This window comes from Imbroritus primus, from assembly GCF_964332355.1.
GTDB lineage: Bacteria > Pseudomonadota > Gammaproteobacteria > Burkholderiales > Burkholderiaceae > Imbroritus > Imbroritus primus.
Genome location: NZ_OZ201294.1, coordinates 1 through 226532 on the forward strand (window position 1 = coordinate 1; position 226532 = coordinate 226532).

The 226532-nt window shown below is 63.7% G+C and carries 208 protein-coding genes and 2 pseudogenes (1 of these 210 running past the window's edge); 86 read left to right on the plus strand and 124 right to left on the minus strand.

Going from position 1 to position 226532, the window contains the following annotated elements; genetic code table 11:
- Window positions 1–482 precede the first annotated feature (482 nt).
- The gene (locus tag ACQ3C8_RS14970; RefSeq protein WP_428853194.1) at window positions 483–1535 is read left to right on the plus strand and encodes a DUF4062 domain-containing protein; all 1053 of its coding nucleotides are present in this window, start codon (window positions 483–485) and stop codon (window positions 1533–1535) included.
- Between the two features lie 132 nt (window positions 1536–1667).
- Here the strand turns inward: ACQ3C8_RS14970 and ACQ3C8_RS14975 are convergent, their stop codons facing one another.
- From ACQ3C8_RS14975 to ACQ3C8_RS14995, 5 genes are all read right to left on the minus strand, one after another.
- Window positions 1668–4184 carry an ATP-binding response regulator gene (locus ACQ3C8_RS14975; RefSeq protein WP_428853195.1) on the minus strand — a complete coding sequence of 839 codons (2517 nt, stop codon included), beginning with the start codon at window positions 4182–4184 and terminating at the stop codon, window positions 1668–1670.
- Window positions 4185–4392: 208 nt separating this feature from the next.
- The gene (locus ACQ3C8_RS14980; protein ID WP_428853196.1) at window positions 4393–4515 is read right to left on the minus strand and encodes a putative transporter small subunit; all 123 of its coding nucleotides are present in this window, start codon (window positions 4513–4515) and stop codon (window positions 4393–4395) included.
- Window positions 4516–4535: 20 nt separating this feature from the next.
- Window positions 4536–6227 carry a sodium:solute symporter family protein gene (locus tag ACQ3C8_RS14985; protein ID WP_428853197.1) on the minus strand — a complete coding sequence of 564 codons (1692 nt, stop codon included), beginning with the start codon at window positions 6225–6227 and terminating at the stop codon, window positions 4536–4538.
- Between the two features lie 625 nt (window positions 6228–6852).
- Window positions 6853–7914, minus strand: a complete 1062-nt coding sequence (locus ACQ3C8_RS14990; RefSeq protein ID WP_428853281.1) for a YcjF family protein — start codon at window positions 7912–7914, stop codon at window positions 6853–6855.
- Between the two features lie 157 nt (window positions 7915–8071).
- A complete protein-coding gene (locus ACQ3C8_RS14995) occupies window positions 8072–9055 on the minus strand; it encodes a LysR substrate-binding domain-containing protein (RefSeq protein ID WP_428853198.1) in 984 nt (327 codons plus the stop codon).
- A 218-nt stretch (window positions 9056–9273) separates the two neighbouring features.
- On the opposite strand from ACQ3C8_RS14995, the gene ACQ3C8_RS15000 reads away from it, so the two are divergent.
- From ACQ3C8_RS15000 to ligK, 3 genes are all read left to right on the plus strand, one after another.
- Window positions 9274–10281, plus strand: coding sequence for a Bug family tripartite tricarboxylate transporter substrate binding protein (locus tag ACQ3C8_RS15000; RefSeq protein ID WP_428853199.1), 1008 nt, complete (start codon window positions 9274–9276; stop codon window positions 10279–10281).
- Window positions 10282–10384: 103 nt separating this feature from the next.
- Window positions 10385–11410, plus strand: coding sequence for an amidohydrolase family protein (locus ACQ3C8_RS15005; protein WP_428853200.1), 1026 nt, complete (start codon window positions 10385–10387; stop codon window positions 11408–11410).
- 15 nt (window positions 11411–11425) lie between these two features.
- Window positions 11426–12109, plus strand: coding sequence for a 4-carboxy-4-hydroxy-2-oxoadipate aldolase/oxaloacetate decarboxylase (gene ligK, locus ACQ3C8_RS15010; RefSeq protein WP_428853201.1), 684 nt, complete (start codon window positions 11426–11428; stop codon window positions 12107–12109).
- 87 nt (window positions 12110–12196) lie between these two features.
- Here ligK and ACQ3C8_RS15015 read toward each other — a convergent pair whose 3' ends face one another.
- From ACQ3C8_RS15015 to ACQ3C8_RS15025, 3 genes are all read right to left on the minus strand, one after another.
- On the minus strand, window positions 12197–12715 hold the full coding sequence (locus tag ACQ3C8_RS15015; protein ID WP_009523607.1) for a GFA family protein: 519 nt from the start codon (window positions 12713–12715) through the stop codon (window positions 12197–12199).
- 32 nt (window positions 12716–12747) lie between these two features.
- A complete protein-coding gene (locus ACQ3C8_RS15020) occupies window positions 12748–13218 on the minus strand; it encodes an RES family NAD+ phosphorylase (RefSeq protein WP_428853202.1) in 471 nt (156 codons plus the stop codon).
- A gap of 136 nt (window positions 13219–13354) precedes the next feature.
- Entirely contained in the window at window positions 13355–13858 is a 504-nt protein-coding gene (locus tag ACQ3C8_RS15025; protein WP_428853203.1) for an antitoxin Xre/MbcA/ParS toxin-binding domain-containing protein, read from the minus strand.
- Between the two features lie 335 nt (window positions 13859–14193).
- On the opposite strand from ACQ3C8_RS15025, the gene ACQ3C8_RS15030 reads away from it, so the two are divergent.
- On the plus strand, window positions 14194–15633 hold the full coding sequence (locus ACQ3C8_RS15030; RefSeq protein WP_428853204.1) for an NAD-dependent succinate-semialdehyde dehydrogenase: 1440 nt from the start codon (window positions 14194–14196) through the stop codon (window positions 15631–15633).
- A 2-nt stretch (window positions 15634–15635) separates the two neighbouring features.
- On the opposite strand, the gene ACQ3C8_RS15035 is transcribed toward ACQ3C8_RS15030, so the two are convergent.
- The 3 genes from ACQ3C8_RS15035 to ACQ3C8_RS15045 all read right to left on the minus strand — a co-directional run bounded on the left by ACQ3C8_RS15035 (window position 15636) and on the right by ACQ3C8_RS15045 (window position 17025).
- A complete protein-coding gene (locus ACQ3C8_RS15035; RefSeq protein WP_428853205.1) occupies window positions 15636–16238 on the minus strand; it encodes a nucleotidyltransferase family protein in 603 nt (200 codons plus the stop codon).
- A gap of 234 nt (window positions 16239–16472) precedes the next feature.
- Entirely contained in the window at window positions 16473–16682 is a 210-nt protein-coding gene (locus ACQ3C8_RS15040; protein WP_009523602.1) for a dodecin, read from the minus strand.
- Window positions 16683–16773: 91 nt separating this feature from the next.
- Window positions 16774–17025 carry a DUF1902 domain-containing protein gene (locus tag ACQ3C8_RS15045; protein WP_009523601.1) on the minus strand — a complete coding sequence of 84 codons (252 nt, stop codon included), beginning with the start codon at window positions 17023–17025 and terminating at the stop codon, window positions 16774–16776.
- A gap of 821 nt (window positions 17026–17846) precedes the next feature.
- Here ACQ3C8_RS15045 and ACQ3C8_RS15050 point away from each other — a divergent pair.
- Window positions 17847–19046 carry a M20 aminoacylase family protein gene (locus ACQ3C8_RS15050; RefSeq protein ID WP_428853206.1) on the plus strand — a complete coding sequence of 400 codons (1200 nt, stop codon included), beginning with the start codon at window positions 17847–17849 and terminating at the stop codon, window positions 19044–19046.
- 66 nt (window positions 19047–19112) lie between these two features.
- Here ACQ3C8_RS15050 and ACQ3C8_RS15055 read toward each other — a convergent pair whose 3' ends face one another.
- The 5 genes from ACQ3C8_RS15055 to ACQ3C8_RS15075 all read right to left on the minus strand — a co-directional run bounded on the left by ACQ3C8_RS15055 (window position 19113) and on the right by ACQ3C8_RS15075 (window position 28988).
- The gene (locus ACQ3C8_RS15055) at window positions 19113–22133 is read right to left on the minus strand and encodes a molybdopterin-dependent oxidoreductase (RefSeq protein WP_428853207.1); all 3021 of its coding nucleotides are present in this window, start codon (window positions 22131–22133) and stop codon (window positions 19113–19115) included.
- Window positions 22130–22987, minus strand: a complete 858-nt coding sequence (locus ACQ3C8_RS15060; protein ID WP_428853208.1) for a hypothetical protein — start codon at window positions 22985–22987, stop codon at window positions 22130–22132. The genes ACQ3C8_RS15055 and ACQ3C8_RS15060 overlap by 4 nt, the downstream gene beginning before the upstream one ends.
- A gap of 123 nt (window positions 22988–23110) precedes the next feature.
- Window positions 23111–24199 carry a fatty acid desaturase gene (locus tag ACQ3C8_RS15065; protein WP_428853209.1) on the minus strand — a complete coding sequence of 363 codons (1089 nt, stop codon included), beginning with the start codon at window positions 24197–24199 and terminating at the stop codon, window positions 23111–23113.
- A gap of 5 nt (window positions 24200–24204) precedes the next feature.
- Window positions 24205–25746: an oxygen-independent coproporphyrinogen III oxidase gene (hemN, locus tag ACQ3C8_RS15070; protein ID WP_428853210.1), complete on the minus strand. Its 1542-nt coding sequence runs from the start codon at window positions 25744–25746 to the stop codon at window positions 24205–24207.
- Window positions 25747–25907: 161 nt separating this feature from the next.
- Complete coding sequence (locus ACQ3C8_RS15075; RefSeq protein WP_428853211.1) at window positions 25908–28988, minus strand: transglycosylase domain-containing protein; 3081 nt, start codon at window positions 28986–28988, stop codon at window positions 25908–25910.
- A 223-nt stretch (window positions 28989–29211) separates the two neighbouring features.
- Between ACQ3C8_RS15075 and ACQ3C8_RS15080 the strand changes: the two genes are divergently transcribed.
- Together ACQ3C8_RS15080 and ACQ3C8_RS15085 are read left to right on the plus strand one after the other, a co-directional pair.
- Window positions 29212–29721, plus strand: a complete 510-nt coding sequence (locus ACQ3C8_RS15080; RefSeq protein WP_428853212.1) for a hypothetical protein — start codon at window positions 29212–29214, stop codon at window positions 29719–29721.
- 124 nt (window positions 29722–29845) lie between these two features.
- The gene (locus ACQ3C8_RS15085) at window positions 29846–30274 is read left to right on the plus strand and encodes a hotdog fold thioesterase (RefSeq protein WP_009523592.1); all 429 of its coding nucleotides are present in this window, start codon (window positions 29846–29848) and stop codon (window positions 30272–30274) included.
- 1 nt (window position 30275) lies between these two features.
- On the opposite strand, the gene ACQ3C8_RS15090 is transcribed toward ACQ3C8_RS15085, so the two are convergent.
- The 3 genes from ACQ3C8_RS15090 to ACQ3C8_RS15100 all read right to left on the minus strand — a co-directional run bounded on the left by ACQ3C8_RS15090 (window position 30276) and on the right by ACQ3C8_RS15100 (window position 36129).
- Window positions 30276–32498 carry an FUSC family protein gene (locus ACQ3C8_RS15090; RefSeq protein WP_428853213.1) on the minus strand — a complete coding sequence of 741 codons (2223 nt, stop codon included), beginning with the start codon at window positions 32496–32498 and terminating at the stop codon, window positions 30276–30278.
- A 291-nt stretch (window positions 32499–32789) separates the two neighbouring features.
- A complete protein-coding gene (locus ACQ3C8_RS15095) occupies window positions 32790–34361 on the minus strand; it encodes a rhodanese-like domain-containing protein (protein WP_428853214.1) in 1572 nt (523 codons plus the stop codon).
- Window positions 34362–34419: 58 nt separating this feature from the next.
- Window positions 34420–36129 carry an AMP-binding protein gene (locus tag ACQ3C8_RS15100; protein WP_428853215.1) on the minus strand — a complete coding sequence of 570 codons (1710 nt, stop codon included), beginning with the start codon at window positions 36127–36129 and terminating at the stop codon, window positions 34420–34422.
- Window positions 36130–36377: 248 nt separating this feature from the next.
- On the opposite strand from ACQ3C8_RS15100, the gene ACQ3C8_RS15105 reads away from it, so the two are divergent.
- Both ACQ3C8_RS15105 and ACQ3C8_RS15110 read left to right on the plus strand, forming a co-directional pair.
- Window positions 36378–37505, plus strand: a complete 1128-nt coding sequence (locus tag ACQ3C8_RS15105) for a Bug family tripartite tricarboxylate transporter substrate binding protein (RefSeq protein ID WP_428853216.1) — start codon at window positions 36378–36380, stop codon at window positions 37503–37505.
- A 41-nt stretch (window positions 37506–37546) separates the two neighbouring features.
- On the plus strand, window positions 37547–38341 hold the full coding sequence (locus ACQ3C8_RS15110) for an SDR family NAD(P)-dependent oxidoreductase (protein WP_428853217.1): 795 nt from the start codon (window positions 37547–37549) through the stop codon (window positions 38339–38341).
- Between the two features lie 87 nt (window positions 38342–38428).
- Here ACQ3C8_RS15110 and ACQ3C8_RS15115 read toward each other — a convergent pair whose 3' ends face one another.
- Window positions 38429–39625 carry an acyl-CoA dehydrogenase family protein gene (locus ACQ3C8_RS15115; protein ID WP_009521567.1) on the minus strand — a complete coding sequence of 399 codons (1197 nt, stop codon included), beginning with the start codon at window positions 39623–39625 and terminating at the stop codon, window positions 38429–38431.
- A gap of 187 nt (window positions 39626–39812) precedes the next feature.
- Between ACQ3C8_RS15115 and ACQ3C8_RS15120 the strand changes: the two genes are divergently transcribed.
- Window positions 39813–41207, plus strand: coding sequence for a PLP-dependent aminotransferase family protein (locus ACQ3C8_RS15120; RefSeq protein ID WP_428853218.1), 1395 nt, complete (start codon window positions 39813–39815; stop codon window positions 41205–41207).
- A 188-nt stretch (window positions 41208–41395) separates the two neighbouring features.
- Here the strand turns inward: ACQ3C8_RS15120 and ACQ3C8_RS15125 are convergent, their stop codons facing one another.
- Window positions 41396–43102 carry a class I adenylate-forming enzyme family protein gene (locus ACQ3C8_RS15125; protein WP_428853219.1) on the minus strand — a complete coding sequence of 569 codons (1707 nt, stop codon included), beginning with the start codon at window positions 43100–43102 and terminating at the stop codon, window positions 41396–41398.
- 437 nt (window positions 43103–43539) lie between these two features.
- Window positions 43540–44883, minus strand: coding sequence for an acetyl-CoA carboxylase biotin carboxylase subunit (locus tag ACQ3C8_RS15130; protein ID WP_009521564.1), 1344 nt, complete (start codon window positions 44881–44883; stop codon window positions 43540–43542).
- Between the two features lie 339 nt (window positions 44884–45222).
- On the opposite strand from ACQ3C8_RS15130, the gene ACQ3C8_RS15135 reads away from it, so the two are divergent.
- Window positions 45223–45729: a flavin reductase family protein gene (locus ACQ3C8_RS15135; RefSeq protein WP_428849647.1), complete on the plus strand. Its 507-nt coding sequence runs from the start codon at window positions 45223–45225 to the stop codon at window positions 45727–45729.
- A gap of 99 nt (window positions 45730–45828) precedes the next feature.
- On the opposite strand, the gene ACQ3C8_RS15140 is transcribed toward ACQ3C8_RS15135, so the two are convergent.
- The 3 genes from ACQ3C8_RS15140 to ACQ3C8_RS15150 form a co-directional block, all read right to left on the minus strand.
- Window positions 45829–46677, minus strand: a complete 849-nt coding sequence (locus tag ACQ3C8_RS15140) for an IclR family transcriptional regulator (protein ID WP_428853220.1) — start codon at window positions 46675–46677, stop codon at window positions 45829–45831.
- Between the two features lie 121 nt (window positions 46678–46798).
- Window positions 46799–47575, minus strand: coding sequence for an enoyl-CoA hydratase/isomerase family protein (locus ACQ3C8_RS15145; RefSeq protein WP_428853221.1), 777 nt, complete (start codon window positions 47573–47575; stop codon window positions 46799–46801).
- Between the two features lie 6 nt (window positions 47576–47581).
- Window positions 47582–49120 carry an acyl-CoA carboxylase subunit beta gene (locus tag ACQ3C8_RS15150; RefSeq protein ID WP_009521560.1) on the minus strand — a complete coding sequence of 513 codons (1539 nt, stop codon included), beginning with the start codon at window positions 49118–49120 and terminating at the stop codon, window positions 47582–47584.
- A gap of 226 nt (window positions 49121–49346) precedes the next feature.
- Here ACQ3C8_RS15150 and ACQ3C8_RS15155 point away from each other — a divergent pair, with 226 nt between their 5' ends.
- Entirely contained in the window at window positions 49347–50882 is a 1536-nt protein-coding gene (locus ACQ3C8_RS15155; protein ID WP_009521559.1) for an ABC transporter substrate-binding protein, read from the plus strand.
- Between the two features lie 58 nt (window positions 50883–50940).
- On the opposite strand, the gene ACQ3C8_RS15160 is transcribed toward ACQ3C8_RS15155, so the two are convergent.
- Complete coding sequence (locus tag ACQ3C8_RS15160) at window positions 50941–51162, minus strand: biotin/lipoyl-binding carrier protein (protein WP_009521558.1); 222 nt, start codon at window positions 51160–51162, stop codon at window positions 50941–50943.
- Between the two features lie 179 nt (window positions 51163–51341).
- On the opposite strand from ACQ3C8_RS15160, the gene ACQ3C8_RS15165 reads away from it, so the two are divergent.
- The 12 genes from ACQ3C8_RS15165 (at window position 51342) to ACQ3C8_RS15220 (ending at window position 66216) form a co-directional block, all read left to right on the plus strand.
- A complete protein-coding gene (locus tag ACQ3C8_RS15165; protein ID WP_428853222.1) occupies window positions 51342–52877 on the plus strand; it encodes an FAD-dependent oxidoreductase in 1536 nt (511 codons plus the stop codon).
- 315 nt (window positions 52878–53192) lie between these two features.
- Window positions 53193–53951, plus strand: coding sequence for a 3-oxoacyl-ACP reductase FabG (fabG, locus tag ACQ3C8_RS15170; protein WP_428849646.1), 759 nt, complete (start codon window positions 53193–53195; stop codon window positions 53949–53951).
- A 46-nt stretch (window positions 53952–53997) separates the two neighbouring features.
- Entirely contained in the window at window positions 53998–55539 is a 1542-nt protein-coding gene (locus ACQ3C8_RS15175; RefSeq protein WP_009521555.1) for an ABC transporter substrate-binding protein, read from the plus strand.
- Window positions 55536–57209: an AMP-binding protein gene (locus tag ACQ3C8_RS15180; RefSeq protein WP_428853223.1), complete on the plus strand. Its 1674-nt coding sequence runs from the start codon at window positions 55536–55538 to the stop codon at window positions 57207–57209. The genes ACQ3C8_RS15175 and ACQ3C8_RS15180 overlap by 4 nt, the downstream gene beginning before the upstream one ends.
- A complete protein-coding gene (locus ACQ3C8_RS15185) occupies window positions 57206–58123 on the plus strand; it encodes an ABC transporter permease (RefSeq protein WP_009522273.1) in 918 nt (305 codons plus the stop codon). Before ACQ3C8_RS15180 ends, ACQ3C8_RS15185 begins: the two co-directional genes overlap by 4 nt.
- Window positions 58116–59021, plus strand: a complete 906-nt coding sequence (locus tag ACQ3C8_RS15190) for an ABC transporter permease (protein ID WP_009522272.1) — start codon at window positions 58116–58118, stop codon at window positions 59019–59021. The genes ACQ3C8_RS15185 and ACQ3C8_RS15190 overlap by 8 nt, the downstream gene beginning before the upstream one ends.
- On the plus strand, window positions 59018–60052 hold the full coding sequence (locus tag ACQ3C8_RS15195) for an ABC transporter ATP-binding protein (protein ID WP_009522271.1): 1035 nt from the start codon (window positions 59018–59020) through the stop codon (window positions 60050–60052). The genes ACQ3C8_RS15190 and ACQ3C8_RS15195 overlap by 4 nt, the downstream gene beginning before the upstream one ends.
- Window positions 60052–61125: an ABC transporter ATP-binding protein gene (locus tag ACQ3C8_RS15200; RefSeq protein WP_428853224.1), complete on the plus strand. Its 1074-nt coding sequence runs from the start codon at window positions 60052–60054 to the stop codon at window positions 61123–61125. Before ACQ3C8_RS15195 ends, ACQ3C8_RS15200 begins: the two co-directional genes overlap by 1 nt.
- Entirely contained in the window at window positions 61122–62291 is a 1170-nt protein-coding gene (locus ACQ3C8_RS15205; protein ID WP_009522269.1) for an acyl-CoA dehydrogenase family protein, read from the plus strand. The genes ACQ3C8_RS15200 and ACQ3C8_RS15205 overlap by 4 nt, the downstream gene beginning before the upstream one ends.
- A gap of 17 nt (window positions 62292–62308) precedes the next feature.
- Complete coding sequence (locus ACQ3C8_RS15210) at window positions 62309–63484, plus strand: acyl-CoA dehydrogenase family protein (protein WP_009522268.1); 1176 nt, start codon at window positions 62309–62311, stop codon at window positions 63482–63484.
- Window positions 63481–64647 (plus strand): thiolase family protein, encoded by a 1167-nt coding sequence (locus ACQ3C8_RS15215; RefSeq protein WP_428853225.1) that lies wholly within the window; start codon window positions 63481–63483, stop codon window positions 64645–64647. Before ACQ3C8_RS15210 ends, ACQ3C8_RS15215 begins: the two co-directional genes overlap by 4 nt.
- A 6-nt stretch (window positions 64648–64653) precedes the next feature.
- Window positions 64654–66216: a rhodanese-like domain-containing protein gene (locus ACQ3C8_RS15220; protein ID WP_428853226.1), complete on the plus strand. Its 1563-nt coding sequence runs from the start codon at window positions 64654–64656 to the stop codon at window positions 66214–66216.
- Window positions 66217–66262: 46 nt separating this feature from the next.
- On the opposite strand, the gene ACQ3C8_RS15225 is transcribed toward ACQ3C8_RS15220, so the two are convergent.
- Window positions 66263–67156, minus strand: a complete 894-nt coding sequence (locus ACQ3C8_RS15225; RefSeq protein ID WP_428853227.1) for an IclR family transcriptional regulator — start codon at window positions 67154–67156, stop codon at window positions 66263–66265.
- 169 nt (window positions 67157–67325) lie between these two features.
- Here ACQ3C8_RS15225 and ACQ3C8_RS15230 point away from each other — a divergent pair, with 169 nt between their 5' ends.
- From ACQ3C8_RS15230 to ACQ3C8_RS15240, 3 genes are all read left to right on the plus strand, one after another.
- Window positions 67326–67895, plus strand: coding sequence for a DUF3455 domain-containing protein (locus ACQ3C8_RS15230; protein ID WP_428853228.1), 570 nt, complete (start codon window positions 67326–67328; stop codon window positions 67893–67895).
- A 109-nt stretch (window positions 67896–68004) separates the two neighbouring features.
- A complete protein-coding gene (locus ACQ3C8_RS15235) occupies window positions 68005–68568 on the plus strand; it encodes a sigma-70 family RNA polymerase sigma factor (RefSeq protein ID WP_428853229.1) in 564 nt (187 codons plus the stop codon).
- Entirely contained in the window at window positions 68565–69299 is a 735-nt protein-coding gene (locus ACQ3C8_RS15240) for an anti-sigma factor (protein WP_428853230.1), read from the plus strand. Before ACQ3C8_RS15235 ends, ACQ3C8_RS15240 begins: the two co-directional genes overlap by 4 nt.
- A gap of 172 nt (window positions 69300–69471) precedes the next feature.
- Here ACQ3C8_RS15240 and ACQ3C8_RS15245 read toward each other — a convergent pair whose 3' ends face one another.
- The 3 genes from ACQ3C8_RS15245 to ACQ3C8_RS15255 form a co-directional block, all read right to left on the minus strand.
- Entirely contained in the window at window positions 69472–70260 is a 789-nt protein-coding gene (locus ACQ3C8_RS15245; RefSeq protein WP_428853231.1) for an enoyl-CoA hydratase/isomerase family protein, read from the minus strand.
- A gap of 158 nt (window positions 70261–70418) precedes the next feature.
- Window positions 70419–72026, minus strand: a complete 1608-nt coding sequence (locus ACQ3C8_RS15250; RefSeq protein WP_428853232.1) for a carboxyl transferase domain-containing protein — start codon at window positions 72024–72026, stop codon at window positions 70419–70421.
- Window positions 72027–72099: 73 nt separating this feature from the next.
- Window positions 72100–73281, minus strand: a complete 1182-nt coding sequence (locus ACQ3C8_RS15255; protein ID WP_428853233.1) for an isovaleryl-CoA dehydrogenase — start codon at window positions 73279–73281, stop codon at window positions 72100–72102.
- A gap of 513 nt (window positions 73282–73794) precedes the next feature.
- On the opposite strand from ACQ3C8_RS15255, the gene ACQ3C8_RS15260 reads away from it, so the two are divergent.
- Window positions 73795–74079 carry a hypothetical protein gene (locus ACQ3C8_RS15260; RefSeq protein ID WP_009522261.1) on the plus strand — a complete coding sequence of 95 codons (285 nt, stop codon included), beginning with the start codon at window positions 73795–73797 and terminating at the stop codon, window positions 74077–74079.
- 188 nt (window positions 74080–74267) lie between these two features.
- On the opposite strand, the gene ACQ3C8_RS15265 is transcribed toward ACQ3C8_RS15260, so the two are convergent.
- The 5 genes from ACQ3C8_RS15265 to prpB all read right to left on the minus strand — a co-directional run bounded on the left by ACQ3C8_RS15265 (window position 74268) and on the right by prpB (window position 81286).
- The gene (locus ACQ3C8_RS15265) at window positions 74268–74678 is read right to left on the minus strand and encodes a hypothetical protein (protein ID WP_428853234.1); all 411 of its coding nucleotides are present in this window, start codon (window positions 74676–74678) and stop codon (window positions 74268–74270) included.
- A gap of 273 nt (window positions 74679–74951) precedes the next feature.
- Window positions 74952–76142: a 2-methylaconitate cis-trans isomerase PrpF gene (gene prpF, locus ACQ3C8_RS15270; RefSeq protein WP_428853235.1), complete on the minus strand. Its 1191-nt coding sequence runs from the start codon at window positions 76140–76142 to the stop codon at window positions 74952–74954.
- A 150-nt stretch (window positions 76143–76292) separates the two neighbouring features.
- Window positions 76293–78896, minus strand: coding sequence for a Fe/S-dependent 2-methylisocitrate dehydratase AcnD (acnD, locus tag ACQ3C8_RS15275; protein WP_428853236.1), 2604 nt, complete (start codon window positions 78894–78896; stop codon window positions 76293–76295).
- 203 nt (window positions 78897–79099) lie between these two features.
- On the minus strand, window positions 79100–80248 hold the full coding sequence (prpC, locus tag ACQ3C8_RS15280) for a bifunctional 2-methylcitrate synthase/citrate synthase (RefSeq protein WP_009522258.1): 1149 nt from the start codon (window positions 80246–80248) through the stop codon (window positions 79100–79102).
- A 96-nt stretch (window positions 80249–80344) separates the two neighbouring features.
- A complete protein-coding gene (gene prpB / locus ACQ3C8_RS15285; protein WP_009522257.1) occupies window positions 80345–81286 on the minus strand; it encodes a methylisocitrate lyase in 942 nt (313 codons plus the stop codon).
- Between the two features lie 194 nt (window positions 81287–81480).
- Between prpB and prpR the strand changes: the two genes are divergently transcribed.
- The 3 genes from prpR (at window position 81481) to ACQ3C8_RS15300 (ending at window position 85102) form a co-directional block, all read left to right on the plus strand.
- Complete coding sequence (gene prpR / locus ACQ3C8_RS15290; RefSeq protein WP_428853237.1) at window positions 81481–83466, plus strand: propionate catabolism operon regulatory protein PrpR; 1986 nt, start codon at window positions 81481–81483, stop codon at window positions 83464–83466.
- Window positions 83467–83598: 132 nt separating this feature from the next.
- Entirely contained in the window at window positions 83599–84069 is a 471-nt protein-coding gene (locus tag ACQ3C8_RS15295) for an aminoacyl-tRNA deacylase (protein ID WP_428853238.1), read from the plus strand.
- A 268-nt stretch (window positions 84070–84337) separates the two neighbouring features.
- Window positions 84338–85102, plus strand: a complete 765-nt coding sequence (locus ACQ3C8_RS15300) for a YbaY family lipoprotein (protein WP_428853239.1) — start codon at window positions 84338–84340, stop codon at window positions 85100–85102.
- A gap of 227 nt (window positions 85103–85329) precedes the next feature.
- Here the strand turns inward: ACQ3C8_RS15300 and ACQ3C8_RS15305 are convergent, their stop codons facing one another.
- From ACQ3C8_RS15305 to ACQ3C8_RS15330, 6 genes are all read right to left on the minus strand, one after another.
- Window positions 85330–85503 carry a hypothetical protein gene (locus ACQ3C8_RS15305; protein ID WP_428853240.1) on the minus strand — a complete coding sequence of 58 codons (174 nt, stop codon included), beginning with the start codon at window positions 85501–85503 and terminating at the stop codon, window positions 85330–85332.
- A gap of 713 nt (window positions 85504–86216) precedes the next feature.
- Entirely contained in the window at window positions 86217–86477 is a 261-nt protein-coding gene (locus ACQ3C8_RS15310) for a hypothetical protein (RefSeq protein ID WP_428853241.1), read from the minus strand.
- A 315-nt stretch (window positions 86478–86792) separates the two neighbouring features.
- Window positions 86793–86966 (minus strand): hypothetical protein, encoded by a 174-nt coding sequence (locus ACQ3C8_RS15315; RefSeq protein ID WP_428853240.1) that lies wholly within the window; start codon window positions 86964–86966, stop codon window positions 86793–86795.
- A 713-nt stretch (window positions 86967–87679) separates the two neighbouring features.
- Window positions 87680–87940, minus strand: a complete 261-nt coding sequence (locus ACQ3C8_RS15320; RefSeq protein ID WP_428853241.1) for a hypothetical protein — start codon at window positions 87938–87940, stop codon at window positions 87680–87682.
- 315 nt (window positions 87941–88255) lie between these two features.
- Window positions 88256–88429, minus strand: a complete 174-nt coding sequence (locus ACQ3C8_RS15325; RefSeq protein ID WP_428853240.1) for a hypothetical protein — start codon at window positions 88427–88429, stop codon at window positions 88256–88258.
- 713 nt (window positions 88430–89142) lie between these two features.
- The gene (locus ACQ3C8_RS15330) at window positions 89143–89403 is read right to left on the minus strand and encodes a hypothetical protein (protein WP_428853241.1); all 261 of its coding nucleotides are present in this window, start codon (window positions 89401–89403) and stop codon (window positions 89143–89145) included.
- Between the two features lie 705 nt (window positions 89404–90108).
- Between ACQ3C8_RS15330 and ACQ3C8_RS15335 the strand changes: the two genes are divergently transcribed.
- From ACQ3C8_RS15335 to ACQ3C8_RS15365, 7 genes are all read left to right on the plus strand, one after another.
- Entirely contained in the window at window positions 90109–90348 is a 240-nt protein-coding gene (locus ACQ3C8_RS15335; RefSeq protein WP_428853242.1) for an RcnB family protein, read from the plus strand.
- Between the two features lie 159 nt (window positions 90349–90507).
- On the plus strand, window positions 90508–91578 hold the full coding sequence (hisC, locus tag ACQ3C8_RS15340; RefSeq protein WP_009522232.1) for a histidinol-phosphate transaminase: 1071 nt from the start codon (window positions 90508–90510) through the stop codon (window positions 91576–91578).
- A 129-nt stretch (window positions 91579–91707) separates the two neighbouring features.
- The gene (locus ACQ3C8_RS15345; RefSeq protein ID WP_083840351.1) at window positions 91708–91944 is read left to right on the plus strand and encodes a FeoA family protein; all 237 of its coding nucleotides are present in this window, start codon (window positions 91708–91710) and stop codon (window positions 91942–91944) included.
- A gap of 6 nt (window positions 91945–91950) precedes the next feature.
- Window positions 91951–93813 (plus strand): ferrous iron transport protein B, encoded by a 1863-nt coding sequence (gene feoB, locus ACQ3C8_RS15350; RefSeq protein WP_009522230.1) that lies wholly within the window; start codon window positions 91951–91953, stop codon window positions 93811–93813.
- Window position 93814: 1 nt separating this feature from the next.
- Entirely contained in the window at window positions 93815–94108 is a 294-nt protein-coding gene (locus ACQ3C8_RS15355; protein WP_009522229.1) for a DUF6587 family protein, read from the plus strand.
- A gap of 111 nt (window positions 94109–94219) precedes the next feature.
- Window positions 94220–95155: a UTP--glucose-1-phosphate uridylyltransferase GalU gene (galU, locus tag ACQ3C8_RS15360; protein WP_009522228.1), complete on the plus strand. Its 936-nt coding sequence runs from the start codon at window positions 94220–94222 to the stop codon at window positions 95153–95155.
- Between the two features lie 394 nt (window positions 95156–95549).
- Window positions 95550–95858, plus strand: a complete 309-nt coding sequence (locus tag ACQ3C8_RS15365) for an H-NS family nucleoid-associated regulatory protein (RefSeq protein ID WP_009522227.1) — start codon at window positions 95550–95552, stop codon at window positions 95856–95858.
- A gap of 94 nt (window positions 95859–95952) precedes the next feature.
- On the opposite strand, the gene galE is transcribed toward ACQ3C8_RS15365, so the two are convergent.
- Both galE and ACQ3C8_RS15375 read right to left on the minus strand, forming a co-directional pair.
- Entirely contained in the window at window positions 95953–96969 is a 1017-nt protein-coding gene (gene galE, locus ACQ3C8_RS15370; RefSeq protein WP_009522226.1) for a UDP-glucose 4-epimerase GalE, read from the minus strand.
- Between the two features lie 59 nt (window positions 96970–97028).
- The gene (locus ACQ3C8_RS15375; RefSeq protein WP_428853243.1) at window positions 97029–98021 is read right to left on the minus strand and encodes a tyrosine-type recombinase/integrase; all 993 of its coding nucleotides are present in this window, start codon (window positions 98019–98021) and stop codon (window positions 97029–97031) included.
- Window positions 98022–98223: 202 nt separating this feature from the next.
- On the opposite strand from ACQ3C8_RS15375, the gene ACQ3C8_RS15380 reads away from it, so the two are divergent.
- The 4 genes from ACQ3C8_RS15380 (at window position 98224) to ACQ3C8_RS15395 (ending at window position 102305) form a co-directional block, all read left to right on the plus strand.
- Window positions 98224–98418, plus strand: a complete 195-nt coding sequence (locus ACQ3C8_RS15380) for a hypothetical protein (RefSeq protein WP_009522224.1) — start codon at window positions 98224–98226, stop codon at window positions 98416–98418.
- Window positions 98419–98840: 422 nt separating this feature from the next.
- A complete protein-coding gene (locus ACQ3C8_RS15385) occupies window positions 98841–99965 on the plus strand; it encodes a TRAP transporter substrate-binding protein (RefSeq protein WP_009522223.1) in 1125 nt (374 codons plus the stop codon).
- Between the two features lie 62 nt (window positions 99966–100027).
- The gene (locus tag ACQ3C8_RS15390) at window positions 100028–100609 is read left to right on the plus strand and encodes a TRAP transporter small permease subunit (RefSeq protein WP_009522222.1); all 582 of its coding nucleotides are present in this window, start codon (window positions 100028–100030) and stop codon (window positions 100607–100609) included.
- Between the two features lie 13 nt (window positions 100610–100622).
- Complete coding sequence (locus tag ACQ3C8_RS15395) at window positions 100623–102305, plus strand: TRAP transporter large permease (protein ID WP_428853244.1); 1683 nt, start codon at window positions 100623–100625, stop codon at window positions 102303–102305.
- Window positions 102306–102384: 79 nt separating this feature from the next.
- On the opposite strand, the gene ACQ3C8_RS15400 is transcribed toward ACQ3C8_RS15395, so the two are convergent.
- From ACQ3C8_RS15400 to ACQ3C8_RS15415, 4 genes are all read right to left on the minus strand, one after another.
- The gene (locus tag ACQ3C8_RS15400; RefSeq protein ID WP_009522220.1) at window positions 102385–102789 is read right to left on the minus strand and encodes a helix-turn-helix domain-containing protein; all 405 of its coding nucleotides are present in this window, start codon (window positions 102787–102789) and stop codon (window positions 102385–102387) included.
- 227 nt (window positions 102790–103016) lie between these two features.
- Window positions 103017–103742 (minus strand): peptidoglycan DD-metalloendopeptidase family protein, encoded by a 726-nt coding sequence (locus tag ACQ3C8_RS15405; RefSeq protein WP_009522219.1) that lies wholly within the window; start codon window positions 103740–103742, stop codon window positions 103017–103019.
- A gap of 228 nt (window positions 103743–103970) precedes the next feature.
- Window positions 103971–104765 carry a phytanoyl-CoA dioxygenase family protein gene (locus ACQ3C8_RS15410; RefSeq protein WP_009522218.1) on the minus strand — a complete coding sequence of 265 codons (795 nt, stop codon included), beginning with the start codon at window positions 104763–104765 and terminating at the stop codon, window positions 103971–103973.
- Between the two features lie 98 nt (window positions 104766–104863).
- Entirely contained in the window at window positions 104864–104989 is a 126-nt protein-coding gene (locus tag ACQ3C8_RS15415; protein WP_428849553.1) for a four-helix bundle copper-binding protein, read from the minus strand.
- On the opposite strand from ACQ3C8_RS15415, the gene ACQ3C8_RS15420 reads away from it, so the two are divergent.
- On the plus strand, window positions 104942–105238 hold the full coding sequence (locus ACQ3C8_RS15420; protein WP_428849555.1) for a hypothetical protein: 297 nt from the start codon (window positions 104942–104944) through the stop codon (window positions 105236–105238). The genes ACQ3C8_RS15415 and ACQ3C8_RS15420 overlap by 48 nt on opposite strands.
- Before the next feature lie 249 nt (window positions 105239–105487).
- Here ACQ3C8_RS15420 and ACQ3C8_RS15425 read toward each other — a convergent pair whose 3' ends face one another.
- The 3 genes from ACQ3C8_RS15425 to ACQ3C8_RS15435 form a co-directional block, all read right to left on the minus strand.
- Entirely contained in the window at window positions 105488–106096 is a 609-nt protein-coding gene (locus ACQ3C8_RS15425; RefSeq protein ID WP_009522215.1) for an FMN-dependent NADH-azoreductase, read from the minus strand.
- Between the two features lie 289 nt (window positions 106097–106385).
- A complete protein-coding gene (locus ACQ3C8_RS15430) occupies window positions 106386–107003 on the minus strand; it encodes an IMPACT family protein (RefSeq protein ID WP_009522214.1) in 618 nt (205 codons plus the stop codon).
- 15 nt (window positions 107004–107018) lie between these two features.
- Window positions 107019–107513 (minus strand): surface-adhesin E family protein, encoded by a 495-nt coding sequence (locus ACQ3C8_RS15435; protein WP_050981046.1) that lies wholly within the window; start codon window positions 107511–107513, stop codon window positions 107019–107021.
- 241 nt (window positions 107514–107754) lie between these two features.
- Here ACQ3C8_RS15435 and ACQ3C8_RS15440 point away from each other — a divergent pair, with 241 nt between their 5' ends.
- Together ACQ3C8_RS15440 and ACQ3C8_RS15445 are read left to right on the plus strand one after the other, a co-directional pair.
- Window positions 107755–108507: a sulfite exporter TauE/SafE family protein gene (locus ACQ3C8_RS15440; RefSeq protein ID WP_009522212.1), complete on the plus strand. Its 753-nt coding sequence runs from the start codon at window positions 107755–107757 to the stop codon at window positions 108505–108507.
- Window positions 108508–108629: 122 nt separating this feature from the next.
- Window positions 108630–109199, plus strand: a complete 570-nt coding sequence (locus tag ACQ3C8_RS15445) for an acyloxyacyl hydrolase (RefSeq protein WP_428853245.1) — start codon at window positions 108630–108632, stop codon at window positions 109197–109199.
- Window positions 109200–109230: 31 nt separating this feature from the next.
- Here the strand turns inward: ACQ3C8_RS15445 and ACQ3C8_RS15450 are convergent, their stop codons facing one another.
- The 3 genes from ACQ3C8_RS15450 to ACQ3C8_RS15460 form a co-directional block, all read right to left on the minus strand.
- Entirely contained in the window at window positions 109231–110529 is a 1299-nt protein-coding gene (locus ACQ3C8_RS15450) for a diguanylate cyclase domain-containing protein (RefSeq protein WP_428853246.1), read from the minus strand.
- A 196-nt stretch (window positions 110530–110725) separates the two neighbouring features.
- Window positions 110726–111985 (minus strand): carbohydrate porin, encoded by a 1260-nt coding sequence (locus tag ACQ3C8_RS15455; RefSeq protein ID WP_428853247.1) that lies wholly within the window; start codon window positions 111983–111985, stop codon window positions 110726–110728.
- A gap of 118 nt (window positions 111986–112103) precedes the next feature.
- Window positions 112104–113015 carry a LysR family transcriptional regulator gene (locus ACQ3C8_RS15460; protein ID WP_428853248.1) on the minus strand — a complete coding sequence of 304 codons (912 nt, stop codon included), beginning with the start codon at window positions 113013–113015 and terminating at the stop codon, window positions 112104–112106.
- 95 nt (window positions 113016–113110) lie between these two features.
- Here ACQ3C8_RS15460 and ACQ3C8_RS15465 point away from each other — a divergent pair, with 95 nt between their 5' ends.
- A complete protein-coding gene (locus ACQ3C8_RS15465; RefSeq protein WP_428853249.1) occupies window positions 113111–114196 on the plus strand; it encodes a YeiH family protein in 1086 nt (361 codons plus the stop codon).
- On the opposite strand, the gene ACQ3C8_RS15470 is transcribed toward ACQ3C8_RS15465, so the two are convergent.
- Window positions 114174–115853 (minus strand): phospholipase D family protein, encoded by a 1680-nt coding sequence (locus tag ACQ3C8_RS15470; RefSeq protein WP_428853250.1) that lies wholly within the window; start codon window positions 115851–115853, stop codon window positions 114174–114176. The two genes, ACQ3C8_RS15465 and ACQ3C8_RS15470, sit on opposite strands and share 23 nt — an antisense overlap.
- Window positions 115854–116108: 255 nt before the next feature.
- Between ACQ3C8_RS15470 and ACQ3C8_RS15475 the strand changes: the two genes are divergently transcribed.
- Window positions 116109–116690, plus strand: coding sequence for a BPSL1445 family SYLF domain-containing lipoprotein (locus tag ACQ3C8_RS15475; protein WP_009522205.1), 582 nt, complete (start codon window positions 116109–116111; stop codon window positions 116688–116690).
- A 33-nt stretch (window positions 116691–116723) separates the two neighbouring features.
- Here ACQ3C8_RS15475 and ACQ3C8_RS15480 read toward each other — a convergent pair whose 3' ends face one another.
- Window positions 116724–117377, minus strand: a complete 654-nt coding sequence (locus ACQ3C8_RS15480; protein ID WP_428853251.1) for a DsbA family oxidoreductase — start codon at window positions 117375–117377, stop codon at window positions 116724–116726.
- A gap of 172 nt (window positions 117378–117549) precedes the next feature.
- Between ACQ3C8_RS15480 and ACQ3C8_RS15485 the strand changes: the two genes are divergently transcribed.
- Window positions 117550–118362 carry an aldolase/citrate lyase family protein gene (locus tag ACQ3C8_RS15485; protein ID WP_009522203.1) on the plus strand — a complete coding sequence of 271 codons (813 nt, stop codon included), beginning with the start codon at window positions 117550–117552 and terminating at the stop codon, window positions 118360–118362.
- Window positions 118363–118431: 69 nt separating this feature from the next.
- Here ACQ3C8_RS15485 and ACQ3C8_RS15490 read toward each other — a convergent pair whose 3' ends face one another.
- Genes ACQ3C8_RS15490 through ACQ3C8_RS15500 form a run of 3 tightly spaced genes read right to left on the minus strand, consistent with a single transcriptional unit; the run spans window position 118432 to window position 121052 of the window.
- Entirely contained in the window at window positions 118432–118581 is a 150-nt protein-coding gene (locus ACQ3C8_RS15490) for a DUF2474 domain-containing protein (protein WP_428853252.1), read from the minus strand.
- Window positions 118581–119591, minus strand: coding sequence for a cytochrome d ubiquinol oxidase subunit II (cydB, locus tag ACQ3C8_RS15495; protein WP_009522201.1), 1011 nt, complete (start codon window positions 119589–119591; stop codon window positions 118581–118583). Before cydB ends, ACQ3C8_RS15490 begins: the two co-directional genes overlap by 1 nt.
- Complete coding sequence (locus ACQ3C8_RS15500) at window positions 119592–121052, minus strand: cytochrome ubiquinol oxidase subunit I (protein WP_428853253.1); 1461 nt, start codon at window positions 121050–121052, stop codon at window positions 119592–119594.
- Between the two features lie 79 nt (window positions 121053–121131).
- Between ACQ3C8_RS15500 and ACQ3C8_RS15505 the strand changes: the two genes are divergently transcribed.
- The 3 genes from ACQ3C8_RS15505 (at window position 121132) to ACQ3C8_RS15515 (ending at window position 125690) form a co-directional block, all read left to right on the plus strand.
- On the plus strand, window positions 121132–122163 hold the full coding sequence (locus ACQ3C8_RS15505) for an oxygenase MpaB family protein (RefSeq protein WP_428853254.1): 1032 nt from the start codon (window positions 121132–121134) through the stop codon (window positions 122161–122163).
- Window positions 122164–122280: 117 nt separating this feature from the next.
- On the plus strand, window positions 122281–124578 hold the full coding sequence (locus ACQ3C8_RS15510; protein WP_428853255.1) for a mechanosensitive ion channel family protein: 2298 nt from the start codon (window positions 122281–122283) through the stop codon (window positions 124576–124578).
- Between the two features lie 248 nt (window positions 124579–124826).
- A complete protein-coding gene (locus ACQ3C8_RS15515; protein ID WP_428853256.1) occupies window positions 124827–125690 on the plus strand; it encodes a hypothetical protein in 864 nt (287 codons plus the stop codon).
- Here the strand turns inward: ACQ3C8_RS15515 and ACQ3C8_RS15520 are convergent.
- The 6 genes from ACQ3C8_RS15520 to fliF all read right to left on the minus strand — a co-directional run bounded on the left by ACQ3C8_RS15520 (window position 125639) and on the right by fliF (window position 132575).
- Window positions 125639–127105 (minus strand): flagellar hook-length control protein FliK, encoded by a 1467-nt coding sequence (locus ACQ3C8_RS15520; RefSeq protein WP_428853257.1) that lies wholly within the window; start codon window positions 127103–127105, stop codon window positions 125639–125641. The two genes, ACQ3C8_RS15515 and ACQ3C8_RS15520, sit on opposite strands and share 52 nt — an antisense overlap.
- Window positions 127106–127128: 23 nt before the next feature.
- Window positions 127129–127641 carry a flagellar export protein FliJ gene (fliJ, locus tag ACQ3C8_RS15525; protein WP_428853258.1) on the minus strand — a complete coding sequence of 171 codons (513 nt, stop codon included), beginning with the start codon at window positions 127639–127641 and terminating at the stop codon, window positions 127129–127131.
- Window positions 127642–127708: 67 nt separating this feature from the next.
- Window positions 127709–129136: a flagellar protein export ATPase FliI gene (gene fliI, locus ACQ3C8_RS15530; RefSeq protein WP_428853259.1), complete on the minus strand. Its 1428-nt coding sequence runs from the start codon at window positions 129134–129136 to the stop codon at window positions 127709–127711.
- Entirely contained in the window at window positions 129133–129831 is a 699-nt protein-coding gene (locus tag ACQ3C8_RS15535) for a FliH/SctL family protein (RefSeq protein ID WP_428853260.1), read from the minus strand. The genes fliI and ACQ3C8_RS15535 overlap by 4 nt, the downstream gene beginning before the upstream one ends.
- Window positions 129824–130819 carry a flagellar motor switch protein FliG gene (gene fliG / locus ACQ3C8_RS15540; protein WP_009522192.1) on the minus strand — a complete coding sequence of 332 codons (996 nt, stop codon included), beginning with the start codon at window positions 130817–130819 and terminating at the stop codon, window positions 129824–129826. The genes ACQ3C8_RS15535 and fliG overlap by 8 nt, the downstream gene beginning before the upstream one ends.
- On the minus strand, window positions 130809–132575 hold the full coding sequence (gene fliF / locus ACQ3C8_RS15545; RefSeq protein WP_428853261.1) for a flagellar basal-body MS-ring/collar protein FliF: 1767 nt from the start codon (window positions 132573–132575) through the stop codon (window positions 130809–130811). The genes fliG and fliF overlap by 11 nt, the downstream gene beginning before the upstream one ends.
- A 304-nt stretch (window positions 132576–132879) precedes the next feature.
- Between fliF and fliE the strand changes: the two genes are divergently transcribed.
- Complete coding sequence (gene fliE, locus ACQ3C8_RS15550; protein WP_428853262.1) at window positions 132880–133233, plus strand: flagellar hook-basal body complex protein FliE; 354 nt, start codon at window positions 132880–132882, stop codon at window positions 133231–133233.
- Window positions 133234–133341: 108 nt separating this feature from the next.
- Here fliE and ACQ3C8_RS15555 read toward each other — a convergent pair whose 3' ends face one another.
- From ACQ3C8_RS15555 to ACQ3C8_RS15570, 4 genes are all read right to left on the minus strand, one after another.
- A complete protein-coding gene (locus ACQ3C8_RS15555) occupies window positions 133342–133689 on the minus strand; it encodes a flagellar protein FliT (RefSeq protein ID WP_428853263.1) in 348 nt (115 codons plus the stop codon).
- Window positions 133690–133705: 16 nt separating this feature from the next.
- Window positions 133706–134152 (minus strand): flagellar export chaperone FliS, encoded by a 447-nt coding sequence (gene fliS / locus ACQ3C8_RS15560; RefSeq protein ID WP_428853264.1) that lies wholly within the window; start codon window positions 134150–134152, stop codon window positions 133706–133708.
- Between the two features lie 8 nt (window positions 134153–134160).
- Window positions 134161–136188, minus strand: a complete 2028-nt coding sequence (fliD, locus tag ACQ3C8_RS15565; RefSeq protein ID WP_428853265.1) for a flagellar filament capping protein FliD — start codon at window positions 136186–136188, stop codon at window positions 134161–134163.
- 206 nt (window positions 136189–136394) lie between these two features.
- Window positions 136395–137546: a flagellin gene (locus tag ACQ3C8_RS15570; protein WP_009522186.1), complete on the minus strand. Its 1152-nt coding sequence runs from the start codon at window positions 137544–137546 to the stop codon at window positions 136395–136397.
- A 299-nt stretch (window positions 137547–137845) separates the two neighbouring features.
- Here ACQ3C8_RS15570 and ACQ3C8_RS15575 point away from each other — a divergent pair, with 299 nt between their 5' ends.
- The 11 genes from ACQ3C8_RS15575 (at window position 137846) to ACQ3C8_RS15625 (ending at window position 145878) form a co-directional block, all read left to right on the plus strand.
- The gene (locus ACQ3C8_RS15575; RefSeq protein WP_428853282.1) at window positions 137846–138478 is read left to right on the plus strand and encodes a LuxR C-terminal-related transcriptional regulator; all 633 of its coding nucleotides are present in this window, start codon (window positions 137846–137848) and stop codon (window positions 138476–138478) included.
- 139 nt (window positions 138479–138617) lie between these two features.
- A complete protein-coding gene (gene fliL / locus ACQ3C8_RS15580) occupies window positions 138618–139130 on the plus strand; it encodes a flagellar basal body-associated protein FliL (protein ID WP_009522182.1) in 513 nt (170 codons plus the stop codon).
- A 36-nt stretch (window positions 139131–139166) separates the two neighbouring features.
- Window positions 139167–140174 carry a flagellar motor switch protein FliM gene (fliM, locus tag ACQ3C8_RS15585; protein ID WP_009522181.1) on the plus strand — a complete coding sequence of 336 codons (1008 nt, stop codon included), beginning with the start codon at window positions 139167–139169 and terminating at the stop codon, window positions 140172–140174.
- A complete protein-coding gene (gene fliN / locus ACQ3C8_RS15590) occupies window positions 140164–140637 on the plus strand; it encodes a flagellar motor switch protein FliN (RefSeq protein ID WP_009522180.1) in 474 nt (157 codons plus the stop codon). The genes fliM and fliN overlap by 11 nt, the downstream gene beginning before the upstream one ends.
- Before the next feature lie 84 nt (window positions 140638–140721).
- Window positions 140722–141093: a flagellar biosynthetic protein FliO gene (gene fliO, locus ACQ3C8_RS15595; protein ID WP_428853266.1), complete on the plus strand. Its 372-nt coding sequence runs from the start codon at window positions 140722–140724 to the stop codon at window positions 141091–141093.
- The gene (gene fliP, locus ACQ3C8_RS15600) at window positions 141090–141842 is read left to right on the plus strand and encodes a flagellar type III secretion system pore protein FliP (protein ID WP_428853267.1); all 753 of its coding nucleotides are present in this window, start codon (window positions 141090–141092) and stop codon (window positions 141840–141842) included. The genes fliO and fliP overlap by 4 nt, the downstream gene beginning before the upstream one ends.
- A 5-nt stretch (window positions 141843–141847) precedes the next feature.
- Window positions 141848–142117, plus strand: coding sequence for a flagellar biosynthesis protein FliQ (gene fliQ, locus ACQ3C8_RS15605; protein WP_009522177.1), 270 nt, complete (start codon window positions 141848–141850; stop codon window positions 142115–142117).
- Window positions 142118–142119: 2 nt separating this feature from the next.
- Window positions 142120–142911, plus strand: a complete 792-nt coding sequence (gene fliR, locus ACQ3C8_RS15610; RefSeq protein WP_428853268.1) for a flagellar biosynthetic protein FliR — start codon at window positions 142120–142122, stop codon at window positions 142909–142911.
- Between the two features lie 219 nt (window positions 142912–143130).
- The gene (locus ACQ3C8_RS15615; RefSeq protein ID WP_428853269.1) at window positions 143131–144114 is read left to right on the plus strand and encodes an NAD(P)H-dependent flavin oxidoreductase; all 984 of its coding nucleotides are present in this window, start codon (window positions 143131–143133) and stop codon (window positions 144112–144114) included.
- A gap of 181 nt (window positions 144115–144295) precedes the next feature.
- The gene (locus tag ACQ3C8_RS15620) at window positions 144296–144538 is read left to right on the plus strand and encodes a hypothetical protein (protein WP_428853270.1); all 243 of its coding nucleotides are present in this window, start codon (window positions 144296–144298) and stop codon (window positions 144536–144538) included.
- Window positions 144539–145014: 476 nt separating this feature from the next.
- Window positions 145015–145878: a hypothetical protein gene (locus tag ACQ3C8_RS15625; protein ID WP_009522174.1), complete on the plus strand. Its 864-nt coding sequence runs from the start codon at window positions 145015–145017 to the stop codon at window positions 145876–145878.
- 61 nt (window positions 145879–145939) lie between these two features.
- On the opposite strand, the gene ACQ3C8_RS15630 is transcribed toward ACQ3C8_RS15625, so the two are convergent.
- The 12 genes from ACQ3C8_RS15630 to flgB all read right to left on the minus strand — a co-directional run bounded on the left by ACQ3C8_RS15630 (window position 145940) and on the right by flgB (window position 156852).
- Window positions 145940–146479 (minus strand): PadR family transcriptional regulator, encoded by a 540-nt coding sequence (locus tag ACQ3C8_RS15630; protein ID WP_428853271.1) that lies wholly within the window; start codon window positions 146477–146479, stop codon window positions 145940–145942.
- 83 nt (window positions 146480–146562) lie between these two features.
- Entirely contained in the window at window positions 146563–147528 is a 966-nt protein-coding gene (gene flgL, locus ACQ3C8_RS15635; RefSeq protein WP_009522172.1) for a flagellar hook-associated protein FlgL, read from the minus strand.
- A 163-nt stretch (window positions 147529–147691) separates the two neighbouring features.
- The gene (gene flgK / locus ACQ3C8_RS15640) at window positions 147692–149350 is read right to left on the minus strand and encodes a flagellar hook-associated protein FlgK (protein WP_428853272.1); all 1659 of its coding nucleotides are present in this window, start codon (window positions 149348–149350) and stop codon (window positions 147692–147694) included.
- 142 nt (window positions 149351–149492) lie between these two features.
- Window positions 149493–150557, minus strand: coding sequence for a flagellar assembly peptidoglycan hydrolase FlgJ (gene flgJ / locus ACQ3C8_RS15645; RefSeq protein ID WP_428853273.1), 1065 nt, complete (start codon window positions 150555–150557; stop codon window positions 149493–149495).
- Between the two features lie 9 nt (window positions 150558–150566).
- Window positions 150567–151673 carry a flagellar basal body P-ring protein FlgI gene (locus tag ACQ3C8_RS15650; RefSeq protein ID WP_428853283.1) on the minus strand — a complete coding sequence of 369 codons (1107 nt, stop codon included), beginning with the start codon at window positions 151671–151673 and terminating at the stop codon, window positions 150567–150569.
- Window positions 151674–151701: 28 nt separating this feature from the next.
- A complete protein-coding gene (locus ACQ3C8_RS15655; protein WP_428853274.1) occupies window positions 151702–152391 on the minus strand; it encodes a flagellar basal body L-ring protein FlgH in 690 nt (229 codons plus the stop codon).
- A 22-nt stretch (window positions 152392–152413) separates the two neighbouring features.
- Window positions 152414–153196: a flagellar basal-body rod protein FlgG gene (gene flgG / locus ACQ3C8_RS15660; protein WP_428853275.1), complete on the minus strand. Its 783-nt coding sequence runs from the start codon at window positions 153194–153196 to the stop codon at window positions 152414–152416.
- 20 nt (window positions 153197–153216) lie between these two features.
- Window positions 153217–153954 (minus strand): flagellar basal body rod protein FlgF, encoded by a 738-nt coding sequence (locus ACQ3C8_RS15665; protein ID WP_009522166.1) that lies wholly within the window; start codon window positions 153952–153954, stop codon window positions 153217–153219.
- A 34-nt stretch (window positions 153955–153988) separates the two neighbouring features.
- Entirely contained in the window at window positions 153989–155212 is a 1224-nt protein-coding gene (gene flgE, locus ACQ3C8_RS15670; RefSeq protein ID WP_009522165.1) for a flagellar hook protein FlgE, read from the minus strand.
- A gap of 10 nt (window positions 155213–155222) precedes the next feature.
- On the minus strand, window positions 155223–155876 hold the full coding sequence (locus ACQ3C8_RS15675) for a flagellar hook assembly protein FlgD (RefSeq protein ID WP_428853276.1): 654 nt from the start codon (window positions 155874–155876) through the stop codon (window positions 155223–155225).
- 51 nt (window positions 155877–155927) lie between these two features.
- Window positions 155928–156371 (minus strand): flagellar basal body rod protein FlgC, encoded by a 444-nt coding sequence (flgC, locus tag ACQ3C8_RS15680; protein WP_428853277.1) that lies wholly within the window; start codon window positions 156369–156371, stop codon window positions 155928–155930.
- Window positions 156372–156408: 37 nt separating this feature from the next.
- Window positions 156409–156852, minus strand: coding sequence for a flagellar basal body rod protein FlgB (flgB, locus tag ACQ3C8_RS15685; RefSeq protein ID WP_009522162.1), 444 nt, complete (start codon window positions 156850–156852; stop codon window positions 156409–156411).
- A gap of 272 nt (window positions 156853–157124) precedes the next feature.
- On the opposite strand from flgB, the gene flgA reads away from it, so the two are divergent.
- The 7 genes from flgA (at window position 157125) to arsB (ending at window position 161431) form a co-directional block, all read left to right on the plus strand.
- Complete coding sequence (gene flgA, locus ACQ3C8_RS15690; protein WP_009522161.1) at window positions 157125–157850, plus strand: flagellar basal body P-ring formation chaperone FlgA; 726 nt, start codon at window positions 157125–157127, stop codon at window positions 157848–157850.
- 80 nt (window positions 157851–157930) lie between these two features.
- Entirely contained in the window at window positions 157931–158248 is a 318-nt protein-coding gene (gene flgM, locus ACQ3C8_RS15695) for a flagellar biosynthesis anti-sigma factor FlgM (protein WP_428853278.1), read from the plus strand.
- Window positions 158249–158331: 83 nt separating this feature from the next.
- Window positions 158332–158820: a flagella synthesis protein FlgN gene (locus ACQ3C8_RS15700; RefSeq protein WP_428853279.1), complete on the plus strand. Its 489-nt coding sequence runs from the start codon at window positions 158332–158334 to the stop codon at window positions 158818–158820.
- Between the two features lie 195 nt (window positions 158821–159015).
- Window positions 159016–159351: an ArsR/SmtB family transcription factor gene (locus ACQ3C8_RS15705; RefSeq protein ID WP_428853280.1), complete on the plus strand. Its 336-nt coding sequence runs from the start codon at window positions 159016–159018 to the stop codon at window positions 159349–159351.
- A complete protein-coding gene (locus ACQ3C8_RS15710; RefSeq protein WP_428853101.1) occupies window positions 159348–159866 on the plus strand; it encodes an ArsI/CadI family heavy metal resistance metalloenzyme in 519 nt (172 codons plus the stop codon). The genes ACQ3C8_RS15705 and ACQ3C8_RS15710 overlap by 4 nt, the downstream gene beginning before the upstream one ends.
- Window positions 159867–159881: 15 nt before the next feature.
- Complete coding sequence (locus ACQ3C8_RS15715) at window positions 159882–160403, plus strand: arsenate reductase ArsC (RefSeq protein ID WP_428853102.1); 522 nt, start codon at window positions 159882–159884, stop codon at window positions 160401–160403.
- Complete coding sequence (gene arsB / locus ACQ3C8_RS15720; RefSeq protein WP_428853103.1) at window positions 160400–161431, plus strand: ACR3 family arsenite efflux transporter; 1032 nt, start codon at window positions 160400–160402, stop codon at window positions 161429–161431. Before ACQ3C8_RS15715 ends, arsB begins: the two co-directional genes overlap by 4 nt.
- Window positions 161432–161475: 44 nt before the next feature.
- On the opposite strand, the gene ACQ3C8_RS15725 is transcribed toward arsB, so the two are convergent.
- Genes ACQ3C8_RS15725 through flhB form a run of 5 tightly spaced genes read right to left on the minus strand, consistent with a single transcriptional unit; the run spans window position 161476 to window position 168010 of the window.
- Window positions 161476–162204, minus strand: coding sequence for an RNA polymerase sigma factor FliA (locus ACQ3C8_RS15725; RefSeq protein ID WP_428853104.1), 729 nt, complete (start codon window positions 162202–162204; stop codon window positions 161476–161478).
- Window position 162205: 1 nt separating this feature from the next.
- Window positions 162206–162931: a MinD/ParA family ATP-binding protein gene (locus tag ACQ3C8_RS15730; RefSeq protein ID WP_428853105.1), complete on the minus strand. Its 726-nt coding sequence runs from the start codon at window positions 162929–162931 to the stop codon at window positions 162206–162208.
- Window positions 162932–162969: 38 nt separating this feature from the next.
- Window positions 162970–164790 carry a flagellar biosynthesis protein FlhF gene (gene flhF / locus ACQ3C8_RS15735; protein WP_428853106.1) on the minus strand — a complete coding sequence of 607 codons (1821 nt, stop codon included), beginning with the start codon at window positions 164788–164790 and terminating at the stop codon, window positions 162970–162972.
- Window positions 164787–166874 (minus strand): flagellar biosynthesis protein FlhA, encoded by a 2088-nt coding sequence (gene flhA / locus ACQ3C8_RS15740; protein WP_428853107.1) that lies wholly within the window; start codon window positions 166872–166874, stop codon window positions 164787–164789. Before flhA ends, flhF begins: the two co-directional genes overlap by 4 nt.
- Window positions 166871–168010: a flagellar biosynthesis protein FlhB gene (gene flhB / locus ACQ3C8_RS15745; protein ID WP_009522140.1), complete on the minus strand. Its 1140-nt coding sequence runs from the start codon at window positions 168008–168010 to the stop codon at window positions 166871–166873. The genes flhA and flhB overlap by 4 nt, the downstream gene beginning before the upstream one ends.
- A gap of 283 nt (window positions 168011–168293) precedes the next feature.
- Here flhB and ACQ3C8_RS15750 point away from each other — a divergent pair, with 283 nt between their 5' ends.
- From ACQ3C8_RS15750 to ACQ3C8_RS15765, 4 genes are all read left to right on the plus strand, one after another.
- Window positions 168294–168989 (plus strand): aspartate/glutamate racemase family protein, encoded by a 696-nt coding sequence (locus ACQ3C8_RS15750; protein WP_428853108.1) that lies wholly within the window; start codon window positions 168294–168296, stop codon window positions 168987–168989.
- A gap of 42 nt (window positions 168990–169031) precedes the next feature.
- Window positions 169032–169379 (plus strand): DUF2200 domain-containing protein, encoded by a 348-nt coding sequence (locus tag ACQ3C8_RS15755; protein WP_009522139.1) that lies wholly within the window; start codon window positions 169032–169034, stop codon window positions 169377–169379.
- A gap of 414 nt (window positions 169380–169793) precedes the next feature.
- Window positions 169794–171110, plus strand: a complete 1317-nt coding sequence (locus tag ACQ3C8_RS15760) for a hypothetical protein (protein ID WP_428853109.1) — start codon at window positions 169794–169796, stop codon at window positions 171108–171110.
- A 70-nt stretch (window positions 171111–171180) separates the two neighbouring features.
- Window positions 171181–171672, plus strand: a complete 492-nt coding sequence (locus ACQ3C8_RS15765) for a GNAT family N-acetyltransferase (protein ID WP_428853110.1) — start codon at window positions 171181–171183, stop codon at window positions 171670–171672.
- Between the two features lie 277 nt (window positions 171673–171949).
- Here the strand turns inward: ACQ3C8_RS15765 and ACQ3C8_RS15770 are convergent, their stop codons facing one another.
- The 18 genes and pseudogenes from ACQ3C8_RS15770 to flhD all read right to left on the minus strand — a co-directional run bounded on the left by ACQ3C8_RS15770 (window position 171950) and on the right by flhD (window position 189792).
- Window positions 171950–174127, minus strand: a complete 2178-nt coding sequence (locus tag ACQ3C8_RS15770; protein WP_428853111.1) for a hypothetical protein — start codon at window positions 174125–174127, stop codon at window positions 171950–171952.
- Window positions 174128–174382: 255 nt separating this feature from the next.
- Window positions 174383–174817, minus strand: a complete 435-nt coding sequence (locus tag ACQ3C8_RS15775; RefSeq protein ID WP_428853284.1) for a DUF6644 family protein — start codon at window positions 174815–174817, stop codon at window positions 174383–174385.
- 42 nt (window positions 174818–174859) lie between these two features.
- Entirely contained in the window at window positions 174860–175261 is a 402-nt protein-coding gene (locus tag ACQ3C8_RS15780) for a DUF6152 family protein (protein ID WP_428853112.1), read from the minus strand.
- A gap of 109 nt (window positions 175262–175370) precedes the next feature.
- Window positions 175371–175799, minus strand: coding sequence for a VOC family protein (locus tag ACQ3C8_RS15785; protein ID WP_428853113.1), 429 nt, complete (start codon window positions 175797–175799; stop codon window positions 175371–175373).
- Between the two features lie 152 nt (window positions 175800–175951).
- Entirely contained in the window at window positions 175952–176653 is a 702-nt protein-coding gene (gene cheZ, locus ACQ3C8_RS15790) for a protein phosphatase CheZ (RefSeq protein ID WP_428853114.1), read from the minus strand.
- Window positions 176653–177060, minus strand: a complete 408-nt coding sequence (gene cheY / locus ACQ3C8_RS15795; RefSeq protein WP_009524231.1) for a chemotaxis response regulator CheY — start codon at window positions 177058–177060, stop codon at window positions 176653–176655. The genes cheZ and cheY overlap by 1 nt, the downstream gene beginning before the upstream one ends.
- Window positions 177061–177178: 118 nt before the next feature.
- Window positions 177179–178285: a protein-glutamate methylesterase/protein-glutamine glutaminase gene (locus ACQ3C8_RS15800; protein WP_428853115.1), complete on the minus strand. Its 1107-nt coding sequence runs from the start codon at window positions 178283–178285 to the stop codon at window positions 177179–177181.
- Window positions 178286–178294: 9 nt separating this feature from the next.
- The gene (gene cheD, locus ACQ3C8_RS15805; protein ID WP_428853285.1) at window positions 178295–178897 is read right to left on the minus strand and encodes a chemoreceptor glutamine deamidase CheD; all 603 of its coding nucleotides are present in this window, start codon (window positions 178895–178897) and stop codon (window positions 178295–178297) included.
- A gap of 41 nt (window positions 178898–178938) precedes the next feature.
- Window positions 178939–179820 (minus strand): CheR family methyltransferase, encoded by an 882-nt coding sequence (locus ACQ3C8_RS15810; protein WP_009524228.1) that lies wholly within the window; start codon window positions 179818–179820, stop codon window positions 178939–178941.
- A 66-nt stretch (window positions 179821–179886) separates the two neighbouring features.
- Complete coding sequence (locus ACQ3C8_RS15815) at window positions 179887–181743, minus strand: methyl-accepting chemotaxis protein (RefSeq protein ID WP_428853116.1); 1857 nt, start codon at window positions 181741–181743, stop codon at window positions 179887–179889.
- 267 nt (window positions 181744–182010) lie between these two features.
- Complete coding sequence (locus ACQ3C8_RS15820; protein ID WP_428853117.1) at window positions 182011–183618, minus strand: methyl-accepting chemotaxis protein; 1608 nt, start codon at window positions 183616–183618, stop codon at window positions 182011–182013.
- A 31-nt stretch (window positions 183619–183649) separates the two neighbouring features.
- Window positions 183650–184129: a chemotaxis protein CheW gene (locus tag ACQ3C8_RS15825; protein ID WP_009523472.1), complete on the minus strand. Its 480-nt coding sequence runs from the start codon at window positions 184127–184129 to the stop codon at window positions 183650–183652.
- Window positions 184130–184217: 88 nt separating this feature from the next.
- Entirely contained in the window at window positions 184218–186368 is a 2151-nt protein-coding gene (gene cheA, locus ACQ3C8_RS15830) for a chemotaxis protein CheA (RefSeq protein WP_428853118.1), read from the minus strand.
- 7 nt (window positions 186369–186375) lie between these two features.
- Complete coding sequence (locus ACQ3C8_RS15835) at window positions 186376–186771, minus strand: response regulator (protein WP_428853119.1); 396 nt, start codon at window positions 186769–186771, stop codon at window positions 186376–186378.
- A 305-nt stretch (window positions 186772–187076) separates the two neighbouring features.
- Window positions 187077–187916: pseudogene (gene motB, locus ACQ3C8_RS15840) on the minus strand (flagellar motor protein MotB); the annotation flags it as partial.
- Window positions 187917–187941: 25 nt separating this feature from the next.
- Window positions 187942–188805, minus strand: coding sequence for a flagellar motor stator protein MotA (motA, locus tag ACQ3C8_RS15845; protein ID WP_009523476.1), 864 nt, complete (start codon window positions 188803–188805; stop codon window positions 187942–187944).
- Between the two features lie 114 nt (window positions 188806–188919).
- Window positions 188920–189453, minus strand: coding sequence for a flagellar transcriptional regulator FlhC (flhC, locus tag ACQ3C8_RS15850; protein WP_009523477.1), 534 nt, complete (start codon window positions 189451–189453; stop codon window positions 188920–188922).
- 21 nt (window positions 189454–189474) lie between these two features.
- On the minus strand, window positions 189475–189792 hold the full coding sequence (gene flhD / locus ACQ3C8_RS15855) for a flagellar transcriptional regulator FlhD (RefSeq protein ID WP_037030639.1): 318 nt from the start codon (window positions 189790–189792) through the stop codon (window positions 189475–189477).
- Between the two features lie 601 nt (window positions 189793–190393).
- Between flhD and ACQ3C8_RS15860 the strand changes: the two genes are divergently transcribed.
- The 4 genes from ACQ3C8_RS15860 (at window position 190394) to ACQ3C8_RS15875 (ending at window position 194735) form a co-directional block, all read left to right on the plus strand.
- Complete coding sequence (locus ACQ3C8_RS15860; RefSeq protein WP_428853120.1) at window positions 190394–191434, plus strand: Bug family tripartite tricarboxylate transporter substrate binding protein; 1041 nt, start codon at window positions 190394–190396, stop codon at window positions 191432–191434.
- A 64-nt stretch (window positions 191435–191498) separates the two neighbouring features.
- Entirely contained in the window at window positions 191499–193100 is a 1602-nt protein-coding gene (locus ACQ3C8_RS15865) for a gamma-glutamyltransferase family protein (RefSeq protein WP_428853286.1), read from the plus strand.
- A 20-nt stretch (window positions 193101–193120) separates the two neighbouring features.
- Window positions 193121–193786 (plus strand): GntR family transcriptional regulator, encoded by a 666-nt coding sequence (locus ACQ3C8_RS15870; protein ID WP_037030612.1) that lies wholly within the window; start codon window positions 193121–193123, stop codon window positions 193784–193786.
- A gap of 151 nt (window positions 193787–193937) precedes the next feature.
- On the plus strand, window positions 193938–194735 hold the full coding sequence (locus tag ACQ3C8_RS15875) for a sulfite exporter TauE/SafE family protein (protein WP_428853287.1): 798 nt from the start codon (window positions 193938–193940) through the stop codon (window positions 194733–194735).
- A gap of 47 nt (window positions 194736–194782) precedes the next feature.
- Here the strand turns inward: ACQ3C8_RS15875 and ACQ3C8_RS15880 are convergent, their stop codons facing one another.
- Window positions 194783–196837, minus strand: a complete 2055-nt coding sequence (locus tag ACQ3C8_RS15880) for a putative bifunctional diguanylate cyclase/phosphodiesterase (RefSeq protein ID WP_428853121.1) — start codon at window positions 196835–196837, stop codon at window positions 194783–194785.
- 244 nt (window positions 196838–197081) lie between these two features.
- Between ACQ3C8_RS15880 and fumC the strand changes: the two genes are divergently transcribed.
- Window positions 197082–198503 (plus strand): class II fumarate hydratase, encoded by a 1422-nt coding sequence (fumC, locus tag ACQ3C8_RS15885; RefSeq protein ID WP_009523484.1) that lies wholly within the window; start codon window positions 197082–197084, stop codon window positions 198501–198503.
- Window positions 198504–198533: 30 nt separating this feature from the next.
- On the opposite strand, the gene ACQ3C8_RS15890 is transcribed toward fumC, so the two are convergent.
- The 8 genes and pseudogenes from ACQ3C8_RS15890 to ACQ3C8_RS15925 form a co-directional block, all read right to left on the minus strand.
- On the minus strand, window positions 198534–201689 hold the full coding sequence (locus tag ACQ3C8_RS15890) for a pilus assembly protein (RefSeq protein ID WP_428853122.1): 3156 nt from the start codon (window positions 201687–201689) through the stop codon (window positions 198534–198536).
- A gap of 38 nt (window positions 201690–201727) precedes the next feature.
- Window positions 201728–202315 (minus strand): pilus assembly PilX N-terminal domain-containing protein, encoded by a 588-nt coding sequence (locus ACQ3C8_RS15895; protein WP_428853123.1) that lies wholly within the window; start codon window positions 202313–202315, stop codon window positions 201728–201730.
- Window positions 202315–203309, minus strand: a pseudogene (locus ACQ3C8_RS15900) (PilW family protein). The gene ACQ3C8_RS15895 and the pseudogene ACQ3C8_RS15900 overlap by 1 nt, the downstream one beginning before the upstream one ends.
- Window positions 203306–203905, minus strand: a complete 600-nt coding sequence (pilV, locus tag ACQ3C8_RS15905; protein ID WP_428853124.1) for a type IV pilus modification protein PilV — start codon at window positions 203903–203905, stop codon at window positions 203306–203308. The pseudogene ACQ3C8_RS15900 and the gene pilV overlap by 4 nt, the downstream one beginning before the upstream one ends.
- Entirely contained in the window at window positions 203905–204366 is a 462-nt protein-coding gene (locus ACQ3C8_RS15910) for a GspH/FimT family pseudopilin (protein WP_428853125.1), read from the minus strand. The genes pilV and ACQ3C8_RS15910 overlap by 1 nt, the downstream gene beginning before the upstream one ends.
- A gap of 4 nt (window positions 204367–204370) precedes the next feature.
- Window positions 204371–204853 (minus strand): type IV pilin protein, encoded by a 483-nt coding sequence (locus tag ACQ3C8_RS15915; RefSeq protein ID WP_083840446.1) that lies wholly within the window; start codon window positions 204851–204853, stop codon window positions 204371–204373.
- A 433-nt stretch (window positions 204854–205286) separates the two neighbouring features.
- Window positions 205287–205682 carry a type IV pilin protein gene (locus ACQ3C8_RS15920; RefSeq protein ID WP_428853126.1) on the minus strand — a complete coding sequence of 132 codons (396 nt, stop codon included), beginning with the start codon at window positions 205680–205682 and terminating at the stop codon, window positions 205287–205289.
- A 458-nt stretch (window positions 205683–206140) separates the two neighbouring features.
- Window positions 206141–206974: a hypothetical protein gene (locus ACQ3C8_RS15925; RefSeq protein ID WP_009523493.1), complete on the minus strand. Its 834-nt coding sequence runs from the start codon at window positions 206972–206974 to the stop codon at window positions 206141–206143.
- A 245-nt stretch (window positions 206975–207219) separates the two neighbouring features.
- On the opposite strand from ACQ3C8_RS15925, the gene glk reads away from it, so the two are divergent.
- The gene (gene glk / locus ACQ3C8_RS15930; protein WP_428853127.1) at window positions 207220–208224 is read left to right on the plus strand and encodes a glucokinase; all 1005 of its coding nucleotides are present in this window, start codon (window positions 207220–207222) and stop codon (window positions 208222–208224) included.
- 127 nt (window positions 208225–208351) lie between these two features.
- Window positions 208352–209173: a phosphonoacetaldehyde hydrolase gene (gene phnX / locus ACQ3C8_RS15935; protein ID WP_428853128.1), complete on the plus strand. Its 822-nt coding sequence runs from the start codon at window positions 208352–208354 to the stop codon at window positions 209171–209173.
- Between the two features lie 18 nt (window positions 209174–209191).
- On the opposite strand, the gene fghA is transcribed toward phnX, so the two are convergent.
- From fghA to ACQ3C8_RS15970, 7 genes are all read right to left on the minus strand, one after another.
- The gene (gene fghA / locus ACQ3C8_RS15940) at window positions 209192–210061 is read right to left on the minus strand and encodes an S-formylglutathione hydrolase (protein WP_428853129.1); all 870 of its coding nucleotides are present in this window, start codon (window positions 210059–210061) and stop codon (window positions 209192–209194) included.
- The gene (locus ACQ3C8_RS15945; protein WP_428853130.1) at window positions 210061–211167 is read right to left on the minus strand and encodes an S-(hydroxymethyl)glutathione dehydrogenase/class III alcohol dehydrogenase; all 1107 of its coding nucleotides are present in this window, start codon (window positions 211165–211167) and stop codon (window positions 210061–210063) included. Before ACQ3C8_RS15945 ends, fghA begins: the two co-directional genes overlap by 1 nt.
- Before the next feature lie 113 nt (window positions 211168–211280).
- A complete protein-coding gene (locus tag ACQ3C8_RS15950; protein ID WP_428849629.1) occupies window positions 211281–212123 on the minus strand; it encodes a mechanosensitive ion channel family protein in 843 nt (280 codons plus the stop codon).
- 68 nt (window positions 212124–212191) lie between these two features.
- Window positions 212192–213400: an osmoprotectant NAGGN system M42 family peptidase gene (locus ACQ3C8_RS15955; protein WP_428853131.1), complete on the minus strand. Its 1209-nt coding sequence runs from the start codon at window positions 213398–213400 to the stop codon at window positions 212192–212194.
- A gap of 59 nt (window positions 213401–213459) precedes the next feature.
- Complete coding sequence (ngg, locus tag ACQ3C8_RS15960) at window positions 213460–215205, minus strand: N-acetylglutaminylglutamine synthetase (RefSeq protein ID WP_428853132.1); 1746 nt, start codon at window positions 215203–215205, stop codon at window positions 213460–213462.
- Window positions 215206–215210: 5 nt separating this feature from the next.
- Window positions 215211–216992, minus strand: coding sequence for an N-acetylglutaminylglutamine amidotransferase (locus tag ACQ3C8_RS15965; RefSeq protein ID WP_428853133.1), 1782 nt, complete (start codon window positions 216990–216992; stop codon window positions 215211–215213).
- A 56-nt stretch (window positions 216993–217048) separates the two neighbouring features.
- Entirely contained in the window at window positions 217049–217513 is a 465-nt protein-coding gene (locus ACQ3C8_RS15970; RefSeq protein WP_428853134.1) for a MarR family winged helix-turn-helix transcriptional regulator, read from the minus strand.
- A gap of 370 nt (window positions 217514–217883) precedes the next feature.
- Between ACQ3C8_RS15970 and ACQ3C8_RS15975 the strand changes: the two genes are divergently transcribed.
- Window positions 217884–218687 (plus strand): phosphodiesterase, encoded by an 804-nt coding sequence (locus ACQ3C8_RS15975; protein WP_428853135.1) that lies wholly within the window; start codon window positions 217884–217886, stop codon window positions 218685–218687.
- 43 nt (window positions 218688–218730) lie between these two features.
- Here the strand turns inward: ACQ3C8_RS15975 and ACQ3C8_RS15980 are convergent, their stop codons facing one another.
- Window positions 218731–220314, minus strand: coding sequence for a peptide chain release factor 3 (locus ACQ3C8_RS15980; protein ID WP_428853136.1), 1584 nt, complete (start codon window positions 220312–220314; stop codon window positions 218731–218733).
- A 471-nt stretch (window positions 220315–220785) separates the two neighbouring features.
- On the opposite strand from ACQ3C8_RS15980, the gene ACQ3C8_RS15985 reads away from it, so the two are divergent.
- Complete coding sequence (locus ACQ3C8_RS15985; RefSeq protein WP_428853137.1) at window positions 220786–221274, plus strand: DUF421 domain-containing protein; 489 nt, start codon at window positions 220786–220788, stop codon at window positions 221272–221274.
- On the opposite strand, the gene ACQ3C8_RS15990 is transcribed toward ACQ3C8_RS15985, so the two are convergent.
- Entirely contained in the window at window positions 221249–222199 is a 951-nt protein-coding gene (locus ACQ3C8_RS15990; protein WP_009523506.1) for a YihY/virulence factor BrkB family protein, read from the minus strand. The two genes, ACQ3C8_RS15985 and ACQ3C8_RS15990, sit on opposite strands and share 26 nt — an antisense overlap.
- A gap of 382 nt (window positions 222200–222581) precedes the next feature.
- On the opposite strand from ACQ3C8_RS15990, the gene ACQ3C8_RS15995 reads away from it, so the two are divergent.
- Window positions 222582–223685, plus strand: a complete 1104-nt coding sequence (locus ACQ3C8_RS15995) for a sigma-54 interaction domain-containing protein (RefSeq protein ID WP_009523507.1) — start codon at window positions 222582–222584, stop codon at window positions 223683–223685.
- 192 nt (window positions 223686–223877) lie between these two features.
- Here the strand turns inward: ACQ3C8_RS15995 and ACQ3C8_RS16000 are convergent, their stop codons facing one another.
- Together ACQ3C8_RS16000 and ACQ3C8_RS16005 are read right to left on the minus strand one after the other, a co-directional pair.
- Entirely contained in the window at window positions 223878–224228 is a 351-nt protein-coding gene (locus tag ACQ3C8_RS16000) for a hypothetical protein (RefSeq protein WP_428849627.1), read from the minus strand.
- A gap of 99 nt (window positions 224229–224327) precedes the next feature.
- On the minus strand, window positions 224328–224615 hold the full coding sequence (locus tag ACQ3C8_RS16005; protein WP_009523509.1) for a hypothetical protein: 288 nt from the start codon (window positions 224613–224615) through the stop codon (window positions 224328–224330).
- 247 nt (window positions 224616–224862) lie between these two features.
- Between ACQ3C8_RS16005 and ACQ3C8_RS16010 the strand changes: the two genes are divergently transcribed.
- The gene (locus ACQ3C8_RS16010; RefSeq protein WP_428853138.1) at window positions 224863–225120 is read left to right on the plus strand and encodes a hypothetical protein; all 258 of its coding nucleotides are present in this window, start codon (window positions 224863–224865) and stop codon (window positions 225118–225120) included.
- A 255-nt stretch (window positions 225121–225375) separates the two neighbouring features.
- Here ACQ3C8_RS16010 and ACQ3C8_RS16015 read toward each other — a convergent pair whose 3' ends face one another.
- Window positions 225376–226532, minus strand: partial view of an NCS2 family permease gene (locus ACQ3C8_RS16015; protein ID WP_009523511.1) — the 3' portion only. It continues 145 nt past the right edge of the window; 1157 of the gene's 1302 nt are visible here — the last part of the coding sequence; its start codon lies off the right edge, out of view — the gene reads right to left on this strand; it ends in the stop codon at window positions 225376–225378.

The window sequence follows — 226532 nt, forward strand, 5'->3', positions numbered from 1 at the left end:
GGAGCGATGTGCAGCTTTGTCAAGCCGTTAACTTGCCTGTAGTGTCGTACGGGTAGCAGGCTACCCCACACGCACTGCTCGGTGGAGTGCGATTTTTACGATACATGTGCGCCAGCGTTTTTGTCGCTTGTATATCGTTGCCACTGTCTGTTATAGCATTAGGGGGCATCTTCTCCGAATAGGATTCCTCGAGAAGCGAATGAGGTTCGATACCTTTCGTGCGCCCTTGAGATGCCAAAGCTGGTACGTTTCGTAGCGCGTCTAGTAGTCTGATAGACCACTATGGTTTCACTCAACGACTTCGACGTGCATGTAAAAGACGAAGTCGTTGGTCAAAGATAATTTTTCAATGAGATATTCAACTATGAGAAATATATCGTTGATTCCTGCCATAATAAGTGGCCTGGTTGATATCTTGCGAAAGAACTGAAAAAGAGTGACTGTAATTTTCTTATAAATTAATAATAAAATCGGGGATAAATGTGTCAGCAAAATACCAAGTTTTTGTAAGCTCAACATATATGGATCTTTCAGGGGAAAGAGATTCGGTAATTAAAGCTATATTGGAAATGGGACATATCCCGGTTGGGATGGAGATGTTTAGCGCGGCTGATGAAGAGCAGTGGAATGTAATAAAAAAGCAGATTGACCAATCTGACTACTATATTGTTATAGTCGCCCACCGCTACGGTAGTTGTGATGCAACCGGATTGAGCTATACAGAAAAAGAGTACGATTATGCAGTCTCTCAGGGAGTGCCAGCTTTAGGATTCGTGGTCGATGATGATATCTCGTGGCCTAAGGATAAGTCAGATACAGATCGCGCAACGCTTAAAAAGCTTAAAGTTTTCAAGGAGAAGGTGAAATTAAAGCATGTTAGTTTCTGGAAGAACGGTGAAGATTTGTATGGAAGATGCTCAATTGCCCTCATGAAAGCCTTTAATACCTATCCAAGAGAGGGTTGGGTGAGAGCATCGCAAGTCCAGGATGCTGCTGCCGCAAAAGAAATCGTCCGATTAAGCTCTGAGAATGCTTCTCTCCGAGAGCGTCTTCACGGCTTTGAAATTGCAGCTGATGTGGAAGTGGCAATCGAAAAGACAATTGTCACAATGAGGGCGAACAAGAGAAAGATATCCGTATGGAAAAAAACATCAACGGATTGGGATGAGGGAAAGGAAATTACTTTATATCAACTTTTCGAAGTACTAGCGCCGGAAATGCAGGTTGAGTTGGCGCTTCCAGAAATTTCACGATTTACGGCTACTCACGCACTAAGTGTTTCCGCCAAAGAACTCCGGGCTAGCTGGCCTACCCCACGCAATGTTATTCGCTCGTTGCTTGCGGATTTGGCGGCGCTTGGTTGTGTTGCGCCATCAAACAAAAGAAAACCAGTTGCGGACAAAGAAGAGTATTGGGCGCTTTCTGATTTTGGTGTCAAATTGCTGGCACGAATGAGGCGTCGAAGACTAGAGCGCCTTGAAAGTCTAACAAAGATCGAAAACAAAGCAGAGAAAGACGTAAAAACTGACGCTTAAGAGGATGGTTGCACTAACAGGTGTAGTTGGTGCTTCTTGAGGCTGTAATCAAAGAGTGTGCAGTAAAAATCCTTTGTTTTGGTAGTGCTATGAGACAGCATTGCTAATGCTCCTCATCTGGTGGCGATATTATCAAGGCAGCGTTTTATATTCCCAATAGTGCGTCATGGTCTGAGTAGCTCTCGCGCCCATCTCCATGAGCTGCTTTAACCATTCTACTTCAATCAAATCTTCTTCAATTTTTATCGACAGGTAATGTTCGCGTGTAAGCATAATCAATCTCGTAGCCCCAGCATGTCCAGCCATCGAGATCAACGAATGCATGCCATTGTGGATACGCTCGATGTCCTGCTCCTTGTTCCCCATCTCGATATCCACCAGCAGCTCCGCAATCCGATCCCGCAACAGCAGCACTTCGTCAATGCCGTTATAGGTCACCAGCTCGGTGAGCTTGTCCAGATCGAAGAGTTCGATACCCGGTATCTGTGAGATGTCAGTGATCGTTTCCTGAGGTGGTCGAACGGACAAAGTCTGCGCCGGCGATATCGACAGATCATTTGTGGTTTCTGGAATCAGCACCTGTGCCAGACATTGCGCCAGCTGCGTGGCCGCTACCGGTTTGGTCAAACAGGCATTGATCCCCGCTGCGAGAGCGACTTGCAGCTTTTCGTCATCCGAGTAGCCCGTCAGCGCGAGGATGGGAATGGCGGATGATTTGCCTGGCATCGTGCGGATGGTGCGCGCGACTTCGACACCATCCATGCCTGGCATGTTGAGGTCGAGCAGTATCGCGTCAACCTGCAAGCTGTTTGACAACGCATCCAGCGCGGCTTGCCCGTGGTTGGCCGTGACTACCTCGACATGCCAGCGCTTGAGGTGCGCGGTGACGATGGAGAGATTCAGCGGTTCATCGTCCACCACCAGCACGCGTTTGCCTGCGAGGGCTGATGTGTCGCATCCGGTCGCTTGATGGGTGGCGGTCTGCAATGCATGTTGCAAGACCTGAACCAGTTCGGCAGGGCGAAACGGCTTTTCGATAAAACCATTCATGCCCACTTTTTGCGTCTTTACGGTGGCCATATAGGCCGATTCGGTGGTGCAGGCAATGATGGGAATATCCTGATAACGGACATCGCCGCTGGAGCGGATGCGTTCCGTCGCGGAATAGCCATCGAGGACCGGCATGTTGAGGTCCATCAGCACAAGGTCGAAATGTTCGGCGTGTAACTTTTCCAGTGCCGCTTTACCGTTCTCCGCTTCATCTATATCGGCGCCAAGTCGCCGTAATACGTCGCAGGAGGCTTGCCGTAGAAATGCCTCGTCGTCCACGACCAGGATCCGCTTTTGATCGAGGATGGGTTTGGCGGATTCCATCAAGGCGGTTTCGTGTGCTTTGAATTCGGCCTCGTCAATGATGGGGAAGCGCAATACAAACTCTGTGTAGGCTCCGATTTTTGATTCGCAGTGAATATCGCCACCGAAGGATTTCATGGCGCGTTTGCAATAAGACAATCCGAGGCCGGTGCCGCCGATTTTTCCGGATGTCTGGAACGGCTCAAACAGTTTGCGCAAGACATTTCTGGAGATGCCGGGTCCGGTATCACGAACGCAGATGCGGTTGGTATCGACGGTGAGTACGATGGTGGCACGTGGATGTGATTTGAAGTAGTGCAATGCATTCTTGATCAGATTGAACAGCACAAAGATCAGAATGGTTTCGTCGCCTTTGAACAGGAATTCCTTGCGGATATCGATGGATACCTTGCGGCGTTCTTCCTCGGTTTCAAAGCTGTATTCATCCACTGCTTGACGTACTGTCTTGCCAGCATAGAGATAGGTGAAGCGGGAGGCATCGATGGGTTTGGCTTTGACCTCATCCAGTGTCATGGCAATGACCTGAAGGCCGCGCTCGATGGCAACCTGGCCTTGGCTCAGATGCCGGTAGAGATGGCCCATCTGTGGACTCTCAATCGTGCGGCTGCGGTCTTCTGCGGACGGCGAGGGCAGCATGTGGCCGATACTGTCGAGGCTGTATTTGACCTGAGCCAATGGATTGCGCATTTCATGGGCGATTGAACCGGCAAGCGCACGGAGGGCTCTGTTGCGTTGCTCGTGGATTTTATTGATGGCGTAGCTGAATACCATGCTGCATAGCATGATGACCGGCAGGAGCGCGATACCGGCCTGATCACTTGCGTCGAGTGTGACGGGTTCGGGCGCTGCGATGATGGCGGTCAATGCTCCCAGAAACATGCCGATGCTGACGCAGCCAAGCAGCAGAACAGGGATGTTGATGCAGATAGCCATGATGAAAATCATCATGACCTCGGTCATCATCCACATCATCGAGAAATCATTGCGTACTGTGAGATAGGTACAGGTGAACGGCAAGACGTACACCAGACAGAAATACCAGTACGGCAGCAAGAATCGGCGGGCTGCTCCTGTCCATTTATCTTGATAAATGAGAGGAATGCACAGTGCGGCTGCGCTCAGCCTGAGCCAGGGATTGTCATACGGTTGGGGGAGGACGTACGTCCACAGGAGATAGTAGACAGGGTGGCAGATGGCCCCCAGAATGCCGCCCCATTTGACGGCGAAACGGCTTCTCTCAAGCTGGTTTTCGAAACGATTCCCTTTGATATTCACTTTTCTGCCTCGTCGCATTGCGATTCCTGAGGCATGCTGTTTAAGTGATCTGCAAAGAAAATCCAACCCTGAGAGGTTGTCTTGTGCGGCAAATGCCGCGTGGATTAACAATATTCAACAATATGGGCCAACGTACAACATCCATCGGGCATATTTCTAAAGAAGAGTTGCTAGGGCAGCGCTAACTGCGCTGCCCGCACCGCCAGTATCAGATCATCGATTTCCCGCTCTGTTTGGCGTCGCGTATGTCACGCCACAGCGCCACAAGCAGAATGGCGAGGATCGCAGCCGAGATGATCGGCCAGACGAGAATATAAGAAGTGAGCCACATAGCAATATCCTTGGTTGGAGTTAGGGGCGCGTTGGTTCGGCTGAAGGCTGGATGCCGGACGGCGTTGCTGTCGTATCCAGGCGGCGCTGAAACGACGTGACGCGATCCGCCAGTCGGGAGAAATCGAAGCGTTCGCGGCTACGCAGGCTGAGTGCCACGCAGACCATGGTGCTGACGCCGTAGGCGGTGAGGGACGCGGTGAGCACGATGTAGTCGCGCAGCGTTCCAACAAAGAAGGGCAGCATGACGATCAAGGCCAGCGTGCCGACCGCCAGCGCGGTACGGCGGCCAAAGAAGCCAAAGCTCATGAGGCCCAGCACCACCGCTCCACCGACGGCGGCGCAGATTTCGAAGAAGATGGCGATGGCGCCTTCGATCGGAATCAGCTGGAAGCGCACGATGGTGAATAGTGCGACGGCCGATAGTACCGACGAGACAAAGGCCCGGTTGGTGACACGGTCCCAGTAGAAGCTGGCGATAACGGGAAACACGATGGCGCCCCAGAGCGCGCCGACGAATACCAGCATGACGAGAATGTCGAGTCGCAGGCTGGCGAAGATCACGCCGATCATGGTCGCGATGATCATGGTGGCGCGGCCCAGCCACAGCATGCGGCGCGGGTTGGGTTTCCCGCCGGCCATGTTCTTGGCATAGATGTCGGTCATGACGATGGCCGAGAGGGCGGATAAGTCCGAGTCGGCCGTCGACGACAGCGAGCCGACCACCAGGATGAAGAACAGTGCGATCCCGAGGGGCGGCAGATAGGCCGATGCCATTTGCGGGATGATGTTGTTCATGTTGCCGTCAACGGGCTCCAGGCCGACGAACAAAGCGAGCAGGCCAAGCATGCCAAGGCCGATGACAACGGCGCCGTAGCCGAGGGTGGCGGTGAGGAACGTCGGCTTGATCAGGTCTTCGCGTACGGCGAAGAGGCGCTGTGCAATTGTCTGGTTGCCGATGGCGTAGGCCAGTACGGCGACGAAGTAGGGCGCCCCCTGTTCGAGGATGGCCTGGGTGGAGTAGAAGCTGGCCTGCTCGCTGGAGAGCCGCCACATATTGGCTTCGAGCATGCTGGTGCCGCCCGCGTTGAAAAAGATCAGCGGAATGATGATCACGGCCGACAGGATCATGGCAGTCAGTTGCGCGAAGTCGGTCATGACGGATGCACGGAAGCCTGACCAGAACGTGTACGACAGCACACCCAGACCTGTAATCAACACGCCTTGCGTGAAGGTCATGGGGCTCAGGATGGAAACCAGCGCGCCCGCGGCCGTAAAGTTCACCATCAGGCTGATGCAGCTGCCGATGATGTTGGACACGGCCATGATCATCTGGCTCGAGGTGCCATGCCGTGCGTGAATGATTTCACCGAGGGTGTGGGCTTTGGGCGCAAGCTGGCGGAACCGCTTGCCGAACGGGTAGATGAACAGGATCATCAGCGCCCCCCAGAGTCCGTAGTGGATCGGGCCTGACAAACCGTATTTGAATCCCGAGGTGGCGCTGGCATAGAACGAGGCTGCCCAGATCCAGGTGGCGATCATGCTGGCAGCGGAAAGGCCGAAACCAACCGCGTTGTTCGACGTCATGTAGCCGTCGACGTTTTCGTTGCGCTTGCCGATCATCAGCGACATCAGGAAGGTGGCGCCGTAGAAGCCGAGCAATAGAAGAATGGCGGTCGTACCGGATAACTTGAAGAACTCTGTTTCTTGCATGGGGGACTCTCACTCCTTCGCAGCGGTGTTCGGCTGCGCCCATACCGTTTCCGCAGGACGCGATGGGCGGCAACTATCCCATTGGCGTACCGAAACACTTGTGGGGCGAAGCGCGCGCACGAACGCCTGCGCGGCCTGGGCGGGATCGTCCGCGCAAGGTCGAGCAGCATCAGGACACAGCACATAGGTGCCGCGCGACCACAATGGATGAACAAGGGCCGGGGCCCTGATGTGGTCTGGCGATGAACCAGCCGGGTAGGCTGGCTAAATTGTTCCGCGGTCAAACACGACCGGGTTTGAGTGTTTCGGCAAAAATGCCGGGCCGCTGTGCGCGGCCTGTTGATGGCTGATCAAACAAGCTGGCTTCAGCCGTCGATCACCGTGTAAAGTCGGTCATTGTAACCGTAAGTACGCGAACTGTCCAGGCGCGCGCGGCAAGTGACGTGCGCGAGCAGGCCTCGGCGCGTGGGCCGAGTGCCCGGCGCGCCTGCTCTTTCAGGCGTGGGAACGTGATCGAATCGCCCGCCGGATCAGGCGATGCGGCGGGCTGAATGGAGGTGCACATCCTTGTGAGGTTGACACCGGTCGCAGTTGGTCATGCGTGCGTTCGGTCTCGATGGATGGCTTAGCGTCCCCTGACCATCTCCATGATCCGCGCCGTATTCAACCCTCGCGCCGTCTCCTCCATCTGCGGCAGATACCTTACTTGCATCTGCTTTCCATCCCGCATCACATGCTCATACGCATCGCGCAGCATCTGCATGCTGAGCGTGCGGCCGCCGGCGTAGTACTGGTTGGCGACGTGGCCGAGGGCGTAGGTGGAAGCGAAGCTCATGCCGCTGCTGACGGCCTGTTTGCCGAGGCCGCCGAGCATGCCTTTGCCGGCTTTGCCGAGGAGGCTGCCGAGCAGTTTGCGACCGGCCTGTTCGAGGTATTGCGAGGTGAGGCCGACGCCGAGGGCGGCGAGCAGGTCCTTGATGTGGCCGCGGTCGAGGTCGTAGCCGTAGTTCTGGCCGATCTGGTAGACGAGGCGCATCTGCAGCGGAATGATGGCGAGGGTGGAGAGGTTTTCCGGCAGCAGTTCGATGGCGCCGTTCATGATGGAAGCGTTGAGGATCTTGCGGTCCATCTCGGCGGTGGTGAGTTTGCTCGGGCGGCGCATGGCGTCGGTGGGCAGGGCGTCCACGGCGCTGGGGTGCGGCGCGGGCTGGCCGGCGAGCGGGGCGGGCGCAGGTTCGACGATGACGGGATCGCTGTCGGCATCGAGCGGTGCGTCGGCAATGGCTTCGGCCTGGATGGCGAAGTCGCTGTTTGCCAGGGTGGCTGCCGTGGCAGTGCCGGCTGTGGTTCCGGCCGTGCCGGATGGCTGGCCGAGCGCCTGGCGCAGCTTGCTCAGAAACGCTTGTTCGGCGGCGCTGGTGTGGCCGTCGGCATCGCACACGCACACGGCCATTTCATAGGCGAGCTGGCGCGCTTCGGGGCTGGTGAGGCGTGGCAGCACGGTGTCGACGGTGACACGGCGCAGCAGTACGTCCTGGTACAGACCGGGCAGGTTGATCTGCTGGTCCTGCGCAAGGCCTTCGGCCACCTGTTTGATCTGCTCGCGTTCGCGGTCGTGCTTGTCGCCGTCGGCGTAGGCGGCGAGCAGGCAGAGTGTAACGGTGGCGCGGATTTCGTCGTGGGTCATGGCGGTCCTTGTGATCGTGATGATCCGGGTGATCTGGTGTGCCCGTACGTGGCTGGCAAACAGCGGTTGGATTGCGCGGGAGCGGGACTGGTTCCCGTCCGGATGTTGCAGCGCGATGTGGCGGGGGCGGGGCCGCGTGTGGGCCGGATGAGCGGCCCTATGCAGCCGGTTCGGCGACGGCAGGTGCAGCCGCATGTCTGCCTGTCCGCTTGCCGGTCGGCGCAGGAGCGTTTGCCTCCGGGGTGTCGCGCGCTAACTGCTCGGCGAGTTCCACAAAGCGCCGCGTCAGCAGCGAAGGTTCGTCGTTGCGGTGCGCCACATAGAGCTGGCTGTGCGCGGCGGTGGACTCGAGCGGGGCGTAGTGCACGCCCACGGTCTGCAGACGCGCATAGGCTTCGGGCAGCACCGAGATGCCGACGCCCGCGGCGACGAGGCCGATGATGGTCGCGCCTTCGCGCGCCTCCTGTGCGACGTGCGGCACGACGCCGGCCTGGTTGCAGAGATCCATCACATGGCCGTACAGGCCGCAGCTGAGGGCGCGCGGAAACAGGATGAGCGACTGGCCGCCGAGCGCGCGGATCGGGATCGGCCCCTGGTGCGAGCACAGCGGATGGTCGGCGGGCAGCACCACGCGCAATTCGTCTTTCCAGAACGGGGTGAAGCGCACATGCGGCGGCGGCTGGAACTGCGGCGAGGGGCGCAGCAGGCCAACGTCGATGTGGCGGTCTTCGAGCGCTTGAAGTTGCGGGCCGGTGGCCATGTGCATGATCTCGAGACGGGCCAGCGGCCATTCCTGCCGGAAGGTGCGGATCAGCGCCGCAAAGCCGGGCACCAGCGGGACTGAGCCGGTAAAGGCCACGCGCAGCAGGCCGGCTTCGCCGCGCCCCGCGCGCTGCGTGAGTTCGACGGCGTTGGAGAGTTGCGAGAGCGTGGCGCGTGCCTGCTCGAGAAACACGCGGCCGGCTTCGGTGAGGCTGATGTGGCGGCGCGAGCGGTCGATCAGCTTGGTGCCGACCGCCTCTTCCAGCGCCATGATCTGCATGCTGAGCGGCGGCTGGCTGATATTGAGGCGCTGTGCGGCGGCGGTGAAGCTGAGTTCTTCGGCCACGGCCACGAAGTAGCGGAGCTGGCGTAGGTCCATGGTGTCTGTCTCCTTGCGCGAATCTCTTCTATTCGATAAACGTATACAACGACGCTGAAATATATATTGGACTCGCTTTTACGAGTCTAGCATCATTGTCTGGCAGGCCCCAAGCCTTGAATGTTCAGCCACAGCAGATGTGCCGTGCGCGCTGGCGACCGCGATGTGCGGTGTGCCGGCGATGACAAGCGGCCCGCTTCCAGACAGGAGACAAGACCATGACCAAGCATGTTGTTCCGCCGGTGGGCGGCATCCGACGTACCGTTCTCAAAGCCACCGGCGCAGCCCTGTGCCTGATGCTGGCCGCCGCGCCGGTCCAGGCAGATGACTATCCTTCCAAGCCGATCCGCATCGTCGTGCCGTTCGCGGCTGGCGGCGCGGTGGATACGGTGGGCCGCATCATCGGCGACAAGTTGTCGAAGCAGCTCAAGCAGACCGTGCTGGTCGACAACAAGCCGGGCAACCACGCCAATATCGGCGCGCATGAAGTGGTGCGGGCACCGGCCGATGGCTACACGCTGCTGCTCGGCGCGAACGGGCTCGCGACCAATCCCGCGCTCGACAAGAAGCTGCCCTTCAATCCACTCACTGATCTGGTGACGGTGGCGCGCGTGGGCTATGCCCCGCTGGTGCTGGTGGTGCCGACCAACTCGCCGGCGCGCACGGTAGCGGACCTGGTGCGCATCGCCAAGGAAAAGAACGGTGCGATGAACTATGGCTCGTCGGCCGTGGGCGGCTCGGGCCATCTGGCGAGCGAGCTGCTCAAGCGCGCCACGGGCATGGAAGCGCAGCACGTGGCCTACAAGGGCGGCGCGCCGGCGCTGACCGATCTGGTGGGCGGCCGGCTTGACTTCATGATGATCAATCCACTGGAAGCCGCACCGCACGTCAACACCGGCAACCTGCGTGCGCTGGCCGTGGCGACGAGCAAGCGCATCGGGCCATTGCCGAACGTGCCGACGTTTGCCGAAGCGGGCGTGCCGAATTTCGATGCCACGGTGTGGTGGGGCTTCATGGCGCCAGCTAAGACGCCGCCTGCCGTGATCAACAAGCTGAGTGTCGAGATCCTGACCGCGCTGAAGGACAAGGACGTACAGCAGCGCCTGGCGACCATCGGCGCGATTGTCGAGCCGCAGCCGGCGCCGGCCTTCGGCAAATTCCTGGCGGACGAGACGAAACGCTGGGGCGACATCATCCGCTCGGCGGGGATTTCGAACGAAGGGTGAGCGTCGGCATGGCATGCCGTTGCGCGTGCGCGCGGCCTGTCTTGCAGCGGCATCGTTTTATTGAATTGACTGCCCGGCTTGCCGGGCTTGAAGAAAGCGTTCCATGATCATTGATTGCCACGGTCACTACACGACCGCTCCCAAAGCGCTGGAAGCCTGGCGCCTGAAACAGATTGCCGCCGTCAACGACGGCACCACGCTGCCGCTGGTTTCCGAACTGCGCATCAGCGACGACGACATCCGCGAGACCATCGAGGCCAACCAGCTGCGCATGATGCGCGAGCGCGGGCACGATCTCACCGTCTTCAGTCCGCGCGCCATCTTCATGGCGCACCATGTGGGCGATTTTGGCGTGTCGTCGACCTGGGCGGCGATCTGCAACGAGATGTGCCATCGCGTGTCGCAACTGTTTCCGGACAACTTCGTGCCGGCGGCAATGCTGCCGCAGAGCCCCGGTGTCGATCCGGCCACGTGCATTCCCGAGCTGGAAAGGTGCGTGCGCGAATACGGCGCGGTGGCGGTGAACCTGAATCCCGATCCGGCCGGCGGCTTCTGGAACAGCCCGCCGCTGAGCGATCGCCACTGGTATCCGCTGTATGAAAAACTGGTCGAGTACGACCTGCCGGCAATGATCCACGTGAGCCAGAGCTGCAACGCGTGTTTCCACACCACGGGCGCGCATTATCTGAATGGCGACACCACGGCTTTTATGCAGTGCCTGGATTCGGACCTGTTCCGCGACTTTCCCACGCTCAAGTTCATCATTCCGCATGGCGGCGGCGCGGTGCCGTACCACTGGGGCCGTTTCCGCGGCCTGGCGCAGGCGCTGAAGAAACCGCTGCTGGAAGAGCACCTGCTCAACAACGTCTTCTTCGATACCTGCGTGTATCACCAGCCGGGCATCGACCTGCTGACCAAGGTGATTCCCATCGACAACATCCTGTTTGCCAGCGAAATGATCGGCGCGGTGCGCGGCATCGATCCCGACACGGGGTATCACTTCGACGATACGCGCCGCTACATCAACGCGGCGGAGATCGAGCCGGAGGCGCGCTTCAAGATCTTCGAGGGCAATGCGCGGCGCGTGTACTCGCGTCTCGATGCGCATCTCAAGCGCCAGGGCCGTTGAACGGAGGACACGACAATGTATGAACTGGGCGTCGTCTATCGTTCTATCCAGCGGGCCGACCGTGCGAGCGCGGACCGGCTGGCGGATTTCGGCTCGGCCACGGTGCACGAGGCCATAGGCCGCGTGGGGCTGCTCGCGCCGTATATGCGGCCCATCTATCGCGGCGCACGCGTCTCGGGCACGGCGGTGACGGTGCTGCTGCAGCCCGGCGACAACTGGATGATGCATGTGGTGGCCGAGCAGATCCAGCCTGGCGATATCGTGGTGGCGGCCGTGACCGCACCCAGCACGGATGGCTACTTTGGCGACCTGCTGGCGACGAGCTTCATGGCGCGCGGGGCACGGGCACTGATCATCGATGCTGGCGTGCGCGATGTGACCACGCTGGAGGAGATGGGCTTTCCGGTCTGGAGCAAGGCCATCTCGGCGCGCGGCACGGTCAAGGCAACGCTCGGCTCGGTGAACATTCCCGTGGTCTGCGCCAATATGTGGGTGCGGCCCGGCGATGTGATCGTGGCTGATGACGACGGCGTGGTGTGCGTGCCGGCAGAGCGCGCCGTGGCCGTGGCCGACGCGGCGGCAAAGCGCGAAGCCAACGAGCAGGGCAAACGCGAGATTTTTGCGGCGGGCACGCTGGGGCTCGATCTCTACAACATGCGCGAACCGCTGGCGAAGCTCGGGCTGCGCTATATCGATTGAGCGCGGTGTGTGAGTGCGCGGACACAGACGCGACAGCGTGCGTGTGTCCAGGTTTGCAGGGCGGGTCGTGCTACCGGGGCGGCCCGCTTATTTTTTGGGGCGCGCTTCCGGGGGGAGCAACGTGGGCGGCGATGCTGCCTGTCCGGGCTGCGCCGGGATGAATTTCAGCGTACCGGCCAGCGCCGGGCCGCTGCCTGCGGGTTTGTCCGACGGATGCGCGACGCCGTCGTACACCGGGACTTCTGCGAAGTCGAACGGGCTCACGTCTTTCAGGCAGGCGACGTTCACGCCATACTGATGCGGATTCGAACGGCGCTGGTGATGGGTGTAGATGCCGCAGCGCGCGCAGAAGTAATGGCGCGCCGCCTGCGTATTGAACTGGTAGAGCGTGAGCGATTCTTCGCCGGCCAGGATCTCGATGTCGGCTAGATCGGCCGACACCGCAATGGCGCCGCGCATGCGGCAGTACGAGCAGGTGCAGCGCCGCGCGGTTTGCAGCCCATTGGTGAGGCGCACGCGGAAACGCACCGTGCCGCAGTGGCAAGCGGCGTCGAGGTGATCGCGCATCTGCGAGGCGGTTTCGGTCGGGGTGGTGCCAGTGGTCATGATGATCTCCTGTCAGGCATGATGAATGCGCCTCAGCGGAACAGCCGGTAATCCATCGCGAACGGCTGCTTGTCCATCACCTTCACGCGGCGCATGTGCGGATGGGCGGGATTGAGCAGCAGGTTGAATTCCTGCGGGCACACCACGGAGGGCACACGCATGACAAGCCGCGTGCCGTCGCTCAGCCATTGCCGGCCCAGCGCCACGGTTTCGGCCGGGTCGTGGTCGAGCGCATCCCATCCTTCGGGCAATGGCGGCGAGACGGCGGCCTCCACATCGGCATCGGGCACCTCGAGCGTGACGAGGAACAGGTTGCGGACGGGCAACAGTCCGGCCATGTGCACGCGCGCCTCGAGCACGGCCGTGGAGACATGTTCGCAGGTATACAGCACCGCCATGCCGCGCGGATTCCAGCGCCCGCCCGCGAGCGCCGCACCTTGGCCGCTCAGGTCGTCGGCCTGATAGCGGCCCGCGCGTTCCTTGGCGAGGCGGTGGACGATCATGCGCTGGTCACTCGCCTGGTGTTAGAGACGTTAGCAAAATGAAGCGAAGCGGTTCTGGCTAGGCACGTGGCCGCAGACAGTACACCTAGTACGGTAAGGCCACGTAACGACGCCAGAATCATTTTGCTAGCGTCTCTTACACGCCGACGCCGTATTCGAAGCGCATGAGGATATCCCTCACACGATCATAACCGGCCTGCGTGTCGAGCATGTCGAGCGGCCGTTCGCCGCCGAGCAGGGCATTCGGGTGCAACATCCACTGCGAGGCCAACTTGGCATCCTCGAGCACATCGGTCGCCTGGCTGTGCACGATCAGGATGCGGGCCACGCGGTCAGATTCGCCGGGGCTCAGGCGCTCGCCGGTGGCGATCTTGCGGTTGATGGTGCTGGGCGCCCAGCGGATGCTGGTAAACAGGGCCTGGACGGGAATGCCGAGCAGGTCGGTGGCCATGCGGCCGACAATGGACGGATCCATGCCGTCGCGGATCACCTGGATTTGTGCGCTGGCGTCGAGCTTGGCGAATTCGAGTTCGCGCACGGCCCCGCCGCGCGCCGGGCGGGGAGCGGCCGGGACCGTCCGCCCGGCATCGGCGGTGCGGGCAGGCTTGCGTGCAGGGGACGCGGGCAGGCGTGTGGTCATGGGCAGGCTCCCGGGTGGGATGACGATGGCTCCATTATAGCGGTTTTTACCAAAATGGAGAAATCAAACTCCATTTTGGCATAGGCGAGAAGGCGAGGCATGCAAGCGACGATGGTGGGATGATGCCTTGCCGGAATGATCTGCCGGTCGCGTACGCTATTAGCACGTCATTGGCGACGCCATCGGGCACGCAGCGCGCGCTTTGCCATGCCCGGCGATCAGGGTAAAGTGACAGGAAGCCGCCGCGCAAGCGATGCCCGCAGCACACCAGAAGTCTCTGGCCGTGCGTATCCGTTCTTGCGTCCCCGTTTGACCTTCCATCCACGAGACTCCCCATGACGTATCCGAATACCCAACTGTTCATCAACGGCCAATGGCGCGATGCCGCCGAGGGCCGCACCCTGGCTGTCGTGAATCCCGCCACCGGGCAGGAGATCGGGCGCGTGGCGCATGCCTCGAAGGTGGACCTGGATGCCGCACTCGACGCGGCGCAGAAGGGATTCGAAACATGGCGCGACATGACCACCTCGGAGCGCAGCAAGATTATGCGCAAGGCCGCCGGGCTGATGCGCGAGCGTGCCGATGCGATTGCCCGGCTGCTCACCCAGGAGCAGGGCAAGCCGCTGGCCGAGGCACGTGTCGAGGCACTGGCGGCGGTGGACATCATCGAGTGGTTTGCCGAGGAAACGTTCCGCGTCTATGGCCGCATCGTACCGTCGCGCGTGAACCTGTCGATCCGCCAGATGGTGCTGAAGGATCCGGTCGGTCCGGTGGCCGCCTTCACACCGTGGAACTTCCCGATCAACCAGGTGGTGCGCAAGGTCGGCGCGGCGCTCGCTGCAGGCTGCTCGATGATCGTCAAGGCGCCCGAGGAAACACCAGCGGCCCCGGCCGAACTGATTCGCGCCTTTGCCGACGCTGGGCTGCCGCCGGGCGTGCTCGGTCTGGTGTATGGCGATCCGGCGGAGATCTCCAGCTACCTGATTCCGCATCCGGTGATCCGCAAGATTACCTTTACGGGTTCCACGCCAGTCGGTAAGCAGCTCGCCGCGCTGGCCGGGCAGCACATGAAGCGCGTGACGATGGAGCTGGGCGGGCATGCCCCGGTGATCGTCGCGGAAGACGCCGATATCGAACTGGCGGTGAAGGCCAGCGGCGCGGCCAAGTTCCGCAATGCTGGGCAGGTGTGCATCTCGCCGACGCGCTTTCTCGTGCATGAAAGCATCCGCCGCGATTTCGAGCAGGCGTTGGTGAAGCATGCCGAAAGCCTGAAGGTCGGCGATGGTCTGGCGGATGGCACGCAGATGGGTCCGCTGGCCAACACGCGGCGCATCACCGCGATGGAGGCGATGACCGCCGACGCGATCCAGCAGGGTGCGAAAGTGCTGGCGGGCGGTGAACGCATGTCGGGCGACGGCAATTTCTGGCAGCCGACGGTGCTGACCGACGTCTCCCCGCAGGCGCGCATCTTCAATGACGAGCCGTTCGGGCCGGTGGCGGCGGTGCGCGGCTTCAGCAAGCTGGAAGACGCCATCGCCGAAGCCAACCGCCTGCCGTACGGGCTGGCGGGTTATGCCTTCACGCGTTCGCTGAAAAATGCCGACCTGCTGAGCCGTCGGGTCGAAGTCGGTATGCTGTGGGTCAATATGCCAGCCATGCCGATGGTCGAACTGCCATTCGGCGGCATCAAGGATTCGGGCTATGGATCGGAAGGCGGACCGGAGGCGGTGGAAGCCTATCTGAATGTGCGTACCGTGTCGGTCATGAACGCCTGACCTCAGGTGCGTAGGTCCACCGGCGTATCGACATCGCGCAACACGCCGGGGTCGTCCACTTCCATCCAGGTCACCGGATGCTGCTGCAGTAGCATCCGCGCGCCTTCGTCCCCCGTCAGCGCACGCAGCGCCGGGCCATGGCTGGCGGCAAAGGCGACCGGATGTCCGCGTTGCTGCCGGTAGCGCGGCACGACGATTCGGCCCGCCTGCTCGGGCGTGCCGGTGCCGCAGGCCAGCGAGGTGGTGACGGCCTGGATGGTCTCGGGCCGGATCCACGGCATGTCGGCCAGCCCCACCACCCAGCCGGATGCCGGTTGCGGCGTCGCGGCGATGCCGCCAGCCAGCGCGTGGCCCATGCCGTCGCGCGCCTCGGGCACTGCCACCACCGTGCACCCCGCGGCACGCAGTGCATCGGCTAGCGCATCGTCATCGGCACGGACCACGGCATAGGTTTCCGGCAGCGATGCCAGCATGGCGCGGGCGCTGTGCCAGGCAACCGGCTGGCCATCGGGCAGCCGCGCCAGCAGCTTGCTGTCGCGGCCCATGGGATCGAAGCGGCGGCCGAAGCCAGCCGCCAGCAGGATGCCGGTTACGGGAAAGGTCATGACGCGGGTCCGGGTTTCGGGTCAATGGAGCGGCGCAGCCACTGCATGAATCTGCAGCACGCCAGACGGTAGTATCGCAGCGAAACCGCTGGTCGGGCAGCCAGCGGCCATCCATCGGCATTGCACCGCCATGCAGAGCGTGCGCGGAGCGGTTACGGCTACAGGGCTGCACAGCCGACGCCGGTCCCCATCAGAACCGGCATCGACTCCGCATCGGCCCCAAGTTACCCCGGATCAGTCCTCGATCCGGAAGCCGACCTTTACCACCACCTGGAAATGCGCGATCTTGCCATCCTGGATATGGCCGCGTGTTTGCACCACTTCGAACCAGTCCATATGTTCCAGACTTTGCGATGCCTTGGCGAGCGCGTTGCGGATGGCATCGTCGCTGCTGTTCGGGGACGAGCCGACGAGTTCGATCAGCTTGTAGGTATGGGTGCTCATGGCGGTCTCCTGAAAAAGCCCCGGAAAGGCAGGGCAGTCCGCGCGGGTGCGCGGGGTTTCCTGAGGGACATCCGGCCGGTGGCGAAGGTTCCTACGGCTGAGCTACCGGCTGGGTGACATGGGGCGTGCATTCGTGCACCGCGTCGTACACCACGCGGTAGCGCACGTTGCCATGCGCATGGCTGTGGCATTCGCCCAGCAGGTCGGGCATGGCTTGTCCGATGGCCGCGATCAGCGCCTCGAAACTGCCGGCCTCCACCGCCAGCCCCGGCACGTCGCTGGCCACGACGCTCCACAGGCCGGTATCGGCACAGCGTTCGACGTTGACTTGATAGGGACGCATGCTCGACTCCTCTGAAGGGTGTTTCGGATGGGTACGGGCTGGCTCCATCTTATGCCTTTGCGGCGCGTTTGGGCATGGGTGACGGCCAACATTAAATTTCGTCAAAGAAACGGTGGATGGGGCGCGCTGTCCGTACAGTGGCCGGCTGCGGCGTCGCAATGCTGCAATCCGATCAATGCGGCCGGCCTGCGGGGCATCCCGGTCCGGCCCAGTTCTTTTGAGGAAACCATCATGTCGTTTCGTCTGTTTGCAGTGCGGGGTACCGGACTTTGGAGTGGGCCTGCGTGGCCGGATCTCGTGGGCCGGCCGGTGGCTCTGGGTTTTGGCGAGAGATCCGCGCCGGCCCGGACGCGTGGCAGCGTGTACCCGGACACGCCGCCTGCCAATGTATCCGTCGCTACCGTGAGGCCGAGGCTACTGCCGGTTGCGTCGCACGTCACTGCGCAGACGGGGCGCAACGCTCGCGGACATGCGTCTCCTGTGTCCGCTGAAGTACGGGAGCAGGAGGTGGTTGGCGCGACATGCAATCACACTGAACAGCCACCCTATGAACAGGCTCTGGATCCATTGACGTGGTACCTCCGCCAGGCGCTCAAGGCCGAACACGCTGCGCGCCTCGGCTGACGCAGTCTCCGGTGTGGCTGGGTCCGCTTGGCGCATGATGCAAATGTGCGACAGCGATGCCCGATAACGGCGTCCACGCATTGATATGCGCGGACGCCAGCGGGATACTGGGCGGCAAGGGAGGCGGAGCGGGCCTGTGCTGCAACGTGGCACGCCAGTTGGAAGGATTGCCCGCCGGCTCCCTGTGCGGAGCCGTTATGCACATCGACATGGATGCCCAGCGTTACCTAGATGCCATGGAGCAGGCCCGTGCGGAGCTCGTTGCGCTGCGGCGTGACCTGCACCGCCATCCTGAACTTGGCTTTGAAGAACACCGTACCAGTACGCTGGTAGCCCGCCTGCTGAAAGAGTGGGGCTACCGCGTGGAACGCGGCATGGCCGGCACCGGCGTGGTCGCGCAGCTGGTGTGCGGCGATGGCAAGCGCCGCCTTGGCCTGCGGGCCGACATGGATGCCCTGCCGATCGAGGAAAAGAGCGGCGTGGAGCATACCAGCATCCATCCGGGCGTGATGCATGCCTGCGGCCATGATGGCCACACGGCCATGCTGCTCGGCGCAGCCCGCTTCCTGGCGAAAACGCGCGCTTTCTCCGGCACCCTGAATCTCATCTTCCAGCCTGCGGAAGAGGGCCTGAATGGCCAGAGCGGCGCGTTACGCATGGTCCAGGAAGGCTTGTTCGAGCGCTATCCCTGCGATGCCATCTTTGCCATGCACAATATGCCGGGCTATCCCGAGGGACACTTCGTGTTCCGTGCCGGACCGACCCTGGCGTCATCGGATTCCGCCACCATCGTGGTGACCGGCGTCGGCGGGCATGGCGCACACCCGCACCGCAGCGCCGATCCGGTCGTGGCCGCGGCATCCATTGTCATGGCGCTGCAGACGCTGGTGTCGCGCAACGCGCCGCCGCTTGAAACCGCCGTGGTCACGGTGGGCGCCATCCATGGCGGCAGCGCGGGCAATGTCATTCCGGACGAGGTCACCATGGAGGTGGGCATCCGCGCCCTCGATCCCGATGTGCGGCGGCTGCTCGAGCAGCGCCTCAAGGCCCTGGTCACGGCCCAGGCGGAGAGTTACGGCGTGCGCGCCACGGTGGATTACCGGCAAGGTTTTCCCGTGCTGGTGAACGAACGTGGCGCGACCGTGTTCGCCTGCGAAACAGCCCGTGCACTGGTGGGCGAGGCCCAGGTCATGGTGCCGGGTCCGCAGCGCTCGGGCAGTGAGGACTTTGCCTACATGCTGGAGCACTGCCGCGGCGCATACCTGTACCTCGGCGCAGGGGATGGCGAGGAAGTGTGCATGGTGCACAACCCCTCCTATGATTTTAACGACCGCCTGCTGGTGACCGGCGCCGCATACTGGGCCTGCCTGGCCGAGCGGTTTCTCGTGTCCGAATAGTGCAGGGGCGGAGCCTAGTGGCTCCGTCCCGCCCCTCGTGTCAGCTTTTCTTGTTTCCCGCTTTCGCTACGTGCCCGCCACGGCCCGCACCTTGCACAGATGCAGCTTCAGGTTGCTTTGCTGCGAGGCCGGGTCGAGCTTGCCCTCGGTCAGCATATTGACCGAGGCGGCAGGATGAAACGGTTGCGTCTGGTCCCAGCCGATTGGCACGAACACGCTTTCGCGGCGGATGCCGGTGGTCACCCAGGCACGCGCCTCGACGCTGCCGCGCGGCGTGTCGATGCGCACGCGTTCGCCGTCGCGCACGCCGATGGCGGCAGCCTTGTCCGGATGCATCTGGCAATACAGTTCCGGCCACATTTCCTGCGCTTGCCAGAAGTAGTGTGTCCATGAATGAAAATGCGGGGCCGCCGGGCGGCCGGTGACCAGTTCCGTGTCATAGCCCGCATCGCGCAGGCGCGTGCCCGGCGTGCCGCTGTCGTCCGGCTGGGCGATATCGACTACCGGGGCCAGCGCCGGTGCATGGAAGAACGGCGAGGTCGTAATTTCGCCATCGCCGTCCGTGAGGCAGCCGGCTGGCAGCCACGGTAGCGGCACCAGCTGCTCGGCCTCGGTATAGAACTCCGGCAGCGCCGACAGGCCGAGCGCGCGGAATTTGGCTTCGAGTGACTCGGTCCAGAACTCCAGCTTGCCACTCGGCGTGGGAAAGCGCTTGCCGGCTGGTTGGCCGAACGCCGTGCTGCCATCGAGATAGAGCGTGCCGGCTTCGGGCGCATCCTCGTGTGCCACTGGCGTGCGCACCCAGCGATGCGGCAGGCCGCGCAGCCGTTTGAGCGTTGCACCGTGCAGATCAGGCGTGGCCGGGCGGAACACTTCATCCCAGAACGTGCCCGGATCCTTGTAGCGTTCCTGCAGGACATCGTCGTAGCCGAGCCGCTTGCCCAGCTCGATCCAGAACCAGTGGTCAGAGCGGGCCTCGCCCGGCGGTTCGATCAGCTTGTCGTTCCACACGATGCGCCGGTCTTCCGAGAGTCGGCTGATGCCGCCTTTCTCGATGCCGGTGGCGGCGGGCAGTACGTAATCGGCCAGCGCCGAGGTCGCGTTCTGGAACAGTTCGACATGCACGATCAAGTCCAGCGCTTCCAGTGCCTCGCGCACCTTCGCGCCGCCCGGCCATTGCGCTGCAGGGTTATTGCCGGTGATCAGCGCGCGGATCGGATACGGCTGGGCGTGCAGCATCCCGTCGAGCCAGGCCACCGGGCTGCGGCCCATTGCCGGGCGCGTCATCGTCGCGCGCCGTGCGTCGGGCACCGGCACCGTCTGCCAGTCGGGTTCGGCGGCCACGTTGAAATAACCGCCGCCCTTGCGTCCCCAGTTGCCGGTGATGGCCGCCAGGAACATCAGCACGCGATTGGTCTGCAGGCTGTTGCTGTGCTGGTTAACGCCACGGCTTGCATAGATCATGCAACCGTCGGCCGTTGCGATTTCTGCCGCCAGTGCGCGGATTTGCCGGGCGTCGAGACCGGTGACGGCGGCCGCCCATTCCGGCGAATACCCCTGCGTCAGAATGAATTCGCGCCAGCGCTCCCAACCAAGCACCCAGTCAGCACAGAAGGCAGCGTCATGCTGGTTGGTGACGAAGATCTCGTGGATCAGCGCGAGCCCCAGCGCCATGTCGGTCCCGGGGCGGATCGGCAGCCACACATCGGCCTTGCTGGCGGTCGGCGTGAGGCGCGGATCGGCCACGACCAGTCGGGCGCCATTGCGCAGCCGCCAGTCGTTGAGCATGCCGAAATTCACCGGCCGCGTTTCGGCCTGGTTGTCGCCGAAGTACACATACAGCTGCGCACTGCCGATGTCGTCGGGCGTATAGATATTGCCGAGATTGGTCGAACCGAGCGTGAGCTCGAGCGCCACCACCTTGCCGGCATCGCACAGCGGCTCGGTCGTCAGCACATTGGGCGTGCCCCAGAGCTGCGCGAACAGGCGCATGTATCCCATGATGTTGAGTACCCCGGTGCGCGTGCCCATGTGGATCGCCAGTGCTTCGCTGCCATGCTGGTCGCGCACCGCACGCAGCCGCGCGGCGATCTCGTCGAGCGCCTGATCCCAGCCGATGCGCTCGAAGCGTCCGCTGCCGCGCGGTCCCACGCGCTTGAGCGGATGCGTGAGACGCCCCGGGTTGCGGTACAGCTGCAAGGTCATCTGCGATTTCGGGCAGATGCGGCCCTGGAACACCGGGTCATCCGTGTTGCCGAGGATGTTTACGATCTGGCCGTCGCGATGGTGGAATTTCACCGTGCAGCCGTTGAAGCAGATATGGCAGCCGCCGGGCGTAACGCGTTCGGGCGCGGCGCTGTTGTCGTGGCGGTAGGGGAACGCGGTATCCGTGCCGGAGAGCCGCGCACGCGGACGATGGTCATTCAGGATTGCCGGTTGCAGGGTATGCGCCAGCCGGTCCGGCATGCGCGCGGGTGTTATCGCTTCATTGGTTGCAGTGGCGGGTGCGGCTACCGGTATCGCATCCGGCATCATGACCTGCGGCGCGGGTTTGCGGTCGAGATACAGCGTTGCCGGGCCCTGCAGGAAATGATCGTGGTCGCGCACCGGCTTACCCTGCGAGGCCGCCGCCTCGAGCAGCGCATCGCGCACGCCGAAGGTGATGGCGCGCGTCGGGCACACGCTCGCGCACGCCGGCCCGTCACCGCGTGCCCGGCGTGGGGCGCACAGGTCGCACTTCACCGCGTGGTGGTCCACCGGGTCATAGCCCATTGCACCGTACGGGCACGCCAGCACGCATTCCCCGCAACCGGTGCAGCGCGCTTCGTTGACGCTCACTACGCCGGTCACGGGATCCTTGCTCAGGGCCTTGGGCGCCACCGGGCAGGCGCGCACGCAGGCCGGCCGTTCGCACTGCTGGCAGGTCACGGTCAGGAAGTCGAGCTGCGGCACATCGGGTGCGCCAAGCCACAGCACCTTGTTGCGATATTCCTGTGGTCCCAGTCCATTGACCTGCTTGCACGCCGCTTCGCAGCTCTTGCAGCCGGTGCAGCGCTCCAGGTCGATGCTCAGAGCCAGTTGCGTCATTGCCCGCCTCCCCAGGCGGCGAGATGCCACCAGTAGATGGCGCGACCCTTGGCCACATAGCCCGCGAAAAATGTCACCAGCACGATATGCAGCGCCATGCCGCACAGGAACAGGAACGCCACCGCGAGATGCACGCGCCGCCATAGCGACAATGGCACGCCGGCCGCCCGCCGTGCGCCGACCAGCCGGGCTTCGGCCCCGGCCAGCCGGGCGTAGCGCCATGTCAGCCACGGGTGCCGCAGCGCGTGGCGCAGATTAGGGGAGAACACCGCTTCGCTGGCCAGTGGATCGAGCCTGGCCAGCAGGGCACGCTTGCGCGCAATGAGATCCGCGAGCGCGGCTCGTCTTGTGGTGAGATCGGCGAGATCAGCGGCATCGGCATCGTGGAAACTGAGCGGCCGCGAACCGAACTGGCGCGCGAAGCGGTTGGCCATGAACAGCCGCGCCAGCGTGCCTTGCAGCGCCAGGAACAGCAGCATGGCGACCAATACGCCCGGTGTGGACAGCAACTGCCCACCGCTGGCGTGAAACAGGATCAGCGCCGCGCCGGCCGTGCTGGCCAGCGCATGCGCCACGAACCAAGCCGGCGGGCGTTCGGTGAGGCCGCCGCGTTTGACCAACGAGAACAGCGCCGGCACGCACAACAGCAGCGCGCCAAGCAGCGCCGCGCCCTGGCGCAGCGGTGTCCCAGCCATGCGCGGTGCCTGCGGCCCGAGCAGCCGGTAGGCCACAAGTCCCACGAGCATGCCGAGCAGCAGTGCCAGCATGAGCATCAACGGCCCACGACGCAGACGTGCCGGCGAACGTATGGCGATGGCCGGGGCGGGCGGGGAAGCGGTTGCGGACGATGGCATGCGGCGCTCTCTGAGTCTTGTCGCGATGCCGACAGCGTAGCCGAGGGGCCGGAAACGCTATAGAACCAGCAGGTGCCAGGGCATGGATCCACACCTACCCCCGAGGGGATAGCGTGTGGACCGTCAGGCCGCGGCCACGGCCGGTGCCGGCGTACTGGTCGGACGTCCCTGGAAATCGGTCCAGCAGCGCTGGGCGAAGTCATACAGCTTGCAGCGGCGCGCCGTGTCGAAGTACCAGCGCCACGAAAAGCGCTGCACGATCACGCAGGCGGGCAAGGTCTCGTCGAGCCAGCCCTGCGCCTGCTTCAACTGGTACAGCGGAATCGCCATGCTCACATGGTGCGCGGTGTGCTCCATGATGTGGTGCATCAGCGCGCCGATGCGGAACGGAAAGGTCAGGTGCACGGTGGTCGAGACAAACGGATTGGCGGCAGCCCATGCGGCCTTGTCGGCATGCCACGACACGCGCGGATGCGTGTGGTGCACGTACACCACGAAACCGATCATGGCATTCCAGAACACAAAAGGCACCACGAAGCCCATCAGCAGCAGGAGCGCCACCGACTGGCCGGTGGCCAGCGCGGCAGCCACCATGCCGCCGATCCACAACAGGCCGGCGGCCGAGACGAGCAGGTTGTCGCGCAGGAATATCGCGCGTTGCGACGGCATGTGGGCCTTGCTCGGGAAAAACATGCGCAGCCACCAGATCTCGATGAAGTAATACAGCCACGGTCCCCAGCCACTGCGGTAGATGCGTTCGAGCACCTTGCGGGTGGGCGAGAGCGCGGCATATTCCTCACGTGTCTTGGGCGCCCATACGAAATCCACGCCCTTGAGATTGGTGTAGCCGTGGTGCACCACGTTGTGGCCGACATCCCACAGGCTGTAGGGCGTGAGCGAAGGCAGGAAGGCGATGCGCCCCAGTACCCGGTTCAGGCCGCGGTGCGGTGTCAGGCTCTGGTGGCAGGCATCGTGGCCGATGATGAACAGGCGGCCGATCACGAAGCCGGCGGCCAGTGCGCACAGCAGCTTGGCCCACCATGCCTCGAACAGGATGATGCTGGCGAACAGCGCCGCATGCAGCGCCAGGTCGACGCACAGCAGCACAATGGCCAGCGCGGTGCGCTTAGCCTCGTAGGCTTGCAGATGCTGGCGCAGCACTTTGCGGTGCGGCACCGGGGAAGGATTGGACGAACGGGTCTGGGTCGGCATGGTACTCACAAGATGCGCGAATAGCGCAGGGGCTGAATCGGGATGGCGCGGGATGTGCCGCACCCCTCAGGGTGACGGTCCGCGCGGTCATTTGTGCGGCCATCTCCCACCGGCTCGGCCGCCAGGTAGGCGTCGAAGGCCATGGCCACGCGCCGCACCAGATGGCGCCCCAGCGGAGTGACGCCGATGCGCGTGGCGTCCACGGTCACCAGTCCAGCCGCCTGCAGTGGGACGAGCTGTGCCAGCGCGCCAGCATAAGCGTGCTGGAAGTCAATTTGATGACGCGCTTCGAAGGCCGGGATATCGAACGTAAAGTGGCACATCAGCGCCTGGATGATCTCGGCGCGCCGATGGTCCTCTTTCGTCAGGTGGTGGCCGCGCAGGACCGGAAAGCGGCGTGCATCGAGCGCGGTGTAGTAGTCGTCGAGCGTGCGCACGTTCTGCACGAACGCCTCGCCGGGTTTACCGATGGCGGAGATGCCGAAGGCCAGCAGGTCGGACTGGGCCTGCGTCGAATAGCCCTGGAAATTGCGGTGCAGCCGGCCTTCGGCTTGTGCACGTGCCAGGTCGTCATCAGGCCGCGCGTAATGATCCATGCCGATGTCGATATAGCCGGCGGCGGCCAGCCGTTCGCCAGCCAGCAGCATCATGTCGAGCTTTTCGCTGGCAGTCGGCAGAGCATCCTCATCGATGCGGCGCTGCGGCTTGAACAGGTGCGGCAGGTGCGCGTAGCCGTAGATGGCGATGCGCTCCGGGGCCATGTCGATGACCGTACGCAGCGTCGCGTCGAAACTGGCGAGCGTCTGCAACGGCAGGCCGCAGATCAGGTCGAGGTTGATCGAGCGGATGCCGTGGCGGCGCGCGGCATCGATCACGGCACGCGTTTGGCTGACCGGCTGCACGCGGTGGATGGCTTCCTGTACGGCCGGATCGACATCCTGCACGCCCAGGCTGAAGCGGTTGAAGCCGAGTTCCGCCAGCACGGCGACGGTATCGTCCTGCACTGCGCGGGGATCGATCTCGATGGCGTACTCGCCGTCTGCCTGCAGATCGAAATACTGGCGCGTGCGCCGCATCAGGTCGCGCATTTCCTCGTGGCTGAGAAAGGTCGGCGTGCCGCCGCCCCAGTGCAACTGCCCCACCGGCAGGCCGCGTCCGGTGGCCTCGGTCACCAGCGCCATTTCACGGTCGAGATAGCGGATGTACTTGGCGCTGCGGCCATGGTCGCGCGTCACCACCTTGTTGCAGCCGCAGTACCAGCACAGGTGTGCGCAAAACGGCAGATGGAAATACAGCGAGAGCGGCGCGGCGCCTGGAGCGGCTGTGCGCGTCGCCACAGCCCGTAGCTGGCGGATGTAGTCCTCGGCGGTAATGGCTTCGGTAAAGCGGTCCGCGGTGGGATAGGAGGTGTAGCGTGGCCCGCTGCCGCCGAACCGCTGCAAGGTATCGCGCAGGCGTGCTGCAGCCGCGTCGGCCGGCGCATCGCCAGAGACACAGGGCGCAGGCGCGGAAGTACCACGGACAGGGATGGTGGAAGCAGGTCGCATGATGGGCTCAGACGCAACAGGAACGATTTCCGTTACCGTACGGCAAGCCCGTGGAGGACGCCTTGACAAGGATCAAGCCCGGGGCGGGCCGGGCTTGATCGTGATCGATATCCGTGGCGATGCCTGCATCACGTGAGCCATAGCGCCCCGCACATCACATGTTATAGCGGCGTCGACGCGGGCATCGATACAGGCGTTGACCCCGCAAGGCCGGAATCTGGCGTGCGCGGGCACGCCAGCCGGGCGCCGGTACCGGGCGGCTGCAGCGCCGCGACGATCTCGGGCGCGAGTCCGCCCAGCAGCCGGACCGCGAGGCCGCTGGTGAAGCTGTAGCGCGCCGCATACGGCTCGCCCACATGGATCGTGACCGTGCCGTAGAAGCGTTCCCCGATGGTAAAGACGAAGTTTGCGGTGCGGCTGATGGCGCGTGACGCCGTCAGCGCGCCGCTCGGCGAGAACGACTGGTGACGGTGATCGCCCGTGCCCGTCTTGCCGGCCAGTACAAGCGGCGGGCCGGCGCTGCCGGCGGCTTTCTGGAAAAATGGCCGGAGCGCGCGGGCCGTACCGTTGTCGACCACGTCGCGCATGGCGTCACGTACCCGCGAGGCGATCTCCGGTACCAGCAACTGCTCGCCGGACGCAGGTCGAAAACGGAAGCGCGTGGCGAACGGCGTATCGCTGCCGATGTCCAGCGTCTCGACAGCCGTGACGGGCGGACGCCGTCCGTCATTGAGGATGATCGACGCCAGTTCGGCCAGCGCGGCCGGGCGGTCGCCAGAGGCACCGATGGAGGCCGCGTACGACGGCGTGAGCGTGTCGAACGGATAGCCCAGCCGCTGCCAGCGCTTGCCGATGCGTTCGAATGCCGCCTGTTCGAGCAGTGTGCGGATGCGTGTGTTCTGCGCGCCGGTGCGACTGGTCTTGAACAACCAGTTGTAGACCTCCTGCCGCACGGCCTTGCTTTCCTGCAGCAGGCGGTCGAGCGAGGTATCTCCGTAGCGTTCCAGATGCGCCACGAGCCACAATTCCAGCGAATGAATGCCGGACAGGTAGCCGCGATCGTTGAGCGAAAACCGCTCCGGCGCATATTTGTCGTACAGCGTTTGCACGTCGGCGTCGGTGAGGCGCTGGCGTGGCAGCCGGGCGCGCAGCGTGCGGGCGAAATCGTCCACGCCAAGTGCCGGGTCGGCGCTGCGCAGTGCCACCGCGAGCCGAGTCGGAACCGGCTTGACGCGATCGAGCAGGCGCGCCACGCGCTGTGCCCGCGGCAGGCCACGGTAGATGCGCTGGAAATCCGTCAGATAGGCCGCGCCTTCCTGGTCGGCGAACTGCCGCAGGTAGGCAAGCCGCGCATCGGCGGCCTGGCCCGAGAGGATCGCTGCGGCTTCGGGCACGGCACGGTAGGTTTCATAGCGGACGATATCGCGCATCAGGCGGATGAACACCAGGTTCACTGAATTGCGGAAGCCCATGCGCACGGACAACATCTGTCCAGTCTTGGCGGACTCGAAGTTGGAGAATTTCTGCAGCCCGCCGCCTGTCAGGAACAGTTCACTGTCGTTGTCTGAATACTTACGCTCCAGCGCGGCGTCGAGCATCGCGCCCAGATCGCGGTCCCGCGTGCGCAGCAGATAGTCGATCGCCCAGCGGTTCAGGGCGTCATCGCGTTCCGGCGTTTGCGCGTGCAGGCCGATGTCGTCCAGCGCCGCGTAGCGGCTGTGCAGTTCGGCGATGATTTCCAGATAGGTCACCAGCGTGCGTAGCTTGGCTGTGGAACCGAGGTTGAGGCGTGCGCCGGTATTCAGGTCGAATGGCTGGTCGAGCGTGTCGGCCTGGACACGGAGTGCGCTGCTGTCGCCGTCCAGTTCGTAGAGCGTGAAGCTGACGTTCAGGCGTGAAGGATCATCGCCTTCGCGCAGCAGGTTCTTGCCATACAGACCGAAACTGCGCGCGCCGGCTGCTGTGCGGATGGCCTGCAGCGCTTCCGCGACGCGCACCTGCAGGACGCCATTGATCGTGCTGGCGGCCTGGAGGTCGAAACGCTCCAGATCGTAGCGGCTCGCGACACCGGTAAGCCGCGCAAGCTCGCTGCGTACCTGGTTCACAGCCTTGCTGGCGACAAACGAGCTGGTGGCAAGCGGCACGGGTGGGGGCGCCTTATGCAGCGGTGCCTGCAGTGCGGCATCACGCAGGGCGGGGGAGATGATGCCGGCCGCCGCCAGCAGGCGCAGGTAGCTGTCGGTCATGGCGGTCAGTTCGTCGGTATCGCGCCGCAGGTAGTACGACGGTCGGCGCTGCGAGACCACCAGCGAGAGCATCTGTTTGTAGATCTCGCCCTGGCGTGGTGTCGGCGCGTGCATGTCGAGCGCGTGCAGCTCGCGGTTGGCTTCCTCGAAGGGTGTGCCATACCAGAGCGCGAGGCCCTCGCCGATGCCGAGGATTTCCCCGACGGGGCTGCGCGCAGCCAGCGGCACTGCATTCAGGTAGTCGGTGACGATGCGCTGGCGTGCCAGCGTGGTGTCCGGTCCGTCGCGATAGGCGCGTACCGCGGCGGAACCCATCTGCCGGAATTTCTCGCGAACGGATTCCGTGCGCCCGCCCGCCGAGTGCCGGAATTTTTCGATTTGCGTCGCCAGCGTGCTGCCACCCGGCGTACTGTTCTCTGGATCGATGGCGCGCAAGGGCAGATCGAGCGCCGCACGCGCGAGTCGCCGCCAGTCCACGGCCGGATTGCGCTCCGGAAACTCGGGGTCGAGCAAGCTCTGGTTCTCGATGAACAGCAGGCTGTTGACCAGCACGGGAGGAATGTCCGCGAACCCGGCGTACTGCTGTTCCGGATAACGGCGGGCGAACAGCGTCTCCCCGTGGCAGTCCAGTAGCTGGAGGCCAGCTGTGGTTTTTTCGCGGTACGGCGCGTACATGCCCGAGTCGAGCCAGTGCATGAGCGCGGGCGACTGGCGTGCCTGCGCTTCGCGGGTGAAGCCGCGCGCCTCGAGGCGCGTGGTCAGTTGAGGAATCCAGGTGTAGCCGAAGCGGGTGTCGGCCGGCCCATGCATGGGAAAACGGATGGCGTCGCTTGCTCCGGGCTGCTCCTCGAACGTCAGCCCGCGGGCGAAGTCGCTGAGGTAGTGCGCCTGGCGTTGCGAGGTACGCAATTCGTCCACGACAAGCGCCACGGCCACATACACCAGGCCGGCGATCCCCAACAGCAGGCAGACGTAGGTCCAGGTTCTTCGCGACATGTTCCCGTTCCGGCTTGCGGTGCGTTGGCACCGACTGCTTCACTCCATGGTATGTCACGGTGGCAGCACCTGCCAGCGTCAGCGGGCAGGCGGCGCTGCGCCACTGCACGCCCCGCTGGCGATGGACTATAAATGAAGTATGCGGCGCGCCTGACGGGCCGCGGACCGGGGCCACGGCAAACAGTACGCAACAGTGCGGCGGGAGGATGGCAAGGAGCGGAACATGGAACTCCATCTGCAATCTCACCACTTCACCCATCGCCTGCCGGACTGGCGCGCCGCTGCGCTCGCCGGGCTCGTGGCCGGCACGGTGTTCATCGTCATGGAACTGCTGGTAGTGCGGTTCCTGATGTATCAGGGCGCCTGGGGCTCGGTCACCATGGTGGCCGCCATCGTCCTCGGCCGCGATGTTCTCACGGCGCCAGCGCAGCCGGCGTGGATGGTCGTAGGGGTCGCGCTGCTTGTGCATTACGCGCTGGCCATCGTGCTGGCGACGCTGCTGGCGGCATTGATCACCGCGTTTCGGCTCGACAGCGGCTACGCGCTGGCGCTGGGCACGGGCATCGCCTTTGGTGCGCTGGTGTATGTGGTCAACTTCTACGGACTGGTGCGTTTCTTCCCGTGGTTCAACGAGGCGCGCAGCATCGAAAGCCTGTTCGCGCATATGGTCTTCGGCCTGATGGCGGCAGGGGCATACAAGCACCTTGAGCGGCATCCGCCGGAACCGATGTGATGGCCGTGAAGCGACTGCGGCGGGGTGACCGCAGTTGGCGTGGTTTGGGGTAGCCGCCCCGGCGGCAGGTGCCGCCGGCCGGATGCCGGTATGATCGGATGGTTTTCATTCATCCGTTCAACCCATGCTCTGGACCCACCCCAAACCGCTGGAGGCGCTGCAGGCGCGCTCGCAGGATACGGCCGTCTCCAATCTCGGCATTGAATATACCCACATGGATGACGCGTCACTGAGCGCGCGCATGCCGGTGGACGCGCGTACCCGCCAGCCATTCGGCATCCTGCATGGCGGGGCTTCGGTGCTGCTGGCGGAAACGCTCGGCAGCACGGCGGCCAGCATGTGCATCGACCTTGCCACGCACTACTGCGTGGGGCTCGACATCAACGCCAACCATGTGCGCGCCGTGACCAGCGGGTTTGTCACGGGCACCGTGCGCGCCATCCACGTGGGCCGCTCGACGCATGTCTGGGGCATCGAAGTCCGCGACGAGGCTGACCGCTTGGTCTGCATCGCGCGGCTGACCATGGCCGTGCTGCCGCGCGAAGGCCGCTAGATCACACGCGGCTGCGCCGCGTCGCCAGCCATGCGGCCCGTACGGAACGGCGCTGCGCTGCTGCCAGCGTGGACGCACGCTGTTCGCGCAATTCCTCGAGTACCGTAACGGCCCGCATGATGCTGGAACTTACTGCCGCCAGGTCGAGCAACTGATCTTCGAGGCGTTTCTCTACCGCATGTCGGGCGGGTGGAAGCGTGCCCGGCATGGCCAGCGGCGCTACCGGTAGTCGCCGCAGCACGTGCGAGGCGGCATGCAGCAGGCTGCATTGCCGGCGTACCAGCGTCATGGCGGCGTGACGGTAAGCGTCATCAAGCGTGCTGTCATGCAGGGCCGACTGCAGGCGCAGGCCAATGCCGATGAGGCGGCGCGATGCCAGCAGGATCTGCTGCAACTGCGCCGCATGCTCGCGCGCCAGCGGCGTGCTTGAGGCCAGCGCCTGCTCCGCCAGGCTGACGGCGAGGCCGGTACGGGCGCGCCGCGTGTCATTGCGGATGTCGTTGCGTATCTCCTGCCTGTTCAGGCTGCCACCGCTGTTGCCGTGCATGCCGTCGCTGTTCGACTTGCCCTCGTACACTGCGCTCGCGACGTACAGGGCCGCGGCATCGACGGCCAGCGCCACATGGCGCGCGAGCCAGGCGAGCGGCCGTGGACGGGGCGACACCAGTACCAGCGCGAGCGCCAGTGCACAACCCAGCAGGGTGTCGATGCCCCGCAGTACGGCAAACGCCAGGCTCGAACCGAGCGGATGCTCGAGCCACGAAAAATACACCACCGTCAGCGTCAGGAAGAATGCGAATGCACCCATTTGCCCGCGCACGCGCGTGCCATACGCTGCGGCGAGGAATAGCGGCGTCAGCATGGCCATGGCGCCGGGCGGCACGTCGGCCCATGACAGCAGCGCGGCGCTGGCCGCGCCGGCGACGGAACCTGCGAGGCGCAGCCACGCGGAACGTCGGGTCGACTGCATATGGGGCGTCAGTACGATCACCAGGGTGATAGCAAGCCAGTAGCCGTGGCCGGGCAGCAGCAGCGTGGCGATGGCGAGGCCGGCCGTGCCGCCGGCGGCGAGCCGGATGGCATGCTGGGGAAGCGCGGCATCGCGACGCAGAGCAGCACGTGCGCTGCGTGGCAGCAGCAGATGCCAGACAGGCGCGTCCATGTCATCGTCCGCGTCGGTATGCGCAGTGTGCTGTGACGTTGATGGCGACACTGCGGGCAATGGCTGCCCTAATGCCGCGAGGGCCTGTGTCAATGCCGACGGCCGCGACGTGACCACGGCATGCTGCTGCAGCGGCGCCAGCGCGGCGGCAAGACGGTCGCGCAGCTCGACGGGCGCTGTCTGGCGCGGCAGCAGGGCATGCCGGATCTGGCGGTCGGCGGCTTCCATGGCGGCAACAAAGTCCCGGGCGATGGCAATCTGCATGGCATCCGGTTGTGCCGGTCCAGGATGGTAGGCGGCGTGTGCCGGCCGAGGGTATTCCGCCAGCAGCAGGCCAACACGAAAGCACGCATCGGCAAGCGTGACCAGTTCGCCAAAGGTATCCGACCGGCCGTGGCCGAACAGGCGGACGGCATGAACTGCCTGCCGTGCCTGTTCGATCGCCAGACGCAATTGCCGCTTGGCATCCAGGTAACGTTGCGCTGCTTCGTTACCGTGGACGGCAGCGTCCGGGGTTGCGGCGAGGCGCGCGAACTCCGCGAGGGCGCTGAACATCGCGATGATTTCATCGCGCGGGCGGCGATCCGGTTCGCTGGGGAACAGAACCAGGCAGCACGCGATGGCCGCCATGCTGCCTATGCCGTAGTGCAGGGCAGCTGGCAGCGCTGCGGCGCTATCGGCCAGCGGCACGCCGGCCGAGGTCAGGAACGCGACAAAGACCAGTTTGGCCGGCTGCGCCACGGCACTGTGCTGCGAGCCATAGAGGCCCACCATCAGGCCGACCACGGCCGCTGCGGCCAGTGCCAGCGGCAGGTTGTGACTGGTGAATGCCCCCAGGCCGCACGCCAGGCTGCCGGCCAAGGCCAGGATCGACATATTGCGCAGGCGGGCATGCACTGGGCCGACGAGATCCGCGAGCGCGGTCCATACGGCGGCAATGGCCGCGCCGTACCAGGCACGCTGCCCGGTTTGTAGCGCAATCAGCACAAAGATGGTGTAGGGCAGGGCGTGCACGATGCCCCAATGCAGGGCATGGCGGTGGGTTTGGAGGGTGGCGCGCACGCGCGCGCAGGGACGGCACAGCATCGGTTGACCTTGGACACAGCCCGCGACAGGAAGCATGCGGGATTCGCGCGGGCGCCTGGAGGGGCGCCCAGGCAGACTCAAGCAAGCCGTATGCCACTTGTCGTTGCCACGTGGGCGCGGTGTGGGGCTGTGTCGCCGTGTGCCGTGTGGAGGTATGGCCTCTACGTGATTGCCATACGGCCGTGATGCCTGGTCAATGCGTGCTCATCGGCGCGCTGGGTCGGCGCAATGCGGGGCTGGCCGCAATAGTCTGCGGTCAGCGGTATCTCAGTGGTGCGGATGGGTTGCCGCCAGTTCGATTTCCCACGACAGGTAGTCGCGCATCGCCTGTTCGCCGCGCTTGTACGGCGGCAGCAGGATATCGTCCTGGGGCGGCATGGTGGCGGTCTCCAGCGTGTAGCCGGCATGTTTCCACGCTGCGGTGCCGCCTTCAAGTGCGGCGACCGTGCTGTATCCGAGTTGCTGGAGCGTATGCGCGGCGTAGACGGCATGGATACCGGAGCCGCAGGTCACCAGCACCGGCATGGACGGGTCAGGAATGACCTGCGCCACGAGATGCTCGAGCCAGCTGCGCGGCAACCACGTCGCACCGTCGATATGACCCTCACAATAGTGCGCGCTGGTATCCACGTCGAGAATGTGCAAGCGACCGGACTGGCGAATCAACTCATGTGCCTCGACCGGCGTGATGCAACGTACGGCGTTCCGGGCGGCCTCCCATCCGGCAGGCTGCTGGCGCGCACGGCCAGTGGTGACAGCATGGCCGGCATCTCGCCACGCCGCCATGCCGCCGGCCAGCACGCCGACCTGCGTGAAGCCCATGCGCTGCAGCCAGACTGCGCTCAGGCGCGCGCGCGTTTCATCGTCGTCGATCAGCACGATGCGGGCGGTCCGGACAGCGATGAAATCGTCGGCGCGCTGCACGATCTGTCCGCCCGGAACCCACTGCGCGCCAGGGACGTGCCCGGCAATGTGGTCGTCGCGCTGGCGTACATCGAACACGTAGAGATTGCCGGCATCCTCCAGCCATGCCGCCAGCGTTGCCGCATCCACACTGGCGATGCCCGCGGCTTCGGCCATGGCCCGGCTGGTTGCCGAGGCATGGGCCAGGCTTGTCGCCGACGGCGTGCCGAGTGTGCGCCGCGCGCCGCGCTCGACTTCCTTGCCGGCCAGCAGCCAGCCCATGGTGCCGTTGCGCAGCGCCACGGCCTGCGTCACGCCAAGTTCGCGCAGCGTTTGCGCGGCGATCAGGCTGCGCGTACGGCCAGCACAGTGGACCACGACCGGACCGTCATGGTGGCGCAAGTCGCCTGCATGGCGTGCGATATCGAAGCTCGGTCCGCTGGTCGAGCCGGGAATGCATGCTTCCCGATATTCCTCCGGCGTACGGACATCGAACAGCAGGATGTTACGGCCTTCGTCTTGCCATTGCCGGAAGCTTTCCGCGTCGACATCCGGAATCGCGTAGTGGTGGTAGGCCACTTCGCCATAGAGCTTGCTGGGCACATTGTTGCCGGTCGCGATGGGGTAGCCCGCTGCGCGCCACGCCTCGATGCCGCCGCACAGCCAATGGACCTTGCGGTAGCCAAGCGTCGCCAGCGTTTCGGCGGCCAGCGTGGCCCGCCCGGTGTCGTCATCCGTCACGACGATGGCCGTGTCCGGATCGCGCACCAGCGTGGCGATCCGCAGCTCGATGCGGCGGCGCGGCAGAACGGTCGCGCCGGGAATATGGCCGCGGTCGGCTTCCATCGGTTCGCGGACATCGAAGAGTGCCATCGGCTGTTTGGCTTCACGCCACTGGTGGAGGGTTGCGGCGTTGATGGTATTGGTGCGGGACATGGGTGCCTGGCAGAAAAAGGGATGATCGGTGGAAGAAGAGCCGGTCGCCTGCATAGCCTCATGCGGCTGGTATCGAGGGCTGCGCGGGCGCCTGTGCCGGTGCCTGCTCCTGGAGCGCCTGGAGGGTCGCATTGGCGCGGGTTTTCAATTCCAGCTTCTTGATTTTCTGGCTGCCGGTGAGCGGCCATTCGGTCACGAACTCGACGTAGCGTGGCGCCTTGTAGCTGGCGATGTTGTCCTTGCAATACCGGATGAGCGCTTCCGCGGAAACGTCAGCTGAGGCCAGCGTTTCCACGTAGGCATACGCTACTTCGCCAAGGCGGGCGTCTGGCACGCCGACGACCACAGCCTGGCGGACACCGGGATAGGTCTGCAGGAATTCCTCGATCTCCTGCGTCGCGACGTTGAAGCCGCTGGGCTTGATCATCTCCTTCACGCGGCCGCGATAGATCAGGTAGCCGTCCGCATCGAGCTCGCCGAGGTCGCCGGTACGCAGCCAGCCTTCCGCATCGAAGGTCTTGGCGTTTTCGTCCGGCCGCTTGTAGTACCCGGGCATGACGGTATAGCCGGCCACGCGGATTTCGCCGACCTTGCCGGGCGGCAGGGCAGTTTCGGTATCGATGTCGACGATCCGTACCTGCACGCCGGCGCAGGGCCGGCCGTTGGTGTGCGCGCGTTTGTCGAGCGGGTCGTCATAGCGCGTGCGCGAGACGGCGTTGGTCGTTTCTGACATGCCGTAGGTGCCGATCATGTCATGCACGCCCAGGGTGTTGACGAGCCACAGAAACGAGGCCGTCGGCAGCGGTGCGCCGTAGCCGACCCGCAGGCTGGAGAGGTCATGCGTATCGCGTGCGGGATATCCCTTCAGGTCCTGGACGATGGTGTCGACGAAGAAGCTCGCGGTGATGCGCTCGCGTTCGATGACCGTGCAGAAATTGTGGACATCGTAGGGATTGCTGTCGATGACCATGGTCGCACCTGATAACCAGAGCGCCAGCGTGTAGCCGGTGCCGGTGGCCGTGAATAGTGGCACGCTGGCGAGATAACGGTCTTTGGTATCGAAGCCGAAGCACCATGCTGCATAGGCATTGTTCTGCAGCAGCGGGCCGTGGCACACCATGGCGCCCTTGGGAAACGAGGTGGTGCCGGAGGTGTAGAGGATCTGCGCCACATCGCCCGGCTTGACGCTGGCCACACGCTGCTCCAGCACCCCGTCGTCGAGCAGTGCCTTGCCGGCCGCTTCGATGGCCGCAAACGACGTGATGCTGTCCGGCAGCGGCGTCGACTCGTCCGCCTGCAGACCAATCACGCGGCGCAGCTCAGGCATCTCCTTGCACTGCCACGCCCCTTGCGGCTGCGTGGCCAGGCCCGGCTCGAGGCGTTCGAGGATGTCGAGATAGCGCACGCCGCGCACCGCGCCGTGCTGCACGATCAGCGTGCGGGCATCGGACTGCGCCAGCACATAGCCGACATCCTTCTCGCGAAAGCGCGTGTTCACCGGCACCAGCACCGCGCCGATCATGGGAATGGCCCAGCGGGCCACGAGCCAGTCGGGCCGGTCGGCCATCCAGAGCGCGACGTGTTCGCCGGACTCGATGCCCTGGGCGATCAGCCCGCGGGCAAAGGCCCGCACGCGGTCGGCCAGCTGTGTAAAGCTGATGCGGTCAGCACCATAGACGACAGCCTCGCGGCTGCCGTATTCGCGCGACGCCCACAGCAGGGCATCGCCGAAGGTGCGTTCAACCCAGGGAAGGTCTTTGATTTCCAACGTGTTCTCCAGCACGGCGGTTGCCAGCCGTTGCGGTCAAATCGAAATTGATCCCTAAAGAATGGTATCAATTATACGAATTGATACCAAATTATCTAGGGGTTGCACCTATTTAATATGCGCGCAATCTTGGTATATTGCCCCGAAATGCTGCATTCGGCTTCTCGATTTTCCATCTCGCAGGTGGCCGGGCGAATCGGCGTCTGGCCACCTGCATCGTGCAAGGCACTCAGAACGGAGACTGTGGAATGGACCAACGCGCTCAAGGCAGCATGCAACTGCATCAGACGGACCCACATACCGGGATCGGCATTATGACGACAGCGGGGGCGAGCCATGCCGCTAGCAGGACGCCGGCCAAGCCCGGCGAGCCGGTGCCGGCCCGGATGGCCACATGGGCCGCCCGGTGGGTGTGCATTGGCGCTGTGGTACTGGGCAGCCTCGGCCTTGCATGGTCTCCGGCCTACGCAGACACGTATCCCAGCAAGCCGGTGAAGATCGTGGTGCCCGTGCCGCCCGGCGGCGCCAACGATATGCTGGCTCGCATCATCGGGCAGCAGTTGCAGCAACGCCTGGGCCAGGCATTCGTGATCGACAACAAGGGTGGCGCGAGCGGTGTGCTCGGCACCAACGAGGTCGCCAAGGCGGCACCCGATGGCTACACGCTGCTGCTGACCTATGGTGGCCCCGTCAGCTCCGGTCTTGCCCTGCTCAAGTCGGTCCCTTACCAGGCAGAACGCGATCTGGTGGCGGTATCGCGGATCGCCGAGGTCTACCAGGTGATGGTGGTGTCCCCCAAGCTCAACGTAAGCACGCTGAAGGATGTCGTGTCGCTGTGCCATGCCAAGCCCAATACGCTGAATGCATCCGTCAACGTGCCCGGTTCGATGGCGCACCTGCTGACAGCCAAGCTGGGCATGGACACCAAGTGCAAGTTCACCTCGGTGGCGTACAAGGGAACAGGCCCGGCCCTGAATGACCTGCTGGGCGGCCATGTCGATTTCACCATCGACACCTTCACCGCGCTGGTGCCGCATGTGAATGCCGGCAAGCTGAAGGCGGTAGCGGTTTCTTCGGCGCAGCGTGCGGAGCAGCTGCCCAATGTGCCATCGTTCAAGGAACTCGGCTACAAGGACCTGGAAGTGGCGACGTGGTTCGCATTGTTCGCGCCGGCCGCGACGCCGCCGGCCGTCGTGACGCGGCTGAACCGCGAGATGAACGAGATCCTGCAGATGAAGGAAGTGCGCAAGGCGATTGCCGACATGGGCGCCACGCCGGCACAGCCCAATACCGTCGACGAGGCCAAGCAGTTCGTCCACGAGGAAGCAGTCAAGTGGGCCCGCGTGGTCCGGGAAGCCGGTATTGCTGCAAACTGACATTGGCGGCGCGCTGAAGCGGCTGGCACAGGGGAGATGACATGGTGAAGTACGGGCTGTCGGGAAAGGTCGCCTGGGTGGTCGGCGCGAGCGGTGCGGTGGGCCAGGCGGTCGCCGCGCTGCTGGCTGCCGAGGGTTGCCGCGTGGTGATCTCGTCGCGCAATGCCGAGCGCCTCGTGGCGCTGGCGGAACAAGTGCGTGCCAGTACCGGTGCCGATTGCCTGGCCTTGCCGATGGATATCACGCAGCGCGAAGCCGTGGACCGGACCGCCAATGAGATCGTGGCGCGGCATGGCCGCATCGATCTCCTGGTGAACACCACCACGGTGCCGCGCTTCGGCGATTTTCTCGAGTTGCCGGATGCAGCGTGGCAGGAAGTCTACGAGACCAAGTTCTTCGGCTACCTGAAGGTGATGCGCGCCGTCCTGCCGCATATGGCCAAGGCGCAGTACGGACGCATCGTCAACGTTTCCGGGCGCGGTGGCCACCAGCCGACGCAGCCGGTGCACCTGCCCGGGATGACGGCGAACGCTGCCGTCAACCTGATGACCAAGGGGCTGGCCAACATGTATGGTGCCAGCGGCATCCGCATCAACGTGGTGGCGCCCGGGCCGGTACGGTCGCAGCGCTACGATGCCATCCTGGCGGCCAGCAAGGCGCTGGGCGGCAGCGGCAGCCATGCGCCGGCGAGTGCGTTCAATACCCAGCCGCTGAGCGGTCAGCATGCGTTGCCGGAAGAGATTGCCGCGGCCGTGGCGTTTCTCTTGTCCGATGCCGCGAGCTTGCTGAATGGCATCGTGATGCAGACGGATGGGGGCAGCACGGCCTCGCTGTAAGGCGCCGCCACGAGGTACGTTATGGCGGGCCGTGAGGCGGTGCCGCCGTCAAAGGCATGGGGCAGCTCTGTGCTGCCCCATGTGTATTTACCGCTGTGTCGTCGAATCGAACTGCTCGCCCAGTGTGGCCAGTCCGAGCGTCTGCGCGGACTTGTCGTGCACCGCATGCAGGACATGCGTGTGCAAGTCGGCCAGGTACGTGGCCAGCGGATATTCCTCGAACAGCGAGGTGGATCCTGCCGCATGGATGATCTTGTGGGAGGCATTGAAGGCCATGTGCGCGGCTGTGGACTTGGCGGCGATCGACAGCAGCTCGGCCTGCACGATATCGCCTTCGGCCCACGCGGCAATCGCGCGGTGGAAGAGGGCGCGCGTCGCTTCCAGCTCGATGCGGATCTCGCCGGTGCGCAGGTGCAGGATGTTGTCCTTGGTGCGGCCCTTGAGCTTCATATAGTCGATGAACCAGTCGAACATGCCCTCGGTGGCGCCAAGGTAGTTGGCGGCAAAGCCGAGGTGATAGCGCCCCTGCCAGCGGCCGCGCGGATATTCGCCGGGCTGGCCGAGGATCTGTTCGTCGGGCACGAAGACGTTGTCGAACACGATGATCGGGCTGTCTGCCGCGCGCATGCCGGCAGGACGGTACCAGGTGGGGTCAACGGTGATGCCTTCCATCTTGTCGTCGATCAGCATCATCAGATGGTTCTCGAGCGGATTGTCGACGCCGTCGATGGCGGCGGTGGCGATCATTGCGCCCATGTAGCTCGCATTGGTGGCGTAGTTTTTCTCGCCGGTCACACGCCAGCCGCCTTCCACGCGCTTGGCCTTGGTGTTGACCATGTACTGGCTGCGGCGCTTGGCTTCCGAGCCGACAAAGCCGATCAGGCGGCCATCGCGCAGCGCCGGCTTGAGGTAGCGGTCGATCTGGTATGGCGTACCGATTTTCTCGATGATCCAGGTGGCATGCATATGGACCTGGAAGCAATGCGCCGTGCTCGGGCAGCCATAGGCGAGCGTGCGGATCGCCTGCACATAGGTGGCCTTGTCGGCGTCGTCGAGGGTCGAGCCGGCGCCGCCGAGCGCCTCGCTGACGGCCGTGCGCAGCCAGCCGCGTGCATGCAGCTGTTCGATGTTGCGGATCGGCATGTCCCAGGTTTTTCCGCAGGCACGGCCGGTCGGCCGGAAATCGTCGATGACCAGCCGGCGGAGTTCCTGCATGCGCGGTGTCTGGGCCGCCTGTTCCGCGTCCAGAGCGGTGTACCGGTGAAGCGCTGAAGTCTGGGTCATGCTGCCTCCTTTGGGATTGATTCTATTGTGATGTCATTCTTATGGATCAATTGTCTTCAAATGATACCATCTAAGTAAATCAATATTGGGAAATATCGCGCGGTGACGTTGGCTTTGCCCGCATCAGGCGGGCTGGGCAGGCCAGACGAACTGATACAATCGGTCATCAATCAATACGGGTAATGCTATGTCGGGAAAGTGGGTACCAGACCTGTCGAGTGCGGTCGGTCCGAAGTATCTGGCGGTCGCGGGAGAGATCGCGCGCGCCATCGAGAGCGGAGAACTGGTGCCCGGCGACCAGTTGCCGCCGCAGCGCGATCTGGCTGAACAGCTGGGTGTGACGGTCGGCACGGTGAGCCGGGCGTATGCGCTCGCCCGCAAGCACAACCTGGTGTCGGGCGAGGTCGGGCGCGGAACGTTCATTACCGGCATGCCGACAGAGGTGGAAGCGCCACGCACCTTCTCCCCGCAGGCCGATGCGGTGATTGACCTGCAGTCATACAGCGCCGCCCCGACCGACCAGGGTAGCCTGCTGCTGTCCCGCGCGCTGGGCGAGCTGGCCGAGCGCGTCCTGATGATGCCGCTGCACAAGTATCCCGCCAATATGGGTACGGAATCCCATCGCCAGGCCGGCGCCACGTGGATCCGGCGTAGCGGACTGGAAGCCGCGGCAACGGATGTGCTGCCTACCTATGGCGCACAGGAGGCGCTGTCGATCTGTCTCGACGTACTTGCGCAACGTGGCGATACGGTACTGGCCGAGGCCATTACCTACGCGGGCCTCAAATCGATGGCCGCGATCAAGGGGCTGCACCTGCAGCCGCTGGAGATGGATGACGAAGGCGTGACGCCGGAGGCGCTGGAGCGCGAGGCGAAGAAAACGCGCGCCCGCCTGCTGTATCTCCAGCCGACGGTGCACAACCCGACCACGCGCACGATGTCGGCGCGACGCCGTACCGAGATTGCGCGGATCATCAAGAAGCACGATCTCGTGCTGATCGAGGACGATGCCGCGGTGAGCCCGCTGCGCGAGCGGCCGGCGCCGCTGAGCGCGCAACTGCCGGGCCGTGCGTGCTATATCACCAGCCTCTCGAAATTCATGAGTCCGGTCGTGCGCGTGGGCTATCTTCACACCAGCGGACCCATGCTGGGTGCGCTGGCGGATGCGTTGTATGCGAACCGCCTCGGGCCCTCGACCCTGAACCTGGAGCTGGCCACGTCACTGGTGCAATCACGTGCGGCGGAGACGCTGGCCGATGCCTATCTGGATGCCATGGGCCGGTGCCTGGATACCGCGCGCGCCGTCTTCGCGCCCGACCAGTTCCGCGCCGCGCTCGGCAGCAATTACCTGTGGCTGAACATTCCCAGGGCGTGGAATGCCGACGAATTCGTGCGTGCCGCACGCCAGCAGGGGCTGGCGATTCCGTATCTCGACAACTTCCTGATCGACAGCCGGGCGGGCGACGTGGGCACGCGCATCACGCTTAATGCCGCGCTCGCGCCAGACATGCTCAAGACCTGCTTTGCCAAGCTGGCAACGCTGCTGGCGTCACGGCCAACGCGCTACAGCTCGGTGGTCTGAGCAGGGCTCTGCGGCGCAGCGCCGGTCGCCGCGCGGCATCGATTGCATCAGCCGCGGGCGGCCAACATGCGCGCTCGATGGGCGGTGGTCAGTCTGAGTGTCCGCATCAATCTGCAGATCTGTGCCTGGTACCGGTGCTGGCGATCGACCCCAGCGACCGGTTTCCGGTATGACCCGAGGCGGGTAGATCAGGCCGTCGCCCTCGATGCAAGGTTGCGTACCGGTAGCAGATGTTCGACCATCTTGCGCAGCTGGAACTTCTGCACCTTGCCGGTCCCGGCGGTAACCGGCAGGCTCTCCACCGGCACCACGTGACGCGGTACCTTGTATGACGGCAGGTGCTCGCGCAGGAAGGCCAGAAAGGCGGCCTCGTCGAAGCTGTCCCGCGCAGCCCCGGACAGCACCACGCACGCCACACCGACCTGCCCCGCGACCGGATCGTCCTGGCCGAATACCGCCGTATCGACGACGTCCGGATGCTGCCGGACCACGGCTTCGACATCGGATGGCGAGATATTGAAACCGTTGGTCTTGTAGCCGTCGCTGTAGCGGTACAGGAAGCTGAGCCGCCCATCGTCGCGCACCACGCCGAAGTCGCCGGTGTGGAACCAGCCGTCCGTGTCCACCGCCTGCCGCGTTTCCTCAGGCTTGTTGTAGTACCCCTTCATGATGCAGTAGCCGCGCAGCTGGATTTCCCCCGGTGTGCCGGGGCCGCAGATCGCGCCGGTTTCCGGGTCGACGATGCGCAGCTCGATGCCGGGCAGCGGATGCCCCTGCGAGGTCATGCGCGCCTCGGCTGGATCGTCCCAGCGGTTGCGGACTGCGACCGTCGTCGATTCCGTGAGGCCATAGCCGATGATGGCGCCGGGAATACCCAGCTTGTCCGTCACCAGCTGGAAGATCGAGTGATCGAGCGACACCACGTTCGCCGTACGCATGGTCGCCAGCTTGCTGCGGACTTCCGCGTGCGGCAGCGCCTCCAGGGCCACGATCATCGGCGGTAGCAGGTGCGTCATCGTGCAACGCTCCTGCGCGGCCAGGTCGAGAAATGCTTGCGGCGTGAAGCGCTCCATGACGACGATAGCGCCGCCGCGCGTCCAGAACGGTAGCACGCCGTTCATCATCGCCAGCGATCCGAACAACGGGATGGCCAGCAGCAGCCGGTCGTTTTCAGTCTGGTCCGTGTACATGCCGATGTCCCACGCCTTGCGGAACACCGAATGGGCGATCAGCGCGCCTTTCGGCAGGCCGGTGGTGCCCGATGAGTAGGAGATCAGCGCGGGCGCTTCCGGGTCCTCTGCCAGTGGCAGGGGACCGCTTTGGATGTCCTTGGCGTTTTCCGTCTCATCCGTGTCATCGGGCCGGGACCAGTCGAGCACATGCGGATGCGCTGTCGGATCGAGCGCGATCACCTGCTCGAGGGCTGGCAATTCGGCGCGGAACGAAGCGATGTCACCGATGAAATCCTTGAACGCTCCATCGCCCGGAACGATGATCGCGCGGCTGTCGGACTGCGCAACCTGATAGGCCACCTCCTGGCCTTTGAGGCGCGTGTTGATGACCACGGCGAGCATGCCGATCTGCGCCGCGCCCAGCCAGTACCATAGAAACTCGGGCCGGTTGGGCATCCACAGCGCAAGCTTGTCGCCGGGCCGGAAGCCCGCGGCGAGCAGCCGTGCGGAGGCGCGATCGATTTCCGCCAGCGCGGCATGGAACGTCCAGCGGCGCCCATCCATGACAAGTGCTTCGCGCTCACCGAATCGATCAGCGATGAGACGCAGCGACTGGCCATAGGTCAGGCCGATGAAAGGATTGGTTTCCACCTTGGCCGCGTTGGTTGTGTTGACCGTGGTGGCAGGAGTAGGGCGGGGTGCGGCCAAGTGCATGGCGTTCATCTTATCGAGGTGCTCGGTGGGGAAACGCGCGAAGCAGGGCGCGCGCAAGCCGCTGGCAATGTCTGAATGGATTGCATCAATTAATCGCGATTCAGTGGGTACAATTTGCAAAAATTGTCCGATAAATCATAATGCATTGTGTCGAGCGTGGCAATCGGCGTGGGTGCGGACCGGCGTGTGGCAGTTGGTATCAGGACGCGGCACACGGGAAAACGGAGGGGTATGTGGCCACTGGGGAGGCGACGCGTGGCGGAAAGCAAGTCGTGGTGCGTGATGTCGTGCATGAGATGAGCCACAGGGTTGCGTTTGGGGCCCGATGCTCGGCCATAGGTCCGACCACGCGTGCGGCGGTGCCGGGCGCGATGACGCACGCCCGAGGAGTTTGGCGATGGCGCAAGCAGCCGGGCCGAAGCCCGGCATACCCGCGCCCGGGTCTCTTACTGCCCGAGGATCTGCATGCCCAGTCCGGTATGCACCTCGCCGGAGGCGAAGGTGGCATCGGCCAGGACTTTCTGCGCGAACGGAATGTTTGTCTTCACGCCTTCGATGACGGTCGCTTCCAGGGCTGCGCGCATGCCGGCGATGGCCTGGGCGCGGTCGGGGGCATGCACGATGCACTTGGCGATCATCGGATCGTAGTAGGGCGTGATGCGATTGCCTTCGCTGAAGCCGCACTCCACCCGTACGCCAGGTCCGCTCGGCAGGCGCAGCGTCTTGAGCGTGCCCGGCGACGGGTAGAAGCGCACCGGATCTTCGGCATAGATGCGCACCTCGATGGCGTGCCCGTTGATCTGCGGCTGCGACGGAATGACCTCGTTCAGGCGCGCGCCGCCCGCCAGGCGGATCTGCGCGGCGACCAGGTCGATGCCGGTGATCTCCTCGGTGACCGCGTGCTCCACCTGCAGGCGCGTATTCATTTCGAGGAAGCTGAACAGGCCGTCGCGGTCACGCAGCGTCTCGGCGGTGCCGATCACGTCGTAGCCGCTCGCCTCCATGGCCTGCACGATGCGGTCGCCCATGGCCTCCACATCGGTGCGCGGCAGGCGCGGCGCGGGCGATTCCTCGATGACCTTCTGGTGGCGGCGCTGGATCGAGCAGTCGCGTTCGAACAGGTGGCAGGCATTGCCATGGCGGTCGGCGAGGATCTGGAACTCGATATGGCGCGGCTGCACCATCAGCTTTTCCAGGTAGATCTCGGCGCTGCCGAAGCTGCGGCCAGCCATGGAGCGGGCCTGCGTCACGGCGTTCTGCAGTTCTTCCGCCGAGTGTGCCGCGAGCATGCCGATGCCGCCGCCGCCAGCGGCAGGTTTGACGAGCACGGGAAAACCGATCTTCTCGGCGGCGGCGAGCGTCGCTGTCCAGTCCTCATCGAGCAGGCCCGAGCTCGGCGACATCGGCATGCCGTAGCGGGCCATGGTTTCGCGGGCACGGGTCTTGTGGCCCATGGCTTCGATCCACTCCGGCGAGGGGCCGATGAAGCGTGCGCCGCTGGCATTCACGCGGGCCGCGAAGGTGGCGTTTTCCGAGAGGAAGCCGTAACCGGGGTGCACGCCGTCCGCGCCGCTTTCCTTGATGACCTGCAACAGCAGGTCCTGGTTCAGGTAGCTCTCCAGGGGCGCGGCGGCGCCGATGGCGTAGGTCTCGTCGGCTTCCGCAAGATAAGGCAGGTCCTTGTCGGCCTCCGAGTACACCGCCACCGAGCGGATGCCCATCTGGCGCAGCGAGCGGATGACGCGGCGGGCAATCGCCCCACGGTTGGCGACGAGGATTTTCTGGAACATTGCAGGTCTCCTGAAGGTGGTTCAAGCCGCTGTGGAAGCCGGCCAATTATTCCACATATTGCAACTATTATAAAAACGACACTTTATTATGACCGGCGCAAATTTTGCGGTTGCACAACGCCGGAGAAAACGATGTTCTTTTAAGTTATTGAATATAAATGTAAAACTGCGATTTTTCAGCCGATGTTGCAGTGAGACAGGGCCGCGAATCGCGTCGTTTCAACGCTATTTTAAAGTATCATATATTGACATAACTAGTCTTGTTGACTAAAGTTTTCTTAAAAGAAGATCGCCGCCAGGTGCATGGGCGCCGGTGCTGTCAAGCTGACTTGGAGAGACATGTTGAACAACGAACTGGATGCGCAGCGTTTTCGTCAGGCCCTGCGGTGCTTTGCGACCGGGGTGACGATCATTACCACCGTCACGCCGGAAGGCGAGCCGATCGGCCTGACGGCAAATTCGTTCAACTCGGTGTCGCTCACCCCGCCGCTGGTGCTGTGGAGTCTGAACAAGCGCTCGCGCAATCTGCCTGCATTCGAAAATGCGGGGCACTACGCCATCAATATCCTGCATGCCGACCAGATGTCGCTCGCCGGCCGTTTCGCATCGCCAGTGGAGAACCGCTTCGAAGGCGTGGACTGGTATTACGGCAAGAACGGCATGCCACTGCTCGCGGGCAGCGTGGCGTGGTTCGAGTGCGCCAGCAATATGCGGCATGAGGGCGGCGATCATCTGATCTTCATCGGCGAAGTGCTCGACACGGGGCACTCCGAAGGCACGCCGCTGCTGTATGCCAGCGGCAACTACAGCGTGCCGCATTCGCACCCCGATCTGGCGCGCGCCTGATCCCTGTTTTATTCGCGCCGTACCGTCCCACGTTGCTCGGGATGGTGCGGCGCGTTTTCTATTTGCCCCGCGGGTTTCGCGCCGTATCGTTGTGCGTGCTCAGATCCACGGTGGCTGGCTGGCGAGCAGCTTGGCGAGTTGCGTGACCTCGGTGGTAAGCAGTGCCGTCAGCTCTTCGCGCCGCGTACGCATGCGTGACGACGAGGATGCGATGCTCAGGGCGACATACGGCACGCCATGCGCGAGCGGAACCACCATGCCGATGGCGCAGATGCCAGGTGTCTGCAGTTCCTGGTTCATCCCGTAGCCCAGCTGGCGCGATTGCTCGACTGCGGTGCGCAGCGCTTCCGGCTCCTTGATCCGGTACCCTTCCAGGCGTGGCGTATTGACCTCAATGATGTGCTCGATCTCGCTATCCTCCAGCACCGTCAGCAGCGCCAGTGCGCCGGCGCCGGCGCCGAGCGGGCGGCGCGTGCCCGTGTCCAGGCTGTGGGTCTGCAAGGGGAAACTGCCTTCCACGCGGCGCAGGCAGACGGCGTCGTAGCCGCTGCGTACCATCAGGAAAATCGAATCGCCGCTGGCCTCGGCCAGGCGGATCAGGCTGGGTTCGCAGACTTCGGCGAGCGAGTAGTGGACGGACGATGCCAGCCCCAGCGCATGGACGGCCGGGCCCAGCTTGTAATGGTTGGTGCGCGGGTCGCGCATGGTCATGCCGTAGACGCTCAGGCCCTTCATGATGCGATGCGCGGTGGCGCGCTCGATCTGCAGTTTGGCGGCGATGTCCACGAGCCGCATGCCGCGCGGGTTGTGCGCGGCGATTTCGCGCAGCACGGCGATGGCACGCTGGATGCTCTGCGTGCCTTCCGTGTAGGACGCCTGCGGCTTGGACGACCGGCGCGGCGGCACGGCGGCAAGCTCTGGAATGCATTCGGGCACGGTACGTGACACGATTTCTCCTCGCCGTGCGAATAAGTATGGCGCCGGCACGGATCGGCATGATTCGGGTAATGCAGCGGTACGGCGGTGCCATGCATGGCGCGGCGGCCGATGCACCGGCGCAGTGCTCCTTCTAGCGTCCTGTATAGCGCGGTGGCCGGCCTTCCGCGAAAGCGGCGCGCCCCTCCTTGCGGTCTTCGGTATCGCGCAGCAAGCCCCAGGTCTGGCGCTCGTGGCGCAGCGCCATGGGCAGCGGCATATCGCGGCCATCGCGCACCAGCCGCTTGGCGGCACGCACCGATAGCGGTGCGTTGGCGCGGATGCGGCGCGCGATGCGCAATGCCGCATCCTGCAGTTCCGCCGCTGGCACGACCTGGCTCACCAGGCCGACGCGCAGCGCGGTCTCTGCATCGATGCTGTCGCCGGTCAGCAGCATGTACATGGCATTGGTATCGCCGATCAGGCGCGGCAGGTGCTGCGTGCCGCCCGAGCCGGGCAGGGTGCCGACGCGCACTTCCGGCAAGCCGAACTTGGCATGCGGTGCGCAGATGCGGATGTCGGCCGCCAGCCCCAGCTCCAGCCCTCCGCCGTATGCCGAGCCATTGAAAGCACAGAGGATCGGCTTGTCGGTATCGAGGCCCGTCAGCAGCGAGTCGTTGGCGCCCGCGCCGAAGGTTTCCTGTGCGAAGGAGGTATCGGGCGGCGGGGTGTTCTTCAGGTCGGAACCGACGCAGAATGCCTTGTCGCCTGCACCGGTAAGGATGATCACATCCACGGCCGGATCGTTCTGGAGCTGTGGCCAGAGCGCCTGGATGGCGCGCCGCATCGGATAGTCGATGGCGTTGAGCGCGGCTGGCCGGTTCAGCGTCACCAGCGCGATTCCTTCCTCAATGTGCAGGTCGACAGTCATGTTGCCTCACGGATCGATACGGTGCTTGAAGCCCGGCTTGTAGCGCGCCCTGGCGCGTGCCAGTGTGTCGATGATCACATCGCGGGTTTCACCTGGATCGATCACGTCATCGATCAGGCCCATGGCCGCGGCTTCATAGGCGCTCGATTCGGCCTCCAGCTTTTCCATGATCTCCGCACGGCGCTTGACCGGATCCTCGGCCTTGGCGAGTTCCTTGCCGTGGACCAGTTCCACGCCCGCCTCGGGGCCCATCACATCAAAGTGTGCGGTTGGCCACGCCACGAGTTTGTCCGGGTTGGTAACGCGGCCGCCCAGTGCGATGTACGCCAGGCCGATGGCCTTGCGGGCGACGATGGTGACACGCGGTACCGTGATGGCGCACATGGTATTGAGCAGGCGAGAGGCCAGCGACACCATGCGGTGCTTTTCGATGTCCGGTCCGACAAGGAAGCCGGGTGCATCGCCGATGAACACCAGCGGAATATGGAAGGCATCGCACATGTCGATGAACTTGCGCTGCTTTTGCGCGGTCCGCTCATCGAGCGTGCCGCCGCGCGCCATCGGATTCGAGGCGACGAAACCTACCGGATGGCCCTGGATACGGCCGAGCGCCGTCACCAGGTTGGGGCCGTAGCGCGGACGGTAGTGGAAGATTTCGCCGGCGTCGACGATGAGGGCCAGCACCTTGCGCATGTCATACGCTTGCCGGCTCGATTCCGGAATCATGGCGCGCAGCTTTTCCTTGCCTTCTTCGGTATCGAGCAGCGCCGGACGGGGTTCGGCCACGGGCGGCAGCTCATCGCAGTTGTCCGGAAGAAAAGACAGGAAATCTCGAATGGCCTGCAGGCAGTCTTGCTCATGCTCGCCGACGTGGTCGGTCTGGCCGGTAACCGTGCTGCTGATTTCCGCGCCGCCGATCTCGTCGCTGGTGACATCGCCGCCGATGCCAACCTTGACCACCAGGGGGCCGGACATGCCCATGAAGCCTGTCTTGCTGACCAGGGTCGTGAAATCCGACTGGGCTGCGGTGAACGATGGCCCGCCAAATGCCGGACCCATGATGCCGGCGACCTGCGGAATCCGGCCCGACATGCGGAAATGATCGCCGAAGCGCGTGCCCATGGCGGCGGCCATGGCGCCATAACTCTCCTGCACACGTGCCGCGCCGGCCTCCATGAGCGCGATGAACGGTTTACCGTGGCTCAATGCAAGGGCGCGCGTACGGTTGATCTTGACCTCACCGACGCGGCCGCGCGTGCCGCCCAGTACCGTGGGATCGTCGGCCGCGACATAGACGATGCGGCCGTTGATGGTGCCATGCCCGCATACCACGCCATCCGCCGGCGTGCGGTCCTTCAATTTGGCATGGCCGCTGTGTGCGAGGACACCCAGTTCGACGAAACTGCCCGGATCGAGCAGGGTGTCGACGCGCTCGCGCGCGGTCAGTTTGCCGGCGCTGCGCAGTTTGTCGAGTGCGGCCGGCGGGGTAGCGTTGCGGACCGCTGCGCGGCGGTGCAGTAAGTCTTCAATCCGAGTCTTGTCCATGTCTCAGTGTTTTTCTGGGGCTTCACATTGTGCGAAGCACGATCCATATATTGAAATGCGGAAATATCATAAGTGTTCCACAACTCATCGTACACCATCCTCGGTAATATTGCGCATTGACATTCACCATTGAAGTTATTAGCTTTAAAGCGCATTCTTCAATGCCGTTTCATGTAGTTCTATACAACATAATTATTCCACTATGTGGTCAATGTGAGGTCGGAGCATGAAAGTTAAGCGATTGGTAGGGATGATGGTGAGCGCAGCCTTGCTGGCTACGGGGGTCGCGGTTGCGGCGGACAAGACCACGCCGGCGGTCGACAAGAACACGGTGGTCGTGGCGCTGGACAAGGAGATCCAGAGTCTCGATGCGCAGGTGACGGCGAGTGGCGATTCGCAGCGCTATGCGATGCAGATCTACGATACGCTGTATGGCTTCGATGCCAAGGGTAACGTGATTCCGCGCATGGCGGAAAACTACAAGATGTCGCCCGATGGCCTCACCTACACCTTTACGCTGCGCAAGGGCATCAAATTCCATAACGGCGATCCTTTCACCTCGGAAGACGTGAAATATTCGATCGAGCGCATCATTGATCCGGCTTCGAAGAGTACGCGCCGGGTCTACTTTGCGCCAGTCGTCGATAGCATCGAAACGCCGTCGCCGACCACCGTGGTGGTCAAGCTGAAGCAGCCGGACGGCGTGTTCATGAACAAGGTGGCGGGATTCCTGTTCATCGTGCCCAAGGCCTATACGTCGAAGTTGCCGACGCCCGAGGCATTTGCCGCTGCGCCGATCGGCACCGGCCCGTACAAGGTCAAGAACAATGCCATCGGCCGCTCGCTCGAGCTGGAGCGCTTCGAGGATTTCTATGGCAAGAAGCCGGCCATCAGCAACCTGGTGTTCCGCTATATTCCCGAGCCGGCCAGCCGCGTGAATGCGCTGCTCGCGGGTGAGGTGGACATTTCCGCCATCGTGCCGCTGTCGGAAGTGGCGCGCCTGAAGAAGGATGCTGCGCTCAACGTGATTTCGAATCCGGTGTCGTCGCCGATGCACGTGCGCCTGTATACCAACGACCCGAGTACGCCGATCTACAAGCGTGAGGTCCGGCTGGCGCTGAACTATGCCATCGATGCCAACGCCATCATCAAGGGCGTATATCACGGCATTGGCGCGCCGATGGGCACATTCATCTCCAAGTACTATCCGTACGGGCACGATCCCAGTATCAAGCCGTATGGCTACAACCCGGCCAAGGCCAAGGAGTTGCTGAAGCAGGCAGGTTACCCGAACGGCTTTACCGTCAAGCTGTACGACGCGGTGGGCTGGCCGAAGGAGCTGGCCGAGGCGCTGGTGGCGTACTGGGGCCAGGTTGGCATCAAGGCCGAGATCAACCGTCTGGATTACGCCGCCTGGAGCCGCCTGAACAATACGCACAAGAGCGGTCCGATGACCACCACGCAGTTCACCAACGCGATCTACGACCCGATCCACCCGATCGCCGGTTCGTTCTCGAAGGAAGGCGCCTGGTCGGATTACTACAATCCGGAGGTCGAGGCGCTGATCAAGGAGCTGGACAAGACATCCGGCGCGGAAGCGCGCGGCGCGATCTTCCGCAAGATCAGCAAGCTGCTGCATGACGATGCGTCGACGGTGCTCATCACGGAGCTGTTCAACGTGTTTGCCAAGAAGAAGGATCTGAACTGGGAGGTGCAGGAGGGTTCGGGCTTCCTGAACTTCCGCAACGTGTCCTGGCGCTGATGTGATCGAAGCAGTTTGAAGGGCAGCCCGGCGATGCCGGGCTGCAGCAGTACCGCGGTCAGACTTCCAGGATGGCCGTGACGTCGCCTTCGCCGATGCTGTCGCCTTCGGCTACCCGGATCTCCGTGACGCGTCCACCGCGTGGAGCGACCACCGGGATTTCCATCTTCATGGACTCGACGAATACGAGCGGATCATCTTCCGCCACGTGATCGCCGATGTTGACCGTGACCTTGCATACCGTCCCCGTGATTTCTGATTTGACTTCGTAGGTCGCCATGGCTCCTCCGCTGGTTAGTATTCAATATATGGAATTATAACAAAACTGCCTTGCCTGCATATGGTAGCGCAAGGCTCTCTATCTGGTAAGGGAAATTCGCATCATGCGGAAGTTATGCAAGAGTGCTATGCTTTCTTTTCATGATAATAAAGACCAATATGTGGACTTAAGGAGACGAGATGGCGCAAGCTTTGCCGGCATGGAATGCCAGTTATGACGTCGTGGTGGTGGGCTATGGTGCCGCGGGTGCCGTGGCGGCCATCGAGGCTGCCGATGCGGGTGCGCGCGTCCTGCTGATCGAGAAGATGCCCGATCCGGGCGGTATTTCGATTCTCTCGGCGGGCGGGCTGCGCATTACGTCCAGCGCCGACGATGCCTTCCGCTATCTCAAGCATACCTGCGGCGGCCGTACGCCGGACGATGTGCTGCGCGTACTGGCGGACGGCATGGCCGAGGCGCCGGATTACCTGCGTTCGCTTGCGAAGGCGAGCGATGCGACCGTCAAGGTAGTCAACTCGCCTGGCAACTATCCTTTCCCAGGCTGCGATTCGCTCGGCTATGCTGAGATCGAAAGCATTCCCGGATTCGATGCGCGCGATGGTTATCTGGCGGCGCGCCCGATGCGGCCCGGCTGCCTGCTGTTCAAGGTGCTGGTCGATAACGTCGAGCTGCGGCGCGCGGCCATCGACGTGTGGACTTCGACCGCGGCCGCGCGCCTGCATCGCAACGATGCGGGCGAGATCGTCGGCCTGCGCGCGGAGCGCGAGGGCCAGACAGTCGATATCGAGGCGCGACGCGGCGTCATCCTTACCTGTGGCGGCTTCGAGGCCAACGAGGAAATGAAGCGCCAGTACCTGGTCTCGACGCCGGTCATCAATACCGGCTTCCGTGGCAATACCGGCGATGGCATCCGCATGGCCCAGGCGGTCGGCGCGGATCTCTGGCACATGTGGCTGTACCACGGCCCGTACGGACTGCGCCACCCCGATCCCGAGTATCCGTTCGGCCTGTATGTCAAGCTGCTGCCCATGTGGACGCCCGAGCGCACCGAGCGTGCGTTGCCGAAGATGGCCTGGATCATTGTCGACCAGGACGGCCGCCGCTACGTTGACGAATATCCTCCGTACATGTCCGACACCGGTGTGCGCCAGTTCGATTTCTACGAGCCGAAAACATACCGTCATCCGCGCCTGCCATCCTTTCTGCTGTTTGATGAGGCTGGGCGCAAGGCCTATCCGCTCGGCCGCGCCATCACCAATGACCGCGAGGCGTGGTACGAGTGGAGCGACGACAACCTGCGCGAGGTCGAGAACGGCATCCTGAACCGCGCCGAGTCGCTCGCCGAGCTGGCGCAGCAGACCGGTGTGGACGAGGCGGTCCTGCGGGCCACGGTCGAGCAGTGGAATGCCGATTGCGACGCAGGCGAGGACACGGCCTTCGGTCGCCGTCCGGAAACCATGATGGCGCTGCGTGAGCCGCCATACTACTGGGCCGCCCTGTGGCCGGTGGTGATCAATACGCAAGGTGGTCCGGTGCACGATGCGCGGCAGCGCGTCATTGATGTCGAGGGTCAGCCGATCGACCGGCTCTACTCGGCGGGCGAGCTGGGTAGCGTGTTCGGCCATGTCTACGTGTCGGGCGGCAATCTGGCGGAATGTTTCGTGGGCGGACGCATCGCGGGTCGGGAGGCCGCCGCGCGTGCGCCGCGCACCTGAAATCATGGTGCATAGCAAAAAAATCACAAATAGTGGAATAGTTTTCTATGTTCTAAAAAGAAATTTAAGTTCAATAGTATCTAAAATCGGCAATTTTATTGCTCTTAAATCCGTGTCAATGGCAATGTTGTGTTCATATTTGGCGGAGACGCAAGGATGAGAATCCTGGTCATGTTTTCGAGGTTATTCGGAAAATGTGGCAAATATTGACACTGCAAATCCAGCCACTTAGACTGCCTGAAAACAGCCGAGGAGCGCGCAATGCGCCTATCCCGGCAAAAAAAACTGGAGACCCAAGCGATGCAGAAACGCTTCATGGATAAAGTCGTGCTCGTCACCGGCGCGGCACGAGGGATCGGACAAGCCACCGCGGCCAGGTTTGCAGAGGAGGGGGCCAAGATCGCCGTGTGCGATCTGTCCGCCGAGGCTGCGACTGAAACCGCTGCCGCCATTGCGTCCGAGTATGGTGTCGAGACCATCGGCGTTGGTTGCAACGTGGCCGACGAGGCGCAGGTCGAGCAGATGGTCGAATCGGTGCTGAAGAAATTCGGCTCCATCGACTGCCTGATCAACAATGCCGGCGTCACGCGCGACAACCTGCTGTTCAAGATGTCGGTCGATGACTGGGATGCCGTCATGAACGTGCACCTGCGCGGCACCTTCCTGTGCACGCGCGCTGTCCAGCGTCACATGGTCGACAAGCGCGCCGGCAAGATTGTCAATCTCTCTTCCACTTCCGCACTGGGCAATCGCGGCCAAGCCAACTACTCGTCCGCCAAGGCGGGTCTGCAGGCTTTCACCCGCACCGCAGCGGTCGAACTCGGCCCATTCAACATCAACGTCAATGCCGTGGCCCCGGGTTTCGTCGATACCGAAATGACGCGCCAGACAGCCGCGCGTCGCGGTTATGAGGTTGAGGAATACAAGGCCATGCGCGCCAAGAGCATTCCGCTCGGCCGCGTCGGTGTGCCGCGCGACATCGCCAACGTGATTGCATTCCTGTGCAGCGAAGACGCTTCGTTCGTCTCGGGGCAGATCATCTATGTGAAAGGCGGTCCGGAAACCGTGCGTTGAGCGCATGGTTCGCCAAGAATCGCCCGTTGTAAAAACTGGAGGAACAATGAAAAAACTGGTCTCGCAACTTACGCTGGGCGCCGCCGCTGCCTGCGCATTCCTCGCGACCGTGCCCGCACACGCCCTGAATGGCAAGCCCGCTGTCGACCGCGATACCGTGGTGTTTGCCATCGGCAAGGAAATCGGCAATCTGGATGGCCAGGTGGCTGCCACCGGTGACTCCCAGCGCTATGGCTGGCAGATGTACGACACGCTGTATGCCTTTGACCGCAAGGGCAATGTGCAGCCGAGCGTCGCCACCGATGTCAAGATTTCGCCGGATGGGCTGCAGTACACCTTCACCCTGCGCAAGGGCGTGAAGTTCCACAACGGCGATGCGCTCACCGCTGCCGATGTGAAGTACTCGATGGAGCGGATCCTCAAGCCGGAAACCAAGAGTACCCGCCGTCCGTACTTCGTGAATCTCGTGGAAAGCACCGAGACCAGCGGCGACCACACGGTGACCTTCAAGCTGAAGCGCGCGGATGGCGCCTTCCTGAACAAGATCGCCGGCTACTTGCTGCTGGTGCCGAAAAAATATACTGAATCGCTGCCGACCCCGGAAGCATTCTCCAAGGCGCCGATCGGTTCGGGTCCGTACAAGTTTGTCGAACAGCGTATCGGTCAGTCGCTAACGTTTGAACGTTTTGATGGTTACTGGGGCAAGAAGCCGGGCATCAAGAAGCTGGTGTTCCGCAGCATTCCCGAGGCAGCCAGCCGCGTGAACGCGCTGATGAGCGGTGAGGTCGACGTGATCGACTATGTCGCGCCGGTCGACGTGAAGCGCCTCAAGGCCACCAAGGGCCTGCTCGTGAAATCGGTGCCGGCTGGCAGCCCGCTGGCCGTGCGTCTTTACTCGAACGTCGAAGGCCAGCCGCTGGCCAAGCGCGAAGTGCGTCTTGCCCTGAACCACGGGCTGGATAGCGCCGCCATCATCAAGAACGTGCTGCATGGCGTGGGCGCGCCGATGACGTCGTACATCTCAGCCAGCTACCCGTATGGCGTGGACAAGACGCTCAAGCCGTACAAGTACGATCCGGCCCTGGCCAAGAAGCTGCTGTCGCAGGCGGGTTATCCGCAAGGCTTCCAGACCGAGATGTACTGCTCGAGCGACAACCCGAAGGAGCTGTGCGAGGCGATCGCCGCCTACTGGTCGACCATCGGCGTGCGCACCAGCGTCAAGGTCATCGACTATGCCGCGTGGAGTCGTCTGAACAATACGCACAAGTCGGGCCCGATGACGGTGATGCAGTTCTCGAACGCCATCTACGACCCGATTCACCCGATCAGCGGCGCCGCGTCCAAGGATGGTACGTGGTCCGACTATTCGAACCCGGAAGTGGAAAAGCTGATTGCCCAGGCCGATGCCGAGACGGATCGCGCCAAGCGTGACCAACTTTTCCAGAAGATCGGCCGGACGCTGCACGAAGACGGCCATGCCGTGTTGCTGACTGAGCTCTATTACACCTTTGCGCAGGATTCCGGTCTCGACTGGGAGCCGCAGCATGGTAGTGGCTACTACAACCTGAAGGAAGTACGTTGGAAATGAGCGAACAACCTTGGGTTGAACGCACCTTCGGCGATGCCCTGCTGTGGGCGTCGCGCGAATACGGCAGCCGCGAGGCTGTCGTCTATGGTGCTGACCGCATCAGCTTCACACAGCTGGCCGACCGCGTGCGGGCCTTTGCCCGCGGGCTGATCGCCCAGGGCATCGAGTCCGGCGAACACGTCGCGCTCTGGATGGCCGACCGGCCCGACTGGCTCGTGGCCCGCTGGGCCATTCCCATGATCGGTGCGGTGCTGGTGCCGGTGAACACGCGCTTTCGCGAGAAGGATGTCGGCTATGTGCTGGCGCAGTCCGATGCCCGCACGCTGATCGTGCAGCACGGCGCGGTGCGCGGCGTGCGCTATCTCGACATCCTCGAACGCCTCGAGCCGGGCCTGGCCACGCAGCCGCAAGGGGCGTGGCAGTGCAAGGAGATGCCGGAGCTGCGCCGCGTGATTGGTCTGCAGGCGGACGAGTCGACGCCGCTGCCGGACAGCATCACGTCGTTTGCGGCCATCGAGGCGGCCGGCAAGGCACTGCTCGACGACGGGGTGCTGGAGCAGCGTGTGGCCAGCGTCAAGCCGGGCGATGTGGCGCAGATCCTCTACACCTCCGGCACCACCTCGTTTCCCAAGGGCGCCATGGTGTGCCACGGCCCGCTGCTGCAGAACAATGCCTATGCGGCTGACTGCATGGGCTTCGACACGACCGACAAGTACTTGTCGTGCGTGCCGCTGTTCACCGCTACCGGCACGTTCTACACGATTGCGTTGTGGCTGGCCGGCTCGACCATGGTCATCACCGACCAGTTCAACCCGCAGATCTTCTGCGAGACGGTCGAGCGTGAACGCATCACCGGCAGCTACTTCGTCGACACCATCGTGCAGGATCTCAAGGCCTATCCGGATCGCGACAAGTACGACTTGTCGAGCCTCCGGACCGGTTCGGGCGCGCCGCTGCCGACCGCCTCGTTCCGCTGGCTGACGGAAACCATCGGCATGAAGGAACTGGTCAGCGCCTACGGCCTGTCCGAGACCTCGAATGCCGTGGTCCGCACGCGCTGCGAGGATCCGCTCGAGAAGCGTGCCATCACCAGCGGCCGGCCTTGCGATGGCGTGCACGTCCGCATCATCGATATCGAGACGGGCGAAGTGCTGCCGCACAGTCGGGTTGGCGAAATCTGCGTGTCGGGCTATACCATCATGAAGGGCTACTACAAGCGGCCTGACGAAGACGCCAAGACCTTCGACGCCGAGGGCTGGATGCACACGGGCGACCTTGGCGAGCTCGATCCGGACGGCTACCTGATCTATCGCGGCCGCGTGAAGGAAATGATCAAGCCCGGCGGCTTCAACGTCGCGACGCAGGAAATCGAAGTTTTCCTGAAGACTTACGCCGGCGTGCGCCAGGCAGTCGTTGTGGGCGTGCCCGATGCGCGGCTTGGTGAAGTGGCCTATGCCTACATCGAGCTGCAGGATGATGCGCACGTGACCGAGCAGGCGTTGATCCAGTATTGCAAGGACAACATCGCCAGCTACAAGGTGCCGCGCTACGTCGAGTTCGTGACCGCATGGCCGCTCACCGGTAGCCAGAAAATCAAGAAGCTGGAACTGAAGGCCCGTGCCGAGCAAACGCTCCAGGCGCGCGCGCCACAGCAGGCGGAGGCGACATGATCAGATATATCCTCAAACGATTCGGGCAGTCGCTGGTCACCGTGCTGCTGGTGACCATCATCATCTTCCTGATCATCCGATTGATCGGCGATCCCACGCACCTGATGCTGCCGCCGGAGGCCACCGAGGCCGACCGCCAGGTGTTGCGTCACCAGATGGGACTCGACAAGCCGCTGATCGTGCAGTACGGCATTTACCTGCTGGATCTGTTCCGGGGCAACCTTGGCATGTCCTACCGGTTTGCGCTGCCGGCGCTCGACGTGGTGCTGCATGCACTGGGTCCGACGCTACTGCTGACGGTGACGGCGCTGGCCTTCGGCATCCTCATCGGTGTGCCGCTCGGCGTGATCTCGGCCGTGCGCCGCGACGGCGTGGTGGACCAGATTGCCACGGTGTTCGGTGTACTCGGACAGGCCGCGCCGCCGTTCCTGTTCAGCCTGCTGTTCATCCGGCTGTTCTCGATCGAGCTCTCCTGGTTTCCAACCAGCGGCTACGGCAGTATCAGTAACCTCATCCTGCCGGCGATTGCGCTGGGCTGGTATTCGGCGGCCGGCATCATGCGGCTGACGCGCTCCAGCATGAGCGAGGTGATGGATTCCGAGTACGTGAAGCTGGCCCGTATCAAAGGCGTGCCGGAGCGCACCATCATCCGCAAGCATGCGCTGCGCAACGCGCTGCTGCCGATGATCACGTTCACCTCGCTGCAGTTTGGCATCCTGATGGGCGGCGCCGTGTCGGTGGAGTTCATCTTTGCCTGGCCGGGCGTGGGACGTCTCATCCTCGAGTCGATTTCCAATCTCGACTATGCCGTCGTTCAGGCCGCCGTGACCGTTGGCGCACTGATCTTCACCCTGGTCAACCTTGGCGTGGACATCCTCTATGCCTACATCGATCCAAGGATTCGCTATGCGTGATACACCCACTATCCAACTGCGGCAGGTGCCGGCTGATCCCAGCCTGCCGGCGCCGCAGGCCCGTACCTCGCGTGGCCGCATGCTGGCCAAGCTGCAGGTCGGCATCGCTGCCCTGATCGCGATTGCTATCGTTGCCGTGGCGCTGTTCCCCGGCGTGTTCGCTCCGCATGATCCGAACGCGATCTCGCTGTCGGACATCCTCAAACCGCCTTCGGCCGAACACTGGTTCGGTACCGACCAGCTGGGGCGCGATCTTCTCTCGCGCGTCATCTGGGGTTCGCAGGTGTCGCTGTACGTGGCGCTGTCCGCTGTCATGCTGGCCGGCATCGTCGGCAGCCTGATCGGTATCGCCGCCGGCTATATCGGCGGTGCCGTGGACGCCGTCGCCATGCGCCTGGCCGACATCCAGCTGGCGCTGCCGGCGGTGATCCTGGCACTGGTGCTGGTGGGCGCGATCGGTTTCAGCATGTTCAACCTGATCGTGGTGCTGAGCCTCGCCAACTGGGCGCGCTTTGCCCGCGTAACGCGTTCGGAAGCATTGTCCCTGCGGCAGCGCGACTTCGTGTTGCTGGCCAAGCTGGCCGGTGCATCGAAGATCCGCATCATCCTGGCACACATCGTACCGAACGTGATCAACACTTTCATCGTTCTGGCGACGCTGGACGTTGGCATCATCATCATCCTGGAAGCGACGCTGTCGTTCCTGGGCCTGGGTGTGCAACCGCCGACCGCCTCGTGGGGATCGATGATCGCCGACGGCCGTGGCTACCTCGAAACCGCATGGTGGATCTGCGGTATTCCTGGCATGGTGCTGATGGCAGCCGTGCTTTCCGCCAACCAGCTCGGTGACGCCCTGCGCGACTGGCTGAGCCCCAACATGCAGCGAGCGTGGTCATGACAGTCATTCTGGAAGCGAAGAACCTGACGACGATGCTGCGCAACCGCGCGGGCATCGTCACCGCGGTCGACAACGTCAGCCTGAAAGTCCGCGCCGGACGTTCCCTGGCTTTGGTCGGTGAATCCGGTTCGGGCAAGAGCATGACCTGCCTGTCAATGCTGGGCTTGCTGCCATCGAGCGGCAGGCTGATGGGCGGCGAGGTGCTGTTCAAGGGCCGTGACCTGGCGAAGATGTCGCGCGCTGAGATCCAGAAGGTGCGCGGCAAGGAAATCGGCATGATCCTGCAGGACGCGATGACCTCGCTGAACCCGTTGCTGACCATTGGCGACCAGGTAAGCGAGATTTTCCGCGTGCACCAGGGTATTACCAACAAGGCGGAGCTGCGTCGCCGTTCCATCGAAGTGCTGGAGAAGGTCAAGATTCCGGCTGCCGAAGAACGCCTCGACAGCTATCCGTTCCAGTTCAGCGGCGGCATGCGCCAGCGCGTATCCATCGCCATTAATGTGGCGATGTCGCCCGACCTGCTGATCTGCGACGAGGCCACCACGGCACTCGACGTGACAGTGCAGCAGCAGTTGCTGAAGCTGCTGCGCGACCTGCAGCAGCAGAACAACATGGCCATTGTGTTCGTGACGCACGACCTGCATCTGGCCGCGCAGTTCTGCGATGACGTCGCCATCATGTACGGTGGCCGCATCGTCGAGACGGGGCCGATCAACGAGGTGTTCGCCCAGCCGACGCACCCGTACACCATCGGCCTGCTGAGTGCAGTGCCGTCGCTGGCGACCTACAGCAACCGGCTGTCGGCGATTCCCGGCCAGCAGCCGACGCTGGCGCGCCTGCCGCAGGGCTGCCGTTTCGAGCCGCGTTGCGAGCATGCCATCGAGCAATGCCGTAGCCAGTATCCGGACTGGTTCGAGTGGGGCGACTCCGGCCGTCGCACTGCCTGCTGGCGCACGCAGGAGTCGCTGGCCGGCGTGTTGGCCGGTATTCCCGTGCGTTCGGAAAAATCGGTTTCGGAGGTGGCTTGATGAGTCAATCGTTTCTCAAGGTAGAGGGTCTGCGCAAGACCTACGACGTGCGCCGCGGCCTGTTCGGCCGTGCGCGGCCGCTGCACGCGGTCGCCGGCGTCTCGTTCGAGGTCGAAGCGGGCACCACGTTCGGCCTGGTGGGCGAGTCGGGCTCGGGCAAGACCACCATCGCCAAGATGCTGATGCTGGCCGAGCCCGCCACGGCCGGTTCGATCGAACTCAATGGCCAGAACCTGGCAGCGCTGCGCGGCAAGGAACTCGACCAGTTCCACCTGGAACTGCAACCGGTGCTGCAGGATCCGTTCAGCTCGTTGAACCCGCGCATGCGCATCGGCAACATCATCGACGAGCCGCTGCGTATCCACAAGCTGCTGAGTGGCGCTGAGCGCGAAAAGCGCGTGAAGGAGCTGCTCGAACTGGTAGGCCTGCCGGGTGACGGTGGCCGCCGCTTCCCGCATGAACTGTCGGGTGGCCAGCGTCAGCGTGTGTCGATTGCCCGTGCACTCGGTCCGAATCCTAAGTGCATGGTTCTGGATGAGCCCGTGTCGGCACTCGACGTGTCGATCCAGGCGCAGATCCTGAACCTGCTGAAGGACCTGCAAGGCCAGCTCGACCTGACGTACATTCTGATTTCCCACGATCTTGCGGTCGTGGCGTACATGAGCAAGCGCATCGGCGTGCTGTATCTCGGTGAGTTCATGGAGATCGGTGCGACCGAAGACATCGTCCGCAATTCGCGCCATCCGTACACCCAGGCGCTCATCGCCTCGGTGGAGTCGCGCAGCGGCGGCGGGTCGGCCAAGCTGGTATCGGGTGAAATCCCCTCGCCGATGAATCCGCCGCCCGGATGTCCGTTCAATCCACGTTGCCCGCACGCCGTCGATCGTTGCCGTAGCGAAAAACCCAAGCTGCGCGAGATCGGCCCCGGCCACTGGGCTGCATGCCATTTTTCCGAATCGATTCCGAATGTGACAGCGAACACCGCAGCACCGGCAGTCGATACTTCCGCCAAGACAGCGCAACCCCATATTGCGCTGGTACAAAAACCTGTTCCCGTCCAGGAGACACCATGAATTTCGATTCGCACGAAGTGTTGAAGACCCCCCTGCTGACCGAGCTGAATGAGCTCGTCCAGACCAAGTTCCGTGAGCGTGAGGCGAAGTACTTCGACAACGTCGAAATGCCGCTCGAGAACCTGCAGGACCTGTTCGAACGCGGCCTGCTGACCACGACCGTGTCGCGCAAGCATGGCGGCCTGGGCAGCAACGTGCTGTCGGATGAAGATCCGGCGACGTTCTACCAGTCGATCCGTACCGTTGCTCGCGTGTCGCCCGGCACGGCGCACTGCATGCAGGTGCAGAACCACGTGGCCTGGGCCATTGACGAAATCGGTACCGACGAGCAGCGCAAGTTGTTCATCGAGCCGATGATGAAGGAAATGAAGCTGTCGTCGTTCGTCGGCAGTGAAGCCAACCGCAAGCACATGTACGTGCTGCGCACCACGGCCAAGAAGGTCGATGGCGGCTACATCGTCAATGGCAACAAGAACTACGCCACCAACGGTTTCGACCGTGGCCTGGCCGTGATCTTCGCGACCATCGAAGGCGAGACCGACTACTTCAAGTCGCACCTGATGGTGATCGTCGAGCCGGGTATGAAGGGCGTGTCGCAGAACGACAACTGGTACCGTCCGACCGGCATGCGTTCGTGCCCGAGCCCGGAGATCTACCTCGACAACGTGATGATCGACCAGAACCATGTGCTGGGCGAGCCGGGCGCATACCCCGCCGGCCGCTGGCAGGGCCGTTTCCACCTGGGCTTCGCCGCCAACTACCTGGGCATGCTCGAAGGCATGTACATGTGGGTGAAGGATGGCCTGGTGAAACGCGGCCGCGGCAAGGATGCGTTTGCCCAGCTGCGCATCGGCGAAATCAGCACCGCCCTGTACGGTGCCCAAGTGGCCTTCGAGAACGCCATCGACACGTGGCGCAGCAAGGACATCCAGCGTGCCGAGCTGGCCTCCATGCGTGCCAAGGCGATCTGTGCCCACGCTGCCCTGCAGTCGCGCGACCAGCTGATCATGCTGTCGGGTTCGACCGCGCTGTTCGACGAGTTCCCGCTGGGCCGTATGCTGCGCGACCTCGATACGCACATCCTGCACGTCGGCCACGACCGCACGGCGCAGATCATCGGTGCGTCCGAGCTGGGCGAAGTGTTCGACTCGACGCTGCAACGCTAAGGAATTAAGGAAGCAACATGGATTTTCAACTCACGGGTGATCAGCGCGAGCTGATTGCCGCTACCGAAAAGCTGTGCACGCAGCTGCTGCCGCTGGCCAAGGAAGCGCACGAGGGCGAGAAGCGTGGCGATTTCGCGCCGCTGCAAAAGCTGCGCAAGGCGATGGCCGAGAATGGCCTGCTCGGCCTGAACATGCCGACCGAGTACGGCGGCATGGGCCTGCCGCTGCTGGATACGCTGCTGCTGATCCAGACCATCCAGAAGGTGGATTCCACCATGGGCGGACTGACGCACCGGACCTCGACCGGGGCGATCGGCGCGATTCTGGAGCTGGGCACGGACGAGCAAAAGGCGCAGTACGTGACCGGCGTGGCGCGCGGCGATATCGGCGTGAGTATCGGCATCACCGAGCCGAATGCCGGCTCGGCTGCCACGGCGATGACGACCCGCGCCCGCATCGAGGGCGACGAGGTGGTCATCACCGGCCAGAAAATCTTTATCAGCGCGGCCAAGGCGCATCATTACACGATGCTGTATTGCCGCTTCGGCACCACCGGCCGCGCCAGCGACATCGGCGCGGTGATCGTGCCGCACGATGCGCCGGGACTGACCATCGGCAACGGCTCGGAGAACATGGCCGGCGAACGCCAGTACGAACTGTTCTTCGACGACTGCCGTATTCCCAAGGCCAATATCCTGGCCGAGGGCAATGCCTTCGGCAAGCTGATCAGTGTTTACAACAGCGAGCGTCTGGGTAGCATCTCGCGCATGCTTGGTTCAGCGCAAGCGTCGTTCGAGTTCGCCCTGCAGTATGTGCAGGAACGTGAGCAGTTCGGCCGCCAGCTGGCCGACTTCCAAGGTCTGCAGTGGATCCTGGCGGAGATGAAGGTCAAGCTCGAAGCGGCGCAGCTGTTGACGTACCGCGCTGCGGCGAATACGGCTATCGGCCTGCCGTCGCCCCTCGAAACGTCGGTCGCCAAGGTCTACGTGGCCCAGGCCGCCAAGGAAATCTGCGACGACGCGATCCAGCTGCTGGGCGGCTATGGCTACATGACCGAGTACCCGGTCGAGGCGCGCTACCGTGAGGTGCGCGGCGGTTCGATCTACGGCGGCACGCTGCAGATCCACAAGAACATGATCGCTGGCCATCTGCTGAAGCGCAAGAATAGCCAGTGGGCCAAGGGGAAGGAATGAAACTCGCAGAACTGCAGGACCGCGAACCCGTCATCGTGGCCACGCTGCGCACGCCTGTCGGGCGTCGCAACGGGTCGCTGAAGGACTGGCATGCGACGGCGCTGTTGGCAGAAGTGTTTGGCGCGATCATTGATCGCGCCGGCATCCCGCGCGAGCAGATCGACGATGTGGTGGCCGGCTGCGCCACCCAGGTTGGCGAACAGGCCGGTAACGTGGCGCGTACCGCGCTGCTGATGGCGGGCTTTCCGTTTTCGGTGCCGGGTACCACGGTGCAGCGCGCCTGCGGCTCCTCGCAGCAGGCTGTGCATTTCGCCGACAACCTGATCCGCAGCGGTGTGTGCGATGTGGTGCTGGCCGGCGGCGTCGAGCAGATGTCGAAGACGCGTGGTGGCAACGAGGATACGACGTATGGCAAGCGCTATCCGGATGAGCTGGTGCAGCGCCTGTCGATGCCGTCGATGGGCATCGCCGCCGAGCGTATCGCCGAGCGCTGGAACATGAGCCGGACGTATCTGGACGAACTGTCGGTGCGCAGCCACGAGCTGACGGCGGCGGCGCATGATGCGGGCCGTTTTGCCGCGTCGATGTTGCCGATCAAGCAGCCGGACGGTTCGGTGTTCGATTTTGACGAGGGCCTGCGCCGCGGCACCACGGTGGAAACGCTCGCCGGCCTCAAGACCTCGTTCCGCGAAGACGGCCGCGTCACTGCCGGCAACGCGAGCCAGGTATCGGACGGCGCCTCCGCAGTACTGATGATGACGGCTGCCAAGGCACGTGAATTCGGTCTGCGGCCACGAGCGCGCCTCAAGGCGCAGCTGGTGGTGGGCGTCGATCCGGAAATCATGCTGACCGGGCCGATCCCGGCCACGCAGCAGATCCTGCAGCGCTCGGGCCTGAAGCTCAATGACATCGACCTGTTCGAAATCAACGAGGCGTTTGCCTCGGTGCTGGGCGCGTGGCTGCACGACATCAAGCCGGACCTCAACCGCGTAAACGTCAATGGCGGCTCCATCGCCATGGGCCATCCGCTCGGTTCGACCGGGGCACGCCTGATGACCATCATGCTCGACGAGCTGGAGCGCCGTGGCGGTCGCTACGGCCTGCAATCGATGTGCTGCGGTGGTGGCCTGGGTACGGCGACCATCGTCGAGCGCATCGAGTAAGCCCGCATGGGCGTGTCTGCGTGCGCGCTGGATGTCGCGCAGCTGGAGCAGATGCTCCGGCAGCGCGATGACTGGGCGCTGTTCGACGTACGCGAACCGGTCGAGGCGGAGCGGGGGCATATTGCCAGCGCCACCAGCTTGCCACGCCGGCGCATCGAGTTGCGTATCGAGGCGCTGGTGCGCGACCGTGGAACGCCCATCGTGCTGGTGGATGATGACAGCGGACGGGCGTCGCTCGCGGCCCGGACGCTGGCCGGACTCGGCTACCGCAAGGTCAGCTGGCTGCAGGGCGGTGTTGCTGCATGGCAAGCCGCCGGCCATCGGCTTGCCACCGGCAACAATGTGCCGAGCAAGCTCTTTGGCGAACAGGCTTATCACGATTACTCCATTCCCGACGTTGCCGCCGACACACTCGCCGCATGGCAGCGTGAAGGCCGCGACGTAAAACTGTTCGACGTGCGCACGCCGGAAGAGTACGCGGAAGCGTGCATTCCCGGCGCGGCAAGCGGGCCCAGTTTCGACATCGCCCGGCATGCTGGTGATCTGCAACAGCACGACGGCCCGGTGGTCGTGCACTGTGCTGGCCGGACGCGCAGCCTGATCGCTGCGCAGACCTTGCGCGAGCTCGGGGTCAAGCAGGCCGTTGCCTTGCGCAATGGCACCATGGGCTGGCATCTCGCCGGCCTGCAAGTCGAGCGGGGTGCCGCGCGGGCGCTTGGCACGCCTTCCGCCGCGAGTGTGGCACAGGGTATTCATGGCAGCCTGCGACTCGCCGAGGCTGCTGGCGTCGGTGTGGTCGATGCGACCATGCTGGCCATCTGGCTGCGCCAGGCCGACAACCTCTATGTTTTCGATGTCCGTCAGGTCGATGCCTACATGGCCGGCCATATCCCCGGCGCGCAGGCAGTGCCCGGCGGGCAGGTAGTACAGCGCGCCGATGATTTCATTGCGGTGCGCGGCGCCCGCATCGTGCTGGTGGATGACGACGGCACCCGCGCACGGCTGACCGCCGTGTGGCTGCGGCGCATGGGGTTCCCGAACGTACTGGTGCTGTCCGGCGGCATTGCCGCGTGGCGGGCGGCAGGCGGTGCGCTCGAGAGCGGCCGGGTGCGACGTGCGCCCGCTGGCTGGCTCGCGGCACGCGCGGGCGTGCGTCTGGTCACGGCACAGGATGTCGAAGCACAGATCCTGCAGCAGCCGGGCCTGGTGGTGCTCGACGTCGATACCAGCGCTCATTTCCGGCACGGGCACTTGCCTGGCGCACTGTGGGTGCCGCGTGGCTGGCTGGAGGCGCGGATTGCTGCTCTGGTGCCGGACCTCACAACGCCGGTGCTGGTGACCTGTGCAACGGGTGTGCAGGGTGTCTACGCTGGGGGCGCGCTGGGCGCGCTCGGTTATCGCGCGGTCATGGTACTCGACGGTGGGACAGCGAGCTGGCGGCGTGCCGGTTACCGGCTCGAAACAGCGGAGTTGCCGCCGCAGGACGATATCCTGTTGCCGCCGTATGCGCGCGGCGAACAGGCCATGCGCGACTACCTGGCGTGGGAGACCGATCTGGTCCGGCCGTAAGTCCGTGCCTTAAGCGCGATTAGCGTGCCATCCAGCACGCTCGCCATCACTCCCAGTTCTGCTGCTCAGCTTCCAGCAGTTTTTCCAGCTGACGTACTTCCTTGGCCAGCAGGCGCGCCATTTCCTCGCGCCGCGGTCCGGCCAGGCGCGATTCGATGGCGGCAATACTGATGGCCGCGTACGGTTGTCCGCTTGGCGGACGGATCGCCATGCCGATGGCGGCCACGCCTGGCAGCACGTCTTCCACGTTGATTGCGTAACCGGCTTCTTGGGAGATCTTCAGTGCCTTGCGCAGGCGCTCGGGCGTCAACTGGCTGAAGGTCGCAAAACGGGCCGCGTTAGTGGAGATGGCGTGGTCGATTTCTTCGGGGGTCATGCCCATGAGCAGCGCCAGACTGCCCGCGCCGATACCGAGCGGCCGGCGGCCCCCGATATTGAGCGTGCGTGTCTGGATCGGATAGCTGCCTTCGATGCGGTCGATACACACGGTGTCGAGGCCACTGCGCACCACCAGGAATACCGAATCGCCGCTTTTGTCGGCCAGCCGGTGCAGGGCCGGCTGGCAGATTTCCTTCAGGTTGTAGTGCGGCGTGGCGGCCAGTCCCAGCTCATAGACGACGTGACCCAGGCGATAGCGCTTGCTGACAGGGTCCTGCGCCACCATGCCCTGTGCCACTAATCCCTTGACGATGCGGTGCGCGGTCGGACGTTCCAGTTCGAGCGCGTCAGCAATGTCCGCCAGCCGCAGGCCGGTCTGGCTGCGTGCGGCGATCTCACGCAGGATGGTGATGGCGCGATGGATGCTCTGAGTGCCCCACGGTTGCGATTCGCCGTTTGCACCGGCTTTCCGGGTGCTCTTGCGTGGTGCGCGCTTGGCTGCGGTGCCGCTGGCCACGGATTGCAGTGGTTCTGCAGTATTGTTTTTAGGTGCAATGGGCATGGCATATCCGAAAACAGGGACTGATAGCGTATGCCAGCGATTATACGGTGCCACCCCCACGATGGGCGGGGAAAAGAATTTCGCGGCGGGGGCATCCGGATGGCGGGCTGGCGGGTAGTACTTCAGGCAGCAATATCGCTGCGCACTGTATCACCTTTGCAGACGGAGAATGACCATGAAAACCGCACCCCTGTTGTATTGCCTTGCCGCTGGTACGCTCGTCCTGGCGGGATGCGAATCCATGTCGCCCGGCAAGACCATGTCGATGCTGGCGTTCGACCAGGCCACGGTGCCCGAAAGCATTCGTGTACCGGCCGGCCACAAGCTTGCCTGGGAGACGGTGGGTACCGGCGAGATTACCTATGAGTGCCGCGACAAGGCCAATATGGCCGGGCAGACGGAATGGGTGTTCGTCGGTCCGAAGGCGGTGTTGGCGGATCGCCATGGCAAGCAGGTCGGCACCTACTATGGCCCGCCGGCGACGTGGCAGGCCCTCGATGGCTCGCGTGTGACCGCCACGCAGCTGGCCGTCGCACCGGCTGGCACGGGCAACCTGCCATACCAGTTGGTCAAGGCTAATCCGGCCATGGGCAGTGGTGCCATGCAAGGGGTGACCTACATCCAGCGCGTCGCGCTGAAAGGCGGTGTGGCGCCGGCGAGTCCATGTACCCCGGCACAAAAGGGTACCCGCGAAATCGTCAAGTACCAGGCCGACTACATCTTCTGGAAAGCGCTCTGAGGTTGGCTGCGCGGCACCGGCAGCGCAGGGCACGCTCGCTGGCAAATTGTTCGCCAGCGAGCGTATGTTTCCGGCACAATGCGTGATCGATTGACGACACGGACCGTGCATGGACGACGTGGCACGCTTTGACTATGAGGCCGCCCTAGCTGCCTGCGCCGCGGGCGATGCCGACGCCTTGCGTACGCTGTATGAGCACGAGGGACCGCGCATGCTCGGCGTGGCGCTGCGCATCGTGCGCAACCACGCGTTGGCGGAGGACATCGTGCATGACGCGTGTATCAACATCTGGACCCGTGCCGCCAGCTTCGATGCGGCGCGCGGGTCGGCACGGGGCTGGATCTACAGCGTGACGCGCCATCTCGCTCTCAATGCCGTGCGCGACGATAGCCGGGAGACCGTCGTCGGCGAGGAGGCCGCGGCGGTTCTCGATGCCGAAGCCGCATTGGCAGACTGGCAGGCGTCCGCTGACGCGCTGGCATGGCGGACCTCCACTGGCCGCATGGTGCACTGCCTCGAACGACTCGAACCCGTGCGGCGCAGCTGTGTGCTCCATGCCTATGTGGAAGGACTCACGCATAGCGAGATTGCCCGCCGCATCGGGACGCCGCTGGGCACGGTCAAAGCCTGGATCCGGCGCAGTCTTGAGGCGCTGCGGGAGTGCCTGGCATGAGCGAGCCTTCGGATATCGACGACCTGCAGGCGCTGGCGGGCGAGTATGTGCTCGGCACATTGTCCGCCGACGAGCGCGAGGCCTTTGCGGTACGCCTGTCTTCCGATCCGGCTGCGCGCGATGCCGTGGCGGCCTGGGAAGCGCGCTTGCTGCCGCTTGCCTCCCTGGCGGCGCCGGTGACGCCGTCCCCGTGGCTGTGGGGGCGCATCCGCCGCAGCCTGCAGGTCCGCATGGTGGATGTCTCCGTCGGTGCGGGGGCGGCTGCGCGGCCAGACCGGTGGCAGGGGTTCTGGGCGAACCTGGGGCTATGGCGCGGGCTCGCAGCAGCCGGGGGCGCCGCTGCCATCCTGCTCGGCGGGCTGCTGGCCGCCCGCGTCGCGATGCCGCCGGAAGTCCGCTACGTGGTCGTGCTGACCGCGCCGCAGAGCGAAGCGCCCGGCTGGATCGTGCAGGCCAGCGACACCCGGCGTATTCGCCTGATGCCATTGGCGACCGTGACGGTGCCGGAGGGCAAGGCGCTGCAGTTCTGGACCAAGGGCGAAGGGTGGGGCGCGCCGGTTTCGCTGGGCTTGCTCCAGTCCGGGGAGAGCCTGCAGGTCTCCCTCGATAGCTTGCCGCCGCTGCAGCCCAACCAGTTGTTCGAGCTGACGCTGGAACCGGCAAGCGGTTCGCCGACCGGGCGCCCCACAGGGCCGATCCAATATATTGGCCGCGCGGTCCAGGTCATGTAACACGGCATGCGGGCAGTGGGGGTGGCTGAATGTCCGTCAAAATTATGCAATTAACCGCCATGATGAGGTCTCGCGCATTTTCCCGGATTGTGCAGGGGTGGGGGCCTCACCGGGCGCGGGTATTGCCTTCAATCTGCTTGAGAGCTTGAGCCAGAGCGTTCGGGTGGGCGGCTTACGTTCCCAGCCAGCCGGGTCGCCTTTTCTCGAGAAATGCCGCGATGCCTTCCCGGCCTTCTGCTGAACCGCGTATATCAGCGATGCGGTTTGCCGTATCGGTGATGAGATCGGTGTCGATGGGCGCCTCCGCGACATCCCGCAACAGCCGCTTGCACGCATGCATGGCTTCCGGGCTGTTGGCCGACAAGGTTGCCGCCAGCTCGGCGACTCTGGCATCGAGTGCCGCCGCCGGTACCACTTCATGCACCAGGCCGCAGTGCGCAGCTTGCGCGGCGCTGAAGCGTTCGGCGCTGAGGCAGTAGCGGCGCGCCGCCCGTTCGCCCATGGCGCGAATCACGTAGGGGCTGATCGTGGCAGGAATCAGTCCGAGCCGGGTTTCGCTTATCGCGAAGTGCGCAGTGTCGGCCGCGATGACGATGTCCGCCACGGCGACGAGTCCCACGCCGCCTGCATAGGCATCGCCCTGTACCTGTGCGATGACCGGTCGCGGACACGACCAGATGGTATGCATCATCTGCGCCAGCGTCAGCGCATCGGCCCGATTCTCGTCGGGCGCATAACTCGCCATGCGGCGCATCCAGTTGAGATCTGCGCCCGCGCAGAAAGCCGGCCCCGCGCCGGCGAGCACGATAACGCGCACCTGCGGGCTGTCGCCAAGCGCACGGAACGCGCCGGTGAGTTCGGCAATCAGGGTGTCGTTGAAGGCGTTGCGTACGTCGGGGCGGTTGAGCGTGACGGTGGCGATATGTCCTGCCGTGGTGACGGTGAGTGTGCTGAATTCCATGCGTAACCTTCTTCTCGCTACAAAAATATATTCCAGGATGCCAGGCGCTGCCACGCCGCGACGCGCGCGGGCAGTTGATTCAATGGCGACCTGATCTGCCGGTTGCAGGCCCGCTCGCGCCGCGGCGCATGGTCAGGTCGATACCTTGCCTGACGACGCTACATGCGGAACACGCCGAACGTTGTTTCAGGAATTGGTACGTTCAGGCTGGCCGCCAGTGCCTGGCCCAGCACGTCGCGCGTCTGCGCCGGGTCGATGATGCCGTCGTCCCATAGGCGCGCACTGGCATAGTAGGGGTGGCCCTGCCGTTCGTACTGTTCGCGGATGGGTTGCTTGAAGGCGAGTTCCTCCTCGCTGCTCCATTGCCCGCCGCCTTTTTCGATACCTTCACGGCGCACGGTAGCGAGCACGCTGGCGGCCTGCTCGCCGCCCATCACCGAGATGCGCGCATTCGGCCACATCCACAGGAAGCGTGGCGCAAAGGCACGGCCGGCCATGCCGTAGTTGCCTGCGCCAAACGAACCGCCGATGATCACGGTGAACTTGGGCACCTGCGCCGTCGCCACGGCCGTCACCAGCTTGGCGCCATGCCGCACGATGCCTTCGTTCTCGACTTTTCGACCGACCATGAAGCCGGTGATGTTCTGCAGGAAGACGAGCGGAATCTTGCGCTGGCAGCACAGTTCGATAAAGTGCGTGCCCTTGAGGGCCGACTCGGAGAACAGGATGCCGTTGTTGGCGATGATGCCGACCGGATAGCCCCACAGGTGCGCAAAGCCGCAGACCAGCGTCGCGCCATAGCGCGCCTTGAATTCGTCGAAGGCGGAGTCGTCGACCAGGCGCGCGATGATCTCGCGCACATCGTAAGGCTTGCGTGTGTCGGTAGGAATAACGCCGTACAGTTCCTCGGCCGCATAACGGGGTGGCACAGGCGCGCGCATCTGCAGCACGGCGGGCCGGGTACGGTTCAGGCGCGCCACGATGTCGCGGGCGATCGACAGGGCGTGCGCATCGTCCTGGGCCAGATGGTCGGCCACGCCCGACAGGCGTGTGTGCACATCGGCGCCACCCAGGTCCTCGGCGCTGACATCCTCGCCGATGGCGGCCTTGACCAGCGGCGGGCCACCAAGAAAGATCGTGCCCTGCTTGCGCACGATGATGGATTCATCACTCATGGCCGGCACATAGGCGCCGCCTGCGGTGCACGAGCCCATCACCACGGCGATCTGCGCGATGCCGCGCGCGGAGAGATTGGCCTGGTTGTAGAAGATGCGGCCGAAATGTTCGCGGTCGGCAAACACTTCATCCTGGTTCGGCAAATGCGCACCGCCCGAATCGACCAGGTAGACGCATGGCAGACCGTTCTGCCCGGCAATCTCCTGCGCGCGCAGATGCTTCTTGACGGTCATCGGATAGTAGGTGCCGCCCTTGACCGTGGCATCGTTGCAGACGATCACGCATTCCTGTCCGGCAATCTGGCCGACGCCCGTGATGATGCCAGCGCCCGGTGCTTCGTCGCCGTACATCCCGTAGGCAGCCAGTGGCGACAGTTCCAGAAACGGCGTGTCCGGGTCGAGCAGCTGGCGGATGCGCTCGCGCGGCAGCAGCTTGCCACGTGCCAGATGCCGGGCGCGCGCCGTTTCGCCGCCGCCTTCGGCCAGGGTCGCCAGTACGCGCCGCAGGTCATCGACCAGCGCCTGCATGGCGGCCGCGTTGTTCTGGAAGGTGTCGGAATCCGGTTTCAGTTGCGAGTCGAGGATCGGCATCGGCAGTCGTGGAGCTGGAACGAAAGAGGTAGCAGCCAAGGCACCAACAGAGGCAGCGACGGGAGGATCCAGATCATGCCGTCTCGTTGAAAAATTCGCGGCCGATCAGCATGCGGCGGATCTCCGAGGTGCCGGCGCCAATCTCGTACAGCTTGGCGTCGCGCCACAGGCGACCGGCCGGATAGTCGTTGACGTAGCCGTTGCCGCCGAGGATCTGGATCGCCTCGCCGGCCATCCAGGTGGCGCGTTCGGCGGTGTAGAGGATCACGCCCGCGCAGTCCTTGCGCAGTTGCCGCACGTGCGTCGCGCCGAGCGCGTCGAGGTTGCGGCCGACCGCGTACAGGTAGGCACGGCAGGCCTGCAGGGTGGTGTACATATCGGCCACCTTGCCCTGGATCAGCTGGAATTCCCCGATGCTCTGGCCGAACTGCCGGCGTTCATGGATATAGGGCGTAACCACATCGAGACAGGCCTGCATGATGCCGACCGGGCCGCCGGCCAGCACGGCGCGCTCATAGTCGAGGCCGCTCATCAGCACACGCGCGCCTTCGTTCTCGCCACCGAGCACATGGTGGGCCGGCACCTCGACATCGCTGAAGACGAGTTCCCCGGTCGGCGAACCGCGCATGCCGAGCTTGTCGAGTCGCTGCGCCACGCTGAAGCCGGGCATGTCCTTTTCCACGAGGAATGCCGTCATGCCCTGCGCACCGCGGTCCGGTTCGGTCTTGGCGTACACCACCAGCACATCGCAGTCGGGACCGTTGGTAATCCACATCTTGGTGCCATTCAGGACGTAACGGTCACCCTTGCGCGTGGCACGCATGGTCATGCTAACCACATCGGACCCCGCGTTGGGTTCGCTCATGGCCAGCGCGCCGATCCACTCCCCGGAGACGAGGCGCGGCAGGTATTTCTGCTTTTGCAGGGGCGTGCCGTGGCGGTGGATCTGGTTGACGCAGAGATTGGAGTGCGCGCCGTAGGAGAGCCCTACGGCAGCGGAGGCGCGGCTGATTTCCTCCATGGCGAGCATGTGGGCCAGATAGCCCATGTTCGCGCCGCCGTAGTCTTCCGCCACGGTGATGCCGAGCACCCCGAGATCGCCCATCTTGCGCCACAGATCGCGCGGAAAGCGGTCGTCTCGGTCGATGCCCGCAGCCAGCGGCGCGAGTTCCGCGCTGGCCCATTGCCGGACAGTGGCGCGCAGCATATCAAGATCTGCGCCGAGGGCAAAACTGAGACCGGGTAAGTGACTCATAGGGTCGCCCATGGGTGTGCTTTTTCCGTGCGTTCGTTTTTCCCGCGCAGGCGGGGTCGGAACATCGGGGCAGTCGCCTGCGGTCGAGTGTGACCCACGGGCGGCGGAGCGTCAAGCTGGCGGTTTGGCCGGCGCTATCACCATCTATCGCCCAGCCTCGCCTGACACGCCGGGATGGCCATCTGCCCGGCTTGCTGGTGCGGGAAACCGTAATGCCAGGATGACGGACCGGGGCGCGCGCCTGATGACGGCTGCCACTGCCGGCGGCAGCAGGGTGGCGATGATATGTGACGCATACGCCGGGCAGCGCGGCTGTGTCCCTTTCGCCACGTTGTGTCGGCCCGGCAAGTCGGAGATTGACAGCAGCAAACATCCGGTAGGAATATTCTTAGACCATCACGCATCCGCCATTCACCCGCCCGGCCATACGCGCCACGTGGTACGGTCAGGCAGTGACTTCTGAATAGGCCGGATGGCTGACGGAGGCTGTGCAGTCACGACAGGAGGTCCGCCATGCGATTTCATCTGTTTGAGCGACGTCTGGACGCCCACGTGCGCAAGGCACGTGAATACCTGATGGAGGCCAATCTGGCGCGGGTCGAGCACCAGGCCGCGGCCGAACACCACGCCGCGCTGGCGCGCATGTATGCCGAGCGTGTTGCCCGACTGGAGCAGGAAGTCACGAAGGCGCTGCAGCCAATCTCAATGGCGGGGTCCGATGCGCGGGCCGACGACGATGAGCCGGGCTTTGGCGATACCGTGCTGTTTCCTGTGCCGATACGCGGCGGACGTTCGTAACGGCTTGTCCATATCGCCAGTCACGACGTAACCGTCCGCCCGGGCGGTTGACTTCAGTTTCCGGCTGCTCCGCCGCAATGGGCGGCGGGATGAGCCGGTGCATGTCCTTCGCCCAGAACACCCGGTCTGCGATAGCCCCAAGCGTCCATCAGCATCCGTGAGAAGGGCCGGCCACCGGCCTGCACCAATCAATTCTCATATGGTGGCACATATCCCATCGCATCGCACTGCCGCTTCACTTCCTGTGCTACGGCTCTCCGATTCCATTCCTCCTGCGCTGTCGGACTCAATCCCAGCTTATGGATATTTTCGTTGTAATAGTTGGGCCGTCGAGGGGCGACCTCACGCCTTTTTTCCTCTAGCGCGGCGTCCCACCCAATCTCCTGAGCTCTGAAAAAAAATACTCTTCTTTCCCACTCCTGCGCGCGTTCCTGACAGCCCGGCGTCCCTCGCTGAATGAAGTGTTCCCGATTGTGGGGCGTGAGGTCTTCCTTTTTGCATACCGTAGCCGTTCCGATTTCTGCGCTTCTGGTCGTGGTTGGAGAGGGAGGGGCGTTGCTGCCACAGCAACTCGAAAAACCCGAAAGAATCTTCTTCATGGATACCACCTCGGACAGAAAGAACTGCTGGTCAGTCTAGGCAGCGATACGAGATCAGGCAGGCCGGGAGTGTCAATTATTCTTGATTCATCGACTTGTTATGCAATGTCGTCAGTGTGCCCTCGCAAGCTCATATTTTTCCGATGCATGTTGTCCATGTCAGGTCCGCAGAGTTCCCAACCCTTGCTGCTGCCTGACGATAAAGCACTGGGCGCGCAGCGTGCCGATGGGCTGCCCACGCTACGGCAGCACAGCCCGTATGCATCCGCCGGATCAGAACGTCCCGCCCGGCACCCGCACCCAGCCTTCCATCAGCACCCGCGCGCTGCGGCTCATGATGGCCTTGGTGACGGTCCATGCGCCATCGGCCTCGCGCGCTTCTGCGCCGACGCGCAATATGCCGGACGGATGGCCGAAACGTACCGCCTGCCGCGTGCCGCCACCGGCCGCGAGGTTGACCAGCGTGCCGGGAATCGCTGCGGCGGTGCCGATGGCCACCGCTGCCGTGCCCATCATGGCGTGATGCAGCTTGCCCATCGACAGGGCGCGTACCAGCAGGTCGATGTCGCCGGCTGCCACGGCCTTGCCGCTCGATGCCGTGTAGCTGGCCGGTTTGGCGACGAAGGCGACTTTTGGCGTGTGCTGGCGCGTTGCGGCCTGTTCGAGCGAGGAGATCAGCCCCATGCGCAGGGCGCCGTGTGCGCGGATGGTTTCGAACATCGCCAGCGCCTTGGGGTCGCTGTTGATGTCGTCCTGCAGTTCCGTGCCGGTGTAGCCGATGGCGTCGGCGTTGATGAAGATCGTGGGAATGCCGGCGTTGATCAGCGTGGCCTGCAGTGCGCCGACGCCCGGCACCTCGAGCGTATCAACGAGATTGCCGGTCGGGAACATCGCACCGCCGCCGTCGCCATCGTCTTCGGCCGGGTCCATGAATTCGAGCTGCACTTCGGCGGCGGGAAAAGTCACGCCATCGAGCTCGAAGTCGCCGGTTTCCTGTACCGCGCCGTTGGTCATCGGCACGTGCGCAATGATGGTCTTGCTGATGTTTGCCTGCCAGATGCGGATGGTGGCGATGCCGTCGCGCGGCACGCGCGCGGGGTCGACCAGGCCGTTGCTGATGGCGAACGGGCCGACGGCGGCCGAAAGATTGCCGCAGTTGCCGCTCCAGTCGACGAAGGGCTGGTCGATGGAGACCTGGCCAAACAGATAGTCCACGTCATGATCGGGGCGCGTGCTGCGCGAGACGATCACGGTCTTGCTGGTGCTCGAGGTGGCGCCGCCCATGCCGTCGATCTGTTTGCCGTAGGGGTCGGGGCTGCCGATCACGCGTTGCAGCAGGGCGTCGCGCGCGGCGCCGGGCGTCTGCGCCGCGGCGGGCAGGTCTTCCAGGCGGAAGAACACGCCCTTGCTGGTGCCGCCGCGCATGTAGGTGGCGGGAATCTTGATCTGCGGAGCGTAGCTCATGATGGTCCGGTCTCAAAGGATGGGGAGCAATGGCTCGGTCTGGAATCTGGTGTGCGTGACGCGCACGGCTGTACTGGATTGCCGGCCATTTGCTCCGATGGATTGGGTGGTACATGGCAGCGCAGTGTTCCGTGTTGCGCTGCCATGTCGTCACGCGGTCCGCGACGATTCGAGGAAGTCCTGCGCAAAGCGCTGGAGCACGCCGCCGGCCTCGTAAATCGATACTTCCTCGTCAGAGTCGAGGCGGCAGGTGACCGTGGCCTCGACTGTGCTGCCGTCCTTGCGGCGGATCACCAGCGTGAGGTCGGCGCGCGGCTGGCGCTGGCCGAGCACGTCGAAGGTTTCGGTGCCGTCGATGCCCAGCGTCTTGCGGTTCACCCCTGGCTTGAACTCGAGCGGCAGTACGCCCATGCCGATCAGGTTGGTGCGGTGGATGCGCTCGAACCCTTCGGCTACGATCGCTTCCACGCCGGCCAGCCGCACGCCCTTGGCGGCCCAGTCGCGCGACGATCCCTGGCCGTAGTCGGCGCCGGCAATGATGATCAACGGCTGCTTGCGGTCCATATAGGTCTCGATCGCCTCCCACATGCGTACGACCTTGCCATCCGGCTCGATGCGCGCCAGCGAGCCTCTCTTGAGCGCGCCATCGACCACTGCCATTTCGTTCAGCAGCGTCGGGTTGGCGAAGGTGGCGCGTTGCGCAGTAAGGTGGTCGCCGCGGTGCGTGGCGTAGGAGTTGAAGTCTTCTTCCGGCAGGCCCATCTTGGCGAGATACTCGCCGGCCGCACTGTTCAACAGAATGGCATTGGACGGCGACAGGTGATCGGTGGTGATGTTGTCGCCCAACACAGCCAGCGGACGCATGCCGCGCAGCGTACGTTCCCCGGCCAGTGCGCCTTCCCAGTAGGGCGGACGGCGGATGTAGGTGCTCTGCGGCCGCCAGTCGTACAGCGGGCTGACCTGTTCGCCGCTATCCACGGACAGCGCGAACATCGGTTCGTACACCTTGCGGAACTGCTCCGGCTTGACGCTCTTGGCCACAATGGCATCGATCTCTGCGTCGGTGGGCCAGATGTCCTTGAGCGTCACGGGCCTGCCCTGCGCATCGGTGCCGAGCACATCCTGTTCGATATCGAAACGGATTGTGCCGGCAATGGCATAAGCCACGACCAGTGGCGGCGACGCGAGAAAGGCCTGCTTGGCATATGGGTGGATGCGGCCGTCGAAGTTGCGGTTGCCCGACAGCACGGCCGTGGCGTACAGGTCGCGGTCGATGATTTCCTGCTGGATCTTGGGGTCGAGCGCGCCGGACATGCCATTGCAGGTGGTGCAGGCAAAGGCGACGATGCCGAAGCCGAGTTTCTCCAGGTCGGGCAGCAGCCCGGATTCCTGCAGGTACAGTTCGACGGCTTTCGAGCCAGGCGCGAGCGAGCTTTTGACCCAGGGCTTGCGCGTCAGGCCACGTGCATTGGCATTGCGCGCCAGCAGGGCGGCGGCGATCACGTTACGGGGGTTGCTGGTGTTGGTGCAGCTGGTAATGGCGGCGATGATCACCGCGCCGTCAGGCATGGTGCCTTCGCCCTGTGCCGGCATGGCCCAGTCGGCGGCGATGCCGCGCGCGGCCAGGTCCGAGGTTGGCAGGCGCTTGTGCGGATTCGATGGGCCGGCCATATTGCGCACCACGCTCGACAGGTCGAACTTCAGCACGCGTTCGTACTGTGCCTGCTGCAGCGTATCGGCCCACAGGCCGGCGGTTTTCGCATAGGTTTCGACGAGCGCCACCTGGGCATCGTCGCGGCCGGTGAGGCGCAGGTAGTCAAGGGTCTGGTTGTCGATGTAGAACATCGCCGCCGTGGCGCCATACTCGGGCGCCATGTTGGAAATGGTGGCGCGGTCGCCAAGCGTGAGGCTGGCCGCGCCGGGGCCGTAGAACTCCAGGTAGGCGCCGACCACGCGCTCCTTGCGCAGGAATTCGGTCAGTGCCAGCACGATGTCGGTCGCGGTGATGCCGGGCTGGCGCTGGCCTGTGAGCTCGACGCCGACGATATCGGGCAGGCGCATCCACGAGGCACGGCCGAGCATGACGTTCTCGGCTTCGAGCCCGCCCACGCCGATGGCGATCACGCCGAGCGCATCGACGTGCGGGGTGTGGCTATCGGTGCCGACGCAGGTGTCGGGAAAGGCCACCCCGTCCTGCACGTAGATCACGGGCGACATCTTCTCCAGGTTGATCTGGTGCATGATGCCGTTGCCCGGGGGAATCACATCCACGTTCTTGAAGGCGTTTTTCGTCCAGTTGATGAAATCAAAGCGATCTTCGTTGCGGCGGTCTTCGATGGCGCGGTTCTTGGCGAAGGCATCGGGATCGAAGCCACCGCATTCCACCGCCAGCGAGTGATCGACGATCAGCTGCACCGGTACCACCGGGTTGACCTTGGCCGGGTCACCGCCCTGGTCGGCAATCGCATCACGCAGGCCGGCGAGGTCGACCAGTGCGGTCTGGCCGAGAATGTCATGGCACACCACACGCGCCGGATACCACGGAAAATCCAGGTCGCGGCGGCGCTCGATCAGCTGGCGCAGCGAAGCCTCGAGCGTAGCCGGATCGCAGCGGCGCACGAGGTTCTCGGCCAGCACGCGCGAGGTGTATGGCAGGGTGGCATAGGCGCCGGGCTGGATGGCTTCGACGGCTGCGCGCGCGTCGTAGTAGTCGAGTTGAGTGCCCGGAAGCAGCTTGCGGTGTGCAGTATTCATGGTGTGGGTGCCGGGTGGGGTCTTGGGGAAACGTTATCGAAAGGCGGCTGGCGTGGTTCCGTGGTCATTGCCCAAGCACAAAGCTTGCGGCGACACATCCGGCAGCGGCATTGCGATAGCCTTCCTGTTCAGGATAGCCGCCGGACCTGACATCCGGCGGCAGCGTGGCGCGGCACATGCATTGATGCGTGCCGCGCCGTGCTTCAACGCTGGTCGAGCGGGACGAACTTGAGGTTCTCCGGTCCGACGTAGTTGGCGCTCGGGCGGATGATCTTGTTGTCGATGCGCTGCTCGATGATGTGCGCGCTCCAGCCTGCCGTGCGGGCGATCACGAACAGCGGCGTGAACATGGCCGTCGGCACGCCCATCATGTGGTAGCTCACCGCGCTGAACCAGTCGAGGTTGGGGAACATCTTCTTGATGTCCCACATCACCGTTTCCAGGCGCTCGGCAATGTCGAACATCTTGGTCGAGCCGGCTTCTTTCGACAGTTGCAGCGCGACTTCCTTGATCACCTTGTTGCGCGGATCGCCGATGGTGTACACGGGGTGGCCGAAGCCGATCACCACTTCCTTGGCCTCCACGCGGCGGCGGATATCGGCCTCGGCATCGTCCGGCGATTCGTAGCGCTTCTGCACTTCGAAGGCAACTTCATTGGCGCCGCCGTGCTTGGGACCGCGCAGGGCGCCGATCCCGCCGCAGATGGCGGAGTACATATCGGAGCCGGTGCCAGCGACGACACGGGCGGTGAAGGTCGAGGCGTTGAATTCATGCTCGGCGTACAGGTTGAGCGACACATGCATGGCCTTCACCCAGCTGTCCGATGGCTTTGCGCCATGCAGCAGGTGCAGGAAATGGCCGCCGATGGAATCGTCATCTGTTTCCACGTCGATGCGCTTGCCGTTGTGGCTGTAGTGGTACCAGTACAGCAGCATCGAGCCGAACGAGGCCATCAGGCGGTCGGCGATGTCGCGCGCGCCCGGCGTGTTGTGGTCGTCTTTCTCGGGCAGGACCGTGCCAAGCACCGAGGCGCCGGTGCGCATCACGTCCATCGGGTGGGCGCTGGCCGGCACGCATTCGAGCGCGGTCTTCACATTGGCGGGCAGGCCGCGCAGGGCCTTCAGCTTGGCCTTGTAGGCGGTCAGCTCGGCGCGGTTGGGCAGCGTACCGTGGACCAGCAGGTGGGCCACTTCCTCGAATTCGCAGGCGTCGGCAAGGTCGAGGATGTCGTAGCCGCGGTAGTGCAGGTCATTGCCGGTGCGGCCGACCGTACAGAGCGCGGTATTGCCAGCGGCAACGCCCGACAGGGCGACGGATTTCTTGGCTTTGGGGAGGACTTGTTCTCCGGACATTTCTGGGTCTCCTGGTGTCTGCGCAAAGTGTACGTCGTGGGTGCGTCCTGGGCGCGGCCGTAGACCGGACCGCGCAATGCATCGTGGGGGTGCTGATCAGCCCTTGCCCTGGGCAAACAGGGCGTCGAGTTTCTGTTCGAAATCGTGGTAGCCGATGCTGTCATACAGTTCCATGCGTGTCTGCATGGTATCGAGCACATTCTTCTGCGTGCCGTCGCGGCGGATCGCCTCGTAGACACGTTCGGCCGCCTTGTTCATGGCGCGGAAGGCCGACAGCGGGTAGAGGATCATGGCGACGCCAGCGCTGGCCAGTTCATCGCGCGTGAACAGCGGCGTCTGACCGAATTCGGTGATGTTAGCCAGCACCGGTACCTGCACGGCATCGACAAACTTGCGGTACATGGCGAGATCCGTCATGGCTTCGGGGAAGATCGCATCGGCGCCGGCTTCCACACAGGCCACGGCGCGTTCGATGGCCTTGTCCAGGCCCTCGATGGCGAGCGCGTCGGTACGCGCCATGATGACGAAGTCGGGATCGGTACGGGCATCCACGGCCGCCTTGATGCGGTCCACCATCTCGCCTTGCGAGACGATTTCCTTGTTCGGGCGATGGCCGCACCGTTTGGCGCCGACCTGATCCTCGATATGCATGGCACCGGCACCGGCCTTGATCAGCGAGCGCGTGGTGCGCGCCACGTTGAAAGCCGACGAGCCGAAACCGGTATCCACATCGACCAGCAGCGGCACGTCGCACACGTCGGTGATGCGGCGCACATCGGTCAGCACATCGTCGAGACCGGAAATGCCGAGGTCCGGCAGACCCAGCGAGCCGGCCGCGACGCCGCCGCCCGAGAGGTAGATGGCGCGATAGCCTGCGCGTTTGGCGAGCAGGGCATGGTTGGCGTTGATGGCGCCGATGACCTGCAGGGGTTGTTCTTCGGCGAGCGCCAGGCGGAAACGGGCGCCGGCGGATGCGGGAATGGACACGGTGAATACCTCCGGAGTGGGTTGCGGCAGGTATCGCAAGGCGCGTGCCATATAATAAATTACTTTTAATAAAATACTTTATCTATTGAATTTAAACAGAAATTTAATTCAATAATTTGTGCTCCGCAGACGCGTTTCATTGTTGTATTTCATTTTTGAAACATTGGTATTTCACATTGAAATCCATGTGCAACGCGCCGATAATGAGACGTCCGTCGTTTTCCGGCCACCGCCGGCTCCGTATCATGGCCCCTGTTTCCTACCGTCCCCGTATCTGGGCCATCGGCATCAGCCGCCTGAACCGGGCGTTTGCCGAGTGGCTTCCTGTCTACGCCGACCAGGCTGATTTCCGCATTCTCGACAAAGGCTTCGAGGCGGCCGCCGCCGCCATTGCCCGCGAGGTGCGCGAAGGCCGGCTCGACGCCGTGGTCTCGGGTGGGGCCAACGGGGCCTACCTGCGCCAGCATGTTGATATTCCCGTCATTGTCGTCAAGGTCACTGGCTTTGATGTGCTCAATGCACTGGCGACCGCGCGCCAGCGTTCGTCCCGCATCGCGCTGGTGACGCATGCGGAGGTGTATCCCGAGGTCGAGGCGTTTTGCCGTGCCTTCGCACTGGCGATTCCTGCCTATACCTACCGGGCCGAAGAAGATGCCACCGCGCTGATCCAGACGCTGCGGCAGGAGGGCGTGGAAGTGGTCGTCGGCCCCGGCATGGTGGCCGACCTGGCCGAGCGCGCCGGCATGGCAGCGGTGTTCCTGTATTCCGGCAGTTCGGTGCAGGGCGCGCTCGAAGATGCCATTGAGGCAGTGCGCCTGCGGCGCATCGAGGCCGGCCGGCGCGAGTATGTGAATGCGATTCTGGCGCACCTTGAGGAAGGTGTTGTGGCAGTGGACGAAGGCGGGCGCATCCAGTCGTTCAACCCGGCCATGGAGCGCCTGCTCGACATGCCGGCGGCCAGCGTGGTCGGGCGGCGCTGGCAATCGCTGGTGCCGTCGCTACCGCTCGAATCCGTCCTGGAAAGCGGCACGCGCGAGTTGGCGGCAATTCATCACGTGCGCGGTAAGACCGTGGTGGTCAACCGTATTCCGCTACTCAGCGACGGACGCGCCACAGGCGCGGTGCTGACCATGCAGGATGCCAACGCCATCCACCGTGCCGACCGCAGCCTGCGCACGCGCACCCGCGCCCGGGCTGCTGGCGTGCGTTACACGCTCGATGATCTGCTTGGCGACTCGCCCGCGATGCGCGAGGTGCGCGCGCTGGCGCAGCGCTATGCACAGGTCGATTCCACCGTGCTGATCCAGGGTGAGAGCGGTACCGGCAAGGAGGTGCTGGCACAGGGCATGCACCAGGCCAGTCCGCGCCATCCGTTTCCGTTCGTCGCGGTGAATTGCGCGGCATTTCCGGAGACGTTGCTGGAGAGCGAGCTGTTCGGCTACGAAGAGGGTGCGTTCAGCGGCGCACGACGCGGCGGCAAGGTCGGGCTGATCGAGTCGGCGCACAACGGCACGCTGTTTCTCGACGAGGTGGGCGACATGCCGCCCGCCTTGCAGATCCGCCTGCTGCGGGTGTTGCAGGAGCGGCAGGTACAGCCGGTCGGCAGCCTCGATGCCGTGCCGGTGAATGTGCGCATTATTGCCGCCACGCACCGCGACCTGGCTGAGCTCGTGCGCCAGGGCGTATTCCGGCAAGACCTGTATTTCCGGCTCAATATCCTGAGCCTGCGCGTGCCGCCGCTGCGGACGCGGCGCGAGGATATCCGCCTGGTGGCGGAGGCGCTGTTCCGGCGCATCCAGCGTCGCCTGCAGCCGGGCGATCCGGTGCCGCTGCCGGATATCCTGGCGCAGCAGCTGGAGTGCTACGACTGGCCAGGCAATATCCGCGAGCTGGAAAACGTGCTGGAGCGGGTGGCGGTATTGATGGCGGGCGGACTGGAAGGGGTCGAGAGTCTTGCGCAAGCCGCACGTTCAGTGGCGCCTGAGCTGTTTGCCCTGCCCGCCCCCGCAGCGCCCATCCCCACGTCCGTTCCCGTGCTCCACGCGGCGGAGGCGCTGACGCGTGTATCGCGCGCCAGCGAGCTCGCGCATATCCGCGCCGTGCTGGCAGCGCATGGCGGGCGGCGCAACGAAGCCGCCCGTGCGCTCGGCATCAGCCCAACCACCCTGTGGCGACGCCTGAAGGCGGCCGACGCGCCGGACCAGGCACGCGATCGGCCGACCGACGCCTGAGGCGGCGACATGCAGTGACATGCCCGCCAACCGCGCAGTCTTCCCGACACTGGTGCGGTGGCGGCTTGGCGGCGGGAAGCGTGCTGACTATGCTGGTGGAGGGAGGCCCTGTTCAATGAATAGGAGGACATCATGTCAGTTTCCGCCACCATGCAGCAGTACATGCGCAGCAAAGGCTGCGAGTTTGAAGTGATGTGGCATCCCCATACCCGGACGAGCATGGAAACCGCCGAAGCGGCGCATATTCCGGGGGACCGTCTCGCCAAGGCGGTGCTGTTGTCCGACGCGCACGGTTACGTCGCCGTGGTGCTGCCGTCCACCTACCATGTCGGCATGGCCGAATTGCGCGCCCGCACCGGGCGCGACCTGTCACTCGTGCCGGAGTGGGAGCTGCGCGAGCTGTTCAAGGACTGCGAGGCCGGTGCGATTCCGGCTGCATGTCCTGCCTATGGCATGGAGACCTATCTCGACGATAGCCTCGCGGCACAGCCCGATGTGTATCTCGAGGGCGGTGATCACGAGGCGCTTATCCACATGCGCATCGACCAGTTTCTCGATCTCATGGAAGACGCCACGCGCACGCGTGTTGGCTATCGCATGTAACGGCTTGGACCTCTGCGCGCCCGGCATACCGCAGCGGCATGCCGGGCTTTTTCTTGCGTGCAGGGAATGTCGCCCGTGCCACGCGTCATCCATTTCCGGACGGTCGGCGATCAGCAGAGTGCGCATTCGATGGGGGTCGGGCGCATGCCTGCCCTTTTCTGTGGGCCATGTCTGTGGTGTAAGCTGCACCAGCAATGGCGTCCGCGAAGCCGTATTGCCGGGTTCGGCGATATGGCGCGGGTGGTGCCGCAGACAGAAGGAGAAAATCATGAAGGCAAAAGCAATTGCATCGGCTGCCGTCGCGAGCGTCGTACTCGCCGGCGCCGCCCAGGCAGGCGTCCTCACCGGCACGGCAACCTACCGTGAACGCATCGCGCTACCGCCCGATGCCACCTTCGAAGTGATGTTGCAGGACGTGTCGCTGGCCGACGCGCCCGCCAAGGTACTGGGACGTTCAATTCTCGATCCGGCCGGCCAGCCGCCGTTCCATTTCGGCATCGCCTACCAGGACAGGGCCATTGTTCCCAACCACCGGTATGCCGTGCGCGCCGTGGTCCGCCATCGCGGCAAGCTGCTGTTTACGACGGATACGTATGTGCCCGCCTTCGAGCAGGGCAGCAAGGTCGCCATCCAGATGGTGCACGTCGCTGATCCGGGCGAACAGGGCGCCAGCACTGTGGCAGATAGCCCACTGCGCGGCACGTACTGGAAACTGATGCAGGTCAACCAGGCGGCAGTGAAGGCATCCGGTGACCTGCGCGAACCGCATCTGCTCTTTTCCACGACGGAAGCACGCCTGAGCGGCCACGGCGGCTGCAATGGCATTGGCGGCAGCTTCGACGCTGACAGTAGCACCCTGCGTTTCAAGAATATGGTGGGAACGATGATGGCCTGCGAGAACATGGCCCAGGAATCGGCCTTCCTGCAAGCCCTGGAGACCGTCCGGCGTTACCGGATTACCGGCGGCCAGCTGGAACTGCTGAATGAGGGCGGTGCCGTGGTCGCCAGGTTGCAGGCGGTCGCACCGCGCTGAGCATCCGGGGGACGGCAGTTAGAAGTTTGTCCAGGGTCAAAGGGCGCTTCATCATGTTCTCCGGCACGACGATGAAAAGATGAGTATCTGGTCGGCTGTCAGTGGCCTTCGGCCAACTAGCCTTGACATGTGAATGCCCCTTCATCCATACAAGTCGGGGAATAGCTTTCCTGCTGATCCCTTCACTTTCGCGTTATTTTAATTTCGCATAATTTACCGAATGCCGATTACCTCCTTTGCTGGCCTGCCAGCTGTTTTTTGATATCGCGCCCGATCTTTCCGAGAGAAGCAACTGCCGTTGCCTCCTCAATCACCTTTGGCATGCCCGCAATGATCGCCTGCATCGCAATCTGAGTCGCCGGTAGCCCCGTCATCAACGCCGCCGCTTCTAATGCCGCCATGAGTTCCGCTGAAGGACTCAGGTTCAGGCGAGGGCGTGCCGCACTTCCTTGCTCCAATTGGTTCCCCTTAAATCTGTACCCCCCTATTAGTACGGGGGGTTTAGAACTTCATCTCACATGGAGGGGTGAACCGTTAATTGTTCCGCTACGTACCCAAAAAGAAACCAAACGGAACAATTTGTAATCCACCACTCCATCCCCTTACACATCAAATTTCGTTACCAATCGGAACATCATCGTATCCACTAGGTAACCAATCTGTGCATTCATCATAGAACTAAACTGCCGCGACGGCAAGCCGTCGCTTCGGAGATGCCCGCAAGATAGATGGCAACGCATCGGCCTGCGCTCCGGCTCCCACCCCCTCAGTGATACCCGCTGCTCGGCCTGCGGAAGGGCGCTGAGTCGCGCCGGACAAGCCAGGAGCACTGACAGAGGCCGGAGCTTCCGCAGCCATGGCAGGCGCGCAGGCACTCCCGACGCTGGATGCTTGACCCTTCGGCGGCAGCGTAATGCCGGTGATCTGGCGCAGCGTTTCCCGGCTCTCCAGGTCATGCAGGCGCAGCACGTCTACCGCCCAAACCGGCACCGCACGACGCCCCGACCGCCAGTTACGCAGGGTCCGAGGACAACGCTTAAGCAAACGACACAAGAAGCGGACAGGCAGACCAGAGGCATAGTGCTCAAACTCCGCGAGGTTGCCCCACCTGGAATCAAGCTTTAACGGATCCACGCATGGCCTCCTTTGCAGACTGGAAATCGCGATAGAAGGGCAGCACGCTATCCCTGAACACGATATTCACGGCATCCATCCGTGCGCACAAAGACTGGGCCATATAATCCAGCACCATGCCAACATCCTGAGCCGGCATTTGTGCATGCCCTGCATCCGTCAGCAGGCGAGAAAACGTTTCGATGGCAGACACACCGAAATACACCGCCTCAATATCGGCCACGATTTGGTCTGGTTTCATGCTTTGCCTCCATGGAAATAATTTCCCCGCGAGCGCGGGTATGCAACGCGCTGCGCGTGTCGCACACCCGCAACGCGAGCAAAATATTTTCCGGAGGGAGGCACCGAGAAGGCCAAACTCGGTGAATTTTCTTGAACCCTGCTGATCACAGGATGCGGCAGCGCAACGGCCGCCAAGCACGCCGCCGCCATAAAATGGAAGGTAGCCATATTCAAACTCCTAATCAGTTTGTTTGTGGTCAGAGGCGGACTTCCGCGCCAACGGATTCCCGCCTCGTTTCAATATATCAATTTCGCATAATTTACCGAATGCCGATTACCTCCTTTGCTGGCCTGCCAGCTGTTTTTTGATATCGCGCCCGATCTTTCCGAGAGAAGCAACTGCCGTTGCCTCCTCAATCACCTTTGGCATGCCCGCAATGATCGCCTGCATCGCAATCTGAGTCGCCGGTAGCCCCGTCATCAACGCCGCCGCTTCTAATGCCGCCATGAGTTCCGCTGAAGGACTCAGGTTCAGGCGAGGGCGTGCCGCACTTCCTTGCTCCAATTGGTTCCCCTTAAATCTGTACCCCCCTATTAGTACGGGGGGTTTAGAACTTCATCTCACATGGAGGGGTGAACCGTTAATTGTTCCGCTACGTACCCAAAAAGAAACCAAACGGAACAATTTGTAATCCACCACTCCATCCCCTTACACATCAAATTTCGTTACCAATCGGAACATCATCGTATCCACTAGGTAACCAATCTGTGCATTCATCATAGAACTAAACTGCCGCGACGGCAAGCCGTCGCTTCGGAGATGCCCGCAAGATAGATGGCAACGCATCGGCCTGCGCTCCGGCTCCCACCCCCTCAGTGATACCCGCTGCTCGGCCTGCGGAAGGGCGCTGAGTCGCGCCGGACAAGCCAGGAGCACTGACAGAGGCCGGAGCTTCCGCAGCCATGGCAGGCGCGCAGGCACTCCCGACGCTGGATGCTTGACCCTTCGGCGGCAGCGTAATGCCGGTGATCTGGCGCAGCGTTTCCCGGCTCTCCAGGTCATGCAGGCGCAGCACGTCTACCGCCCAAACCGGCACCGCACGACGCCCCGACCGCCAGTTACGCAGGGTCCGAGGACAACGCTTAAGCAAACGACACAAGAAGCGGACAGGCAGACCAGAGGCATAGTGCTCAAACTCCGCGAGGTTGCCCCACCTGGAATCAAGCTTTAACGGATCCACGCATGGCCTCCTTTGCAGACTGGAAATCGCGATAGAAGGGCAGCACGCTATCCCTGAACACGATATTCACGGCATCCATCCGTGCGCACAAAGACTGGGCCATATAATCCAGCACCATGCCAACATCCTGAGCCGGCATTTGTGCATGCCCTGCATCCGTCAGCAGGCGAGAAAACGTTTCGATGGCAGACACACCGAAATACACCGCCTCAATATCGGCCACGATTTGGTCTGGTTTCATGCTTTGCCTCCATGGAAATAATTTCCCCGCGAGCGCGGGTATGCAACGCGCTGCGCGTGTCGCACACCCGCAACGCGAGCAAAATATTTTCCGGAGGGAGGCACCGAGAAGGCCAAACTCGGTGAATTTTCTTGAACCCTGCTGATCACAGGATGCGGCAGCGCAACGGCCGCCAAGCACGCCGCCGCCATAAAATGGAAGGTAGCCATATTCAAACTCCTAATCAGTTTGTTTGTGGTCAGAGGCGGACTTCCGCGCCAACGGATTCCCGCCTCGTTTCAATATATCAATTTCGCATAATTTACCGAATGCCGATTACCTCCTTTGCTGGCCTGCCAGCTGTTTTTTGATATCGCGCCCGATCTTTCCGAGAGAAGCAACTGCCGTTGCCTCCTCAATCACCTTTGGCATGCCCGCAATGATCGCCTGCATCGCAATCTGAGTCGCCGGTAGCCCCGTCATCAACGCCGCCGCTTCTAATGCCGCCATGAGTTCCGCTGAAGGACTCAGGTTCAGGCGAGGGCGTGCCGCACTTCCTTGCTCCAATTGGTTCCCCTTAAATCTGTACCCCCCTATTAGTACGGGGGGTTTAGAACTTCATCTCACATGGAGGGGTGAACCGTTAATTGTTCCGCTACGTACCCAAAAAGAAACCAAACGGAACAATTTGTAATCCACCACTCCATCCCCTTACACATCAAATTTCGTTACCAATCGGAACATCATCGTATCCACTAGGTAACCAATCTGTGCATTCATCATAGAACTAAACTGCCGCGACGGCAAGCCGTCGCTTCGGAGATGCCCGCAAGATAGATGGCAACGCATCGGCCTGCGCTCCGGCTCCCACCCCCTCAGTGATACCCGCTGCTCGGCCTGCGGAAGGGCGCTGAGTCGCGCCGGACAAGCCAGGAGCACTGACAGAGGCCGGAGCTTCCGCAGCCATGGCAGGCGCGCAGGCACTCCCGACGCTGGATGCTTGACCCTTCGGCGGCAGCGTAATGCCGGTGATCTGGCGCAGCGTTTCCCGGCTCTCCAGGTCATGCAGGCGCAGCACGTCTACCGCCCAAACCGGCACCGCACGACGCCCCGACCGCCAGTTACGCAGGGTCCGAGGACAACGCTTAAGCAAACGACACAAGAAGCGGACAGGCAGACCAGAGGCATAGTGCTCAAACTCCGCGAGGTTGCCCCACCTGGAATCAAGCTTTAACGGATCCACGCATGGCCTCCTTTGCAGACTGGAAATCGCGATAGAAGGGCAGCACGCTATCCCTGAACACGATATTCACGGCATCCATCCGTGCGCACAAAGACTGGGCCATATAATCCAGCACCATGCCAACATCCTGAGCCGGCATTTGTGCATGCCCTGCATCCGTCAGCAGGCGAGAAAACGTTTCGATGGCAGACACACCGAAATACACCGCCTCAATATCGGCCACGATTTGGTCTGGTTTCATGCTTTGCCTCCATGGAAATAATTTCCCCGCGAGCGCGGGTATGCAACGCGCTGCGCGTGTCGCACACCCGCAACGCGAGCAAAATATTTTCCGGAGGGAGGCACCGAGAAGGCCAAACTCGGTGAATTTTCTTGAACCCTGCTGATCACAGGATGCGGCAGCGCAACGGCCGCCAAGCACGCCGCCGCCATAAAATGGAAGGTAGCCATATTCAAACTCCTAATCAGTTTGTTTGTGGTCAGAGGCGGACTTCCGCGCCAACGGATTCCCGCCTCGTTTCAATATATCAATTTCGCATAATTTACCTTATGTTAAATTAAATTCAGAGATACCAAACTGGTCTCATCCCCACCAAGTGGCCTCCCTGCTCCCTAGGCACGATTGTCCTATTGCCTTCATGCGATTGGCCATACTTTCCGCCGCTTGCCGGTCTGAAAGCCCTGGTGCTAGGCTAGAGACGCCACGCGATGGCCAAGTTCAAGACGCGGTTCATTTCCATAGGAGCACGCCATGCAGACACGCCGAATGGTGTTGAAGGTATTGATGATTTCCGGGTTGCTGGTGTCGTCGTCCAGCTTTGCGCAGCCTGGCCGCGGCGGTGGACATGGTGAACCGGGTCACGGTCATGGAAAGGGACCGGGTCATGGCAAGGGCGGACAAGGGCCACACATGAGAAACGGCCCGCCCCATGGGAGACACGACGGCATGCCGCCGGGCCATCGCCCCGGCGGGCCGGGTGCATCGGCCTATGCGCCTGGGCATTGGCGCAAGGGAGATCGGCTACCGCGTGACAGGTATGGCCGGCAATATGTCGTGGACGACTGGCGCGCTTATCGCCTGGCGCCTCCGCCGCGTGGCTATCACTGGATGAGTATTGGGGGCGATTTCCTGCTGGTGGCGATTACGACTGGCGTGATCGCGGAGATCGTGATCGGCGGCCGTTGAGCCGAGGCAGCCAGGCTGGTGGCATGCGCACTTCCGCCGTGCTGCGCGCCTGGCGTTCCCGGCTTTGTTCCTTGTCTTTCGCGGATGCAATAGAATCGTGGATGCCTGCCCTGCAGGCTTCCGCGCTGCCGCAGCCTTCCCGAAACAAAAGGAATACCAATGAGCCGTTACTGGAGTCCGATCGTTCATAAGCTGACTCCTTATGTCCCGGGCGAACAGCCCAAGTCGACCAACCTGGTCAAGCTGAACACCAACGAGAACCCCTACGGGCCGTCGCCGCGCGTGATTGCTGCGCTGCAGGCCGCCGTGGGCGATACGCTCCGCCTGTATCCGGATCCGGGTGCTTCGGCGCTGCGCGAGACGGTGGCGCGCTATCACGGGTTGTCGGCCGATCAGGTGTTCGTCGGTAACGGCTCGGATGAAGTGCTGGCGCTGGTCTTCCAGGCCCTACTGCGCCACGATGCGCCGCTGCTGTTTCCAGACATCACCTACAGCTTCTACCCGGTGTATTGCCGACTCTATGACATCGCCAGCGAAACGGTGCCGTTGACGGATGCCATGGCCGTTGATGTCGATGCCTACGCCAACCGTCCCTGCGGCGGCATCATCCTCGCCAATCCGAATGCCCCGACCGGTATTGCCCTGCCCTTGCCGGAGATCCGCCGGTTGCTCGAACAACATCCGGACCAGGTGGTGGTGATCGACGAGGCGTATGTCGATTTCGGTGCGGAATCGGCGATTGCGCTGATCCAGGAGTTTCCGAACGTACTGGTCGTGCAGACGCTGTCAAAATCGCGCTCGCTGGCGGGCCTGCGCGTGGGTCTCGCCTTCGGCCAGCAGCCCCTGATCGAGGGCCTGAACCGTGTGAAGGACAGCTTCAACTCCTATCCGATCGATCGGCTGGCCTTGGCCGGCGCGATTGCGGCGTACGAGGACGAAGCCTATTTCCAGTCGACCTGCAAGGCCGTGATGTCGTCGCGGGACTGGCTGACGGAGCAGCTTGAAACGCTGGGATTCCGGGTGCTGCCATCGGCAACCAACTTCATCTTCGTGACGCATCCCGAACACGATGCCGCAGCGGTGGCTGCCGGTCTGCGGACACGCAACGTCATCGTCCGGCATTTTTCACTGCCGCGCATCGCGCAATACCTGCGCATCAGCATTGGCACGCAGGAAGAATGTGCGGCCGTGGTCGAGGCCATGCGCGAAGTGCTGGCCGCTGTCCACTAAAACGCATCGCAAATGAACCCATTGAAAGGAGCCTGCGGGCTCCTTTTTGACTGGGCGGGCACGGCAATAGCCATCTGTGGAGTAATGACTATATAATAAGAATGATTTCTATTTACAACGGGTCGTAACATGCTGCTTTCGGAACTGGCGCGCAGCCAGGTGGGGATTGTCGACGCTGTGCATGCGCTTTCAGCGGATGATGTGATTGCACATCGCCTGCGTGATCTCGGCTTTGTTGCGGGAGAGCCGGTGCGGGTGGTTGCAACCAGCCCGTTCGGCGGCGATCCGATAGTCGTCCAGATTGGTTTTACGCGCTTTGCTCTGCGTCACGCGGAGGCTGCCCGTGTTCATTTGCGTTCCGCCTGACCGAGTATGTTGCCCTCTTCCCCTTCGATAACTGGCGCAGCCAGCCGGATTGCACTGATTGGTAATCCCAATTGCGGCAAGACCGCCCTCTTCAATCTGTTGACCGGTGGCCGCCAGAAAGTGGCCAATTACGCCGGCGTCACAGTTGAGCGCAAGGAAGGCCGACTTGTGACGCCTGCCGGCCGCGCCGTGCGCGTCATGGATTTACCGGGCGCCTACAGCCTGGAGGCTGCCAGCCCCGATGAGGCGATCACGCGGGATATCGTCCTTGGCGCACTGCATGATGAGTTCCAGCCGGACCTGCTGGTCTGCGTGGTCGACGCGACCAACCTGCGCCTGCACCTGCGTTTCGCACTGGAGATCCGCCAGCTTGGCCGTCCGATGGTGGTGGCCCTGAACATGAGCGATGCCGCAGCGCGGCGCGGGATTCGCATCGACCGGGCTGCACTGGAAACAGCACTGGGTGTGCCAGTGGTTGAAACAGTGGCCGTCCGCCGGGGTGGCGCAGCTGAGTTGCTGGCGTGCATCGATCGCGCCCTGCCGTCCGTGCCGGCACCGACCTCGCCTGGCGACGGCTTCGATGTGCACCAGGAAGTGAAGCGCGTGCTCGAGGCTGCGGTGACGATGCCGCGTGCCACAGCCGAACTCGATGAGCGCCTGGACCGCGTGCTGCTGCATCCAGTGCTCGGCCTGCTGCTACTGGCCGTGGTGTTGTTCCTGATGTTCCAGGCGGTGTATTCCTGGGCCGAACCGTTGATGGATGGCATCGAAGGCTTGACGGCGACCGCGGGCGAATGGGTCGGCGCAATGATGCCCGAGGGGTTGCTGAAAAGCCTAGTGGTGGACGGGCTGATTGCTGGCGTCGGCGGCGTGGTGGTATTCCTGCCGCAGATCCTCATCCTCTTCCTGTTCATCCTGATCCTTGAGGAATCGGGCTATCTGCCACGCGCCGCGTTCTTGCTGGATCAACTGATGTCGCGCGCGGGGCTGTCAGGCCGCGCCTTCATTCCCTTGCTGTCGAGCTTTGCCTGCGCGATTCCCGGCATCATGGCTGCACGTAGCATCCAGAATCCGCGTGACCGCCTGGTGACGATCCTCGTTGCACCACTCATGACCTGCTCGGCCCGGCTGCCGGTGTATGCGCTGCTGATCGGCGCATTCGTACCGGACCGTACCGTTGGCGGCCTGTTCAACCTGCAAGGCGTGGTGCTGTTCGCGCTCTACGTGGCCGGCATCGTTAGCGCGCTCGCGGTCGCCTACGTCATGAAATGGTACCGGTCCGCACAAGATGCCCATCCGCTACTGCTCGAACTGCCGTCGTATCGTCTGCCGCATCCGCGCGATATTCTGATCGGCCTTTGGGAACGGGCCCGCATCTTCTTGCGGCGCGTGGGCACCATCATCTTTTCGCTGACGGTACTGTTGTGGTTCCTCGCAAGCTTTCCGACGCCGCCCGACGGCTCGACGGTGCCGGCAATCGAAACCAGCTTTGCCGGCATGATCGGCCGCGGGCTGGAAGTGATATTCGCGCCGGTGGGCTTCAACTGGCAAATCTGTATTGCACTCGTGCCGGGCCTGGCTGCGCGCGAGGTGGTGGTGGGTGCGCTGGCGACGGTGTATTCGTTGTCGGGCTCCGAAGACGCCGCCGCCGCCCAGCTCATGCCCATGATCGCCGCACAGTGGCCGCTGGCCACGGCATTTTCGCTGCTGGCGTGGTTCGTGTTTGCACCGCAATGCATTTCGACGCTGGCGGTCATCCGCCGTGAAACCAACTCGTGGAAGATGATGGCGTTCGCCGCCGCGTACCTGACCGGTCTTGCCTATCTCGCCGCGTTTGTGACATACCGTGTGACGCTTGCCTTGAGCTGACATGTACCACGCACTTGAAATCGCCGTTGTTACGCTGGTGGTCGGCATCGCCCTGATGGCGGTGCTGAACCGCTATGCGCGTCCAGTCGTCCGGCCGCTACGCCGCACGCTGGCCCGTGCCCTGATGCGAGCGCCGGCCGGCAGCGCTCGGCATCGCCTCGGCATGCGATTTACCGATGACACTCCTGCAGCAGCCTGTGGCAGCGGATGTGGGGACGATAGCGGCTGCGGCACCTGCGGCTCGTCATCAACGGACACGCCCCACGCCATCAAGATCGTCCGCCATCGCCCCTGAACCGGGCAGCAGAGCGTACCCGTTTCTGCGTAATATTTCTGTATACGCCCTCCGCGTTCTGTTCTGGAACGCATCTTGCGATATTCCTCCTGTTCATTCTGAGGAGTCGCCATGCACACACGGATCACCAAGGCCGTTTTCCCGGTCGCCGGGCTCGGAACGCGCTTTCTTCCTGCCACCAAGGCCAGCCCCAAGGAAATGTTGCCGGTGGTCGATAAGCCGCTGATTCAATACGCCGTTGAAGAAGCTGCAGCAGCAGGAATGACAGAGATGATATTTATTACCGGTCGCTCCAAGCGGGCGATCGAGGATCATTTCGACAAGGCATACGAACTCGAGGCAGAGCTAGCCGCCAAAGACAAGCAGCTCTTGCTGGAAGCCGTGCAGTCCATCAAGCCTCGCAACGTGGAGTGCTTCTATATCCGGCAAGCTGAACCGCTGGGACTGGGACATGCCGTGCTGTGTGCGGAAAAGCTAGTCCGCGACGAGCCGTTCGCCGTGCTGCTGGCCGATGATTTCATCGACGGCAGCCCGCCCGTGCTCCGCCAGATGGCGGATCTTTACTCGCACTATCGTTGCTCCGTACTCGGGGTGGAAACCATCGAGCCGGAGAATAGCCGTTCCTATGGCGTCGTCGACGGTCGCCACTGGGACGACCGCCTGATCAAGCTTGACGGCATTGTGGAAAAACCTCTTCCGGAAGCGGCACCCTCCAATCTTGGCGTGGTTGGCCGTTATATCCTGACCGCGCGTATCTTTGACCATATCCGGGCCCTGCAACCGGGAGCCGGTGGCGAATACCAGTTGACGGATGCCATCCAAAGCCTGCTCGCAGAAGAGCAAGTGCTGGCGTACGAATACGAAGGCCAGCGCTTCGACTGCGGCAGCAAACTCGGCTACCTGAAGGCGACCGTAGAGATGGCATTGCGCCACCCCGAACTTGCCGAAGCATTCGCGGAATATCTCGCCCAACGCAATCTAACGCACCTCCCCGCCAAGACGGGCCCCGCCCTGGTGCGGATCGATCGGCTCGCGGAAGTCGCCTGAGACGTGGCCGGCAGGCGGCTCCGCAGAAACGGGTACACATTACGCGCTTTCAGCGCAGAAAGTAAATCTTTTAAAAGTTATTAAAAGAGATCTTTTCTTAACTTTTTACTTCTCTCCGAAGCAGCGATGGCACGCCTGTGATCCCCAACCTCCATTGAATGTTTCCATAGCGCTCACAGTGCTGAATATCAGCGAGCTCACCCTTATTCAATAATTCGTCCACCCTACTTGATGGGTAAATGTAAATACTGAGTCACCAAGAGCATTGTTGGTTGCGACTCAAAATTTTGCGTATTTCTCTGAATTATTGATTCAAGCGCATGACAATCCGGTGATTCAATGGCACACTGGGCGCGTCCAGGATAAGGACGAATCGATCAATAAAAGGAATGCAATGGCAAACTATCAGGATATTCTCAAGCAAATCGCAGAGTTGCAAAAACAGGCGGAAGAGATCAAGACACGGGAAAAATCATCCGTGATCAAGGAAATTACGGAAAAAATCGCGCAATACGGACTCACCGCTGAAGAACTGGGTTTCAGCAGCAAAGGCGGCAGCGCCGCAAAAAAACCGGTGCGCAAGGTTGCTGTCCGCTATCGCGATGCGGCCGGAAATACTTGGACTGGACGCGGCAAACGCCCGTCGTGGCTGGTGAAAGAACTGGCCAACGGTAAATCGGTGGACGATTTCCTGGTCGGGTAAGACGCTGCATCGCTGGAGCAATGGCCATTGCTCCAGCGATTGCTTACGGGCGGATAACCAGCAAGACCGGCGTTACCAAAGCCAGTCTGGTCCCTCAGTCGTTGAAACCGTCCGGATAAGCCGACTGCCAGCGCCACGAATCCCGGCACATGTCGTCCAATGTCTTTTCTGCGCGCCACCCGAGCAGTCGCTCCGCCAATGCTGGATTGGCATAACAGGTAGCAATATCCCCCGCCCTGCGCGCCACGATTGCATAAGGAATCGGGCGGCCGGATGCCTTCTCATAGGCGGCCACCACATCCAGCACGCTATAACCCTGCCCGGTACCCAGATTGACGGTGATGCCATGGTCCGCGCCTGCCAGATAATCGAGGGCGCGCAGATGACCACGCGCCAGGTCCACTACGTGGATATAATCGCGCACTCCGGTGCCGTCATGGGTCGGATAATCACCACCAAACACGCTGAGGCGCTCGAGCTTCCCCGCGGCCACGCGCGCAACATATGGCATCAGATTATTGGGAATGCCACGTGGATCCTCGCCCAGCAACCCGCTTTCATGCGCCCCCACCGGATTGAAATAGCGTAAGTAACCAATGCGCCACTTTTTATTGGCATACTCGAGGTCGCGCAGAATCTGTTCACACATCAACTTGGTTTGCCCATACGGATTGGTGGCCGACAGGGGAAAATCCTCCAGGATCGGTACCGTATGCGGATTGCCGTAAACCGTGGCGGATGAACTGAATACCAGGGTATAAATCCCGGCGGATTCCATGGCCTGGCACAGCGTCAGTAAACTACCGAGATTATTATCGTAATAAGCCAGCGGCATGGAAACCGATTCGCCAACCGCTTTAAGTGCAGCAAAATGCACAACCGCCTCGATCGCATGGTCACGCAGTATTTGATCCAGCAGCGCGCGGTCGCGCACATCACCCTGTACAAATACCGGTTTCATACCGGTGACCGTCTCGATGCGCCCGAGCACCTTGGGGCTGCTGTTGCAGAGGTTATCGATGCCGACTACCCGATATCCGGCTTGCAGCAACTCAATCCAGGTATGCGTTGCGATATAGCCGGTCGCGCCGGTCAGAAGTACGGTTTGCATGGGTTTACAGGTGCCTGAGAGGATGAGTGATTGTAGCGCAACGCTCAGGCCACCCTCGGTCACTCCGCAGCACGTGCGGGTGGGTGCCCGGCAAGGCGCGCCTGCCAGTCGCGATATGCCTGCACCAGCCGCCACCCCGAGGCCACATCCCGCATGCCGAGCTGGCTGGCAATTTCCTGAGGCGGCAGATCCTGTTCGATCAATAGCGCGCCATGCGAATTCCGCAAGGTCTGGGGCGACGCCCGCTCGCGCCTTGTTGAGAGAATGCCGGCTCCGTCCAGCCAGTGCTCGATACGCCGGTAGATCGAAGCGGCGTGCATGGCGCGGCCGGTGATGTTTGCAGGAAACAGCCAGCCTCCTTGCGTGCCGGCCGTTGCGCGCAGCGCGACCCAATGACGCAGTACCCCGGCAGCGAATGGCAGAACGACGGCCTGCCGTACCTGACCTTGTCTGCCGCGCGGTACAGTGATCTTGCTGCAGTCCGGCGCCAATGCCTCCAGCGTGAGCGCGCGGGCTTCTCCAACCTTGAGCCCGGCGCCCAGAAACACGGCGACCAACGCGGCGTCACGGCTGGCTTTCCAATCCGTCACACGGGTTGAATGAGCGCCCTGGCGTCCATCGGGCACCTGCAGCAGGATAATCAGATGCTCGATTTCCGCTGGCGCAAGAAACGCAGTCGGATCGTTATCACCTTCCGCGAGCCGCTCTCTGACGGCGCGGCTCGCAGGGTTGTGAGACGCTGCCTGAATATGCTGCAAATGATGAAACACACGCTCGATCAAACGGGCGTACCGATACCGATGCCGCTTCTCCAATCCGCCATCGTCAAGAAATTCACCAATATGGTGCGCTTGCCATCGTGGCAGCGCGAGCTTGCGTTCACCTGTCCAGCGCAACCATTTACGCCACATCGCTCCATAGACGGTTGCCGTGCTGGCGCGGAATCCCTGCATGGCCAACCAGTGCTCAAATGCCTGTTCAGGCCGCTGCAGCCAATCTTCCAGGTTTGGATCGAAGAGGCCGGAGCCCCCCATTATTTGCGAGTCAGGCATGATGTGGGCGAAACAAACGAACGGCGGTTAATTGCATTTTATGTCCTGCCACCCAAACTGGCAATGTCTGTTCCGCACCACACTTTCACCACAATGGAGCAGCGACTGGTGCATTGCACAAGAATGCTGCTATACTTAGGGTAATCCCTAAGAGGGAAATCCCTAGGTCAACGGACCGGGGCAACTTTAAGGAGTGCTTACCATGCAAACCCGCCAAGACGTCAAACTCACTGACCAACTCGAACGTGAACTGATCGCCCGCGAACTGAACGGTGACTTCCGTGACATGGCCGATCGCGACACGTCGCTCGCCGGCCTGTGGAACACGCTGCACGGTTTCGTGGCGCGTCTGCAGGCAGTCGCGCGCAAGGCCAACATCGCCTACGTGAACGGCTAAGTTTCGGCAGCGCCGATCCAGCCATCCAGGCACGTGTCGCCTGCCTCACCCGAGGCGCAAATCGCACCGATGCTGCGACAACGTACTGACTGATCCAGCCAGTCGCTACCCGGCGCGATGACTATGTCCGTCCTCCCTGAGGGGAGGCACGGACACCTTTCTTTCCCCTCCCCGCTCCACGACCACGCTCTCTGCCGCCATACCGCAGCCGGCAGTCATGCGCACCCGCGTCGCGGCGTGCGTCAGTGCTGACAGTTATCTGTCACTCCGGGAATTCCACGCCTTGTGCATGCCCAGCCGCCTCTCTACAATCGGTGTGCCATGACCAGCACCTTGGCTATGGCACACCAGCAACCAGTTTTGCCCGTCATCTGCAGGCAGGATCGGCATCATCCGGGCAAAAAGACCCGCGAGAGCCCCAGATGAAACGTCGTTCCTTTCTATTGAAGGCATCGGCAGCCGCCGTGGCCGGTACGGCCATGGCAGCCTGCAGCAAGAAAGAGCAGGCTCCAGCGCCTTCCGCAGCCCCCTCGGTGACGACCGGCAACCCAGCCATCGAGTGGCGACTGGCCTCCAGTTTTCCCAAGTCGATCGACACCATCTACGGTACGGCCGAGCTCTTCGCCAATCGGGTCAAGAGCCTGACCGACGGCAAGTTCAATATCAAGATCTTCGCCGCAGGCGAAATCGTGCCGGGCCTGCAGGTACTCGACGCCGTGCAGAACGATACCGTTCAGGTCGGCCATACCGCAGGGTATTACTACTACGGCAAGAATCCGGCCATGGCCTTCGATACGACGGTTCCCTTCGGCCTCACCACACGCCAGCAGAACGCGTGGATGCTGCAGGGCAACGGCATGAAGCTGATGCGGGAGTTCTTCAGCGATTACAACATCGTCAATTTCCTGGGCGGCAACACCTCCGCACAAATGGGCGGCTGGTTCCGCAAGGAAATCCGCACCGTGGCCGACCTCCAGGGGCTCAAGTACCGGATCGCCGGTTTTGCCGGCGCCGTGCTCTCGCGCCTGGGCGTGGTGCCGCAGCAGATCGCCGGGGGCGACATTTATCCGGCCCTCGAAAAAGGCACGATCGACGCGGCCGAATGGGTCGGCCCGTATGACGACGAGAAGCTCGGGTTCCAGAAGGTTGCGCCTTACTACTACTATCCCGGCTGGTGGGAAGGCAGCGCGCAGCTGTCGTTCTACGTGTCGGCAAAAGAATGGGCCAAGCTGCCGCCGCTATACCAGGCGGCCATCGAAACCGCATCGCTTGAGGCCCATACGCAGATGACGGCCAAGTATGACCACGTCAATCCGCAAGCCCTTGCCCGGCTGCTGGAAAACGGCGTGAAACTTCGCCCGTTCTCCCGGGAAATCCTTGAGGCGTGTTTCAAGGCCACGCAGGATGCCTATGCGGAAGAGCGCGAGAAGAACCCGGCATTCAAGAAGATCTTCGACGACTGGCGCGTATACCGCAACAATGAAGCCGCCTGGTTCAACGTCACGGAGCAGGCATTCGCGCAATTCAGCTTCCAGCACAAGCTGTAGGCCGCAGGACAGTCACCGAGGCTACCGACCGCATGTGGCGGTCATTTCAACCAGGAGGCGCCATGGCCGCTCTCATGGGACTATCACGGGCCATCGATGCCCTGAGCGAAGCCGTGGGCCGCTGGACCAGTTGGCTGGTTTTGCTGGCCGTGCTGATCTGCGCGGGCAACGCGCTGATTCGCTACAGCCTGCATATCAGCTCGAATGCATGGCTGGAACTGCAGTGGTACCTGTTCGCAGCAATCTTCCTGCTCGGAGCGGGCTACACGTTGAAGCGCGATGAACATGTACGCATCGATGTCGTCACCGGGCGCTTTCCGGAGCGCGTGCGGGTCTGGATCGATATCGGCGGGCTGTGCCTGTTCCTGCTGCCCATCAGTGCCGTCATCCTGTGGTTTGCCGCACCCTATGCATGGGACGCTTTCGTATCTGGCGAAAAATCCGGCAATGCCGGAGGTCTGGTGCGCTGGCCCGCGAAATTCCTGATTGTTGCCGGATTTGTCCTGTTGATCCTGCAGGCGCTCTCCGAACTGATCAAGCGCATCGCCTACCTGCGGGGCCAGCTGCCTGCTGCGATGTTCGGCCGCGCCGCCAATGGGCTGGCAGACGACGCGCCTTCCCCCTCCAACGACTTGCAACCGTGAGCGCGCGCCAGCCATGACGGAATTTCTCATCGCGAACATGGCGCCGATCATGTTCGTCTCGCTGGTGCTCTTTCTGCTGTCGGGTTTTCCCATTGCCTTCGCCCTCGCCGCGAATGGTCTGTTGTTCGGCTTCCTCGGCATCGAGCTGGGCCTGTTGCAACCAGCCTTGCTGCAAGCGCTGCCGAACCGCCTGTTCGGGATCATCGAAAACGACACGCTGCTGGCCATCCCGTTCTTCACCTTCATGGGCCTGATTCTCGAGCGTTCGGGCATGGCCGAGGACCTGCTCGATACCATCGGCCAGCTGTTCGGCCCCATCCGAGGCGGACTGGCCTATGCGGTGGTATTCGTCGGTGCACTGCTGGCGGCCACTACCGGCGTCGTGGCCGCCTCGGTCATTTCAATGGGCCTGATCTCGCTGCCGCTCATGCTGAAGTATCAGTACGACAAACGCCTGGCGACCGGCGTCATCGCCGCATCAGGGACGCTTGCGCAGATCATTCCGCCGTCGCTGGTCCTGATCGTGCTCGCCGACCAGCTTGGGCGCTCGGTTGGCGATATGTACAAGGGTGCATTCATTCCTGGCATGCTGCTGGCCGGGCTGTATATGGCGTATGTTTTCATCGTCAGCATGATCCGGCCGGCGGCGGCCCCTGCCCTGCCGCCCGAGGCGCGCATCTTCCGCGAGGCGGATGGCCGTTCCGGCGTGCGCTCGGTCCTGGTGCTGGCAGCCCTCGCCACGGCCACTGGCATCGTCACTGCGTTGCGCTACAAACCCGGCGGGCCGCTCGACGAGCGCCTGGTCGTCGCCATCGGCGCGGGCATTGCCCTCGCCTTCTGCATCGCGGTTGCCAACCGGGTGCTGCACCTGAATCTGCTGTCCAGGATGGCGGAGAAAGTCACGTTTGTCCTGATTCCGCCACTGGCGCTGATCTTTATCGTGCTAGGCACCATCTTTATCGGCGTGGCCACCCCAACGGAAGGCGGCGGCATGGGCGCATTCGGCGCGCTAGTGCTGGCGCTGGCCAAGAGGCGCCTGGCAATGCCATTGCTGCGGCAAGCCATGGAGTCGACCTTGCGGCTGTCGGCCTTCGTCATTTTCATCCTGATTGGCGCACGCGTCTTTTCGCTGACCTTCTATGCCGTCGATGGCCACCTGTGGGTCGAACACCTGCTGACTGCCCTGCCGGGTGGCCAGCTTGGCTTCCTGGTCGTAGTGAACATCCTGTTCTTCCTGCTCGCCTTCTTCCTCGATTTCTTCGAGCTGGCCTTCATCCTGATTCCGCTTGTCGGGCCGGTGGCCGACAAGCTCGGCATCGACCTGATCTGGTTTGGCGTGCTGATTGGCGTCAACATGCAGACGTCATTCATGCACCCGCCGTTCGGCTTTGCTCTGTTCTACCTGCGCTCCGTCGCCCCGCGCACCGTCAAGACCAGCGACATCTACTGGGGCGCGGTACCGTTTGTCGTCATCCAGCTCATCATGGTGGCGCTCATCATCGCCTTCCCTGCGCTGGTCAGTGTGGACAAGCACGCGCAACAGGACCGTTCGGTCGTGCGGGAACTGCAGTTGGGGGGAGATCGGAACCAGGAACGTGGCAGCGAAACACCGCGCGAATTGTCGTTGCCTCCGGCGGGCAACCAGGGAAATAGCGCGAGCGCGCCGAGTTTCGAATTTACGACGCCACGGCAATAACGGAAGCCGCATGCCCCGGATCACCGGGGCATGGACAGATGCACGCTGGCGCATGCCAGCGGATAGATTTCCAGCGGTGTCAGGCCTTGTTCAACGGCGGCGAGGAAGATCCTGCGCCGCCCGATGACCCGCCCGCACCGCCTGCAGTAGTACCACCATCCGCCGCGGGTGCGGCAGGCGCTCCGGCATCGCGCGTCAATCCAGCTGGCTGACTGGCGCCGCGCCGCCCGGCGCTTTCGTCAGGAATGGCATCGTTGGCCTGGAGGAACGCGGTGATCTCGGGACTCAAATGCTTCGGCACCATGAAGACATCCAGCCCCAGGGCATTGCAGGCCGACACGAACGTCGACATTCTTGGATCCGCCTGCCCCGACTCCGCACGCAGATAGGCCTCGCGAGAAATTCCCGCGCGTTGGGCCACTTCCTCTTGTTTGAGGCGGCGTGACTTACGCACTGCGCGCAATTGCTTGAATAGCTCACTCATGATGTGTGTCCCTGTTGCGCGGCTGCTCCTGGCAGCAACGTCCGCTCAAAAAACCATGTGTGGATCACATGCCCGGTCGAGCATCTTGCTATGCACACGGCAAGGGAAGCGTGCGCGATATTTCGTGCCCGTATGTGGACAATAGGACGTTTCAGGGAAAATCACAACGCTGGCAAACACTCAGATGTACTCTACCGTTACAGCGGTTACACGCGTGAAACATCAAGCTATCGCGGTGACAGAAAACGGGTCGGGTCGATCGGTTTTCCGTCACGGCGGAACTCGAAGTGGAGTTTCACCCGATCAGTATCGGAACTGCCCATTTCCGCGATTTTCTGGCCGCGCGCCACGGTCTCCTGCTCGCGCACCAGAACCTGCTCGTTGTGGGCGTAGGCAGACAGATAACGATCGTTCAGCTTGAGGATGACGAGGTTGCCATAACCGCGCAGCGGCCCGACATGGATGACACGCCCCTCGTGCGCCGCCAGGACCGGCTCGCCGCGTTCACCAGCGATGTCGATGCCGCGGTTCGATTTGCCATCGTAACGCCCGATGACTTGCCCGCGCGCCGGCCACTGCAACGAGAAACCCGCGCCAAGTTCACCCGCCGCCGCGTTCTCCCCCGCGCCTGCGGCTGCCGGCGGCACCGTCGCCACTGGCGTCGTGGCAGAACCCTCACCACTACTGGCCTGCGCTGTCGGCGGCGCAACCCGCAAGACCTGCCCCTCCTCGATGCGGTTCGCGTCAACCAGGTTATTCCAGCGCACCAGGTTGGCCACGCGCTGGCCGTGCTTGGAGGCGATCCGGTACAGCGTATCGCCGCGCTGTACGCGGTAGTGGCCGGGCTCCACCGGCCCGGAAGACAAGGAAGAACAGGCTGTCAGCACAGCCAGGAGGCTCGCCGGCAGAGCCATGCGGCAGGCCACCAGAATACGGGACGACATCAGGGTCATAACTCTCCAAACCGGTTGGGGCGGATCGGTCGACGTGCGCGCGCACGTGGGACAGGCTGGACCGATCAGAGCGCAGGGAAACGTGAAATACGGGCACACCGCATCTTGGCGGCAACCAAGCCGTTATGGTACCGCACACCTTTTCCGGGCCGCCGGGCAGCAGGCTGACGCCCCGCCACTTGCAGCGGGTACCTCGCGCAGCCGGGCCGAGCTTCGCCGGTGATGGAATCAGGATGGGTCAGCCGAAGCAGGTACCGCCACGCTGCCGCCCGCCTCGGTCCGCGAACCGGGTACCGGCTGGTTGCCTGCACCGTAGTAGGTAAAGGCGACCGACATCTTGACGCGCTCGCCCTCATTGCGGCCGGCACTGTGAAACAGTCTGCTGTCGAACAGCAGGACGTCGCCGGCCTGCAGGGGGACTTCCATCGCCCGCGCCACCAGCGCCGCACTGTCCGGGTGCGACTCGACCAGGAAGCTCAGGGAATCGAGCTGGCCAGGTGCCAGCGCAACCTGATGGGAACCAGGAATGACACGTAATGCCCCATTTGTCGCATCTTCCGGACCCAGCGCCAGCCAGGCCGTGATCAACTGTGGTTGCACAAAGGACCAGTAGCGGTTGTCGCGATGCCAACCCGTCGCCGTTCCGTAACGCGGGTGCTTGGTCATCACCGCATTGTGGTGCGCCAGCGTCAAATACAGCGGCGCGCCCAGCAATTGCCTTACTGGGTCACACACTTCCGGTGCGAAGGCCCAGTCGCGAAACACCGCGCCGCGTCCAAACGTACCACGCAACCGCCGCACGGTCGTACCGCCCTCGGCGGCACGGCTGGGGGGCGCGCCCGGGTAGCCGAGATCGGCTTCGTATTCGAGCGGCGGTATATGGTTCTGCAACTGGGCGCCGGCCGCCGCCGCAAGTGCCGTGCACGTGGCCGGACTGGCGCGGTGCGGCAGAACAAGGAAACCATCAAGATCGAAGCGGGCGACCTGGTCGGGAGTCAACGCGCAGGAAACAGGGGGATTCATAAGAGGTCTTGTCGTGGTAGCGACAATATAGCGCATTGCCCCTTGGCACGGGTGCAGGCATCATCCACCCGGCCCTGCAACTGGCCCGCCCGGCAGTCTCACGCAACGGTCATTGCACGACATGCCTCTGCACAACTCCGGCACGCCTGGGCACATTGCTGGCAATGCGCTGCTTCATGGCGCGCGCATTCGGCCGCGCACAGATCGCAGATACCGGCGCACAAGGCACAGATCTCGCCAAGCAGCAGACCCCGCCGCGCCATCACCGCGGCGGCGGTACGGCAAAACGTGGCGCAATCGATATTGTGCCGGATACAGGTCGCCATGGCGTTGGCCTGGCCTTCGGACAGGCACGCCGCCGCGCAGTGATCGCAGGCGACCGCACAGCCATAGCACGCGCGAATACATTGCTGGAGCGTTTCCGTTTGCATGGGTTCCTCCTTGCGAGCAGGTATGAAATCGATGCTCACTGACAAGCAAGTCCGGGACCGTCTTGCGGAATACCTCGACGGCGGCAATCCAGCGCAGCCCGCGTCGCGACAATCAGTGGAAGAAGAACGCGACGATGTAAAAAATGCCGGTAACAGATGCACCGGCCGCTACAACGCAGGCGTGCCGGACGCCTTGCGCCGGCTCGGCCTCTTCAACGGCAGGCGGCCCGGTTCACTGACCGGGCCGCCGCACCTGAAGAACGAAGAACAGCCACCAGGGCTGCCCAAGGCTCAAGCCGCCTGGAGTGTTTCCACCACGGAAAGGGCCTGGGCCATGCCCGCCTGGGCCGACGCCTCGCCCAGTGCCAGACCTTCGGCGCGCACGACGGTGACATCGGTGATGCCGATGAAGGCCAGCATCTGTTTGACGTGCGGCACCATGAAATCGGCTGCCGCAGCAGGACCGCTGCTGTAGATGCCGCCCGTCGCCGCCAGGATGATGGCGTGCTTGCCGGTCACCAGGCCCACGGGGCCGTCGGCGGTGTAGCGGAACGTCCGGCCAGCCTGCAGGACGTAGTCGAACCACGTCTTGAGTTGTGCGGGTACGCCGAAGTTGTACATGCCGGTAGCGATGACCACGGTATCGGCCGCCTGCAATTCGTCGATCAGGGCCGTGACCCGATCCGCCTGGGCTTGCTGCTCGGCGGATCGGCCATCCGCTGCCGAGAACAACGCACCCAGCAGGGCGCCATCCAGCGGCGGCAACGGGTCGGCACCCACATCGCGTGTGGCGACGACGTGCCCGGCGGCCTGCACCTGCGCTTTCAGGCGTGCCGCCAGTTGACCGGAAGCCGAAGCTTCGCCACGCACACTGCTCTCAATAAACAAATACTTTGACATTTCGATCTCCATCTGAATCAGCTTGTATGGTTGAACTATAGGGTTTCGCCATCCATGCTGGTTGGGCATCGATTGAATTAATTCATCAAATTATTTGACTATCTGTGCAGCCGCGGAGGCACGGCCGTGCGGACACTGGCGCTCGCGCCGTGCACGGTGGGTGGGATCGGACGTCTCACCGCATGCCCTTGGCAGCACCTTTACCGCGAATACGCGGTGGCGACATCTCCGGCCCGATGCGTGGATATGAGACAAGTGAATTGCCAGGCGTACGCGTGCAGCGTGCACGCTACCGGTGACCGGAAGCCTCGTCCGCCCCGGCATCGCGATCCCATGACAGCTGCCCGTGGCTCGCCTCGGTCATGCGGTGCATGAAGTCGGCAACGTCCCCCTCGGGTAGCGCGAATTCGAACTCAACCACGCCACCATGGGCAACACGCAACAGTTCAGCGCCCGCCGCTTCGAGGCTGCGACGCAAGACGCCTTCGAACGCGTATGGCACGCTGCAACCCACCGTACGCTTGCGCACCAGGAGCACTTTGTCGGCCTCCAGCAGCGCCTGTGCAACGGTATCGGTATAGGCGCGCACCAGGCCGCCCGCGCCCAGCTTCACGCCGCCGAAGTAGCGCACCACCGTCGCGAGCACGCCTTCGAGATCATGATGGCGCAGCACATCGAGCATTGGCCTACCCGCCGTTCCGCTCGGCTCGCCATCGTCGACTGCCGCCGATTCACCGCCTGCCATCAAGGCCCAGCACACATGCGCCGCGCCAGGGTGGGCCGCGCGCAAGGCGCTCACACGCTGCAAGGCAGCCACACGACCAGCCACCGGTTCGACACAGCCGATGAACCGGCTCTTGCGGATCTGCAGATCGCTATGCGCAGGCGCGGCAAGGGTCAGAGGCATGCCGTCGCTTGCCGCTTATCGTGCAGAGCAGAAACGCGACGCCAGCTGGGCCAGGGCGCCATTCTCCGTGACGGGCCGCGCCTTGCCACCCGGGTAGCGGAACGTCATCAGCGGCTTGCCGGCCGCATAGCGCTTGCCGAACAGCGACTGCTCGAAGACGGCATAGGTTGACGACAGGCAGTCGAACACCACGCGCTTGAGCGACGAACGGATGGTCTCGCCGTGCGCGGTGCGTATCACGCCATCGTCACCGGCCGCCGATGGCAGATTGCGCATCAGGACCAGTCCCAGCTTGGTGCCATCGTGGACGACCGACTGGCGATCGAGATAGAGCACACGCCCGGTCGGACCCATCCACGACATCCAACGTTCAGGGTTGGGATTACCCGTGGCAGCCGGCGCCACCAGTTCGCACCCTGACTGCGCACGCCCCAGGAACGCCACGCCGCCATCTGGCGTGTGGCACAGAGACAATGCAGAACGCGGCGTCGCGGCGGTATCGGCCGCCATTGCGGGGCTGGCAAGCCCTCCTGCCGACAAGACAACACAGCAAACAACACGACGGACAGAGAACATGGCGGGACTCCGGCAACATGGCAATATGGGACGATGACGGCACGCTGAGGCCATCGCATGAACGCCATTTTAACGGCAAGCGCAAATCACACCTGCATCCGGCCCCGGCAATGCGCATGAATTGGGTGCACAATACCGCCTTCGCCGCTCGAGTCTGCCTCCCGTTCACCGCTTCATGACTGTCGTTTCCTTTATCGCCGATGTTGTGCTGGGCGCGGCCCTTGGCGTGATGGGCGGTCTCTTTGGCATCGGTGGCGGCGTGATCGCCATCCCGGTCCTGGGCCTGGTGTTCGGCATGAATCAACCCCTGGCGCAGGGTACGGCACTGGTCATGGTCGCGCCCAACGTGATCGTCGGTTTCTGGCAGTATCACCGGCGCAACCACCTGGACATGCGCATGGTCGCGCTCCTCTGCCTGTCAGCCATCCTGTTCACGTATCTGGGCGCCCGCATGGCCACGGTGGTCGATGCCGATGCGCTGCGCACCGCCTTTGCCTTTTTCCTGATCGCGCTTACCGCTTTCTTCGCGTGGCGGTTGCTGCGCGGCCGCGCCACGCGGGCGCGAGTCGTTCTGGCAAGGCCCTGGGCCATCGTGGTCGGCATGCTTGGCGGCCTGACCTCCGGCCTTTTCGGTGTCGGCGGGGGCGTCATTGCCGCGCCAGCACTGACCGGCCTGTTCGGTGTGACACAAGCCGCCGCACAGGGTTTTTCGCTTGCCCTGGTGTCACCGGGAGCCCTCGTGGCATTGGGAACCTATGCCGCAGCCGACCTGGTCGACTGGCATACCGGTATTCCGCTGGCGCTGGGCGGCATACTCAGCATTCCGTGGGGTGTCGCGCTCGCCCATCGCCTGCCGGAGCGCAAACTGCGATTGCTGTTCTGCGGGCTGCTGCTCACCACGGCGCTGCTCATGCTGCAATCCCGCTGACAGGTTATCCGCACAGCGGGACTGGATATTGCTTGCCGAACCTGCAGGCAACGTTTTAAAGTCTTTGCAGCGGTCACGCGCTGCATCCTAAACAACAAATAACGAAAACCAGGAAGGTCACTATGTTCGCCCAACGTCCCGCCCAGTTGCGCCACTGGCTCGCCGCCGCCGTGCTCGGCGCTACAGCCACCGCCGCGCAGGCGGATCCATTCGTCCCCGTACCGGCCGTACAGGTCCTGGTCGGCCGCGATGCCGGCAAGGATATCGACAAGACGGAACTAAACCTGATCTGGGATACCGGCTGGAAATGGGGCAACCCGCAAGGCTGGCAACTGAATCTCGATGTGGAGCTGGCGCTGGCGCACTGGAATGCCAAGAGCGGCACCAATCGCCGCAACCTCTTCGAGGCCGGTGTTTCACCGATGTTCCGACTGGAGTATCGCGGTTGGAGCGTAGTGCCCTACCTTGAGGCCGGTATCGGCGTACGCGGTCTCTCGCACACCAGTGTGTCGGACGAGCATCGCTTCAGCACCGCCTTCCAGTTTGCCGACACGATCGGGGTCGGCGTTTCCATGGGCGACCGGCAGCAGTTCGCGCTCGGCTATCGCTTCCAGCACATCTCCAACGCCAACATCAAGCGGCCGAATCCCGGCGTCGACTTCAGCCAGGTGTACCTGCGCTACCGTTTCTGAATATGTCAGTACGCGGGAACGACAGGCGGCGTCATTCCGCCTGTTGCAACATCGCGAAGGCATCATAGGTCGCGCAGCAACCCTTGCCCTTGCGCTTGGCCGCATACATGGCGATGTCCGCACAGCGGAGTAGCGACTGCGCATCGGTGGCATGATTTGGAAACAGTGCAATCCCGGCACTCGCCTCGAGCCGCACGCTACCGCTACCGATCACGATCGGCTGTGCCAGCTCGTCAAGCAAACGGTCCACCGTCTGCTCGACCGCCACGCGGGACTCGCAGCGTGTCAGTACCAGCACGAATTCATCGCCACCCACGCGCGCCACGGTATCGTGTCCGCGCATGGAAATCCGCAGCCGCTTGGCGGCGACCTGCAGCACCACATCGCCAACGCCATGGCCATGGCTGTCGTTGATGCTCTTGAAATTGTCGAGATCAATGAAGACAACCGCCACCGTCTCGCGTGAACGACGCGCGGCGTTCAGCGCAACGAACAGCCGGTCCTGCAGCAGACGCTGGTTGGGCAAGTCTGTCAGCACATCGTGGAGGGACAGATGCCGCGCCTGCTCCTGTTCGCGCCGACGGGCAGTGATATCGAGATGCGTGCCAGCCGCGCGCGTCGCCTCGCCTGTCGCGCTACGCGCCACGACGCGGCCCCGGCCCAATACCCAGCGCCAGTCGCCTGCGCGGGTCCGCATGCGATACTCGGCTTCGAAACGGTCGGTTTCGCCGCGCACATGTGCCTCGAACGCCTTGGAGACACGCCCGATATCGCCAGGATGGACAAGATCACGCCACGCCCCCAGCTTGGCCGGCAGCTCATCCGGCTCGTAACCGAGCATGGTGTACCACTGGCGGTTGAGCACCATCGCTCCCGTCCGCAGGTCGCAGTCCCACGCACCCAGGCCCGCGCTTTCCAGCACGAGCGTCAGGCGCTGCTCGGCCTGACGCAACGTCAGTAATTCTTCATGACGGGCACTGATATCCTGGAATTGCAGGATGCGCGCGGCTGGCGCATCATTGGCATCCAGCAGGACGCAGGTTACTTGCACCCAGACCGGGTGACCGAGGCGATGACGCCAGCAGGTAACAAGGGAAACACCGGGCAACAGGCCGGCCATGGAGGGGTCGGGAGGCGCATCCTGGTGGTGGTCGTCGTCCGGGCATGCCAGACAACGCAGGGACAGGCCGACGAGTTCGGATTCATCGTAGCCGAGCATCGCGCAACCAGCCGGATTGACGAAACACAAGGTACCGTCGAGCGCCAGCCCGGCAATGCCTGCGGGCAACTGCCGATATATCGCTTCATACCAGGACTGCTTTTGCTTCATGCGACCCGCCAGCCCGAATCCCGCGCGGTTACCCGCGCCCCCAAGGTGCCGTGACCTTAGCGCCAAACTATGACGCTGGCACAGTCAATATGCCGTATCTATTTCCTAAATCGATACAAAGATGATCTAAGAAAATTTAATCTCTTAATTAAGAGATATTTAATGTACCGATCATACCACCGTACTGGGAAATTTCTTACCACTGACGCTGCAATCGCACACCAAATGACGTACCCGGGCCCATCACCATAGCGTCGCCAGACAAGGCGGAAAAATTGATGGGATTAAGCGGATCGGACAAGCGGCTGTAGCTGTAGTATGCGTGAATCGAACCGTCGCCCTGCGTCTTCCCGAAGGTCCAGCTCGGCGCAACGGTGAAGGTGGTGCGATTGGCCGAGGCCGCTTCTGCTGCCAGCCGGTCGTGCGCCACCTGCAGGGCCACCTGGAACACTCGATCCAGTGCAAACACCGGACGTGCACTGAGCGATACCCAGCGCGCCTCGCCATCATTGGAGCGGTCGACCTGCATGGCAGCGCCGAGCGTGCCTGACAAACCCGCCGGAAATTTCCAGTCAAGCGTATCGGCAACCCGCCAACGTTCCAGCGATGTCGCATCCTGCCAATCCTGCAGCGGTCCAGGCAGGCCGCCGCCACCCCGCTGGATGGCCAGGCGATTGGTCGCGGCCAGCACGTCTTCCTGGCGGTGCATGGCCGACAGCCACCAGCCACGCGGAGTCGGTTCGGCCAATCCGTCTTCCAGCACTCCGCCAATCCGCGTCATGCCGAGTTGCAGCGTCCCGCCGGTATTGGCAGGAATATCGACGATGCGGAAATGATGGTAGGCCGGCACGATACCCAGCGTGGTATTGGCCGCTTCCGCATAGGTGTAGTTAAAGCGCAGCGGACCGAACAGGTGCATGCGCTCCAGGCCGGCGCTCATGGCCGGAATGCCGCCCGGTTGCTCGCCCGTGCTGGGCATGTGCGCCACCGCCGGACGACGGCCAGCCCACAGCGTGCCGCCATTGAACAGGTCCAGGCCCGAGACCTCGCCGTATAGCTGCGGCAGGGCCACGGCCGGATCCACCGGCACTGCTGCGCCGTCGTGGGCAGCAGCGGGCGCATGTCCCTCCACCACCACGCGCACGGTCACGCCATCGTCGAGCTCCACCAGACGCCGCTCCATGCGGGCCGAGCCTGACGCCGGCGCATTCGCACATCCGCCGGGCCGCGCGCATAGTCCGTATACCGAATGGATCCGCTGCGTGCGCGCCGAGCGTGCAATGGCCTGGGCAATCGCGCTATCGGGCTCCGGCACATGCCAATCCGCTTCCGCCTCCGGCACCTCGATGCCGGACAGCGCGCATCCCCCGGTCACCGAGATGGCACCGAGACAGAACGAGACAATCCACGGGAAGGCAACACGCTGGCGGAATCCGCCTTTGACGACCACAGACATGCAACATGCACCACTGACGACCAGCAACAGTCCGTCAGTATCGACATCCACCCATGACAGTGCAATCGCCGTTACAAATTCACGCTGGCGCCATACGGGCGGGCACAGCTAGCTGTGCTTACAGGCGCGCCGACGGTGACTGATCGAGCAGCGCCCGGAACGCGGTCGCGGCCGGTGACAGCGGGCGGTCCTTCAACTGCAGCACGAACAGCGGTCGTGACACGCTCTCGTCCTTGCGATAGGGCACACGCATGACGCGCTTGAGCGCGATCAGATCGGCCACCATCATCGCCGGCAGCAGCGCAATTCCTGCGCCCTCCGCCACCACACGCGCAATGGCCGCATTGCTGCCGATCTCCACCGTATGGCGCGGCGTCACGCCATGCTCCCGAAGAAACCGGTCCGCCACCTCGCGCGTTCCCGAGCCCGGCTCGCGCAACAACCACACATTGGCGCTCAGATCGGCGGGAGCCACGCGCCGGCGCGCCACGAGCTCCGATCCGGCCGCGGCTACCAGCAGCAAGGCATCGTCATGCCAATGTGTCGACGCAATGCGCGGATCCTCGACCGAGCCTTCCACCACGGCGAGATCGAGATGGCAGTCGAGCAAGGCCTGACTGATGGTATGTGTGTTGCCGATCCGGAGATCAGGCGGCACCTCCGGAAAGCGGCGCATGAAAGCCGACAGGTAACGCGGCAACCAGAAACCGCCGACCGTCGTACTCGCGCCGATGGTCAGCGAACCACGCTGCAATCCAACGCGGGCCCGCACGTCTTCGAGCGCCACGCGCTCCAGCGCAAAGATGCTGCGTGCATGCTCGTGCAGCGCACGGCCCGCCTCGGTGAGGTGCACGCCACGCACCGGCCGCGCGCCGCGTTCGATGAGCGCAAGATCGAGTTGCCGCTCGAGTTCCCGTACCGCCTTGGATACCGCGGGCTGGCTGATGAACAGCGTCTCGGCGGCCTTGGAGAAGCTTTGGGTGTCGACCACCGTATAAAAGATGCGCAGCAGGTGCAGATTGAGAGCCATAACCTGAACTCATGGAAATGGTAAAAAGATGTATTGGATATATAGCACGGCCCTTCCTAGACTGGCAGCAATTCCACTCTCTTTTGCTGCCGTCCATGTCTTCCGCCCAGAGTTCCTCGTTCGACCCGTCACATCAATCGCCCTACCGCATCTGGCTCGATGGTGCATGGTGGCGCGGGCTTGCGCTCACGGGTGCGCTGGCTGCCACCGCACTGTGGCTGGCCGGCACCGCCTGGGTCAAGGCGACCGGCCTGAGCGGGCTTACGCTGGCCATCCTGTTTGGCCTGCTCGCCGGCAACACCATCTTTCCGCACATGGCCAGCCAGACTGGCGCAGGTGTGGATTTCAGCAAGAACCGCCTGCTGCGCGCCGGCATCGTGCTCTATGGCTTTCGGGTAACGTTCCAGCAGATCGGCGACGTGGGATTGGCCGGATTGCTGATCGATGTCCTGATGATCGCCGGTACCTTCACGCTGGCCCTGCAGCTCGGCACGCGCGTGTTCGGCCTGGATCGCCAGACAGCTACGCTGATCGGGGCTGGCAGTGCCATTTGTGGCGCAGCCGCGGTCATGGGGACCGCACCGGTGATCAAGGCCCCGGCCCACAAGGTGGCCGTAGCCGTGGCGACCGTCGTAGTCTTCGGCACGCTCGCCATGTTCCTGTATCCGGTGCTGCAGACACTGCTGCAATTGCCCGAGCACGTCTATGGGGTGTATGCCGGCTCTACCATCCATGAAGTTGCGCAGGTTGTGGTCGCGGGCAAGGCAATCGGTGAACACGCGACCTCGAGCGCGGTGATCGAAAAGATGCTGCGCGTCATGATGCTGGCGCCCTTTCTTCTGCTGCTGGTCCGCGTACCCGGCATGCGCGATCCGCAGCGCGCCGCCGGAAGCGTGACGATTCCGTGGTTTGCCGTACTGTTCATCGTGGCGTGCGGCGTGCATTCGACAGGACGGATTCCTGCCCCAGCGGTCGATCTTCTGGTGCAGCTCGACAACATCCTGCTCGCCATGGCCATGGCCGCGCTCGGACTGCGCACGCAGGTCAGCGCAATCCGCGCCGCCGGCGTCCGGCCGCTCCTGCTGGCTGCCTGCCTGTTTGCCTTTCTTGTGATCGGCGGCCTCGGCATCAACCTTGGCGTGCACTGGCTGTTTGGCGCTACAGCAGTTCCTCTGGCGTAATCGGCCCAAGCAGTCGAATCGACCAGCGCTTCCAGAAGGAGGTTTCCGGCTCGGTGGTATGCACCACTTCCTTGCCGTCGACCTCCTCGACCCAGCGCAATCCACCGTGTTCATCCAACTCAACCCGGTAGCTGTGCTCGTAGGCCGACTCTTCGAACAGCTTGACGACGCCTTGCGCCAGCACCCGGTTGGGAATGAACAGGCCTGTCTCGGTATTTTGTGTCACCGAACGCGGATCAAGATTCATCGAGCCGGTAAACAACGTATTGCCATCGACCACCACCGCCTTCACATGCAGGCTGGCCTGCGATGACTTGAACAAGCCACGCCGCCGCGATGCGCGTGGATCCGTGCTTGCCTGGTTCGCTTTGAGCTCATACAGCTCGACCTTGCTTTCAAGCATCGGCTTGCGATATTTCGCATAGCCGACATGCACGATCGGCGAATCGGTAGCCGCCAGCGAATTGGTCAGGATGCGCATGCGCACGCCGCGCTCGACCAGCTGGCGGATCAGCGCCACGCCCCGCTCACCGGGCACGAAATACGGCGAGATCAGGATGACCTCCTCGCGGGCGCCGCGTACCATCCGCGCCAGTTCATCGCCCATCGTCTGCGAGCTGTCACGCGGGTGATCCGGATCGATTTTTGAGGGATCGTCTACCCGCACCACTGCCGGCGCCCACTCCAGCTGCAGCCGGCGCGCCTTGATCTGGCGCCCTAGTACATTGGCCTGCGCCTCGGGCCGCTCGGCTGGCGCCGCCTCGCGATCCGGCTGCGCAAAACTCGGCTTGTCCGCTGGTGAGGCCGACGCAGATACCGCGGCGGGACCTGACGCGGCGCCCGGCACGTCCGCCACCACAGCCTCGCCGCGCGGCCGATCCGGCGGGGCGGCGGACGCAGCCGATGCCGGCGCCTCGCTGGCGATGGTTTCTACCGGAAAAGCGAAACGGCTGTTCCAGAAGGCATCGAAACCTGATGATAAGCGCTGGACCGCAGGGCCAGCCACGATCACATCGAGGTCGACGAAGTTGGTATTATCGTCGCGCAGGAAATACTCCGCGCCAAGATTGCGGCCACCTGTCATGGCCAGCGCATTGTCTGCAATGAATGCCTTGTTATGCATGCGCCGGTTGATGCGCCGCGCATCGGTGACCACGTTCAGGAAGCGCGTCAGCTTGGAAAAACGTCCTGCGGGAAACGGATTGAAGAGCCGCACCTCGATGTTTGGGTGACGTGCGAACTTCAGGAACGGAATGTCCTTGCCGTCGGTATTGAGATCGTCCACCAGTACCCGCACGCGTACACCCCGCCGCGCTGCGCGCATAACATGGCTCATGATCTCGCGCACCGAATTGTCGTCGTTGATGATGTAGTACTGCAGATCGAGCGTGCGCTCGGCGCTATCGGCCAGCGCGATCAGCGTCGCAAACGCTTCCTCGCCGGAGGTCACAAGGCGAAAGCCAGACTGCGAGCCATCGCGCATATTGGCTGGCACGCTGCTGCTCACCAGCCGCGCCAGGGACGTTCCGTTGTCCGCATGCAGTGCGACCGACGGCTTGCGCGGCACATGCTCGGGCAGGCTCGCGCAGCCCGTCAGGCTGAACAGCACCATCCACAGGCACAGAAGCAGGCGGCGGTGACGAAGCGGCGACAACATGAGAAAGGTCAACTGCATGTCACCCTCTGAATTGGAGCATGCGGAACATCCGACGAACGCCACACAGCCAGCGCACACAGCAGGAAGATGGGCGGAAGCCATGATACGGCCGCGGCATCAATACCTGCTATCCGTGTTTGTCTGACGTGTCTCGCCCACGTCACAGCCTTGCCTGATGGGCTTGTTCGGCAAATTGACTTCATCCTGCGCGGCTCCTATGCTGCATTGAGCCCTTCACTTCACAAGGACAAGATCATGGAACGCAGAGCATTCATCACCAGCACCGCAGGATTGATCATCGGCACGAGTGGACTGGTGCTGGCCGGTTGTACCACAACGCCCGACGCGCCCACCGACAAGGCCGCGAAACGGCGCGAAATCGACGCAGCCATCGACCCGGCACTGTCGCGGCTCTACAGCACCGTCAAGGGCGCGCGCGAGATGGGCAACCGCGCACGCGGCATTCTTGTGTTCCCCAATGTCGTGGCCGCCGGCTTCGTGGTCGGTGGCGAATTCGGCGACGGCGCGCTGCGCACCGGCGGCCGCAACGCCGGCTACTACCGCACCATCACGGGCTCGTGGGGATTGCAGATCGGCGCCCAATCGAAAGCGGTCTACTTCATGTTCATGACGCAGCAGGCACTCGACAAATTCGTTGCCAGCAAGGGCTGGACGGCCGGCGTCGATGCCTCGGTGGCCCTCGCCAAGGTCGGTGCCAACGGCGACATCGACACCAATACCGCGCAGCAATCGGTCGTGGGCTTCGTCCTCACCAACGCCGGCCTGATGGCTAACCTGACGCTGGAAGGCACCAAGATCACCAAGCTGGACCTGTAGTAAGTCTTCAGCCCCCAGGCCGAAGGCAATCCGCTATTGAGAGGCGGTTTCCGCGAGACGGCGCAATGCCGCCTCGAACACATGCGCGGGCTGCCCGCCTTCGATCAGGTGCCGGTCGTTGATGATGATGGCCGGCACCGAGCGGATGCCGTGTGCCTGGTAGAACTGCTCCTGCGCGCGCACCGCCTCGGCATGGGCATCCGATGCCAGCACGGCTTGAGCTTCCGTGCGATCGAGTCCCGCAGCCTCCACGCAATCCAGCAGCACATCGTGCGCCCCCGGATTACGCCCGTCCTCGAAATACGCCTTGAGTAGCGCATGTTTCAGGGCCAGCTGCCGGCCCGACGGAGCGGCCCAGTGCAGAAGGCGATGCGCATCGAAGGTGTTATAGATGTGCGTGCGGCGCTCCATGCGGAAGGTGAACCCCTCCTCGGCGCCACGCGCGCGAATCGCCTCGGAATTCTGCGCCAGCTGCGCGGCGCTCATCCCGTACCGCTCATGCAGGTACGCAGCGACCTCCTGACCGGCGGGCGGCATGTCAGGATTGAGTTCGAACGGCTGCAGCGTGATCTCTGCCGTCACTGTCCCCTGCAAGGCTGCCAACGCCCGCTCCAGGGCATGCAGTCCGATGGCGCACCACGGGCAGGAGACGTCCGAGACAAAATCGATCTTAATGGGTGTTGTCATGCTGTTCTCCACGCGCCCGCTTGCGCCAGTGTGTCTGAAGCAGCGACTCTATCACCAACGGATACATACCATCGCGCGGCAATCGGCGGCACAATGACGTTTTGTCGTGTGGCCGTGCTGGGCCGCCTTACCGCCCCCCTGCTCCGCGACGTTGACTTCACCGGATTCGCTCATGGAAATCGCCCCGAACCACTTCAAGCGCGCGCTGGCCGCCGGTACGCCGCAAATCGGCATCTGGTCCACGCTGCCGCATGCCTATGTCGCCGAGATCATTGCCGGCGCAGGTTATGACTGGGTGCTGCTCGACACCGAGCACACGCCCAGCGATGTGCCGCAGATGGTTCAACAATTGCAGGCAGTGGCCGCCGCTACGCCGCTGGTTCCCCTGCATCGCACCGCGCCGGTGGTACGCCCGGCGTGGAACGATCCAGTGATGATCAAGCGCTATCTCGATATTGGCGCGCAAACCCTGCTGGTGCCGTTCGTGCAGAACGCCGACGAAGCCCGCGCTGCCGTTGCCGCCATGCGTTACGCGCCGCGCGGCATCCGCGGTGTCGGCGGTTCCGTGCGCGCCTCGAATTTCGGGCGCATTGCCGACTACGCGCAGCGCTGCGAAGAGGAATTGTGCCTGCTGGTGCAGGTGGAATCGCGCACCGCGCTCGACCAGCTGGAAGCCATCGCCAGCGTGGATGGCGTGGATGGGGTGTTCATCGGCCCGGCGGACTTGTCGGCCAGCCTGGGCCATGTCGGCAACCTGCGCCATCCCGAGGTACGCGCCGCCATCGATGATGCCATCCGCCGGATCCGCGCCTGCGGCAAGGCGCCGGGCATCCTCACCACGGACGAGACGCGCGCCCGCGAATGCCTGGACCTGGGCGCGCTTTTCGTCGCCGTCGCCATGGACATGCAATTGCTGGCACGCGGCGCGGAGGCAGTCGCGGCACGTTTCCGCCAGACCCGTTCGGCAGCGGATGGCGACTATTGAAGGTATGGGGAGAGATGCACGGCGGGCAGGCGAGCGTTGGCTGGCGCAGGGGGCATCATGTCGCAATGCTCAGGTGCTCAGCCCCGCCATGCGCATGAAGAACTTGAGGACATAGGCCGTCATGCCCACGGCCACCACGCCGAGCGCCCAGAACACCACCAGCCAACCGATCCGGCGCAGCCAAAGCCGGCTGCGCGGCGGGGCGTCGTCGCTCTGCATCAGTGGTACCCCTCGCCGTGCCGCACCTTGCCGCGAAACACCCAATAGCCCCATGCGGTGTACATGAGGATCACTGGCACGATCAGCAGCGCGCCGACCAAGGCAAAACCGAGGCTCTGCGGCGGTCCGGCTGCCGCCCAGATGGAAATGTCCGGCGGGATCACGTTCGGCCACACGCTGATACCCAACCCGCTGTAGGCCAGGAAGATCATCGCCAGCGTCAACACGAACGGCACGGCATCGCCAGCGCCACGCGCCAGGGTGCGCAGCAGCAGCGCCATGGTCACCGCTACCAGGACCGGTACCGGCGCAAACCACAGAATGTTCGGGAAGGAGAACCAGCGGGCCGCGATATTGGCATGCGCCAGCGGTGTCCAGATGCTGACCACCACAATCACGCCCAGCAACACCCACGCCAGGCGGATGGCAATTTTCCGCATCCGCGTCTGTAACTCGCCTTCGGTCTTCATAATCAGCCAGGTACTGCCGAGCAGTGCGTATCCGGCAATCAGCCCCAGCCCACAGAACAGTGCGAACGGGTGCAGCCAGTCAAACGCGCCGCCAGCGTAGCGGCCATTCAGCACCGGCAGTCCTTCGATATATGCGCCAAGCGTCACGCCCTGGCAGAACGTCGCCAGCAGCGAGCCGCCGATGAATGCCTTGTCCCAGATGTGGCGCCGTTCCGGGGTGGCCTTGAAGCGGAATTCAAAGGCCACGCCACGGAAGATCAGGCCGATCAGCATCAGGATCAGCGGCAGATAGAGCGCGCTCAGCACCACCGAGTACGCCAGCGGAAACGCGGCCAGCAGCCCGGCCCCGCCCAGTACCAGCCAGGTCTCGTTGCCGTCCCAGACCGGCGCGACGGTGTTCATCATGACATCGCGGTCATGCTCATCCTTGAAGAAGGGAAACAGGATGCCAATGCCCAGGTCAAAGCCATCCATGATGACGTACATCATCACGCCGAACAGGATGATGACGGCCCACAGCAGCGGAAGATCGATGCCCATTCAAACCCCCTTGGCGTGGTTGTCGGCACGCTGGCCGGGGGCGCTGTCGAGCGCCTCGTCAGAGCCGTCCGAGGCGGCCGAGATCGGGCGCATCGGCTGGCGCATCTGGCCCGGCCCACCCTGCGGTTCATCGAGCGCCGCAGAACTCTGCGGCCCTTTCCTGAGCAGACGCAGTCCGTACAGCGTGCCAGCGCCGAACACCACGAAATACACCACCACGAAAATCGCCAGTGTCAGCCCGACCTGCGAGGCATCGTGCGCCGAGACACCTTCCGAGGTCCGCATGACACCGTAGACCACCCATGGCTGCCGGCCGATCTCGGTGGTAAACCACCCGGCCAGGATCGCGATCAGCCCGGACGGCCCCATCCACAGCGCACAGCGCAGGAAAAAGCGCGATTCGAAGATATGCGCGCGCCGCCGCAACAACAGCGACCATAGCCCCAGCAGGATCATCAGGACACCCAGCCCGACCATCACGCGGAACGACCAGAAGACGATGGCCGCATTGGGGCGGTCTTCTTTCGGAAACTCCTTCAGGCCGGGGAACTGCCCGTCCAGCGAATGCGTCAGGATCAGGCTGCCCAGCTTGGGAATGCCCACGGCATAGTCGGTGCGCTCCGCTTCCATGTTCGGCAGGCCAAACAGCAGCAGGGGCACGCCTTCGCCCGGCTTGTTCTCCCAGTGTCCTTCCATCGCTGCGATCTTGGCGGGCTGGTGCTTGAGCGTGTTGAGGCCATGCATGTCGCCGATCAGCATCTGGATCGGCGCGGTACACAGGATCATCCACATGGCCATCGACAGCATCTTGCGCACCGCCGGCCGGTCATTGCCGCGCAGCAGGTGCCAGGCGGCCGACGCCCCCACCATTAGCGCGGTCGCCAGGAAAGCGGCCACGACCATGTGCACCAGGCGATACGGGAACGAGGGATTGAAGATGACCTTGAACCAGTCGACCGGGACGATGCGGCCATCGATGATCTCGTGGCCTTGCGGCGTCTGCATCCAGCTGTTGGACGCCAGGATCCAGGTCGCGGAAATCAGCGTGCCGACCGCCACGGCCACTGTGGCGCCGAAATGCAGTCCCGGCCCGACCCGGCTCCAGCCGAACAGCATCACCCCCAGGAAGCCGGCCTCCAGGAAGAAGGCCGTCAGGACCTCGTAGGCCAGCAGCGGCCCGGTGACCCCGCCGGCAAAGCGCGAGAATTCACTCCAGTTGGTGCCGAACTGATAAGCCATCACCAGCCCCGACACCACGCCCATGCCGAATGCCACGGCGAACACCTTGAGCCAGAAGTGGTAGAGGTCCCGGTACACCTCGCGCCGCGTGACCAGCCAGGAGCCTTCGAGCACGGCAAGATAGCTGGCCAGCCCGATCGTCAACGCGGGGAAGATGATGTGGAAGGAGACCGTGAAGGCAAATTGGACTCGTGCGAGATCCAGTGCGCTCAGACTTAGCATGATCCATCCAGTCGGCAGTCACGGGGACGCCGGAGTATCCGCGGCGTCTGTCTGCTGTCTGCCATGCTGCGCCGCACGCATGGAGTATGCAACATCCAATGTGATAAAAACAGCGTCAGTGGGTGCGGCATTTTGCGTATCAGCCGGGCTCGCCAGGCGGGGCCCGCCGCACAAAACACAGTATGATGCAGGAACGCCGGATGCACCAAGAACGAAACCCGTGATCACGCGCCTGCCCCCTCTCGCGCACCTGCGCGTGCGCATTGCCGACCATGTCCGCGGAATGACGCGCGGCACCAGCTCAGGCATCGTCCTGGACCTCGACAATCCGCCTGGCGACCCCGGCCTGTTCGGCCCGCACGCCGTCTGCTGGCGCGTGCATGCCGATTTTCCGGCCATGCTGGCCGGCGGCGTGAGCGCCCTGCTGCTGCAGGCCCTCCACCCGCTCGCGCTCGCTGGTGTCTGGGATCATTCGTCGTTCCGTACCGACATGCAGGGCCGGCTCGGCCGTACCGCCCAGTTCATCGCCGGTACCACCTATGGCTGCCGGGCCGATGCCGAACGCCTGATCGCCCGGGTGCGACAGATTCACGCAGGCATCCAGGGCATCGCCCCCGATGGCCGGCCATATCGGGCCGACGACCCCCATCTGCTGACCTGGGTGCATGTCGCCGAGGTCTCCAGCTTCATGGCAGCCTACCTGCGTCACGTGAACCCGTCCCTGTCGGCGGCTGAACAGGACCAGTACTACGCCGAAACCGCCCATGTCGCCGCTGCACTTGGCGCCATCGCCATTCCGCGTTCGCGCCAGGAAGTGGCCGGCTACATCGAGCGCATGCGTCCCGAGCTGATCGCCGATGCACGCGCCCATGACGTGGCGCAGCGGCTGCTCAACCTATCGTCCGGCCATCTTGCCGCCCTGCCGGCCATCCGCATCCTCACCGCAGCCGGCACGCAACTGCTGCCGCCCTGGGCCAGCGCCATGCTCGGCCTCGATACCGCGCGTCTGCGCTGGCGAGCGCTGGGGATGCCCGCCGTGGCTGGCATGCTGCGCTGGTCGCTGACCAACAGCGCAGCGCAGCGCGCACGCCGCCGCATGGCGCAGACCTGAGGCCTCAGCATGTCATCGCGCCCTTTGCTCCCGCTTCTGCTCCAGTCGCTCTTCGATCAGTTATTCCGCCGCTCATTCCATTCGTCTACCGGAAACATTCGTCCCGCATGCGGGACAATGTGCCGGCAATACGCACGCCCCACCCTGCTGGTCAGCCTATGCGTGTGCGCGATGCTCGCCATCGGCATGGGCATCGCGAGCACGTACGCTGCCCCAGCCGGACTCCCTTCTTCAGCGACATCCGCCACCACGCCAGCCGCCTCCGAAGCCGCCGCCAGCGAAGTCGCTGCCGCACCCTTGCTGCAGTCCATCGACCAGGTCATCTCGACACTGGAAAACGATACCCAACGTACCGCGCTGCTGCTGGAACTGCATCGCCTGCGCGATGGCGTGACGCCGCTTGCCGCCAGCGAAGCCGCGGCGGCCGAAAAGGAGCGGCGCGGCCTGATCGGCGTGCTGTCCAACGCCATCGAGCAGGCCGATACGCAACTGCGGCGCGAGCAGATCCCGTTGCGTTACTGGCATGAGCGCTTTGTCCGGGCAGGCGAACAGCTGCCCGCCATCCTGCGGCCGGCCGGCAGCACTTCGGCCTGGCCAGCGATCCGCGAGTTCCTGGGTGTAGTCACGCTCTGGCTGTTGCCGGCCATCGGCTTGGCGGTCTTGGGCCGGACGCTGGCCCTGCGGCGCGGCATCAGCCTGGGCCTCGGGGCCGATCCCTCGACACGTGCGGTGCTGCTGTATGCCGCACGCATGCTCGGACCATGGGCCATCGGCCTGGTCGTCACCGTGCTGTATACGCGTGTCGTGGGTCGCTCGCCGCCGAGCGTGCTGGCCATGCTGTTGGCCTCTGCCGTGCTCGCCGGCGTGTTCTTCTATCTTGCCAGCACCGTGCTGTTCAGCGTCCTGGCCACGGGTCACCGCCGCGCAGCCGCCGACATCCTCAAGCAGCGCACGCGCATCCCGCTGGCCATCGTCGGCGCACTGGTGGTGCTCGGCGACGGCACGGGCGACAGCCGCGTGGTCGCCGCGCTTGGCTTCAGCGTCGCCACGCTCGCATCCACCGGCGCAAACATTGCAGCTGCCCTGCTGATCGCCTGGATGTCGGTGCGTTACCGCCGCGCCATCGGCCACCTCATCGTCAACCGTCCGGCGGAATACCGCCTGAGCCATCGCACCTCGTACGACACGGTACAGCTCGTGGCGCGCTACTGGTACCTGCCGATCCTCGCCATCGTGCTGACCTCGGTGGTGGCCACGCTCGTAGCGACAGGCAATGCAGAAATCTTCCTGCAGCGCACGGTGTCGTCGGTCGCGCTCTTCATCCTCGCCATGCTCGCGTCATCCCTGGTCGGCCGCGCCGCGCGCCTGCCGCACCACGCCGGCATCCGGCGGCGACGCTCACCGTATGTCGCACGCTTCCTGCGCTTTCTGCGTGCCGTGGTCCGGTTGGTCGTGTGGCTCATCTTCCTGGAACTGTGCGCACGCGTGTGGGACACATCGCTCGTGCGCCTGATGGGAGAAACCGTGTACGGCCGCGAGATCGGGACCGCGCTGACCTCGATTATCGCCACCGTCTTCCTGGCCTGGCTGGTGTGGCTCATCATGGACACCGCCATCACCGAAGCGCTTACTTCGCACAGCAGCCGGGGCCGCGCACCGAGCGTGCGCGCGCGCACCATCCTGCCGCTGGTCCGCAACGCGGCATTCATCACCATCGTGGTGATCGCGGCCATCGTCACGCTCGCCAACCTCGGCGTCAACGTGACACCGCTACTGGCTGGCGCCGGCGTGATCGGCCTCGCCATCGGCTTTGGCGCGCAAACCCTGGTACAGGACCTGATCACCGGCCTGTTCATCATCATCGAGGATTCCATCGCCGTCGGCGACAGCATCGACGTCGGCTCCCACGCCGGCACCGTCGAGGCCCTGACCATCCGCACCGTGCGCCTGCGGGACCTGTCCGGTGCCACGCACGTGATTCCGTTCAGCGCCATCAAGACCATCAAGAACATGTCGCGCGGCTACGGCTACGCCGTGTTCAACGTCAGCGTGGCCTATGACACCAATATCGACCAGGCCATCGACGCCATCCGTCAGGTTGGTGCCCAGATGCAGGCCGACTACCGCTATCAGCTCGCCATCCTGGAACCCATCGAAGTGCTGGGCCTCGACCGCTTCGAAGCAAGCGGTATCGTGATCCTCGCGCGACTCAAGACGCAGGCCAGCGCTACTTTCACTATTACACGCGCGTTCAATCTGCTGCTCAAGCAGCGGTTCGATGAATCCGGAATCGAGATGCCGTTCCCGCAGATGACGGTGCATCAGGCGGCGCAGAAAACTGCGGGTCAGGAGACGCCTCAGCACTCCGCCTCGACGTCAGTGCCTGCATCGCCCATTGCAAATGGTCGGCCGTAACGATTGCCACCACCGGTCAGCCAAGAAGGGGAATCGCTGCGCTTCACCCTTCACCTGTCCTCTCTTCCCCGCTGGCATGGTGGTCGGTAACCAGCGGGCAATTGCTCTCTCTGCTCCGGTAACCCTTTTGTTTCCCTGGAATTGATAAAAGTTGTAAATCTCGCCAGCGGAAATCTCTAGCATGCGAAGCGGCGCAAACCTGGAGTGCGAACCCTAGGGGATGTCGCGCCCTTTTCCCGGATATTCGAATGAACACGCAATACTCTTCCCAGGATTTACGCGCCTTCGGGCGCAAGCCCGAATACCTTTTCACCACGAAAGAAAAAGAGCAATTGCTCCCGGATGCGGCGAGTCCCGCGTATTGCGTGCGGACGCGCGCGTTATTGGACGAGATACTGACGAGCGTCCCGTCGACAAAACTATGCAAACAGGATCGTTTCGGAAACACAGCATTGCATTATTTTGCCAAGAACCGACGCAAGACTCTCCTTGCCACGCTGGCCAACCGTCTGCCACCCGAGGCAATCGCCATCCGTAATCTCCAGGGACAAACGCCGCTCGATCTCGTACCGGCACACCATGACGTGGAGCGCGCCTTCCTGGAGGAGTTGCACGATATTCACGAACTGCTGGAACTGCTGAAGCGCACCAGTCCACCGAGCAGCGGCAAGACAACGATCAGTCTTTCCCCTGCTTTGTGGGATCGTTGCACACCGCTCAAATCCCCGGTCCGCAATTCGGCCCAGACACCTTCGCGCTCAATCTCCAACCCGCCCGCGACGCCTGCGTATGGACTCAGCCCCGGCACACGAGTGCGCATTACGCTCACGCCAGACGGGCTACGTGCTGAGATCGGCAACGATAGCCTTCATCTGGATGAAACATATCGAGCCAATCTGCTCGCAAACTTGACCAACCTGACCGCTTCGCCAGGCAAGTTATCGTGCACGCCGCAACAATCGGCCAGCCATACTTCACCGCACGATGCTCAGCCGGTGCCACAACCGCGTAGGTTCCCCAAAACGTCGGGACGCTCCCGGGTCACCAGGAAGCTTGTGTTTCAAGCGAACGTGTCGACCAGCCCCTCATACGAGGAAACGCGCGCCAATTGAGTATCCGTGCCCCCGATGGGCGACCCTGGCCCCTCGGCATGTGCGGTGGAGCGCGATGACGTGCGCCCTGCCTCTGACCCCGCCGGGTCGGAGGTCTGACCAAACTCGCCCGTCCCCACAAACCCGCCTGCCAACTCCATGCCCGCGCTCTCCATTGCCTCGCGCAGGCGCGGCATGGCGGCTTCGATGAGATCGCGCGTCATCGGCTGGGCGCACAGGAAGCTGGCTTCCACCCGGCGCTCTTCCATCTTGACGGTCACATGTACCGGGCCAAGTTCCGCCGGATTGAGTTGCAGTTCGGCCATCCCCTGTCCGCGCGTCTGCATCCAGCGCAGGTGGTGGTGCAACTGATAAGGCAAGGCAGCCTCGTCGAGAATCTGGACCGTACCGGGATGCTGCATGGCGCCAGATGGCGCTGCTGGAGTGGCAGCGGCGGATCCGACTGCTCCCGTGAGCCCGGACATCATGGGCAAGGCGGTGGTCCCCGGGACATTGCCTGCTGCGTCACCGGTCACCGCAGTGGCGCCGCGCACGGTTTCAGCCAACGCGGGTACGGCATCGCCCTGTAGGGTGGGAGCCGTGCGGATGGCGTCTGGCAAATCCTGCAGTGCCATCGTGGCAGGTGCCGGGCGGCCGGCAGGATGACCTGCCGTCGCTGGCTGCTTGGCTACGCCGGCCAGGCGATCGAGAAACGAAATATCCGCCCCGGCTTGCTCGGCGACATCCTGTGTAGCCTCAGGCATCGTGGTCCCGCGTGTCCTGCCCGTAGCCGCCCGCTGCACGGCCTGGCCAGCCGTGGCTCCTTGTGCCCCCGGTATGCTGACATCGACTGGAGTTGCCGGATTGGCCGCTGCAGCCGCCCTTGCGTCGCTAGCAAACTCGCCCACTCCGGCAGGCAAGCCGGCTGCCACGCGGCGCGCCTGCTCCAACGTGTCCAGCCATGCGGATGCGTCGCTGCCTGTGCCTTGCGAGTACGCTGCATGATCGGTCACCGTTACAGCTGCGGGTGCATCGCTTGAGGCGGAGGTGTCGCCCATCACGGCGGACGTGTTCGCCGCCGGCATGGCCGTGGGTTGCGTCATCCATGCAGGATCGATAATGATCGCTTGCGGCTCGCCAGGCGTGCCGGGAACGCCAGATACCGGCGCTTCGGCATCGACCACCGCTTCGCCGGTGGCCCCGTCCGTGGTACCGGCCTGCCATGGCTCGGTGGCGTTCGCCCCCACGTGCGACGGCGCGTTATCTGCGGCGCCCGCCGCATCGGTGGGCCCGGTATCGCGACGTGTCTGCGCCTGCTCGAGCTGCGTGTTGAAGGCAGCACCAGGCTGCCTGGCCTCTGCCGCATCGGCCTGCGACGCGGCAGCGTTCGCTGGCTTGCCGCGCGCTGGGGCAGGCGATGGAAGAACAGATGACAAGGGCGCTGCTGAGGTCTGCATACTCAATGGTCGGCTTCGAAAGAGGTGGTAGAAGACGCGGCCGTGGCCGCCTTGCTACTGTCATTGGCATGTGCTGCGCGATGCAGCTTCATGGCGTGTTCGTCGTTTTCGCGCTGCTCGCGGCGCTGCTGTTCCATGCGTTGCGCCGCATGATGGCGCGCCTTGAGCACATCGAGCGACTGCTCGTAACGCTGGCGCTCAAGCCACGCGGCGCGCGTATCGGCCAGCCTGCGCTCGAGCGCCTGCACGGTGCCGCGCTGCTGTTGCTCGGCCAACCCGAGCCGGTCGATGAAGGCGGCGTGGTTGCGCAAGCGCGCCACATCCACACCCGCACCGCCAGTTGCCTGCAATTGCGCGCGGTAGTTGTTGCGGTAATTGGCCAATGTCGCAAGCTGCTGGTCGGCCGCTTCGCGATGATGCTGCAGGCGACCAACTTCGCGCGACGCCTGCTCCGTCTTCTCACGGGCAAGCTGCAGCACGGTTTCGAGCCGGAAAGCGCGTTTGGACTGGGTCATGCGGGCTCCTTGCGGAAGGTCCGTGGGAAGGGCTGTGGGAAAAACGGTGCGTGAATCATGACGGTCCTCAACTGTCGAGCACCGCCGCCAGGCGGATCAGGCTCTCGGCACGCGCCTCGGCTTCGAACATGCCCTGCTGCAGAAAGGCTTCGATCAGCGGATAGCGGGCAATCGCTGCGTCGGTCAGCGGATCGCTGCCGCGCGCATAGGCGCCCACCGCAATCAGGTCGCGGTTATGCTGGTAGCGCGCATACAGCTGTTTGAAGCGGCGCGCCTGCTCGAGCGTGTCTTGCGGTACGACGGCCGACATCACGCGGCTGATCGAGGCCTCGATGTCGATGGCCGGGTAATGCCCTTGCTCCGCCAGCGCGCGCGACAGCACGATATGGCCATCGAGAATGGCGCGCGCGGCATCGGCGATTGGATCCTGCTGGTCATCGCCCTCGGTGAGCACGGTGTAGAACGCGGTGATCGAGCCACCACCTTCGGCCGTTCCGTTGCCGGCCCGCTCCACCAATGCCGGCAACTTGGCAAATGCGGATGGCGGGTAGCCCTTGGTGGCCGGCGGCTCGCCGATGGCGAGCGCAATCTCGCGCTGGGCCATGGCATAACGTGTCAGCGAATCGACAATCAGCAGCACATTCAGGCCCTGGTCGCGGAAGTATTCGGCGATGCTGTGGGCATAGGCAGCGCCCTGCAGGCGCATCAGCGGCGAGGTATCGGCCGGCGCGGCCACCACAGCGGAACGCCGCAGGCCGGCTTCGCCGAGAATCTGGTCGATGAATTCCTTGACCTCGCGGCCGCGCTCGCCAATCAGGCCGACCACCACCACATCGGCATGCGTGTAGCGCGCCATCATGCCCAGCAGCACGCTCTTGCCGACGCCGCTACCGGCGAACAGGCCCAGGCGCTGGCCCCGGCCGACGGTCAGCAGGCCATTGATGGCGCGCACCCCGACATCGAGCACGGTGTCGATAGGCTGGCGCTGCAGCGGATTCATGGGTGGCGGCGTCAGTACGCCCCAGTCAAGCGCTTCGGGCGTGCCCAGCGGCCCCTTGCCATCTAGCGGCAGACCATTGGCATCGACTACCCGGCCGAGCAGGCGCGGACCGACCGGCAGGAACTTGGCGTGGCGGGCGCCTGGGTCGGCATCGAGCGGCACGCGCTGTGCCTGCGCCGGCAGTACCCGCGCACCCGGCACAAGTCCGTGCATATCGGTCTGCGGCATGAGGAACAGGCGTTCGTCCGCGAAACCCACGACCTCCGCCAGTACCTCGCGTCCACCGGGCGCCAGCACACGGCAGGCGCTACCCAGCGGCAGGCGCAGGCCGGCCGCCTCCATGACGAGTCCCGACACCCGCGTCAGACGGCCCGACACCACGGCCGGCTGGGCCGTGGCGGCACGGCGCGCCTGTGCGGCAAGATGGGCCTGCCAGCCCTGCACATGAGGGTTGATGCCCGTCGCCGAGATCGGAGCGGCAGCCGATGTCATCATGCCGCCATCCATGGTGTGGCGCGTTCCAGCGCGCGGGTCAGTTCCTGCCACCGTGTTTCCAGCCTGGCATCGATGGCGCCATGACGCGTCTGCACGAGACAGCCGCCGCGCGTCACGTTGGCATCGGCAAACAAGGTCCAGCCGGCGAGTTCGCAATCCCCGCCCAAATGCTCACGGACCAGCGCCACGTCGTCCGGATGCAGGCGCAAGGTGGCCGGACGCTGTGCCTCCGACGCCTCGCGCAGCAGTTCCTCGACGACCGGCAGCAGGCGTTCGGGCTGCACGGCGAGCGCTTGCCGCACCAGCATCTGGCTGAATTGCAGGGCAAGGTCGAGGACGCTGTCGGCCATCGCAGTATCGACTGCCTGAAAGGCATCGCGCCAACCAACCGCCAGCGCCTGCAGCGCCGCACTCGCTGCAGCGACCTGCTCCGCCCCGGCGGCATGGCCTGCGGCCACCCCTTCGGCGTAACCTGCCGCATAACCAGCCTCGTGGCCTGCCAGACGGGCAGCATCTTCGGCTGCCTGGCGTGCTTCCTCGCGGGCCCGCGCGCGCGCCTCGGCGGCGGCCAGTACAGCCTCGGGATCCGGCACGGCTGCTGCAGGCTGCGCCTCGGGCACGGCCGCACCGAATGCCGACGGCTCCCAGCGGCGATATGCCGTGAGCGCCTCGCGCCGGATGATGGGCTTAGACAAATGCGTCCTCCGCCTTGCGGCCGATCACGATCTCGCCATCGTCTGCCATGCGGCGGGCGATTTGCAGGATTTCCTTTTGCTGCGTCTCGACGTCGGTGACCCGCACCGGGCCGCGCACCTCCAGTTCCTCGCGCAATGCCTCGGCGGCGCGCATGGACATATTGGCAAACACGCGGTCGCGGAATTCCTGGCGCGCGCCTTTGAGCGCCACTACCAGCATCTCGTCCTGAAGTTCGCGCAACAGCGTCTGCAGGCTGCGGTCGTCGAGATCCATCAGATTGTCGAACACGAACATCTCATCGACGATGGCATCGGCGAGCTCAGGGTCCCGTGCGCGCACGCCTTCGATCACTGTGCCTTCGTAGGCGCTGCTCATGTGGTTCAGGATCTCTGCCGCCGTGCGCACGCCGCCCATGGCGTTCTTCTTGAGATGGTCGCTGCCGGACAGTAGCTTGGTCAGCACATCGTTGAGTTCACGCAACGCGGCGGGCTGCACCCCGTCGAGCGTCGCGATGCGCAGGATCACGTCATTGCGCAGCCGTTCGGTGAAGCCGGACAAGATGTCCGATGCCTGGTCGCGATCGAGGTGCACCAGGATGGTCGCGATGATCTGCGGATGCTCGTTGCGGATCAACTCCGTCACCGAATTGGCGTCCATCCACTTCAGGCCTTCGATGCCGCTGGTGTCGCCGCCGTTGAGGATGCGGTCGATAATGCCTGCCGCGCGGTCCTCGCCGAGCGCCTTGCGGAACACTGCACGGATGTAGTCATTGGAATCGACATCGAGCGCAATCTGGCCATCGGCCTCGACGTAGAAAGTGTCGATGATCTCGACCATCTGCTCGCGCGTCACGGTCTTCAGGCTAGCCATGGTGGCGCCGATCTTCTGCACTTCGCGCGGCCCCAGGTACTTGAGTACCTGTGCCGCCTCGTCCTCGCCCAGCGTCATCAGCAGGATAGCGCTGCGCTGCAATCCATCAGCGCTCATCGGAATTCACCCATTCACGGACAATATTGGCAACCAGGCGCGGATTCTCGCGCGCCACCTTGCGCACCATCTCGAGTTGCGCATCGAACGCGGCACGCGTCGCTTCAGACTGCGCATGCCGCTCGTCGTCGATGATCGGCGTCACCGGTGTCACGCCGGGTTCGGTCTCATCCGGCAGCATCGGCGTGTCTTCGCGGATGTTGATCTGCTGGCCGGGCTGCTCGGTTTCCGCACGGCGGTTGGCGCGCCGCATCAGCGGCCGGATGACGCCGAATATCACCGCCAGCACGGCCAGCACCAGCGCGCCGTACTTGGCAAGCAGCGAGGCGTACTGGATGGTCTCCGGCTGCTTCCACACCGGCAGGATCTCCACCGGCTCTGGCTCCGGCTCGTTGAAACGGCTGTTGACGACATTGACCGAATCGCCGCGTTCAGCATTGAAGCCCACGGCATCCTTGACCAGTGTCGTCAGCTTTGCCATTTCCGCTTCGCTGAGGGCCTGTTGCTGGATCGCGCCATTCGCGCCAGCCGGCACCTTGCGGTAGTTCACCACCACCGCCACCGACAGGCGCCGCACGGCGCCCATGTTCTGGCGCGTATGGCGCACCGTCTTGTCAACCTCGTAGTTGGTGGTGGCATCCTTGCGGGCGCTCTCGCCACTACGCTGGCCATTCACCAGCGCCGTGGCCGCCGCCGCCGTGGAGCCCGGCTGGCCAGGAGCAGGTGCGGCTGCTCCTGGTGCGGTGGGCGCCGGCGCGGTGGCCTGCACCTGTGGCGATGGCGGCGCCTGGTTCGACAGGGCGCCCGGCACGCCACCGATACTGTCCGGTTTCGCGTTGCGCGTTTCGCTGATGGTCTGGCTGCGGATCGCGGCCTGGTTTTCGTGCTGGTTCGGGCGGTAGCTTTCCGCCATCTGCTCGGTATCGGCCAGATCGATGTCTGCCGTCACCTGTGCATGGACGTTGTTGTCGCCGACGATGGGCTTGAGAATCGCGTGGATGCGGTCGATGTAACCCTGTTCCACTTCACGCGAATACTCCAGTTGACGGCCGTCGAGACCTGCCTTCTCCTGGAACACGGCGGACAGCAGGCGCCCGGCCTGGTCGACCACCGTGACACTCTTGATCGGCAGGTTGGGCACGCTGCTGGCCACCATATGGCCGATGGCCTGCACCTGCGAAGGATCGAGCACACGCCCCGGATACAGCGTCAGCACCACCGAGGCGCTGGGCTTGGGCTGCTCGCGCACGAATACCGAGGGGCGCGACAGTGCGAGGTGCACGCGCGCAGCCTGCACCTCAGACATCGACTGGATGCTGCGGGCCAGTTCGCCCTCCAGCCCGCGCTGGTAGTTCACCTGTTCGGCGAACTGGCTGGTGCCGAACTTCTGGTTCTCCATCAGTTCGAACCCCACCAGTCCGCCCTTGGGCAGGCCTTGTGCGGCCAACTTGAGGCGCGTGTCATGCACCCGGTCGGCCGGTACCAGGATGGCGCTGCCGCCGTCGCCAAAGCGGTGCGGCACATTCATCTGCTGCAGGGCAGCGAGGATTGCGCCGCCATCACGGTCGGTCACATTGCTGTAGAGCACGCGATAGTCGGGCGTGCGGCTATACAGCGACACCAGCACGGCAATCGCCACGGCCGCGACAATCGCCGCCAGTACCAGCAGCCGCGGGCGCATGCTCGAAAACGCCGCGGGCATGGGGAGGTTGCGCCATCTGTCGGCAACCGCCACCGGTTCGGCTGTCTGCGCCATCGTCAATCCATTCTCCTGACCGGGCCACCGCGTCCGCCGGCCCGTTTCCTTACCATTCAATCCGGGTGGCCGCGCGGACAGCTGCTCGACTGTCCACCGGACCACATGGGCCGCAACACTTCTCGGAAAAAAAGTACCTTTTGCCGCCAGTGCCTGATTATCAGGATGCACGCAAGCGGTGATCGGGAGAAAAGACGACCTTTTAGGCGCTTATTTGACGGCATGCGGGCGCCGGCCCGCTGGTACCTTGACGGCACGCGTACCACTGGGCGGACTGTGCCCATGCTTTGCCCGGAGAATACCGATGGAAACCACTGCCCTGTCCACCCTCTCGACTGCCCTGCAGGCCGCGCGCGACGCTACCGGCGCCACCTCGGCGTCGCCCGTCTCACAAGCGGCCCGCCGTGCCATGGGCGCCGGCGACGATGCACCGGTCAGCGTCGATTTCGGCAGCATGCTCAAGGCCTCGCTCGACAAGGTCGATGCCCTGCAGAAACACGGCGAGCGCCAGGCGGTGGATTTTGAACTGGGAAATGGTGTGGAACTGCACGAAGCCATGCTGGCCATGCAGAAAGGTGGCATTGCCTTCCAGACCACGGTGCAGGTGCGCAACCGGCTGGTCTCGGCTTATCACGACATCATGAACATGTCGGTCTGATCCGGCGGTACGATCCGCCTCCCCGACCGGGGCAACCAGCGGCCTTGCACCGCCGGTTTCGCACCCCGGGAATCCGGCCGACGACCGGACTCCTTTCTCGCGCAATCCTCAGAAGCGCGCCATCCGCCCATATGCCTGATGCGCCTGGCTGCCACGCCGGGCGTCGGCGATCTGGTGCTGCAGGGCATCCATAACTGGCTGTGCGACGCTGCGCACATAGGCATCGCTGCGCAGGATCTGCGTCAGCAGCAGGGTCTTGCGTTCGCGCTGACGCGGCTCCAGCGGCACGCTGGTATCTTCGGCGCGCAGCCGCGCCACCAGGATGGCACATTCGCGCTCCAGCGCAGTAACCGTATCCCAGTCCCCGGCGTCCGCGGCGTCTTCCATTTCCGCGGCATGCACGGCGATCTGCTCGTACATGCTGAGCATGGTGTCGTGATGAAAAGTGGATCCCATATGCATTCCCCTTTTCTCAGGCGCCCGCGACGGCAGGCATGGCGGATGTGGCGGGCGTAGCCAATGGCGCTGCTGCCGGGCGGGCAATCTCGCTCCAGGCGCTCTGCAGCGAGGCCAACAGGCCATCGACATTGTCGATACGATGTGTATCGTTGTGCAGGTTGGCAGCAATCAGTTCAGCTTCCATATAGGCGTACAAGGCATCGAGATTGGCAGCGATCTCCCCGCCACGTGTCAGGTCGAGGCTGCCGCGCAAACCTTCGCCGACGATGGTCATGGCGCGTGTGATGGCCCGGCCTTTTTCCGCCAGATCACGTCGCTCGACCCCGCGGCGCGCGATTGCCAGCGCGGAGCGCGCGCCTTCGAACAACATCTGGATCAACTGGTGCGGACTGGCACCCATGGTCGACGTTTCCAGTCCAACTTTTGCGTAAGCGCCCATGGCGCGTTGTGCCGCTAGCATGTCAGTCCTCAGCTGTTCGAGGTGGATTTGGCAAGCGCCGCCAGCTGCTGGGTGAGAAAGCTGCTGGTGGCATTCATATTGCTGATGAGCGAGTCGAGCGCCTGGAACTGTGCCAGGTAACGCGCCTCGCGCTGGGCCAGCCGCTCTTCGACATTGGCGATGTCGCGGTCGTAGCCTTTGATGGTGTTGTTGACGGCGTCAGTGCGGCTGGCCACCATGCCTTCCTTGGAGAGCAGATCGTCGATCATGCTCTTGAGCGTCGGCGCATAACCACGCGTGATCGTAACCGTGCCACGATCGCCAAGGTTGCCGCCGGGAACCGTCACGATCAGCCCGTCCACGACGGAACCGGATTTGCCGATGAGCGTCTGCCCGTTGCCGGTCGCGGCCTCGCCGTTGATCGTACCGGCAGCATCGACACCGTCCGTTGCTACGGGTGCGGCCCCAAACAGTGGATTCGCACCCGCCTCGGTAATGCCGAGCGTGGAAGCCGAACCATAGCGGTTGGACGTCAGCTGCAGTACACCACTGGCATCCATCGACACGCTCACGGCAGCACCAGCGCTGCGCAGGGCCTTGGCGCCGTTGATCTGGCTCTGCAGCAATGCCACCAGGCCGGCATTGGTGTAGGTACCGGGCGGCAGCGTAATATCGGCGCTCACGCCATCGACGCGAATGGTGAAGACATCGTTGTCGCCTGCCGTGATCGTCAGCGGCGCAGGCGCCGTGCCGGCGAGCTTGCCCTGCGTGGCGAGCTGGGTGACATTCACTGCATAGGTGCCGGCCTGGGTCTTGGCGCCGATCGTGCTGGCACTCACCAGGCTATCTGTGCTCTTGCCCACTTCGGCAAACAAGCGCATCACTTCGTCGGGTGCGCTCGCGATCTTGGCAGTGAGCTTGGCGTCGTCGAGCGAGAGCGTGCCATCTGCCTGGGTGCGGATGCCGAGATCAGCCAGCGACTGGACTTCGCCATCGCCGATGGTCTGCGACAAGGCACGATACATCTGCGAGCGTAGCACCGTGACGCTGGCATCGCTGGCCAGCGGGCCAATGGTCGTGCCCTTGGGATCATTGACGGTCAGTGCGTTGAGGGTTCGCGTCAGGTCGTTGTAGGCCTTGACGAAATCGCTCACTGCCTGCTTCGCTACGCCGGGATCAGCCGCAACAGTGAGGGAGGTCGAGCCGGTCTTGAGCAGGTTGAGGGTCACGCCCTCGAGCGCGCCCTTGACGGTATTCGAAGCGCTGGTCACGGCGATGCCGTTGATGGTCAGTTCGGCATTCTGCGCCGCCGACTGTTGCGTCAGGTTCTGCACCCCGGCCGGATCGTGGGCCAGCAGGCCGGTCAACGCGGCATCGGCAGTACCGCCATCGACAGCGGCATCGACGTCGATCCGTACGCTGCCGCCCGCGCCTGGCGCGGTCGATGTCAGGACCAGTCGGTACGGCGTACCCGCGCTCCCGTCATTGACGATGCTGGCGCGCACCCCGAGCTTGGCGGCATTAATGGCATCGCGGATGCCGGCGAGGGAATTGTTGCTGCCATCGATGACGATGCTGCCGCCCGTCCGGGTCGGGTCCTGGCTGAAGCTGGCACCACTGTATGCACCGTCCGCCAGCGTGCCGCCAGTGATGGCACCGAAGGAAAAGGTCAGCCGCGTGGGGCTACCGTCGCCGATAGGTGCGGAGATGCTGCTCTGGCCGGCCGCGACCGTGACCTGCGGCTGTGCCAGCTTGGTCACATTGAGCGCATACTGCGCGGCGACCGCACCTGCCGTGGCTTCCACGCCCAGCAGCGTGTTGTCGAAACCGCTGATCTTCACGCCGCCAAAGCGGGAGGGCTGCGCCACCTGGCCCAGCACAGTCTGAAACGAGGCCAGCGCGCTCTTGAGTGTGCCAAGGCCGGAGAGCCGCGCCTGGTAATCGCTCTTGCGCGCCTTGATGCTGTCCAGCGACTTGCGCTCGATCTGCATCAGGCCCTCGACGATCGATTTCACGTCGAGATTCGATCCAATACCGGGAGAAGAAACCGTAGACATGTCCGCAACCCTGCTGTGTCTGGCGCGGGCGCCTCATGGCGTGCCGCGCGCGGCCTGGATGGCCGATACCAGTAGAAACGGCAGCCAGCGGCACAACTTGAGCGCAGACACAAAAAAAGCCGGCGCGGGAAGGACGTACCCCCGCGCCGGCATGAGGCGGATCGACATACGCGGCCAGCGAAACGCCAGCCACGCATGCGCCAGGCTTAGCGGCCCAGCAGCGACAGCACCATGTTCGGCATCGAATTGGCTTGCGCCAGCATGGCCGTACCAGCTTGCTGCAGGATCTGGTTACGCGTCAGGTTGGCCGTTTCCGAGGCGAAGTCCGCGTCGCGGATACGGCTACGGGCGGACTCAAGGTTCTCGGACGTGCTCTGCAGATTCGAGATCACCGAAGCAAAACGGTTCTGGATCGCACCCATCTTGGCGCGCGCACCGCTCACAGCCGACAGGGCGGCGTCCATGGCGTTCATGGCCGTGTCGGCACCGGCAACAGTCGACAGGTCGAGCGCGGCGAAACCGGTCTGCGACGTCACAGTGGCGGCGCCGGCGGTCAGGCCGGTGGTGGCCGTGGTGGCGCTCGCGCCGCCGAAGCCGATCGTAAAGGCGCCGTTCGATACCAGCGACACGGTCGTGGCCGTATCCTTCACCGCATACACGCCCGATTGCTGCGCGATAGCGTTGATGGCATTCATCAGGCCGTCGGCACGCTCGGTAGCATTGCCGGCAGCGGCGATATCGCCCACGTTGTAGGTGTTGGCGCCCACGGTAATCTGGATATGGCCAGCCGTGATGGCGGTGAAGGCGGTCGCGGCAGCGCCCGTCACGTCAGCACGGTCGTAGGTGCCGAGGCTGGTGGAATCGGCATCGAGGATGCTGTCCACGGTGATGCGGTCGCCCGTGTTCGCGCCGATCTGGAACTCCTGGGCGGTGAACGAGCCGTCGAGCAGCTTCACGCCGTTGAAGTTGGCCGTGCTGGAAATCCGGTCGATTTCCGATTTCAGTTGTTGTGCTTCCGCGTCGAGCAGCTTACGGTCTGCCGTCGAGTTGGTGGCGTTACGCGACTGGACAGCCAGTTCGCGGATACGCTGCAGGTTGTTGCTGATCTCGCCCAGCGCGCCTTCGGCGGTCTGCGTCAGCGAAATGGCGTCGTTGGCATTACGCGCCGCAACATTGGAGCCGCGGATCTGCGTGCCGAAACGTTCGGAAATGGCCAGACCAGCTGCGTCGTCCTTGGCGCTGTTGATGCGCAGGCCCGAGGACAGGCGCGACAGCGACGTCTGCAATGCCGACTGGTTGTTATTGACATTGCGCTGGGCGGTCAGCGACGCAATGTTGGTATTGATACTGAGTGCCATGAAAACTCCTTTTTCCCGAGAAGTGTTGCGTAACCCGGCCACCGGGACCGGCAACGCAACGTGCCTTGAGCGGAGGCAGCGAAGTGCGTTGTACTTGTGTTATCGGACGGTGCGCGGAAATATTTAGGGAGAACGCGATTTTTATGTGACGGCTGGGTATGGCGCCACCGTGCCGCGCCACCGGGCTATACTCGCCGCACAGTTGGAAAGTGCGTGCGGAGCGCGGGCATGCGTGGCAGGACGCCCCTGCCCGCGCGAGTTGCCACGCGCTCCCCACCGGATACCTGGGTACCCTGTTGATGCAGAAAGTCCTGATTGCCGAACCGCTCGACATCTTCCGCGCCGGCCTGCGCCAGTTGGTGGAAGAGTCACGTATTGCCCGACAGATTGGCGCCGTGGCGTCCCGCGACGAGCTGGACTCCGCGCTGCGGAAGCAGCGCTGGCACGGCCTGCTGTGCGCACTGCCGGCAGAGCCATCGGATACATTCAGCTACCTGCGGGGCCTGCACCAGCAACTGCCGGAACTGCGGATCCTGGTGGTCGGCAATCAGTCAGAGGCGCAGCTGACCGTGCGCGCCCTCAAGGCTGGCGCCAGTGGCTACCTGCCCCGCACCGCCAGCCGCACCGAAGTCCTGACAGCGCTGCAGATGCTGGCGCGCGGCAAGAAATACCTGCCGCCGGGCATGATGGAGATCATCGCCGACAACCTCAGTACCGACTGGGAACAGGCTCGGCACGATACCCTCTCCGAACGTGAATATGAAACCCTCTGCCTGATCGGTTCCGGCCTGACCCTGAGTGATATCGCCGCCCGCATGCAGATCAGCGCCAAGACAGTCAGCGCCTACCGCGCGCGGATCATGGCCAAGATGCAGTTCCGCAACAACGCCGAGATGACCTATTACGTGGTGTCCAATCAGCTGGCGTCGTAGGCGACGGCAATCAAACCCCTGATAAACGGGGGATTCCCACCGCTTATCGGGCGAATCATCGTCCCCGGTCTCGTGAACAATACATGGCATTCTGCGGCGCAGTGTGCGCTGCAACCCGATATCACGACCGGATCGAACCATGGCAAACAGCAAAGCCGCCAAACTCCAGGCGGTCCCGCCCGAAGGGACGCCAGACGCGTCAGCGGGCAAGCCCGGCAAGCGCAAGCTCGTGGTCCTGCTGGCCGTCGTGGCGGCGCTGCTCAGTGGCGCCGGCGTCTGGCTGACGAGCACCGATGGCCGGGCATGGTTGGCCGCGCGGCTCGAGCCCAAGCCGCCGAGCCCCATCTATGTGGCCCTGGAATCGATGACCGTTAACCTGCAGCCGGACAACGGCGACCGCTACCTGCAGATCGGCATCGTACTGAAAAGCTATGACAAGGAGGCCGACGGCCTGGTGAAGATGTTTATGCCGGAACTGCGCAGCCGGGTCCTGCTCCTGCTGTCGTCCAAGACGCCGGCCGAGCTGTACCAGGCCGACGGCAAGCAGAAACTGGTGAAGGAAATCCTGGCCCTGACGCGGCAACCCTACAGCACGACGGTGTCCGACCTGAAGGTCAAGGACGTGCTGTTCACCAACTTTGTCATCCAGTAACCGCGACCAGTACACGTTCAACCAACGTCAAACGGCATGATCAAGGAAGAGTTTCTCTCCCAGGATGAAATCGACGCGCTACTGCGCGGCGTCAGCGACGATGCGGAGGATGATGCTCCGGCCGAAGCTGCCGATGGCATCCGCCCGTACAACCTGGGCACGCAGGAACGCATCGTGCGCGGGCGCATGCCCACGCTGGAGATCATCAATGAGCGGTTCGCGCGCAATTGGCGCATTGCGCTGTTCAATTTCATGCGCCGCAACGCCGAGATCTCGGTGGGGCAGGTCAAGGTCCAGAAGTACAGCGAGTTCATCCGCAACCTGGTGGTGCCGACCAGTATCAATCTCGTCCAGGTCAAGCCGCTACGCGGCACGGCGCTGTTCGTGTTCGACCCGAACCTGATTTTTCTGATCGTCGACAACCTGTTCGGCGGTGACGGTCGTTTCCACACGCGCGTGGAAGGCCGCGACTTCACGCAGGTGGAGCAGCGCATCATCCAGCGCCTGCTGCATCTGGTATTCGAGCACTACGGCAGCGCGTGGCAGCCGGTGTATCCGATCGAGTTCGAATACCTGCGCGCCGAAATGCACACCGAATTCGCTAATGTGGCGACACCGAACGAGGTGGTCGTGACCACCTCGTTCCATGTGGAATTCGGCAACAACGGTGGCGACGTGCATATCTGCATGCCGTACACCATGCTCGAACCGATTCGCGACCTGCTGTCGAGTTCGATCCAGGGCGAGACACTGGAAGTGGACAAGCGCTGGGTACGCCTGCTATCGCAGCAGGTGCAATCCGCCGAGGTGCAGCTGATCGCCAATCTGGCCGAAACACGCATTACGCTCGCGGATATTCTCAATATGAAAGTGGGGGACGTGATTCCGCTCGACATCACCCCCACCGTCACCGGCAATGTGGATGGCGTGCCGGTCATGGAATGCAGCTATGGCACCTTCAACGGGCAGTATGCGCTGCGCGTCTGCAAGATGCTGAACCACGCCGCCCAGGACAACCCGCAGGACCAAGACGATGACCGATGATCCCGACATGCTGTTCGACGAGAACGAAACCGACATGGCAAAGGTCATGGCCCAGATGGAGCAGGCCGAAGCCGCCCGCGCCGCGACCGCCGCTGCTGCTGCGCCTGCGTCGCCCGCCGCCGCCCAGCCGGTGAAGCCGGAGGCCGAGCCGGCGCCGATCTTCAAGCCATTGGCGACCGACAAGGATGCCACCATCGGCCGCAATGATATCGACCTGATCCTCGACATTCCCGTCCAGCTCACGGTAGAGCTGGGGCGCACCAAGATCGCCATCAAGAACCTGTTGCAACTGGCGCAGGGCTCGGTGATCGAGCTCGACGGACTGGCCGGCGAACCGATGGATGTGCTGGTGAACGGATGCCTGATCGCGCAGGGCGAAGTGGTGGTGGTGAACGACCGTTTCGGCATTCGCCTGACTGATATCATCACGCCGTCCGAACGCATCCGGAAACTCAACCGCTAGGACGCGAGACGCAGACCGGAGCGACGAACAAGGCCCGCATACAGCGGTGGCCACACCTTCGCCGACTTCTCCGGGAGACTCCCCATGACCCACATTGCTGACTGGATCCGGCTGTTCGGCGGACTGTTCTTCGTTCTTGGCATGATCGTGTTCGCCGCCTGGGCACTGCGCCGCCTGCAGCAGCGTGGCGGACCGGCCGGCAACCAGCGCCAGGTGCTGCGCGTGGTGGGGCACCACGCGCTGGGCATGAAGGAAAAGCTGGTCGTGGTGGAAATCGAAGACACCTGGCTGGTGCTCGGCATGACGCCCGCCAGCATCACCACGCTGCACACGCTGCCGCGCCCCGCTGCTGCGGCAACCGAGCCCGGCGCGGCTGGCGATGCGACCCTGCCGCCATCGCTGCCGGCAGCCTTTGCCACGCAGCTGCGGCGCACGCTTTCACGAGACCGAGAATGATGTCCCTGTTTTCCCGCCGCGCGCTCCCCTGCGCGGCAGCCCTGCTGGCGCTGGGCAGTGCCACACCCGCGCTGGCCCAGACCGGCCTGCCGGTACTGACCGCCGGCGCCAACGGCCAGAGCTACACGCTCAGCATCCAGACACTGCTGTTCCTTACCTCGCTGTCGTTCCTGCCGGCCGTGCTGCTGATGATGAGCGGCTTCACGCGCATCATCATCGTGCTGTCGCTGCTGCGCCACGCGCTCGGCACGCAGACCACGCCGCCCAACCAGGTGCTGATCGGGCTCGCGCTGTTCCTCACCATGTTCGTCATGACGCCGGTGCTCGACCGCGTGCACAAGGAAGCCTATACGCCGCTCGCAGAGAACCGCATCAGCTTTGAGCAGGCGCTGGAAACCGCGGCAGTGCCGGTGCGCGAGTTCATGATGAAGCAGACGCGCGAACCTGACATCGCCCTGTTCGCCCGCCTCGCCAACCTGCCGCCCGTCGAGGGCCCGGAGGCGATTCCCATGCGTGTGCTGATCCCCGCCTTTGTCACCAGCGAGCTGAAGACGGCCTTCCAGATCGGCTTTGCCATCTTCATTCCCTTCCTGGTGATCGACATCGTGGTCGCCAGCGTGCTGATGTCGATGGGCATGATGATGGTCTCGCCGGCCATCTTCTCGCTACCGTTCAAGATCATGCTGTTCGTGATGATCGACGGCTGGCACCTGCTGCTCGGCTCCCTCTCGCAGAGTTTCACCCAGTAGCCGCCATGAACCAGGAAACCGTCCTCGACATGGCGCGCCACGCCATCGAGATCGCCATCATGGTCGGTGCGCCGATGCTGCTGGTGTCGCTGGTGGTCGGCCTGCTGGTGGCCGTGTTCCAGGCCGCCACCTCGCTCAACGAAGCCACGCTGTCGTTCATTCCCAAGCTGCTCGCCATCTTTGCCGCCATGGTGCTGGCCGGGCCGTGGATCCTCTCGGTGCTGGTCGACTACATGCGCGAGCTGCTGATCAATATTCCCACCTACGTGGGCTGAGCATGCTCACGCTGACCGCCGCGCAGTGGAACGGCTGGCTGGCCCTGTACCTGTGGCCGTTCGTACGTATCCTGGCCTTTGTCATGGTGGCGCCGCCGTTCAGCGACAGCCAGATCCCGGCACGCATCAAGGTCGGCCTGGCGGTGGTGCTCACGCTGGTCATCGCCCCGACGCTCGCTCCCCCGCCCGCCATCGAAGTCGGCTCGCCCGCCGGTATCTGGATCACCATGATCCAGGTGATGGTCGGCGTAGCGCTCGGCTTTTGCGTACGCGTGGTGTTCGCCGCCATTGGCGCCGCCGGAGAGCTGATCAGCATCCAGATGGGCCTGGGTTTCGCCACGCTCTTCGACAGCGCGCAAACCGAGAGCAATATGGTGATCGGCCGCTTCCTCACGCTCACCGCCCTTACCGCCTTCATCGCTGCGGACGGCCACCTGCTGCTGCTGGCCACGCTGCACGACGTGTTCACCACTTTCCCCGTCGCCCCCGGCCTGATTGAAGCCGGCGGCTGGCTCGAACTGGGGAAGGCCGGCCTGTTGATCTTCAGTTTCGGCCTGCGTCTGGCCCTGCCGGTGATCGGCATCCTGCTGGTCGTCAACCTCGCCCTCGCCGTGCTGAGCCGCGCCACCGCCCAGCTCAATCCATTCGCCATTGGCCTGAGCGCGACTCTCCTGGCCGGGCTGGTGCTGCTGGCGCTGGTCTTCGTGTCGCTTGCGCCGCTACTGACCGAAGCCGTGCAGCACAGCCTGGAAATCGGCGCTCGGGCCTTGCGCTCCGCCAGTCCGGCCGAATAGCCACGCCCCGCCCGGCCCCATCCTGCTTCACCCCCGGAGTACGCCGCCTGCCGGCTGCATGCCGCTCCAGCCCGGTCCAGCGCGAATTGGAGCCCGCCACCCTTGCACAGCGACGATTCGCCTGTTATTTTATGCAACCAGTTGCATAGTATCGGTCTACCCGCTGCTCTCCGGCCAGACCGCGATACGCTACTCTTTTGCTTTCAGGAGCCGCCACCCATGTCCCTGCCGCCGCTGCTTGCCAACCGGCTCTCCGTGCCCGTCGTCGGATCGCCGCTGTTCATCATCTCGAATCCCGACCTGGTCCTGGCGCAGTGCAAGGCCGGCATCGTCGGCTCCTTTCCCGCGCTCAATGCGCGCCCCTCCGGCGTGCTCGAGCAATGGCTGGAACGCATCACCACCGAACTGGCCGAATACAACGCCCAGCATCCGGACAAGCCCGCCGCGCCGTTCGCCGTTAACCAGATCGTGCACAAGTCGAACGCCCGGCTCGAGGAAGACATGGCGCTGTGCGCCAAGTACAAGGTACCGATCATCATCACCTCGCTCGGCGCGCGCGAGGAGGTCAACCATGCCGTGCACGACTGGGGCGGCATCGTGCTCCACGACGTGATCAACAATACCTTCGCCCGCAAGGCCATCCAGAAAGGCGCGGACGGGCTGATCGCCGTGGCGGCCGGCGCGGGCGGGCATGCCGGCGTACTCTCGCCGTTTGCGCTGGTGCATGACATCCGCGAATGGTTCGACGGCCCGCTGCTGCTTTCCGGCGCCATCGGCACCGGCGATGCCGTCCTCGCCGCCCAGGCGGCGGGTGCGGACCTCGCCTATGTCGGCTCGGCCTTCATCGCCACGGAAGAAGCCAACGCGACCGAGGCCTACAAGCAGATGATCGTCGACAGCGGCGCCAGCGACATCGTCTACACCAACCTGTTCACCGGCGTGCATGGCAACTACCTGCGCCAGAGCATCGTCAACAGCGGTCTCGATCCGGAGAACCTGCCGGTCTCGGATCCGACCGCCATGAACTTCGGCGCCGATCGCCAGCGGCCCAAGGCCTGGAAGGAAATCTGGGGCGCCGGCCAGGGCGTCGGTGCGGTCAAGCGCGTGGTGCCCGCGGCCGAACTGGTGGCACGCCTGCGCACCGAGTACCAGCAGGCGCGGGCGCGGCTGAGGCTCGACACGGCAACCGCCGGCGCGCACTAAGCCGCAAGGGCCGCACGGCCCGGCATACGACCGCCTGGCGGACGACAACGGCTTGATGAATATCCCCAGCCACCCCCGTTTCCCCGGGGGCTAAGGTGCAAGAGATTGCAAACCCGTGCCGGGCCTCCGCAGCAACTGCGCTAGCATGGCTGGTCTCATCGCTCCCAATGCCGCACGTATCATGACCATCCAGAACACGCGTGCCCTGCCGGGCACACCCTCATCCCTGCCCCTCTCTTCATCCGCCAGCGTACCCGGCCCGGCAACACGATTGCAGAACCATATCCTGGCCTCGACCCGCGCGGCGCTGCGTCTTCCGGGCATGCCGCAGACCCGGATCGCGGGAGAGGCGCTGACGGGCGGACGGTCCACGATGGCATCGACGCCCACTTCGCCGAATGCGCGAACTCGCAGCAAACTCTGATCCTGCCTGCCGCGCGCACATGAAGTGACGTCCAGCGCGCTTGACTCGGCCCGCATGGATGGTACGATTGCTGCTGGCCGCCTTTCCGGGCGGCCGTTGTCTTTTTGCGTGAGTGATCCGTGGCACAACGCCAGTCCCGTTCTGTCCTGCTTTCCCTTCCCGTCTGGGTGCGCTCCGGTTGGCGCACGCTGGAGGGCGGACCGCGCTCGACCATGATCAGCTCGCAGGAAATCGCCGCGCGCTCCGCCTACGCGCGGGCCAAACCAGGCTGATCGGCCGCCTGCCGCGCATTCCGCCCGGCAGCTCTCTCCCCGTTTGATCCCGATCCTGTCCCACGCCGGGACGATCCGCGCACGCGCATGCGCCGCACTTTCTGCGGCGTCATCGCACGCCCTCGCCTCGCCCGGTGCGCAGGCGAACGCGGTCGGCCGGCAGGGACGCCCTGCTTTCGCTCCGCCGCCTCCGGAACGTGTGCCATGCAACTGACCAAGAATTTCGTCAAAGCCAAGAACCCCTGCGCCAGCGGCTACCGCTGGTTTCTGCGCGACCAGAACGGACAAGGCGACTACCAGGCCATCCTCGACGCGCTCGTACGCGACGGTCGCATCGATGACGCCTGCTGGCTGCTCGACCAGTTCGGCGCAACCGATGCCGTGCTGACCCTCGACACGGTCGACGCCGAAGCCATCGTCTTCGCCGGCACGCTCGTCGTCCGCCAGGGGATCACCGTCGACAGTGTCGTGCGCGCCGGCGGCAGCATCCGCACGCAAGGCGGCATTCGCGCAGGAACCTTGGTGATGGCGGGGGAAAACATTCATGCGGGCGGACAGATCGCCAGCGACGGCGCGATCCAGTGCAAAGGCGACTTGCAAGCTGGTTGGGGTATCGAAACCCAGACCACGCTCGACTGCGGCGGACATGCCCGCGCCGGCTGGGACCTCGCCGCCGCCCAGAGCATCCGCGTCGAAGGCAATATCCTGACTGGCGGCGCACTGCGCAGCGGCACCACGCTGCATTGCGCACATGGCATCCGCAGCGGCAGCGACATCATCACCGGACACGACGCCTACGCAGCGTGCGGCATGCAAGCCAATGGCGACATCGACTGCGGCAACCACCTCGCCTCCGGCTGGGGCATCCGCGCCGGCGGCAATATCCGCGCGGGCGGCGCCATCCGCACCGGCGAAGGCATCGAAGCCGGCGGACTGATCATCTCCGGCGACGGACACGGCATCTACGCCGGACTCGACGTCCGCTTTGATGCCTGGGAAGTCTCGGCACGGGTCATTGCGGCGCAACGGCCGGTGGGGTTGGTGAGTGGGTGGTGGGAAACGAACTGAGCCAGTACGCTAGCGCATCTGCCGCGCCCGGCCCGGCCTCGCCGAGTAAGTAGGGACGCGGCTACGCGTGGAGCAACGGCCCCACCTCCTCTGCCCACGCCAGCCACGCCCGCTCCGACACGATCCCGCCCTTGAGAATCGCATATTGCACCCGCTGCGCAGGCGTCAGTGCATCGGCGGGTGTGAAATCGCGCTGTTCGATATCGAGATAGGTCTGCAGGCGCTCGCGGTGCAGCCCGATGAGGCGGGCGAGTTCGGCATCGAGCCCGAGTGGGCCGATGGCAGCCTCGGCGCGCAGCTTGATGAGAAAGACGTTACGGCCATCGACGTCGGTGACGGTTTCCCGCACCCAGCGGGCCACTTCGGCGCGGCCGGCCGGCAAGACCTGGTACACCTTCTTGCGCGATGCCGCTGCCTCACCGGCGGTTTCGCCGACCACGGCGACCCAGCCCTGTTGCAGCATGCGGCCGAGTTCACGATAGATCTGCTGGTGCGTGGCACGCCAGAAGTACCCCATGGAGCGGTCGAAGCGGCGTGCGAGATCGTAGCCCGACGAAGGCTGCTCCAGCAGGGAGATCAGGATGGCATGGGGTGTGGACATGCCGCCATTCTAGCCACAGATCGGCCGCGCACGGCAGTTTCCGGGGCCGCGGGTAGACGCTCGGCCTGCAGCGCCCCCGCAGGTTACAGATAGTTGAACAGCGACAGCCCGCGCATCGCCACAAAGGTCTGCTGCGAGGCTTCCAGCGCGGTCTTGAGCTGCGTGAACTGGCTCAATGCGCTGGCGGCGTCGACCGATTCGAGTTCCAGCAGCATCGCCTTGAGCTGGTCGCCATGCGCTTCGCCGCTGCTGTCGAGCGTATCGAGCTGGGCCTGGCGCGTGCCCACCAGCACATGCATGTTCAGCGCTGTCTGGTAGTTATTGTCAAAGTTGGTGATCAGGCCATCGAGCTGGCCTTGCAGCGCGGCGCGGCTGGCGGCATCGGTGATCGGCGGCGTCAGTGCCGAGATGATGGCCTCGTAGGTGCGAAATACGCTCTGCTGCGTGGCAGACGGCGTTTCGGGCCCGAAGGCGTCTTCGCCCGTGACGCCGGTGGCCATCATCTGGCCATTGCCCACGTCAACCTTGGGCACCGTGCCATTGCCGAGATAGTTCACCACATTGGCCGGGGCGGTCGAGGGAGGCACGGGCGGGGGTACCACCGGCTGCAGCGCGTACGGCGCGGTGGCGCGCTGGCCGCCGAACAGCGCCACGCCCTGGCCATCGACGCGGTTGGCGATAGTCAGCAGTTCTTCATACTGGCTCTGCACTTCGCTCAGGTACGCCTGACGCTCTTCATCCGACAGCGAGGCCTTGCGCGCCCCGAGCGCGACTTCCTTGCCGCGCTGGATCACGTTGGTGAGATTGCTGAGCGCCAGTTCGGTAAACCGCAGGCGGTCCGAGGCGGCGACGCGGTTCGCGGCGAAGGCATCGTTCTGCACGTCGGCCTCGCGGCCGCGCAGCAGCCGGCCCATGGCGATGGGATCCTCGGCCGCGGTCTGCAAGCGCTTGCCGCTGGTGATCTGCTGCTGCAGCCGCACCAGCTCGGCATGCTGGCGGCCCATGGCGGCGATGGTGGAATCGTAGAACTGGCTGGTGGCGACGCGCATGCTGAACTCTCCGGAAGCGGCGCGCCGATGCGCCGCGTTATGCTTTCCTGCTCTCTTCCGTCATTAACGGCGCAGGCCGACGCAACTTGAGGTCCACGACAGCGAGGGCGGCCAATACCGCCGACCCATGCACGATGAAGCCGGCAAGGCCGCCAGCTCAGCCTCAGTTGGCGATCGACAGCAAGGTATCGAACACCGTCGCCGCGGTCTGCATCACCTTGGCAGAGGCCTGGTAGGCCTGCTGGTAGCGCAGCAGGTTGGCGGCCTCTTCATCGAGATTGACGCCCGATACAGCCTGCTGCGCGGCCACGCTATCCTTCAGGACCTGACCCTGCGCCTCCGCCATGAGGCCGACGCCGCGCGCCTGCGTGCCGACATCGGTGACCAGGTCGACATAAGCATTGCCGAACGAGGTCGAACCACCGTTCAGCAGCGTTGCGTTGCGCAGCGCGGCAAGCAGGTTGGCGTTGCCGTTGTCGAGCGGCCCGCTGCCGGCGGCGGTGGGATCGGTTGCCGCCGCCGCGAACTTGCGCGGATCGTTGAGCAGCATCTCGAAGCTGCGCGCCGCGTTGCTAGCCGGACGCAGCATGAAACTGTCGCCGTCGTCGGGCGTACCGCCAAAGGTGAATTCCAGCCCATCCACGGCGAGCGTCGCCGGCGGCGTGGCCGAGCCAACCGTCACCTTGTCCGGCAGGCGCTGGGCAACCCATGCGCCGCCCTGGAAGGTGAGCTGGTAATCATGGCCGCTCAGCTGGTTCACGTCGAGCAGCGTGGCGCTCATCGAGCCGCTGCCGGTATTGCGTGCGCTGGCCACTGGCGCCGGCATGCCGGCGAAGGAGAACAGCGCCGTACCCGCCGCACCGTCGAGATCGAAACCGGCAGCATGCTGCGCATTCATCGCACTGCCCAGCGCCGCCACGATGCGGCCAAGCTGTGCGCGCGCGGGCTCGAGGGTATCCTGGCGGAAGGCCAGCAAACCGGCGAGCTTGCCGCCACCGAGCTGTTCGACACTCAGCGGGACGGTGCCATTGCCGGTGTCGAACGACACCGAATACTGCGAGGGATCGAACTCGGACGACTCCGCCTTGAGTTCGAACGACTTCTGCCCCAGCACAAGCGGCTGGCCATTGCCGATATAGAGATCGAACTGGCCTTCGCTGCCTTCGACCACGCGCGTGCGCACCACGGTGTTCAGTTCGCGTACCAGGGCATCGCGCTGGTCACGCAGGTCGTTGGCGGGCTGGCCATTGCTGGTGGCTTCGGCCAGACGAATCTGTTTGTTCAGCGCGGCGATCTGCTTGGTGGCGACATTCACCGCCGAGACTTGCGCGGGAATCTCCTGGTTCACTTCCGTCGCCTGTGTCTCCAGACGCTGGTCGAGCGAGCGGATACGGTTTGCCAGCACTTCGCCGGCCGCGATAAAGGCCTGGCGCGGGGCAGTCTGGGATGGATTCGCGGCCACCCCGTCGAGCGAGGCGAAGAAGTCCTGCAGCGCAACCGTCAGCCCGGTGCTGCTGTTGGACAGGATGCCATCGAGCGACGTCAGCAGTTGCGACTGGCGTTCGAGGCCGCTGGCCTGCGACTGGCTGGCCGTGACCTGGGCAGTGAGATAGCTGTCAAAGATACGCCGCACGGTAGTGACGTGCGCGCCCTGCCCGAGGTAGCCGGCACCCACGTAGAGCGGCAGGTTGGAGGTCTGCAGGGCCTGCTGCCGCGTATACCCCGGCGTGCTGGCGTTGGCGATATTGTGGCCAGTCACCTGCAGGGCCATCTCGGCCACGCGCAGGCCACTTGCGCCAATGTTCAGAAGACTGTTGTTCATCGTTCTCGGCGGCTGCGGGCCGCGGCGGAGGTTGCGGGCTGGCGGGCGGAACGCGGTTGCGCTGGCCTGCCGACCCGGACAGGGCCATTGCAAGTGATAACGGCCATGCGGCGCATAACTTGAGACAAGACGCGGCCGGCCATCAGATCATGCGGCGTACGATCTGCATGATCTTGTTCGCGTAGTTAGGGTCAGTGGCATAACCCGCGCTCTGCAGACCCTGCGCGAATGACTTCACATCAGTGGCGTTGTTTACCACGTTGGCATAGCGCGGGTTCTCGGTGAGCAGGCGCGCGTAGTCGGTGAAGGCCTCGGCATACGAGCCATAGACGCGGAATTTTTCCTTGACCTTGCGCGCTACGCCATCGATGTATTCGGTCGTCGTTACCTCGGTCACCGGCCCTTTCCAGCCGCCCGTGGCCTTGATGCCGAACAGGTTATGGCTGGTGCCGCCCCCTTTGGTACGGATCTCGCTGCGGCCCCAACCGCTTTCAAGTGCCGCCTGGCCGAGGATGAACTTGGCCGGAATGCCGGTCATGCGGCTCGCTTCGGCGGCATGGTCGGCCAGTTTGTCGAAGAACTGCGCGATGCGGCCTGGGCGTCTCCCCTGTGCACCGTCTGTGCCCTGTGTCGATGATGCGTCGGTCGCTACCGTTTCGATGCGCGGCACCGACTTGCCTTCCGCTTGCTGGCGCAGGGCATCCAGCGCCGTGCGTACGCGTGCTTCCAGGCCCGGACGGGGTGTGGTGGTTGCACCATGCGCATCGACATAGCGGATGGCGCTGGCCAGCGCCGCCGTTTCGGCGGGCGAAGAAGCCGATGTCGCCGCCAATCCCGGCAAGGACATGGCCTGCGGCTGCAGTGTCATCGGCCCAGCCGTTGCTGGCGTTTCTCCTGGCCCCGCCTGCGACCCGCGCTGCAGATGGCGCAGCAGCATGTCAGCCACGCCGACGCCGCGCGTCGCAAGGCTCTGCGAGACCTGCTGGTCGAACATCGAGGTATACATGCGACTTTGCGAGGAATCGAGCATGCCGTCCTGCGGCATGGATTCGCGCATCTGCTTGAGCATCTGGTTGATGAACAGCGCGTCGAACTGCTTGGCCACCGCCTTGGCCGCGACTTCAGGCCGTTCGCGCGCGCTGCGCTTGAGGCCCTCCAGGCTCTGCGAATCCATGGCCAGGCGGGTGGACAGGTCCTGTCTGATCATGCCGCGTCCTCAGATGATTTCCAGTTCGGCGCGCAAGGCGTTGGCCGCCTTCATCGCCTGCAGGATGGCAATCAGGTCCTGCGGGTTTGCGCCGAGTGCGTTGATGGCCTTGACCACGTCGGAGAGATTGGCCGCCGGCTTGATCTCCATCAGGCTGCCGCCCCCTTGCTTCAACTCGATCTGCGAGCGCTGGGCCACTACGGTCTGGCCTTGCGAGAAGGGCGCGGGCTGGCTGACCACCGGTTCGCTGCTGATCACCACCGACAGGTTGCCGTGCGCCACCGCGCAGGCGGCCACCTGCACCACCTGATTCATCACCACCGAGCCGGTGCGCGCATTGATCACCACCTTGGCAGCAGCGGCCACGGGCTGGACCTCGATGCTTTCGAGCTGGGCAATGAAACTGACGCGTTCGTTCGGCGTGGCCGGCGCGCGCACCATGATCATGCGGGCGTCGGCCGCTGCGGCCATGCCGCTACCGAAACGCCGGTTGATGGCGGCGACGATGCGGTCCACCGTGCCGAAATCGGCCGTACCGGCATCGAGCTGTACATAACCATCCTGGCCCACCGCCGCCTGCACCGCGCGCTCCACGGTCGCGCCGTTGGCGATGCGTCCCACGCTCAGGTGATTGACCTGGACCTTGCTGCCGCCGGCCGAGGCGCCCGCACCGCTGACCACCACATTGCCCTGCGCGATGCTATAGATCTGTCCGTCCGCACCCTTGAGCGGCGTCATCAGCAACGTACCACCACGCAGGCTGCGCGCGTTGCCGATCGACGAGACGGTCACGTCGATGGTCTGCCCCGGCCGCACGAACGGCGGCAACGAAGCAGTCACCACCACGGCCGCCGTGTTCTTGAGCTGGATGCTGGCGTTGGGCGGCAGGTTAACGCCAAACTCCTTGAGCATGTTGGCAAAACTCTGGCTGGTGAACGGCGCCTGCGTGGTCTGGTCGCCGCTGCCGTCTAGGCCTACCACCAGGCCGTAGCCGATCAGCGCGTTCTCGCGCACACCCTGCACCGTCACCAGATCCTTGAGCCGCTCGGCCTGCGCCATGCCGGGCAGGCACAGTGCCAATGCCGCCAGCACAGGAATCAACACGCGGTTCGTCATGCCTGTCATCACTAGCTGCATCCTCATCTCAGAACGGCATCACCGACAGGAAGAAACGCGACAGCCAACCCATCTGCTGCGCTTCCGCCACGTAGCCGGTACCGCGATATTCCATGCGTGCATCGGCCACCTGCGTGGACAGCACGGTATTCGCCGCCGTGACATTGGCCGGATTGACGATGCCGGAAAAGCGCACGAACTCGTTACCCTGGCCGATGGCGATCTGCTTCTCGCCGCTCACCACCAGGTTGCCGTTGGGCTGCACGCCGATCACCTGCACCGCGATCGTGCCGGTAAAGTCGTTGGCCGAGCCATTCGCCGCGGAACTGTCGAACTTGTTCGAGGTATTGGCCGACACCCCGAGGTCGTTCACCACATTGGTATTGATGCCGAACAGTTGCGGCACGCTCACGCCCAGGGAACCGGTGCGGCCGACATTGCCAGTATTCTTTTTGTTGGCCGTGGTCTTCTCGGAAATCATGATCGTCAGCGTATCGCCGACCTGCCGCGCGCGGCGATCTTCGAACATGCCGCGAAAGCCCGCGGCCACCGGCGTGGCGCTGGCCTGGTAGATGGCGCCGGTGTTGGCGGCCTGCAGCGGCGCAGGCTGCGGCGGGAGGCCCATCGGCTGGTACACGATGGGCTGGGGCGTCTGGTACATGCAACCGGACAGCGCCACGGCGATGGCCGGCAGCAACAGGAAGGATCGCGTCGTCATGGTCATCCTGAACATCACGCGCTCACAGGCGCGCCAGATTCTGCAGCATCTGGTCGGAGCGCTCAACCACCTTGCTGTTCATTTCATAAGCGCGCTGCGTCTGGATCATGTTCACCAGCTCCTCGACCACGTTGACGTTGGAGGTCTCCACGTACGCCTGGGTGACGGAGCCCGCGCCATTGGTGCCAGGGGCGTTGACGTTGGCCACGCCAGAGGCGTCGGTCTCGGCGAACAGGTTTTCGCCCAGCGCACGCAGGCCTGCCGGATTGACGAAGGTCGCGAGCTGGATATTGCCGATCTGCGTGGCGTTGGGCGTGCCAGCCGTGGTCACCGACACCACGCCATCCTTACCAACGGTGATGCCAGTCGCGGTCGCCGGGACGACGATGTTCGGCTGCATGGGGTAGCCGCTCGACGAGACGAGCTGGCCTTGCGCATCGATCTGGAAATTGCCGTCGCGCGTGTAGCCGAGCGTGCCATCCGGCAGTTGTACCTGGAAGAACCCCGCGCCATTGATGGCCATGTCGGTGGCGTTGCCAGTCTGCTGCAGGTTGCCCTGCGTAAACATGCGCTCCGTCGCCACCACACGTACCCCGGTACCGACCTGCAGGCCCGACGGCAGCACGGTCTGCTGCGACGACTGCGCGCCCGGCTCGCGTACCGTCTGGTAGAGCAGGTCCTCGAACACGGCGCGGCTACGCTTGTAGCCATTGGTGCCAACGTTGGCGATGTTGTTGGAAATCACGTCGAGCTGCGACTGCTGTGCTTCCAGCCCGCTCTTGGCAATCCACAGGGAACGTAACATGAAACCTCCTCAAATCCGCGTCAGCTGTGGCGCAGCAATTCGTTGGCGCGCTGCGCGCTCGAATCGTTGTCGCGCAGCATCTTCATCTGCATTTCGAACTGGCGCGAGACGTCAATCATCTGTACCAGGGCCTCGGTAGGATTAACGTTGCTGCCTTCCAGCGCACCACCCGCAATGCGTACGGTCTCGTCCGCATCGGCCGGCTCGCCGTTACGCTGGCGAAACAGGCCATCGGGCCGGCGTTCGAGCTCCACCGGCTCGATGTTCACCAGCTTGAGCTGTCCCAGCACCACCGGCCGCACCGCGCTGTCGTTGCTGACCGCCGTGATCGTGCCGTCGGCAGCAAACTGCACCTGCGTCTCCGGCGGAATCACGATGGGGCCGCCCACGCCCACCAACGCCAAGCCGCTGCGCGTTTCCAGTGTGCCATCGGCCGCCAGCTGCATGCCGCCATCGCGCGTATAGGCCTCTTCGCCGGTCGGCGTCTGTACCGCCAGCCAGCCGGGGCCGGATACCGCCACATCAAGGCTGCGTCCGGTCGTCTGGATCTGTCCCGCGCGCAGATCGGTGCCGATGGTCGCGGCCATGGCGAATTGCCGGGTCTCGCTGCCCTCGCCCAACAGCCGCACGGTCTGCGCCGCATCGACCTGACCCTTGAAGCCGTTGGTGCCGGCATTGGCCAGGTTGTTGGCGGTCGACGCCTGCTGGTCGAACAGGTGTCGCGCCCGATTCATTACGAGATAGATGCTCTTGTCCACAGGACAGCTCCAGCGTCAGATGGTCAGCAGCGCATCAGCGCAGGTTCACCATGGTCTGCAGGATGGTGTCCTGCGTCTTGATGGTCTGGGCATTGGCCTGGTACACCCGCTGCGCGGTGATCATGTTCACCAGCTCGGCCGTCAGGTCGACGTTCGATTCTTCCACCGCCGAGGCCTGCAGCAGGCCGAGCATGCCGGAACCCGGCGCGCCAACGCTGGCAGCCCCCGAACCGGCCGTCTCGTTCCACAGGTTGTCGCCGATCGATTCGAGATCCTGCACGCTGCGGAAGTTGGCGAGCGCCACCTGGCCCAGCGCGGCGGTACGGCCGTTGGAATAACGGCCAAGGATCACGCCATCCTTGTCAACGCTGAAGCTGGCAAGGCGGCCGATGCCGTAGCCATTTTGGCGCGTCTCGGTTTCGCCGAAGGAGCCGCCGTACTGCGTGGTGCCGACGGAATCGAAAGTAAAGGTCTGGCCATTGACTGGCACGTTAACCATCGCCGGCGGCGGTGTCAGCGCACCGCTGGTGTTGAAGTCAAGGTCCTGTGTCACGCCCGGGACCTGGACGTTGTCGATGGCGAAGTGCACCGTCCAGGCCGAGGCGGTCGGATCAGCCACCTGGTCGTTACGCACGTAGTACGCGGTCAGCAGGTGCTCGGAACCGAGCGAGTCGTACACTGGGATCGATGTCGAATGGTTGAACGAGTTGGTGTTGTTTGGTGCGAACGTGGTCACCACCGGCGGCGTTGCCTCGGCATTCAGGTTCAGGCGCATCACCACGGCATCGGTCCGCTGCGGCGCCTGGTCGCCAACCGGCACGGTCAGGGGCTGGAGGGGCGCATTGGTATCGGGCAGGCCGGTGATTGCGTTGACCGGATAACCCGTCAGCCGCATGCCGCTCATGGTGATGATATTGCCGGCCTTGTCGGTCTGGAACTGGCCATTACGGGTATACGAAACCGACTGCGAAGTCGGATCGACCACGCGGAAGAAGCCATTGCCATTGACGGCGATGTCGAGCGGATTGTTGGTCAGCGAGATGCTGCCCTGCGAAAACTCCTGCGCCACCGCGCCGACCTTCACGCCGAGACCGACCTGCGAGTCGGAAGCGCCGACCAGCGAGCGCGCATACACGTCGGCGAACTGCGCCTTGGACTGCTTGAAGCCCACCGTGTTGGCGTTCGCCACGTTGTTACCGATCACGTCGAGATTCTTGGCCGCTGCGTTCAGGCCGCTCAACCCTTGCTGAAAACCCATTGCGCTCCCCTTACAGAATCGAAATCACATCGCCCAGGCGAACCCCGCCCAGCTGCGACAATTGCAGTTGCGCCTGGCCGGACGTGACGGTCACGCCCGACACCTGGTCACGCCCCAGCGGCACTGCTTCCACCGCGACGCCGCCAGCCTTGGCGGCAACCTCGATGCGGTACTTGCCATCGGCCAGCGTCTGGCCGTCGTTGGTCTTGCCATCCCACACGGCCGTGGCGCGGCCCGGCTCCTGCTTGCCCATCTCGAAGCTGCGCACTGGCAGGCCGGCTTCGTTGAGCACCGTGACGGTCACGCTGTCCGCGCCGAGCGGCAGCGCCAGCGTAATCTCGGCCTTGCCGTCCTGCTTGATGATGCGGTCCGACACCACCTCGACCGACTTGCCGATCAGCGCCGCTGCCTGGATGTTCTGCGTGGCGACGATCTGCGACGCCACGCCCTGCATCGTCTCGTTAAGCTGCGTGATGCCGTTGACCGTATTGATCTGCGCGATCTGCGAGGTCATCTGCGCGTTATCCATCGGATTCATCGGATCCTGGTTCTGCAACTGCGCCACGAGCAGTTTCAGAAAGCGGTCCTGCGCCTCGGTCGACGATTTCTTGGCCGCGCTGTTGAGCACGTCCACGCCGCTGTTGTTGTTCACACTGGTGACCATGGGTCGGTTCCTTGATTGCTCGATCCTTGTGGGCTCGATGACTGGGTTCGATTACTGGCCGAGGGTCAGGGCTTTCATTGCCATCGACCGGGTGGTGGTGGCCACTTCCACGTTGGCCTGGTAGGAGCGCGAGGCCGAGATCATGTTGACCATCTCTTCCACCACATCGACGTTCGGCAGGGTCACGAAGCCATCCGCGTCGGCCAACGGATGGCCCGGCTGGTGCACGCGGCGCATCGGCGCATCGCTCTCCACCACGCCAGCCACGGCGACCGCGGCCGTCTCCGGACCCGTGCCACCGTTGATGCTGCCCGCACCATTCACGCCAGCCTGCGCCGCGACGGTGCTGAACACCACCTGGCGCGCACGATAGGGCTGGCCATCCGGGCCGGTCACGCTGTCCGCGTTGGCAAGGTTGCTGGCGACCACATTGAGGCGCTTGGACTGCGCCGTCAGCGCGGAACCCACGACATCGAGCGTATTGAAGAGGGACATGGCTGTTTCCTGGTGTCTTGTGGCGTACGGTCCGCGTTCAACCCTGGATCGCCGACATCAGCGATTTGATGCGCGAACTGAGAAAGGTCAGGTTGGCTTCGTAATGCATGGTGTTATTCATGAACTGCATCCGTTCGACGTCCATGTCCACGGTGTTGCCGTCGATGCTGGCCTGCTGCACGGTGCGGTAGAGCGCCTCGGCATGTGCGGGCTGCGTAGCGGCCTGGCCGGCGGCGCTGCCCTGGGCCGTGAGGTGGCGCGCCGAGGTCGTGGCCAGCACAGTCGCTGCCGCATTCGCCGGACTCCCCACCCCGCGGGCGGTCATGGCCTGCTGCAGGGCACTGTTGAAATCGATGTCGCGCGCCTTGTACTGCGGCGTGTCTGCATTGGCGATGTTGGCCGATAGCAGTTCATGACGCTGCACGCGCAACCGCGTGGCCTGCTCATGAAAGGCAAAGGCCTGATCGAGCTTGCTGACCATCGGTAATCTCCTTTCATCTATTGCGTTGCCTGGCGCTCCGGCCGTTGTGCGGCGTCGTCCGTTCCGGGCGCTGTCGCACCCTGCGCACGCGCGCCACGGCCCGACCGTCTCCAGAGACTTTTTCACGTTGCCGATACTACGGGCCGGTATGCAAGACCATTCGCCGGAATAGAAGGAGGTTTACGCGGCATCTCGGGCTTTTCGCGCTGCCGCGCATGGCTACACTCTGACGCTATCGAAGTCCGCCCAAGTCCGTTCGTACGGGAGCCGTCATGCCTGTCCTGTTCCGCACTGCCCTCTCGTCCCTGTCGCCTCTTCTTGCCTGCCTGCTGGCATGGCCGGCCAGCCACGCGTGGGCCAACCAGCCTGCACAGGCCGATGCCGCCCGCCTGCAGGCTCAGGTTCGCTCCCAGGTGGAAGCACGCCTGCCAGCAGGACAAGCGGGGCAGGCACGCATCGAAGTCGGCGCGCTCGACATGCGCACGGTGGGTCCCAACTGCACTCAGCTCGACGTATTGCTGCCGCCGCCGGAGCGCCTGCGCGGCCGCGTGCAGGTTGGCCTGCGCTGCGATGCGCCCCAGCAATGGGCCACGTGGGTGCCGGTGACCATTGCGGTGAGCGTCAGTTACTGGGTCGCTGCGCGTGCGCTGCCGGTTGGTACTGTGATCGAAGCGGCCGATCTGCTGCAGCGCACCGGCGACGAAGCCGCGCTGCCGCGCGGCGCCGTCCAGCATGCCGACGAGGCCGTGGGCCGTGTGCTGATGAGCCGCGTGCCCGAAGGCGCACCGCTCACACTGCACAGCCTGCGCCAGCAGGTGGCCGTACAGGCCGGACAGACCGTCAAGCTGGTGGTCGAAGGCGGCAGTTTCCAGATCAGCAGCGATGGCCGCGCGCTCAACCAGGCACTGCAGGGCCAGGTCGCCCAGGTACGCACCGCCAATGGCGCGGTAGTCCGGGGCATCGCCGGAGCCGGCGGGGTGGTGCGGGTGCAGTATTGAGCAGGATCAAATTTCTCTAAAGTTTTTCCAAGGGGATGCCGTTATGATGTGATAGGACCTGTCAGCAAGGTAGAGCCATCGTGGAAATCAAGAAAACCGTCAGCAGTACGCCGCCCGCCGCCCCCACCAAGGATGCGACATCGCCGGCTGCGCAGAGCGTGCGCCGCCCGGCTGTCGGCCATGCAGGCAGCACCGCCACGACGGGCGAACCGGCCCTGAGCGTGCAGGCCTTGCAGCAGGCGCTGGTGGCCCAGCCCGAGCCGATCGACACGGCGCGCGTCGAGGCGATTCGTGCCGCGATCCGCGAGGGCCGTCTGCCGATCAATGCCGAAGGCATTGCCGACGCAGCCATGAAAGCCGCGTTCGAACTGCTCGGCAAACCCGACGCTACCCGCTGACAGCCCCGCCGTGGGCAGCGCCTGAACGGCGCAGTTCCTGTCACGCCTGACGGCTCCCGTCCGATTTCCGACCAGGAGCCCCCATGTCCACCATGCCCCCTGCGCAACACGATGCCCGCGCCCAGTTGCTGATGGTGCTGCGCGACGAGAACAGCACGGTGCGCCTGCTTGAAGCTACGCTGCGCGAAGAAGCCGAAGCGCTGCTCGCCGGCGAGCGGGCGCGCATCGAAGAAATTGCCGGGCGCAAGCAGCACCAGCTCAACCATCTCGCCGGGCTCGACCGCGAGCGCCGCCAGTGGTGGGCCACGCACTATCCGATGGATGATCCCTACGGCCTGCCGCGCTTCATCCAGGCGGATGCGGAGTTGGCCGCCATGTTCAACGACACCATCGCTCGCACACGCCAGTTGCAGAATGCCAATGAAGCCAATGGCGCCGTCATCGACCTGCGCCTGCGCACGGCGCGCGACGCGCTCACGGTCCTTGGCTCGGCCGTGGGCGCACAGCAGCCTTACGGGCCCGACGGGCGGCAGCCGCTGAAGCTGCCGGGGTTCTCGGTGGTCGCGCGGTAAACCGGGGCGCGCCCTCCGCCGAGCCACTTGGCAGACGCGCGGGCCACAGCGTCACACCCCGTTCCCGCACTGTCCGGCTCATCGCTACCTTGGCAGACCCGTATCCAGATATGGGCCGGATGGCACATCACCCCGAAGCGTCCGCTTGTTCATCGGGCCCTTGCCTTTTCTCATTATTTCGACTATCGTTGAAATATGGAAATGTTAGACATCATCAAAGCCCTCGGCGCCATTGCCCATGCCTCGCGCCTCACGGTCTTCCGCCTGCTGGTGCAGGCGGGTCCGGCCGGCCTGACCGCCGGCAAGCTTGCCGAACTGACCGGGCTAGCCCCGTCGTCGCTGTCTTTTCACTTGAAGGAACTGTCGGTGGCCAACATGGTGAGCTCGACCCAGGAAGGACGCTTCGTCATCTACGCGGCGCGGTATGAAACCATGAATGCCGTCCTCGCCTATCTCACCGAAAACTGCTGCGGCGGCAATCCCTGCACGCCGGTCGCGGCCTGCTGCACCCCTGAAGGAGACCAAGCATGAAGCGCATGCACGTCCATGTCCGTGTTGCCGACCTGGCGCACAACATCCGCTTCTATTCCGCGCTGTTCGGCGCGCCGCCGGCTGTCGTCAAAGACGACTACGCCAAGTGGATGCTCGAGGATCCGCGCCTGAACTTTGCCATCTCGACCCGCACCGGCACGGTCGGCCTCGATCATCTCGGTTTCCAGGTCGAGACCGACGACGAGTTGAGCGACATGGAGCGCCGCCTGGCCACCGCCGAGCTGCCGATCGAGAGCGAGCCGGGTGCGGCCTGCTGCTACGCCAAGTCGAACAAGCACTGGACGGTGGACCCGCAAGGCATCGCCTGGGAAAGCTACCAGACGCTCCAGGAGATTCCCACGTTCAACCAGGCGGCGGCCGATGCGCAACCGGCAAATGCCTGCTGTGCGCCAGCTGCCGCGCCGGTGAACATCTCCATCAAACCGCAGGCCGCCGGCTGCTGCACGCCGCGTGCCAGCACGAGCGATACCACTGGCCCCTCCACTTGCTGCTAACCCAGAGAGACTGGCATGTCTGATCGACCCTATAACGTTCTCTTCCTGTGCACCGGCAATTCGGCGCGCTCCATCATGGCCGAAGCCATTCTCGCCACGATGGGCAAGGGGCGCTTCAATACCTTCAGCGCCGGCAGCCATCCAGGCGGCACGGTCAATCCGTTCGCCATCGAGAAGGTCAAGGCGCTCGGCTATCCGTTGGACAAGCTGCGCTCCAAGAGCTGGGACGAGTTTGCCGGACCGGGCGCGCCACAAATGGATTTCATCATCACCGTGTGCGACCAGGCAGCAGGCGAAGTGTGCCCCGTCTGGCCGGGCCAACCGGTGTCAGCACATTGGGGCTTTGTCGATCCTGCCGCGGCAACCGGCACCGACGATGACAAGCGCAAGGTGTTCGACCAGGTATTCCGCCAGATCATGGGACGCGCCAGCGTCTTTGCCAACCTGCCGCTGTCCACGCTCGACCGCCAGGCCATCCACCGCGAACTGCGGGCCATCGGTGCAGGAATGCCGGAAACCGGGGCAGCCGGATCGTGACACCGCGCATCGGTTTCTTCGAGCGCTACCTCACCATCTGGGTGGCGCTCTGCATCGTCGTGGGCATCGCCCTCGGCCAATATTTTCCGGCGCTGATGCATACGCTTGGCGGCATGGAAATCGCCCGGGTCAACGTGCCAGTGGGCATCCTGATCTGGATCATGATCGTTCCCATGCTGATGAAGATCGACTTCAGCGCCACGCATGGCGTGCGGCAGCACTGGAAAGGGATTGGCGTGACGCTGTTCATCAACTGGGCGGTCAAGCCATTCTCCATGGCTTTCCTGGCCTGGGTGTTCGTGCGCCATGTGTTTGCCGACCACCTGCCGGCCGAACAGCTCGACAGCTACATCGCCGGACTGATCCTGCTGGCTGCCGCGCCATGCACGGCAATGGTGTTCGTCTGGAGCCAGCTGACGCGCGGCGATCCCTATTTCACGCTCTCGCAGGTCGCGCTCAACGACGGCATCATGCTGCTGGCCTTCGCGCCGATCGTAGCCCTGCTGCTAGGCATTTCCAGTATCACGATACCGTGGGAGACATTGCTGGTATCCGTGCTCCTGTACATCGTCATCCCGCTCGTCCTGGCGCAGCTGTGGCGCGGGCGGCTGATGCGCACGGGCACGGCAACCTTCGAGCGCGTGGCCCAGAGGATCGGACCGTTCTCGATCATGGCGCTATTGCTCACGCTGGTGCTGCTGTTTGCCTTCCAGGGCCGGGCGATTCTGGAGCAGCCCCTGGTGATCGCGCTGCTGGCGGTGCCGATCCTGATCCAGGTGGTCTTCAACGCCGGACTTGCCTACCTGCTGAACCGCAAGCTGGGTGTGGCCCACTGCGTGGCCGGGCCTTCGTGCCTGATCGGTGCGTCGAATTTCTTCGAGCTGGCCGTGGCGACTGCCATCAGCCTGTTCGGCCTGCATTCCGGCGCAGCGCTGGCCACGGTCGTCGGTGTGCTGATCGAGGTGCCCGTCATGCTGCTGGTCGTGCAGGTGGTCAACGCCTCACGGCAATGGTACGAGTCCGCGTGACGCCTGGGCCGGGCGCTGGATGCTAAGCCGACACCAGGCCGAAACTACGCCGACGTCACGCCTTCACGCTCGCGCATGCGGGCGCGAATGCGTGCCACGGCCTGGCTGTGCAGCTGGCAGACGCGCGATTCGCTGACGCCCATCACCGCACCGATCTCGCGCAGGTTCAGTTCCTGTTCGTAGTACAGGCTCATCATCAGCTTTTCCCGCTCGGGCAGGCGCTCGATGGCGTCAATCACGGCGCTGCGCATGTCCTGGTCGATCATCTGCGCCAGCGGAGTATCGTCGGCATCGCCGCTGCGGTTCTCGATGAAGCTGTCGGCGTCCTCGCGGTCGAAGTCCTCGTAGTAGAGCAACTGGCTGCCCTGCAGTTCGACCAGGTGCTGCTGGTATTCGGCCAGCGATATTCCCAGCACGGCAGCAATCTCGCGTTCGGTCGGCGCACGGCCGGCAAGCTGCGTGGCTTTCTGGATGGCTTTCTCGATGTCGCGGGCATGCTTGCGCAAGCCGCGCGGCAGCCAGTCATTGCTGCGCAGCTCGTCGAGAATCGCGCCACGGATCCGCTGCGTGGCATACGCCTCGAACTGCACGCCCTGCGTTTCCTCATACCGGCCCAGGGCATCGAGCAGGCCCATCATGCCGGCCTGCACCAGGTCGTCCAGTTCAACGCTCGCGGGCAGCCTGGCCAGCATCTGGCCTGCCAGGCGGCGCACCAACGGGGCATGCTGTTTCAAGGCATCGGATTTGGACGGGCGTCCGGTGGCGGTGTACATATCAGTCGATCCGTTCAGGCTGGCGCGCCAGATCCAGCGACTGCGATACCGGCACCTGCCATGCAGTAGCCGGTAGTGCCGCTGCGCTGCGCCAGCTGGCAATCTCGCGTGCCGCCTGGCGGCAGGCCAGCGCCGCGGGCGCCGCCGGAAACGCTTCGACCACGGGCTTGTCGAGCGCCCGCGCCATGGCGAGATGCGTGTCGGCAGGAATATAGCCAGCCAGGGCGATGTCGGCACCCAGGTACTCGCGTACCGTGGCGGCGAGATTGCCGTACATGTGCAACGCGGACTGCGCCGCACGCGCTTCGGTCACCAGCACGCGGACCGGCAAGGTGCCAGCCGCCGCTTTCGGCAAGCCCTTAAGTAGCAGATAGGATTGCTTGATGCCGTCCGGCGCATCGGCAAAGGCCACCAGCAACTGGTCGGCGTGATGATGAAAGGCGGCGATGGTCTGCATGGCCGTGGCGCGCGCCGTGCCACCGCCGAGCAACAGCGTATCGGTCTCGGCGCGCATGGTCTCCAGCATGTCGACACCGGCCGCGCCAAGCCTGGCGAGAGCCGGGCCATCGACCACGGCGACGGTTCGCCCCAGCGCGCCCAGCGCGGCAGCGAGATCGGCCTGCAATGCCGCGTCGCAGGCCGGGCCGGCGAGCAGCAGGACCTGCCCGGCGGGACCGGTCAGCATGCGGCGCAGGCCATCAGCCTGATCGCGGGCGACGTGTTTCATCGTGCCGTCCTCATAGTGCCGTCTTTATCCTTCCGCCTTCATGCCGGCAGCGCCATGTCCGCTTCGGGCCGCGCGGCAGCAGCGCCATGCGTCAGCAGGTACGACTCGTCTTCTTCGAGCGCAAACGGCGACGGGCCGGGCGCTTCGCGGAACGCGCGATGCACCAGCAGTTTGCGGTTGGCCACGGCAATGTCCTCAGGCACGCGCTGGCCGCACGACACATAGTGCAGCGGCAGCTTGTGGCGCACCAGCACGTCGAGCGCGTGGCCAAGCGTGGCGGCCTCGTCGATCTTGGTGAGGATGCAACCGGCGAGGTCCGCATCGCGGTAGGCATGCACCACTTCGTCGAGCGTCCGGCCGTTGCTGGTGGTATTCAGCAACAACAGGCGCTGGATGGCGTGGCCGGCGCTGTGCAGCATGGCAATCTGCTCGGACAGCGCGCGGTCGCGCTGGCTCATGCCGATGGTGTCGATCAGCACGACATGCTTGTCGCGCAGATCTGCCAGCGCCAGGCTAAGATCCTCGCCATCGCGTACCGAGTGCACGCTCACGCCAAGGATACGGCCATAGATACGCAGTTGTTCATGCCCGCCGATCCGATAGCTGTCGGTAGTCAGCAGCGCGACGCGCGAGGCGCCATGGCGCAGCACGAAACGCGCCGCGAGCTTGGCCGTGGTGGTGGTCTTGCCGACGCCCGTCGGGCCCATCAGCGCGAAGATGCCGCCCTTGTCGAGCAGGGCATTGTCCTGATCGAGCGTCGTCAGGTTCAGTTCGATGGCGCGCTGCAGGAAATCCTGCGCGGTGTCGAAGCTGTCGGTTTCCGGCAGGTTGTCGAGCAGGTAACGCGTAAGCTGGGCCGAGAAACCGGCGTTGAGCATGGTCTGGAACATGCGCGCACGCACCGGGTCGCGCAGCTTGATGCCAAGCGAGGCGAGACCGGCCGTCTGATCGTGCAGCATGGCGCGTAGCGCCTGCAGTTCGGCCATCATGCGCTGCTCGGCGGCGCCGGCCTGGGGTTCGGTAACCGCAGCCGGAGCACCACCCGATGTAGCGCGGGCCGGATGACCTGCCGGCGTGGCATCGACGATGATCGGCTGCGAGGCCACCGGCACGGCCGCCTGTACAGGCGGCTGTGCCGCTGGGGAAACTTGCTGCGGCGCCGAGGCTGATACCGGTGCAGTGCGCACCGCTGTCCCCTGCGCGCCGGAAGCCCCGACAGTGGCAGCATCCGCCATGGCCGAAACCGAACTACCTGCATCTGATGCAACATTGCCCGCGCAGCGTGCTTCGAAGCGTGCAGCAGCATCGGCAAACAGGCGTGTGACCGATTCGGCGGCCAGCGTGGTCGGCGCAGCATCGGCGGCATTGGCCGCAGCCGGCGTGGCCGCCGCTTCGATCGACACTGCGGTCGACGCCGTCGTCAGCGAAGAAGTTATCGGTGCCGTCTGCGCGTCAGTCGACGTATCCGTAGCCTGGCTCACAGGCTTGCCAGCATTGCCAGACGCAGCGCCGCCGCGCAGGAAGCGGGCGCGGAATGCGGCAAACGGGAACCGGGTACGCGTCGTGGCTTCGATGCCGGTGTCAGGCGTGGCAGGGGCTTGCGCCTCGACTGGGGCAGACGCGGCGGGCGCCGCTTCCGCAACCGGCGCGGCGGCAACAGCGGCTACCGCTGGCGCGGTAACAGCCGGCTGTGCCGCACCAGCCACCGTCAGCGCATCAACCTGTTGCTCCACCATGGCGATCACCTCGATACCGCCGCCCACCATGCGGTTGGCCAGGATCATCGCGTCGTCGCCCAGTGTCTCGCGCACCTGGCGCAGCACGTCGTGGGAATTGGGGCCGGTAAAGCGATGCATCATGGCGTGGGTCCTCCGATCATGGAGACGATCTTGATAGTACGGTGGTCAGGAATCTCGGCGTGCGACAGCACGCGCAGGTGCGGCGCGGCACGCTTGAAGAGGCGGGCCAGCATCGGGCGCAGCGCGGGCGGTGCGAGCAGCACGCCGGGCTGGCCCAGTTGTTCGTAGTGGCGCGACATGTCCGCAGCCGCTTCCAGCAGGGAATCGGCAAGCTGCGGTTCGATCGGCCCGGCCTGTCCGTTGATCAGGCTTTGCATGAGGATGTTCTCCAGTTCCGGCGCCAGCGTCATCACCTGCAGGTCCTCGTTGGCATCGTCTGCCGGATAGAGTTGCTGCACGATGGCGCGGCCCAGCGCGATACGCACCATGGCCGTCAGGTCCGTCGGATCCTGGGTGCGGCCGCCGTGCTCCGCCAGTGTTTCGACGATGGTACGCAGATCGCGGATATGCACGCCCTCGTCCAGCAGGTTCTGCAGCACCTTCTGCACGATGCCGAGCGGCAGCAGCTTGGGCACCACGTCTTCCACCAGCTTGGGCGCTTCCTTGGCAAGATGATCCAGCAATTGCTGCACTTCCAATCGGCCGAGAAGCTCGGTGCTATGGCTGTATATCAACTGATTGAGGTGCGTGGCGATGACGGTGCTGCAGTCCACCACGGTGTAGCCTTCGGCATGCGCGCGGTCCTTGTGCTCCGGCGCGATCCACAGCGCCGGCAGGCCGAAGGTCGGATCGACGGTCGGCGTACCCGGCAGCGTGCTGCTGCCCGGCTGCGCATTGATGGCGAGCAGCATGCCCGGCATGACTTCGCCCCGGCCAATATCGACGCCTTTCAGCGAGATGCGGTAACCGCCGGCAGCCAGCTCGAGGTTGTCGCGGATATGCACGACCGGCGCCAGAAAGCCGATGTCCTGCGTGAATTTCTTGCGGATGCCTTTGATCCGCCGCAGCAGTTCGCCATCCTGCGCGCGATCGACCAGCGGAATGAGCCGGTAGCCGATTTCCAGGCCCAGGACATCGACCCAGGAGACGTCGTCCCAGCTGGCCTCCGGCGTGTCGACGGGCGCGATGGCCGGCGCCGGCAGTTCCGGGGGCGGCGCCTTGCCGCGCTGCGCCAGGTGCCATGCGCCCCAGCCCAGCAGCGCCGCCAGCACGATGAACGGCAGGTTGGGCATGCCGGGAATCAGCCCGAGAATGCCGATGATGGCCGCCGTGGTCATGAGCACGGCCGGCGAACCGAGCAATTGCTTCGTCAGTTGCTGGCCGATGTCGCGGTCCGCCGAGACACGGCTCACCATCATGCCGGCGGCGGTGGAGATGATGAGCGCGGGAATCTGTGCGACCAGGCCATCGCCAATAGTCAGCAATGTGTAGTTGGTGGCCGCAGCGCCAACCTCCATGCCGTGCTGGAACACGCCCACGGCCAGCCCGCCGACGATATTGATCAGCAGGATGGCGATGCCCGCCATGGCGTCGCCGCGCACGAACTTGCTGGCACCATCCATGGAGCCGTAGAACTCCGCCTCCTGCGCCACTTCCTGCCGGCGGCGGCGCGCTTCGTCGTCGCGGATCAGGCCGGCATTGAGATCAGCGTCGATGGCCATCTGCTTGCCGGGCATGGCATCGAGCGTAAACCGCGCCGCCACTTCGGCGATGCGGCCCGCGCCCTTGCTGACCACCATGAAGTTGATCAGCGTGAGGATGACGAACAGCACGATGCCAACAGTGTAGTTGCCGCCCACCAGGAAATGGCCGAAGGCCTCGATCACCTTGCCGGCGGCATCCGGCCCGGTGTGCCCGTCCATCAGCACCACGCGCGTCGAGGCCACGTTGAGCGACAGCCGCAGCAGCGTGGTGATCAGCAGGATCGTCGGAAACGACGAGAAATCGAGCGGCTTGAGCGTATGCATGGCAATCAGCAGCACGATCACCGACAGGGCGATGTTGAACGTAAACAACATGTCCAGCACCATCGGCGGCAGCGGCAGCACCATCATGCTGAGGATCAGCACGATCAGGATCGGCCCCGCGGCCGAGCGCAGATCGGCGCGGCGCAAGGCGCTGGACAGACGGGCGAGTGTGGTCATGCGGGCGCGGCTCCCGGGTCGAGGTCAGCGGGAACCGGCAGGTCGCGCGGCGGCTTCGGTGCGGCGCCGCCCTGCGCGGCCACGCGGCGCAACTGGTAAACATAGGCCAGTACTTCGGCCACGGCGGCATACAGCGCCTCGGGAATGGTCTCGCCGATCTCGGTATGGCGATACAGGGCGCGCGCCAGCGGCGGCGCCTCGAGCATGGGGATGCGATGCTCCACGCCGACTTCGCGGATGCGTGCGGCGATCAGGTCCGCACCCTTGGCGATCACCTTGGGCGCCGCCATGCCACCCTCGGCATAACGCAGGGCGACGGCATAGTGGGTTGGGTTGGTGACAATCACATCGGCCGTCGGCAGGTCGGCCATCATACGACGCTGCGCCGCCTGGCGCTGCAGCGAACGGATGCGCGCCTTGACCTCCGGGCTGCCGTCCGACTCCTTGGACTCGCGCCGCACCTCGTCTCGCGTCATGCGAAGCTTCTTGTAGTGCTGCCACAGCACGAACGGGATATCGACCGCCGCCACCAGCGCCAGCACCGCCGTCATGGCGATGAAGCACACGCCGATCATGTGGAACAGACTGTTGAGCGCCTCGCCCGTCGACTGGCGCGCCAGGCCAAGGAACTCCATTTCGTAGTAGCGCACCAGCAGCCAGGTCACGGTCACCACCAGGCCGAGCTTGAGCAGCAAACGCGGCAACTCCATCCAGCCCTGGATGGAGAACATGCGCTTAAGCCCCTGCAGCTTGAGGATGCGCCCGAGGTCGGGCGTCAGCGGCTTGGCGCTGACCGCGCCGCGCGTGAGCGCCAGCGGCGAAAACCCGCCAACAAATAGCGCGCCGAACAGCACCGCCAGCAAACCCAGCACCGGCAGCAAGGCCGTGCCGAGCTGCAGCCAGACGCCAGCGGTATCCGCATAGTCATAACGCGTAAACGACAGGCCGAAGGCCACGAACTGCGACAAGGCCCGCGCCAGCGCCGTCCCGATCGACCACAGGATCAGCGCGCCCAGCGTCAGCAGGACGAACGTCAACAGCTCCTTCGACTGCGGAACGTTGCCCTCCTCGCGCGCCTGTTCCAGGCGCTTGGGCGAGGCGGGTTCTGACCGTTCCTGGTCGGTTTCTTCAGACATCGGGCAGCGCCAAGGGGGATTAACCTGGCTCGCATTATTCCGCAGCGGGCGGGAAACCAAGCGTCGAGTAAAGGGGGGAAACCGGCGCTTATCGGGTAATCACAGTGGTCCGGCGGCTCCTGCATGACAGTTTTGGCGCAGTGGCGCTGTATTGCCCGAAACGGAAACGTGTTGGATCATCAAAAACACGGTAAAACAGGGGAGCACGGCAAGGGCGTCAACAAGACCACCGGCACCGCCGCAATTCGCCAATTTCCCGCATTGAGGACACCAAGGAGCAGAAATGAAGACCCTCGGCCTGCTGGGCGGTATGAGCTGGGAATCCACGTTGCCCTACTACCGGCACATCAACACAACGGTCCAGCAGCGCCTTGGCGGCCTGCACTCGGCCCGCATCGTGCTGTACAGCATGGATTTCCACGACATCGAGCAATTGCAGCGGGCCAATCAATGGGATCAGGCCGGGGTGGTGCTGGCCGATGCAGCTCGGCGGCTCGAGGCCGGCGGCGCAGACGGTCTGGTGCTGTGTACCAACACCATGCACAAGGTGGCGGGGCAGATCGCGCAGTCAGTGAGCATCCCACTACTGCACATCGCCGATCCGACTGCAGATGCGATCAAGGCGGCCGGACATGCCACTGTCGGACTCCTCGGCACACGTTTCACCATGGAGCAGGATTTCTACCGCGCCCGCCTCGAGACGCAGCATGGGTTGCGGGTATTGATCCCAGATGACACCGATCGCGCCACCGTACATCGCATCATCTACGAGGAACTCTGCCGGGGCTGCATCCGTGATGCATCGCGAACAGCCTACCTGAGTGTCATTCAACGTCTCATGGACCGGGGAGCGCAGGCCATCATTCTCGGCTGTACCGAAATCTCGTTACTGTTGGAGCCGAAGGATGTGGATGCTCCCTTGTTCGACACGACTTATCTGCATGCTGTACATGCAGCAGAATGGGCATTGCATCCATAAGGATGCATTCCCGTTTGCAACACTCGGACCGGAGGGCCGACGATGTCCAACGCACGCGTATTCGCGATGAAATTCTCGAAGGTCTATCCACTCTATGTCCAGAAGGCGGAACGCAAGAACCGGACGCGGGAAGAGGTCGACCAGGTCATCTGCTGGTTGACGGGCTACAGCCCGGCAGGCTTGCAAGAGCAGATCGACAAGGACAGCGACTTCGCGGTCTTTTTTGCCGAGGCGCCGGCCCTGCACCCGAACCGCGCACTGATCAAGGGCGTGGTGTGCGGCGTGCGGGTGGAAGACGTCGACGATCCGCTGATGCAGAAGATCCGCTATCTGGACAAGCTGGTCGATGAGCTCGCGAAAGGCAAGGCCCTGGAGAAAATCCTGCGCTGACGAGCCTGGCTTTGCCGCCGGCTGCCACGCCGGAGAAATGCCTTGATCGTGCGCATATCCGACATACCATCCCGCTATCCGCGCCGGAAACTTTAAACCACTGTAAATCCACGGCCCGACTAATTGACCCGGCCGGCGCGGGTGCCTAGCATTCGCGACGCGACTGAACCGGTCGCGCCCGATTTGCTTGCCATGACCCGCCTTACCGGTACACCCGAGACGTTTCCCGCCCTCCTCCCCGCAACTGGCGCATTGCCTTTCACAGCTGCGGTTGACCATGGCGACGTTCGGCACGATACCCCTGCCCCAGCCACGACGCGCGCCTCCGTGAACCAGCGGCCCACAATGCCCGCCACGCAGATCCCGGCGCTGCCCCACGCGACCGTTCACAGTGGGGTGGCGCGTAGTCATGCCATGATTGCGCTCCATGCCCTGCCCCGACCCGGTGGGCAGGCATGGAGCGCGTACGAAATCGGCGAATACCGGTGTGCCTTGCGTTTTTTCAAACTGGAGATATCTACACCGGGCGCGCTCGTGCGCGGATATCGGCAGCGCGCACGCACGTACCTGGCGCAAATGGACCGCCTGCTTGCGGACAATGGCCCCGCATGGATCAACACGATGCTCGACGCAGCGTGGGGGGCCGGGCGGACCAAGTGGCTGGTCCAGATGATCCGCCTGATGCAGGAAGTCGCTCCTGCGGATTGCCCGTCTGCACTCCCGGCGCGGCTGGTCGCGCTTGGATTGCCCATGGCGGCGGCACGCACCTTTTTCACCTTCACTGCCTTCGGCCGTGAACCTGATCTGCGCCATCATGCCATTGCACTTTTCGCGCGCATGGATCACGCCACGCGCGCACGACTGCTGCTTGCCGCCAATTTCCCGGCTGAGCGCGCCTGCAAGATTGCCGATGCCTTTGCCGCCAAGATGCTCGGCGATACCCTTGCACCATTGCAGACGGCTGCCTTGCTGATGGTCCTGGCGCTGAAGCCCACGCCGAGGCATCTCACCACACTGGTGGACGAACGCTTCGCCGCGCCCCTGCTGGATGGCGTGATTGAAAGCTCACCGCGCTACGACGAGGCCGAGGCATTCATGCAGGACCCGTTGTGCCGGACAGCGGCAGTCTCGTGGGTCACCAAGAGCCTGCACTCGGCCAATCCGGCACGTCATGTGGAATTGCTTGGCAACTATCTCGCACCACACGACCGCATGCCGACAGGCTTCACCGATCTGCTCGGCAATTACCTCCGCCAGATCGCCGGCGACACGGAATTGCCCGACGAAACCACGATCCGGACCATCGTGCGCGGCGAGGCGCGGCGCCTGATCGGGCCTGACGCCACCAGCGCAGTGCGCCAGGCAATGGGAAAAACATCCACGGAACGGCTGGGTGCGCTACTCCGCCATGGCATCGCGGTCGATATGCCGGATGCCCACGGCTTTACTGCACTGCACTACGCCATTGCCGTGCTCGATACCGAGAAGGTCCGGCTCCTGCTCGAGCACTCTGCCGATCCTTTGCGCAAGCCGGTCGGCATGCTGCACAAGCTCAGCGACACCCTGCGCAAGCTCGGCGGTACCCTGCACGGCCTGCCGCCGCATAAACCGCTCAAGTTTGCGAAAAAACTGTTCGAACGGCTGGATTCGCCCGTACAGCGGGCGCGGCTGACCGAGATCATCGACCTGCTCAAGACGCATGCAGCGCACATCCGGCAGCAGCGAGCATAAGCCCTGTCGCGCACGCGCCTGAACAGTACCGGCCGTGACAGATTGCAACCATCTGCCTACCATTGTTGCCATGAGCATCCGCCTGTTCCGTCCCGGCGACGAGCCCGCGCTGTTCCGCGTGTTCCACTCCGCCATCCACCTGGTCTGCGCACGTGACTACACCGCGGCACAGTGCAGCGCGTGGGCGCCGACGCAGATGGACATGGCAATATGGGCGGAACGCATGCGCCAGCTGACGCCCTTCGTCGTCGAGCATGACGGTGAGATCATTGCCTATGCCGATCTCCAGCCCAGCGGCTACATCGACCACTTCTTCGTCTCCGGCCACCACCAGCGCCTTGGCGCCGGCGGCCAGCTGATGGCGCGCATTCATGAAGACGCCTCGCGGCACGGTATTGCGGAGTTGACCTCACATGTCAGCCTGACGGCCGAGCCATTCTTCCGGCACTATGGTTTCGAGGTGACGCACCGGCGGTACCCGGTGCGTAATGGGGTCACGCTGGAATATGCGCGGATGCGCAAGGTCTTGCGCGGGTCGGCGATACCCTGCGTACCTGGCTGATCCGCAACCTGCACTGATTGATGCAAACTCTGCGGGTAGCCGGACTGCACTGGGCGGCATCAGGCGCTTGTGCAACCTGTGCGCCAGAAATCTCTTGGCATATACGCATGTGCCTGGAGTTTCTGGCCATCCACCCAACAATACGAAGCTGGTGGAGCCTTCCTAAAGCGCTACGGTTATACATGCGTTGGTGTGCCGCCCGACTGACGGAAGCACTCCGCCGCTCTTCAGCATGACACGTCGTGGCGAGCGGCAAAGGTCATCGATACCAGGGACGTCAACCGTCTACATGGACCATGCGTCTGGCAAAATCCTTCAGCAGTTGGTCAGCGATTTCTTCCAGTTTTGCAATGCCGCGTCTGAGCGCTGCCTGCCTTGAGGCCGACTGTGCTTGCACGTCAGGATAATCCCGTTCGATTTCGGCAGGTAACGTGCATGAGACTGTATCCTGAACGATATGAATGGCAAGCAGGCGATCCAACTGTTCGGTGTTTGCGGATACCTTGCGCACATTGTTTCTATCTGGACGAACGGTGAAGTGGAGGCTGACATCAAGGTCGGCATTTTCGCTGTTGGAAACAGTCTCGATGAAATTAACCAACTCACCAGAGAGATTGCTACGACGGCTTTTAACCAGTTTATTCAGTGACTTGAAGGTTTCCAGCAAGGTATTTTTTGCTGGCATAGTGGCTTCTGCCGGCTGATCTGCCCCGATATTCGGGACAGGCATGGGAGATATTCCGGGTGATCCCGCTTTTTGGACAGTGACGGCGGAAGACTGATTTGCTTTTAGCTGCGAGATCAATTCTCGCGCGGCCTGAATGGCGGTGCTCACCAATCGCGCTTCGTTCAGCGCCTTCTCCTTGAGCTGAACCAGCGGATCTTCCGGGGAAGCAGCCTCCGCCGATCCGGCATGATCACTCAGTCTGCTATTCAATATCTCGAGGTTCGCCGCATATGTTTCCTCAATCCACTTGCAGTATCTCGTTTCTAATGAAAGGTATTTTTCAAGCTCTTTAATTTGCGAATTCACAACGCCACAATAGGCAACAAGCATTGCTCCACTAACGCCTTGCTCAATCCCTTTCTCACGAAGTCGCATAGCGAGATGCTGGAGTTTGTCGACTTCTGGACGACACGTGTCCTGCAAACCTTTCACGATCTTGTTGAGTTCGGCCTGCATTTCAACCTTCGCCCGTTCGATCAGCATGCACGGCCTCTCTTTCTCACTGGGCGAAACTGGCGGCATGTTTGGCTCCGCAGGCCTGGAAGGCCATACTGGCAGTACGCTGTCTGTGATGCCAGCACCCGGCTCCATGTGAGTTGTACCCGGGCAATGCGCTGCCTGCTTATTGAACCAGTCAATAGCAATATGCGTGGCCTCTATCACCGTCTTGATAGGGATTATTTGGTCTGTCTTAGGACCAAACGGTTTGGTTCCCGCTAGCAAGTTCCGCACGGCATCGTGCCTAGCTTCCAGTATTGCAGGCAGCGACTCCGTCTTTCCAGTCAGTAGTTTTTCAAGTTCTGAGCGGTCGTTGGGCGTACACTTGCTCAAGGTATCTATCAGACTGTCCATTAACTTGGATCGTTCGAGATTCTTGAGAAAAGCGATATTGCCTTCCAGAGTCTTCACGCGACGGGAATATGCCAATGCTCTATCACGATCGGGATGGTTTTCAATAAAGGCATCTCCTCGATAATCTGTCATAGGTGGGCGATACCCGCGCGGGCGGTCTGCTTTCGCCCCTTGAGCAGCCTCAAGGCAACGTAGCTCGAATTCCGCTTCCTGCAACGGCGTACGCCCTTCGTATTCTTTCAGGAGATCTACGCCATTTTCGTGAAGCACTTCCAGTAAACGGTGATGGCGGGCTCGGGCAGCCTGATTGGCGATGCCTCCTGCGTTCAGCAAATCTTCACCCTGGGATTTGACGGCCTTGCAAATCTCATCGGCCTCCCGCCTGTAATCTGCATCGTAGTCTTTAACCGTGTACAACCTATGCTGTGAGTTTGCGGCATCGACCTTGTCTTGCGATGTATCTGGCGCATGTGCCGCCGTGGATTCTCTTGACACTTGGGTAGAAGGAAATTGTGTATTGCTTCTAGTGTTTGCCGCGACTGCGCTGGTCGAAAGTACAGGTGCAACCTGTGCCTCAAACGGAAGATTACTGGGCGTTCTATTCCCCCAGATAATTCCGGTCAGGAGCTTGTATGGCGCTTTCAACAACTGCGTTAAACGGGCCCGGGTACGCGGTGTGGGCGGAGATGCCTCGGTCAATGCTGCGGGTCCTGCGGAATGGGAAGGGGCTGCTGTCGCGCGGTGCGCATGATTGACCTTCTTGACCATGACTTTTGCCTTAGATTGGGAGCAGTTTGTATTGGTGTCGGGCGCCGCATCGAAGGCAACGCCATCAGCTGCCAGGGCAGAAACAAAGCAACTGGCTACACGACCCATGCAGTGGGCTGGGCGTGATCAGATTCAACCCAAAAATAGGCAATCGGCAAAATAAACAATTGTCTATTAACAATCGTTCAAATTTTTCGTCAACACGAGGTTCAATAGGCTTGAAATAGCTGCACGGCGAGGGCGCTTCCGCCGCTCATAATCGCCGGCACAACCCATGGTGACAAGCAACCCAGGGCATGTGGCGCATGATTTGCCCTGATGTTGACGGACTGGAAGATGTCGGACGAACGATGGCAGCCAGTACTAAAGAAATCCAATCCACCGCCCCGCCACGATGGCCGAGAACCACAGCAGCAAGGAGCCGGCCGCTTGCAGGCGCATGCTGACCGGCGCCACTGCATCGGATTGCAAGACCTGCCGCCACGCCGGGCGGGTATGCAGGCACAGCGCATTCAGCACGCCGGCAGCCACCAGCGCGAGCTTGGTCAGGAATGCGGCGTTGTCGAGATAGGTGTCCGGCTGGGTGGTGAAAAGCCATGCACCGGTGAGCACGGCCAACCCCAGCCCCACGGCGGCGATGCGCGAGAGGTACGGTCCGGCGCTGGCGAGCGGTACCACACGGCCGACGCCAAGCAGGCGCAGGTCAAGCGCGACGATGGCGCCGACCAGCACGCCAAGCGAGGCGATGTGTGTGGCATTGACCAGAAGGTAGGCCGTGCCGGACCGCTGCAGCAGCATGGCTGGCGGCGTGGCTGCCAGCCATTCGAGCCAGGTCACGGCTTACTGTCCTTTCTGGATGCGCTCGGGGTAGATATCGTAGGTCTTGCCGCCGACGGTGATCTGCACGGCTTTCATGCGTTTTTCTGTATGGTCCTTGGCGCGGTTGCCGGTGGCAGCGATCTGGTCGCCGGCCTTGGCGGAGCCTTCGACAAAGCCGGCGCGCTCGGTCTGTGAGGGGTTGCTGAGCTCGACACGCCACAGGCCATCGTTGGCGGTTTGTACTTCCAGACGCGGGTGCGGCGGCGCCAGCGAGACCGATTTCACCACGCCGCGCAGTTGCATCTGCTCTTTCTCCGCCCATTCCCAGCCGTGATGCGCCGAGGCGCTGGCCATGAACAGGCCCGACAGGAACACGCCTGCGATGGCGCCAGATACGACGCGGGATACGATTCGATGTGACATGACGTTCTCCTTGCGATACATGGCAGGCTGGCGGGCACCGGCCGTGTGCGTCAACACATGCGCACAGACATATGTCGGCATGGCCGGCGGGGGCCCGGTACGGGCGGCGTCAGAAGGTGACGACCACGGACGGCGCGCTACGCTCGGCCTTGCCGTGATAGACCGCTTCGATATTGTTACCGTCGGGGTCCAGCACGAAGGCGCCGTAGTAGCCGGGATGGTATTCGCGGTAGCCGGGAGCGCCATTGTCGGTGCCGCCATTGGCCAGTGCAGCCTGGTAGAAGGCCTGCACCATCGCTTCGTCACGCGCCTGGAAGGCAAGATGGTGCCGGCCCGTGAGCTTGCCGCAGGCGGCCGGGCTGGTGGCAGTGGACACGAACAACTCGTCGGCCCAGAAGTAGTCGTCGCCGCGCCCGCTGATAGGAATCTGCAGCGCCTTGAAGACGGCGGTGTAGAACGTTTCGCTTGCGGCAATGTCACGCACGACGAGCTGGATGTGGTCGATCAGGCGGCCACGGTGCAGTTGCTGGGTTTCCATCATGGGCTCCGGTTCATCGAAATCAGGGAGGCACGACCCTGGGCAGCGGCCTGGGCTGTGGATCCCGCGCAGGATGTCACAGAAGCGATTGTAGATGACGCCCGATGGTGCGCGTCAAGCTGGCGGGTCTGGCAACACACCAGACCGCTGGCTCAGAATCCCAGGCTCTCCAGCAGGTCATCGACCTGGTCCTGGCTCGCCACGACATCGGGCTTGTCCTCGGGGCGCACCTGCGGCCCGTTGAGCAAGCCGCCCGGCGTGACTTCCAGCGGCTGGCCGCTGGCCTGCGAATGCTCGAGCAGGATGGCAATCAGCTGCTGCTCGATCAACTGCACCATGTCGAGCACTTTCTTGATGACCTGGCCGGTCAGGTCCTGGAAATCCTGCGCCATGAGGATTTCCAGCAACTGCTGGTTGGTCGCGGCGGTGCGGGCGGGAACGGCGTGCAGGAAAGCGTGCGTGTTCTGCACCAGGGCGCGCAGCGCGGCATCGTCCAGGCTGCGGTCCTGCAAGCGCTGCCATTCGCCTGCCAGCGCGCCGGCCTCGGCCTGCAGCGCATCCTGTGCGGGGCGCGCGAGTTCCACGGCATTGAGCACGCGCGTGGCGGCCTGCTCGGTCATGGCAGCGATGTAGTTGAGGCGGTCGCGCGCATCGGGAATGGCGTGGGCGGCTTTCTCAACTTCACGGTCCAGGCCAAGTTCCCGAATGCTCTCGCGCAGCAGGCGGGTCAGATGACCGACGCGCTGCAGCATGCGTTCGGCGGGATCGAGCGCCGTATCCAAATCGGGCTCGGCCGATGCCGGAACGGCAGCCGCTGCGGCATCAGGATGGATAGCAACTGGATGGCCTTCCATCACGCCGCCTTGTCGAGCTTGTCGAGTTTCTCGAAGATCTTGCCAAGCTTTTCTTCGAGCGTGGCGGCCGTGAATGGCTTCACCACATAGCCGCTGGCGCCGGCTTGCGCGGCGGCGATGATGTTTTCCTTCTTGGCCTCGGCGGTCACCATCAGGACGGGCAGCTTGGCGAGTGCGGGATCAGCACGGATGCTCTGCAGCATCTGCAGGCCGTCCATATTCGGCATGTTCCAGTCGGAAATGACGAAATCGAACCGGCCTTCGCGCAGCTTGTTCAGGCCGGCCTGGCCATCCTCTGCCTCGTCGGCATTGACGTAGCCCAGTTCCTTGAGCAGGTTGCGCACGATGCGGCGCATCGTCGGAAAATCATCGACGATGAGAAATCTGAACTGGCTTCTGTCGCTCATGCGGGTCTCCAAATCCTCGCGGGCCTGGCAGGAAAGGCGGCCCTCCTCCGGTTAACGGCCGGTTCCAGGAAAACTTGAGCACGGCCGTGGACCGGTATCCGGCCGCTCCAGGCAGCCGCTACACGCGCGTCACACGACCGTGGCGCGCCAGCAGATGCAGCACGTGGCCGGCGATGTCGCCGAGCGGTAGCACATCGTGCACCGCGCCTTGCGCGATGGCCTCGCGCGGCATGCCAAACACCACGCAGCTGGCTTCATCCTGTGCCACATTGTGGGCGCCGGCCTGGCGCATGGCGAGCATGCCGGCCGCGCCATCCTTGCCCATGCCCGTCAGCATCACCCCGACGGCGTTGGCCCCGGCATGATGCGCGGCGGAATGGAACAGCACATCCACCGAAGGCTTGTGCCGGTTCACGGGCGGACCGTCGTCGAGCTCGGTCAGGTAGTTGGCCCCGCTGCGACCCAGGCGCATGTGCATGCCGCCGGGGGCAATATAGGCATGTCCCGGCAGGACCCGCTCGCCATGCACCGCTTCCTTGACGCGGATACTGCACAGCGAATCGAGCCGCTGAGCGAAGGAGCGGGTGAAGCCGGCGGGCATGTGCTGCACGATCAGGATGCCAGGGCAATCCGGCGGCATGGGCAGCAGCATTTCCTTGATGGCTTCAGTGCCCCCCGTCGAGGCGCCCACGATCAGCAGTTTCTCGGTGGTGCCGAACTGGAAGCCGCCAGCCGGGCGTACGGCAGCGCTGCCGGATGCCGCCACGGCCTGCCCCGCTGGCTGCGCGGGCGTGCCCGGCGCGGGGCGCTGGCGCAGGCGGGCACGGGCGGCGGCGCGGATCTTGTCGGCAATGAGGTCGGTGTATTCGAGCATGCCGTCGCGCATGCCGAGGCGCGGCTTGGGCACGAAGTCGACCGCCCCCAGTTCGAGCGCACGCAGCGTCGCGTCGGAGCCGCGCTGGGTCAGCGAGGAAATCATCACCACCGGCGTGGGCCGCAGGCGCATGAGTTTTTCGAGAAAATCGAGGCCATCCATGCGCGGCATTTCGACATCGAGCGTCAGGACATCGGGATTGGTCTGCTTGATCAGGTCGCGCGCGATGATGGGATCCGGGGCCACGCCGACCACGGTCATGTCCGGCTGGCTGTTGATGATCTCGCGCAGCAGGCTGCGGATCAGCGCCGAGTCGTCGATGCACAGGACTTTGATTCGGGTATCAGTCATGAGGAAACGTCAGAACAGTTGCAGGCCGCCGCCGATGGCCGGGCGGCTGGCGGTGTTGTCGAGCTGGCGGGCATAGCTGGCTTCGCGCGCCAGATCCTCCGGCAGGGCCGAGGCGCGCAGGCGGCGCACCATGATGTCGCCGCTGGCAGGTGAGAAATACACTTTGCGCGGATGGACATCGCCGAGATCCTGGGCTGCCACGGGGAAGCCCTCCTCACGCAGGTAATCGAGCACGAAGCGGCTGTTGCGCTCGCCCACGTCGATGGTCGACATGCCCGGCAGCACGGCAGCGCCGCCGAACACCTTGATCTCGAGCTGCTCGCGCCTTGCGCCGGCACGGTATAGCTGGTTGATGAGCATTTCCATGGCATACGTGCCGTAGCGCATGGAGGCCGACAGCACGCCGGCATCCTTGCGCGCCGGTAGCATGAAATGATTCATGCCGCCAACGCCGCGCACACGGTCGCGGATACAGGCAGCCACGCACGAGCCGAGCACCGTCACAAGCAGCGTATCGTCGGTGGACACATGGAACTCCCCCGGCAGGATCTTGACGGCACGCCGCCGGAAGGTGGTGTCGAAATAAAAGTGCCGGCTGGTGGCCGCCAGCAGCGTGGCGGCATCCGACGATTGTGCAGGCACGGCGGCGGCGTTCATGCACCCGCCGAGCCAGCGGCGCGCAAGGCATAGACCGTCTTGCCGCGCAAGGAGAAGGCCTGCGAAATGCTCGTGAAATTCTCCGAGTGCCCGGCAAACAGCAGGCCATCGGGCTTCAGCCAGCGCTCAAAGCGCTGCAGGATGCGCGACTGCGTGGGCTTATCGAAATAGATCATGACGTTGCGGCAGAAAATCGCATCGAACCGTTCGGTCAGCGGCCATTCCTCGGCCAGCAGGTTGATCTGCTGAAACGTCACCAGCGCCTGCAGTTGCGGCTGCACGCGCGCCAGCCCGGCGCGACGCCCGGTGCCGCGCAGGAAATGCTGCTTGAGCTGGGCAGGCGACAAGGCATTGACGCGCTCCAGCGGATACACGCCTGCCTGCGCCTTGGCGAGCGCCGAGGTATCGACATCGGAAGCCAGCACGGAGATGGCGGCGTTGCGCGCCCCCGGCGTGGCGGCGGCGGCATCGGCCAGCGTCATGGCGATGGAATATGGCTCTTCGCCGGTCGAGCTGGCGGAACACCAGACGCGATAGGGTTCGCCGCGCGCCAGGCGCGTCCGTGCGTGATCGGCCAGCACGGGAAAATGGTGCGCCTCCCGGAAGAAGGCGGTGAGATTGGTGGTCAGCGCATTGGTAAAGGCTTCCCACTCGCCGGGCAGCTGATCGCCCTCAAGTGCATCCAGGTACGCTGCGAAGCTGACATGATTGACGGCCCGCAGGCGGCGCGCCAGCCGGCTGTAGACCATCTCGCTCTTGCGCTCGGAAAGCGCGATGCCGGCGCGGCGGTAGATGAGGCTGCGGATGCGGGAAAAATCGTGCGGCGTGAAGAGAAACTCCCGACCCGTCTGCCGCGAGGACGCCGTAGCGCTGCTCATGACCTTATCCTTCCATCCAGTGACACCATCGCCTGTATGGGCGGCATGACCGCCCGCCTGCAACACTCAGAACGATGTCCATTCCTCATCATCTGCCGTGCTCGCCAGTTTCAGCGCGCGCGGCTTGGCGGCAGATGTGGCGACCGTCGCCGGGATAGCCGGCGCAACCGGGTTTGCCGCGACTGCCGAAACTGCATCGGCAGCCGTTGCCGCTGCACTGGCGGCCGGGGCCGGCTTGACGGTCGCCTGGGCCTTGGCAACGACCTTGCGCGCCAAGGCAGCGCTGCCCGACTGGCGGGCGCCCGGCAAGGCATCGGGCTTGGCCGATACGGACGGCGCCACAGCATGGCGATCGACGCGGAAGGCTGCGATGGCTTCCTTCAGGCGCACCGACTGTTCGTTGAGCGATTCGGCGGCTGCCGCGGCTTCTTCCACCAGCGCCGCGTTCTGCTGCGTTACCTGGTCCATCTGCGTGACCGCCTGGTTCACCTGCTCGATGCCCGAACTCTGTTCTTCCGAGGCAGCACTGATCTCGCCCATGATGTCCGTCACGCGCTTCACCGCCTCCACGATCTCGTCCATCGTCCGGCCGGCCTGGTCGACCAGTTGCGTGCCATTCTCGACGCGCGACACCGAGTCGTTGATCAGCGCCTTGATTTCCTTGGCCGCTTCGGCGCTGCGTTGTGCCAGGCTGCGTACTTCGCCGGCGACCACTGCAAAGCCACGGCCCTGCTCGCCAGCCCGGGCCGCTTCCACCGCCGCGTTCAGCGCCAGGATATTGGTCTGAAAGGCGATGCCTTCGATCACACCAATGATGTCCACGATCTTGCGGCTGCTGTCGTTGATGTCCGCCATCGTGCCGACCACCTGATGCACCACCGCCCCGCCCTTGCTGGCGATATCGGACGCATTCACCGCGAGGCCGCTGGCCTGGCGGGCGTTATCGGCGTTCTGGCGCACGATGCTGGTGAGCTGCTCCATGCTCGATGCGGTCTGTTCGAGCGACGATGCCTGCTCTTCGGTACGCTGCGACAGGTCGGTATTACCGGCGGCGATCTCCTGCGTCGCCGAAGCGATGGAATCGGCGGAGAGCTTGATGTTGCCAACCGTATGACTCAATTGCTGCTGCATCTGCTGCATGGCATAGACCAGGCTGGAGCGATCCTGCTCACGCACATTGACCTTGACGGTCAGGTCGCCCTCGGCAATCCGGCGAGCGATCTCGCTGGCGTACGCCGGCTCGCCGCCGAGCTGGCGCCCCACGACGCGCGCGAGAAACAGGCCAAGGCCGATACTGACCACCACGCTCGCCGCCACCAGCGACACCATCACGAGACGCATGGTCTGGTAGGTCTGGTCAGCATTTTCCATTGCGTTTTTTGCGAACTCGGCACGACGCGCCACCATGCGGCCCAGGACCTCTTCCAATGCCTTGGTGTCTTTCAGCAGCTGGTCGCTCGACTCGAATACCGCGCCATCGAACATGGTGGCATCTAGCGGCTGCTGAGTGACCAGCTTGGCAAAATCGAGAAAGCGCTGCTGCAGCGGTGCACTGAGCGCCTCGAATTCCTGGATCATGGCGCGGCCCGCTGCGCCCAGCATGAAGGTATGGCGGCTGGCGGCGACTTCGTCCGCCATGGTCTTGAGGCTGTCCTCGATCTGTTTCACGCCGCTCTTGCGCTCGCTGACGGTCGACGCAGACAGCAAAGCAATCTGCGCACGGCTGGCATAGAGCAGACCGATATTGGCCTGCTGGACGGCCTCCAGGCCTCGCAGTTCTCGACTGTACATATTGTCGGTCTCGCCGCTCACGCGAGCCAGGCTGAACACACCCAGGGTACCGACAACGCCGCACAGCGCGGACACAAGCAGAAAGCTGCCGACCAGCTTTGCTTTCAGGGGAAGACGATCAAACCATTGCATTGTCGATATCTCGCTGAGGGCGGCCTGACCGTCAGCAAGGCAAGCTGGCGGTCGGGCAGGCCGTTGGATGAAAGGCTGTCATCCCGTAGTAACGGCACGCTGCGCCAAAGCTTTAGCCGTGCTACCGTGGGCAGACGGCGCCAGCAGACACGAGATAAAAAAGAGCCTGTCCCGCGGGACAGGCTGCACACCGGGTGCGACGAACCTGGGGTTGCCACTCGCCGTGTTGAAAATCGGGTTAAATCCAGAAGGAACGGCCTTGCGGGATCAGGCTGCCATCGCCATGCCGCGCGTGCGGAACACCGAGATGGCTTCCCGCAGCTTGCTGGCCTGTTCGTTGAGCGATTCGGCGGCTGCCGCGGCTTCTTCCACCAGCGCCGCGTTCTGCTGCGTTACCTGGTCCATCTGCGTCACCGCCTGGTTCACCTGCTCGATGCCCGAACTCTGTTCTTCCGAGGCAGCACTGATCTCGCCCATGATGTCCGTCACGCGCTTCACCGCCTCCACGATCTCGTCCATCGTCCGGCCGGCCTGGTCGACCAGTTGCGTGCCGTTCTCGACGCGCGACACCGAGTCGTTGATCAGCGCCTTGATTTCCTTGGCCGCTTCGGCGCTGCGTTGTGCCAGGCTGCGTACTTCGCCGGCGACCACTGCAAAGCCACGGCCCTGCTCGCCAGCCCGGGCTGCTTCCACCGCTGCGTTCAGGGCCAGGATATTGGTCTGGAAGGCGATGCCTTCGATCACGCCGATGATGTCCACGATCTTGCGGCTGCTGTCGTTGATGTCCGCCATCGTGCCGACCACGCGGCCCACGACCTCGCCGCCTTTCATGGCGATCTGCGAGGCGTTCACGGCCAGCCCGCTGGCCTGCCGGGCATTGTCGGTGTTCTGGCGCACGATGCTGGTGAGCTGCTCCATGCTCGACGCGGTCTGTTCGAGCGACGATGCCTGCTCCTCGGTGCGCTGCGACAGATCCAGGTTACCGGCGGCAATCTGCGACGTGGCGGTACTTACCGATCCGGCACCTTTCTGGATATCGCCGACGACAGACATCAGGCTGCGTTGCATGGTGTTCATGGCGGCCATCAGCTTTCCGACTTCATCATGCATGCCGGAGCGCAATGAGGTCGACAGATCGCCAGCCCCAAGGCGCAAGGCGAAGTCGAGCGTCTGGCGCAGCGGCGACACCAGGCGGCGGGCCAGCAGGCTGCCGCCGATTGCACTGACGAGCGTGGCGACACCCAGCGTGCCGAGCAGCCAGGCCAGCATCTCGTTGACACTCGGCGTATAGCCACGCCACTGTACGAGACCCCACAACATGGCGGCGAGGGCCGCGAAACATGCCAGCGGTGCCGCCTGCGACAGAAAGATGCGGCGCTGGATCGTAAGGTTGGAAAAGACATCGATGATGGCGCCAGGTCCGCGTCGTACCACGGCGCCTTCCCGGATGGCCAGGCCGCGTGCCCGACCTTCCCGGAAGCGGGTGTAGATCTGGGTGGCACGGTCGATCTGCGCCTGCGTCGCCATGGAGCGCACCGAGGTATAACCGACGACCTGGCCGTCCACCTGGGTCGGGGTTACCGTCGCAGAAACCCAATAGTAGTCCCCGCTCTTGCGCCGGTTTTTGACGAAGCCGGACCATGTCTTGCCCGCCTGTACGGTCTTCCACAGATCGGCAAAGGCTTCCGGGGGCATGTCCGGATGCCGGACGAGATTATGGGGCGCGCCGATCAGCTCTTCTTCCGGAAAACCACTGACTTCGATGAAGGCGCGATTCGCGTAGGTAATGCGCCCCTTCAGGTCGGTGCGGGAGATCAGGTAGTGATCAGGATTGAGCTTGTACTCGGTTGTCGTCACTGGCTGGTTGTTGCGCATGCTATCCCCTAGTGCTGTCGTGCTATATCTGTCAGGCCATTTCTGCGGACTCCACCAGCGCCATGTCCGGCGCTCGCAGCAGCTGTTCGATATCCATCAGGATCAGCATGCGTTCGTCGATGGCGCCGAGGCCGCGGATGTACTGCGTATCGAGCGCACCGGCAAATTCCGGGGCCGGACGGATCTGCTGGCTTTGCAAAGTCAGCACGTCCGACACGCCATCCACCACGATGCCGACCACGCGGTCGGTCAGGTTGAGGATGATGACCACGGTGTACTGGTTGTATTCGACTGATTCCAGCTGGAACTTGATCCGCAGATCCACGATCGGCACGATGATGCCGCGCAGATTGATCACGCCCTTGATGAACGGCGGCGCATTGGCAATGCGTGTGACAGTTTCATAGCCACGGATTTCCTGCACCTTGAGGATGTCAATGCCATATTCCTCATGGCCCAGCGTAAACGCCAGGAACTCTTCCCCGCTACCGTCTTCCCGATTCAATTCCATATATGCTCCCGTGCAAACCGTGCCATGCCTGGGCCGGTTCGATACTCGCCATGCCCCGTGAACTGCTATGCCGCTTGCCGCGATGCCTTTACGCCGCAATGCGCGCCGCACCCTGTCCGGCTTCACCGGCGGCCTGTGCCCGCTCCAGCGTGTTGTGCGACCCCTGGTCTGGATTAACGGCATGCTCCGGCAAAACTGAATGGCCGAAGGCGGCCTGACGCGGTTCACGCATCAGCATGCCGACATCGATGATCAACGCCACGCTGCCATCGCCCAGGATAGTCGCGCCGGAAATCCCCGGGACGCGCCGATAGTTGGTCTCAAGGTTCTTCACCACCACCTGCTGCTGGCCGACCAGCTCATCCACCTGCAGCGCGATCTTGCGGCCCTCGGCTTCGAGGATCACGACAATGCCGTCCTCCGGACGCGGAATCGCCGGCACAATATCGAAACGCGCCGATAGCGGCACCAGCGGGACGTACTCGTTGCGGACCTGCAGCAAGGCGCCGCGTCCGGGTACACTCTTCAGGTCTTCATGACGCGGCTGCAGCGATTCGGAGACGCAGGACAGCGGCAGGATGAAGATCTCGTCGCCGACCTTGACCGACATGCCGTCGAGGATCGCCAGCGTCAGCGGCAGCACGATGCGGATGGTCGTGCCCTGGCCCCGCTGCGAGCGCACCTCGACATAGCCGCCCATCGATTTGATGTTCTGGCGCACGACGTCCATGCCGACCCCGCGCCCCGACACATCGGTCACGGCGTCGGCAGTGGAAAAGCCGGGCGCGAAGATCAGTTGGGCAATCTCGTCCTCGGTCAGGGTGTCCGGCAGCGCCATGCCCTGTGCGCGTGCCTTGCGCAGGATCTTGTCGTGATCGAGGCCGCGCCCGTCGTCACCGACTTCGATGACGATGTTGCCGCCCTGGTGTGCGGCGCTGAGGAACAGTCGGCCGACCGCATCCTTGCCAGCGGCGCGGCGCTCGTCGGGACTTTCCAGCCCATGATCGAGACTGTTGCGCACGAGGTGATTGAGCGGATCGATGATGCGTTCGATCAGCCCTTTGTCGAGTTCCGTCGATTGCCCCGCCGTCACCAGCTCCACCTGCTTGCCAAGCTTGTGCGCGAGATCGCGCACAAGGCGTGGAAAGCGGCTGAAGACATATTCCATTGGCATCATGCGGATCGACATGACCGATTCCTGCAGGTCACGCGCATTGCGCGTGAGCTGGCTCAGGCCATTCAGCAGACGCTCATGCGCGACGCCGTCGAGGCTGGTCGCGGTTTGCGCCAGCATGGCCTGGGTGATGACGAGTTCGCCGACGAGGTTAATCAGCTGATCGACTTTCTCGATGCCAACGCGAATCGAGCTGGATTCAGCATGCCCGGTGCCTTGACTGGCGGGCCGTTCGCGTACCGGGGTGGAGGGGGCCACTGGGCCGGACGTCCCTGCAGCGTTGCCGGCAGCGGTGTGAACTGTATCGGGTTGCGCCGCCGGCGTAGTGTCGACTGCTATTGCAGCAGAAGCAAGGGACGACACTTCCGGCGTGATGGCGATCTGTTCGGCATCGATGATGAAGCAGCAAACGGCAACGATATCGTCCGGGGAGCAGGCGGTGGCGAGGCGGACATGGCTGTCCGTGCCGGTACGTGCGTGGGTCAAAACCTGTCCCAGGTGGCCAAGTTCGGCAATGAGCAGTTCGCAATCGCTGTCGGCGATGTCATTGAGGCGGATATCCAGCACGGGACCTGCCGCGACGTCCGTCCCCGCAGCGGCTGGAGCCGGGATCGGTAAGGGTGTCTCTACCGTCGGCGCTGGCATGGATACGGCTGGCGCGGGCACATCGCCCGCAGGTTCGCCGGCAATCCGCTGCAAGCGCTCGACCATGTAGGCCAGGGTATCGGTGTCGATCGGCTGTTCGTGGCGATAGGCGTCGATTTGAGCGTTCAGCACGTCTTTAGTTTCCAGAAAGGCATCCACCATGTCCTCGCGCAGCGCCAGTGCGCCGGTGCGCGCGCGATCGAGAATTGATTCCAGCACATGCGTCAGCTCGGTCATGTGCTGGAAGCCGAAGGTTGCGGCGCCTCCCTTGATGGAATGCGCGGCGCGAAAGATGGCATGCAGCGCCTCCACGTCGGGCGCAGCCGGATCGAGCGCAAGCAGCTGGCGCTCCATTTCGATCAGCAACTCGTCGGCTTCTTCGAAGAAGGTGTCGTAGAACTGGCGGATATCGATGGTCATGCGACACTCAGCAGGAAGGAGCGGAAACGGGAGGATGCAGGGCAAGCAACTGTTGCACCGACTGCATCAGGCCATCAGGATCGAAAGGCTTGGCCAGGAAGCCGGTGGCGCCGGCGGCGCGGGCCTGCTCGCGGCTGTCTGTGCCGGCTTCCGTGGTCAGCATGAGAATCGGCGTGTGCCGATAGGCGGGCAAGGCACGCAAGGTCCGGATCAGCGACAGGCCGTCCATCACGGGCATGACCTGATCGGTGATCACCAGATCGAAGCGCTCACGCTGGGCCAGCGCAGCGGCCGCTGCACCATCGTCGGCCGTGGCGACGCCATAGGCGCAGTGCGCCATACAGGCGGCGATCATGCGGCGGATGGAAGCGGAATCGTCGACGACGAGAATATGAGGGCTCATGAACGGGCCTCTGCCATGACGGACTTGGGATGTACCGCCGGTCCGGCGGGCGGTACGGGAATCGCTGCGGATGGCGTCGCGGATGAAACGGATGCTGCGGGATTGCGTCCGGCCTTTGCGGTTGCCGGGCTGACCGGTGCGCTGGCGTCCGGACGCATGCCCGGACTGGCAGTCGGCTCATTGGTCGCACTGGTAACCACGCCGCCTGCTGTACCGGCCGGCGGCGTCGAGATCTTTCCGCTCATCGCGGCCGGCGCCGCCGGTGCATCGGGAACTGGCGCGGCGGAGATCCCCGGAACCGGCATCAGCCCTGGCGTCGGCTCAACCTCGCCGCGCTTCATGACGATGATGCTGATGCGGCGGTTAATTGGATTGTAGAGATTCTGTGGATCGAGCGGCACGGCGGCTTCCAGCCCGACCACCTTGTTGACTTTGTCCGGATGCATGCCGCCCGCGACCAGCTCACGGCGCGACGCATTGGCGCGGTCCGCCGACAGTTCCCAGTTGCTGTAGCCGCGCTGGCTGCTGTACTGCGTGGCATCGGTATGGCCGGACAGGCTGATGGCATTCGGTACGTCGTTGAGCGCCGCGCCGATCTCGCGCAGGATCACGCGCATGTGCGGCTCGACCTCGGCGCTGGCCATGGCGAACATGGGCCGGTTCTGCTCGTCGACGATCTGGATGCGCAGGCCTTCGGAAGTGATATCGATGAGCAGTTGTTTGCGGTACTGGCGCATCACCGGATTGCTTTCGGCACGCGCCTCGATTTCGCGCTTGAGGCGCATCAGCGCCGGATCCTCGGCCGCGGGCCTGCGGCCGCGCTCGCGCGTGATGGCGTCGGCCGGCACCGGGTGGGGCTGCGGCATGCTTTGGCGGATCGCCATGTCGCCGGACAGGATGCTGGACTGGTCGCCGGAACTGTTGCCGCCGAACATTGCCACCTTGAGCGGCGTGCGGAAATAGCTTTCGATGCTGCTCAGTTCGGCACGCGACACGGTGCCGAGCAGCCACATGAGCAGGAAGAAGGCCATCATCGCGGTGATGAAGTCGGCGTACGCAATCTTCCAGCTGCCGCCGTGGTGCGCGTGCGCCTTGCGCTTGGCGCGCCGGATGACAATGAAGGTGGGCGTGTTGGATCGACTCATGCCACGTTCCTGTCAGGCGCTGCCATCATGCCTTGGCCTTGAACTGGCGCACATGATCTTCCAGTTCGGCAAACGAGGGACGCTCGGTGGAGAACAGCACCTTGCGCCCAAACTCCACTGCAATGGCCGGGGCATATCCGTTCATGCTGGCCAGCAGCGTGACCTTGATGCACTGGTACAGCTTGGTCGATTCTTCGGCGCGCTGTTCGATCAGCGACGACAGCGGGCCGACAAAACCATAGGCGAGCAGAATGCCGAGAAAGGTTCCGACCAGCGCGGCGGCAATCAGCTGGCCCAGCTCGGCAGGCGGCAGGCCGATGGAACCCATGGTGTGGACCACGCCCATGACGGCGGCGACGATGCCGAAGGCCGGCATGGCATCGCCCACCTTGGCGATGATCCGCGCTGGCATCTCTTCTTCATGGTGATGGGTATCGATTTCCTGATCCATCAGGGCTTCGATCTGGAACGGATTGAGATTGCCGCCCACCATCAGGCGCAGATAGTCTGTGACAAACACGAGCGCACCCGGATGCGCCTGCAGCGCGGGGTAGCTGTTGAACAGTTCACTCTCTTCCGGATTGTCGATGTCGGACTCGATGGACATCATGCCGTCGCGGCGAATCTTGGCGAGCACCACGTACAGCAAGGCCATCACTTCCATGTACAGTTCCTTGGTGTACTTGGAACCGCGCACGGCATGGGGCAATGCCTTGAGCGTGGCGACAATGGCCTTGCGGTCGTTGCCGACGATGAACGCGCCCACGGCCGCGCCGCCGATGATCAGCAGTTCGACCGGCTGGAACAGCGGTCCGAGATGGCCGCCTCCGAGCGAGTATCCGCCGAATACGGCCAGTACGATGACAAGGTAACCAAAGGCGACCAGCACTGACGAATACTCCCTGACTGAACGGCCGCGACACGCGGCCTCAGAGGAATTAACGGCAGGCGGAAGGAGAACTTGAGGGTTGCCGCGCATGCATCTGCATGGCGGCGATGAAGGTCAATCGGCTGTGGTACGTGCGCGCTTCTTCTTGCCTGCGCGCGATGGCGGCTGGCAGACGCCGCAGACATAGTTGTCGTGCAGGTCGCCGGTGTGCGCCACGAAATGTCCATGGCAGCGCTGGCACACCACGGTCTTGAGCATCTTGCTGTCGAAAAACTTGAGCATCATCCATGCACGCGTGATCGACAGCACTTCTTCCTGCTGATGGACCTGCAGGTGTTCCTGGTACAGCTTGTAGGCAGCAATCAGACGGCGGATGCCGGTGACGCGGCTGTGCTGGCCCAGGAAATCGTAGATGCCATAGAAGATCGACGCATGGATGTTCGGTCCCCAGGTGAGAAACCAGTCCGCCGAAAAGGGCAACATGCCTTTGGGCGGCGACTCGCCGCGGATTTCTTTGTAGAGGCGCACCAGCCGCTCGCGGCTGAGCGTGGTTTCGGTTTCCAGCAATTGCAGGCGCGAACCGAGCTGGATCAGTTCAGCGGCGAGATGGATCTGCTCCACCTCGCTCATCACGGAGGTATAACGCATGGATAGTCAACCGGTCGAACGTCAACCGACCTGCGCTACGCCCTGCCGGGCCAGCAGGATGGACATCTGGCTTTGCTGCAGACCGGTCTCGCGGTGCGGCTGGGTCACGAGGCCGAGCATGGCGTGGTCGTCCAGGCGGAAGCGGCACAGCAGCACATTGGTGCTGGCGAGCTTCACAAGCTGGGCGGGGGAGATTTCCTGCAGGATGTCCGCCAGTTCCTCGGAAATGCCGAGGCGGAACAAGGCGGTGTCGCGGTCTGTCGCCAGCATGCGCTGGGCGAGCATGAGATAGGTGAGATTCAACTCACTGATCTCGGATAGTAATTCTGGAGTCTTCATGGTTCCCGTCGTGTGCAAAGAGGCAGCATCGGTCGGTTCCATGCGTATTCGCACGCGTCTCCAAGCCGTAGCGGCAAGTCGCGTGCAACCCCGTATGACCCCAGCCGGCAACAGTCGCTGCCAAAAAAACAGAGTCTCGCTACTTTGGCGAGGCTCTTATGGTCGGCCGGTGGATTCCGGTCCGCCGTTTTGTATGTTCCTATTGTTGTGTGGCCGTCCGGCCATGACAAGAGGTAATTTACTCCGCTTCTATGTCATCCATATGTCCTTCATTTTGTAGGAATTAGGACTACATGAATGCCACAGACACCATTGTACAGAACGCCTGCAGCGGAATATTGACTTGGATCAAGCATGCTTGGCCACGTGGCGGCGCCTGCCCTTCTGAAGTGGGGCAGGCCGGAAAATCGTCTCACCAGGGGCCATCGTGCATACACGAGGGGAGACGGCCCACCGCCTCGCCGGCGCCCTTTATGCCAAATACAATCCTTTGAAAAACAAGGCAGAACAAGGCTTTTGGAAATACATGCACAAGCCGAAAAAGCAATGCCATGATTGTATGCAATGTAGCGCCCATAACGTCAACAACGAGGAGACCTGCATGCAATCGAACCCATTCTTCCCCCCCGCCAGCTCCAGCCCTTCGGACCCCGTGCCGTCGCGCCGCTCGCTGCTGCGCCATGGCGGTGGGCTCGCACTGGCCGCCGCCATGGCCAGCCTGGGCCTGCCGGCACATGCCCAGTCGCGCTACCCGACGCGCCCGCTGCGCATGGTGATCGCGTTTCCGCCCGCCGGCGCCACGGACATCCTGGCGCGCATCATCGCGCAGGGCATGACCAGCCAGCTCGGTCAGTCGGTGGTCGTGGAGAACAAGCCCGGCGCGGGCGGCATGATTGGTCTCGATGCAGGCGCCAAGGCGCCGGCCGATGGCTACAACCTGTTCCTGTGCGCCCTGACCAACCAGGCGATCGCCGGTCATCTGTATCCGAAGGCAACGTCGGATATCACGCGTGATTTCGAGCCGATTGCGCTGCTCGCCAACGGCGCGCACATTCTGAACGTCCACCCCTCGGTGCCAGCGAAAACGCTGCCGGAATTCATCACTTGGCTGAAGGCCAACGACGGCAAGATCAACTATGCCTCGCAGGGTAACGGCACGCTCTCGCACCTTGAGGCGGAACTGCTGCAGCAGCGCGCCGGCGTGACGGCTGTGCATGTGCCTTACCGCGGCAGCTCGCAGGCCCTGCCGGACCTGATTTCGGGCAAGGTATCGTTCATGTTCGACAGCGTGGCGGCCTCCCAGCCCTTCGTCAAAACCGGCCAGTTGCGCCAACTGGCAGTCGCGACCAGCAAACGCGTACCGATCTATCCGGATTTGCCCACGGTCGCCGAAGCGGGCCTGCCGGGCTACGATGCGGACAACTGGTTCGGCCTGTACGCCCCCAAGGGCACGCCCGCCGATATTCGCGCGCGTCTTGGTGAGGTGCTGGAAAAAGTGCTGGCCGATGCCGCGGTCATCGACAGCCTGCAGCAGAAAGGTTATGTCGTGACGTACGGTGACGCACGCCGGCTGGCAACGGTGACTGCGAGCGACCGTGCCAAGTGGGGCACGGTGATCAAGACGGCAAACGTGTCGCTGTAAATTCTGGGTGGCTGTTATTTTTGAATGGCCCTGATTCCTGATTGAGATTGGTGAGATGTCTGAAATGAACTGGAACCTGCCCTTCCCTTCCGGCCGGCAACCTGTGCTGGCCCGCAACGTGGTCTCGACCTCGCAGCCGCTCGCGGCGCAGGCTGGCGCGGCCGTTTTCGCGCGGGGTGGCAATGCCATTGATGCGGCACTGGCGGCCGCCATCACGCTGACAGTGGTCGAGCCGACCATGAACGGCATCGGCGGCGACGCCTTTGCGCTAATCTGGGATGGCAAAGGGCTGCATGGCCTGAATGCTTCCGGGCGTTCGCCGGCGGCATGGACGCCCGAGCGGTTTGCCGGTCGCGACAAGATGCCCAATCTCGGCTGGGACAGCGTGACCGTGCCAGGCGGCGTTTCCGCCTGGGCGGCACTGTCGGAGCGGTTCGGCCGGCTACCGTTCGAAAGCCTGTTCGAGGACGCCATGCGCCATGCGCGCGACGGCTTCCCGGTGAGCCCGGTGATTGCGCGCCAGTGGGCGCAGGCGGTGGAAGATCTGGCCGCGCAGCCTGGCTTCACCGCCTTCATGCCGCAAGGCCGCGCACCGCGTGTCGGTGAGGTCTGGCGCTTTCCGGAGCAGGCCGACACCCTGCAGGAAATTGCCCGCACGCGCGGCGAGAGCTTCTATCGCGGCCGGCTGGCGCAGGCCATCGCTGCTTTCTCGGCACAGCATGGCGGCGCGCTGACGGCGGAAGACCTGGCCGCGCACCAGCCGGAATGGGTGACGCCTGTGACGGTCGACTTCCATGGTCACACGGTGCACGAGATTCCGCCGAACGGCCAGGGGCTGGCAGCGCTCATCGCGCTCGGCCTGCTCGAGCATCTGCCCTACGATGCCACGGCGCCCGGCTCCGCGGCGCGCATGCACCTGGAGATCGAGGCCATGCGGCTGGCGTTTGCGGATCTGCAAACGCACGTCGGCGATCCTGCGCACATGCGTGTGTCGGCGGAGCAGCTGCTCGATCGGGCGTATCTGCAGGAACGCGCCCGGCTGATCGACCCTGCCCGCGCCGGCAGCTATGGGCCCGGCGAGCCAGCCTCGGGCGGTACGGTCTACCTGTGCGCGGCGGATGCGGAAGGCCGCATGGTGTCGTTCATCCAGTCCAATTACAAGGGCTTCGGTTCGGGTGTGGTGGTGCCAGGCACCGGCATCGCCCTGCACAACCGGGGCATCGGTTTTGTCACCACGCCGGGCCACGTCAACCAGGTAGGCGGCAACAAGCGCCCGCTGCACAGCATCATCCCGGCGTTCCTGACGCGCAAAGGCCAGCCGGTGATGGCGTTTGGCGTCATGGGCGGCAATATGCAGGCGCAGGGCCACGTGCAGATGGTGTTGCGCTATGTGGCCGAGGGCCACAATCCGCAGGCCTGCTCCGATGCGCCGCGCTGGCGGATCGACGATACCGCCACGCTGATCCTCGAGCCGACCGTCCCGCAGGCAGTGGTCGATGGCCTGGTGGCCATGGGCCACACCCCGCGTGTGCTGCCGCATGGCAACCTGGAGTTTGGCAGCGCTCAACTGGTGGCGCGGCTCGATACGGCGACGTCCGGTACCGACAGCGCGGTCTACGCCGCCGGTTCGGACCACCGGCGTGACGGCCAGGCAGTCGGCTGCTGATTCGGGACAAGGGGCGCAGGATGACAGGACGTGGGCGCATGGCGGACGATGTCTGCCGCCGCATTGCCGATGACATCGTGCTGGGCCGGTTCATGCCCGGCACGCGGCTCGAAGAAATCACGCTCGCAGAACAGTTCGGCGTATCGCGTACGCCGATCCGCGAGGCACTCAAGCAGCTCGCCATCATGGGGCTGGTGGAATGCCGTCCCAATCGCGGCTCGGTGGTAGCGAGCATCACCACCGAGCGGCTGACACACATGTTCGAAGCCATCGGCGAGCTTGAGGCAGCGTGCGCGCGCTACGCCGCGCTGCGCATGTCGGAAAGCGAGCGGCAGCAGCTGGATGCCCTGCACGGCGAAGGCAGGGCGGCCATGCAGGCTCGCGACATGAACCGCTACGACCAGCACAACGGCGCGTTGCACGCCCTGATCCTGCAGGGCTCGCACAACCCGGTGCTGATCGAGACGGCACAGGGCCTGCGCCACCGCGTCGCGCCCTACCGGCGCACGCAGTTTACGCGCCTCGACCGCGTAGCCGCCTCGTATGCCGAGCACTGCGGCATCGTCGAAGCCATTCTTGCCTGCGACGCCGTCGGCGCGTATCGGGAGATGCGCGCGCATGTGTCGTCCGCCCACGAAGCTGCTGCGGGGCTGGCCCCGACCGTACCCATGCGGGCCAGCGGCTGACGGCGGCCGCGGCAGGGAAGCACACTTCCCGAGTAGCTACCGCAACCCGGCTCACATTGAATCGTATGACGACATTGCCCTGCCCGCCCTGGCGCGGCGGTGCCGGGCGCAGTTTTCTTATTGTCTGGAGTAACTTGTGAATCTCGACCTGATGCTGGTGATACAACTGTTGCTGCTTGGCTGCGGCACGGGTTTTCTCGCCGGGCTGCTCGGCATCGGCGGCGGCATGGTGCTGGTGCCGTTCCTGACGCTGATGCTAACGCTACAAGGCTTTCCCAACGAGGCGATCATCAAGATCGCGGTGGCCACCTCGCTGGCGACGATCTGCTTTACCTCGCTGTCGTCGGTGCGCGCACATCACAAGCGCGGCGCGGTGCGCTGGGATATCGTGCGCCTGCTGGCGCCGGGTATCATCCTCGGCTCACTGATCGGACCGATGATCGCCCGCATGCTGCCGGCCCAGGTCATGACCCTGGTGTTCGCGGTATTCGTGGCGTTTTCCGCCACGCAGATGTTCATCGACAAGAAACCCAAGCCGACACGCCAGTTGCCGGGCGGCGGCGGCCTGTTCGGCGCCGGCGGCCTCATTGGCGTGCTGTCGGCGCTGGTCGGCGCGGGCGGCGGATTCATCTCGGTACCGTTCATGACCTGGTGCAACGTCGCCATCCACACTGCCGTCGCCACCTCGGCCGCGCTGGGTTTTCCCATCGCCCTGGCAGGCACGATGGGCTACATCTTCGCCGGCTGGAACCTGCATGGGCTGCCGCCCGGCACCTTCGGCTTTCTGTATCTGCCGGCATTGGGGATCATTTCAGTGGCCAGCGTCTGCACTGCGCCGCTGGGTGCGCGCGCCGCGCATGCGCTGGATGTGCGGCAGCTGAAGCGGGTATTCGCCGTGATGCTGTACGTGTTGGCCGGCTACATGTTGTTCAAGGCACTGCGGACCTGAGGTCCAGGCGAGGCGTGGGAGGCGGCGGAAGCCGCCAGCCCGCCGGATCAGGTCTGGAAGGTACGTCCCGACGTGAACATATCGGTCACTACGTCCGGCAGCACCGGGGCGCTGAAATGATAGCCCTGCAGGACATCGCACTGCTGCTGGCGCAGGAAGTCCGACTGTTCCTGGCCTTCCACGCCCTCGGCGCAGACCTTCACGCCAAGGTTGTGGGCCAGTGCGATGATGGTGGTACAGATCACCGCGTCGTTGGGATCGGTGGTCACGTCGTTGACGAAGGCGCGGTCGATCTTGATCATGTCGATCGGCAGGCGCTTCAGATAGGCGAGGCTCGAATAGCCGGTGCCAAAATCATCGATCGACAGTTTCACGCCCAGCTGGCGGATCGCCATCAGGTCTTCGATCATCCGCCCCGCACTGTCCATCAGCATCGATTCGGTCACCTCGATCTCGAGGAAGCCGCTGTCGAAACCGTATTCACGCTTGAGCCGCAGCAGCGTCGGCAGCACCGTGCCACGCCGGAATTGCAGCGGCGAGGCGTTGACGCAGATCACGACATCATCCTCGACACCAATCTCGCGCCACGCGGCACGCTGGCGCGCAGCCTCCTCGAGCACCCAGTTGCCGATGTCGACGATCAGGCCGCTCTCCTCGGCCATCGGAATGAAAGCTGCCGGCGGCAGCACGCCGCGCGTCGGATGCAGCCAGCGAATCAGGGCCTCCACGCCGCAGATGCGCCCGGTGACAGCGTCGATCTGCGGCTGGTAGAGCAGGCGGAATTGCTGCGCGGCCAGGGCTTCGCGGATCTCGTGTTCGAGATTGAGGCGATGCGAGACGCCTACGTCCATTTCCGGCCGGAAGAATTCGACCCGGTTACCGCCGCTTGACTTGGCCTGATACATGGCGATCTCGGCATGCCGGAACAGCGTCTCGAAATCATGGCCATGCGTGGGATACTCGGCGATGCCGATGCTAGTGGTGACAAAGACGTCGGTATCGTCGACCATCAGCGGCGTGTCGAACAGGTCCAGGTCAAAACCATTTCTCGCGATCGTGGTGTGCGAGATGATCAGGGCGAAGACGTCGGCCCCAAAACGGGCGACAGTATCGGCCGGGCCAACCATCTTCGTCAGGCGCTCGGCAATGCGGCGCAAGACCTTGTCACCACCGACATGGCCGAGGCTTTCGTTGATGACCTTGAAGCGGTCGATATTGAAGAGGGCAAAATAGAAACGTTGTTGCGCGGCGGCACTCACGCCAATGGCCTGGCTTACGCGATCCATCAGCAGGTAGCGGTTGGGCAGGCTGGTAAGCGGATCGGTCATGGTGTGCTCGGCCACGCGCTGCCGCGCCATTTCACGCTCGGTCACATCTTCCTGGATGCCGACGTAGTGCGTAACCTTGCCCTCGGCATTGCGCACTGGCGAGAGCAGGAACTGGTTGAGGAACAGCTGGCCGTCCTTGCGGAAGTTACGCAGCAGCACGCGTGTCTCGCGCTGTTCACGCAGCGCGGCGCGTACCTCGTTGAGTGCGGCCTGCCCGCTTTCGGTGGAATGGAGGAAACGGCAATTGCGGCCCAGCACCTCGTCGGCCCGATAACCGGTCATGGCCTCGAAAGCAGGATTGACGTAGACGAGCGGCAGATCTTCTTGGAGGGCATCGGCCACGACAATGCCACAGGCAGCAGACTGGATGACACGGCGCAGCAGGCGCAACTGCTCGTTGCTCTGGCGCTGCGCGGTCACATCCTGGGCGGCACCCAGCACAGCAACCGGTTCGCCATTGGCATCGCGTTCGATATCGGCGCGCAGCTGCAGCCAACGGTGGTCGCCGTCGGGGTGGATGACTTCGATTTCAACATCGGCGGGGATGCCTCGCGCCACCAGCAGTTCGAGCATTTTCCGGGCACGGCCGAAACTCTGCGGCGTCAGCATGCCCGCGAGCTCGTCCGTGCTCGGCGCCTTGGCAACGGGCTTCAGGCCGAACAGCTTGAACATGCCGTTCGACCATGTGCCCTGCTGTGTGCGCAGGTCCCAATACCAACTGCCGATACCGACCAGCTCTTCGGCGGCTCGGAGATGTCTGTCGCGGGGAGTCAAATGACGCTCCATCTCTGGTGACAGTTATACCGGTAGCTTCCTGTCATCCGTCCCGTACGGGCCGCCAATGCGGCGGCTGGAAGATAACCAATCACGCAATCATACTTGTGTTCTCATCAGCTCGGTTGAGTTTCTTGCATCGCCTGCCTGACGTAGCGGTCGCGTTATCCCATGCCGCGATCAGGGATAACTTTGACGCCCCAAACGGGTCAGAATAGAACCATTGCCCTTCCGGAGCCCGATCATGAATCCCGATGACTCTTCTTTCCGCCCGACGCGGACAGAACGCGACAGCCTCGGCGAGGTCGAGGTCCCTGCCGAACGCATGTGGGGCGCGCAGACCGAGCGCTCGCGGCAGAATTTCCGCATTGGCGGAGAGCGCATGCCGGACGAGCTGATTCGTGCCTTTGCCGTGCTCAAGCGCAGCGCCGCCGAAGCCAACGAAGAACTTGGCGTGCTGCCCCCAGCGCTGGCTGCGTGCATCGCGACCGCGGCCCAGGAAGTCGCCGACGGGCACTGGCCAGAGGAATTCCCGCTGGTCGTCTGGCAAACGGGCTCGGGTACGCAGACCAATATGAACCTCAATGAGGTCATCGCCCGCCGGGCTGCCGCATTGCTGCAAGCCAGTGCAGGTGCAAATGCCGGTGCCGCGCGGGTGCATCCGAACGATCATGTCAATGCGAGCCAGTCATCCAACGACAGTTTCCCGACGGCCATGCATATTGCCGCCGTGCAGCAAACCCATGGTGCACTGCTGCCGGCACTGGCCTATCTGCAGGAAACCCTTGAAGACAAGGTGGCTGCTTTCGCGGACGTCGTCAAGGTCGGCCGTACCCACCTGCAGGATGCGGTGCCGTTGACGCTGGGCCAGGAATTCTCCGGCTATGCGGCCCAGGCCGCTGATGCGCGGACCCGGATCACCGCGGCGCTGGAGCGGGCGCTGGCGATTCCCCAGGGAGGCACCGCGGTCGGCACCGGCCTGAATGCGCCTGCAGGCTTTGCGGCGGCCTTTGCCGCGGCCTTGTCGCGACATACCGGCCTGACGTTCATTCCGGCCGCCAACCGCTTTGCCCTGCAGGCGGCGCACGATGCGCTGGTGGATCTGTCTGGCGCCCTGAATACCAGCGCCTCAGCGCTGCTGAAGATCGCCCGCGATTTCATGCTGCTGGGTTCGGGACCACGCGCCGGCCTTGGCGAACTGTTGCTGCCGGCCAACGAGCCCGGGTCATCGATCATGCCCGGCAAGGTCAACCCTACCCAGGCCGAAGCGCTGGCGATGGTCTGCACACGCGTCATCGGCAACCACACCACGATCACGCTAGCCAATGGGCTGGGGACGCTCGACCTGAATGCCTACAAGCCGGTCATCGCCTATAGCCTGCTGCAGTCGATCCGCCTGCTGGGAGATGCGGTACACAGCTTCGCCACGCATATGGTGGCGGGCGTGGAGGCAGATCGGGCACGCATTGCTGAACTGCTGGCGCGCTCGCTGATGCCGGTCACGGCGCTCAATCCGCATATCGGCTACGACCGGGCGGCGGAGATCGCCAAGCTGGCGATGCGCGAAGGCCTGTCGCTACGCGACGCCGCGCTGGCCTCTGGCCATGTCACGGCAAAGCAGTTCGACCAGTGGGTGGTGCCCTCCGACATGACCGGCGACTGCTGAGCCAGGAGCCCAGCCTGCGCCAGTCCTTGCTCATTTGCGGTCGGTATTCATGTACCAATAGGTACGCTTGCGGTGGCTCGCCCCCTGCACTGTCGGTGTCGGATTCAACGGTTTCTCGCCGCCGATGACTACGGGCACCGTAACCGGTTTGCCGTCCTTGTCGAGCTGCACGACACCGAATACCGGCGAAGGCGGCAGGCCCACCGTACGGTCGAACACCACAGCACGCTCGTCCGTCTTGCCCGCCCCGGTCAGGAAGCTGATGCGGTAGCCGCGCGAGGTCCCGAGGTCGGGGAAGCATACTCCTGGCGCTGGCGCGGTCGGGGTATTCGTCCCGAAGTACGTAATACCGCTGACGGTCAACGGTGCGTTCACGACCTTCTCGCCCTGGTTGGTGAGGGTCACGTAGTAGCCTTGCTTCGAGCCATCGTAGAGTGCATTCGTGGCATCGAACAGATCAGCCTCCGTGAATGGCACCCACGTCGACGGCATGGCGGTCGTGGTATGCGGGTCGCGCAGCATATAGAGCCGGTTCACCACGTTGTAGGCGGTGCCGGGCGTGGTGGAGTAGGAATGCAGCGGATGCTCACGGTCGCCCGAGCCGGCAATCACGGCATCGAATGCGCCGGTCGCGACGACATCCGGCGGATACAGGAACTTCCGGGCAGCGTTGCCCGTGCCACCCAGCGTGGCCAGCCGCGCCACGCTCCAGGTCGCCGGAGCATTGCTGGTGCCATGCTCCAGGTCGACACGCCAGATGTTGCCGCCCACATCGGCGGCATAGAAGCGCTCGACATAGCCATCGCCATTGCGGTCCAGTACGCTGATGTCGGCAGCGATGGCACGGTCCATGGTCGACACCGGCAGACACGTGCCGCCCGAGACGCCACTGCACGATTTCAGACCGGCCCACACCACGTTGCCATTCACTGCATCAAGCACCACAATGCCACGCCCTTCGGTGTTGGTCCCCGGTGCAGGATCGCTGTCTTCAGCGGTATCGTAGCCAGCGCCCATCACCAGGACCGGCCGCGAGTGCCCCCTGACCTGGATGATTTTCGGCTGGGACCATGTCTGGCCCAGCTCGGGGATCTCGGTCTTGCTTTTCTTCCAAAGGAAACGCGGTGCGGTCGGGTTGGTGACATCGAGCGCATAAATCAATGCGCCGCCGCGCCGTGCCGTCAGATAAAGATAAACCTTGGGATTGGCGGGATCGCGCGTGTCCTGGTAGACCGATGTAGCGCCGTCGAAAAAATATTCCTTGGGCAGCGGGGCCGGGATGATGCCGCTCGGTGTCTTGGCGAGCTTCAACTGCGGGCTGTTATCGAACAGCCGTTTCAACCGGCCGTGGAACTCGGGCGCAATAAAGCCCCACAACTCGCCTCCAGGGCGTACCGTACCGATACCCTGGGTCTGGTTGCCGTTGATCGCCCGGAAGACGCCGTCGTTGGCCCCATAGAACACCACCACACCGGTGGATCCACCATAGTTAACCACGGCTGGCCGGGAATGGAGCACATCGCCATGAATGGAGGGGCGCACGGTCACGGGAGAGCCCGGCCCCAGTTGCTGTTCATTGCTGTTGTTGTCCGCGCCGCGGACCCAGTTCACCAGCTTGCTCGCATTGGCCGCCGTAATATTCATGGCCGCTTGGCCATTGGTACCGGTGAGCCAGCTGTTAGCGGTGTCGAACGCGGGCATGGGACCGCCTGTCGGACAGGTTCCCACACCATTGCAGGTATACAACTGGCGGCCAGCCTGCGAGGTCAGGAACTGGGCGCGCAGCATTTGCGCAGCGCCACCTTTCTCGACCACCTCGCCGTCTGGCGCATCGAACGCGCCGCCAGTACTGGCGGGGCTGTTGACCCAGTATCCGTTCGTCGGCCAGCTCGGCACGAGGCTGGTGGAGTAGGAGGTGGTAAAGGCGAACGGGCCGTCCTTTGGCGAACCTGTGTAACGGTCCGCAGTCCAGAAGCTCACCGCATTCGCGGAGAGGAAGCCCGTTCCCGCACCGCTCAGGGCAGGTTGGTTCTTGGCATCCTGCAGCACGAGCTCATTCTGATCGTCGTACCCCAGCTTGTACTGCTTGAGGTTACCCTGCCAGCGCGGCGAGGCCGTGGCATCCGGTCGGAACATGCCGATGTACACCTGGTTGAGATAGGTGCCCTGGCTGTTGACGCTGACCGGCAAGCTGACGGAGGCGAACACGCTGTTGACGGCCTGCACTTCATTGAGGATCTGCAATAGAGCAGACGCCAGGCCGCTGACGTCGCCGTTCTGGACGACAAACGATTTGCCGCCGCCATTCGTGGCCATGCTCTGTACGAGCCGCACATATTCAGGATTGCTGCCGTCCGTGACCGCGATGGTGTAGGTGATGATGTTCTGGCGGTTGGCGTCGTTCTTCAGGATATCGGTCTGATACATGAAGCGCGCCCACTCGTCACCCCAGCTGGACTGGTATTTATTGGGGCTGATGACGATTTCCTTCTGCTGCGCCGTGTTCGCGCCCGCATCGATCAGCGGCTGGACCTTGGCAACCTGGCCCGAATCGTTTGGCTTGCCGCTGTTGGTGGCATTGGCGAGAAAAATGACGAAGTTGCGCTGGCAGGAGTCGAGGATCGGCGTGGAGTACTGCGTGCCGGAGATCCCACGGTTGCCGGAGAAGAACGCCCACGCTTCCTGCATGCCGCCCGCGACCTGCGCATTGCCAGTACCGTCGACGTTGCGGTCGATGGAGCGGATCACGCTCTGGAAGGCGCTGATGCCGTTTGCATCCATCAATGGCAGGGGGCTCGGCGGGGTCGCCGGATAGCGAAACTTGGCGCCGTTGTTCGTGGACGTGCCGAACATCATCATGCCCATGCGCACTTTGCCCAGCAGGGTGGGCTGCGTCGCGATGGAATTGACGGCGCTATGCAGCGCGCACTGCTCGAAGCCAACGCTCTTGCCGGCGTTGATCGGCAAGACCACGCCAGCCTGCGGACACGTGAAGGAAGCATCCGCGTTCCAGCCGCCTGCATTGTCCAGCAACAGCAGCAGGTTGGGCTCGCCACCATTCGGCTGCACACCGGTGAACAAGTCGATGTCATCCGCTGCCGCCGCGCCCGACAGTACAAGCGCGCACAACCCCGCCGCCAGGCGGATGGCGACCCGTGGCATACCGGTGATTTTTTCGTGTCGCATCACAACCTCTCAATCATGCTTGATCGCCGCCGTTCCCATCAGGATGGACAGGCCGTGCCCAGCGGTACCTCGACCGCAATGCCCTGGTGCAGTTCCACATTCGCTCCGCCAGTTACCGTCGCCCGCACATCCCAGTTGTTGGCATAACGCAGGGCCACGTTGGGATTGCCTGTAGGCGTCGTGAAAATGCCCGTGGTCTGCGCATTGCTGCCGAGTGCCACCTGGGACATTTCCTCGAGACTCTGCGGATTGGAGTAATCGATCGTCTTGTTCGAGCTGTAGACCGGCGTGGAACTGATACAGGTGGGCTGCGCCACGTTAACGGTGTAGTCCGTTTTACCGTCACCGTTCACATCCACGGCCTTGGCGACTGCGGCGCTCGCTGGCGCCACCGTGAAATCCGTGCTGACCACGCGCTCGATTTCCTGCTGTGCCATGGTGCGGGCCTCCAGCGTCAGTTGCTGGTTTCCCGCGACACGCGTGCTTGTGAGGCTGCCGGCGATCAGCGAGATCACCATCAACAGGAAGATGGCGATGAAGATCATGGTCATGACAAGCGTCATGCCACGCTCGCGGGAGCGGCGGACCAGAAGGCGCAGCGACGGGTTGCTGGAGCGAGAAGGCATCAGTTCACCACTCCCGGGGCATTCCACAGGCGCATTGCCTGGGCGTACACCCTGCGTTTGTATTGATCATCGAAGGGCCCCAGCGTCATGCCACCGCCCAGCGCATAGGTACGCGTATCTTTCCAGCCTGCCGAGGGTGCTGTCGTGCGTGACAGCACGCTGGTCCGCACGGTCGCCACGGTCTGCCAGTTGCGTGGCGGCTGCGTCCAGTCGTAGGCGGGCACCGCGGTACAAGCGGCGCTATTGTCAATAGCCGGATCGGCTACGTAGCAATCAGGCGAGCCATCCTGATCGAGATCCATGCCGAAATCGAAATGCATGGTCTGGATTCCCTGGGCTACCGATGAAGTGGTCAGGCCGGTCGGTCCGAGCTCGGCCACCTTGAGGGTCGGGATCGTATCGGCAGGCGCAGTGCAGCGGTCGCAGCTGGCAAGGTAATAGATGCGCACGATGTAGCGCCAGATCGGCGCGGGAGCGGCAGGATCGCAAGTCTTGTTGCGCAGCGTAAACAGGGCGGGATCCGCTCCCACCACGAGCGGCGCAGTGCGGCCGGTGCCACGGCATTGGTCGCCACGCGGCGCACCGCCACGACCTCGGTGTTCGGCACATAGTCCGGCAGGCAGGGTGGTGCCAGGGCGCCCGGCTTGTATACCGTTACGGCAACGGGCATCGTCACTGCAGGCGAAAGCGCAAAACCGAAGTCCGTGACACCGCCCTCGCAGATCGTCGGCAGGCTGGGAGCCGCCGTCTTGGCCAGGTGATGGGCGCCCATGAACCCAGCGAGCTCAAGATCGCGCGCCAGCACATCCAGCGCATAGCGTCCGTTCTCGATCTGTTCCGCACTCTTGTTAAACTCGGCGCGGGCAAAGGAATTCGAGAGGTACAGGCTCGACAGGCCGAGCAACAGCAAGAGCCCCAGCGTGATGCCGACCATCAGCTCGACCAGCGAGATGCCGCGCATGCGGCGAGAGCGAGGTCTGCGCTGCAGGTTCATGACAGTTTCCCAATCCGTACGACAGTCACCACGGCGCGGCGGTATGCGTCGTTGCCGAACTGGCCCTGACCGCAAGCGACCGCGGGGGCGGCGGTGGCCGTCAGTCCCTGCCAGACCACACTGATCCGATATTCCTGCGCCACCGCGTCGATCTGCTCGATGCAACCCCGCGCGCCTACCATGGCGCCCAGCTTGGTGGTGCCTTGCTGTTCCGTACTGCCGAGCAGTGCCTGGTGCCAGGCATTGAGATCCGCCACGGCGGTCGCCGCGTACGTGGCCTTGGCCGCGCCCACACAAGCCGTGGCGGGCGCTGCGCCGGTCCCCAGCGTCATGCCGTCGATACCGTTGGAATAGCATGCCGCCGCGTCACGATTGGCATTCAGGCGCGACACCATGTCCTGGTTCAGGGCGATGGCCTGAAACCGCTGGTATGCCTCGAGCTCGGACTGGTTGGAGCGGGCCATCAAACCCACCGCGCCCAGCAGTGCAACCAGCACGAGTACCAGCGAGACCAGCACCTCGAGCAGGGTCGCGCCTGCCTGCAAAAAGGCCGGAGCGCGACGGGAAGCGGCAAACGGAGCGGTCAGGGTAGCCATCAGCATGTTCCCTTGTGACTGGCCACGCGGCCGGTGCCGCTGACCAGTACGCAGATGACATCGGTCGTGGCGCTGGTCGCCTCAGGCCGGACCAGGAAGGACATCGGACCGCTCAAAAGGCGGCCGTCATTGCCGATCGACATGCTGCTGCCTTCCGCCGAGGTGACGTCGAGCCCCCGGTAATCCGTATATGTTCTGACAGTTTCGGCCCCTGCCGCGACAGTCCAGCCCCGGTTCCACGCGCCAGCATTGGCAGTCACAGTCACCGTCGTATTGCGCTTGATTGCCTCGGCGCGTCCCAGCACAATCGCCGACGCGAGATCCATGGAGGCATTGCGGGTACGCTGCGTGACAATGAACGAGGTCATTGACGGGATGGCGGCCATGGCGAGGATGCCCAGGATCGTAACCGTGATGAGCAACTCGGGCAGGGTGAAGCCAGCGGACCGGAGCGCGCGCATGGGTTTACTGCCAGCAATCGGTACGAGCGCCGGAAACCTGCTTGGCACCCGTGTTGGTCAGGGACAGCGTGCCGCAGCCAGCATCGCGCGTGGCCTGCTCACCGCTTGGCACCGCGCGGATCGCATACCCGGCGGGCGGGCCTGCGACGGCGTCGATGGTGACAGCGTAATGATTCGAGACCGAGGAAGGCACCGACGTGAAACCCAACGCCGCCATCGCGCCGGCACCGGTGGCGTAGGCACGGTTATCGAGCTGGTAGCGCTCGAGTACGTTCGCGACTTCGAGCATGAACGACTGCGCTGCAGCACGGTTGGACCGGACCACATAATCGATGTAAGACGGATAGGCGATCGCACCTAGTATCCCGAGGATGACGACCACGACCATCACCTCGACCAGACTGAATCCGCTGGCTCCAGCGGGCCGAAGACGTGTCCGTACCCGTGGGAAACTAGCAGCCTGCACACGCTGGCGCCGTGACTGCATTTTCTAAGACCCCTATAAGGACCACGGCCGCACCCCGGTCCATGCCAAACCATTATGCGGCGCCCTGTGGCGGATGCCGGATGTCGCTTAAGGATAATCCGGCTTCTTGTTGTATTTATAAGTTTGCCAGAATGTACGAACGGCTTGTGATTTTGTCAAATAATGTGTCTTGGAATAAATTTTGTTGTGGTGCCAAAAAAACGAGGGGCCAGAACATATAAGGAATATGCGGCTTGCGTCACCCACAGTTGCAACCCGTTCCGAGGCCGGCTTGACCAGGGCGAGCGACCGGGATGGTTTGAAGCGACTGCATGACCCGACACCTGCCATGCAGTCGCGCCCACGCAGCAACTGCAGCAACCGCTGTGTCCGTCCTGCCGCGATACGGACCGGCTTTGCAGAGGAACACCGCAGGAGCTGCCCGGCCTCCCCATCATTGGCCCCAGCATGTCAAGCCTTGGCCGCTGACGGCGCGCGCACCGGTATGGGTCAGCGATAGCGTCGCGCAGGCAGTATCCCGCCGCGCCTGCGTCCCGCGCGGCATCGCCAGGATGTGGAACCCCGCTGGCGGCCCGCGCAGCGGCTCGATGAGCACGACATAGTGATCTGCCACCTCCTCAGGAACCCTGGGGTAACCCAGTTCGGCCAGCGCCCGGGGGCCGGTGGCGTAGCGATGATGCGTGGTCTGGTAGCGCGCCTGTGCATTCGCCACCTCCAGCATGAAAGATTGCGCAGCCGCGCGATTGGCGCGCGTCTCATACGCCATGATGGACGGGTAAGCAATCGCGCCTAGCAAGGCCAGAACCGCGACGACCAGGGCGATCTCCAATGTCGCGGCACCAGCCATCCGTGCGCGGAGGGTATGCCGGATGGCGGACCCGCACGCCGGGTTCGCGCGAGTCCGTATACCCGATCCCATGCCGCCAGTCGCACCGATGGTGACTTCCACTGCATCCCTCCCGCTCGCGCAGCGCGAACACGAGCGCTGCGGCCACCGTGCATATTCCCGGGCGGCAATGCCATTGCCGGCGCATGAGAACATGGGCGTCTACCGTATGCCGCGTCCCTCGGGTTGGGGTCTTGCCTGTGCCTCTCAGCCGGCGAGCCCATGACTCGTTCTAGCGCATGCCCGTCTGCAAAAACGTCGCAGATTTGTCATTTAATGTTGCATGACGCACAGTCCCCGCCTGCAAGGCAGGTTCGCAGGCACTGTGGATGCGGCAAAGCAAGACGAGAAGGCACGACGCGCGGAAACGTCCGCGGCAAAGGAGAACTGCTGGAGGAAAGTCAGGCGCGCTGGATGGCCGCGATGATCGGCGGCACCGTCATCGCCTCGACACGCCGGGTCACGGCATCGGGAAAACGGGCGCGATGCCGGCGCAGATGATCGAGCACGCCGGCCAGACCGGCGGGAGCACGCCCCAGCAGCATGATGAGATGCTCCGGCGCCATCTGGTCGAGCACCTGGGTGGGGATGCTGTCGCCTTCGCAGGTGGACACGGGGAAATAACGCACGATCGGCAGGATGACCCGCAGCGGGGCATGGGGCACGAGCTGCCAGATCGCCGAAAATGCCGTGGCGGTGCAGAACGGTGCACGCGCGGCGACATCGGCCTCGGTAAACACGCGGTGCGTCCCCTTGGCCAGCACGTACTCGCGCATCAGGTCTGCCAGTTCATCGACCGGCACGGCGCCATCGGCGATCTCGATGAACTCGGCAATCAATGCACCGTCGACGACCGGATCATTCCACACCATGGCCTGACGCTCGAGCGGCGTCATGTCAAACAGGTCGGCTGCCACCAGCCATTCGGACGGGCGGCGTACGCTGGCGCGCACCAGGGGACTGGGGTCGCTCTGCTGGCGCTCAAGCAGATCGGCTTCCACGGGGTTCTGCGGCGACAAGGCGCGTGCGCCCGCCGCCAACGCCCGCACCCACTCGCTGGTATCGTTCGACGCGCGCGACAGCAACGCAAGCGACGGCTCACCCTGTTGATCGCGGTAGGCCTGCAGCACCTGCGCACGGCTTTCCACGGACATGCTCTCCCACGCCGTCAGCAGCATCCGCTGCGAAAACGGGGATTCACACATCAACATGGCAAGCTGGTCCTGGTGCATCATGGTGATCCATCTCCTGTGAGTGACAGGATGTCGAGTGCCGTAACCGGAGCGCGTAACACTCTGCGTCCCTGGGTGCGGCAGTCATTTGACAAAGCGCAACGTTCTTGCGCTGCAATTGTACGCCGGGTCGCCTTCAAGTTGGCGAACGAATGCGTTCCGACAGACGGAACTACGTATAATTTTGTTGCACAAAATCGACAACCTCGCCGGTACATCACCACTCCAGAATAGGAGGAGACAAAACAGTGATCCGTACTGCACGCCTGCTGGTTGACATCGGCGGGACCTCCATCCGCTTCGCGTGGCGCGAAACGGGGGGTGAGCTGAATGATGTCCGCATCTATCGCACGGCGGATTTTCCTTCCATGGAAACCGCCATCCGCACCTACCTACGCAACTGTCCTGTCATGCCGGGCGTCGCGGCGCTCGCCACCGCCAACCCGGTACAGGGCGACACTGTTCGCATGACCAATCTTGCGTTCAGTTTTTCGGCGCAGGAAATCCGCCGGGCGCTCGATCTGGACGCATTGCTGATCGTCAACGATTTCACCGCACTGGCTTTGGGGGTGCCGCATCTCGCCCATGACGACCGGCAGCCGATCGGCCCAGAGCTTGCGGGAGTGCCGGGGCCCATCGGCATCATCGGCCCGGGCACGGGGCTCGGCGTATCGGCGCTGATCCCGACACAGACCGGATGGCAGGCGCTGAGCAGCGAGGGCGGACACGCAACCTGCGCCCCCGCCGACGCCTTCGAGGCCGAACTGCTGCGCGCGGCGTGGCAGCGGCACACGCATGTCTCGTTCGAACGGCTGCTGTCCGGACCCGGCCTGCGCCTGCTCTATGAACTGGTATGCGCGGCACACGGTACGCTGCCGCAACCTGCCACGCCAGCCGAGATCACGCAGCAGGCACAGGACGGAACCTGCCTTGCCTGCCAGCAGGCGGTGACGACCTTCTGCAACCTGCTGGCGACCGCCGCCGGCAACCTAGCGCTGACGCTCGGGGCGCGCGGCGGCATCTATATTGGTGGCGGCATCGTGCCACGTCTCGGCACGTTGCTCGACCCCGTGGCCTTTCGCAGCCGCTTCGAGGCACATGGCCGCCTCGGCGAGTATCTTGCCCGTGTCCCGACGACACTGATCACGGCACCTTATGCCGCATTGACCGGACTCGATGCATTGTTGACGGCCTGGCTGACACACGGACGGCAAGCACCGTTACCATTCGATCTTGTACTCGTGCAACGCTAGCGATGTCCGGCCCCGCCATCATCCTGCCTGCATGGCTTGCCGAAGGCACTGACCGGTGCCACGCCACCCTGCACGGACCTGTCGTGCCTATCGTCATTGCTTGTTTGCCTGACCGCTACCCAAAACCATGACAACTCCCCAATCTCTCCCCATCCAGGCCGTGATCTTCGACTGGGCCGGCACGCTTGTCGATTTCGGCTCGCTGGCGCCGACACAGATCTTCGTCGATGCCTTCGCCACCTTCGGCATCGCCATCACCCTCGAACAGGCGCGCGGTCCCATGGGCATTTCCAAGCGGCCGCATATCGAGATGCTGCTGGCGGAACCCGGCATCCAGGCGCAATGGCAGCAGCAGTTCGGCCGCCCGTCGACGCAGCACGACGTCGATGCCATCTACGAACGCTTCATGCCAATGCAGATCAGCAAGGTCGGTGATTATTCGCAGCCGATCCCCGGCGCGGTCGATACCTTCGCCTGGCTACGGGCGCACGGCATACGTATCGGCTCGTGTTCCGGCTACCCGCGCGAAGTGCTCGACGTGCTGCTGCCAATGGCTGCGCAACAGGGACTCGTGCCGGACCATGTCGTGGCCGGCGACGAACTCACAGCCGGCGGCCGGCCCGGCCCGTTCATGGCGCTCGCCAATGTGCTGGCGCTGGGGGTGACGGACGTACGCGCGTGCATCAAGGTCGATGACACGGCGCCGGGCATCCTGGAAGGCCGCAATGCGGGCATGTGGACTGTTGGCTTGTCGCTGTCAGGGAACGAAGTGGGTTTCTCGCCGGCGGAACTGGCCAGCGCCGATCCAGCCGAAGTGGCCCGCCGCAAGGCTCATGCCGAAACGCATCTGCACAACGCCGGGGCCCATGTCGTCATCGACACCGTGGCCGACCTGCCGCGTATCGTCACGGAGATTGCCGGGCGCATGGCGGGCGGTGAACGCCCCTGAGCCCGGCCAGCGCTGGTGTCAGTCGAGCGCCGCAAGTTGCCGCGCATGTGTGACCAGGTGGTCTTCGACGAAGGTCGAGATGAAGTAGTAGCCATGGTCATAGCCGGCATGGCGCCGCAACGTGAGTGGCTGCCCGGCGCTGACGCAGGCCGCCTCGAACAGGTGCGGATGCAGTTGCTGCGCCAGGAACTGGTCGTCCAGCCCTTGATCGATCAGGATGCCCGCGGGAAACGGTGCGGTCTCGCAGTCTTCCATCAGCAGCGTGGCGTCGTAGTCGAGCCAGGTCGTCTCGTCATCGCCGAGATAGCCACTGAACGCCTTCTTGCCCCACGGACACTGCGTCGGCGCGGCAATCGGCGCGAATGCCGAGACCGAGCGGAACAGCTGCGGATTGCGCAGCGCCAGCACCAGCGCGCCATGCCCGCCCATGGAATGTCCCATGATGCCGATGCGCGCGGCATTCACCGGCAGTGTATCGATCACCAGCGTGCGCAACTCTTTGACGATGTAGCTGTACATCCGGTAATGGTCATCCCAGGGCTCTTCAGTCGCGTCGAGATAGAAACCCGCGCCCACGCCAAAATCCCAGCTCTCGGCATCGCCCGGCAGGTTGGCGCCGCGCGGGCTCGTATCCGGCGTGATCAGGATCAGGTTCTCGCGCGCCGCGACACGCTGCGCCCCGCCCTTGATCATGAAGGTCTCCTCCGTGCACGTCAGGCCGGCCAGGTAAAACACCGCCGGACACTTCTCGCCCGCCACTGCTTTGGGCGGAAGGTAGACGGAGAAGCGCATGGGCAAGCCGATCTCACGCGAGTCATGGCGATAGAAACGCTGCACGCCGCCGAAGCAGCCGTGCTGGCTCAGGAGTTCAAGGGCAGGGATCGTCATTAGTACACCACTACGGAACGGATTGATTCACCGCGCTTCATCAGGTCGAAACCTTCGTTGATGCGCTCCAGCGGCAAGTGGTGGGTGATCAGGTCATCGATGTTCAGCTTGCCTTCCATATACCAGTCGACGATCTTCGGCACATCGGTACGGCCGCGCGCGCCGCCGAAGGCCGAGCCTTTCCACTCACGGCCCGTCACCAGCTGGAACGGACGTGTGCTGATCTCCGCGCCGGCCTCGGCCACGCCGATCACGATCGACTGGCCCCAGCCCTTGTGACAGCATTCCAGCGCCTGGCGCATGACCTTGGTGTTGCCGATGCATTCAAAGGAATAATCGGCGCCACCGTCGGTCAGCTGGATGATGTGGTCGACCACGTTCTCGACGTCGTTGGGATTGATGAAGTGCGTCATACCGAATTGGCGCGCCATGGCCTCGCGGCCCGGATTCAGGTCTACGCCGATGATCTTGTCGGCACCCACCATCCTGGCGGCCTGGATCACGTTGAGGCCAATGCCGCCGAGGCCAAACACCACCACGTTGGCGCCCGCCTCCACCTTGGCCGTGAACAGTACGGCGCCCACGCCGGTGGTCACGCCGCAACCGATGTAGCAGATCTTGTCGAAGGGCGCGTCCTCGCGCACCCTGGCCACGGCGATCTCCGGCACCACGATGTGGTTCGCAAAGGTCGACGTGCCCATGTAGTGGAAGATCGGCTTGCCATCGATCGAGAAACGCGAGGTGGCATCCGGCATCAGTCCTTTGCCCTGCGTGGCGCGGATGGCCTGGCACAGGTTGGTTTTGCGCGACAGACAGAATTTGCACTCGCGGCACTCGGGCGTGTACAGCGGAATCACATGATCGCCCTTCTTCAGGCTCTTGACGCCCGGGCCAACGTCCACCACCACGCCTGCACCTTCGTGGCCGAGAATTGCCGGAAAGATCCCTTCGGGGTCGGCGCCGGACAGTGTGTAGTAATCGGTATGGCAGATGCCGGTCGCCTTGACCTCGATCAGTACTTCACCAGCCTGCGGGCCCTGCAGATCGACTTCTTCGATGGTCAATGGCGCGCCTGCCTTCCAGGCGATCGCTGCTTTGGTCTTCATGAATGCATTTCCTCGTGGTATGTGTGCCGCGCCATGCGCGGTCACGGAGCGGACAACGCCGCAACGACAGCCGTATTGTGCCTTGAGATCACGTCGCCGCAAACCGTCATGGTTCAACGCGCTGCGGCGTTACGGGCGGTCTCGACCACGCGCAGCTCGCGCAGCGGCAGCGGGATCGAGCAGCCGGCCTGCTCCACCACTTCCTTGATGCGCCGGTTCATCTCGAAACGCACCGGCCAGAACTCGCTGGTGGCAATCCAGCAACGCACGTTGAGGATGATCGCGCCTTCCGCATAGCGCATCACCATGACATCCGGCGCAGGCTCGTCCAGCACGCGCGGATCGTCTCGCAGCAAGGTCCGCAGCGCAGTGATCGCGCCGCCAATGTCATCGTGCTGGTGTACACCCACTTCGATGTCCAGGCGGCGCGTGGGATTGGCCGAGTAGTTGATGATGGGGCTGCCCCACAGCTTGTTGTTCGGTACGTGCAGGCACACGCCGTCAAGCATGGTGAGTTCGGTCATGAACAGGCCGATCTCGCGCACGGTGCCAGCCGTGCCCTCCGCATCGATATAGTCACCCACGCGGAAGGGGCGCAGGATGACGATCATGATGCCGGCGGCAATGTTTTGCAGCGTGCCCTGCAGGGCCAGGCCGATGGCCAGGCCTGCCGCGCCGAGAATGGCGATGATGCTGGCGGTCTGCACGCCGAACTGGCTCAGCACCAGGACCAGCGTGACGATGCGGAACACCCACAGCACAATGCTGCCCATCATCGGGCGGACGGTCACGTCCACGCCCCAGCGCTCGAACAGCCGTTCGGCGGCACGCCGCGCGCGCCCTGCCACCCACCAGCCGACCAGCAGTATCAGCACCGCCAGCACCAGATTCAGACCCTGCCGCACCAGCGTTTCCGTGAATACCTGCCAGATACCCTGCCACCTGGCTGCATCCATGCCCCACCAATTCATGCTTCTTCCCCCGTACTATCGTTCAATGGTTGTTGTTGCCCGTCGGGCACCGATCAGCCCCGCGTCAGTTCGCCCGGATCCGGCATTGGCGTTTCCTGGCGGGTGAGTTGTTCGGCCTCGAGCTGATGCGAGAAATCGTCCACCGTTCCCAGGCGATGATGGCGATCCTTGGGCAGCGTATGGCCACTCTGCATGTAGAGCGTCAGCAGCTCGGCAATGTTCACCAGCACCGACAGGTGCGTACGCTCGTAGCCATGCGAGGCATCGGCGCCAAAGCACACCAGGGCCGTGCGCACGTCGTGCCCGGCCTTGACGGCCGCGCCGGCGTCGGAATGGTAGAAGCGGAACACATCGCGGTTGCTCGGAATCGCATGCTCCGCGCACATGCGCAGCAGCCGGCGCGTCAGGTGATAGTCGTGCGGACCGGCCGAATCCATCAGGGGAATCGTCACGCCTTCTTCGCGCGCCCCTTGCCCGAATGCCACGGGACCGATGTCAATGCCGATCACCTCGCTGACGTCGTCCTCGATCACGGCGGTGGCGCCCGAACCCACTTCTTCGGTCAAGGTAAACACGGCATGGCAGTCGATCGGCACGGCCGCGCCGCTCTCGACCACAGCTTTGAGTGCCGCCAGCAACGCCGCGACGCCGGCCTTGTTGTCAAGATGCCGAGAGACGATGAAACCGTTCTCCAGCACTTCCGGACAGGCATCGAAGGCAACGAAATCGCCCACCTGCACACCCAGCGCGCGCACGTCGTCGGCATTGCCGATGCGCTCGTCGACGCGCAATTCGAGCTGGTCCCAGTTCACCGGCTGGGTGTCGACTTCCTCGTTGTAGACGTGGCCGGACGCCTTGAGCGGCAGCACAGAGCCACGCACACGGCCGTTTTCCGTAAACAGCGTGACCCGCCCGCCTTCGGCGAAGCGGCTCGACCACGTGCCGATCGGGCTCAATGCCAGACGGCCCGTGTCCTTGATCTCACGCACCATCGCGCCAAGCGTGTCGAGGTGCGCGACGATGGCGCAATCCGGTCCCGCCTTGGTGTATGCCGCATCATCGCGCGGCCCGTCGTCGCGGTTGGCGCGCAGGGTGGCGCGGATCGTGCCGCGCCGCGTCAGCTCATAGTTGAGACCCAGCGCATCGAGCTTGCGTGCGGTGTAATGGACGATCTCGTCGGTGAGGCCGGCCGGGCTTGGGATCGCCAGCAGTTCCAGCAATGTGGTGGTGAGAAAGGCTGTATCGATGTTCAGTTTTTTCATGGTGTTCTCCGCAGGCGGCGCGCGCATCGCGCCGGTCCTCACGCCATCCCCGGCACGCGTCATGCCGTGAAGGGAAACAGCAGGTCCATGAAACGCTGTGCCGTCGGCTGCGGTTCATGGTTCGCCAGGCCCGGGCGCTCGTTGGCCTCGATCACGACATAGTCGGGCCGGTCCGGTGCGGTAACGAGGAAATCGAGACCAACCACCGGGATGCGCAAGGTCCGCGCGGCCAGCTCGGCGGCCTCGCGCAGTTCGGGATGCAGCTCCGCCGTAACGTCATGGATCGTGCCGCCGGTGTGCAGGTTGGCGGTCTTGCGTACCACCGCGCGCTGGCCTTCGGCGAGGACCGCGCCATAGTCCAGGCCCTGCATCGCCAGGCAGCGTTCGGTTTCCGCATCGAGCGGAATATGGGCTTCGCCACCGGTCGCGGCGTTGCGGCGCGCGCTATGGCGCTCGATCAGCGTACGCAGATCGCTCTGGCCATCGCCGATCACCTCCGCCGGGCGGCGGATCGCGGCCGCCACGACCTTGTAGCCGATCACGACGATACGCAGGTCATCGCCAGGGCAATACTCTTCCAGCAGTGCCGGCCCGCCCGCGCGTTCCGCCATGGTGATGGCCTGCGCCAGGCTTTCCGGCGAACGCACGTCGACACTAATGCCCTTGCCCTGTTCGCCCATGGCCGGCTTGACCACCAGCGCACCATGCGTGCGCAGAAACTTGGCATTGTCCTCGGCACTGCCGGCCGCCGTCTGGGCCGGTACGCGCAAGCCGGCAGCCGCCAGCCGGCGCAGCGTCAGGGTCTTGTCCTGGCATAGCGTCATGGCAACCGCGCCGGTCAGCTCCGTCAGCGATTCGCGACACACCACCTCGCGGCCCCCATAGCGCAGCGCGAAGATACCGGCATCCGGATCGAGAATGTCGACACCGATGCCGCGCCGGCGCGCTTCGTTGACGATCAGCGCGGCATACGGATTGAGGCCGTCGCACTCGCTGGTGCCGACGTAGAGCGGTTCGTTGATGGCATTCTTGTGCTTGATCACGAACCCTTGTGTCTGGGCAAAGCCGAGCTTCTGGTACAAGCCGATCGCATGCTGGTTGTCGTGCAGCACCGAGAGGTCGAGAAAGCGCCGGCCCGCGGCCTGGTACATGCCGCAAAGCTGGCGCACCAGCGACTGGCCCACGCCGGCGATGCCGGTTTGCGGGTCGACCACCAGGCACCACAGGCTGGTGCCGCCCTCGGCATCGCCGAAGGCCTGCACATGGTCGACGCCCATGACAGAGCCGATGACCTCGCCGGTATGCTCGTCTTCGGCCAGCAGATAGGTCACGGCCGGCAGCGTGCGCTGCTGCCAGACCGTGGCCGGATCGAGCGGCACCATGCGGCGCATGGCGTACAGCCGGTTGATGGCGGCGATGTCGGCGCGCGTGGTCAGCGGGCGGATGGTGATGCCAGGTGCGGCCGTGGTATCGATGGCATCGGCATCGAGCGCACGGCGGAACAGCAGCGAAGGATCGAGAAACAGGTTCTGCGGCGCTTCCGCCAGCACGAGTTGCGGCGCCTCGACATAGAGTGCGATATCGCGCTGCCCATCGCGCTCTTGCAGCAACGCTTGTGCAATGGCGGTCGGCGAAGCGAAGGACGGGGCGAACAGCAGCCGGCCCCAGCCGCATGCCAGCATGGCATTGGAGCCAGGGCGGTCTGCTGGTGTGGTGCGTGTCTCCTGCACGGGCATGATGTGCTCCTCCACGAAATCGAAATGAGATTGGACGCTCACGGCACGCACGGCACGCATGGCGCTCATGGGGCTCACAGGCCGCGTCGCTGCAGCCACAACTCCAGCAGGGCGGCCTGCCAGACCATGGAGCCGCCCAGCGGCGTGATGTGGGTATCGGGCGCGTCGAGCATGCGCGCGAGCGCGGCTTCGCGCAGCAAGCCGCGCTCGCGGGCGGCGCGGCTGGTCAGGGTGTCGCGCACATAATCGAGAAAACGGCCGCGGAAGTACTTGAGAGCCGGCACCGGGAAGTAACCCTTGGGCCGGTCGATCACTTCCGCCGGCAGCACGGCGCGCGCGGCTTCCTTGAGCACATGCTTGCCGCCGCCGGCGATCTTGTGGCGCGCGGGGATGCGCGCCGCCAACTCGACCAGCTCATGGTCGAGAAACGGCACGCGCGCCTCGAGGCCAAAGGCCATGGTCATGTTGTCGACGCGCTTGACCGGGTCATCCACCAGCATCACCGTGGTGTCGATGCGCAATGCGCGGTCGATGGCACTGCCCGCGCCGGGCTGGGCGAAATGCCGCGCTACGAAGCCGCGCGTGACGTCCTCGCCGAGCCATGGCGCTTCCAGCAACTGCGCCATGGCCGCGTGATCGCGGTCGAAAAACCCGCGCGCGTAGGCTGCCACGCCACCATCCTCATCAGTGTTTTCCGCCAGCGGCGGATACCAGTGATAGCCGCCGAACACTTCGTCGGCGCCCTGCCCGCTCTGCACCACGCGGCTGTGGCGCGACACCGCGTCGGAGAGCATGTAGAAGGCCACGCAGTCATGGCTGACCATCGGCTCGCTCATGGCGGCGATGGCGTCCGGCAAGGCATCGAGCAAGTCCTCGCCCGGAATGCGCAGGCGCTGGTGTTGCGTGCCGAAATGGCGGGCCACCAGATCCGAGTAATGGAATTCGTCGCCTGCTTCGTCATCCACTGCATCGAAGCCAATCGAATAGGTCCGCAGGTCAGTGGCCCCGGCCTCAGCCAGCAAGCCGGTGATCAGACTCGAATCGAGACCGCCAGAGAGCAGCACGCCAACCGGCACGTCGGCCACTTGGCGGCGTGCCACGGCACGACGCAGGCCGGCCAGCACCTCGTCCTGCCACTCCGCGAAGCTGCGCGCCTCGTCGGCAGCATCGCGCGTAAACGCGAGCTTCCACCAGGTCACCGAGGTGCAGCGGCCGTCCGGATGCACGGTCATGTGCGTGGCCGGCGGCAGCTTGCGCACGCCGCGCAGGATGGTTAGTGGCGCAGGCACCACGGCATGCAGCGAAAAATAGTGATGCACCGCGTGCGGATCGAGCGCGGTATCGATACCGCCGCCCTCCAGCAGCGCCGGCAGGCTCGAGGCAAACCGCATGGCCTGCGCATCGTGGGTGTAGTACAGCGGCTTGATACCGAGCCGGTCGCGCACCAAGTGGGTGATGCCGCTGTCGCGCTCCCACAGGGCGAAGGCGAACATGCCGTGCATGCGCTGCAGGGCCGCCGGTCCCCACGCATGCCACGCCTTGAGAATGACTTCGGTATCGCCACTCGAGGCGAACTGGTAGCCAAGCGCGGCCAGTTCCTCGCGCAGCGCATGGTGGTTGTAGACTGCGCCATTGAAGACGATGCCCAGACCGAGCGCCGGATCGACGAACGGCTGGTTGGCGCGGGGGCTGAGGTCCATGATGCGCAGGCGGCGATGCCCGAAACAGCGCGGCCCCATGCCATGGATACCTTCGCCATCGGGCCCGCGAGCCGCTTGCGCGCGCGTCATGCGCGCCACTGCGGCGATATCGGCGTAATGCCCGTCGAAACGGATTTCTCCAGCAATTCCACACATCGTGTCCGGTTCTCCTGTTCGGCAAGCGGTCCATGCCTGGGCGTCGGCGGGAGCCGTCACTTCAGCTCCGATACCTCCAGCACGGCAGCCACATCGAGATCGGCGGCGTCCATCAGTTCCGCCACGCGATGCAGGCTGGACAGAATCATCAGGCGCTCCCACTCCGCCAGCGCGCCGAAGCGCGCGAGGAAATCGGCATGCAGCAGGTTGGGCGTGGAGGCCAGCACCTGCTGGCCGGCCGCCGTCAATGCCACGGTCACGCGGCGCTTGTCGCTGGCCTGCCGCTGGCGCGTCACCAGCTGGCGCGTTTCCAGACGGTCCAGCACGTCCGACAGGGTGGCCTGGCTGATGCACAGCTGGCGTGCCAGCGCACCTGCCGTCAGGTCCGCCCCCGCCAGGGTGTGCAGCACCTGCAGCTGCGTCGCCGTCAGCCCCGTCTGGCGCAGCAGCTGACCGGAATGCAGGTCAGTGGCACGCAGGATACGGCGCAGCGCCTGGAGGACGTCCTGGGCGTGAGTCATAGATGATTCTGGCTTGAATTAAATTTGATGACTGATCAGCTTGTTTTGTACAAACAACAACTATATTTCTACAAAAACATGCTAAATCACGTTATTTATTCACTAAATTTGTTTAGTGTCCTAAATACATAATAACCGCATGTGCGTCATCGTGCAAATCTGCTGCGCCTGCCCCTGTCCCGCGGCTTGCTCACGCCCCCCGGTCCCGGCGGCATGGCAAGGCGGTTACCGCTGCATGTCCGGCAGCGCCTGGAGCAATGTCGAGTCAGCCGCGCTTGCATCTGGCAGGTTTTGGCGGCATACATTGAAGTCGACGGACTTTCCTGGCGAATCGCACGAACCTCGAGGCGCCTGCCCATCCTGACCCGCCATGCGCATTGCCCAGATCAGCGACCTGCACCTCGTGCCCGCCGGCGCACGCGCCTATGGCACCGTGGATACTGGCGCCCTGCTGCAGGAAACCCTCACCGCACTACTGCGGCTCGACCCCCTTCCGGACTGCGTGTTGTTGACCGGCGATCTGGCGGAGGCTGGCGATGCGGCGTCGTACGCGCGGTTGCGCGCCATGCTCGCGCCACTGCCGATGCCTTGCTATCTGCTGCCGGGCAACCATGACGAGCGCGGCGCGCTGTGTGCCGAATTCACCGCCGACGGGTGCCGCCATGCCGCGCGGGCGGAAGGCGGCTTTGTGCAATATGTGGTGGAGGAATTTGCAGTACGGCTGGTCATGCTCGACACGACTGTACCGGGCGCAGCGCATGGCGAACTGTGCGCGCGCCGCCTGGCATGGCTGGATGCCGCGCTGGCTGCGCAGCCGATGCGGCCGACGCTGCTTGCCATGCATCATCCGCCATTTGCAACCGGCCTCGTAGAAATGGACGATCTTGCGCTGCGCACCGGCCGTACCGAGCTGGAACGGCTGCTACGCGCCCATCCGCAGGTCGAGCGCGTGGTCTGCGGCCATGTGCACCGGACCGTCATGCGGCGCGTTGGCGGCACCCTCGCCTGCATCTGTCCTTCGACAGCGCATCAGCTCGCGTTCGACCTACACGCGAGCACGCCGGCGGCCTTTGTCATGGAGCCGGCCAGCTTTCTGCTGCATCTGTGGTGCGGGGATGGACTGGTCACGCACCAGCTTGCGGTGCGTGACGCCGGACCGGCACGGCCGCTTTGACAGGGCGCGCCCAAAAAAACACACGCCGCACGGCGGCGCCGGCTTAGAGAATCTCGCGCGTTTCCAGGAACGTCACATCCGGAAAGCGCTCCTGCGTGAGACGCAGGTTGACCAGGGAAGGCGCCAGATACACATGCTCTCCCGCGCCGTCGATCGCCACGTTATGGCCTGCCTTGTCGATCAGTTCCGCGATGGCTTTCTCCGAACCGCGCAGCCAGCGTGCCGTGGCACAGGAAAAACTCTCGAAGATGGCATCCACGCCGTACTCGTGCTCGAGGCGGTGCGCGACCACGTCGAACTGCAGCGTCCCTACCGCGCCAAGCACCAGTTCGTTCGAGGTAATCGGCCGGAACATCTGCGTGGCCCCCTCTTCTGCCAGCTGCTGCAAGCCTTTTTGCAGCTGCTTGGTCTTGAGGGGGTTGTTGAGGCGCGCCCGACGGAAATGCTCCGGGGCGAACGAGGGAATGCCCGTGAACTTGAGCGCCTCGCCTTCGGTAAAGGCATCGCCCAACCGGATCGTGCCATGGTTGGGAATACCGATGATGTCGCCAGCGAAGGCCTCTTCCATGATGCTGCGGTCCTGCGCCATGAAGGTGATGGCATTGTTCACGGCAATGGTCTTGCCGGTGGAGACCTGGAACATCTTCATGCCGCGATCGAAGCGGCCCGAGCAGACCCGCAGGAAGGCGATGCGGTCGCGGTGCTTGGGATCCATATTGGCCTGGATCTTGAACACGAAACCGGAAAACTTGGGCTCGGCCGGCTGCACTTCGCGGCTCGCGGCCGGACGCGGCTGCGGCGGCGGCGACAGCGTGGCGAGCGCGTCGAGCAGCGAGCGCACGCCGAAGTTGTTGACCGCCGAGCCGAAATACACGGGGCACTGTTTGCCGGCGAGGAACGCTTCCTTGTCGAAGGTATGCGAGGCGCCGCGCACCAGTTCGATTTCAATGCGCAGCTCCTCGGCCTGTTCGCCGAGGATGCGGTCGAGCTCGGGATTGTCCAGGCCGGCGATGATCTGCCCGGCGTCCTGGTCGTCCTTGTCGCCATGCGGATCGAACAGCGTGACCTTGTCGTCGAGCAGGTGATACACGCCACGGAAGCGCTTGCCCATGCCGATCGGCCAGGTCATTGGCGCGCACTGCATGTCGAGCACGTCCTCGATCTCGTCGAGGAGCTCGATCGGCGAGCGGCCCTCGCGGTCCAGCTTGTTGATGAAGGTCAGGATCGGCGTGGCGCGCAGGCGGCACACATTGAGCAGCTTGATGGTCTGTGCCTCGACGCCGTTGACCGAGTCGATCACCATCACCGCCGCATCGACGGCGGTCAGGGTACGGTAGGTATCTTCCGAGAAATCCTCGTGGCCCGGGGTGTCGAGCAGGTTGACGATGCAATCCTTGTATGGGAACTGCATGACCGACGAGGTCACCGAGATGCCGCGCTGCTTTTCCAACTCCATCCAGTCAGAGGTCGCGTGGCGGCTGGCCTTGCGCGCCCGGACCGCGCCCGCCATCTGGATGGCGCCGCCAAACCACAACAGTTTTTCAGTCAGCGTGGTCTTGCCCGCGTCAGGGTGGGAAATGATGGCAAAGGTACGCCGCCGGGCGATTTCGGACTGGAGTGTGCTCACGGGTCGATCGGAAAAAGAGACGTGGCCCGGGACAGCCTGGGCCTGAAAGGCAGCATTTTACGCGAGCCGGCCGCTCCGGCGCGGCTTCGCGCTCCGTTTGTAGGAATTTTCCGGCATGCATGTCAGTGCGCGGTGACTTTGGGCTGTCATATGCTTTCGGTATCGTGGGCGGCATCGTGACTCGACCCGCACTTATGCAAGTACTCGACAAAATTCTTGCCGTCACCCGCCAAGCCTGGCAGCTCCACACATCCGCGGCACCTTCCGCAACTGGCGCCCGGCTGCCGGCTGGCCAGGCCGCGCACCCTGGCGCACGCCCGTCATCGCGTACGCCGGCCGGCCGGATCTGATCCGCCTGGCCGCCATACACCGGCGGGTAGCGCGGCAGCTACCCGCCTTATACTCTCGTCACGCCATTACCATGCGGCACGCCTTCTCTGTGCCGCAGGCCCCGCACGCGAGGAGAGTGCCATGACAGTCGACTGGTCCGCCGTCTTCGGTTTCAGTGTCTCGCCGCTAGAACTCATCGTGCGTGGCACGGTGATGTTCTGGTTCATCTTCCTGCTGTTCCGCGTGGTAGTTCGCCGCGACATGGGATCCGTCGGCATCGCCGATATCCTGATCATCGTGATCATTGCCGATGCCTCGCAGAATGCGTTGGCCGGGGAATACACCTCAGTGCCCGACGGCATGGTGTTGCTGGCCACACTGATCGGCTGGAACTACCTGCTGAACTGGCTCTCCTTCCATTCGCGCGCACTCGATCGTCTGCTCGAGCCGCCTCCGCTGACGCTGATCCGCCACGGCCGCGTGATTCGCGCCAACCTGCGGCGCGAACTGATCACGGACCGCGAACTGGAAGCCAAGTTGCGCGAGAACGGCGTGGAATCGGTCAGCGAGGTGAAGTCGATGACGATGGAGGCGGATGGCCAGATCAGTCTGATCCGCTACGGGAAGTAGCGGCCTCGCCGGCGGTGCGCAGGCTGCCGAACTGCAAGGCATACTGGCGCGTCAGTTCCGCGCCGAAGAAGAAGATCTGCGCCGAATAGTAGACCCACATCATCAGCGCCACCACCGACCCCGCCGCGCCATATGATGACGCGACGGCACTGTTCCCAAGATACAGGCCGATGAGCCGCTTGCCGATCTGGAACAGCAGCGTCGTGATTATTGCGCCAGGCAAGACGTCGCGCCAGGTCACGCGTACCGGCGGCAGCATGCGGAAGATCACGGCAAACAGGAGGGTCACCGTGCCGAACGAGAGCAGCGTGGAAAAAATCTCCGCCGCCATGCCAAACGAGGACTCGGTCCACAGCTGGCTCCAATAGTGCTGGAGCACCGCCAGCGCGGCATTGACCGCCAGCGAGACCAGCAGCAGGAATGCCAGCACCAACACCAGTCCGAACGACAGTACGCGCTTGCGCAGGTATGCCCAGATCCCGTTGGTCACCTGTTCGCGCGTTTCCCAGATCGCATCGAGACTGCTCTTGAGCTCGGCAAAAACTGTCGTGGCGCCGACGACCAGCATGCCGACCGCAACAAGCGTCGCGAACACGCCGCCATCCGTCCGCTGGGTTGCGGCCAGCACGCCCTGCACGGCGGCCGCGCCGGTATCGCCGATCAGTCCGCTGATCTGCGCAAACAATTCACCGCGCGCCGCTTCCGCACCGAAGAACAGTCCCGCGATGGAAATCACCAGTACCAGGATCGGTGCCAGCGACAACAGGGTGTAGAACGACAGCGCGGCGCCCCGGCTGGCTGCCTGGTGTTCGGTCCAGCCACGCATCGCGCCCCATAGCGTGCTGCGCAGGCGCGGCAGTGTGCCACCGTCGGGCAGTGCGGCACTCAGGAGGGAGGCGAGGCGGTCTCGCAAACCATGCGGCATCGGGTTGCTCCGGCAAAGACAGAGTCACAGTGTACGCAAACTCCACATCACATAGCGAGCCCGACTGCGCAACGCGCATCGTCAAGCAGACGCAGCCGCAAAAATGTCCTCGCCTGTGTCAGCGTTACGCCGACAGACGGGCGGGACGCGTCAGTCAAGCGCGGACAGACACGCGCCGGCCGCATTGCCATAATCAATTGCACCTGCTGGCAGCAGCGGCATGCCGCATGACCGACGGGTTCTGGTGCGACTGGCTTCGAGCTATGACGTTGTGCCCGTCACCGGATGTTCCATTGCGCCCATTGCGTCATATCGCTGCGATCGATGCCCGCCCTGCGCCAACACAAAGCCTGCGCAGCGCAACCAATTCAGGGAACCGACAATGTCTCTACAGAAAACGTCATGCGATGATCGTATCAATCTCGTGGGTGACGATCCGGTCGCCCGCAGTAGCAACCTGCGTGATGCCGCGCGTGTCCTGCATGCCGTAGAAACCGGCAGCCGAGGCCCAGCCACACCGCCTGCCCTGCGGCAATTCGGCGCGCTGTATGGCTCCTCTGCCGTGATGTGCGCGCTCTACGAACAGGTCGACAAGGTCGCGGGCACCGACGCGCCGGTGCTGATCTGTGGTGAGAGCGGCACCGGCAAGGAACTGTTGGCGCAAACGCTGCACAGCCGTAGCTCACGCAAGGCAGCGCCGTTCATCCCGGTCAACTGCGGCGCGGTGTCGGCACAGCTGAGCGAGTCGGAACTGTTCGGCCATGAAAAAGGCAGTTTCACCGGCGCCCACCAGCGTCATATCGGCTATTTCGAACGCGCCTGCGGCGGTACGCTGTTTCTGGACGAGGTGACCGAAATGCCGCCGGAAATGCAGGTCAAGCTGCTGCGCGTACTCGAGACGGGTACCTTCTATCGCGTGGGCGGGACCGAACAGATCAAGGCCGACGTACGCATCATTGCCGCCACCAACCGCGCGCTCGACAGCGCCGTGCAGTCCGGCGATTTCCGCGAGGACCTGATGTACCGGCTGGCAGTGGTACCGCTGTGCATGCCGCCGCTGCGCGAGCGCGAGGAAGATATCGTCCTGCTGGCCCAGCATTTCCTGGCGCAGTTGAACACGCAGCATGGCTCTGCCAAGACGCTGTCGCGCATGGCGCTCAACCTGCTGCGCGAACAGCCCTGGCGCGGCAATGTGCGGGAACTGAAAAACGCCATCCTGCGCGCCTATATCCTGAGCGACCAGACCCTGACCATCGAACCGCAGTGCCGCCAGCGCACCAGCGATCCGGTCCTCACCAGCGAGGGCTGCCTGCAGATTGCCGTCGGCATGCCGCTGGCCGAAGCACAGCGCGCGCTTATCGTGGCCACGCTGGAGCATTGCGAAGGCAACAAACGCGACGCGGCTGAAAGGCTGGGCATCAGCCTCAAGACGCTGTACAACCGCCTGGCGCTGTACGACTCGCAGACCATTCCAGCGGCGGCGTGACGGCCTGGCAGGCGCGACGGCGCCGGCTGTTCGCGAACGCGTCATGTGAACCCGACCATGCCGACATGGCGCATGGAGCAGGCGCATCGGCGCGGTGCGTCCGTCTCGCCGGGCAGGCGGTGCATAACGGGCCTGTGTCTCGCGCGACGCGGGCAGGTCCGTCGTCTGCGGAAACAGCGGCTCCATCCCTTCTTACTTGACATTGCCCGAATGCGCTTCCGCACTGGGCTTGGTACCACCCTTGGGTCCGGTATCGCCGGGGGCTTCCTGGACGGTCTTTGGCAGGTTATGCGTGGCGGTTTCCTGCGCCGTGCCCGCGGCGCCCTTGCCATAGCGTGCCGCCAGCTGGTCCTGGATGCGTTCCAGCGCCTGTTTTTCCTGTGCCAGCTGCGCAGCCGCAATCTCGGCCTTCTGCGCCGCCGCAGCCTGCTCCTCGGGGGTTGGCGGCGGCAGTTTGGCATAGACCGGGCCGCCAAGCATGGCCACCAGCGCCAGCGTTAGCAGACGCGAGGCATGTCGCGAACCTGTGGGAGTCGTTTTCATCCTGATCATCGTTTGCTCCATGTGCCCGGCAAGTGCAGCCGTTTCTTCACGACAAGCGTTCACCCTGCCAGGCCGATTGTCATTTTTTCATCCGCGCGGTCAATTCTTACGCGCGGGCCGGGTCGCTTCCAGACCGACTTGCTCCGCCGGATCCGCTTCGTGCAGATGCGGACGAGCCTGCCGGGCCTGGCGTGGCGTCTCCACGCATTCAATGCCAGGCGAGGCGCGTGCATCGGTGTCGCCGCGCCCTGCTTCCACGTCGCGTGCTGCCTGGCGAATGCGGCTGCGCTGCCCGGACGACTGGCTATCCGGTGATTCGTCGCGCTCGTGCGGCAAGCGCAATCTGCGGCCGGGGTGCCGCGGATCGTGTTCCTGACTGGTCTTCATAGGTCGCCCTCCGTCTGGAGAAAGCGTTGCAAGGCGCATGCCTGGATGCCGGGCATCGTTGGCAGCCACGGCACAGCGTTCCGCAGATGAGATTGCTCGCGCCGCAGTTGGCACAGCGTCTGCTTAAGAAATCATGCACGCCGACGACGGACGTTGCGCCCGGCCGGTGCAGTTGTGGTGACGGATTCCCATGGATCGACGATGCCGCGGCTCCGCCGGCGCCCAACCACTCTCAGGAGATAAAACCATGAAACCGATCTACTCCACCGTCGCCATCGCAGTGCTGTGCGCCAGCGCCCTGGCTGCCTGCGACCGTAAACCAGCGGATAGCGAACGCATGCCCGACAGCACGCCTGCCCCGGAGACCACAGCCCCGGCGACACCCGCGCCGACGACCCCGACCGCCCCCGCTGCGGGCGGCATGGGAATGGGCACGCCTCCTGCGGATGCCGCATCCGAACCAATGCCGAGCGAACCTTCTTCAGCCCCGGCAAGCGCAGGCTGATCGGCGCACGGCCCCAGCCAAGAGGCGGCGACGAACGTGCACATTGGCATGGCAGCGTGGATACGCGCTCCAATGCCGCCTTCAGGTCACGCAGAAACGGGTACGCTTTGAACGTGAGTCAGGCACATGCCGCTCGAAGCCAGCATGGTGGACAATGTCATCCGACAGGGGCTACCGTCACACGGCATACGATGTCCCGCTACGCACGCCATCGGCAGCCGACGGCCACCACTGTGGTGACCGTCGCGCTGCATTTCAGTGACCCGGCAGGTAGAAGAACTTGAAGAGGAAGACAGCTGCGATCACCCAGACGATCGCCTGGACTTCGCGCGCGCGTCCCGTCAGCAGCTTGAGTGCGGCATAGGCAATGAAGCCGAAGGCGATGCCGTTGGCAATCGAATAGGTCAGCGGCATCAGTAGCACTGTCAATACCGCAGGTACCGACTCGGTGGCATCGTTCCAGTCGAGATCCACCAGTTCGCGCAGCATCAGGCATGCAACATACAACAGCGCGGGTGCGGTGGCATAGGCCGGCACCGCGCCCGCCAGCGGCGAGATGAACAGGCATGCCAGGAATAGCACGCCGACCGTTACGGCCGTGAGGCCGGTGCGCCCGCCTGCCTGCACGCCGGAGGCGCTTTCGATATAGGCCGTGGTGCTCGACGTGCCGAGCGCGGCCCCCGCCATGATCGCCCCGCTATCCGCCAGCAGTGCGCGTTTCATACGATGCATCTTGCCCGGGGTCAACAACCCGGCGCGATTCGCAACGCCCATCAGCGTACCGGTGGCATCGAACAGCTCAACCAGGAAGAACACCAGTACCACGTTCAGGAAGCCGATCGACAACGCACCTTCGAGATCTAGTTTGAACAGCGTCGGCGCGACGGATGGCGGCGGCGAGACGATGCCATGAAACACATTGCCGCCGACCACGAAGCTCAGTACCGTCACGAGCAGGATGCCGATCAGGATCGCACCGCGCACCTTCAGGTAATCGAGTGCGACGATCGTGAAAAACCCGATCGTCGCAAGCACCACGGGCGCCTGATGCAAGTCGCCCAGCGTCACCAGCGTCGCCGGACTATCTGCCACGATACCCGCGCTCTTGAGCGCGATGATGCCAAGGAACAGGCCGATACCGCTTGTGATGGCGAGCCGCAGCGAACGCGGGATGCCGTTGATGATCAGCTCACGAATGCCAACCAGACTCACCACCATGAACAGGCAACCGGAGATGAACACAGCGCCGAGCGCCGCAGGCCAGGGAATCCCCATGCCGAGCACCACGGTAAACGCGAAGTAGGCATTGAGCCCCATGCCCGGCGCCATGGCGATCGGGTAGTTGGCATAGAAGCCCATCACGAAAGTGCCCAGCGCGGCGGCCACGCAGGTCGCGACGAACACCGCATCCT

Coding starts and splice junctions, on each gene's coding strand:
- flhC (WP_009523477.1), bottom strand. CDS start 189,453: ATGCGTTATACCTCCGTGATGAGCGAGGTGGAGCAGATCCATCTCGCC.
- ACQ3C8_RS15245 (WP_428853231.1), bottom strand. CDS start 70,260: ATGGAATTCAGCACACTCACCGTCACCACGGCAGGACATATCGCCACC.
- ACQ3C8_RS15995 (WP_009523507.1), top strand. CDS start 222,582: ATGTCTCTACAGAAAACGTCATGCGATGATCGTATCAATCTCGTGGGT.
- fliM (WP_009522181.1), top strand. CDS start 139,167: ATGATCAAGGAAGAGTTTCTCTCCCAGGATGAAATCGACGCGCTACTG.
- ACQ3C8_RS15085 (WP_009523592.1), top strand. CDS start 29,846: ATGCTCTGGACCCACCCCAAACCGCTGGAGGCGCTGCAGGCGCGCTCG.
- flgC (WP_428853277.1), bottom strand. CDS start 156,371: ATGTCCCTCTTCAATACGCTCGATGTCGTGGGTTCCGCGCTGACGGCG.
- fabG (WP_428849646.1), top strand. CDS start 53,193: ATGGATAAAGTCGTGCTCGTCACCGGCGCGGCACGAGGGATCGGACAA.
- ACQ3C8_RS15165 (WP_428853222.1), top strand. CDS start 51,342: ATGGCGCAAGCTTTGCCGGCATGGAATGCCAGTTATGACGTCGTGGTG.
- ACQ3C8_RS15945 (WP_428853130.1), bottom strand. CDS start 211,167: ATGAAGACCAAAGCAGCGATCGCCTGGAAGGCAGGCGCGCCATTGACC.
- ACQ3C8_RS15230 (WP_428853228.1), top strand. CDS start 67,326: ATGACCATGAAAACCGCACCCCTGTTGTATTGCCTTGCCGCTGGTACG.
- hemN (WP_428853210.1), bottom strand. CDS start 25,746: ATGCGACCTGCTTCCACCATCCCTGTCCGTGGTACTTCCGCGCCTGCG.
- cheA (WP_428853118.1), bottom strand. CDS start 186,368: ATGACCATCGATATCCGCCAGTTCTACGACACCTTCTTCGAAGAAGCC.
- ACQ3C8_RS15785 (WP_428853113.1), bottom strand. CDS start 175,799: ATGGAAACCCAGCAACTGCACCGTGGCCGCCTGATCGACCACATCCAG.
- feoB (WP_009522230.1), top strand. CDS start 91,951: ATGTTGCCCTCTTCCCCTTCGATAACTGGCGCAGCCAGCCGGATTGCA.
- ACQ3C8_RS15310 (WP_428853241.1), bottom strand. CDS start 86,477: ATGAAACCAGACCAAATCGTGGCCGATATTGAGGCGGTGTATTTCGGT.
- flgL (WP_009522172.1), bottom strand. CDS start 147,528: ATGCGCGTCGCCACCAGCCAGTTCTACGATTCCACCATCGCCGCCATG.
- ACQ3C8_RS15950 (WP_428849629.1), bottom strand. CDS start 212,123: ATGGATGCAGCCAGGTGGCAGGGTATCTGGCAGGTATTCACGGAAACG.
- ACQ3C8_RS15430 (WP_009522214.1), bottom strand. CDS start 107,003: ATGCCTCTGACCCTTGCCGCGCCTGCGCATAGCGATCTGCAGATCCGC.
- ACQ3C8_RS15005 (WP_428853200.1), top strand. CDS start 10,385: ATGATCATTGATTGCCACGGTCACTACACGACCGCTCCCAAAGCGCTG.
- ACQ3C8_RS15105 (WP_428853216.1), top strand. CDS start 36,378: ATGGACCAACGCGCTCAAGGCAGCATGCAACTGCATCAGACGGACCCA.
- ACQ3C8_RS15060 (WP_428853208.1), bottom strand. CDS start 22,987: ATGCCATCGTCCGCAACCGCTTCCCCGCCCGCCCCGGCCATCGCCATA.
- fliN (WP_009522180.1), top strand. CDS start 140,164: ATGACCGATGATCCCGACATGCTGTTCGACGAGAACGAAACCGACATG.
- ACQ3C8_RS15065 (WP_428853209.1), bottom strand. CDS start 24,199: ATGCCGACCCAGACCCGTTCGTCCAATCCTTCCCCGGTGCCGCACCGC.
- ACQ3C8_RS15500 (WP_428853253.1), bottom strand. CDS start 121,052: ATGCTAAGTCTGAGCGCACTGGATCTCGCACGAGTCCAATTTGCCTTC.
- fumC (WP_009523484.1), top strand. CDS start 197,082: ATGAATCCCGATGACTCTTCTTTCCGCCCGACGCGGACAGAACGCGAC.
- ACQ3C8_RS15570 (WP_009522186.1), bottom strand. CDS start 137,546: ATGGCACTCAGTATCAATACCAACATTGCGTCGCTGACCGCCCAGCGC.
- ACQ3C8_RS15970 (WP_428853134.1), bottom strand. CDS start 217,513: ATGACTCACGCCCAGGACGTCCTCCAGGCGCTGCGCCGTATCCTGCGT.
- ACQ3C8_RS15450 (WP_428853246.1), bottom strand. CDS start 110,529: ATGAAGCAAAAGCAGTCCTGGTATGAAGCGATATATCGGCAGTTGCCC.
- ACQ3C8_RS15000 (WP_428853199.1), top strand. CDS start 9,274: ATGACCAAGCATGTTGTTCCGCCGGTGGGCGGCATCCGACGTACCGTT.
- ACQ3C8_RS15180 (WP_428853223.1), top strand. CDS start 55,536: ATGAGCGAACAACCTTGGGTTGAACGCACCTTCGGCGATGCCCTGCTG.
- ACQ3C8_RS15050 (WP_428853206.1), top strand. CDS start 17,847: ATGCACATCGACATGGATGCCCAGCGTTACCTAGATGCCATGGAGCAG.
- ACQ3C8_RS15225 (WP_428853227.1), bottom strand. CDS start 67,156: ATGCCCATTGCACCTAAAAACAATACTGCAGAACCACTGCAATCCGTG.
- phnX (WP_428853128.1), top strand. CDS start 208,352: ATGACAACTCCCCAATCTCTCCCCATCCAGGCCGTGATCTTCGACTGG.
- cheZ (WP_428853114.1), bottom strand. CDS start 176,653: ATGGAAGGCCATCCAGTTGCTATCCATCCTGATGCCGCAGCGGCTGCC.
- ACQ3C8_RS15965 (WP_428853133.1), bottom strand. CDS start 216,992: ATGTGTGGAATTGCTGGAGAAATCCGTTTCGACGGGCATTACGCCGAT.
- ACQ3C8_RS15190 (WP_009522272.1), top strand. CDS start 58,116: ATGCGTGATACACCCACTATCCAACTGCGGCAGGTGCCGGCTGATCCC.
- ACQ3C8_RS15205 (WP_009522269.1), top strand. CDS start 61,122: ATGAATTTCGATTCGCACGAAGTGTTGAAGACCCCCCTGCTGACCGAG.
- prpB (WP_009522257.1), bottom strand. CDS start 81,286: ATGGCACGCGCCTTGCGATACCTGCCGCAACCCACTCCGGAGGTATTC.
- ACQ3C8_RS15030 (WP_428853204.1), top strand. CDS start 14,194: ATGACGTATCCGAATACCCAACTGTTCATCAACGGCCAATGGCGCGAT.
- ACQ3C8_RS16005 (WP_009523509.1), bottom strand. CDS start 224,615: ATGAAGACCAGTCAGGAACACGATCCGCGGCACCCCGGCCGCAGATTG.
- ACQ3C8_RS14990 (WP_428853281.1), bottom strand. CDS start 7,914: ATGACCCACGACGAAATCCGCGCCACCGTTACACTCTGCCTGCTCGCC.
- fghA (WP_428853129.1), bottom strand. CDS start 210,061: ATGACGATCCCTGCCCTTGAACTCCTGAGCCAGCACGGCTGCTTCGGC.
- ACQ3C8_RS15755 (WP_009522139.1), top strand. CDS start 169,032: ATGTCCAACGCACGCGTATTCGCGATGAAATTCTCGAAGGTCTATCCA.
- ACQ3C8_RS15475 (WP_009522205.1), top strand. CDS start 116,109: ATGGAACGCAGAGCATTCATCACCAGCACCGCAGGATTGATCATCGGC.
- ACQ3C8_RS15815 (WP_428853116.1), bottom strand. CDS start 181,743: ATGCAATGGTTTGATCGTCTTCCCCTGAAAGCAAAGCTGGTCGGCAGC.
- ACQ3C8_RS15630 (WP_428853271.1), bottom strand. CDS start 146,479: ATGTCCACACCCCATGCCATCCTGATCTCCCTGCTGGAGCAGCCTTCG.
- ACQ3C8_RS15700 (WP_428853279.1), top strand. CDS start 158,332: ATGTCCACCATGCCCCCTGCGCAACACGATGCCCGCGCCCAGTTGCTG.
- ACQ3C8_RS15955 (WP_428853131.1), bottom strand. CDS start 213,400: ATGAAAAAACTGAACATCGATACAGCCTTTCTCACCACCACATTGCTG.
- ACQ3C8_RS15890 (WP_428853122.1), bottom strand. CDS start 201,689: ATGCGACACGAAAAAATCACCGGTATGCCACGGGTCGCCATCCGCCTG.
- prpC (WP_009522258.1), bottom strand. CDS start 80,248: ATGTCCGGAGAACAAGTCCTCCCCAAAGCCAAGAAATCCGTCGCCCTG.
- fliI (WP_428853259.1), bottom strand. CDS start 129,136: ATGATGACATCGGCTGCCGCTCCGATCTCGGCGACGGGCATCAACCCT.
- ACQ3C8_RS15820 (WP_428853117.1), bottom strand. CDS start 183,618: ATGCGCAACAACCAGCCAGTGACGACAACCGAGTACAAGCTCAATCCT.
- ACQ3C8_RS15625 (WP_009522174.1), top strand. CDS start 145,015: ATGCAACTGACCAAGAATTTCGTCAAAGCCAAGAACCCCTGCGCCAGC.
- ACQ3C8_RS15825 (WP_009523472.1), bottom strand. CDS start 184,129: ATGGAATTGAATCGGGAAGACGGTAGCGGGGAAGAGTTCCTGGCGTTT.
- flgB (WP_009522162.1), bottom strand. CDS start 156,852: ATGGTCAGCAAGCTCGATCAGGCCTTTGCCTTTCATGAGCAGGCCACG.
- ACQ3C8_RS16010 (WP_428853138.1), top strand. CDS start 224,863: ATGAAACCGATCTACTCCACCGTCGCCATCGCAGTGCTGTGCGCCAGC.
- flhD (WP_037030639.1), bottom strand. CDS start 189,792: ATGAAGACTCCAGAATTACTATCCGAGATCAGTGAGTTGAATCTCACC.
- flhA (WP_428853107.1), bottom strand. CDS start 166,874: ATGACCACACTCGCCCGTCTGTCCAGCGCCTTGCGCCGCGCCGATCTG.
- ACQ3C8_RS15465 (WP_428853249.1), top strand. CDS start 113,111: ATGTCTTCCGCCCAGAGTTCCTCGTTCGACCCGTCACATCAATCGCCC.
- ACQ3C8_RS15455 (WP_428853247.1), bottom strand. CDS start 111,985: ATGTCTGTGGTCGTCAAAGGCGGATTCCGCCAGCGTGTTGCCTTCCCG.
- fliR (WP_428853268.1), top strand. CDS start 142,120: ATGCTCACGCTGACCGCCGCGCAGTGGAACGGCTGGCTGGCCCTGTAC.
- ACQ3C8_RS15295 (WP_428853238.1), top strand. CDS start 83,599: ATGTCAGTTTCCGCCACCATGCAGCAGTACATGCGCAGCAAAGGCTGC.
- ACQ3C8_RS15925 (WP_009523493.1), bottom strand. CDS start 206,974: ATGATGCACCAGGACCAGCTTGCCATGTTGATGTGTGAATCCCCGTTT.
- galU (WP_009522228.1), top strand. CDS start 94,220: ATGCACACACGGATCACCAAGGCCGTTTTCCCGGTCGCCGGGCTCGGA.
- ACQ3C8_RS15775 (WP_428853284.1), bottom strand. CDS start 174,817: ATGCTGCTGCAGCGGTCCGGCACGGCCTACCTTCTGGTCAATGCCACA.
- ACQ3C8_RS15655 (WP_428853274.1), bottom strand. CDS start 152,391: ATGACGACGCGATCCTTCCTGTTGCTGCCGGCCATCGCCGTGGCGCTG.
- ACQ3C8_RS15325 (WP_428853240.1), bottom strand. CDS start 88,429: ATGGCGGCATTAGAAGCGGCGGCGTTGATGACGGGGCTACCGGCGACT.
- acnD (WP_428853236.1), bottom strand. CDS start 78,896: ATGAATACTGCACACCGCAAGCTGCTTCCGGGCACTCAACTCGACTAC.
- ACQ3C8_RS15210 (WP_009522268.1), top strand. CDS start 62,309: ATGGATTTTCAACTCACGGGTGATCAGCGCGAGCTGATTGCCGCTACC.
- ACQ3C8_RS15760 (WP_428853109.1), top strand. CDS start 169,794: ATGATTGCGCTCCATGCCCTGCCCCGACCCGGTGGGCAGGCATGGAGC.
- ACQ3C8_RS15260 (WP_009522261.1), top strand. CDS start 73,795: ATGCGATTTCATCTGTTTGAGCGACGTCTGGACGCCCACGTGCGCAAG.
- flhF (WP_428853106.1), bottom strand. CDS start 164,790: ATGATGCATCGCTTTACCGGCCCCAATTCCCACGACGTGCTGCGCCAG.
- ACQ3C8_RS15575 (WP_428853282.1), top strand. CDS start 137,846: ATGCAGAAAGTCCTGATTGCCGAACCGCTCGACATCTTCCGCGCCGGC.
- fliD (WP_428853265.1), bottom strand. CDS start 136,188: ATGTCTACGGTTTCTTCTCCCGGTATTGGATCGAATCTCGACGTGAAA.
- ACQ3C8_RS15435 (WP_050981046.1), bottom strand. CDS start 107,513: ATGGCGGCCGATACCGCCGCGACGCCGCGTTCTGCATTGTCTCTGTGC.
- cheY (WP_009524231.1), bottom strand. CDS start 177,060: ATGAGCGACAGAAGCCAGTTCAGATTTCTCATCGTCGATGATTTTCCG.
- ACQ3C8_RS15375 (WP_428853243.1), bottom strand. CDS start 98,021: ATGCCTGACTCGCAAATAATGGGGGGCTCCGGCCTCTTCGATCCAAAC.
- ACQ3C8_RS15335 (WP_428853242.1), top strand. CDS start 90,109: ATGCCGCCGGGCCATCGCCCCGGCGGGCCGGGTGCATCGGCCTATGCG.
- ACQ3C8_RS15835 (WP_428853119.1), bottom strand. CDS start 186,771: ATGAGCCCTCATATTCTCGTCGTCGACGATTCCGCTTCCATCCGCCGC.
- ACQ3C8_RS15155 (WP_009521559.1), top strand. CDS start 49,347: ATGAAAGTTAAGCGATTGGTAGGGATGATGGTGAGCGCAGCCTTGCTG.
- ACQ3C8_RS15365 (WP_009522227.1), top strand. CDS start 95,550: ATGGCAAACTATCAGGATATTCTCAAGCAAATCGCAGAGTTGCAAAAA.
- ACQ3C8_RS15555 (WP_428853263.1), bottom strand. CDS start 133,689: ATGGGATCCACTTTTCATCACGACACCATGCTCAGCATGTACGAGCAG.
- ACQ3C8_RS15125 (WP_428853219.1), bottom strand. CDS start 43,102: ATGAACGCCATGCACTTGGCCGCACCCCGCCCTACTCCTGCCACCACG.
- ACQ3C8_RS15080 (WP_428853212.1), top strand. CDS start 29,212: ATGGAACTCCATCTGCAATCTCACCACTTCACCCATCGCCTGCCGGAC.
- ACQ3C8_RS15910 (WP_428853125.1), bottom strand. CDS start 204,366: ATGCGCGCGCTCCGGTCCGCTGGCTTCACCCTGCCCGAGTTGCTCATC.
- ACQ3C8_RS15405 (WP_009522219.1), bottom strand. CDS start 103,742: ATGACCCTGATGTCGTCCCGTATTCTGGTGGCCTGCCGCATGGCTCTG.
- ACQ3C8_RS15470 (WP_428853250.1), bottom strand. CDS start 115,853: ATGTTGTCGCCGCTTCGTCACCGCCGCCTGCTTCTGTGCCTGTGGATG.
- ACQ3C8_RS15510 (WP_428853255.1), top strand. CDS start 122,281: ATGTGCCGGCAATACGCACGCCCCACCCTGCTGGTCAGCCTATGCGTG.
- ACQ3C8_RS15515 (WP_428853256.1), top strand. CDS start 124,827: ATGAACACGCAATACTCTTCCCAGGATTTACGCGCCTTCGGGCGCAAG.
- ACQ3C8_RS15710 (WP_428853101.1), top strand. CDS start 159,348: ATGAAGCGCATGCACGTCCATGTCCGTGTTGCCGACCTGGCGCACAAC.
- ACQ3C8_RS15870 (WP_037030612.1), top strand. CDS start 193,121: ATGACAGGACGTGGGCGCATGGCGGACGATGTCTGCCGCCGCATTGCC.
- prpR (WP_428853237.1), top strand. CDS start 81,481: ATGGCCCCTGTTTCCTACCGTCCCCGTATCTGGGCCATCGGCATCAGC.
- ACQ3C8_RS15675 (WP_428853276.1), bottom strand. CDS start 155,876: ATGGTCACCAGTGTGAACAACAACAGCGGCGTGGACGTGCTCAACAGC.
- fliL (WP_009522182.1), top strand. CDS start 138,618: ATGGCAAACAGCAAAGCCGCCAAACTCCAGGCGGTCCCGCCCGAAGGG.
- ACQ3C8_RS15195 (WP_009522271.1), top strand. CDS start 59,018: ATGACAGTCATTCTGGAAGCGAAGAACCTGACGACGATGCTGCGCAAC.
- cydB (WP_009522201.1), bottom strand. CDS start 119,591: ATGGGCATCGATCTTCCGCTGCTGTGGGCCGTCATCATCCTGTTCGGC.
- ACQ3C8_RS15145 (WP_428853221.1), bottom strand. CDS start 47,575: ATGACTGTCGACCTGCACATTGAGGAAGGAATCGCGCTGGTGACGCTG.
- ACQ3C8_RS15615 (WP_428853269.1), top strand. CDS start 143,131: ATGTCCCTGCCGCCGCTGCTTGCCAACCGGCTCTCCGTGCCCGTCGTC.
- ACQ3C8_RS15215 (WP_428853225.1), top strand. CDS start 63,481: ATGAAACTCGCAGAACTGCAGGACCGCGAACCCGTCATCGTGGCCACG.
- ACQ3C8_RS15160 (WP_009521558.1), bottom strand. CDS start 51,162: ATGGCGACCTACGAAGTCAAATCAGAAATCACGGGGACGGTATGCAAG.
- hisC (WP_009522232.1), top strand. CDS start 90,508: ATGAGCCGTTACTGGAGTCCGATCGTTCATAAGCTGACTCCTTATGTC.
- fliE (WP_428853262.1), top strand. CDS start 132,880: ATGGAAACCACTGCCCTGTCCACCCTCTCGACTGCCCTGCAGGCCGCG.
- flgK (WP_428853272.1), bottom strand. CDS start 149,350: ATGAACAACAGTCTTCTGAACATTGGCGCAAGTGGCCTGCGCGTGGCC.
- ACQ3C8_RS15410 (WP_009522218.1), bottom strand. CDS start 104,765: ATGAATCCCCCTGTTTCCTGCGCGTTGACTCCCGACCAGGTCGCCCGC.
- fliG (WP_009522192.1), bottom strand. CDS start 130,819: ATGAGCGCTGATGGATTGCAGCGCAGCGCTATCCTGCTGATGACGCTG.
- ACQ3C8_RS14985 (WP_428853197.1), bottom strand. CDS start 6,227: ATGCAAGAAACAGAGTTCTTCAAGTTATCCGGTACGACCGCCATTCTT.
- ACQ3C8_RS15095 (WP_428853214.1), bottom strand. CDS start 34,361: ATGTCCCGCACCAATACCATCAACGCCGCAACCCTCCACCAGTGGCGT.
- ACQ3C8_RS15040 (WP_009523602.1), bottom strand. CDS start 16,682: ATGAGCACCCATACCTACAAGCTGATCGAACTCGTCGGCTCGTCCCCG.
- ACQ3C8_RS15020 (WP_428853202.1), bottom strand. CDS start 13,218: ATGATCGTCCACCGCCTCGCCAAGGAACGCGCGGGCCGCTATCAGGCC.
- ACQ3C8_RS15915 (WP_083840446.1), bottom strand. CDS start 204,853: ATGCAGTCACGGCGCCAGCGTGTGCAGGCTGCTAGTTTCCCACGGGTA.
- ACQ3C8_RS15460 (WP_428853248.1), bottom strand. CDS start 113,015: ATGGCTCTCAATCTGCACCTGCTGCGCATCTTTTATACGGTGGTCGAC.
- ligK (WP_428853201.1), top strand. CDS start 11,426: ATGTATGAACTGGGCGTCGTCTATCGTTCTATCCAGCGGGCCGACCGT.
- ACQ3C8_RS15975 (WP_428853135.1), top strand. CDS start 217,884: ATGCGCATTGCCCAGATCAGCGACCTGCACCTCGTGCCCGCCGGCGCA.
- fliF (WP_428853261.1), bottom strand. CDS start 132,575: ATGGCGCAGACAGCCGAACCGGTGGCGGTTGCCGACAGATGGCGCAAC.
- ACQ3C8_RS14995 (WP_428853198.1), bottom strand. CDS start 9,055: ATGGACCTACGCCAGCTCCGCTACTTCGTGGCCGTGGCCGAAGAACTC.
- ACQ3C8_RS15185 (WP_009522273.1), top strand. CDS start 57,206: ATGATCAGATATATCCTCAAACGATTCGGGCAGTCGCTGGTCACCGTG.
- ACQ3C8_RS15115 (WP_009521567.1), bottom strand. CDS start 39,625: ATGACCCAGACTTCAGCGCTTCACCGGTACACCGCTCTGGACGCGGAA.
- prpF (WP_428853235.1), bottom strand. CDS start 76,142: ATGAGCTACGCTCCGCAGATCAAGATTCCCGCCACCTACATGCGCGGC.
- ACQ3C8_RS15015 (WP_009523607.1), bottom strand. CDS start 12,715: ATGACCACTGGCACCACCCCGACCGAAACCGCCTCGCAGATGCGCGAT.
- ACQ3C8_RS15730 (WP_428853105.1), bottom strand. CDS start 162,931: ATGAAACACGTCGCCCGCGATCAGGCTGATGGCCTGCGCCGCATGCTG.
- ACQ3C8_RS15490 (WP_428853252.1), bottom strand. CDS start 118,581: ATGCAGAGCGACGACGCCCCGCCGCGCAGCCGGCTTTGGCTGCGCCGG.
- ACQ3C8_RS15810 (WP_009524228.1), bottom strand. CDS start 179,820: ATGAGCAGCGCTACGGCGTCCTCGCGGCAGACGGGTCGGGAGTTTCTC.
- ACQ3C8_RS15650 (WP_428853283.1), bottom strand. CDS start 151,673: ATGACGAACCGCGTGTTGATTCCTGTGCTGGCGGCATTGGCACTGTGC.
- ACQ3C8_RS15130 (WP_009521564.1), bottom strand. CDS start 44,883: ATGTTCCAGAAAATCCTCGTCGCCAACCGTGGGGCGATTGCCCGCCGC.
- flgG (WP_428853275.1), bottom strand. CDS start 153,196: ATGTTACGTTCCCTGTGGATTGCCAAGAGCGGGCTGGAAGCACAGCAG.
- ACQ3C8_RS15770 (WP_428853111.1), bottom strand. CDS start 174,127: ATGGGTCGTGTAGCCAGTTGCTTTGTTTCTGCCCTGGCAGCTGATGGC.
- fliO (WP_428853266.1), top strand. CDS start 140,722: ATGACCCACATTGCTGACTGGATCCGGCTGTTCGGCGGACTGTTCTTC.
- ACQ3C8_RS15200 (WP_428853224.1), top strand. CDS start 60,052: ATGAGTCAATCGTTTCTCAAGGTAGAGGGTCTGCGCAAGACCTACGAC.
- ACQ3C8_RS15045 (WP_009523601.1), bottom strand. CDS start 17,025: ATGCGTCCCTATCAAGTCAACGTCGAACGCTGTGCCGATACCGGCCTG.
- ACQ3C8_RS16000 (WP_428849627.1), bottom strand. CDS start 224,228: ATGAAAACGACTCCCACAGGTTCGCGACATGCCTCGCGTCTGCTAACG.
- ACQ3C8_RS15055 (WP_428853207.1), bottom strand. CDS start 22,133: ATGACGCAACTGGCTCTGAGCATCGACCTGGAGCGCTGCACCGGCTGC.
- galE (WP_009522226.1), bottom strand. CDS start 96,969: ATGCAAACCGTACTTCTGACCGGCGCGACCGGCTATATCGCAACGCAT.
- ACQ3C8_RS15395 (WP_428853244.1), top strand. CDS start 100,623: ATGACGGAATTTCTCATCGCGAACATGGCGCCGATCATGTTCGTCTCG.
- ACQ3C8_RS15075 (WP_428853211.1), bottom strand. CDS start 28,988: ATGTCGCGAAGAACCTGGACCTACGTCTGCCTGCTGTTGGGGATCGCC.
- flgA (WP_009522161.1), top strand. CDS start 157,125: ATGCCTGTCCTGTTCCGCACTGCCCTCTCGTCCCTGTCGCCTCTTCTT.
- ACQ3C8_RS15330 (WP_428853241.1), bottom strand. CDS start 89,403: ATGAAACCAGACCAAATCGTGGCCGATATTGAGGCGGTGTATTTCGGT.
- flgE (WP_009522165.1), bottom strand. CDS start 155,212: ATGGGTTTTCAGCAAGGGTTGAGCGGCCTGAACGCAGCGGCCAAGAAT.
- ACQ3C8_RS15505 (WP_428853254.1), top strand. CDS start 121,132: ATGGAGTATGCAACATCCAATGTGATAAAAACAGCGTCAGTGGGTGCG.
- ACQ3C8_RS15175 (WP_009521555.1), top strand. CDS start 53,998: ATGAAAAAACTGGTCTCGCAACTTACGCTGGGCGCCGCCGCTGCCTGC.
- fliJ (WP_428853258.1), bottom strand. CDS start 127,641: ATGACCCAGTCCAAACGCGCTTTCCGGCTCGAAACCGTGCTGCAGCTT.
- ACQ3C8_RS15485 (WP_009522203.1), top strand. CDS start 117,550: ATGGAAATCGCCCCGAACCACTTCAAGCGCGCGCTGGCCGCCGGTACG.
- ACQ3C8_RS15420 (WP_428849555.1), top strand. CDS start 104,942: ATGGCGCGCGCATTCGGCCGCGCACAGATCGCAGATACCGGCGCACAA.
- ACQ3C8_RS15305 (WP_428853240.1), bottom strand. CDS start 85,503: ATGGCGGCATTAGAAGCGGCGGCGTTGATGACGGGGCTACCGGCGACT.
- ACQ3C8_RS15345 (WP_083840351.1), top strand. CDS start 91,708: ATGCTGCTTTCGGAACTGGCGCGCAGCCAGGTGGGGATTGTCGACGCT.
- ACQ3C8_RS15620 (WP_428853270.1), top strand. CDS start 144,296: ATGACCATCCAGAACACGCGTGCCCTGCCGGGCACACCCTCATCCCTG.
- fliP (WP_428853267.1), top strand. CDS start 141,090: ATGATGTCCCTGTTTTCCCGCCGCGCGCTCCCCTGCGCGGCAGCCCTG.
- ACQ3C8_RS15265 (WP_428853234.1), bottom strand. CDS start 74,678: ATGAAGAAGATTCTTTCGGGTTTTTCGAGTTGCTGTGGCAGCAACGCC.
- pilV (WP_428853124.1), bottom strand. CDS start 203,905: ATGGCTACCCTGACCGCTCCGTTTGCCGCTTCCCGTCGCGCTCCGGCC.
- ACQ3C8_RS15390 (WP_009522222.1), top strand. CDS start 100,028: ATGGCCGCTCTCATGGGACTATCACGGGCCATCGATGCCCTGAGCGAA.
- ACQ3C8_RS15380 (WP_009522224.1), top strand. CDS start 98,224: ATGCAAACCCGCCAAGACGTCAAACTCACTGACCAACTCGAACGTGAA.
- ACQ3C8_RS15875 (WP_428853287.1), top strand. CDS start 193,938: ATGCTGGTGATACAACTGTTGCTGCTTGGCTGCGGCACGGGTTTTCTC.
- ACQ3C8_RS15725 (WP_428853104.1), bottom strand. CDS start 162,204: ATGTACACCGCCACCGGACGCCCGTCCAAATCCGATGCCTTGAAACAG.
- ACQ3C8_RS15250 (WP_428853232.1), bottom strand. CDS start 72,026: ATGCCGATCCTCGACTCGCAACTGAAACCGGATTCCGACACCTTCCAG.
- ACQ3C8_RS15255 (WP_428853233.1), bottom strand. CDS start 73,281: ATGAGTCACTTACCCGGTCTCAGTTTTGCCCTCGGCGCAGATCTTGAT.
- ACQ3C8_RS15025 (WP_428853203.1), bottom strand. CDS start 13,858: ATGACCACACGCCTGCCCGCGTCCCCTGCACGCAAGCCTGCCCGCACC.
- fliQ (WP_009522177.1), top strand. CDS start 141,848: ATGAACCAGGAAACCGTCCTCGACATGGCGCGCCACGCCATCGAGATC.
- ACQ3C8_RS15715 (WP_428853102.1), top strand. CDS start 159,882: ATGTCTGATCGACCCTATAACGTTCTCTTCCTGTGCACCGGCAATTCG.
- ACQ3C8_RS15425 (WP_009522215.1), bottom strand. CDS start 106,096: ATGTCAAAGTATTTGTTTATTGAGAGCAGTGTGCGTGGCGAAGCTTCG.
- ACQ3C8_RS15985 (WP_428853137.1), top strand. CDS start 220,786: ATGACAGTCGACTGGTCCGCCGTCTTCGGTTTCAGTGTCTCGCCGCTA.
- ACQ3C8_RS15445 (WP_428853245.1), top strand. CDS start 108,630: ATGTTCGCCCAACGTCCCGCCCAGTTGCGCCACTGGCTCGCCGCCGCC.
- ACQ3C8_RS15320 (WP_428853241.1), bottom strand. CDS start 87,940: ATGAAACCAGACCAAATCGTGGCCGATATTGAGGCGGTGTATTTCGGT.
- ACQ3C8_RS15110 (WP_428853217.1), top strand. CDS start 37,547: ATGGTGAAGTACGGGCTGTCGGGAAAGGTCGCCTGGGTGGTCGGCGCG.
- ACQ3C8_RS15135 (WP_428849647.1), top strand. CDS start 45,223: ATGTTGAACAACGAACTGGATGCGCAGCGTTTTCGTCAGGCCCTGCGG.
- ACQ3C8_RS15240 (WP_428853230.1), top strand. CDS start 68,565: ATGAGCGAGCCTTCGGATATCGACGACCTGCAGGCGCTGGCGGGCGAG.
- ACQ3C8_RS15035 (WP_428853205.1), bottom strand. CDS start 16,238: ATGACCTTTCCCGTAACCGGCATCCTGCTGGCGGCTGGCTTCGGCCGC.
- ACQ3C8_RS15440 (WP_009522212.1), top strand. CDS start 107,755: ATGACTGTCGTTTCCTTTATCGCCGATGTTGTGCTGGGCGCGGCCCTT.
- flhB (WP_009522140.1), bottom strand. CDS start 168,010: ATGTCTGAAGAAACCGACCAGGAACGGTCAGAACCCGCCTCGCCCAAG.
- ACQ3C8_RS15385 (WP_009522223.1), top strand. CDS start 98,841: ATGAAACGTCGTTCCTTTCTATTGAAGGCATCGGCAGCCGCCGTGGCC.
- ACQ3C8_RS15780 (WP_428853112.1), bottom strand. CDS start 175,261: ATGTCACATCGAATCGTATCCCGCGTCGTATCTGGCGCCATCGCAGGC.
- ACQ3C8_RS15860 (WP_428853120.1), top strand. CDS start 190,394: ATGCAATCGAACCCATTCTTCCCCCCCGCCAGCTCCAGCCCTTCGGAC.
- ngg (WP_428853132.1), bottom strand. CDS start 215,205: ATGAGCGCCATGCGTGCCGTGCGTGCCGTGAGCGTCCAATCTCATTTC.
- ACQ3C8_RS15400 (WP_009522220.1), bottom strand. CDS start 102,789: ATGAGTGAGCTATTCAAGCAATTGCGCGCAGTGCGTAAGTCACGCCGC.
- ACQ3C8_RS15315 (WP_428853240.1), bottom strand. CDS start 86,966: ATGGCGGCATTAGAAGCGGCGGCGTTGATGACGGGGCTACCGGCGACT.
- ACQ3C8_RS15120 (WP_428853218.1), top strand. CDS start 39,813: ATGTCGGGAAAGTGGGTACCAGACCTGTCGAGTGCGGTCGGTCCGAAG.
- ACQ3C8_RS15480 (WP_428853251.1), bottom strand. CDS start 117,377: ATGACAACACCCATTAAGATCGATTTTGTCTCGGACGTCTCCTGCCCG.
- ACQ3C8_RS15300 (WP_428853239.1), top strand. CDS start 84,338: ATGAAGGCAAAAGCAATTGCATCGGCTGCCGTCGCGAGCGTCGTACTC.
- ACQ3C8_RS15150 (WP_009521560.1), bottom strand. CDS start 49,120: ATGGACAAGACTCGGATTGAAGACTTACTGCACCGCCGCGCAGCGGTC.
- ACQ3C8_RS15765 (WP_428853110.1), top strand. CDS start 171,181: ATGAGCATCCGCCTGTTCCGTCCCGGCGACGAGCCCGCGCTGTTCCGC.
- ACQ3C8_RS15750 (WP_428853108.1), top strand. CDS start 168,294: ATGAAGACCCTCGGCCTGCTGGGCGGTATGAGCTGGGAATCCACGTTG.
- ACQ3C8_RS15220 (WP_428853226.1), top strand. CDS start 64,654: ATGGGCGTGTCTGCGTGCGCGCTGGATGTCGCGCAGCTGGAGCAGATG.
- flgJ (WP_428853273.1), bottom strand. CDS start 150,557: ATGATCAGACAGGACCTGTCCACCCGCCTGGCCATGGATTCGCAGAGC.
- ACQ3C8_RS15235 (WP_428853229.1), top strand. CDS start 68,005: ATGGACGACGTGGCACGCTTTGACTATGAGGCCGCCCTAGCTGCCTGC.
- ACQ3C8_RS15705 (WP_428853280.1), top strand. CDS start 159,016: ATGGAAATGTTAGACATCATCAAAGCCCTCGGCGCCATTGCCCATGCC.
- ACQ3C8_RS15800 (WP_428853115.1), bottom strand. CDS start 178,285: ATGACTGATACCCGAATCAAAGTCCTGTGCATCGACGACTCGGCGCTG.
- fliS (WP_428853264.1), bottom strand. CDS start 134,152: ATGCTAGCGGCACAACGCGCCATGGGCGCTTACGCAAAAGTTGGACTG.
- ACQ3C8_RS15990 (WP_009523506.1), bottom strand. CDS start 222,199: ATGCCGCATGGTTTGCGAGACCGCCTCGCCTCCCTCCTGAGTGCCGCA.
- ACQ3C8_RS15895 (WP_428853123.1), bottom strand. CDS start 202,315: ATGCCTTCTCGCTCCAGCAACCCGTCGCTGCGCCTTCTGGTCCGCCGC.
- ACQ3C8_RS15355 (WP_009522229.1), top strand. CDS start 93,815: ATGTACCACGCACTTGAAATCGCCGTTGTTACGCTGGTGGTCGGCATC.
- ACQ3C8_RS14980 (WP_428853196.1), bottom strand. CDS start 4,515: ATGTGGCTCACTTCTTATATTCTCGTCTGGCCGATCATCTCGGCTGCG.
- ACQ3C8_RS15865 (WP_428853286.1), top strand. CDS start 191,499: ATGAACTGGAACCTGCCCTTCCCTTCCGGCCGGCAACCTGTGCTGGCC.